Here is a 173,980-nt window from a genome sequence, read left to right as displayed (position 1 = left end):
TTTCATGATCTGCGTCACACTCACGCGACAATCCTGCTGAAACGGGGAGTGCATCCGAAAATTGTTCAGGAGAGGCTTGGGCATTCTTCAATCCAGATTACTCTCGATACCTATTCGCATGTACTGCCTGGTCTTCAAGAGGCCGCATTGCTCACGTTAGGAGGGTCAATTCTTGGAAAAAACGACACTTCAACAGACTAAAGGTTTGCAGTCCGTTTGCAGAAAAAAAAGACGCGACCTCCGCACCACCGGAGAACCGCGCCACTATCGTGTTTTAAGGATGCTGGTGAAGGGAATTGAACCCCCGGCCTACGCATTACGAGTGCGTTGCTCTACCCCTGAGCTACACCAGCTTGAGACATGATTTTTACCGTCAAACAAAAAATATTATACAGCTTCCAGAAAAAAACGCAAGCCTTTTTTTGATCAGCACGGCTACCTGCCAGTATAGAAGCACTCCGTCTTCCGCCCCCCTGGCACTTGGCTACGCCTGCAGAGCATTAAACCCTCCGTTCCTCCCTCTTGGCTACTCCTTCAGCTTGCGCTCTACCGATTCGAGCTTGCTGCGGCTGTTGGACGGTTTGTCGCGCCGGTCGTCGATCTTGAGTGAAGTGGACACCCTCTGCGCGCCGGCGGCAAACGGCGATTCATGCAGCGCCTCGACGGCTGCGAGAATACGCGGAAGCGGCCCCTCGATGATCGTCCCCATGGATGTCAGTTCATACGTAATGCCTTCCACCGTCTGCAGCACGCGCTGCATCTCGGCCACATAGCTGCTAAGGCTGGTGCTGCCCGTTCCGATCGGAATGACCGTAACCTCGCCAATCGCCATCGTTAATCCCTCCTGTGTTTTTGATGCAAAATGAAATGCGTTCGTTCTATATATTGTAACAACTTGGCGCGCCGCCCACAAACTCCGCCCCCGCAGGCGAATACTGCCCGAAAGAACCGAGAGCTGCCGATGTCTCCTTCTCCCGGCCTAGCCCAGTGCTGGGCGCACTACAATTTTGGAGTCTTTGTGGCAAATTTCGGGATAATTTATGACTTGTTTTTCCCATGTTTTATCCAAAATCTGTGGATACCTTGTGGACGAGCTGTGGATCAATTGTGGACCAACTGTGAGTAAATCGGTAAATCCCAGGCGTGGCGCGGCCTCGCAAAAAAATGTTTACAAGCACAATATATTGGGTTAACTTTAATTAATAACAACAAAATATAGTAGAAACAGGTGTTTTGGGTTCCTTAAGAGCCCAAGACTTAAAAGGGAAGCGCGGTGCAAATCCGCTGCGGTCCCGCCACTGTAACCGGATGCTGCGGGACGGTTTTCAAGCCTGCCCGGCGCAGCATTCTCCGGCAATCGCCACTGGGGGGATTTTCCTTTCGGGAAGGCGCCGGAGACCGCCGGGAGCCAGGAGACCTGCCTGTTTCAACGACACCATAGATACGCCTGCGAGGAACAGGCGGGGTGTCCGAATGCGGCATGCATGTTGATAGGGTATACCTGAATATCCGCTCACGGATATTTTGCTGCGCATACGGGCATTTCCCGCCTTCCGGGCGGGGGATGCTTTTTCATTGTAAAGAGGCTTGAAGAATTCGGGAGGAGAGAGTACTAATGACGCTGCTGGAGAAACGGTATAACGGCGGACAAGCCGCAAACGAGGCCATGCTTGAGGAGCTTATCGATTTGGGCCGCGATATTATCGAAAGTCTGGATATGGATATGCTGCGGGAGAACGCCAATTTGAACGGAGAGAGCTTTTCCGGAAAAATGAGCAAGTTCGGCAGTGAATATTCCAAATGGTATGCCCGGAACTTTACGATGCCGCCCCGTCTGATCCAGGCTTCGCGGGAGAATGTCGTGTATGTCCACGATCTGGATCAATACGCCATCGGGACAACCAACTGCATTTTCATTCCGTTTGAACGTCTGCTCCGCGAAGGCTTTAATACCGGCAACGGCAGCGTCCGCCCCCCGAATTCGATCATGACCGCGATGTCGCTGGTGGCGATTATTTTCCAATCCCAGCAAAATGCCCAATACGGCGGCGTCTCCGCAAACAAAATTGACCATGATCTGGCGCCATACGTAACGAAATCATTTGCCAAGCTGTTCCGCAAAGGCCTGGACTATTTCGAGGAAGGCGAAGCCGGCCCTCATCTGGGGGAGATCTCCATGAGCCGCGCCGATCTGGCCGAGGCTTACCCGCGTTCGTTCCGTTTTGCCAAAAAAGAGACCGAAATCGAAACGCTCCAGGCGGCGGAGAGCATGATACATAACCTGAATACGATGTCCAGCCGCGCCGGCGGACAGATTCCGTTCACGAGCATCAACTATGGAACCTGCACCTCGCCGGAGGGTCAACTGGTGATCAGTTCCCTGCTTACGGCGACTATGAACGGCCTGGGCAGCGGCGAAACGCCGGTGTTCCCGATCCAGATTTTTAAATGCAAAAAAGGCGTAAACCAGCAGCCGGGCGAACCGAACTATGAACTGTTCCTGAAAGCGACGGACTGCTCTGCACGCCGGCTTTATCCGAATTTCGCCAATCTGGACGCGCCGCTCAACCTGCAATATTACGATCCGGCCGACCCGGATACCGAATTTGCCACGATGGGCTGCCGCACCCGGGTGCTCGGCGACCGCTTCGGACGCAACCACTGCTCCGGCAAAGGCAACCTGTCGTTTAATACGCTGAACCTCGTGCGGCTCGGTGTGAAACACGGCACGATCAAAGGCCGGCGCCTTGTAGCCGACGAAAAAGCATTCTACGACGATCTGAACCACTATATGGATATCGCGCTTGAAGGCCTCGTGCACCGCTACCGCATTCAGGCGGCGCAGAAGGCAAAAGCTTCCGACTTCATGATGCGTGAAGGCGTCTGGGAAGGCGGCCAGGAGCTGGCGCCCGACGAAAGCGTAGGCGAACTGCTGAAGCACGGCAGCCTGTCCATCGGCTTCATCGGGATGGCGGAATGCATGAAGGCGATGTACGGCAAACACCACGGCGAAGACATGGACGTCCATGCCAAAGCGCTGGCCATCGTTCAGCACATGCGTGAATACTGCGACCGCAAGAGCGATGAGCTGAACCTGAACATCACCCTGTTCGCTACGCCGGCGGAAGGTCTCTCCGGCAAGTTCACCAAGGTGGACCGCAAGACGCTGGGCAGCATTTCCGGCGTAACCGACCGCGAATACTATACGAATTCGTTCCATGTTCCCGTGTACCATGAACTCGGTGCGGCGCAAAAGATCAGCCTGGAAGCGCCTTTCCATGAATATTGCAACGCCGGCGCGATTTCCTATGTCGAGCTGAACGGCAATGCCCGCAGCAACCCGGCGGCTTTTGTCAAAATCATTAAATACGCGATGGAGCAAAACGTCAGCTATTTCAGCATCAACCATCCGGTCGACCGCTGCTCCGGCTGCGGATACGAAGGCGTGATCGGCACGAACTGCCCTTCTTGTGGCGCGCATGAAGAGGAAGTCCATATCCGCCGCCTGCGCCGCGTCACCGGCTACCTGACCGGCGATTATCAAACCCGTTTCAACGCCGCCAAACAAGCGGAAGTGCGCGACCGGGTGAAGCATCTGTGAATATTTGCGGCTACTATCCGGAATCGATCAACGAAGGGGAAGGCATGCGGGCCGTGATTTTCCTGAGCGGCTGCCGGCACCGCTGCCCCGGTTGCTTTAATCCGGAGACCTGGAATTTCCGGTACGGGGAGCCGTTTACTCCGGAGCGGCAGCAAGAGATCATCGCCGAAATGGCGGCCAATCCGCTGCTCGACGGACTGACGCTCGCCGGCGGCGATCCCTTTTTCTCCGCCGGCGAAGCGGCGGCGTTCATCCGCGAGCTGCGTGCGGTGCTGCCGGACTTCCCGGTCTGGATCTACAGCGGCTACACCTACGAGGAACTGCTGGCGTTGCCCGGCTCCCCGGAAATGGAACTGCTGTCCCTGTGCCAGGTGCTGATCGACGGCCGGTTCGTTGAAGCGCTGAAGGATACGACGCTGCACTACCGGGGCAGCAGCAACCAGCGCATCATCGACATCCCGGCCAGCCTGGCCGCAGACGAAGTGCTGCTCTGGCAGCCGGCGGTGCTGTAGCAAGAACGCATTAAATTAAGATACATTGTCCGCTGTCCATTCAGCGGCTTTCTTTATCCCATATAGTTCAATTTTTGATATTGAAAATTAAACTGATAATCGAAAGGAAGATCGCCTTATGCCAGCACTTGTGACCAAACCCGATAACCGCCGATTGGCTTTTGATGAAATCCGTCTTTCCGTGTACGCGGACCGCGTCCTCAGCGGCCTCGACAGCCTGTCCAAAGAAACGCTGCTGCGCGGCGTTAACTCCAAACTACGCCGTGACGAAGTTAGCGGTGAAGACATCAGCAACGCGTTTACGATGAGCGCCCTGGAGCTGGTGACTAAAGAAGAACCGGACTGGAAGTTCGCTGCCGCCCGCTCGCTGCTGACCTCCCTCTACAAAAAGGCCGCCTTCAACCGCCGCTATAAAGCATATCCGGACGAACCATACGGCGAGCTGTACCCGCTGATCAAGGAACTGGTCGACAAGGGCATTTATCGCGAGGAGCTGCTTACCTGCTACACCAAGGAGCAAATCGCTGAACTGGGTGCCTGCATCGACCCTTCGCGCGACCTGCTCTTTGACTATATCGGCTTGCTGACGTTGTCCGACCGCTATCTGGCCCGCGATTTCGAGGGCCGCGTCATGGAGCTGCCGCAGGAGCGCTACATGGTTATCGCTATGTTCCTGATGCACCGCGAACCCGAAGAGAAACGCCTTGAGCTTGTAAAAGAAGCCTATTGGGCGATGAGCAACATCTACATGACCGCAGCAACGCCAACCATGTCCAATGCCGGAAAAAAGGTGGCGGGCCAGCTCTCCAGCTGCTTTATCGACACCGTCGACGACTCGCTGGAAGGCATCTTCGATTCCAACACCGATGTGGCCCGGCTGAGCAAAATGGGCGGAGGCATCGGCGTCTACCTCGGCAAGGTCCGCGCCCGCGGCTCAGATATCCGCGGTCACAAGAACACCAGCTCCGGCGTCATCCCGTGGATCCGCCAGCTGAACAATACCGCCGTCAGCGTCGACCAGCTCGGCACGCGCAAAGGCGCGGTGGCCGTCTATCTCGACGTTTTTCACAAAGACATCCTGGCCTTCCTTGATCTGAAGCTGAACAACGGCGACGAGCGGATGCGGGCCCATGACGTATTTCACGGCGTATGCCTGCCTGATCTGTTCATGGAAGCGGTGGAAGCGCGGGAAGGCTGGAATCTGTTCTGTCCGCATGAAGTGAAGAAAGTGATGGGCTGGAAAGATGACAACGGCCGCCCGCTGGGCCTGGAGGATTTCTATGACGAAACCGTCGGCGCCGGCATGTTCCGCGAGAAATACGCCGAAGCGGTTGCCCATCCCGCCTTGTCCCGGATCACGGTGCCGGCCATCGACATCATGAAGCGGATCATGAAATCGCAGCTGGAGACCGGCACGCCGTATATGTTCTACCGCGATACCGTCAACCGGGCCAACCCGAACCGCAATCAGGGCATGGTGTTCTCGTCGAACCTGTGCACGGAAATTATGCAAAACCAATCGGCCACCGTCGTTGAACAGGAAGAACTCGTTACCAAAGACGGGCAGACGCGGATTGTCATCTCGAAAATCCCCGGTGATTTTGTCGTCTGTAACCTGAACTCCATTCACCTCGCCCGCGCGGTTCCTGCCGGGGTACTGGAGCGCCTGGTGCCGATCCAGATGCGCATGCTCGACAATGTCATCGACATCAATAATATCGAAGTGCTGCAAGCGCAGTACACGAACAGCCAATACCGCGCAGTCGGCCTGGGCACCTTCGGGCTGCATCATCTGCTCGCTCTGAAGGGCATCCGCTGGGAGTCCGAGGAAGCCGTAGAATATAACAACGACCTGTATGAGTACATCAATTACCTTGCCATCCGTTCCAGTCTGGAGCTGTCCCGCGAAAAAGGCCGGTATCCGAAGTTCGCCGGCTCCGACTGGGAGACAGGTGCCTACTTCACATCGCGCGGCTACACAAGCGGCGAACGCGAAGGCAAATACGTGGCGACTGCCCAGTGGCAGGAGCTGCAGGAAGCCGTCGCCCGTGACGGCGTGCGCAACGGCTGGATGATCGCCATCGCGCCGAACGGCTCGACGTCGATCATCGCCGGCTCCACGGCCAGCATCGACCCGCTGTACGACCTGCTCTCCTATGAGGAGAAAACGACGTACAAGATCGCCAACCCGGCGCCGGATTTATCCGAAAAGACCATTTGGTACTATAAAACGGCATTCCTGATTGACCAGAACTGGTCGATCCGCATGGCTTCGGCGCGCCAGCGCCATATCGACCAGGGCCAAAGCTTTAATCTCTATGTACGGCCGGACATCAAAGCGACCGAATTCCTGCAGCTTTATCTGAACGCCTGGAAGGGCGGAATGAAGTCCACCTATTATGTGCGGAGCCGGGCTTTGACCATTGAGGAGTGCGAATCTTGCGCGAGCTAAAGCTCAAACCCCGCTTCAAGCCACCTGTGCCATAACCGTTGCTGCGCAGAATGTTCGGGCCTTCGGCCGCTGTTGTCATCGACTGTCTTTTATCGTATCAGGCGGAGGACAGTCGATGACAAAGGCGGACGCTCCTGCTCCTACGGCTCCAAACTTCCGCTTCGCAACTCCGCACAGGTTCCTAAAGGGATTTCTCGCCTGTTAGCTCGCACAACATTTTAGGAGGGAACAGATATGCAACTGCAAAAGATTTTTAATACGGATGCGCCGAACAAATCCACCCGCATCATCGACGGGGAAAACTCCGGCATCCTCAACTGGAACGACATCCGCATGCCGCATATGTACAAGCTGTACAAGGTGCTGCTGCTCAACCACTGGATCGCCGACGAAATCCCGATGGCCAAGGACGCCCAGCAGTTTCCGCTGCTGGAGGCGGAGGAACAGCGGGTGTTCAAGATTAACATCGGCCTCCTGGCCGTGCTGGATTCGATGCAGACGATGTTCGTCGGCGACGTGAAGCGTTATTTTACCGATTCCTCGCTGGAAGCCATTTCGGCCATTATCGGGCAGCAGGAGGTCGTGCATAACCAGTCGTATTCCTACGTCCTCTCCTCCATTGTCTCGGAGAAAGAGCAGAAGGAGATTTTTGAATACTGGAAGCATGATCCGGTGCTGCTGGAGCGCAACCAGTTTATTTCGGATATTTACCAGGAATTCCGCGACGAGCCGAGCAAACACACCTTCTTCCGCGCCATGGTTGCCGATCTCATTCTGGAGGGCATCTTCTTCTACAGCACCTTCGCCTTCTTCTACAATCTGGCCCGCGACCAGAAAATGATGGCGACCAGCCAGATGATCTCCTACATCCAGCGCGACGAGAACCAGCACTGCTATTTCTTCGCCGAGGTGTTCAAGCAGCTGCTGCTGGATTTCCCGGAGCTGAACACGCCGGAAAATATGGATTACGTCTACCGGACGATCGACCGGGCGGTGGAGCTTGAAACCAACTGGGCGCATTACACGCTGACCCATGTACGCGGCATCGACCTGAATGAACTGGGCGACTACATCAAATACATCGCCAACAAACGCCTTGCACTGATGGGGCTGGATAAAGCTTACCAAGGCGTGGACGTCAACTGCATGCCATGGATCAAGCCGTTCTCCGATGAAGCGCTCAACGCGACCAAAACCGACTTCTTCGAGGCCAAATCCCGCAACTACGGAAAAACAAGCGACGATAACGGGTTTGATGATCTGTAATCGCCGGAGCTGCTGAAGCTGGCCGCCGTACTTATCCGGAATATTCAATAACTGCGCAGAAAAAAAAGCATGGGTGCTTCCCGGCCGTGACCGGAGCAACCATGCTTTTGCTGTTATAGGACGACACTGGGCGAATGCCAGCTTTCTTCATACCATGCCGGCCTGATGCCCGTTTTTCAGGGCTGTGCCTTCCGGGCGGCCTTCAGCGCTGTTTCCTCCGCCAGCTCGCCGACCGCAGCATCCAGCCGCAGCTTCAGCTCCTCGGCCAGTTCTACAATTCCCTGGTCGTTTCGTACCGCCTGCGAGTCCACCGCGAACACCCCGCCAAGAATATGGCGCGCGCCCAGTACGGATAATACGGGTTTCAGCGCGTATTCGATCGTCAGCAGATGCGCAAGACTGCCGCCCATAAAGAGCGGAAGGACGATTTTGCCGGCCAGGCCCTTTTGCGGTATCAGGTCGAGAAAGGTTTTGAGTACGCCGGTATATGAAGCTTTATACACGGGACTGACGACAATGACGGCATCCGCCTCGGCGACCAGCCCGTTCGCTTTGACGATCGCCTCGCTTTCGAAACGGGTATGAATGAGATCCTCCGGCGGCAGCTCCGCGATATTGATGCGTTCGACCTCGAACCCGCGGCTGCGTAAATCGGACTCCGCATGATCCATGACGGCATTGATCCGCGACACCAGCGAAGGCGTTCCGTTGACAACGACGATTTTGGGCACTTCCGTCCACCTCGTTTTCCGATAGGCTTTACTTAAAATTACAAATAATCGTAGCAAAGCAACCGGACCGTTGTCAAACCCTTGTTAAGAACTTCATTTATCCAAAACTCCATAATATGCTAATAAATAGTTGATGTCTTTTTGAGGATGGTGGATATGGTGCTCAAAAAAGTCCTGATTTACCTTTTGCTCCTGGTAGTCGCCGGCAGTCTATTCTTGGCCAAATACCGTTTTCCGTTAGCAATCGATAAAACGTTTCCCGCCATTGAATTCCGAAGGGGCAACCCGGCATCCGCAGAGAAAACCGTCGTGCATATCAAAGGCAAGCTGTACCGCCCTCTCTTCCGCAATCAGCAATTCAACGGGAACATCACCGTTGAGAAATATGACTACCAGCCGTACCGCATGTTTGATATTACGTTTTACTCCGATATCCGGGGCGGTTGGGGGAATCTCGTCTACTTTAACACCGAAAAGCTGCCTGGGGGATACCAATTAGGCTCCATTTGGAAAAAAGGGCATTTCGACAGCGTGAAAATTTCGCCCTACGAGCCGATTGGCCCCGAGTCCGGAAGCGGCACAACCACCGATCTGCGCATTATCGCTCCCGCCGAAGATTATCAGACCGCAGCCGCAATTGAAAAAACATTCCCGGAGTAATCCCGTTGACGACCGGTCACTCGCAGGGTTGCCTTCTTCCGCATGCTGCGCTATACTGGGGGTCACAAGTTCACATGATACCAGGCCTATGACCGGCTTCCAACCGCGAGGCGTTTTCGACCGGAGTTCCGCACTCTCTAAGTTTACCGGGTTTCGCCCGTTACCGCGAAGACCAAAGCGGGCCTTGCCGCCGTATGAATTACGGAGCAGGGTCAACCTGGGTGGCACCGCGAGCTGACGCTCCTCGTCCCATGGATGAGGGCGTTTTTTGCGTTTTTTCAGACAAAAAAAGGAGCGATGCGGCATGCTGGACATGAATTTTATTCGAGGGAACGAAGAGCTGATGCGGAACACGGCGAAATGGAAAAACGCCGATTTCCCGCTGGATGAACTGTTGGAGTGGGACGACAAGCGGCGCGAACTGCGGCAGGAGACCGAGGGCCTGCGTGCGGAGCGCAACGCGCTCACCAAGGAGGTCGAGCGCCTGCTGCGCGCTGGCGAGAAGGACGCCGGCGAAGAGGCCAAAGCACGGGTGCGCGAGACCGGCCGCCGGCTGGACGCGCTGGAGCCGGCGCTGGCGGAAGCCGAGCGCCGCTGCGCGGAGCTGCTGCTGCTCGCGCCCAATCCCGTATCGGCCGACACGCCGATCGGGGCGAGCGACCGCGACAACGTCGAGCTGCGGCGCTGCGGGACGCCGGCCGCGCTCGGTTTTGCGCCGCGCGACCATGTGGCGCTCGGCGAGCTGCACGGGATTCTGGACATCCCGCGCGGCGTCAAAGCCGGCGGTCCGCGCAGCTACGTCCTGAAGGGCACCGGCCTGCGGCTGCATCTGGCCGTGCAGCAGCTCGCGCTCGACGTGCTGGAGTCGCGCGGCTTTACGCTGATGGACGTGCCGGTGATCGTGAAGCCGGAAGCGCTGGAGCGCACCGGGTTTTTCCCGGCAGGCAAGGATCAGACCTACGAGCTCGCCGGAGAGAACCGCTGGCTCGCGGGAACGTCGGAGGTTTCGCTCGTCTCGCTGTACAGCGACGAGGTGGTCGAAGTAGATGAACCGCTGCGCCTGGCCGGCATGTCGGCCTGCTTCCGCAGCGAAGTCGGCTCGGCCGGCCGCGACGTGCGCGGCCTGTACCGCGTGCATCAATTTTCGAAGATCGAGCAGGTCGTAATCTGCTGCGGCGACGCTGCCGTCTCGGAGCGGATGCTGCAGGAGATTCTGGGCAACGCGGAGCATATTCTGCAGCTGCTCGAGCTGCCTTACCGCGTCGTAGCCGTCTGCAGCGGCGACATGTCGCTCAAGACGCATAAGCAATACGACATCGAAACTTGGATGCCCAGCAGGGGAGCCTACGGCGAGACGCATTCGGCATCGAACCTGCTCGATTATCAGGCTCGCCGGTCGCACATCCGCCACCGCGGCGAAGACGGCCGGCTGCAGTACTGCCACACTTTAAACAATACGGCAGTCGCTACGCCGCGAATCCTGATTCCCCTTCTGGAGAACCATCAGCGGGAGGACGGGTCGGTTTATATACCGCAGGCGCTCCGCAAATACATGAACGGACTGGAGTCGCTGGAGGTCTGCGGCCCAGCCGTAAGTGTCGAAGAGTAGCAGCGACTTGTAACCCTATAAAAACGGGAACCGGATACTATTCCGGCTCCCGTTTTTTTTCGCGACAATGCATGTTTGGCGGTACCCCAGCCTCCTGAAATCAGCAGGCTGCGACCCGCCAATTTGGTCGGCTGAAGACGATGCACCGGGCAGCCCACTCGCTTTGGGCCAGCCGTAGCATGACGCTCATCTACAGCAAGCCTCACTGTAACGGACCTGAGCGCCGCTATTCGCCGGAAAACACACTATTTCCCAAAATAACGGACCTGAGCGCTGTTATTTCTCTGAATTCACGCAAAAACGGCTCGAAATGAGCAAATAACGGCGCTGGTGTCCGCTAGCTGCAGGAAATGCCCTTTTCTCTCGAAATAACGGCGCTCAGGTCCGCGAGCTATTCCGTTGAGGCTCCAGTCCATTTCCCCAGCCATCTTTGTGCCCAGCGAACCGTCTCCTTCGTCCCGTTCACCGTATTTCTGCCGGTTCTCCTTAATTTGATTCTACCTCCTTGCAGCTGTATTCAAGGGAAATTATGTATTGAAAGATCTAAGGAGTTTGATTATAATAAAACTCAACAACAGTTCTATAAATATAGAACAATATAAATTGCCTACAATTATCGAATCTCATTCAGGAGGAATTATGGACTATCAGCTTAACGTGGATTTCGCGCCGATGTATGAGTGTATTCAAAGCCTGACCGTCTTTTTATCCAAACAAAATCATACCGCTATCGATGCTGGCAAGCTGTGGGTCCGCGACGTCGAATCGCGTTTTGCCCCGGTGCAGCTGCGCCGGATGCGGGAGACGATGAAACGGATGAACGAATTTACCCTCGCGCCTTATATCTGGCGTTGCCCGGGTGATCGTACAGTGGAGGGATTCCTCGACTGGTTCGAATCGCTGCCGGCGGGAGAATTGTATGAACTTGCCGGAACCTTCGATCCCTCCGTTCCCGCAGGCTTGCCGGAGCTTCGTACCGCCGTCTGCGAGATGATCCGCATTTGGAATGAGGGTTATTTCGGCGGCATCGACACGGCAATTCTTCACGGGCTGGCAGAGGACGCGGAGCGCAAACGCGCGGAGCTGGCGCACGAGGATGCGGAAGCCGTATACGAACGCGCCACGGAAGGCTTCCGGATCCTGCAGGCGGACGGTCTGAAACAAATCGTGTTGATTCCCCAATATCACGCCCGCCCGCTGGTCACTTCTGCCATTTACAAGGAATACGTTTTTACCTTCTACTCCTGCGACGCGCTCCCCCCCGAACCGGGCCGTCCCGAACCTGCGCTCCTGCGTCTGACCCGGGGGCTGTCGGACGAGACGCGGCTGCAAATTTTAAGGCTGCTGACCCGGGAGCAGATGAGCTTTACTGAAATCGTGAAGCATATCGGCTTATCCAAAAGCACAATTCATTACCACCTGATCGCCCTGCGCGCCGCCGGACTTCTGGTGCTGCACATGTCGGGCAAAAGCATGTCCTACAGCCTGCGTCCCGAGGCACTGAACCGTCTATCAGAGAAAATGAACCGTTATCTCGAAAGCTAAGCCCCCGAAAAGGAGTGGTTTCCCATGTTGAAACGCAGCTACTACGGCCTGCTGGCCACGGTCTCACTCAGCACGTTCGGCGATACCTTCGGGCTATTGGCCATGGAATGGCTCGTCTATGATCTGACCGGCTCCAAGCTGGCCATGGGCGCACTGGCGCTCAGCTCGGGCATTCCCGAGCTGATTCTCCGCCTGCTCGGCTCGCCGCTGTCCGACCGGCTGCACCGTGTCCGGCTGATGGCCGGCCTGGCCGCCGTCCGTTTCGCGGCCATTGCGCTGCCGCTCCTCATGGGGCTGTTCGGCGGGCTGCAGCTGTGGCATTTGTTTGCCGCCGCCATGCTGAGCGGCGCCAGCTCCGCCCTGTTCATGCCGACGGCGATGGCCATCGTGCCGGACGTCGCCGGACAACGCAAGCTGACGCGCGCCTTCGCCGTCATCGACAGCTGCCGGAGCGCCGCCGTGCTGCTCGGACCGGCGCTCGCCGGCGTATTGACCGCCGCCAGCGGCGCACTGCCGGCACTGGGCATCAATGCCCTCTGTTACGCGGCAGCCATAATTACGCTGCTGACGCTGCCGTCCGCATCGAAGAAGCCTGCCGGCAGCGCCGGCAGTTTCTCCCTTCCCGCCTATCTCCGGGAGATCGGGGAAGGGTTTACGTTCTACCGCAGCTTCCCCGCGATGTTCATGATCATGCTGATGGCTTCGGTCAGCAATCTGTGCAATATCGCCGTGTGGACGATGATGGTCCCTTACGTCCGGGAAGTGCTCGGCCGCGGCGCCGGTGCGATGGGCCTCTTAACCACCGCCTCCGCGCTTGGCGCGATTACCGGACTGTCGGTCATTTCGTTCATCGGCGAAATCCGGCAGCGGCGGCTTGTTATGCTCGGCAGCTTAAGCGGCATCGGCCTGTTTACCGCACTTTGGGGACTCATTCCGATGTTCCCCTTTGCGCTGTGCGCCGCCTTCGCCTGCGGGTGCATGGGCCCCTTCTTCGGCTCGCTCAGTTCTTCGCTGCACGGCACGCTGGTCCCCGCCGAAATGCAGGGGCGCGTCAATTCCATCCGCTTCCTGATCGGCGGCGCCCTCCAGCCGTTCGGCGCGTTCGCCGGCGGCGCGATTGCCGAGCTGTACGGCTTGCCGGCCCTGTTTATCGCAGCCGGCCTGTTCCCAATCCTCTGCGCGGCGGCGGCGCTGCGCTTGCGCGGACTTAAACGGCTGAACGGCGATCTGGCCGGTCTGCCTGCCGTAGCCGCCAGCGGCGGCAGCAGCACGCCTTCGCCGGCGGCATAACTTTGCACGGGCGCGAAGCCCTGCTAACGCCCCCCCGAACAGCATACAGCCATGTGCTGCGCTCATGAACGCAGCACCAAAAAGGCGATGGACGCCCCCTCGGGCTACCATCGCCTTTCCTGCGGCTTCCCTTGACCGGGAAGCCGCCCCCATCTACAACTCCTTGCGCGACCGGGGCAGCCACGCTGCGGCATAATCGACAATGTCGCACTGCGGGATCAGCAGCGCATCCGCCGCAGCGACTTTTCCGCCGGTCACCCGTCCCGTCTCCCGCCGGTACGCTTCACCCAGCACGTCAAAATCGCCCGAATCCCAATTCAGATCCCGGTATTTCACCCACTGCCGCACGCCGTCCACCATCAGCGGCGCCCCGGCTTCCACGGTTTCCTTGCCGGGATATTCGGCCCGGCATTCCGCCAGGTGCAGCGAGGTATTGTTGAGGTGGCCGACGCCAAGCAGCAGCACATGCCCGCCCAGATCGTAAATGCGCGCCAGCGGCGAAGCTTCGCCCAGCGAATACTCCAGGCTGTGGCCGTCCGTCACGAAATCCCGGTGTTTGCCCCAGGCAGCAAACGAATGTGCCGGATGCCCGCTGCGCCGGACGCCGGCCTGCTTGCGGAAGCTGTCGGGGATAATGCCCATGCCTCGCAGCAGCGTCAAATCCGGGTCATATGCCGGCATCTGTTCGCGGATCACCGGCCACCAGGCTTCCGGTACAGGCGGCCGGCTCCACCCGGATGGATCGGACAAATCGGTGGAATGGGTCGGCATCACCAGCGTCCCTTCCGTCCCGAGCACCTGCTCCAGGGCCAGTATGACCGCAGGCGGGCCGCCGGCCACCCATTCCCCGAGCGATTTGAACGAGGAATGCAGCAGCAGCGTCATCCCTTCCTGCACACCCAATCTCCGGAAGTCTTCCGCCAGCGTCTCTACCGTTATCAGTTGCCCCTGAATCTCTTCCAAGCAAATTCCCCCCTTACGTTACTGCAGCGACTTCATCCGGAATTCGCCCGGCGAAATGCCCTCCAGCTCCTTGAACACCCGCGCAAAATGCTTGCTGCTCTCAAAACCGACGGCTTCCGCAATTTCCTCCAGCTTGTTGCCGCGGTTTTCCAGAAGCAGACGTTTGGCGTGGCGGATGCGGACTTTTTTGAGATGCGTAACAAAGCTTTCGCCGGTATAAGCCTTAAACGCTTCACTGAAATAAGAATAATTCAAAGAAACATGATTGCTGACCACAGCCATATTGAGCGGCCGGAAATAGTTCTCCTCGATAAACGCCAGCGCTTCCTTCATATCCGCATGCTCGGTGTGCACCGAGCGGACGCTCGTAATGTACTCGTCCACACGGATCAGGAGATGCTCCAGCGTGCGGTAATACTCGTGGAAATGGCGGAAATTGTACAGATTGCCGACGGCGCGGTACAGCTTCAGCACCTCCATCGAGGCCTCTCCATGTACCCGAAAAACCTCGTCCAGCACCCGCTCGTTCATCAGCATGCCCGCCGTTTCGATATACGACAGATCCAGCTGCTTTAACTGGTCGATCCGGAAGATCGCCGCCAGGAGCTGCTTCATTTCCTTCTCCCGGCCGGTCCCCAGCATGTTCAGCAGCTTGCGCAGTTCTTCCTCCGGTGCGGGGAAGGTCAACCGCTGCTCCATCACCGAAGCGTAATCCATGATATTGATTTGCGGATATAAAAACAAATATTTAAGCGCCCAGATCGCCTCTAAATAACTTTGGCGCAGCTGTCCGGCATCGGCGGCCTCGTGGCTGTAACCCACCAGAAGTTCGTTCAGCCCCCGCGCTTCCGCCTCCCGGGCAAGCTCCACGAAATGCTCCTTGCTGCGGCCGATCAGCACCAGTTTGCCGTCCCAGTCCGTCAGTACCTCTTGAAACGAGTCCTCCAGCGGTCCGGCAATCCGGTCGACGACCCCCTGAATTTCCTCCGGCCTCATCCGCATCCCGTCGGTGTAGTGGCAGACGACAACCCCCAGCGTGAAAGGCACCTTCGTCTGCTCCAGCTCCTCCAACAGCTCCTTGCCCGGCTGGACCTCCCGTTGCATCAGCAGGCCGCGCAGCCGCCCGGCACGCAATTCGCGGCGCACGCTTTCCGCCTCCTGCTCCCGGTCCCGGGTCGTCTGTTCCTGCTCTGCCCGTTCCGCTTCGATTTTCTCCAGAATGGCGAACAGCTCATCACGGCGGATCGGCTTCAGCAAATAGTCCTTTACCCGGTAACGGATGGCATTTTTGGCATATTCAAAATCGTCATGCCCGCTTAAAATGATGACCGCCGGCTTCTCCTGCATTTGGAACGCGCTCAGCCGTTCGAGCAGCTTCATGCCGTCCATCACCGGCATTCGGATATCCGTAATGATAATGTCGGCCCGCTCCCGGTTATGGATCTCCAGCGCCTCGGCGCCGTTGCCCGCAAGCATCACCGCATAGACATCGGGATACTCACGTTCGATCATCTTTTGCAGTCCCACTCGGATATTCTTCTCATCATCCACGATCAACAGTTTCTTCATGGTTGTTTGTCTCCCGTCAAAAGAACTTTCGGCAGCGTCATGAACACCGTGGTTCCCTCTCCTGCCTCGCTCTGTATTTCCAGCCCGTATTCTTCGCCGTAGAACAACTTCAGCCTTTGATGTACATTACGCAGCCCGATGCCGCCGGCGCGGCGGCCCCCCGGTCCGGCGGAAGAACCCGATGCCTGTTCCTCCTCATTGATTGACTCATGCAGGGCACGCAGCCGCTCCGGAGACATTCCGCCGCCGTTATCGCTGATTGCGATGACGATGAAACCGGACTGCTCGGCAATTTCAATACTGATTACCCGGTTCTCTGTCTCCTCGCTATCGCCGGCCCAGCCATGCTTCACGCTGTTCTCGACGATCGGCTGAAGCGACATCTTCAGTACCTCCAGCTCCATATGGGACGAAGCGATGCTTTGCAGCAAGGTGATCGGATGCTCAAAGCGGATATTCATCACATCGATATAATTTTCGATATGGCGGATCTCGTCGCGCAATTTAACATAATCGCCGGCCCATTTAAAATTGTACCGCATCATGCCGCCGAGCGAGGTAAGCGCATCCGAAATCTGGCGCTGATCCTCGACCTCCGCCAGCATTTTGATATTCTCCAGCGTATTATAGAGAAAATGGGCGTCGATTTGATTATGAAGCGTGCGCAGCTCCGCCTCTTTGGTAAGCGCCTGCTTATGCACAGCCTGGGCCACCAGCGTATTGATCGTATTCATCAGCTTGGAAAAATGATGGGCCAGTTCCCCGACCTCGCCGCCCCCGCGGATCACTGGGCCGCTGTAGGCTTCCCCGCGCCGCACCTTTTTCATGGCCTCCGTCAAAAGCCGGAGATTTTTCAAAATAAAAGCATTCAGGAAATAAGCAATAACCGTGACCAAAATGATAAAACCGATATTGGCGCCGATCAGCATATTCCGTGTATGTGAAATTTCCTGCAGCACTCCGTCCATGGAGACGATATTAAGCAGATCGGCGTTGATCCGCTCCAGCGGCCTGTGCATCAGCAGAAAAGATTTTCCGTTCTCCGAATAATGAATGTTCCAGCTTCCCGTTGCTTTATATTCCCGGAGGCGCTCCTTGATGACCTTCCCCATCTCCGGATTCGCTTTCAGAAATGAAGCCTGCTCCCGTGTAAAGATTTGTTCCTCGCTGTCGATCAGCATCATCTGCGACTGACTGTCCGGCGTGGACGAATAGGTGCGCGGGCTGAATTTCTCCAGCAGCATATCCACCTGCACCATGCCGATATGATGATCAGCCGGCTTGCTCATCTCGCGCAGCAGCGATACCTTTGGGGTTTGGGCGGGCACTTGATTGGCATAACGCTCCATGATATCCGGATCATTGTAGAGAAAGGACCAAGATTCCATCCCCTTCAGCTGCTCGGCCTTGCGATACCAGGGTTCATCGGCGACACGGCTTTCCCGGAAAAAAATCGGCCAGATTTCATGCACGTTCCCGCTCGAGAACAGGCGGAGATGTTCCACGTTGGGGTTGTAATATTGGATGCGCGTCAAGCTTTTGAAGCTGTTGTTGCTGAAATTAACAAGCTCCTCGACTTCCGGTTCGCTGGTATAGGACAAATAGTCCTGCACATCCAAATCGTCGTAAGCAACCTGAACGGCCCGAACCATGGATTCGATCTGGGTATTGATGTGCAGCTGTTCCATCTCCATCAAGGAATTGTTCTTGGACTCGGCTTCGCGCACATAAGTGTTGTTGATCGCTTTATACGAATAAAAGGACACCAGCAGACTGGGTCCCAAAATAATAAAGATATAGGAGGCAATCAGGCGGCTCTGCAGCGAGCGGCGCCCGAACCAGTAGGTGAACGAATTCCATAACGATGTGCCGCGCTTGCCTCTCTTCATAGGCCACTAACTCCTTAAAAAATGCAATATACAAATTTAAACACCCAAAAGCCCGCGGTCAGCGGGCGATTGGGCAGTGCTATCATTACAAGCCGAGTTTCTTTTTGTTTTCTTCGTATTTCGTTTGTTGGAAAGCTTGCACTTTCGCCAAACCGTAATCCTCTTGTTTCTTGATGTAATCCGCCCAGATCTTGTCAAAATCGGCTTCCGATGGAGCCATCAGCAGCTTAGGCAGCGTTTTGCCGCGCAGTTCCTTGATTTTGCCGAGAGCGATACCTTCCTCGGAGCTTGCGAGCGGATCGATTTGATCGAATTCCGAGAAGCTCTTCGCTTTACCCTTCGTCCAATCTTCCAGCTGTTTGTACGGCTCAACCGATTGCGGAGCCCATTGTTGCGTGATGTTCGTATTTTGCATCATCCAGAAAGTGAACGAGGAGCCGTATTTCTTGTCGAACGCGGAACGGTCTTTATTCATCAGGTCGAACACTTCTGGCTTGAATTGGTCTTTTCCATCAATTGTATCATAGCTGACGCCTTTTTCACCAAGATAAAGGTCTTTTTGGCCTTCTTCACTGTTCAGGTAGCTCAGGAACTTGATGGCACGGGCTTTGTCTTTAACATCCTTGGAGATCAGCGTTACGGTCCATCCGGAGATGCCAGGGCCGTTCAGCGTAGGAGCGTCCATATTGGCGTTAGCCGGGCCGTCAACAGCGATATAGATTTTGTTCGGATCCTTTTGGTACAACGTTCCGAGCTGGGAAGCGAAGTCGGTACGTTGGTACAGCATTGCGAAATAGCGGCCTTGAACGATTTTTTCTTCCATTTGCGCGCGTTTATCGATGAAGATGTCTTTTGCCAGCAGGCCGTCTTGGTTTGCTTGACGCAGAACTTTCATCCATTTGATATATTCGGGATCGGTTTCGCGGTTATACAGCTTGCCGTCTTTTTCTCTTGGAATGGCCAGGAAGTTCTGAATGTAGCCTTCCAAGGAATCGTTACCGGTTGCGGTAAACTCATGCAGACCGAGCGGAATCATCGGTTGGCCGTCGATTTCAGGGAATTTCTCTTTAGCGGCCTTCAGTGCGTTCAGGAAACCTTCCGGTGTACGCATATCCGGGCTGCCGATCGCTTCATAGATATCTTTGCGGACCACGAACGTTTGGTTGGACAAATAGGTGTCGCCGTATTTTTCATAGTCTTTAGGAGACGAGGAAGAGTTCGGATAACCGTATACGTTGCCGTCGGCTTGCGTATACCAGCTGAGTTTGTCCGGATCGGATACTTTGAAGAAATAAGGGTCATACTGTTCAGCCAGTTTGTTCAAAGGCTCAACGAGGCCGCCTTCGATCATTTTCTTCACGCCGTCTTCCCACCAGCCGAGGGTGATAAAGTCAGGCAGCTTGCCGGAAGCGATCAGCGTGTTCAGCTTTTCGTTTTCGTTGCCGGCAGGAACGATGAAGTTGAGGTTAACGCCGGTTTTTTTGGTTACATATTGGGAAGTCGGGTCAACGCCCCATTTATTAGGGAACCAGGCAAAGTTCAGATACCAGTCAAACGTAATTGGAGAAGTGTCGGATTTCCAGCCCGGCTCATCCGCCGATGCCGTTGCTTCGGGCGCTGTTGTTGCTGTTGCTTCCGCGGTCGTATTGCCGCCGGTGTTCTCTTTACCCGCATTGCCGTTTGCATTGTTGTTTCCGTTGCTGCCACAGGCTGCCAGCGAAAGCAACATGATCGATGACATCAGAAGCATCGTCAATTTTTTCGGCTTGCTTTTCATGCCCATACTTTTTTACCCCTTTTCATAAGTGTTTAAGAAAGTACATTATGTGCAACTCCAAAGCCGCCGCGTGGACGGCCTGGAAGAGTTACCGGTTTCGATGGCGCAGTTTTGCGCCTTGATCAGCCCTTGATGGAGCCGATCATCATCCCTTTAACGAAATAACGCTGCAGGAACGGATAAGCAAAGACGATTGGCAGCGTAGTGACGACCATCGTTGCCAGCTTGATCGACTGCGAGGTGACCGTTTTGGTGACCGCGCTTGCCTGGACGGCTACGACCATCTGGTTCGAGCTAGACTGCGCCACGACCCGGTACAGGAAGGTCTGAATCGGCTGCAGCAGTTCATTGTTGACGTAAATGATCCCTGTAAAATAATCATTCCATTGATACACGCCATGGAACAGGGCGATGGTTGCGATTACAGGCATCGATACCGGAAGCACGACCCTGAGGAAGATGCTCCAATCGTTGGCTCCGTCGATCCGCGCCGCCTCTTCCAGCCCGTCGGGGATTTCCCGGAAGAAGGTCATGAAGATAATCAGATCGAAGAAGCTGAACAATACCGGTATGATATACACGATGAATTTATCCAGCATATGCAGATCGCGGATCAGCAAGAAGGTCGGGATAAGGCCCCCGGAGAAAATCATCGTGATCGTTCCCATCAAAATGTAGAACTTGCCGCCGATCAAATCCTTGCGGGATAAAGCGTAGGCGACCATTGCCGTGAAGAATACATGCGCTACAACGCCGATCAGCGTCTTGGCAACCGTGATCCACATCGCGGTCATAATGCCCGAGTTGTTGAATACGGCCTGGAAGTTCTTCAGGCTGAACACCCGCGGCCACCAGTAAATGCCGCCCAGCATGGCGTCTTGTCCGTCGTTGAACGCAATAACCAGCACGTACCAGATCGGATACAGCGTAATGAAACAGATGCACAGCATCACCAGATTGTTCACAAGATCAAAGGCAAATTCGCCTTTTGTTCTGCGGTTTATTGAAAACATGTGCAGGTCCTCCTTGGCCTAAAACAACGAAGTGTCGTTGAGTTTTTTGGATACTTGGTTCGCAATCAGCAGCAGGATGAGCGCGATAATGGATTTGAACAGCCCGATTGCCGCCGAATACGAATAACGGCCTGCGGAAATCCCTGTGTAGTAAACGTAGTAGTCGATAACGTTACTTGCGCTGTCATTCAGCGAATTGCGCAATACCATGATCTGGTCAAAGTTGGAGTTCAGCACACCGCTGACCGCCAGAATAAACAGGATACTGATCGTCGATTTGATCGCCGGAAGCGTAACATACCACATCTTCTGGAACCGGCCGGCGCCATCAATCGTTGCCGCCTCGTACATTTCAGGCGAGATGCTCGTAATGGCTGCCAGATAAATAATGGCCGACCATCCCAGCTCCTTCCAGACATCCGAGGAGATAATAATCGTCCAGAAATACTTTGGTTCTGCCAGATAGGTAATCGGCTGGTCGATCAGGTGAAGCGCCATCAGAATATGGTTGATAATGCCCACATCCGCCAGCCAGGTGGCGAGAATGCCGCCGAGTACGACCCAGGACAGGAAGTGGGGCAGATAGGAGATCGTTTGAATCGCCTTTTTGAAGCGCAGCGACCGTACTTCGTTCAAGAAGAGCGCGAATACGATCGGCAGCGGAAAGGTCAGCAGCTTCAGCAAGCTGATGCCCAGCGTATTTTTCATCACGTAGCCAAAATTATCATCCGCCAAAAATTCCCTGAAGTGCTCCAACCCCGCCCACGGCGCTTCGCCGATGCTCCGGATGATGTCATAGTCCTTGAAAGCGATAATGACGCCGTACATCGGGATGTAGTTGAAAATGATCATCCAGACAACGCCCAGCAGAGCCATCGTCTGCAGATGCTTTTGTGTCAAGAATTTCCTCCACAGTCTGCGGCCCGGGCTTATTTCCTGGCTGTAAACCGGGGGAACTGCGGCGGGTGCCATCGATTCCAGCGACAATGTTTCCTTTGCGTTTGGTTTGTTTTTCATCTTACGGTCCTCCAGGCTCCATCTGATTCTTATATTTAAAACGCTTACAATGTATATGTCCATTGTATGGGTTATGGAGACGGACCGTAAGGTTTCATATTTTGGGATGAGGGTCTCATATTTCGGGTGGGCCGCCGAATGGCCGCCTCACCCGAAATATCAACACCCTTGCCAGGTTATTCCAGCACAACGTCGATCCGTGAAATTTCGCCGCGCCGCAGCGCCTCGGCATGGCTGCCGCGCAGCAGCGCCCCCGCCGTCCCGGCTTCGGTTCCATCCGCATAATGGAGCGACATGCGCTTGATCGTTGCCGCCTGCGCCCCGAACGTATCGGCGCGGCGCGCATTATGGTAAATCACGGCCGTGCTGCCAAGGAACGTGAAGCTCAGCTTGCCTTCCTCGTCAAACAGCCAGCCCGGCAGCGCCGGCGCCAGCGTCAGCGCGAGTTCGCCGTCCACCATGGAGAACGCCTTCTTGCCGGCCATCATCACTCTCCACATGCTGATGAATTCGGCCGTGGAGCCGCTCAGGCGGGCCACAAACCCTCTGCCGTGCACGCCCGGGTCCGGATTGCCGCCCGTGGCGATGAACGACGAGTTCTCCAGCGTGCTGCGGCCGTAAACCGCCGGGTCCAGGAACGGCACCAGCGAGGTTCGGAGTTCGCCGTAGAACTCCTCGTACAATCCCGCCTTCAGCAGCTCCAGGAGATACTTGTAGGACATATGCAGGAAGTTGGATTCCCGCTCCAGCCAGCCCGGCGTAAAAGCGCGGATCCGGCCGATTTCATGCGATTCGCCGTCCAGGCTGACGGAGGTCTGGTACATGGACGTTTGCGGATCGTAAAGTCCGGTATTCCGGATCATGTCGTAGATTTCCTTGGCTTTGGCCGGATTCTTCAGCGTCTTCAGCCAGCGTGCCGGCCCTTCCAGGAAATACGGCAGCGGGTACACCTCGAATTCCTCTACAACCGCTTTCGGCAGGCCGTAACCGCTGATCGCCGGGTTGCCCTCGGCATCGGTCACCGGCCGGAATTTCGTCGCCTCAAACCGGAAGTACGTCGGAACCAGCCCGCCGCCCAGCTCGGCAGCGCGTTCAATCCCTTGATCGATCCGGGCGGCAAAGCGGGCCAGAATCTCCCCGATCTCTTGAAGAGCTACATCCGTTTGCTCCCCGCCGATACCGAATCGCACCGATTCACGGTAGGCTTCGCGGGCGGAAGCCACCTGATCCCAGTAGCCGAACGGAGTCAGCCCGCCGGCTTGCAGATCAAGCAGCGCCCGGTCCACTTCGCGCAGCAGCTTCGCCATCTCTGTCGGCAGCGCTACGCTTTCTTCGCCGTATTCGCCGCTCTTCAGCGTCTCCAGCAGGAAGAGCACCTGGCGCTTAAGCTCGAACGTCTCGCTCATTCCCGAGCCGAACAAGCCCGGCAGCCCGTTCATGGCATCGTTCCAGCCCGGCTTGTTGGCTTCCATCTCCACGCCCATGCCGTACGGGTCCAGCGTGGCGAACTTGTTCAGCGCGAGCGACACCATTTTGGCGAACAGATTGGTGCGGTAGATGGCACCGGTGCCATGCTCCGTGCGCAGCCAGTGGGTCTCGCCGGCTTTACGGCCCAACCGGTGCAGCTTCTCTTCGTCCTCCAGCAGCGCGCCATACTGGCGGACCTTGCCTGCACTGAGCACGTATTTTTCATGACGCGGTAGGACGTACGCCGGGCTGTCATAGAACGCGTAGCTGTTGTCGCCGAAGAGCAATTCATTCTTTTTATCCGGGAAAATATCCAGGTAACCCTCTACCAAGTCAAGGTTGTAGGTCCAGTGGTCGGACCAGAAGCCCTCCCCGAACGCCGCTTCGATATTTTGCTGCGATTTCGCCATCACCTCGGACAGAAATTCCTCTTCGGTAACGCTAAGCGCGATATGATGATCGGCAATATAGTTGATCAGGCGTCCCGGCGTAAACTTGCCGCGGCACAGCTTAACCAGCTCCTCATAACGCTCCGGTGCAGCCTTTTGCAGCCAGGCCTCCAGCTCGGCCTTATGCTCCGGTTTCACTTCAAAGCTGGTGCCCTGCACGCTGAGCGGATTGTACCCGTCCGCCTGAATGAGGCTGTAGAACATGCGAATGTTGAAGCTGCCGACTCGCGGGTTGAAGAATACGTCGTTGCGCCGGTTCTGGTTCATGTCGCGGAAGTTGCCGTTGCCCTGGGAATAATATTCCGGCGCCAGCGAGAAGAAATTGTAATCGCGTTCCATGTCCCCGTGCTTCCGGGAATACAAATGCACTACATGCCCCTCCGACCCGTTCTCGAAAATAAACGGATACCCGCCGCGCAGGAAATTGTCCATATAAGACTGGCGGCAATACGCGTCGAACAGCGCCGAAGACGTATGCGTCGCGATGTCTTCTGTAAGCTCCTCGGTCAGCGCCGCCGCTTCCCGCGCTTTGGCTGCGATATACTCGCTGCTGCAGAGCTGCTCGGCGCGCGCATTAATGCTCTCGATATCGCCGACATGGCCGATGATCGTGTTCAGCGCCAGCTTCCCGCCCGGAGCCAGCGTTTTCGCCACGCCGCTGAAGCCGCAAGGCACCTTGTTTACCGGATATTCCGGAAGCGCCTGCAGTTCGGACAGCGGCAGGGAAGCAAAACCTTCCGGATAGGCCAGCGAGGTAATCGCGCCGAATACAACCTCAAAATCCACAAAGGGCTTCACGCGCTCGCCCTCTCCGGTAAAGGAGAGATAGAAATGCCCGCTGCGGATTTCGCCGATCTCGGCGCTGTCGTTCGTGCTGGAGCGCAGCTTGTAGAACGGAATGCCGTTCTCCAGATTGTACACGTCCATCCAACTGCGCAGCAGGTTGCCCATTTCCTTATAATTGGCGTTCTCCACGCCGTAAGGCAGAAGCTCTGGCAGGCCGTCGAGCAGCTCCAGCGAAAGCTCCGCGCCGCCGATGTTCTCGATCTCCACCTGCCGCACCAGCGCGGCATAGCTGTCGTTCGGCATATTGAAATAACGGACCGTCGTTTTCAGCCCATGCCCGGCATGCGTCTCTTCGATCACAAGGCCGTTCGGCTGAATGGTCATGGTCCGCAGGGCGGCGGCATCCGGGCGGGACGATTGGAACGGCTCGTAAATGTCCGGCAAGGCACCCAGCTTCACAAAGGTGCGGAAGCCGGTCATCGCCACGTTCTTGTAGGAAATATTCGCCGGGGAGAATTCCATGATCGGCGAGTTTTTGTCGCGCACTCCGAAGCTGCAGATGCCTTGTCCGCGGTTGACGTAGAACGTCCACATCGGAATGCCCTTCAGGCCGGCCAGCCCTGGCAGGAAACTGGCGAATGGCTTGCCTTCATGAAACTGCTCAATAACGAAATGACCGGATTCAAAATGATAATTACTCAAAATGTCGTCCTCCTGTAAGTAAGAAATAGTTAACCGATAAGATAGGTAGCGATGGAATGCGGCGCCAGCGTCGCTTCCGCCCATTCGCCGCCCAGGCCGATTGTAAACGCCCGCGCTTCGTCGGTCTCGTTCATCGCCACGAGCACAAGGCTGCCGTCCGGATTGCGGAAAGCGGAGGACAACACGCCCTCTGCGGAAGCTTCCAGCCCGATCCGGACTGCACCCGGCTGAACGTACTTGCTGAAATGCCCGATGTAATAATACGAGCTGTTATAGTGGACTTCGCCGGTGGTCGTGTCCGCAATGATCGGCGCATCGCACAGATTGCCCACATGGTTCGGGCCGCCCGTCTCGTCCAGCACGAGATTCCAGTCGAGATATCCTTCGACCCAGGCGTTCAAATCGCCGATCATGTTCCGGCCGTAGCGTTCCCCGGTAAACCATTCGCCCAGCTTCACGCCGCCCTCCTGGCAGCCTTCGGTAAACAGCAGATGTTTGTCCGGGAACAGTTCATGTACCTTGGCGACTTGGGAAAAATCTTCGCTCACATACCAGTGGATGCCGGTTCCCCACACGTATTTGGCCGCTTCGGGATCAGACATTACGGTCTGGGCGCGTTCCACCATAATGTCGCGGTTGTGGTCCAGAATCAGAATGCGGATGTCCCCGAGCCCGGCCGTATGCATGGCAGGACCAAGATGATTTTTCACAAAATCGCGTTCTTCTTCAGAAGTGTAAATGCAGGAGTCCCACACTTGTACGGCGGCAGGTTCATTTTGTACCGTAATGGCCCAGATCGGCACCCCTTCGCTGCGGTAGGCTTCGATAAACTTCGTGTAATACCGTGCCCACACATCGGCATATTCGGGCTTCAGCGAGCCGCCGTTATTCATATCCCCGTTTGTTTTCATCCAGGCCGGCGGACTCCATGGAGAAGCAAGCATCGTGAACGGCTCGCCGCCCTTCTCTTTCATCGCATCTTTAATCAGCGGCAGCACCCACTGATGGTCATGCGAAATATCGAAGGTGTTCAGCTCGGTGTCATAATCTTCAATATAGGTATAATTCCCGAGCGCGAAGTCGCAGCTGTGGATGTGCACGCGCCCCATGGTATAGTTCAGGCCTTCTTCCGGGTGAAAATAACGCCGGATGACCTCCGCCCGCTTCTCCGGGCTGATCCGCGACAACGTATACGCCGCCGCTTCTGTAAAAGCGCCTCCAAAACCAATGATCATCTGGTACTCCGTTTCAGGCGACAAATGCAAATCTGCGGTCCGGTCCTCCGGCCGGGCGGTGAAGCCGATAGTGTCCGCGGGCGCGAGGCGCTGGCCGCTGTCTTTGGCGGTAATTACGGTACGAATTGCTGTCATGGGTTTCCTCTCCTCATTCAAAGTTATGAACTATAGGAAAAAACCAAACCAATCGAAACCGGTTTCGATTTTTTCGAAAAAAAATGCGCCGCTGAATCACGCATTTTTTATGCCTCTCCAGGCGGTGCGCTGGAATCGCGGACCACCACTTCGACCGGAAGCATGAGCGCCTCCATGTCCAGAAGCTTGTTATCGATCGTTGAGAGCAGCATTTCCGCGGCTTTCGTCCCAAGCTCAGCCGTGTTCTGACGAACGGTCGTCAAGGCCGGCGTCACATACCGCGCAAGCTCGATGTCGTCAAAGCCGATGACGGATACGTCTCCCGGTACGGAAAGCCCGTGATCCTTCGCAGCCATCACCGCACCAAGCGCCAAAAGGTCGCCCGAAGCGAATACGGCTGTCGGACGTTCCCGGTGTGCAAGAAGATGCTGCATTGCGGCATATCCGTTCTCCAGCGCGAAAAATCCGCCTTCCACGATATACCCTTCCGGAATCTCCAGGCCGTGGCGTTCCATCGCCATGGTATACCCCTGCTCCCGCTGTTCGCCGGGAAAGGAGTTGCCGCCCCCGGAAATATGCGCGATGCGTCGGTGTCCGAGCGAGACGAGATAATCGATCGCCTGCTGCGCTCCGGCTTGATTGTCGGAGCAGACGGTGTGGGACAACGTCGTCTTGAAATCGAGGATAACCTTTGGAATGTTGCTTTCCAGCAGTTCGCGGAAATAAGGATCTTCATAGTCGGACAGGAAGACAACAACGCCGTCCACCCCGTGAATCCGGCAATTCTCCAGATATCCGCTCTGCTTGCCGCCGACATCCTTGGAGATAAACATCAGGGCATACCCTCTGGCGACGGCGACCTGCTTAAAGCTCTCAATGACGGCTCCGAAGAACGGATGGCGGATGCCCGCGCCCGTGCTCTCCACAAACAACACGCCGATCGTCCAGGATTTCTTCGTCGTCAGCGTCCGCGCATGCGCATTAGGCAGATACCCCATTTCGCGGGCCGCCTGAAGAATCTCCTCGCGAGTCTTTTCGCGTACATCAGAGTAATTATTGAAGGCCTTGGATACCGTCGTCGGCGAGTAACCGGTCTTTTTGGCAATATCGTATATTGTAGTCAATCCGGTTCCACCCTCCAGCCGTTTTTTATGAAAGCCCTTTTTTATTCACTGCCATTCTATCGTCTTTCCTCTTTGCCGTCTAGTACAAAATACCGCTGAACCGATGGGAGCAGCGTCACCGCCTGAATCAGCAGCCCCAGGCACATATAAGCGACATGGATGACGGAGACCGAGTCCATCATGTACGTCTGCACTATGATCCAGATGATTTGCCCGAATCCAAGGTACAGGGAGAGCGTCCAGGCGCCGTGCTGCGCTTTGAACGGGCCGAAGGACATCGGCCACTCCGGTTTCTTGACCAGTCCATACAATACGATCAGGGGAAGCAGGCCGAACACTACCAGCAGCAGGATGCCGGGAATCAGATAATCGTCAAAGGGCGAACGCTCCAACAGGGACATCGGAAGACCTATATTTTCGCCGCTCGGATCGGACAGCAGGCCAAAGCCGCCCGCAATGGCGCCGATTCCCAAAAAAGCCTGCAAGATGTACAGAAAAATAACCGTTCCTGGACGTTTATGCACATTTGTCATAATATTCCCCCGTTTCTAAGGTTGGTTACCGGCAATATCTTCCAGATTAAATTTTTTCCCGGAAGATCGCCAAGACAGATGTCACAATGATCCGTATTTATCGGAACATCCTGCTTTCTGCTCGTGTGAACCGGGGCCGGATACGTTATACTAAAAGGGTTAGTATCGCGATGAAAGGATCGGGCTGGCTCAGCCCTTAACACATAGCCATGAATGAACACAGTCTGACTGAAACGAAACAATGCGCGTACTGCCACGAAATCAAGCCGCTCTCCCAGTTCCGCAGAAGGACGGGAAAGCGGGCCAAGGGCAGTACTCGTCGCGGTGCCTGCCGGGAATGCCGGAAACAGCGCGCCGCTAAGCCTGCGGAACCCGCAGCTCTCGAACAGCAGCGCGGCAAAACCGCTCCGCCGGCTGTCGCAGGCGCAGCCAAACCGGTCGAGACCAAGCAGATACGGCCTCGGCCCGACAAACGGCGGAAACATACCGTACAGCCGGGACAACGCCCGGAGCCCGGCGACGCCACCGCGCTCATCCCTTCGGCCAAAGGCATGATTCTCATGCGCGGCCACAGCGACAAAGGGCGCCGCTGGCATCAGGAGATCGACCTGGAGCTTGCGGTTACGCTCGTCAGGGAGCATGCCGCGGTTGTCATTAACCGCCGGACCATTAAACGGCTGTACAGCAACAAGGATTTCCGGACGATGATCCTGGAGAGAGACCGCTACATTTGTTATTTCTGCGGTTTGTACGGGGATACGATCGACCATTTGCTGCCCCGGGCCAAAGGCGGGCATACAACGCCGGATAACTGCGTCTGCGCCTGCAATTTGTGCAATCAGAGCAAAGCCGACCGCTCGGTTGAGGATTTTATGCGCCGGAAATAAACAAATAGCCCCACAACGTGGGGCATTGCTTCGAAGCTTTGTCAGGTACTTTGCGGGGACCCCCGGCATTACCCGGTGATTCGCTTGACCCGGCCGACCTGACCATCCTGCAGGCGGACTTTGATACCGTGGGGATGGCGGGGCGAATTGGTCAGAATATCTTTGACAATGCCGCGCGTCAGCTTGCCGGTTGCCTGGTCCTGCTTCAGCACAATATCGACCTCAAGGCCTGGGCGGATATCCGCTCTTGATTGTCCGTTCATGAAGTACCCCCTTTCGCGATTGTACGAACGTGGTGTGAAATTCTAGTGAGAACAGGGATGAAGACAGCGATGGCATTCGGAATCAACAGAGAGGAACTTAACCGCTGGAAAGCGGCCGTCGCCCACGGAGAAATCGCATTCCTGACCCATTATTGGCTGGACCCGCGGTTTCCCGGCGTCACGACGGTCACAAAAGTGGGCTGCAGCGATCTCGCCCGGCTCACCGTCTGGTGCGAAAACAACGGGCTGCCGCCCCGCTATATTCATAAACGCAATCCGTTTCCCCATTTCGACCTGATCGGGCCGAAACAGGCGGAGATTCTAAAGAACGAAGGTCTCTGGGAACAGATCGAACGGTTCCGGCTGCTTTAGCCGCGGGTTGCCCTAACAGGGCAGCCCGCTTTATTATTTGCTCCGCAGATCCTGCATAATCTGCTTGCCGGTCGGCGTCTGGGCCAGCCCGCCGCCCGCCGTTTCGCGGTGCTTCTCGGGCATCGCCGAGCCGACCTCCAGCATCACCTTGATCACTTCGTCCGACGGGATGACGCTGCGCACCCCGGCCAGCGCCATGTCGGCGGCAGCCAGAGCCGTCACCGCGCCGAATCCGTTGCGCACGATGCAGGGAATCTCCACCAGACCGCCGACCGGATCGCAGATCAGGCCGAGGGTATTCTTCAGCGCCAGGCCGACGGCATGCACTGCCTGTGCCGGCGATCCGCCGCGCATTTCCGTCAGCGCTCCCGCCGCCATGCCGATGGCCGAGCCCACTTCGGCCTGGCATCCGCCCTCCGCGCCGGAGACGAATGAATTGTTGGCGATGACGTAACCGATGGCCCCGGCCGCAAACAGGCCGTAGGTCATAAAATCGTCATCCCAGCCAAAGCGTTCCTGACAGCTCAGAAAGACGCCGGGAATAATGCCGCAGGAGCCGGCCGTCGGCGTCGCGATAATCCGGCCCATCGAGGCATTCACCTCGGATACGGCCAGCGCGTAAGCCATCGCCCGTCCGGCCGGTTCGCCCAGATTCGGCTCGGCGGCCGCCTGGCTGGCCATTACCCGCTGAGCGTCACGTCCGGTAAGACCGCTTCGGGAGGTCGTATCTTCCGTCAATCCCCGGTGGACCGCTTCTTTCATAACCTCGTAATATTCCTTCATGGTAGCAAATTCCTGCACCGTGGAGCGTCCCGACTCCGCGCTTTGTTCCTCCAGCATCAGCTCGCCGATGCGCAGGCCGCGCTCCTGGCATAATACGGCAAGCTGGCTCAATGTTTGAAAATTCATGATGAAAGATCCTTCCCCTTCTGTTCTTGCTTTGCTCCATTCAGGTCGACCACCTTGACCGAGGTGACCGCCGGCAGCGCCATCAACTCCCGCGTCAGCTCCGGCGTTGCGGGCTCATCCAGTTCCAGTACGGTCAAGGCTGCGCCGCTCCGGTTCTTGCGGTCCAGCGACATATGGCCGATATTGAACTGCCCTTTGCGCATCACGTCGGTCACGCTGGCCAGCACGCCCAGGTAGTCCATATGGTGAATCAGCACCGTCGGATACATGCCGGTCAGCTTGACATTAAAGCCGTCGATATCGACGATTTCGATATTGCCTCCGCCGATGGAAATGCCGGTCAGCGTCAGTTCCTTGCCTGAACTCTCCCCGACCAGGTTCAGCCGGACCGTATTCGGATGCGGAAACAGCCCCGCCCCCTGCCTGAACGATACAGCCACCCCCGCTTCAGCGGCAAGCTCCAGCGAATCCGGCAACCTGGGATCGTCGGTAGCAAAGTCAAGCAAGCCGCCGATGATGGCCCGGTCCGTTCCATGCCCCTGATACGTAGCGGCGAAGGAGCCAAAGAAGATCACCTCGGCCTCGCGCGGCAGTTCGCCCAGCACCTGGCGGGCAGCTCTGCCGATCCGGGCGGCACCGGCCGTATGCGAACTTGAAGGCCCGACCATAGCCGGACCGATAATTGAAAATACGTCTTTAAATCTCATGTGCTATCGATCTCCTGCATTTCTCGCATATGCGCATATGAATTGCCATTCCATTATACTGCATCCGGTCCGCCGCGGCACTGTTACATTTGTTGTTATCTGCACTCTTTGTTATCTATCGCTAGGGTTGGGCCCAGTCCATCGGACACGTGCATCTGCCCGCTTATTCTGCCGCACAACTCCGCGAGTTCCCCGTCGTTCAGCCGGCCCGCATGCAGCAATGCCTCATAAGGGTCGCCTTCCAGCCGCAGCAGCCGGGCAAACGCCGGCTCCGTCTTCACTCCGGCCCGCTTCAGCCGGATGACCGCCTCGCGGAATTCCGGCCCAAGCTGCCGGAGGATCCGCCATTCGGCCAGCATATGCAAATAACCGTTTTGCCGCGCGGAAGGAACCGGCTGGCCAAAGAGCTCAATCGGCCAGCCTCCGGCGGAGAAACGGATGACCGTGCGCGGAATTCCCGCGACCGGGCGGGTGACGGCGCTGAAGCCGCCCTGGCCGCCGAAAAAGCGACCGGCCGCTAATATAAAGGCTTCCGGTTCATGAACCTCGCAAACGATGTCCAAATCGCTTCCCTCCACTTCGAGGCCGAGCGGAACCGTGCCGACCAGCAGCGGCGAATAATCCGCCAGATGCTCCATGATACGAAGCTCCTGCAGCAGCGCGTACACTTCCGGCTGCGGGGCGCTTCCCCTCCGCAAGTATTCAATCGTTGATCCAAAGCTCATCTTGTTCCCCACTTCCTCCTATTCCAAATGCATACGGAAACGCTTCGCAGGTACAGTCTCCTTTCCCGCGGCGCAGGCGAAAGCGCACCCCTGCCTGGGCAAATGCATAGCATAGCCTATACCTGCATGAAAGGGGAAGCTGCGTCATGAATCCAACCTATCCCTATTATGGGCAAAAAACCGTCTGCCGCGAGGAGCCCATCGCTTTTCCGCCGCAGCATCAGGACCGTCAGCCGGGGCTGGAATACCTGATGAATCCGCGGCCGATCAGCGAAGATCCGTCGATCGGGGGCAGCGGCAAGCTGACGGGCAAGGTCGCCTTGATTACCGGAGGCGACAGCGGCATCGGCCGTGCCGCAGCCATCGCGATGGCCAAGGAAGGGGCCGACATCGCCATCGCCTATTTATACGAGGACGTCGACGCCGAGGCGACGCAGCGGCGGATCGAAGAACTGGGGCGGCGCTGCCTGCGCATCCGGACGGACTTGCGGTACAAGCAAAACTGCTCCGATACCGTTGCGCATACGGTGAATACCTTCGGGCGTTTGGACATTCTGGTCAACAACCATGGGGTACAGTATCCACAAAAAAGCATTCTCGACATTTCTGAGGAGCAGCTGTATCAGACGTTTCAGACCAATGTTTTTCCGTACTTCTATTTGGTTCAAGCCGCATTGCCCCATTTGAAGCGGGGCGCGGTCATTATCAACACCGCTTCCATTACCGCCTATCAAGGCAACAAACAGCTGATCGATTATTCCGCCACGAAAGGCGCGATAGTCACCTTTACCCGCTCCCTGGCCCTCTCGCTGGTCGATCAGGGAATTCGAGTCAACAGCGTTGCCCCGGGCCCCGTATGGACGCCGCTCACGGTATCCAGCTATCCTGCGGAAGAAGTCAGCGTATTCGGAACGAATACGCCGCTCGGCCGTGCGGCCCAGCCTTACGAACTGGCGGGAGCCTACGTCTATCTGGCCAGCCCCGATTCGTCCTATGTCACCGGTGCCTGCGTTCACGTGAACGGCGGGGACATGGTCACGAGCTGACCGAACATTTACCCTCACAGGAAAGGAACCCGTCCATGAATAAAATCAAGGAATACGACCTTCCCTCCGTCCGGCTTACCGCAGGCATGTATGCATTATCCAAGCTGTCCGCCGCGGGGCTAACCTTTGTGCTGCTGTCACTGCTGCTGCTGTTCTTCCCGCATACCGGACGCATTCCGGACGGCTGGCCGGTATCGGTGCCTTATGCCATCTATGCCTACGGCCTGCCTGCAGCGCTGGCCGCGGATGTGCTGCTGCGCCTGTTCCGCTCGTCCTCCCTCATCCCGTCTCTTGCCTTGTACGCCGCGGCCGGATTTGCGGCCGGCCTGTGGCTGGCGTCGGAGCAGGGCGGGGACGCACACCGCTGCGCGCTGGCCGGCATCGCCGTTCTGCTGGTTTTCCGTTTCGCCCAGCTTGCCGGCGAACGTTACCCGCTGCTGCTTCCCGTATTCGCGCTGTTTGTGCCGCTGTTCTGCCTCGTACTGTTCTAGCGCCGGCTGCAGCCCGGTTCAGAGCGCTTCAATAATATCGCCGGCGATCAGCGCCGCCGGATGGGCGCGCGCTCTGGCCGCATCCTCTCCGGCCAGCCCGTGCAGGTACACCCCGAACGCCGCCGCCTGAAGCGGCGTCAGGCCCTGCGCCAGCAGACCGGCGATAATCCCGGTCAGCACATCGCCCGCACCGCCGGTCCCCATACCGGGATGGCCGGTGGTATTGACGTAGGCTGCGCCGTCCGGGGCGGCAATAACGGTATGTGCTCCTTTGAGCACCAGCACCACGCCATGCTTCCGGGCGTACGCGCCGGCGAGGCCAATGCGGTCCCGCTGCACTTCGGCGGTCGATACCCCGGCCAGCCGGGCCATTTCGCCCGGATGCGGCGTCAGCACCGCCGGAACGCTCCGCCGCGGCCACGCTTCAAGGCCGGCTTCGGCCAAGATGTTTAGCGCATCGGCGTCCAGCACCAGCGGCGCGCCGATGCCTTCCCACAGGCAACGCAGCCAGCCGGTGTCGCCGGAAAATCGGCCAAGCCCGGGGCCGATCGCCACCGCATCGCGCGTCCTGCCAAGACGCAGCAGCTCCGCCGCGGAAGCCGCGGTCCACTCGCCGCCGGGACCGACGGGGGCGAGCATGACCTCGGGCGCCGCACCGACGGCATGGGGCAGCAGGCCTTCCGGCAGCGCCCAGGTCGCTAGCCCGCTGCCGATGCGCAGCGCGGCGCGGCTGGACAAGATTCCCGCGCCGCTCATGGCGAGGGTGCCTGCGGCCAGCAGCACATGCCCGTACGTGCCTTTATGGCCCTCGGGCGAGCGGCGGCGCGTCACGTCAACACCGAGACGCGCCGACAGCACCTCCGGCGTCAGCAGCCAGGCCTGCACGCCGGCCTCGCGCGCCAGCCCGGCCGGAATGCCGATGGCGCGCAGCACGACATGCCCGGCGGCCGCGGCGCCGGGATATTGCACCAGCCCGCGCTTGAGGCAGGCGAGGCTGACCGTAACCGCCGCATGGATGCACGGCTCATGCGTCGCCCCTGTGTCCGCGTCCAGCCCGCTCGGGATATCCGCGGACACGATCGGCTTGCCGCTGGCGTTCGCCGCGGCAATCAGCTCCGCGTAAGCGCCGCGCGGGGCGCCGGCGCTGCCGGTGCCGAGCAGCGCATCGACGATGCCGCTGCCGGCGGCCAGGTCCACGCGGTCCCGCCCGTAGACGAGGGCGGGCAGCCCCAGCGCGGCAGCGATGTCGCGCTGCCGGGCCGCTTCGCCGGCCAGCGTCTCCGGCGCGGCGGCGTACACCAGCGTGGCGGCTATGCCCGCCTCGCGCAAATACCGGGCGGCGACCAGCCCGTCGCCGCCGTTGTTGCCTTTGCCGACCAGCACGAGCCAGTGCTCGCGGTCGGACCCGTCCACGGTCAGCGCCCGGTCGCCGCTGACCGTAAAGAACGGCGGCTTCAGGCCCAAGCCGCCGTCTGCCCCGCCTGCCGGCCGCTCCGCCCGGCCGGCCCTGCGCTTAATCAGCGCGATGACTTCCTCCGCAATCGCCTTGCCCGCGCTCTCCATCAGCGCCACCGCCGGGATGCCGAGCTTATCGATCGCCAGCCGGTCCATTTCGCGCATTTGCTCCGCCGTTGCCAGTTCCATGGCCATGCCTCCCCGCTTCAGATAATGCTCAGTAGCCTACCGTAAACCGTTCGCGGCTGAAATTGCCCTCTTCCAGTTCGTCGATGACCGCGGCGGCAAAGTCCGGAATGCTCACCGAGCTTTCGCCGTTTTCATCCACCACCAGCCGGTCCAGGCCGATGCGGAACATCCCGGTACGCTGCCCCTCCCGGAGCTCCGCGGGCGGGCTGATATACGAATAGTCAAGCGCTGATCTTTGGTACATCTCATAAGCACGGGCATGCGCCGTTGCCAGCGGAAGAAATGCGGCGGGAAAACCCGCCGTCTCCAGCAGCAGCTCCCCCGAATCCGTCTTCAGGCTCCCCGCGCCGCCGACAATCAGCACCCGCAGCCCGGTTGCGTCCTTCAAACCGGCAATCAACGATTCCGCGGCAGCCGTCAGCTCCTCTTCATGGCCGGCCTTAGGGCCGTAAGCGCTGATCACAGCTTCCTTCCCGGCAACCGCAGCGGCAACCGATGCCGCATTCAGGATATCCGCCTGAATCACCTGCAGCCTTTCATGCGACAACGCATAGCTTTGCGGGTTCCTAACCGCTGCAGTCACTTCATGCTTGCGGTTCAGCGCCTCCTGCACGATCGCCTGGCCAATCCGGCCCGACGCTCCTAATATAACAATATTCATTCCGGCTTCCGCCCTTCTTCTTTATATATCGTTTTTATCTATCGTTAATCCTTGGCCTTGCGCTGCAGCGCCATCCCCTGGGAAGCCGGCATGACCGGCACAAATCCGTATTGCGCATACAGTTTGCTCGCTTCGCCGTCGGCAATGAGGCTGACATACGCCCGCTCGGGAACCGTATCCAGATAACGGCGAATTTCCGCCATGATCCGTTTGCCGTACCCGCGGCCCTGGCGGGAGGGTTTAACCGCGATATCCGTGACCTGAAAAAAGCATCCGCCGTCTCCAACGACTCGGCCCATGCCGACCAGTTCGTCCCCTTCATACAAAGTCACGGCGAAACAGGAGTTGGGCAAGCCGATCCCGGCTCCCTCAGGACTCATCGGACTAAGCCCCGCTTCCCGGCGCAGCGCCAAGTAATCGGATGTCTCCGGCACCTCGCAGCGCACTTCCAACCCTCTGGAAATCTCCATCTCAATATACCCCCTTACTACCTATCATATCACCATTTCCCCGGAGACTTTGCAAGCGGGCAGCGCTAATCCCCCTAGAGCACGGAATAGATGGCAAAAACGCCCCTGCTCCCGCCGGTCAGGCGGGAACAGGGGCTCTGGAGGACTAATAAAAGCAAGGGCAGCCGGTCAACCGCGGCCCGAGGCCCGGGAATCGGTGCGCCGATTCCCGGCTTCGCTGCTTAATCGCGCACTGTTTGCGCTGTTCTCAAAACGTTTGCGTTCCGTGCGTTCCATCTGGACAATCTGTCCCTCGTGCACAACGATGTGCAGGGAGCCGAACTCCATGTCTTCAAGCAATCCCGCGATCCGTGACAGCCACACTTCATCCACTTTCAGCGGTTTAGCCATGCTGGAGCCTCCTTTTCCTGAACCTCTGTGAGCGTGATTCTTCCTCCTGCGCGTCAGTCGGCGTTCTTGCGCAGCAGCCAGCTCTTGATGATCATCGTGACCAGGGCGAGCAGCAGCAGCAGGGACGCCACGGCAAAGGACGCCGAGAACTGATATTCGTTATACAAAATTTCAACATGCAGCGGCAGCGTGTTCGTCAGTCCGCGGATATGGCCGGAAACGACCGATACCGCCCCGAATTCCCCCATCGCCCGTGCATTGCACAAGATGATTCCGTACAGCAGGCCCCATTTAATATTCGGCAGGGTCACCCGGAAAAAGATCTGCCAGCCGCGCGCGCCGAGCGTAATTGCCGCTTCTTCTTCCTGTATGCCCTGATCCTCCATCAGCGGAATCAGCTCGCGGGCGACAAACGGGAAGGTTACGAACAGCGTCGCCAGCACGATGCCGGGAAGCGCGAACACGATTTTGATGTCATGCGCGCTGAGCCAGGAACCGAACCAGCCGTTCGAGCCGAACACCAGCACAAAGATCAGGCCGCCGATCACCGGCGATACGGCAAACGGCAGGTCAATCAGCGTGACAAGGAATCCTTTGCCGCGAAAACGGAATTTGGTGATCGCCCACGCGGTCACCACGCCGAACACGGTATTCAGCGGTACGGTAATGGCGGCAACGAGCAGCGTTAGCCGCAGGGCCGAAGCCGCATCGGGATCGGTCAGCGCCGCCCAGTATACATCCCAGCCGCGTTTAAGCGCTTCGGTGAGCACAACGGCCAGCGGCAGTACGATCAGCCATACCAGCACCAGCGTCGCAAGTCCAACAAGCACCCATTTAACGGTTTTGGACTCGGTTGCCGGCGCGCTTGCGGAACGCGCCTTCCCTCCGGCGAATAACGGGACAGTACCGGCCATGAAATCTCCTCCAGACAAAAAATAGTTACCGCGCGCTTTTGCGCACCCAGCGCTGAAGGCTGTTGATGACCAGCAGCATCAGAAAGGATATCAACAGGAGCAGCAGGGCGACCGCCGTCGCTCCGGCATAATCGTACTGCTCCAGCTTCGACATGATGAGAAGCGGCGCGATTTCCGTCCGCATCGGCATATTGCCGGAGATAAATACGACAGAGCCGTATTCTCCGATGCCGCGGGCAAATGCCAGCGCGAACCCGGTCAGCAGCGGCGGAAGCAGCTCCGGCAGGACAATCCGCACGAAGGTGCGGACCCGTCTCGCGCCTAGCGTGGCTGCCGCTTCCTCCACGTCACGGTCCAGGTCCTCCAATACCGGCTGCACCGTCCGCACTACAAAGGGAATACCGATGAACATCAGCGCCAGCGTTATACCCAGAGGCGTAAAGGCGATCCTCAGCCCCAGCGGGTCGAACAAGGAGCCGATCCAGCCGTTCGCCGAATACAGCGCCGTCAGGGAAACGCCGGCCACCGCCGTAGGCAGGGCGAACGGCAGGTCAATCAGCGCATCGAACAGACGTTTTCCCGGAAAATCGTACCGTACCAGCACCCAGGCCAGCAGCAGTCCGAGCACCGCATCGGTTAACGCCGCCGCGGCCGCGGTCGTCAGGCTTACACGGTAAGAAGCAAGTACCCGGGCATCCGTGGCGACGTCCCAGAATTTGCCCCAGCTTAAGCCTGTATGGTTGAACAGCAGCGCAGATAGCGGCAGCAGCACGACCAGGCTAAGATACAGCACGCTGTAGCCCATCGTAAGCCCGAACCCCGGCAGCAGTCTGCGCCGGGACGGGACGGTTGATGTCGTGACCACATTCATTCGGTATTCATCCTTTCCTGCCTTCGGCTCATGGGCCGATCAGCAGCCTTCGGCAATTATTTGCCCGGTACGTAGATTTGGTCGAAGATACCGCCGTCGTTGAAATGTTTCTCCTGTGTTTCTTTCCAGGTACCAAATTTATCGGCCAGCGTAAACAGCTTGATGTCCGGGAATTGATCCTTGAACTGCTCCTTGACGCTGTCCAGCGTAGGACGGTAGAAGTTCTCCGCGGCGATCTTTTGCCCTTCTTCGGAGTAAAGGTATTTCAGGTAAGCCTCGGCCACTTCACGCGTACCCCGCTTATCGGCCACCTTGTCGACAACCGCAACCGGCGGCTCCGCCAGAATGCTTTCGGACGGGTTAACGATTTCGAATTTGTCGGCGCCAAGCTCCTTGATCGACAGATAGGCTTCGTTCTCCCAGGCGATCAGCACGTCGCCGATGCCGCGTTCCACAAAGGTCGTAGTGGCTCCGCGGGCGCCGGTGTCGAGTACCGGTACATGCTTGTAAAGCTCCTGCACGAATGCTTTCGCCTTCTCTTCGTCATTGTTGTTATGGTCAAGCGCGTAACCCCATGCGGCAAGATAATTCCAGCGGGCCCCACCCGAAGTCTTCGGATTCGGCGTAATGACCTCTACGCCATCCTTCAGCAGGTCCGGCCAATCCTGGATGCCTTTCGGGTTGCCTTTACGTACGAGGAAGACAATGGTCGATGTATAAGGTGAGCTGTTATGTTCGAATTTGCTTTCCCAACCTGCGTTGATCAGGCCTTTGTCCTGCAATGCATCAATATCGTAACCGAGCGCCAGCGTCACGACATCCGCTTCGAGGCCTTCAAGGACCGCGCGGCTTTGCGCACCGGAACCGCCGTGGGATTGCTTAATGGTAACTTTCTGCCCGGTCTCCTTCTCCCAATAAGCCGAAAACGCTTTGTTGTAGTTCTCGTACAGCTCGCGGGTCGGATCATAAGACACGTTCAGAAGCTCTACCGGGTCTTTCGAGGGCGCCTTGGTTGCTTCAGCCGCAGCATTTGTTGATTCCGGTGCCGAAGTGGCCGCCGCGGCATCATTGTTCGCATTGTTGTTGCCGCAGGCGGTCAGCCCCGCCGTCAACAGCAACGCAAATCCGGTAAGAAGCCCTTTTTTGATTCCCTTTTTCATTTTCCAACCACTCCCCCTGTTTATTTGATTAAAAATAAATAACTTATCAGGTAAGAATAATTATTTTACTATTCCTACCCACTTAGTTGGTTATGTCGATATATTACTGAATGCCCGGCGCGGTGTCAAACCTTTTTTTAATGGAATCTGGCAATTCAGGAAGATGTGTGCTCCCAGAAGCAGTCGTTGGCGGAGGTTCCTTCAAGACCCACTTGTTATTGCAGCCCCAAAGTAATATTATTGCTACATCTTATAGATCAAAAAATGATAGATTAATAATGCAGATTCATAGATTGAGAGATAGAAAATCAGTGCAATCGTCAGGGGAGAAATCAACTTATGGGGATGGATTTGGAATGGCTTCCTCAGCCGCAGCCGGAGCTTCTGCCGAAGCCGCGGCGAAAGCGGATCTTTCGGCGGATCGGCGGGGGGATTGCAAGGCGTGTCACGCAAACCTACCGTTATGATACGGCTTTATGGCGGACCGCCTTCGCGGGACCGTGGATCATTCAGGTTTTGGCCTTTACGGCCGCTGTGCTGGGCATACCTACCGGACTTGGCACGGCTGCCGACATTATACTATCCGCCGGAGCAGCGACGCTTGTCCTGGGTATCTCAGCCAACCTGATTGCCGTGCTGCTGGCGGTATTCGGCCTCCCGATCCCGCGCTTGTTCACGGGCTCTTTCGTGAGCGCCTTCGGTTCTGCGCTATTCATTCTCCATTATGCCGACGTGCAGCTTGATGCGGCAGCCGCAATTGCCGGCGGCGCCGCCGTTCTCGGAGCGCTGTTCGGCCTGGCGCTCGGCCTGCTGCGCCGCAGGCATTTCGTTTCCGGCGCCCTGCTTGCGGCGGCATTGGTCTTATTGCCGCTGGCGGTGCCCGCGGCGCCTGAAGTTGCTGCGCTGGATATCCAGCGCACCGCCGCTCCTGCGGCGGCGATCGCCGCAGACAATCCGGGCCAGCCAGGGAGCTACGCCTGGCGTACCTTTACGTACGGCAGCGGCAAAGATCTGCAGCGCGAGGGTTACGGCAAAGGGGCTGAGCTGATCTCGTCCAACGTGGACGCCTCCGCGTATATCAAAAATTGGCCGAAGCTGAAGACCTTGTTCTGGGGCTTCGACAACACCTCGCTGCCGCTGAACGCAAGGGTCTGGATGCCGGAGGGCGACGGGCCGTTTCCGCTCGTCCTGATGGTCCACGGCAATCATATGATGGAGGACTTCTCCGAGGAAGGTTATGCCTATCTTGGCGAACAGCTCGCCAGCCGGGGATTTATCGCCGTAACGCTGGACGAGAACTTCCTGAACTATTCAGCCTGGTCGGGCATTCCCGACAACGACTTCAAAGTGCGCACCTGGTTGATCCTGAAGCATTTGCAGCAGATCGGGACATTTGCAGAGCAGGCCGGCACTCCGTTCTATCAAAAAGTCGATTATGCCCATACCGCGCTGCTCGGCCACAGCCGGGGCGGCCAGGCAGTGGCGATGGCCGCCGACGCCGGTCGCTGGTTTAAGGATGATCCAGCGATGTCGGCCCTGGAACAGTTCCATATCCGTTCCGTCATCGCGCTGGCCCCTACAGACAAGGCCATCGACGATACGCAGGCCAAGCTTACCGACATCAATTATTTAACGCTCCAGGGCGCGCGCGACGGCGATGTCCACGATTTCTACGGCGACCGCCAGTATATTCGTGCGGCGTATACGTTAGGCTCCGGCGCGTTCAAGAGCTCCCTTTATATCGAAGATGCCAACCACAGCCAGTTCAATACCAACTGGGGTTTGTACGACCAGTCCTTCCCCGTCGGCCTGCTGCTGGACCGCTCGCGCATAATGGACGGTACGGACCAGCGGGAGATCGCCAAGGTCTATGTTTCGGCCTTCCTGGAGGCGACGCTGCACGGCAGCGGCGATTACGTGCAGCTGTTCCGGGATTACCGCAGCGGAGCCGCTTGGCTGCCGCAGGATACCGCTTATTATAACCGGTATCAGGACGGGAATTTCATACCGCTGGCCGTGTACGATGAAGACCGCAAGCCGGACACGTCGGCCGGCGGCACCATCAGCGCCTCCGGCCTGATCCGGACCGAGGAGGTTGCCAAGGACCGCGAAGCAAAGAGCAAAGCCGATTACGGCGTCGTGCTTTCGCGGAGCGCGGCAGCCGGCACGGATGCTTTTTACAGCATTACGCTCAAGGATGACGTGACTTCCGGAATGGCGGCGAAAGGAGCCGAGGGCCTGGCCTTCTCCATGTCGAACCGTAACGCCGATCGCAAAGCGGACAGCGGAGCCTCCGCGGCCTCGCCGTCGCCGGGGGTGGAAGTGGAGCTGACGGATACCCGTCAAGTCACGGCCCGCCTGCCCCTGAGCGAGGTTGTGGACATTCTGCCGCTGCCGCGTACCCGGTTTACGCTGTATCCTTGGCTGGAAGAACGGATTGCCGACGGGAAATACGGCGATCCTTCGGAAGCGGTGTACCAAACCTACCGTTTGCCGTTCGCACGTTTTCAGGCCGAAGAGCCGCAATTGGATACGGGCCATATCGTAAAAGTGACGTTCTACCTTCAAGGCCAGGGCGACAAGATCATGCTGGACGATATCGGGTTGTATACCCGCTGATCGGGTTAGATCCTCATCAAAAGGGCTTCTTCTGCCGTACACCGGCAGAAGAAGCCCTTTTGATGTTTACCGCCGTAACCTTACAGCGCCACCAGGCATACCGGAGCCTTGACCTCCAGCTCATTGCCGGTAGGAATCAGCCGGCCGCTCTCCGCGTCGATGCGGAAGGAGACGATGTTGTCGCTGTTCTGGTTGGCCGCCAGCAGCATCCCGCCGATAATGGCAAAATTACGCGGCGTCCGGCCGCCGGAGCTGACCCAGTCCCCGCCCGCAAGCTGCCCGGTCACGGCATCCACCGTGAACATGGCAATGCTGTCATGGCCGCGGTTCGAGGCATACAGGAAACGTCCGCACGGAGAGAGATGAATGTCGGCGGCAGTGTCATCGCTTCCCGCGGCGTAATGCGGCGGCAGCGCGCTTACTTCCTGCACGATTCTCAATTCGCCCGCACCCGGGTTAGCGGCAAAAACAGTGATCATGCTGCTCAGCTCATTGATCAGGTAAATCCATTGTCCGCTTGCATGCACGGCCAGATGGCGCGGACCGGAGCCCGGAGGGAGGACGGCCTCGCCCAACCTGGTCAGCTTACCGTCCGCCGTCTTATAGATAATGACCTGATCCAGCCCGAGATCGCAGGCCAGTACTACCTCGCCGTCACCCGGGATGACCGAATGGGGATGCGGCCCTTCCTGGCGGTCCTGACGGGGACCCGATCCTTCATGCCGCACCTGCGAAGCCATCTCGCCCAGCGAGCCGTCTTCGCGTACGGGAAACAGATTCACGTTGCCGCCCATATAGTTGGCGATGTACAGCTGATCCTCCTCTTTGGAGAGGGAGACATAGCAAGGCGCGCTGCCTTCGGTTTTATGGACGCTGCCGAGCGGATGAAGCACCTTGCTCCCCGCTTCAACGGCAAACGTATGAATTTCGCCTTCCTCCTGCTCGCTCACTGCATACAGCACGCTTCCCGCCCGGTTCAGCGCGAGAAAGGACGGGTTTTCAATGCCGCCTGTTCCGCCGAGTTGCCTCATCTCCCCGGTCGCAGGATCGAGCGCGCCAAGCGCAATGGCCTGTTCTTCTTTGACATTATATGTACCGATGTAAAACAAAACTTCATTCGGCTGCTTCATGCGAATTTGCTCCTTTTTCAGCTGAGATAGGTCATGCCGGAACTTCTACTTGTTCACTATAACATGATTATTTACCCTTCACACCACCGCCGCTAAACGGCCCTTTCCGGCCTTAATTGAAATGCGGCAGACGGAAAAACACAAATTTTAACAACTGGTTTAAACGGGCGGCGGGCGGTTAATAGTTACCATCGAAGGCACCACACACCTAACACGAAGGAGCTGAAGAATCATGGAATTTCTATGGATGCTAATTGTAGGCGGCGTAATTGGATGGCTTGCAGGCCTGATTATGGGCAGAGATATACCCGGGGGAATCATCGGGAACATTATCGCGGGGATTCTCGGATCTTGGCTTGGCGGCGTGCTGCTGGGAAGCTGGGGACCAAGAATTAGCGACTATTACGTATTCCCGTCCCTTATCGGCGCAATTGTGCTGATTGCCATCGTGAGCCTGATTCTGCGCTCGGTCGGCGGCCGCAGCCATTCTTAATATGCTGATTGCTTGCGAATAATACTCGCGTGTTGCAATTCATGGGGCGCCCCCGAGGCCTTGAGGCCGAGGGGAAGCGCCCTTTTTCATGGGCACAGCCCCTCCGGCGCAGCATGGCGGGGTTACCCTTACATAAACGGGCATATACTAGGAGCAGCCCCTTTTTTCCGCAGGCAGTGTTTTTGTGCGCGGCTTTCTTTTTTTGCTATAATGGAATGAATAGTGATACTTATCACAGAGAGGAATGGGAATCATGGGCAATATTAATCCCTCACTGCTGCATGTGGGCTCCACGCTGGTGGCCCTGGCCATGGCGCTCATGGTCATTTTTATCCGCCTGAAAGCCAGCGCCCGCCCGGTCACGCTCCGGAAAATCTGGATTCCTCCGCTCGGGATGTCCACCGGCTTCGCCATGTTCGTCGCACCCGAAGTGCGTTTTCCCTGGTGGTGGGCGGTGCTCGCATTTCTGGTCGGCTGGTTTATCTTCGCTTATCCGCTGATGCGCAGCACCATCTTCGAAGAACGGGACGGACAGATTTACGCGCAGCGCTCCAAAAGCTTCGCTTTCATTCTGCTGGGCCTGCTGCTGATCCGCACACTGCTCCATGAGTTCATCAACCGGTACGTGTCGATCCCGCAATCGGGCGGATTGTTTTTCATTCTGGCGTTTGGCATGATTCTCCATTGGCGGGTATTTATGTACAAACGCTATACGCTGATGGTTCCGCCATCGCCGCAAATTCCGCAACCCCGGGCATAAACGGGCGACAGGAGCATTACCCGGCAGAGTGCCGGAGCGATGCTCTTTTTTGCGTCACCTGTAACCGGCGTCCGCAACCGGAGCCCGCGGTTTCTTGTCAGTATACATTCCCTTTTCCCGCGCCGCGCATACAATATTTCATGAGCCCGCCCAGAACTTTCTGACGCCCCATGTAATTTGTGGCCAAAAACGAAACATAACTGCCGCGCATTTTTCCTCCGATGTCAGGTAACTTGCAATTGGATCAGTTAAAATAGAGGCATACAGGCCGCTGGCCGGGTATTATTTTCAAGAGAGTGGGGACAAGTGAAGTGAAAACGAAATCGAGAAAAGTGGCGATTGTCGGGTCCGGCATGGTCGGCTCCAGCTGCGCCTATGCCATGGTCAACCAGGCGATCTGCGACGAAATCATGATGGTGGACCGCACATTCGACCGCGCCATGGCCCAAGCCCTTGACCTCTCACATTGCATGGATTTTGCCGGTACACGGACCAAGGTGTATCCCGGAACCGCCAAGGACTGCGGGGGCATGGATGTGGTCATCCTCACCGCCGGGGCCAACCCCAAGCCGGGCCAAACGCGGCTCGATGTGCTGGATGCCGCCGCCGAGATTACGGGACAAATCGTTGCCGATATTATGGCCGGCGGGTTTGACGGGATATTCGTCGTAGCCGCCAACCCTGTCGATATTGTAACTTACCTGGTGTGGAAAATGTCCGGGCTGCCGCGCCACCGCGTCATCGGCACCGGAACCTCCATCGACTCGTCCCGCCTGAAAACGCTGCTGTCCGAGGTGTTCTCCATCGATCCCCGCAGCGTCAACGGCTATGCGCTCGGCGAGCATGGCGAATCCCAGTTCGTGGCCTGGTCGCATGTCACCATCGGCGGCAAGCCGATCAAGCATATTCTGGAGCAGCACCGCGAACGCTTCCGCGATCTGGATCTGGATGACATCGCCCGCAAAACGAAGGATGCCGGCTGGGAGATCTTCACCCGCAAAGGCTCCACGCATTTCGGCATCGGCAGCGCGCTGGCCTATATCACCCGCGCCATTCTCAACGATGAACATAAAATCATCGCCGTCTCGGCCATTCTGGAGGGCGAATACAATCAGAGCGGCGTATGTACCGGCGTGCCCGCAATTATCAGCAGCGACGGCATCCAGGAGCTAATCGAGCTGAACCTCAGTCCGAAAGAAGACGAGAAGCTCGCCGCGTCCTGCCAAATTATCCGCTCGGGCATCGACAGCCTGAAGCTGGAAGCCTAAAACGCCAAACGCCCCGCTGCTCCCTGAAGGAGAAGCGGGGCGTTTATTTGTTCGGGCCGGCTGGTTAGGCTCGCGCCGGCACACGCAGCGCGCGCACGCTGTTCAGCACCGCCAGCACGGTAACGCCGACGTCGGAGAAGACGGCTTCCCACATCGTGGCGATCCCGAAAGCGCCAAGGATCAGAAAAATCGCTTTGACCGCCAGTGCGAAAAGGATATTCTGCCAGACGATGCGGCGCGTCCGTCCGGCAATCGAGATGGCGTCGGCGATTTTGGACGGCTCGTCGGTCATGATGACGATATCCGCCGCCTCGATGGCCGCGTCGGAGCCGAGGCCGCCCATCGCGATACCTACATCCGCTCTCGCCAGCACCGGCGTATCGTTGATACCGTCTCCGGCGAAGACGATTTTCTCGCGGGGCCCTTTTTCCTTCTCCAGCCGCTCGATCGCCTCAACTTTATGCTGCGGCAGCAACCCGGCGTGGATTTCATCGACGCCAAGCTGCTTGCCGACCGCCTCCGCCACTTCCGGCGTATCGCCGGTCAGCATGACCGTCTTGCGGACGCCCAGCGCCTTCAAGCGCTGAATCGCTTCGCGCGAATCTTCCTTCACTTCGTCGGCAATGATCAGGTAGCCGGCATAATTGCCGTCCACCGCGATATGAACAACCGTTCCGTGCTGCTCCGGCTGCTGTGGATTTATTCCTTCGCTCGCCATCAATTTAGCGTTGCCGGCCAGCACCGCCCGGCCGTCGATGGATACCGCAATGCCGTGGCCGGAGATTTCCCGGTAGTTTTCGATAGCCAGGCCCTGGATCTCCCGGCCGTAGGCGGCACGGATCGATTCGGCAATCGGATGGCCGGAATGGCTTTCCGCATAGGCGGCGATCCGCAGCAGCTCCTGCGGGTCCCATGCCTCCGCCGGATAAATGCCTGTCACCGTAAATTTCCCTTTGGTGAGCGTACCGGTCTTGTCGAACACGACCAGCTTCACGTCGTTCAGCGCTTCGAGATAATTGCCGCCCTTCACCAGAATGCCGCTGCGCGAAGCGGCGCCGATGCCGCCGAAGAAGCCGAGCGGAATGGAAACGACCAGGGCACAAGGGCAAGAGATGACGAGGAATACCAGCGCCCGGTAAATCCAGTCGCCAAAGGTCTCGCCGCTGAAGAGCAGCGGCGGCAGCACGGCCAGCAGCAGCGCTGCAAGGACGACGATGGGCGTGTACACGCGGGCGAACTTGGTGATGAACGTCTCCGTCTTGGCTTTGTTGCCGGAGGCGTTCTGCACCAGCTCCAGAATTTTGGAGACGGCGGACTCCCCGAACGTCTTCGTCACTTCCACGGTCAATACGCCGTTCTGGTTAATGAAACCGCTCAGCACCTGGCCGCCCGGTTCCACCGGACGCGGAACCGATTCGCCGGTCAGCGCCGAGGTATCCATCAGCGCGCTGCCGGTCAGCACGGTGCCGTCGAGCGGCACCCGCTCGCCGGGGCGGACCAGAATGGTATCGCCCACCCCGACCTCCTCCGGCGACACCCGGCGCTGCCCGTCGCCGCTTTGCAGCACGGCGTATTCCGGCCGGACATCCATCAGCGCCGAGATGGAGCGGCGGGAGCGGTCGACCGCCAGGCCCTGGAAGACTTCGCCGACCTGGTAGAAGAGCATGACCGCAACGCCTTCGGGATATTCGCCGATGGCAAATGCCCCCAGCGTCGCCAGCGCCATCAGGAAGTTCTCGTCGAACACCTGGCCGCGAACGATATTGCGCACCGCGCTGAGCAGCACATCGCCGCCGGCCACCAGATAGGCGGCCAGGAACAGCGCCAGCTCTGCCGCGCCTTCGAGCGGCAGCAGCATCGCCGCGGCGGCCAGCACCGCGCCGCCGCCGAGCCGCCACCACGTGCCGCGCTCGCCGCCGGCACCGTGCTCATGCCCATGCCCGTGCGCATGGGCATCGCCGTGTTCATGCGCGTGGCCATGGGCATCGCCATGGGCATGCGCTTCCCCATGGGCATGCGCTTCATCATGCCCATGCCCGCCGGCGCGGGCAACCCGACGTCCGCCCGCCAGCTTGGCGGCGGCAGTGCCCCGGCCGCCGACCTCGCGCAGCTTCACATGCGGCTCGAGCGCCGTTACTGTCTTTTGCGCCTGCTCCGAAACCGCCTCGGTATCGGCCGCCGCAGTCTCCAGCGTCATCGTCTTCATCGCGAAGTTGACCGAGCAGGATGTCACGCCATCAAGCTTTTTCACCTTGTTTTCAATCTTCATAGCGCAATTCGCGCAGTCCAAACCTTCCAGCACCCACTGCCGTTTCACCTTGCCCTCCACTGCATTCATATCATCCATCTCCCTTGGATATATCTATATATGAGTAACTGTTCATATGTTCTTATGCCCTTATTATATTCCCCTTGCATGAGCAGTGTCAATGCATGCGGTGCCTGAATTTTACGCGGTGAAGTACAGCGGTTTCTAGCCCAAAGACGGCTCCGGGACCGGCAGGTCCAAAAACCGCAACATCGCGGCCCGGAATACCGGACACAGTCGGTCATCAAGCTACTAAAAGAAATCCAAGCTTTTTTCGCAAATACCCCTCCATTAATGTAAAAAAGTATATAATTAACATATCAACAAGTTATGGGAATTGGATCTTCTGAAAAGGAGGCGGTATGGATGAGCGATTTCTTTAATCCCGGACCGAATGCGTCAAACTCGACGGATCCCGGCGGCCATAAAGCCAATCATGATGTGAATCAGCATAAGCTCCATACAAAGGGAGTCCCCGGTATTTGGAGTCAAATCCTTGATTTGATTATTGTCGCGGCCATTTTTGTCGTAATTATAGTTGTAATTACATGGATTGTGTAGAATAGATCGAATTTCTTAGACCCCGAGTCGGGGTCTTCTTTATTGAGGGTTCCTACCTGCCCATATCTGTGCTGCTCTGCCTGTTTGTTACCCTTAACGGACTTGAGCGCCGTTGCTCTTACCAAACGCCCTTTCGCACAAAAAAACCGCTCTCCGCCAAAGGCGGGAACGGTCTGTCCGCAACTTATGCAACAACCCTCTATTCGTGCCGGATATGCTCATGCGTCTGCAGGAAAATCTGCTCGACATGGGTGTCGTTTAGCGAATAGAAGACCGTCTTGCCTTCCTTGCGCCGCTTCACGATCCGTAGATTACGCAAATACCGCAGTTGATGCGATACTGCCGATTGCCCCATATCAAGAATCGAAGACAAATCATGCACGCACAGCTCCTGCCGGGAGAGCGCGTAGATGAGCCGTACCCGCGTCGGGTCGCCCAGCGCCTTGAACATCTCCGCCATCTTGTCGGTGATCTCGCGATCCGGAAGGATCAGCGCCACAGAGTCCGGCCCCAGCTCCGATCCTTCACAGGTGTTGTCGCATTCTTCAACCGCTGCCGGTTCCATGCCCTAACCTCCTCCTCCATATGCTATCCGGAAATTCCGGTTATTCGAAGTCTCTACGATTAATTATAGAAAAAACTTCGCGCAAAGTCCATGGAGGAACCCCGGCAAGAGGAAGGGCAGCGCAGTTGTTCTGCAAACAACGCGCTGCTCCCGGCTCTACACTGCTTTCCGCCGGAAGGCGATCAGCCCGGCGGCCAGGAACAGCACAAGGCTGCCCAGCACAACGCCCATCAGCGTTTCCAGCGGCAGGTTAAACGCGCCAAAGGCCTCATCGCCGCTGAACGGGGACATTGCCAGAAGCGGCTGGACCCATGGATAATAAGGGCCAAAGCGGTCCGAGTTGGCAATCAGCATATTGGGCAGCGTCAGGCTGACGTTCAGCGCCAGCGGAGCGCCGAAGCTGCTCCAGCCTTGGGATACGGCTAGCTGCAGCGCGGCAAGCGGCAGGCAGGCGAACCAGCCGCCGAACACGCTGGCGCCGATCAGCTGCCACGGCAGCGGGCCGGGCACGCCGCGGAGCGTTCCGACAGCAAGCAAGGCAGCCAGGAACAACAGCTGCACGGCGGCGAGCAGCCCCGCGGTCATCGCAAACTTCGCCAGGTACACCGAGGTCCGGCGCACCGGCAAGGCCAGCAGCTGCTTCCAGCCGCCGTCCCCGTGCTCGAACCGGCAGAGCATCGCGGCGAACACGCCCGACAGCACCGGCAGAAACAGCATCGCATGAATGGCGGACATGGCGCTGAGGAGCAGGCGCCAGGTCACGCTTTCGTCCGCCGCCCTATCGGCCAGAAGTCCGACAAGAACGGCAATTGCCGGGCTCGCGATCACAAGAATCCAGAGATGGGAGCGCGACAGCTTCAGCCGTTCGGCCGAGCAAAGTCTCATGAAATTTTTCATATGTCAGGCCACATCCTTCCGTGCAAAATGCAGCGCGCCCGGCAGCAGCACCAGCAGGCCCAGGAGAAGTCCAGCCGCGCTGTACAGCCACGGCTTGGCGCCGCTCCACGCCAGATACGGCCAGATCAGCGGCACCCACTTCGGCATATACAAGGAGAACAGGCTCGTGATGGACAGCGTCAGGCCCAGCCCGACCGGGAGCGTCTGATTGCGGTTGGCCAGCGAAAGCCAGAGCTGCAGGGCGACGACCGGAAGGACGGCCGCATAGGCGGCGAAGCTGAGCTGAAGCAGCTTGCCGTACGGCACCGGCTGTTCGCCGAATCCAAGCAGCAGACCGAGCAGTGCCGTACCGCCCGATAACAGCAGGCAGGAGCAGGCGAGCAGCAGCAGGAGCAGCAGCAGCTTGGACAGGAAAACGGCCGTGCGTGAGACCGGCAGCGCCAGAAGCTGCTTCCAGGCGCTCGTCTGATGCTCCACATTCGCCATCAGCGAGGAGAGCAGCGCCGCGCCCAAGTACAGCGCAACCGGCACAAACTCGGACAGGTTGTCGAGTAAGCCGCCCCATAAGTCGGCACGGTACTGCTCCTTCAAGTAATCCAGACGGAGGCCGAAATTGAGCCCCTGCATCGCCAGGAGTCCCGCCGGAGCCAGAAAGACGAGAAACCATAACCCCTTGCCGCGGATCTTCAGCCAGTCCGCGGAGAAGACGCGCCCGATCATGACGCGCCTCCTTCAACGATCTGCAGGAAAAATTCCTCCAGCGACTGCCGGCGCTCCTCGACCCGGTAAATATCATGGCCGCGCTCGACCAGCTCCCGGATCAATATCGCCACACGGGCATCGTTTATTCGCGGCAGGATAAGGCGCCCTTCGCGAAGCGCGACCCGCCCGCCTGCCGCAGCCTCGGCTAAGACCAGCGCCGCCTCCGGCTCCGATACGGACAAGCGGAGATCGCCCGCCGCCTGCGCTTGCAGATGCGCAATCGTATCTTCATACAGCATCCGGCCCTGGTTGATAATGCCGACCGTGTCCGCCATCTGTTCGATCTCGCTCAGCAAATGGCTGGAGACCAGCACCGTAATCCCCTGCTCGGATGGAAGCCGCTTGATCAATGAGCGGATCTCCTGGATGCCCGACGGATCGAGGCCGTTGGTGGGCTCGTCCAGGATCAGCAGCTCGGGACTGCCGAGCAGCGCGGCGGCAATGCCGAGCCGCTGCTTCATGCCGAGCGAGAAGCCTTTGACCGGGCGTTTCTCTTCACCGGTCAACGAGACGATGTCCAGCACCTCGGCAATCCGCGATTTGGGCACATCCAGAATGCGCCGGATGGCTTCCAGATTATCAACTGCACTTAAGTGCCCGTAATAGGAGGGCGATTCGACCAGCGAACCGATCCTGCGCAGAATCGGCAGTTTATGCTTTTGCAGCTCCTGTCCAAAAATATCGATGCTGCCGGAGGTCGGCTTGATCAATCCGAGCAGCATCCGGATCGTCGTCGTTTTTCCGGCGCCGTTTGGGCCGAGAAAGCCGTATATCTGCCCTTTCCCGATATTCAAATTCAATTCGTCCACCGCCGCGCGGCCGCGGTATACTTTGCGCAAATCCGCCGCGCGGATCACTGTTTCATTCATGTTCTTCACCTCGTTACCCAGCATAACGGGCCGAGGTTAAAAGAACGGGCGTGCCAAGTTTAAAATTGGTTTAAATTTTCCGCTGCCGCTCCGGGATGGAATATCGCGATCGAGGTCCCCTGCTTTGTACTTTCGACGGCCCAGCCGAGCTCCATCCGTTTGAGCAAAAGATCAACGATCGACAAGCCAAGGCCCGCGCCCCGCTTGCCTTCGCCGCCCTCCATGCCCTTGCCGTGGTCTTCGATTATGATGGCGCGCCGTCCGTGAACCGTGTCCGCCGCGATCCGGATATACTGCCCGCTGCCGGCATGACGTACCACGTTCTGGTACAGGTTATCCAGAATCCGCCGGAACCAGCTTTCATCCACTGTCCAATACAGCGGTTCTCCTTCCAGGTCAATCTCGATTTGAAACCCTTCCTTCTCCCAGAGCGGGTACCATGCCGCCGCGCTTTCCCGGACAAGGCGCAGCATCTCCTTCTTTTCGGCTTTGAGCGTCACCTTGCCGCTGCTGAGCAGATTATAAGAGAGCAGATTGTCGATGAGCCCGCTTAAGCTTTCGATCCGCTGATCCATCAGGCCGAGCGATTCCTTCGCCCGCCCGCTTAAGTTTTCTTTATCCAGCACATGCAAATGGCTGCGGATCACCGTCAGCGGGGTACGCAGGTCATGCGACAGATCGGCGATCAGCCGGCGGCGCAGCTCGTCTTCCGCTGCCTCACGTTCCCGGCCCGCGGCCAATTCGCCCACCATCGTGTTGAAGGCGATCTCCAGCCGGCCGATTTCGTCCAGCCGGCCGGGAACGACCGCCTGCGGCAATCCCGAAGCCTCTCTAAAGCTCATCGCGGTCTGCAGCCGCAGCAGGCGTCTGCGGATGCCAATAAAAAACATCCACGACAAGCTGGCGAAAAAGAGGAAAAACAGAAAAAACACGGCAAAATACCAGAGGCTGAACCGGGCACCCTGATCGGCCTTTGTCAGCGCTGCGGGAATCTGCATCACCATAAACCCTTGCCCCGCGTCCGCCTTATCACCCATAAAAGCCACGATGGACACCGGATCGGTGTCCCGGCTGTCTTTCATGTATTGAATCGCAGCTGCAGCATCCCACTTTGCGGGAATGCCTTGCAGCAGCTTGCCGGCAGCGGCACTGTCGGCTCCGGCCGGCTTGAGCTGCAAGCGGGTTGTACCGGCTCCATCGACCCAGAACATCGCTGCCTTGGGGTACGTCGCATGAAGTTTCTTCAGCTTCCCATCCACCGCAGCATCATCTTTGCCCGCCAGGTTCAGCGCCGCCTCATGCCACAGCTTCTCCAGCTTGCCGACGCTGGCATACGCCGCGTTCGCTCCAGGCGGAGCCGGCTTCTGTGTCATGAGGTCAAAAATGCCGTAACCTGCCATTGTGAGCGGCAGCACAACCGGAATAAACAGCAATGCCAGCAGCACGATCAGCAAATAACGGGACAGCAGCGAACCCCGCTGCAGCCGTTTCCGCTTCCGCCCCTTCATGCCCGCACCCGGTAGCCGATGCCGCGCACGGTTTCGATGATTTCCGGAGCCGCCGGATCAAGCTCCAGCTTTTCCCGCAAATACCGGATATGCACCATCAGCGTTTTATCGCCCTCGATATAGCTTTCGCCCCAGACCGCCTCGTAAATCTGCTCCTTGGTCAGAATCTGCCCCAAATGCCGCAGCAGATAGAAAAAAATCTGGAACTGCTTGCCGGTCAGCGTGATCTCCCGCCCGCTTGCCGCCTCGGTAATCCGGTTATCCGCTTCATGCACAATCAGATGCTTCAGCGTAATCGGCCCAGAGGCCGCCGGCCCGCTGCGGCGGAGCAGCACTTCGATCCGCGCGGCCAGCTCATCGGGATGGAACGGCTTCGTCAAATAATCGTCGGCGAACTCCAGCCCCTGCAGCTTATCGTCGATGGAGGAACGCGCGGACAACATCAAGACCGGCAGCGCGGGATATGCCCGCTTCAGCCGCTGCCCGACCGTAAACCCGTCTAGCCCGGGCAGCATCACATCAAGCACCGCCAAACGGCAGCCCTCTGCCGCCTCCACGGCTTCGTCGCCGCTGCGCAGCCAGCGCACGGCATAATCCCGTTCCCGCAAATCGGCGGCGACCGCCGCTCCGATCTCGGGATCATCTTCTATGTACAAAAGCGTTGCGCCCATCGTCATCTTGTCCTTTCCGAATCTGGATAAGATGATTTTACATACATTTCCCGGCAAAAAGCCACCCCCGCCCGAAAGCAGAGATGGCTGATCGTCTCGTTTGCAGCTTTATCTCGAAGCGCCGGCAACCGTTCCCTGCCATACGCCGTGTTCTTCGTTTTTGCCGATATATTCGATCCGGTCCGGCGCAAGCTCCAGAATGACGTAGTCCGGGTCATCCGGCCCTTTGAACCATTTTTCCAGCGACTTGTTCCACAGCTCTCCGCGCAGCTTGTCGTTTTTCGTGACGGACGCAGCCGCTTCGATCTCCAGAATGTTTTTGTCTCCGCCTTGTTCATACCCCAGCAGCAGGAAAACACGCGGATTGCTTTGCAGCTCCTCCACCTTATGTGTTTTGCGGTTCGTGGCCAGATATATATTCAGCCCTTTGTGAAACACCGCCATATAGCGAACCTTCGGTTTATTCCCGGCTTCGATGGTGCCGAACGATCCGAACGGATTTTCGTCCAGCGCCGCGATGATTTTTTTCTCCAGTTCCTGATTATCCATGTTGTACAAGCTCCTTTCTGTTGTCGAACTGTGCCTATAATAGTGTACCCCTTCGGCAAAGATTGAATCCGAGCCCGGATCGGGTAATATGAATATGCGAGTATTTTTGACGATAAGGTGGAGGGTAGGATGGCCAATCCGGCGGCAGAGAAGCAGGAGCCGAAATTACATACCGTTTTGCAGCAGTTTATTTTTCCTTTCTCCATCCGCGACGGCGAGGACGACCGGCTGATTCAGCAGCTGGAGGAAGACGGCTTTACCCGGTTCCATCTGAGCAACAAGAACCTTCAGGACGCTTATTACGGGGAAGGTTATTGCGTATCCCACGAAAAAATGGAGCGCAGCTATTTGCCGTTCGCCTCCCATGTGCTGTTTCCACGCGACCAGGAAAAAGACTCCTTCCGGCGTTTTTCCAAAGCCAATGATTTGCAGTGTACGCTGGAAATGCCCTCGGGGTCGATTGCGTTTCGCGTGCTGTCTACGGATATTTTCGTCTGCCCGTTCCAGCTCGGCTTTCTGACCATCCGGGTCCGGATCGAGGAGGAGCATTTGCCCTTCAGCATGGCGCTCGAATTCGCCGACCGCTTCCGGACGCTGGAGGACATTTCCTATCAGGATAAACATACAACCATTCGCTGCCGGGAGCGGGAATTCGGGGAAGTGGAGGATTTTCTGTTTAAAAATCTTGTCGAAGGGCTGCGGTCCTTTCTCGACGCATCGGAAATCAACGGCGCTTATTTTGAGACCCTGCCTTTTTTCGTGGACGAGCGGATGATGGTGCAGGCCTTTTACGGCTTTGAACGCGGCGACGGCGAGGCGGATGAGCTTTCGGTGCCGCTTCGCTACCGTGCCTCGCAGCTGGACGGGCTGACCATCGAAGGCCGGGCCTATACGAGCGCCAGCGACCCTGATTATATTCAGGCATATTGCCGCGAGCACTCCTATGACCGCTGGGGCCCGGATACGTATTACATGACCAACGAGCAGACGTTCTGCTGCCTGAGCCGGGCCGAGCCGAACATCGCCGTCCAGCTGGCGAACCAGATGTACGGGGAATATTACTACGGACTGCTGTTGAGCCTTTTTCACAAAATCGTCCTGCTGAAGCTCGCCAACCTGCATTCCCGGCTGCGGATTAACCGCGATTACGATGAAATCGAAAACCTGATCTTCCTGATCAACAAATTTTCGGCCAAATTTTATTTCCTGGAGCTGATTTCGCAGTCGCAGGGCCGGGAGATTTTTATCCAGCTGCGCAAAGTCTACGGAAATGATGCGTTGTTTGAGGAAGTTAAAATGACGCTCAGCGACCTGTTCCAGTACCAGGAGAAATTCCAGGCCAAACGCCGTGATACGCTGCTGATGATCCTCACTGTGTTTACCGTGGTCAGCGGCATTTACGGGATGAACCAGGTCATCGACGACCTGAAGGGGAACATCGACTGGAGCAAAATCCGCGGGTACTCTCCGTTTGAGTATCTGGCGCTGTTCGTAACCTTCATCGGCATCGCCGCCAGCATCATCCTGACACTGAAAGAGCTGTGGAACAGCATTCGCAGCCGCCGGCGGAAAAAGTTTTACGCCAAGGAATGAAAGATTAACGCTGGACATCAAGTGAACACGCGTCTATAATACACCGTAGAACGAAGCAATGCCCGGAAACTTCATAGACCCAGGGGTGCTGGAATCGGCCGGCTGAGATTGTATCCCATAAAGATACTGACCCTTATACCTGATCTGGATAATGCCAGCGTAGGAACACTTTACGGTTAAGGCCTGTTTGACAGTACTTGCCACCTTGCGCATTTGCGGCGTCCCGATTGTCGGGGCGCCTTTTTTGTATGGGTATATCGCGGAATTGGAAGACTAGGGTTTGCTGGGAGGAGAGAGAAGAGAAATGGTTATGAGAAAAATGATGGGCACCGCCCTGGCCGGACTGCTGCTGGTTGCGGCCACCGGGTGCGGCGGTAATAACGGAGGCAATGCAAGCGGTGACGTTGGCAATGCGGCAGCATCGCCCGAAGCTTCGCCGGCAGCCACGGCGGCTGCGCCTAAAACGCTGACCAAAATCAAGGTCGCGCTCGACTGGACGCCGAACACGAACCACACCGGGCTGTATGTAGCCAAGGATCTGGGGTATTACGAGCAAGAGGGGCTTGACGTCGACATCGTGCAGCCCGGCTCCGCCGGCGCCGACGCGATGGTCACCTCGGGCGAAGCCGCCTTCGGCATCAGCGCCCAGGAAAGCCTGACGCTGGCCCGCCTGCAAGGCGTCCCGCTCGTCTCCATCGCCGCCATCATCCAGCATAATACGTCAGGTTTTGCCGCGCCGAAGGATAAAGGCATCAAGTCGCCGAAGGATTTCGAAGGCAAAACGTACGGCGGCTGGGGCTCGCCGGCCGAAGAAGCGGCCATGAAGGCGATCATGGATCCCGAAGGCGGCGACGTGAAAAAGGTTAAGCTGGTCAATATCGGCGAAGCCGATTATTTTACCGCCGTCAAACGCGACATCGACTTTGCCTGGATCTTCTACGCCTGGACCGGCATTGAAGCCGAGCTGCGCGGCGAACCGCTCGATATGATCTATCTGAAGGATTACGCGCCGCAGCTTGATTATTACACGCCGGTGCTGGTCACCAGCGAGAAAGAGATTGCCGGACAGCCCGATGTGGTTAAAGCTTTTATGAAAGCCACGTCCGAAGGATATGAATATGCCATCGCGCATCCGGAAGAGTCCGCAGGCATCCTGTCGAAGGCCGTGCCCGACCTGGATCCGAAGCTGGTGCTGGCCAGCCAGAAATGGCTTAGCCCGCGCTACCAGGACGATGCCGCCCGCTGGGGTGAGCAGAAAGAGGAAGTATGGAAAAACTACGCCGACTGGATGTACGGCCTGAAGCTGCTGGATCAGCCGCTGGATGCGTCCAAGGCGTTCACGAACGACTTTTTACCGGCTGAATAATGAAACTAATTGGATAAGATATATTGATGAGAGGATGATTAACCGTGGCAAATACGCTGCTCAGCATTCAAGTAATTCCGAAGACTCCGAACAATGAAGATTCCATTCCTTATGTCGACCATGCGATTCAAGTGATTCAGGCATCCGGCGTCAAACATCAGGTCAATCCGCTGGAGACAACGATGGAGGGCGAACTGGACGAACTGCTGGACGTTGTCCGCAAGATGCACGAAGCACTGATCGAGCACGGCAGCCCGAGCGTCATCTCCCAGATCAAGATCGCCCATAATCCGAACGGCATCAGCATGGACAAACTGACGGAGAAATACCGTCCGTGAGATCGTACTGGAAGCAAATATGGCCGCCCCTTGTGGCGGTCATCTTATTTGTGGCCGGCTGGCAGGTTGCGGTATCCGCCTTCCACATCGAATCCTGGATTTTGCCCAGCCCCGGCGAGATCGGCAGCGAATTCTCCGGCAATGCCTCGGGACTGTGGGAGCATACGGCGGCGACGCTGCGGCTGACCTTGATCGGGTTTCCGATCGGCACCGGCGTCGGTTTTATCGTTGCATTGCTGCTGCATCTGCTGCCTTGGCTAAAGCGTGCGCTCTACCCGCTGCTGATCCTTAGCCAGAACGTGCCTTCCATCGCCTTGGGGCCGCTGCTGATCATCTGGTTCGGCTTTGGCCTTTTGCCCAAAATCGTGCTGATCACCCTTGTTTGCTTCTTCCCGGTAGCCGTGGCCGCTATGGGCGGGCTGGCGCAGAGCGACCGGGTCATGATGAATTATATGAAGATGGCCGGGGCGAGCAAATGGCAGATTTTCGCCAAGCTGGAGCTGCCCGGCTCCTTGCCAAGCTTGTTCTCCGGGTTGAAAATATCCGCGACCTACGCGGTCATGGGCTCCGTCGTCGCCGAATGGATCGGGGCGGATAAAGGGATCGGCTATTATATGCTGCTGCAAAAATCGGCGTACCGCACGGATCGCATGTTCGTTGCCATTGTCATTATTGTACTGCTTAGCCTGCTGCTGTTCGCGCTGATCGCCCTGCTGGAAAAATGGCTCGTGCGCTGGAAACCGCGCGGTCATTCTTGAGAGAGGAGGAAAGGACATGAGCATAGGTTCCGGGATGGACACGGAAATGGAATTAGGCATGGAGCCGGACGTTGATTCGGACAGTCCTTCTACCGGCGGTTTCACACCGCTGGACGGTATAGAACGTAAAGTCCCCGGTGCGGCGGGCTCGGTTAATATGTCGCCGGCGCTTGAAGTTTCCGGCGTCTCGAAGTCCTTCACGCACCGTCGCCGCACGACGGCCGTGCTGGACAACGTCTCGTTGACCGTGCAGCCGCAGGAGTTCGTCTCCATTGTCGGCCCCTCGGGCTGCGGCAAAAGCACGCTCTTTCACATCATCGGCGGCCTGACGGCGCCGGATTCCGGGACGGTGCGCATGAATGGCGTCGACGTCACCGGCAAACGCGGCGAGATCAGCTACATGCCGCAGCAGCCGGCGCTGTTCCCGTGGCGGACCATTGAGGACAATGTCCTGCTCGCCTTGGAGCTCAAGGACAACCCGCGCGGCGCGGCGCGGGAAACCGCCCGCGGGTGGCTGGCCAAGATCGGCCTCGGCGGCTTCGAGCGGGCTTACCCGCATATGCTGTCCGGCGGCATGCAGCAGCGGGCCGCTTTTTTGCGGGCGCTGCTGGCCCCGCAGGAGCTGATGCTGCTCGACGAGCCGTTCAGCGCGCTCGACGCGCTGACGCGCAGCGAGATGCAGCGCTGGCTGCTGGAGCTGTGGGAGGAGAACCGCCGCTCCGTGCTGTTCATCACCCACAACATCGAGGAGGCGCTGCTGCTCTCCAGCCGCATCTACGTCTTCTCCGGCCGTCCGGGCTCCGTGCTCCAGACGGTCGACGTCCCGTTCCCGCGGCCGCGCCGCGAGGAAATCGCCGACGAGCCGGAGTTTATCCGGCTCAAGCGCCAGCTCTCGCAGTGGATGCGCGAGGAGCAGGCGAAGGGCGCCGCCGCGGGCACGAAATAACGGCATCTCTGCCGTTATTCGCGCCAATGCGGCGCCTTCGTTGGAGGCCATCGCCGCCTCCAACAACACCAAAAGGCGCAACCGGATTCTCCCGGTTGCGCCTTTAACTTTGCCCGCGCCAGTACCCGGGCGCGGGCGATCCTGCCGCTCCGCCTACCCGGAGCGGCCAGCTACCTGCGCATAAAGCCCCGCGCGCGCAGGAAATCCTGCATGTGCAGCCGGACGGGCTGCGCCAGCCGCTGTGCCATCGTCGCCGACCAGGCGACGGCCTGCTTGCCGCCGGTGCGCTCATGCATATACGCCGTATATGCATCGTCGTACAGGGCGACCTGCTCCGGCTGCGCGGCTGCATCATAACGCTCATGATGCAGTACCGCCTTCAGCGGCAGCCGCGGACGGAGGCCATTCACGCCGGCCGGGTAACCGAGGCACATGCCGAAGACCGGGTACACCAGCTCCGGCAAGCCCAGCAGCTGGGACAGCTCCGCGCTGTTATTGCGCACGCCGCCGATATAGACGATGCCGAGGCCGAGCGACTCGGCGGCCACGGCGGCATTCTGCGCTGCCAGTGCGGCGTCGATGGTGGCGACGAGCAGCTGCTCCGTCGTATCTTCATACGTCTCGCCGCCGTCTCCATGCGCAGCCGCCGCACCGCGCAGGCGGTACAGATCGGCGCACCATACCAGGAACACCGGGCACTGCTCAATATAGGCCTGGTTGCCGGACAAAGCCGACAACTGCTGCTTCAGCGCCGCATCCCTGACGGCGATTACGCTGTATGCCTGCACATTGCTGGAGGTCGAGGCCATCTGCGCTGCGCCGACGATGGCTGCAAGCTGCGCCTCGCTGACCGGCCGGTCCTGATATTGCCGGACCGACGTATGCCGCCGCAGCAGCTCAATCGTCTCGCTGGTCACGGTGCCCGCCGAATCCCCCGCTTGATTATCCGCTTCATTGCCCATTCCATTCCGCTCCTTTGCGCCTCTATCTTTCTATAACTTTACCCGCTGCAGCCGCAGCGCATTCAGCACGACCGAAACCGAGCTGAAGGCCATTGCCGCCCCGGCGAGCCAGGGAGCAAGAAATCCGAGCGCTGCGATCGGTATTCCAATTATATTATAGGCCAAGGCCCAGAACAAATTTTGCTTGATGTTCTTCATCGTTTTGCGGCTCATCAGGATGGCGTCGGGAATGCTTTGCAGGTCGCCGCGCATCAGCGTCACATCGGCCGCTTCCATCGCCACATCCGTACCGGTGCCGATGGCCATGCCGGTATCTGCCGTCGCCAGAGCCGGCGCATCGTTGATGCCGTCGCCGACCATCGCCACCTTGCTCCCGCCGCTTTGCAGCCTGCGGATCTCGGCGGCTTTGCCTTCCGGCGGCACCTCGGCCAGCACCTTGCGGATGCCGGCCTGCGCGGCAATCGCCTCGGCGGTGATACGGTTGTCGCCCGTGATCATCACGATCTCGATGCCCATTGCCTGCAGCCGTTCTACCGCGGCCCGCGAGGTCTCCTTGATCGTATCGGCAACGGCAACCACGCCGAGGATCGCGCCTTCCGCGGCAACCAGCATGGCCGTCTTGCCTTCACGTTCCAGCCGGGTCATCACGGCTTCCCAAGGGGCGATGTCAAGGCCTTGCTCATCCATCATCCGCCGCGTGCCGACCAGCACCTGTTGCCCATCCACCGCAGCGATAATGCCGCGGCCCGGCACGTTACGGAACTGTCCTGCTTGCGGCAGTACCAGTCCGCGATCTGCCGCGCCCGCGACAATTGCTTCGGCCAACGGATGCTCTGACAGCTTCTCCGCCGCCGCCGCAACGGCCAGCACGCGGTTCTCCGCCGTTTCTTTACCGTGCGCGGTAATTCCGGTGGAGGTCACAATATCCGTCAGCACCGGTTTGCCAAGCGTGACGGTCCCCGTTTTATCCAATACGACGGTCTTTATCGCCTGCGCGGCCTCCAGATGTTCGCCGCCTTTAAACAGGATGCCGAACTCCGCGGCGCGGCCGGAACCGGCCATGATCGAGGTCGGCGTCGCCAAGCCAAGCGCGCAAGGGCAGGCGATGACCAGCACGGCGATCGCTTTTTCCAAAGCCTCGGCAAACTGTCCAGGCGCGCCCCAGATAAACCAGATCGCAAAGGTCACCAGCGCGATGCCGACGACAATCGGCACAAAGATCCCCGAGATCACGTCCGCAATCCGCTGGATCGGCGCTTTCGACCCCTGCGCTTCTTCCACGACCCGGATGATTTGGGCCAGCGCCGTGTCGCGGCCGACCTTGCGGGCTTTCACCCGCAAAACGCCGTTTTTGTTCAGTGTCGCCCCGATGACGGCATCGCCCGGCTTTTTTTCCACCGGGATGCTCTCGCCGGTCAGCATCGACTCATCCACCGCAGACAAACCTTCGATGACCTCGCCGTCGACGGGAATTTTCGTCCCTGGCTTCACCAGCACGAGGTCCCCCGGAATGACCTCTTCGACCGGAACCGTAATTTCCTGTCCGTCCCGTTCAACCAGCGCCGTCTTCGCCTGCAGGCCCATCAGGCTGCGGATCGCATCCGACGAGCGGCCTTTGGCCAGCGCTTCAAACCATTTGCCGACCAGGATCAGCGTAATCAGTAGGGCGCTTGTTTCGTAATACGTCTCCACCGTATGGTCCATCCCGCTCATGCCCAGCGATTCGAAGCTCAGGTACAAGCTGTAAAAATACGCCGCCGACGTCCCCAGCACCACCAGGACATCCATATTCGCGCTGCCGTTTTTCAAAGCCTTATAGGCGCTCGTATAAAACTGCCAGCCGATCAGGAATTGCACCGGAGTGGCAAGCGCCAGCTGGAACCACGGATTCATGAACAGCTCCGGGACCGGCAGCCCCGAGGTAAACGAAAAATGGCCGGCCATCGCCCACAGCAGCGGCAGCGACAGCAATCCGGAAAGGATCCATTTGTTGCGCTTGTGCGCGATCAGCTCTTCGCGTTTACCGTTCTCCTTGCGTTCCTGCTTCAGCTCCGCTTTGTAGCCGATGCTGCTTACCTTCTCCATAATCGCATCCGGCGTTACATCCCCGGGAGCATATTCCACATGGGCCGTCTCCATGGCCAGGTTGACGTTGACCGAAGAGATGCCGGGCATTCGGCCAAGCACCTTTTCGATCCGCGCCGAACACGCCGCGCAGGTCATTCCGGTAATATCGAAATCCGCCGACTGTCCGCTGCCGGCAGGTTTATTTGCTGTTTCCATGATGTGAACACCTCTTTTCATACCCCATAGGGGTATACTGGATTGAAAAAGAAAAGGCATGGCCTCCCGGACCTGTCCGGTCCTTGGCGATCCAAGCCTTCCTTATGCAAAATTCAATTAAACGACGTCGTAGCCTTGATCTTCGATCGCCGCTTTAATATCATTCAAAGTCACTTTGCTTTCGTCGTATTCTACGGCAACGGTTTTGGCTGCCAGATTAACTTTAGCCGCCGCGCCTACGCCGCTTACCGCCTTCTCTACTGCGCTCACGCAGTGGTTGCAGGACATTCCTTCGACATTAAGTGTTGCGTTGCTCATGACTATATCCTCCTTGGAAATAAATAATGGGTTATTTCATCAGCTTATTGACTGTGACCAGCAGTTCGTCGATCACTTCATGCTCGCCGGCTTCAATCCGCTCGATGATGCAGCTCTTCATATGGCCCTCAAGCAGCAGCTTGCCGACGCTGTTCAGCGCAGACTGTACGGCTGCCAACTGGTTCAGCACATCGTCGCAGTACGTATCGCGCTCGATCATTCCCTTGATTCCGCGAATCTGGCCCTCGATCCGGTTCAGCCGGGTCGAAAGTCCGTTCTTGAACTCGGGGGAATGATGGCTCTTGCGTACTCCCGCCGGGGAGTGGCAATCCTCTTCGCAGGCGTGTCCGGCATGGCTTTGTTCGTTGGTAGACACAACAATCAGCCTCCTTGGCTTAACTATAATATACCCCCCATGGGTATGTCAATCACATCTCGCCGAATTCTTCGGGCATACTGAAAGCAATGCAGCGCCCCTCCCGGAAAGATTCCAAGCTAAGTTAAGCTTTCGCGGGAACCCCAACAATCAAAATAAAGGGTTGCCACCCTATTCAAATTTGACTATAATTAATTCAGTTTTTAAGTTTATTCCAAAAGGAGCCAATAAAGCATGCATTCGAAAGAGAGCAATTTGAAGCTTGTAGTTGTCGGCCTGCTGCTAGGTATACTCATGTCCGCCATGGACAATACCATTGTAGCTTCAGCTATAGGCACGATTGTTGCGGATCTCGGCGGACTCGACAAAATCGTCTGGGTCACCTCCGCTTATATGGTCATGGTTATGGCCGGCACGCCGATCTTCGGCAAGCTGTCCGATATGTACGGCCGCAAGCGGTTTTTCATCTTCGGACTTGTCGTTTTCCTGGCCGGCTCCGCACTTTGCGGAACGGCAACAACCATCACCCAGCTCAGCATTTACCGGGCGATTCAGGGGATCGGCGGCGGCGCGCTCATGCCGATTGCGTTTACGATCGTCTTCGATATCTTTCCGCCGCAAAAGCGCGGCAAGCTGACCGGGCTGTTCGGAGCCGTCTTCGGCGTGTCCAGCGTTATCGGCCCGCTGCTCGGCGCGTACATCACGGATTATGTCAGCTGGCAATGGGTATTCTACATCAATGTGCCCATCGGCATCGTCGCCTTTTTCCTGATCTTCCTATTCTACAAGGAATCGGTTCAGCACAATAAGCAACGCATTGACTGGGGCGGAGCTTTCACGCTGGTCGGCGCGATCATCTGCCTGATGTTCGCCCTGGAACTGGGCGGCAACCAATACGCTTGGGATTCGGCACAAATTCTCGGGCTGTTCGCCGGCTTTGCCGTACTGATCATTTTGTTCCTCTTAATTGAAAGACGGGCGGCGGAGCCGGTCATTTCCTTCGAAATGTTCGGCAAGCGGCTGTTTGCCACAAGCTGCCTTATCGCCTTTTTCTATGGATCGGCGTTCATTGTGGCAACGATTTATATTCCCATCTTCGTTCAAGGGGTATACGGCGGATCGGCCACCAACTCCGGCCTGATTCTGATGCCGATGATGATCGGCTCCGTTATCGGCAGCCAGACCGGCGGCCTCCTGACCAGCCGGACCAGCTTCCGCAACATCATGCTGATTTCCGTGGTGTTCTTCGTTGCCGGCGTTTTCACGCTGGGCACGCTGTCTCCGGATACGTCGCGGCTGATGCTGAATGTATTTATGGCACTGACCGGCTTTGGCGTCGGCTTCTCCTTCTCCACGCTGAGCATGTCGTCGATCCATCATTTTGATATGCGCCAGCGCGGGTCGGCAACCTCGACCAACACTTTCATGCGTTCGCTCGGCATGACGCTCGGCATCACCATCTTCGGCATCATTCAGCGCAACAGCTTTACCGATAAGCTGAGCAGCGCCTTCGGCGACAACGCCCAGACTGCTTCCTTCGGCGATCCGCGCGCGGCGCTGACGCCGGAAGCCCGGGCCAAAATCCCGGCCGAGGTCCTGGACAAAATTACGGCCGCCCTGTCCTCATCCGTTGCCCAGACCTTTATGTGGGCACTCGTTCCGGCGGTGCTGGCCGTCGTATTCGTATTGTTCATGCCGGGCGACCGCTTGAAGGATAAGACTTCGCCGCCGGCGCCGCAGGGCTCACCCTCCAAAGGGTAAGCCGCCATGTCCATGAAGCTTGTCATTCTCGGTTTGCTGCTGGAACGGAACATGCACCCGTATGAGATCAAGCTGGTCATGAAGGAACGCGCGATGGACCAGCTGATCAAGCTGCAAATGGGCTCCTTGTATTATGCCGTGGATAAGCTGGCTGAAGAAGGGCATATCGAGGCTCTGGAGACCATTAGCAGTAGCGACCGTCCGGATAAAACCATTTACCGGATCACCGAACGCGGCAAGGCGCTTTTCGAGCAGCTGATCCTGCAGCAGTTGAAAAAAATCGATCAGATTTTCCATCCGCTCTACGTTGCCCTGGCGTATTCCCTCTACATCGACCAGAGCAAGCTGGAGAAGCTGCTGGAGGAACGGATCCGCCATTCGGAGCATCAGGTCAATTTCGCTTACCAGGTCTACGAAGAGCATATTTCGGTCGTTCCCCGTTCCGTGCTGCATCTCATGTACGGCAGATATGAGCATCACCTGACCGAGCTGAACTGGCTGCGCCGTCTGCATGCGGACGTCGCCGCCCGCAGATTGAACGAAAAAGGCCAGCTGCTTGAACTGGATACGAATCGCGAACCCCTGCAATAAGTCTATTCCAAGGCCCGGATTCCCACGATACGGAATCCGGGCCTTTTTATGTCCTGCAGCATTTCACCCTTTTGAGAAAAGTCCTCCGGGGTAATAAAGAAGTATAAACCACTTCAGAAAGGCGGGTTGTACCATGAAATCCAACGACGGCAAGCTGCAGGGCGATCGGCGCGATCATCCGGAGCAGTATCCGACGGATCGGCCAAGCCTGTTCGACCGGTTCGAAAGCGAACGGAATGTGGATCCGATCCCGATGGAGGATTTGAACTTGGAAAAGCAAGAGGAAAAGGATAAGGAAGGCACTAAACACCGCTCCTCAAGTGACAAAAAATACCACACCGGCTTCTAACGATGTACAATGGCAATGAAGTAAAATTTATCGAAACGACGGAGGGTACACTGTGCCAACTACGCTTCCACTGAACCAGCGGGGAATCCCCGCCAGCCGCATCGCGCTGGGATGCATGGGCATCGGCGGGGAATGGAACCGCGAACCGGTCACCGCGGCGGAATTAAAGGAAGGCCAGGCAGCCGTGGAGGCTGCGCTTGCGGCCGGCATCAATATGTTCGACCATGCGGATATTTATACCCGCGGCAAGGCCGAAACGATTTTCGGTACGATCCTGAAGGACCATCCCGGGCTCCGCGACAAGATCATTCTTCAGTCCAAATGCGGAATCAAACTGATGGAACCGGGCGATCTCAGCAATACCTTCGATTTCTCGAAAGAGCATATTCTCAGCAGCGTCGACGGCACCCTCGCCCGGCTCGGCACGCCTTATCTCGACATCCTGCTGCTTCACCGCCCGGACCCGCTGATGGACCCCGAGGAGGTCGGCGAAGCGCTGCGTCTGCTGAAGGCTGCGGGGAAAGTCCGCCACTTCGGCGTTTCTAATATGAGCGCTGCGCAGATCAGGCTCCTTCAGGCCCATTGCGATGAGCCGTTTATCGTGAATCAGCTGCATATGAGCCTGGCGCGGCTGGATTGGATCGAAGCCGTGATCGGCATCAACCGTGAGCCATGGCGGGAGATTTCCTTCCCCGAGGGTACGATTGAACATTGCCGGCTGGAAAACATCCAGATCCAGGCCTTTGGACCGCTTGCTCAAGGTTTGTTCACCGGGCGTTCTCTGGAAGGGCAGCCGGAACGGGTCGCGAACACGGCGGAAATGATCCGCAGGCTGGCCGAAGAGAAGGGCGTTTCCCGCGAAGCGATTCTGCTCTCCTGGCTGATGACCCATCCGGCCGGAATTCAGCCGGTAATCGGTACCGTGAATCCGCAGCGGATCGCCGCTTGCATGGAAGTAGAGGGACTCGAGCTGAGCCGGAAGGAATGGTACGATCTGTTCGTAACGGCACGCGGAAGGTTCATATAAGAATAAGGCAAGATGCAAAGCCGGCACACAACAGTGTGCCGGCTTTTTTTGTTCTTAATAAAGAACATTTTACAAAAAACAGCGATATCAAGAGATATATAGAGATTTTCGGTCATATATGTGCTTTATTAAGAACATTTTCAGCGAATTCGCATTTTTCTTTTTCCCGGGAGGCGTGTATGCTTTCCCTATACAAACGTTCTTAATTAAGAACGAATATAACGAATAAGAAATTTGTTATGAGAGGAGGCCTTCCTCTGTATCCCAGATCAGCCAGACGGCGAAAACGTAGTCGGTCCAAAATAGGACTTAAAATCCTGCAGTCGGGCATGGCGGTATCCGTGCTTCTGCTGTATACCTCCAGCCAAATCGGCGGCACTTACGGCAACTTTAGAAATACGTTGGAAGAGAACAGCTCCATCGAGCTGTGCAGTGTATTCCCTGGCCAAATTGAACAGCTGCTGAATGAATTCGACCGGCACGTCGATACCCTGATTGAATTGAAATCGAAGCTGACCGGTTATTCGGGCAAGTCCGGTTACTCCCCTTCGGCCGATATCTCGGCGATGACGCTTCCCGAGCTGGATCAGGCGGCGCAGGAGCTATCGGGGCAAATGGCCTCGGCAGCCGCAGACATCGAGCAGCTGGATCAGCAATTGAAGCTGAATGCCGGCGTCTGGGGACAAATGCTGCAGGAAGCGGCAAGCACAGCAGCCGTCCTGCAAAAAATCGGAGGCTATATGCTGAACAGTGATCCGAATTGCCTGGAAATCCGCGATGCCCAATTTTTCGAAAAATTCCGCAGCCATGTGGATCAGAGCAATGTAATCTCTGAAACGCTCGCCGAAACCTTGGCTGGAATCATCAAATATTTAAGCTCCATCCATGAACTGGACAGCGCCGCACCGGAGGGCTCCGGCGGTATTCTGTTCGCGGCCGTTGCACCGGATTTCCCGGCTGAGGAACCGATCCTGAGCTTCATGGCCCGAACCGCGGACCCGGCGGATTCCGGCATTTCTTCTTCTCTCCAATCCGTTTACGACGGATTAAGCGCAGATATGAACGCCTCTAAAGATGCCTTAAATTCAGCGGTTTCCGGCATGCAGGCCCAGCAGCAGCAAATTGCCGACGCCAAAGCAAAACTGGAGGCGGAAGCGAAAGCCAAAGCCGAGGAAGAAGCCAAAGCCAAGGCAGAGAAAGAGGCCAAAGAAAAAGCCGAGAAAGACAAGGACGCCGAGAAGAACAAGGATGTTGATAAGGATAAGGACGCCGAGAAGGATAAGGACACCGGGAAAGACAAGGATGCCGGAAATAATGAAGCCACGCCAAAAGCAGGCGACGGTCCGGGCAATGAATCCGGCAAAGACACGGATAAGCAGGACGCAGCGCCTCCTCCTCCTTCCGAAGACAGCGTAGACAACCTTGCCGATTCCCCTCCGCCTTCAGCGGAGTCCACCGCTCCGGTAGCGGATAAAGCAGTACCATCGACGGCCAACGAAGAAACCAGCGGCATTGAGCCCACTTCAGCAACCGAACCTAGCAAAGGCGGCGAGTAAACCATGCTTATTAAAAAACTCATCAGCAAAACAATTACCGGTATTGTCTTTCTCTGCTTCATTCTGCTCGTAGTGGCCGTGGTCATCTCCAAGGCCTCCGGCGGCGAGCCTGCATTTTTTGGCTATCAGATCAAGACCGTGCTTTCCGGCTCCATGGAACCGGGAATTCATACCGGATCGATTATCGCGATTAAGCCCGGTGGCGATACAGCCCGCTTCCAGCAGGGCGACGTCATTACCTTCCGGAGCTCCGAGAACATTCTGATCACCCACCGCATCGTAAACGCCGAGGTTAACAAAGCGACCGGCGAAGCGACCTACACGACCAAAGGCGACAACAACAACGCTGCCGATCAGGAAGCAGTTAGCTCAACCAATGTCGTCGGGCAATACACCGGGTTCACCATCCCTTACATTGGTTATGCTATGAACTTCGCGGTATCCAAGGCGGGCAGCGTGATGCTGATGATTGTTCCGGGTCTTCTCCTGCTGCTGTATGCCCTCTATTCTTCCTGGAAGGCCGTTACCGCTCTGGAAAAGAAAAATACCGGCACTGGCGATTCCGACGCTTTGCCTAAAGCTCTGCAATAACCGATTGTCCTCTCCCGTTTACGAAACGAGGAGCAACAATAAATTTTCCATTCCTACCAAAAAAACCACGCGAAAGGATTGAACTCATGAATATCAAAAAAACGCTTGGACTCGGTGTTATATCGGCTGCGCTCGGCTTGACCATGATCGGCGGAGGAACCTTTGCTTACTTCAGCAGTACGGATACGAGCAACGCTTCGTTTAACAACGGAACTTTGCTGCTCAATACCGATCCTTCCGTCCTGCTTGATTTGAGCAAGCTGAAACCGGGCGATACCGTCAAGCGGGATTTCCTCCTCAAAAACGACGGTACGCTGAATATTCCAAAGGTGCTTTTGAAAACAGCCGCGACGGTAACCGATGCCAATGGCGACAACGGAAACCACAACTTGAAGGATGACATCATCATCACCTTCCTCAAGAACCAAGACAAGGCTACAACCGAACTGCTGGTCATCTCCTTGGCCGATCTTGAAAAACAATCGCCTGACCTGGTAGCCAGAGGAATTTTGGGAGGATTTTTAGGCGGCGAGAAATCCGGCCTGAAGGCCGGCGACAAGGATACGATGACCGTGCAGTTCGCTTTCAAGGATACGCTGACTCCGCAAAACTATTACCAAGGCGACAAGCTGCAGCTGAACTGGTCGTTCCTGGCTAACCAGGAAGCCGGCGTCGCGAAGTAATCCGCACCCGTTTACAACCATTAAAACTATAAAACCAACATTTAAGGAGGATTTATTACATGGGTATCAAAAAAACATTGGGTCTTGGCGTAGCATCGGCAGCACTGGGGTTGTCTCTGATCGGAGGCGGAACCTTCGCATACTTTAGTTCGACGGCAACCAGCACGGCGACCTTCGCTGCCGGTACGCTGAAGCTCTCCTCGATTCCGGAAACGATCGTCAACCTGACCAACATGAAGCCGGGCGATTATGCGGTCCGCAATTTCGCTCTGAAAAATGACGGCACGCTGGACATTAAGCTCTTGACGCTGGGCACCGCTTACAACGTAACCGATGCCAAAGGCGACAATGCCTCCGCCGATCTGGGCGCCCATTTCAAAGTGAAAATCCTCGACAGCAGCTACACCAGCGGCCCGCTGGCCGGTCACGTGCTGAGCGAAATCAGCCTCAAGGACCTGAAGGCTATCACCGCCTATGACCTGATCCTGAACGGAGCCATTCCGGGAGGCATCGCCGCAGGCGACACCAAAAATTTCAAAGTAGCCTTTGAGTTCGTCGATAACGGCCAGGATCAAAACGTGTTCCAAGGCGACGGCCTTTCCCTCACTTGGACCTTCAACGCCTTCCAAGGCATTGGCGAAGCTAAATAAACATTTTAAATCTAAAGCCAAAACCGGCATCTCCTCCCTTTTCCCGGGCTGGAAATGCCGGTTTTCTACTTCCCATCCCCCTCTGCATCCTGAAAATGATTTTTGTCCGTTTTGCGAAAATTTGTTATACTAGTAGCGAAAATGCAGGTTTCTTTTCACGGTGAAGCGAACCCGTTCGCTTTCAAATATCAAATGTACGGAGGGGCGTTGTAATCGTGCAAGATAACATGGGAAGTCGCATACACCAGCTTCGTCTGGAGAAGGGTCTATCCTTATCAGAGCTAGCGGACAAAGCCGATGTGGCGAAATCATACTTGAGCAATGTCGAGAGAAATATTCAATCCAACCCCTCTATTCAATTCATCGAAAAAATCGCCGACGCCCTTCAGGTTTCCATTCATGCGCTCCTGTACGGAGATATGAATGAGTCCGATGATTCCTCCCTGGATGGGGAATGGCTCAAGCTTGTACATGAAGCGATGTCATCCGGCATCAGCAAACGCGAATTCAAGGAATTTTTGGACTACCAGAAATGGCGGCTTGACCAAAAGGAGTCCTAAGCGCATACAAAAAAGGCACGGCGTAAAACGCCGTGCCTTTTTTGTATGTACTCCCTGCAGCTTCACATCGCCTGAAGTGCCCGTTCGTGAAGGAATCTGCGAATTTCTTCTACAGGAAGCCCCGCCTTTTTGGCCGAGATCATCAAGTGCACCCATTCCAAATCCAGATCAACCGACATGAACTCCACATTTTTCCCCTGGTTGGACTTATCCAAGAAATCTCCTCCTAAGATTTTGCGTCCCCAGGCAGTCCGGCCGTCGTCGTATTTCTACATTAGACCCGAGACTTTGTGCCCCTGTCTTTCGGCAGGTTTACCCTTTACTGGATCCTTCCGGTGAAAGGATCTGACTAGCTCACGTGTAAGCGTTCTTTTGCAAGTACATTATATAATAATGTCGCAAAAGAATGTGTCGAAACATGAAACCTTTTTAGCGAAAAACTTGAGATTGTAAGGCCTTTCTTGACAGATTGGTGTGAAGAATAAGTATAAAATAAAAAAACATAAAACACGCACAGTATGTATGTCTCTTCTACCAGATATCCCGACACGTTTTATAGGGATACTTACCCAATTTTAAAAATTTCAATCAGTAATTTTAAGTAAAAATTGAAAAATAAAAAAGTCTTTTTAATTCAGCATTTTTATAAACAAAATTTATCGTTTATCCGCAACGATCTCCTCCTGAATCATGCCGTTTTGCGAACGGATTACACGAAAGTATGAATTGATTACCAGCCTCGAAAGTAGCACAATAGATGTGGAATGAAACCGCAAACATCGCACCTTCACCCGCTGCCCCCTCCCGGGCCGATCGGGCGGAGTATCCGTTAGGAGGATGTATTCATGGCAGCCAAAGAGCTCTCGCAGGACTCCATCTGGAACAAGTATTACGGGCCCAACCTAGGCTATATCCAAGAAAAATACGAGCAGTTCTTGCAAGACCCGAATTCCGTGGAACTTCACTACCGCGATCTGTTTACGGCCTCGGGTCCCCCTCCCCTGTCGCCTGCAGCTTCCGCGCCGCAGCCTCAGGCCATCACGGGTGATCTGGATTTGCTCAAAAAAGCGGTCCGCGCCTCTAAACTGATCGCCAACATTCGCATACATGGCCATTTGGCCGCCGATATCGACCCGCTGGAGCGGACAAAGCATTCCATGCTCAAATGGCTGGAGCCGGCTGCTTACGAGTTAACCCGTGAAGATCTGGCCGCCATGCCCGCTTCGCTGATCTGGGATAACGTCCCTCCGGGCGTGCAGACCGCCTGGGATGCCGTCAACCGCATGCGGCAGGCGTATACCCGGACCCTTGCCTTTGAATTCGGCCATGTGCGCGACGAGCAGGAGCTGCTCTGGCTGAACCGGCAGGCCGAGTCGCCGGATGTTCCCCCGCCGCTGACCCCGGCGGAGCGTAAAGAACTGCTGAAGCGTCTCATTCAGGTCGAGCAGTTTGAAACCTTCCTACACAAAACCTTTGTCGGCCAGAAACGCTTCAGCCTGGAAGGCAATGATGCACTGGTGCCGATGCTCGACGAAATCGTCAAAGCGGCCGCACATGACGGAGCGGAAAACATCTTAATGGGGATGGCACACCGGGGACGGCTGAACGTGCTGGCGCATATCTTAGGCAAACCTTACGAAATCATTTTTTCTGAATTCCACCATTCGCCGAACAAGGAGCTGTTTCCTTCGGAAGGCTCGATGGGCATCAACTACGGCTGGACCGGCGACGTCAAATACCATCTTGGTGCCGACCGGGCCGTCCGCGAGGGCGAAACCGTCCGTACCCGCATTACGCTTGCCAACAATCCGAGCCACCTGGAGTTCGTCAATCCGGTGGTCGAAGGCTTTACGCGGGCGGCTCAGGAGACCCGCAGTGAAGCGGGAATGCCGAAGCTCGACACAAATAAAGCCATGGCGATCCTGATGCACGGCGACGCGGCGTTCCCCGGCGAAGGCATTGTGGCCGAGACGCTTAATATCGGCAAACTTAAAGGTTATCAGAACGGCGGAACGGTGCATATTATCGTCAATAACCGGATCGGATTTACGACCGAAAGCGAAGATTCCCGTTCTACGCACTACGCCAGCGACCTGGCGAAAGGATACGAAATTCCGATCGTCCACGTCAACGCAGATGATCCGGATGCGTGCATTGCCGCCGTGCGTCTGGCCTGCGCGTACCGTTCCCGGTTCAAAAAGGATTTCCTGATCGACCTGATCGGCTACCGCCGCCATGGCCATAACGAAATGGATGATCCGGAAACGACCCAGCCGCTGGTATACGGCAAAGTCCGCACGCACCCGACCGTCTACCGCATTTATGCCGAGCGGCTGCAGCGGGAAGGCATCATCCAGGCGGAAGAGGTTAAGCAAATGAACGCCGATGCCGAAGCGGTACTGCAGCAAGCGTTCGAGAAAATGAAGGAAGGCGGCCAGAAGCAGGGCGAGACAAAACCTGTTGTTGCCTTCGACAAGGAGGACCTCGTCACGCGTTCAACCGCCGTTCCGCTTTCGGCGCTGGCCGATATCAACCGCGAGCTGCTGAGCGTCCCGCAGGACTTCACCGTCTATCCGAAGCTCGAACGCATTCTCCAGCGGCGCAAAGACGCGCTTCAGGACGGCGAGCGGGTGGATTGGGCACTGGCCGAAGCATTGGCCTTCGCTACGATCCTCAAGGACGGCACGCCGATCCGGCTGAGCGGGCAGGACTCCCAGCGCGGCACGTTTGCCCACCGGCATCTGGTGCTGCATGACAGCGAGACCGGCAAGCTGTTCTCGCCGCTGCACCAGCTCAAGGATTCGAAGGCTTCCTTCGGCGTGTACAACAGTCCGCTGTCCGAAGCCTCCGTGCTCGGCTATGAATATGGCTACAATGTGTTCGCTCCGGAGACCTTCGTACTGTGGGAAGCCCAATACGGCGACTTCGCCAACTGCGCGCAGGTTATCATCGATCAGTTCATTGCCGCCGGCAGAGCCAAATGGACGCAGCGCAGCAATCTGACCATCCTGCTTCCGCACGGCTACGAAGGCCAAGGGCCGGAACATTCCAGCGGCCGGCTGGAACGGTTTTTGCAGCTTTCCGCCGAGGAGAACTGGACCGTCGCCAACCTGACGACCGCCGCGCAGTATTTCCATCTGCTGCGCCGCCAGGCCGCATTATGCGGGCATCAGGGCGCCCGTCCGCTGGTCATCATGGCGCCGAAGAGCCTTATCCGCAACGCTCGCAGCACCAGCCCCGGCGTCGACCTCGCCTCCGGCGGGTTCCAGGCGGTGCTTCCTGAGCCGCTGCTTGGCAGTAAGCCCGCCGAAGTTAAACGGCTGGTGGTCTGCAGCGGCAAGGTCGCAATCGATCTGCAGACCGAACTGGAATCGCGCAACGAAGACTGGTCCTGGTTGCATATCCTCCGCATGGAGCAGCTTTATCCGTTTCCGGAACGCGAGCTTGCCGCCTTCCTGGCCACCTTCCGCTCCCTGCAGGAAATCGTCTGGGTGCAGGAGGAGCCGAAGAATATGGGCGGCTGGAGTTATGCCGAACCGCGCCTGCGCAAGATTGCGCCAAGCGGGGTAAACGTCGCCTACATCGGCCGTCCGGAGCGTTCCAGCCCGGCCAGCGGCTACGCCGACGTGCACAGCTTCGAGCAGCGGCGGATCGTTTCGGAAGCCCTGAAAATCAACTCGCAAGTACAAGCGCCAGTGCCGTCGTCCTAATCCGGCGGCGGTATCACGATAACGAAACTACTACGTTTGGGGAGGTAACGGCCTGTGTCCGAAATCAAAGTACCCGATCTGGGCGAATCCATTTCCGAAGGAACCATCTACAAATGGCTGGTGAAAGAAGGCGACACCGTCGGCCAGGGGGATGTGCTGGCTGAGCTTGAGACCGACAAGGTGAATCTGGAGATCAGCGCGGAGGAGGACGGCGTGATCGCCTCCATTCTGCGCCAGGCCGGCGAGAACGTCGCCGTTGGCGAAGCCATCGGCCTGATTGCCGCCGGCACGGGCGCGCCGCAGCAATCATCGCCTGCTGCGGCCGCAGAGGACGGCGCGGTCGCCGTCGCCGCGCCGCCTGCAGCTCCGCCGGCGCCGCCAGCGCCGGCGGCTGTCGAGCCCGCCGAAGATGCGGCGGGCGGCGGTGCTTCCGCAGCCCTGGCTTCGCCCGGGGCGCGGAAGCTGGCCCGGGAGCGGGGCATCGACCTCGGCGAGGTCAGCGCCCGCGACCCGATCGGCCGGATTGCCCAGGCCGATGTGGAGAGCCACGGCGCAGCGGGGGCCGCTGCGCCAGCCCCGGCTCCGGCGCCGCAGGCCAAGCCGGAGCCGCCGAAGCCTCAGGCTGCGGCCGCGCGGCAGCCTGAGAGCGGCAAGGCCGTCGAGCGCAAGCGCATGTCGCGCCGGCGGCTGACGATCGCCAGCCGCCTCGTCGAAGCGCAGCAGACCGCGGCCATGCTGACCACCTTCAACGAGGTGGACATGACCGCCATCCTCGACATCCGCAAGCGCCGCAAGGACGGCTTTAAGGAAAAGCATGACGTCGGGCTTGGCTTCATGTCCTTCTTCACCAAAGCGGTGATCGGTGCGCTCAAGGCGTATCCGCTGCTGAACGCCGAAATCGACGGCGAGGATTTGCTCATCAAAAAGTACTATGATATCGGCATTGCCGTAGCTGCCAAAGAAGGGCTTGTCGTTCCGGTCGTACGCGACGCGGACCGTCTGAGCTTCCCCGAAATCGAGCGGCAGATCGGCGAACTCGCCTCCAAAGCCCGTGCCAACACGCTCAGCCTGCAGGAGCTACAAGGCGGAACGTTCACCATCACCAACGGCGGCGTATTCGGTTCCCTGCTTTCGACGCCGATACTGAATACCCCGCAGGTCGGCATTCTCGGCATGCATAAGATCCAGCTCCGGCCGATCGCGCTCGACGAGACGACCACCGTCAACCGGCCAATGATGTACATCGCCTTGTCCTACGACCACCGGATCGTCGACGGCTCCGAAGCCGTCAGCTTCCTGGTCAAGGTGAAGGAACTGCTGGAGGATCCCGAGGCGCTGCTGCTCGAAGGCTAAGCCCAATACACATCAAATCAAGGCATTCCCGGCTCCCGCCGCGGAATGCCTTTTCTGTTCTTTTTCTTTGTTCTTTTTGTTCTTTTCGTAGCTAATAAAGATAGCGGAGTCTCCAAGCCACTCCCGTCATCGCCACGCCATCCGGAATATGAGATAATGAACAACACTTGTTTTTCGGGGAGGAAGAGAGGATGCTTCATAGCGAAGAGGATATTTTACAAGCCGTTCAGGAAGATGAATGGATGATGGATGTTTTACGGGCTGCCAGTACTTTGGAATTGCGGGATTGGTGGGTCTGCGCGGGTTTTGTCCGCTCCAAGGTGTGGGATATGCAGCATGGCTATTCAGGCCGGACGCCCCTGGCGGATGTAGACGTCATTTACTTCGATTCCTCAAACGCCAAGGAATCTAACGAAAAAGCTTTGGAGGCCACTCTGATGCAGCGGATGCCGGCTGTACCCTGGTCGGTCAAAAACCAGGCCCGGATGCATACGGTGAACGGCGTGGCTCCCTATACCTCCGCCTCCGACGGTATGGCGAAGTTCCCGGAAACGGCTACGGCGCTGGGCCTCTCGCTGAATACCGGGGGAGAACCGATATTATGCGCTCCGCATGGCATACAGGATGCGCTTACCGTCACCGTTCGCCCCACGCCGCATTTTCTAAACCGCCCGGAGCTGCATGCCATCTATGAGAAGCGGGTAGCATCCAAACGGTGGGAGAAAGTATGGCCGCAGCTACGCATCATCCCGATCGCAAACCCAGCGGCACAATAAGCGGGCGGCAGTATCAGACAACGCGCACATGATCTCTTCTGCTGCCCTGAACCAACAAAGCCGCCCGCTGCCGATCTTGGCAGTACGGGCGGCTTTGTGCCGCAACGGGAAGAGCGAGGATCGCGGGCGACTACACCGCCAAATCAATGCCGACTACGCCGACGACATCTCCCCGGCTGTCGCGGATGGCCCGCGAGAGCGTGATGCAGGAGCGTTTGGTGATGGCCGAGACATATGGCGCTGAAACGTATTCGCCGGCGTGCATCGCGCCGCTCCACCAGTCGCGCCGTTTGGCATTCATCAAGCCGGCCGGCGGCTCGGAGTAAATAAAGGTGCCGTCCGTGCGGTTGGACCAGATGGCCTGCACATCCGGCGTTTTGCTCTTGCAGTCCGACAGGAAGCTCTCATGTACGGAGGCATCCGGCAAATATAACTCCTGCTTCGCCGTGATAGTCTTCAGCAGCTCTTGCATCTCCTGGAGCCGGTCCGCATATTTGCCGACATCGACCACTTCCCGGCCGGCAATGCTGTTAACCGACTGCTGCAGAGCCTGGGATTCCATCAGCAGGCTGGCGCTGATTTCGTTCAACTGACTGATTTGTCCCCGCTGGCGCATAACCTGCTCCAGTGTCAGTTCAACATTGGCGATCGTCTCGTTGACGATCGCCACCGCGACATTCAACTCTTCCGTTACTTCTCCGATCAGGCCGTTTTGCTTGGAGGCGGCAGATACCGTATCCGTCACCGCTTCACCTACCTCCGCCATTTGCCGGGATACATCGCCAAGCCTGCGGCGGATATTCGCGACCTCATGAACCCCATGCTCCACTGCAGAACGCTCTTTGTTCACCGATTCGAGCACCTCACGGACGCCGTGGTTCAAATCGGCGAGGACGGCGGTGGAGCGCTCCACCGAGCTCCGGCTTTGATCCGCCAACTGCCGGATCCGGCCGGCGACGACGGCGAAACCGCGGCCCTGCTCACCTGCCCGGGCCGCTTCGATGGAAGCGTTCAGGGCAAGCAACGAGGTCTCGTTGACGATGCTGACGATGAGGCCATTGATCTCTTCGACCATAGCCAGATGATGGCTGAGCACCGTAAACTTAGCTGTCATGTCACCGCTTTGCTGCTGCAGCTCATCCATTACCGCGTCGGTATTTTGCAACGAATCCACCATATCGTTCATACCTTGATGCGCCCCCTGCATATTGGCGCCCAGCCGCTCCGTCAGTTCCTTGATATGCCCCGTTACGGAAGCGACGCCGCCCATGGTGGCAAAAGCGCCTTCGATATTGGCCTTGGCTTCCGTACTGCGCGCCTTTAAATCGACCTCATAGGCATGCGAATAATCTGCGGTCTGCTGCAGCCCCTCCGTATGACGGCTGATTTCTTCCAGCGCTCCATGCAGCCGGTCCGAGGTGACCACGATTTCATTGCCGAGTTGCTCGATTTTATCCTGGGCTTCGGCCAACTGCCCCTGAGCCTCAAGCCTTTCGCGCCGGTGAATCCGTGCAATAGCCCCGATGCCGAGCAGCAAAACGAGGACAACTGCCTTATGCGCCCAAAATACATCCATCCACAAGAAATACAGACCGGTCAGCAGCAACAGAACGACAAACAACCCTTGGCTCCAGCGATTCCGCATCGTAACCTCCCACTCCACTCTACCATGTTATGTATCCTAACATTATAACAACAGCAGAATATAAAGGAAATACTTTCTATCCGCTTTCATACTAATTTCACTTTCTTCCAAAAAATAAAAAGAGCAGCCCGCGAAGGCCGCTCTAAATTATACGTTATATGTCCGGTATGCCGTTATTGTGCCGAAGCAATCATTTGCCGCGCGATCCATACGCCCGCTGCGCCCGCTTGCGCCAATCCGCGGGTAATGCCGGCTCCGTCGCCGCCGCAGTAGAGTCCGGAGATTTCCGTCTCGAGGTTTTCTGTCAGCTTTGGACGGGCCGAGTAGAACTTCGCTTCGACGCCATAGAAAAGCGTATGCTCCGAGTTAATGCCCGGCGTCACCTTCTCCAGGGCTTCGACCATTTCAATCAGGCTTTTCATGGTATTGTACGGAAGCACCAAACCCAGATCGCCCGGAACCGCTTCTTTCAGCGTGGGCTCCAGGAACCCTTCTTTAATCCGCGTTTCCGTGGAACGCCGGCCGCGCAATATGTCGCCGTACTTTTGCACGATAACCCCGCCGCTGGATAAATCATTGGCCCGTTTGCAGATTTCGCGTGCATATTCGTTCGGCTTGTCGAACGGCTCGGTGAAGGTATGCGATACGAGCAGCGCAAAGTTCGTGTTTTTCGAGCCCAGCGCCGGATCCTTGTACGAATGCCCGTTGGCTGCCATCACGCCGCTATGGTTCTCCACCACGACATGGCCGGATGGATTGCTGCAGAATGTCCGTACCCGCGTGCCGACGGAAGTATTGAATATGAATTTGCCTTCATATAAGTGCTCGTTGATTTCGCGCATGACGACATCGGAGGTTTCGACGCGGACGCCGACGTCCACCTGGTTGTTGTACATTTTGAGCCGGCGCTTCTTCAGCACCTCGGTCAGCCAGGCCGATCCGTCCCGTCCCGGTGCGATCATTACCTTAGGCGCTTCATACACGTCCCCGTTTTTAAGCACGATGCCCGTAATCCGGTGCATGCCATCCGTTTTTTCCGTGACGATATCCTGCACTTCGGCTTTGAACAGCATATCGATGCGTGTTTTCAAATATTCATAAATGGATTTGAGGATCTCCAGATTCTGTTCGGTTCCCAAATGGCGGACTTGCGCGCGCAGCAGCTTCAGCCCCGCCGCATAACCGCGTTGTTCAATGTTTCGGATGCTTTCCGTGGTCGGGTCGGTAATGGCCTCAGTTGCGCCATGCTCCAGGTTGATGCTGTCCACGTACTGGATCAGCTCCAGCACTTTGGACGGCGGCAAATAATCGGACATCCATCCGCCGAACTCCGTGGTGATGTTGAATTTACCGTCACTGTAAGCGCCCGCGCCGCCAAATCCGGCGGTAATCGAGCAGGCCGGCAGACAACCCGCAAATTCCTTGCGTCCTGCCGGAGGCGGACAAAGCTTGATTTTCTCATCCAGAATCGGGCAGTTGCGCCGGTAAATATCATGGCCTTTGTCTACCAGCAGCACCTTCAGTCCCGGCGCCTTGCGCGTCAGCTCATAACTCGCGAAGATCCCCGCCGGTCCGGCTCCAACCACGATAACATCATATTTGCTCATTCTCTTCTGTTCCTCCTGGGAAGAAACGGCCTGGCAGCCTAGAACCTCCGGCATAACCGTTTCGGTGATTTTGAAAAAAATGCACAAAAAATCCCGGCTCGTTTATAGGTATGCGAAATGCATCCTATTCGTAGCCAGGAATTTACGGTTCCCTGTAGAAACCCTCAAACCTTATCTTTGAGGATATACGAACAGCTCGTTTTCATTTTGTGGACCCTTTGAAATTCTACACCCCGCTTACGAATGTGTCAAGCGATATACGTTATAATAGTTCGTATTTAATTCCATTTTAATTATTTATCCATATTGATATATTGAATATACAGCCAAATTCCGAACATTAAGGGTAATGACCGTTTTTGAAGGAGTATAGGGACTTTTGTCGAATATTATGAGTATTGCCACCGAAAAGAGGAAACCCTGTGCGAATTCCACCCCCGACTCCTCGCCAAATGTATTGGAACCGTGTACTACTCAACGTATTCTGGATGGTTCTTGCGCTCTATTTGGCAAGCCAGCTTTTTATATCCTTATCCATGTGGGGGAGACGGCCCGAGTTCTCCGGCAGCTATTTCAAGTTTCACGTGCTGATTCCGGATTCCGTCGTTACACTGCTGCTACTCGCCCTGGAAGCGATCCAAAAATGGCGACAGCCGTGGGCGGAACTGTCAATCATTGCCGCAAGCCATATCTACGCCGCCCTGATTATCGCCAATCTTAGTCCCGATTATCACGTCAAGCCGCTAATCATGCTGCTCCCACTGCTGGTCTCCATGATCTATCTGAAGAGCAATTACCTGAAAGCCTCTTCCTTTGTCTGTCTGCTGTACATTCTGATGCTGTTTATCAGCACACCCGCATACGAATATGCTCTGCGCATCGAAAATATTATCATTGCCTTCATCTTTGCCGGGACCTCGCTGGCCGCCTTCGGCGTGATCGGCAGAGGCCGGGATCTGATGCAATCACTGGAAAATTCGGTGAAATCCGAGCAGGATTTGCGGATCCAGAACATCATTATGGACCGCCTGTCAAAGATTGATCCGCTAACTGATTTGTATAATCACAAGACGTTCCACGAATATCTGGGCTGGCTGATCGACCACCAGCAGAACAACCCGTTTCCGATGCAGCTTGCCGTACTCGATATCGACAATTTTAAAAAAGTGAACGACGAATATGGGCACTGGGTCGGCGACATTGTCCTGCGCCAGGTAGCACAGACGCTGCTTGCCCATATCGGGACCGACGACTTTGCCGCCCGTTACGGGGGAGAAGAGTTTGTCGTCATCCTGACCGCTAAGCCGCTGGACGAATCGCTGGCGATGATGGAACACATCCTGCTCGGGATCGCCTCCCTGCCAATTGCGGAGATGGACAACAAAACCATCACCGTAAGCATCGGCATGCATGAGTACGACAGAGCCGATTCGAAAAGTTCCACCTTCCAGCAGGCCGACGATGCCTTGTACGAAGCCAAAAAGACCGGAAAGAACAAAATCGTCATCCTGTAATTCCTCGCAAATACTAAAAAAAGACTTCCGGAGCATAAAACTCCGGGAGTCTTTTCTTATGCCTTCTTTTAATCCAGCGGATGCTTCCGCCAGGATTCCAGCAAATCGAATACAGCGATTCTGGGGATAGGCCTGCTGATTAAATAACCTTGCACTTTATCGCAATCCACTTCTTTCAGGAAGTCGAGCTGCAGGGCATTTTCCACGCCCTCGGCTACGACCTCAAGCCCCATCTTATGGCCCAGCATAATGATGGTTTGGACAAAAGATTGGCTGTACGCCTTATCGGCCAGCGAATCGATAAAGATTTTGTCCATCTTGAGCGTGGAGATCGGCAATTGCTGCAAATAACTGAGCGATGAATAGCCGGTTCCGAAATCGTCAAGGGCGATGCGGATGCCTTGGGCTTTCAGCAGATCCAGCTTATACGACGTGCTGCCGAACGATTCCATAAATACCGATTCGGTAATCTCCAGCTCCAGGCTGCTTGCCGGCAGGCCGCTAAGCGCAAGGCAGCCCAGCACCATATCGACGAAATCATCCTCCAGCAGTTGAATTACGGAAATATTGACCGAGATTTTATACGAGATGCCGGTACGGTCATGCACGCTTTTCATGAACAGGCAAGCTTCCCTCAGCACCCATTCCCCGATGTTGACGATTAACCGAGAGTTCTCCGCTACCTTAATGAAGGACAGCGGCGAGACAAAACCAAGCACCGGGCTGTTCCAGCGGATCAGCGCTTCAAAGCCTGTAATCTGGCCCGTCCGGATATTGGCCTGCGGCTGATAATGCAGCTCGAATTCATTGCCGTTGATCGCGCTGCGCAGATGTTTCTCAATGTTCATCCGTTCGTTAAAAGCGGTATGCATCACCTTATCGTAGATGACATACGTGCTTTTGCCTTCTTCCTTCGCCCGGTACATCGCGATATCGGCGTTACGGAGAATCTCCTCGGTCGTCTCTCCATCCTCCGGATAGAAGGAAATCCCGATGCTCACCGATACATATAAATTGCTTTCACCCACTAGAAACGGCTTGCGGAAAGCCAGCATAATCTGATCGGCCAGCGCCAGCACGGCTTCGCGGTCTTCGGCATCTTTAACGAAAACCACAAACTCATCCCCGCCCAGGCGGGAGAGCAGCGCTTTGTCCGGAACGAGCGATTGCAGACGTTCACTGGCGTCGCGGATCAGCATATCGCCGGATTTGTGGCCGAGCGTATCGTTGATGTATTTAAAGTTGTCCGTATCGACAAAGAGCAGTGCCGCTTTACCGTTCGGGCGGCGGAAATATTCCTCCATCGTCTCCAGGAGCGACACGCGGTTGGGCAGATTGCTCAAGGAATCCACATAGGCCAGCCGATGGATGTTCTTTTGATTCTGCAGCAGCATGTCGTATTGCGCCACCAGCTCCTGCTGCGTGGCCGTCAGCTGTTCGTAGGTCGCCTCCAGCTCCTGGTAGCTGTTGTTCAGCTTGCATTCCACCTGTTTGCGTTTGCTGATATCAATCAGGGAACCCAGGAAGATCATGCCTTGCGACCCCGGGTCTTTGATCGCCTTGCCGCGGACCTCAAACCACATGTACCGGCCGTCCTTCGTCCGCATCCGGTATTCCAATTCATAGATCGGCGCAAGCCCGAGCAAATGCTCCTCCCTCGCCTTGGCTGCCGCCTCCTGGTCGTCGGGATGGATCAGGCTGATCGCACCTTGCTCCATGCCGTCAAGGTCGCTCTCCGTATACCCCATTACTTCGTACCAGCGGTCGGACAGGATATATTTGCCCGATTCCCATTCCAGCTCCCACATGTAGGCGCCGGAAGCCTCCGATGCGAGCCGGAAGCGCCGTTCGCTCGTCGCCAGCTTTTTGAACTGGTCCTGCAGCTCCAGCTCTGTAGCGGCAAGCTCCTCGTACGTCGATTCCAGCTCCTGATAGCTAAGCTGAAGCTTCAGCTCGTGCTGCTTGCGCTCTTCTACGTCCACGCCGACCAGCACGTAAATGTCCTCCGCCTGCCGGTCCATGCCCCGGATCAGCGCCGTCCGCAGCGAATAATGCCGGGCTCCGGGAGCAGCCTGCGGCAGCTGCACCTCCACATCGGTCGAGAACTCGCCGCGAAGCGCCAGATCTAACAATCGCCGCATCTCTGCGGCACCGCCTTCGAGGCCCGAAAACTCGTCAATGCTGCGTTCCAGCATCTCCTGGCCGCAAAGACCGGTCATTTTCTCCGCATATTGGTTGAACCGGACGATCCGCCGGTCGGCATGCACCGCCCAGACCACCATATTCGTATGCTCAATGACATCCTCAAAGAAAGCCTGCTCCGAGTGAATCGTACGCCGCAAATGCCGGATGTACATCCGCAGAAGGGCAATGCCGAACGCCAGGATGCATAGTCCGATCGTAATCCCTGAAATCAGCCTTCCGCGGATCATTGAAGTGTAGTAATCGGAATGCTCAAAAAAATACTGCTGATACAACTGTTCGAAAGCTCCGGAGCGCTGTAGCCGCTCCAAACGCGCGTTTATGTAGGGCAATAGCTCCTGCGAAGATTTGCTGACGCCAAACGCAATCTCGGTCGGATAGAGGTCTTGGAGCTTCGGCGCGATCGTTCCCGTCAGCCCCTGTTCAACAAGCAAATAATCGACGACGCTTTGATTTTCGAACAAAAGATCGATATCGCCTTTCTGCAGAGCGACGAGGGCATCAGGGATGGTTTGATAGTGTATGTATTGTGTAATGCCCACTTTGTCGCGCAGTACCCCTTCGGAATACTGGCCTTTTCCGACGCCAATGCGGTACTGGCCAAGCGTATTCAAGCTGATGTCATCCTTCAGCGAACGTTTGGCATAAACGGATATGTAGTTTTTGAAGAGCGGCTTGGAGAATAAAACCTCCTTCTTGCGCTCGTCCGTGACGGCCATGAGGCCGGTTGTGTCAATGCTCCCATTGGACAACAGTTTGTAAGTATTTTGCCATTCTCCGGTGCTGTAGCGAAGCCGATAATCCTGCTTTTCAAAGATCATGCTCGTCAAATCAATATCGAATCCAGTCAGATACCCGTTTTGCGTATATTTATAGGGCGGATAATTTAACTCTGCCTGATATTTGATCTCCTTTTTGTCGGCGTGAGCGGATGTGACGGGTGCGATCATGAGAAAGATGCTGAATAGAAGCATTATTTTACGCCGCTTCATCGCAATTCTCCTTTATTAATAGGCTGACAGCTTTTACCAGAGTAGTATTCGACAAAAAAAGTATAGGTTCCTGCTGCTCCTTCCTTAAATTGTGATAAAATGTGCAAATTCACCATTTACCGAAATGCAATGAGTCTTTTTCCGGTCGTTCATGGAATTTTCTTAAATTTTAATATTGATTTTCAGGAGCAAAATGTGGATAATAACAATAACAAGATTAGTGATAATGATTATCATTATTATATTCCATAAAACGAAGCCATTTATCATATGTGAAAAAGGAGACTGGGCCTCATGAATGCAGCCAATACACGTACCGCACTGCAGGTTGACGATTATCTGGATCTGCTTAACTTAGCCGTAAAAGTCGGAGACTTGAAATGGCAAAAGGAAATTAAAGCCCGCCTGCAATACATTCTTTGCCTTCAGGCGCGATAATCCAGCGATGCGACAGCCGTTTTCCCGGCCTCCGGGAAGCGGCTTTTTTTAGATTATAAATATGCAGTTTGCGGGCCGCGCAAGTCCAGGCAGGTTTTTCACGCAGAACCTCGTTTAGCATTGCGAGGTTATTTTTGCGCCCGCTTTGGAAATACGCCGTACATACTATAAAATAGGAACAAAGCTTACAGAACGGAGCGTGCCTGCCTTGAAAAAAGTAATGTCGATCCTCCTGTTTCTCTGCCTGCTGTGGACATCCGCCGTGTCTGCGGCCGGCCTCCCGGCCCCAAGTGGCCCGGTCACGGATCAAGCCGGCATGCTCTCTGCGCAGGAAGCCGCCGATATCGGCGCGAAAGCCGCCGGAGAACGTTACACCTTCCATGTCCTGACGATTCCTTCGCTGGACGGCGCTGATTCGGCTGCCTATGCAACGGAAGTGTATCAGGCGTGGAAGCTGGCGACGCGAGATGTACTGGTGCTGCTCTCCGCCGAAGACCGCCAAGTGGAGCTGAACTTCAACAATCCGGGGCTCCAGTCGGCGCTGGATGATTGGTCGGCCAGCCGCGGCGGCCGGACCGGCAGCGGGGCGATTACCGAGCTGCTCGACACGTATTTCATCCCCTATGCAAAGGACGGGGATTATGCCGGCGGGATTTATGCATTGATGGCCGGCGTGAATGCGCTGGGCACGGCATCCCCGGCCGGCGGAGGCACGGCCGGTGGCTCGGCGAGCGGAGCCGTTACGGGCGGGGCTGGCACGGGCGGGGTTAATACGGGCGGAGCCGGTGCGAACGGTTCCGCCCACAGCGGTGAAGGGGCAGCTGGCGGCAGCGGTGCTGGCGGACAGTCCGCCGTGCCGGATAGCGGCGCGCTGCCGGGCAGCACGGCCGCGCCGGATGCGGGCAGCGGGATGGGACGCGCGGTCCTTATCGGAGCCGCGGTCCTTCTACTGGGTGCCCTGCTGGCTTTCGCACTGACCGGACTGCAGCGCCGCAAGCGGCTTGGCGCCCGGCACGCCGCCCTCGCGGAGCTGCTCGTGCAGGCGAACCGCGCGGGCGAATCGCTGCAGCCGTTCCAAGGCGTCGTGCAGGGCAAAACGGCGGAAATGGTCGACGGGATAGCGAAGCGTCTCTCCGCACAACTGGTTGCCATATCGGCGATGCAGGCGGACAGCCCCTCAGCGCTGCCGTTTTACCGGCTTGGCGCGCTGAAAGCCGCCATTGCGAAGCTGGAAGAAGCGGAGCAAGCCTTCCGGGCAAGCCTGGCCGAAGAAGAGCAGCGGATCGCGCAGGTCAGCGATGCCGACCGCCATGTGAAAGAGCGGATCACCGAGCTGAAGGCGGAAACGCCGGAGCTGGAAGACGGGCTGCGGCAGGCGGTGAAGGAGAGCGGCTACGCCCTCGGCGAGATCGCTGAGGACCTGGAGGAACTGGCCGGGGAGACGGCTGAGGCGGACCGGCTGGAGCTGTTCGATCCGCTGGCGGCGCAGCAAATCGCCGAGGAAGCGCAGGAGCGCCAGGAACGGATCGAACGCGACTTGAAGGATGTGGACATCTACGACGACAAGCTGGCGCAATTTCCCGCCGCACTGGAAGCGGCGCGGGTCCAGATTTCCGGCATCATTGGCCAGAATCAGCTGCAAAACATGAAGATCAAGCCATACGACAGCCTTGCGGCTGCCCGGCAGAAAGCCGAAACGGCCCAGGCCCCGCTTCAGAACGGCGACATGGATCAGGTACGCGCGATTTTCGCCGAAGCCGACGGTCTCCGCAATGAGGCCATCGCCGCCACGCAGCGCCAAGCCGAGATCCGGCAAAGCAACCGGAAGGATCTCGAGCAGGTACGGCGCAGGCTGGAGCAGCTGACCGCCCGGCAGCGGGACCTGACCGGGCAGACGGCGGCGGCGGCCCGCAGGTTCGCCGCCCGTTTCACCCAGGCTACTTCAGAGCAGTTGGTCCAGGCCGGGATGCAGCTTGAGCAGCAGGAACGGGATATCCGGCAAATTGCAGATTGGACGGAAGATGCGCGCGGCGAATACGACAAAGCCCGCGAAGCACTGGATGCGCTGCTGAACGCGCAGGAGCAGACGGAACAGACGCTGGAGCGGGCATCAAGCACGCTTGGCGTTTTGGAGCAGCGGCTTGCGGCCGTGCAGACGCTGCTTGTGCAAGGGCAGGAAGCCGCCGACGAGGCACAAAGCCTGCTCCGCCGCAACGGCCTCTCCGGCGGCGGGCGCTTTGATCCGCTGCGGCTGCAGGAATACGGCATCCTGCGATCCGGATTGCAGCAGCAGCCGATTGACCTCGACGAGTTGGAGGCTGCAGGAAGGTCTTATATGGGGCAGATTTCCGTCTTTGCCGAAGAAGCCAGAAGACTTGTCCGGCAGAAGCTGCAGCGGGAGGAACGCGAGCGGCGGCAGCGCATGTCTTCCGGCCCGCCGCCCTTCGGCGGTCCCGGCGGGCATCATTCCGGCGGCGGCAATTCCTCCGGCGGCTCTTCCTGGGGAGGCAGCGGCGGCGGGGGCCACTCCTCGGGCGGCTCCTCCTGGGGCGGCGGCAAGTCCGGCGGCAATTCCTCCGGCGGCTCCAAATGGTAATACAAAAAGCCAGCTTCGGCCTAAACCCCGAAGCTGGCTTTATTTTTCAATGCGGATCTCCCGGTGTATCGTTCAAAAAAGGTTTGTTCACATAATAATACATGACGCCCATCAGCACGCCGCCGCCGATCAGGTTCCCTAACGTAACCGGAACGAGGTTGTGCAGGACCCCTGCCCAGGAGATCGTGCCCGGGTGATCCAGCACCAGCGCAATGGCAAACGTACACATATTCGCAATGCTGTGCTCATATCCGGAAATAAAGAAGCAGAACACGAACAGCACCATAGCGAACATCTTCGCCCCATCGCTTTTCATCGACATCGGAACGAAAAAGGCCAGACAGACGAGCCAGTTACACAAAATCGCCCGGAAAAACAACTGTAAAGTCGGGGCTTCCATCTTGTGGGCCACCACGCTTAGCAAAAAACCGTTTACGCTCGAAGAGTCAAACAATCCGGTCAAGTAAATCAGGAGCGCAAATGCGGTAGCCCCTAAAATATTGCCGATATAGCTGATGACCCACATCCGCACCACTTGGGTCCAGGATAGTTTGCGCCGCAGCGCCGCATACGTGTAATAAAACGTGTCTCCGGTGAACAAATCCCCGCCCCCATAAGAGATGAGGATAATCGCCGCACCGAACGTAATGGCCGCCATCGGATACGTCATAGGCGAGTCCACCATAAAGAAAAAATTCCCGGTCTTGAATGCAACAATGACACCGAATCCGATAAACATGCTGGCCAGCATCGCCCGGGCGATGTAGCGTTTGATGCTTTGCTGATAGATTCTTTGCTTCTTGAGCGCCAACTTCTCAACCTGCAGCAGTGCCTCGTTCTCCATGCGACCTCCGTCTTCGCTCGTATTTTATGCGGTTTTTGTCGACTTGCTGGACAGTCTTGTGGGTTATTATACCATCCCGGCGAAAAAAAATGCACGGAAGCCCCGGGCCTCCATGCATTTATTTCAAATTTTATTTTCCGGATCATTCAGGCTGGCGATGGCCTCCGCCCTCTCATAACTGGCCACAACGATAAGCGCGAGTATCAGGCCTCCCAGAAGCATCCGCCCGTCTCCTTCCCCTGTCTGTCGTCAGTGACAACTTATGTACGGGGAGAAGGAATTATGTCAGTTCAAAAAGCTGCTCAGCCCGTTGCCTTCGGCCGCTTGCTTGATCGCCTGCGGCTGCGGCGCCTCGTTTAGTCCGAGACGGTTGTTCAGCTGGGTATTGATCTGCGTCATTTTGGTCGTGTAATCCTGGCAGCTCTCGATAATCCGCCGGTTGGACTGCTCGGACGTATCCAGCGCGCTCAGCAGGTCGCCGATCGCCTGGTTGACCGCTTCCAGCGACATGGACGGCTTGGACAACAGCTCTGCCGTCTTTTCCGTCGTCGTGCGCAAGAGGCGCGCGTTTTCCTTGAACTGGTCCTCGATCGTCTTGTTGGTCGCTTCGACCGCATTGATGACATTCTCTTGGTCGGCTAAAGACATGGCGATCATCGCCGAGACGGTGATCAGGTTCGACGTTTTGTCGATGGCGTTGTTGACGGAGTCGATCAGTTTATCATTGTTGTCGTTGATAATGTCAGTGGCGGCAATCGCCTGGTTGTAGAGCAGGATCATCTCCGTCATCGACTGGATCCGTACGACCACCTTACGCAGGCCGCGCTCCAGATGCGCCTTGCGGTTTTCGTTCTCCGGTTTGGCGATTTCCGCCTCGAACAGCTCCTTCAGCTTGTTGCCGAAGGCGATTTTGGTCTGCAGGTTGTAGATCTCTTCCATTGAGGTCCGTTTCAGCTGGCGCATGTTGACGATGCTTTCCTCCAGCGTATCGCGGCCGTCGCGCAGTCCGGTGATGATGGCGTCAATATTGGTGCGAACAGACTGGTACTTGTAGACATAGTTTTTCAACGGGCTCTTACGCAGCATTTTTCCGAAAAAGCTGACGTTTTTGCTCTGCTGCAGCGTCTCGCATTCGTTACGCAGCTTCAGGATCATATTCGGCACTTCGGTGCGCTTGCCCGACATCAGGTCGTTGACCGGACGGTCCAGCAGCTTCAGCGTCTGTCCCGCTTTCTCCTGCGTTTTGACCCCCAGCCGACCGATGTCGTCCATCAGGCCGTCGAGCGCGAGCGTGTCGGTCTTGGCAACCTTCTCGATGAGCTGCGACGCTTCATCCACTACCTTCTGCTCATCTTCCTTTTTCAATTCAATCCATTGCGTGGACATTCTTTCAACCTCCTATAATTCGGAGCGGCTGTAGCGCTGGTGGATCAGCTCCGCTTTGGTCTGCAGTTCCAGCAAATCTTTATGTTCAATCGTGGAAGCAATATCGGAAATTTTGGAATCGACATCCTTCAGGCCGTTCAGCAGCGTACGCCGGTTGCGCATCTTGGCTTCGCCGCCCAGCCGCAGGAACGGATTGATGACCCCGTTGAGATCTTTCATCACCAGCCGGCGGACCGTATGGTTGATTTCGCCGTTGCCCAGCTCCTGCAAAAGCGGAATGACCCGCTGGAGTCTCGCAAACAGCGCCAGCGCCTTGTCGACGATCTCGTTGTCGAGCGAGTTCTTTTGGCCTTCGGAGATAATCATATCCTCCAGCACGACCAGGTACTCGACCACCGGGGCGAACTCGGGAGCGATGTTCGCGTCGGTTCTGCCCGCGGCCGGGGTTTCGGCCGCGGCGGAGCCGCCCGCCGGTACTCGCGGCGCGGCGGCACGTCCGGCTTCGGTCACGGCCGAAGCCGGGGCTTGCGCGGAAGCCGGCAGCGGAGCCGCTTCCGCCCCGCGGACCGCCGGCGCCTGGCTGGCGGCGCCGGCACCCCCCCGGCGGCCGCCCGTGTACAGGGCGGCTGCCGCCCCTGCCGCCGGGAGCAGCAGGGAGACTGCTTCCGGCAGGAATCCGCCGGTCAGCAGCGCGATGACGTAGCCGGCGGCCATATACATTAACAATTTGGATTTCACTTGAATTGTTCTCACCTCTTACGCGGATAGCGTGGCCATCCGCTCAGTTCGCGGCGTCCGCCAGGGCAGGATCGCCGCTTTGTTTCATGATCAGCGGCTGCTCCACATAGCTCGCCAGCACATCTTCCCCGAAGGCGGCGGGCTGCACCTCGCCGCCGAGCAGGCTTTTGACCGCCAGGTAAGGGAAATTGATTCCGGTCAGGCAGGAAATATGCAGCCCGCCGGACATCCGCGGGTTAATCTCCAGCAGCTTGGGCACGCCTCCGCTGTATTTCATTTGAATATTGTAGTTAAAGGGAATGCGGTACGTCCCGGCAACCCGGGCCGCGATTGCTTCCAGCTCAGGCACGTGCTCCATGAGCCTCAGCCGCTTGCCCGATTTGCGGCGGGGAACGGCGGCAAGCAGCCGCCCGTCCCGGTCGGCCAGGCAGTCGATGCTGTATTCCAGCCCTTCCAGCAGCTCCATAACCATGATGTCCGGGAACGTACCGGCTTCGTCCAGAATGCGGTACACTTCATCAAACGTCATATTCGGCGTCACATACCCGAACAGATCTTCCAGGTTGGCCGGTTTGCCGCTGATGATACGGAAGCCGAGCCCGCCCTCGGTCTCGGTTGGTTTGATGCAGACGCGGTGGCCTTTGCCCGCCAAATCCTCGTAAGCTGCCTTAAACTGCGCGGCAGTACGGACGACATGGTAATCGGGAACCGGCATGATGCCGCTTTGCAGCACTTCCTCATAGAACTTGCCTTTGTCCATCAAGGCCTCCAGCAGCTCGGTATCCCGGCAAACCAATACCTTGGTGCCGATAGCCTCGAACTTGTCGGCATGCAGCGCGATATCCAGCATGTGCAGCCGCGGAATAAACACGTCGATTTCATGCTTGCGGCAATACTCCACGCAGAAATGCACATATTCCATGCCCTGAAGCGCCGGCTCGGTCCCGGCGACATCCGCGCCCTGCAGCGACATATGGCGGATATCGGGATGCGTGGCGAAGATTTTTACTGGAACGCCGTCTTCATTCCGGCGGAGCAGATTCATATAGTGATACGCAACGGAGAACCACCGGTTAAAATAAATATTGAGCGTCTTCACGAAACCCCAGCCTCCAGCCCCGTCAAATGGTCGTACTTTTGCTGCACGTAACGCAGAATTTCATCTCCGGCGAAGACCCCGGACTGACCGGTGAAGGGATATCCCAATTTTACAGGACGCTCCTGCTGCTCGGCAAATATTTCGCCGTGACAGGGTGCGATTGCGAAATCGGCGCTTTCCAGGAGGCATTGATCCAGCAGCGAATCGCCGGAAGCGATAAGCGGTCTGCCCGGAAAATGGCTTGTAATATACAACGCCGCATCCCGTTTGTTGACCGGCTCCGGCACGGCATACAGCTTGCGGCCCTGAACCGACACCTTCCAGCCCCGTGCCCTCAGGTGTTCCGACATGGCAGCGATCTCTTCCTTCGGAAGCAGCGAACGCTGAACGATATAAGTGTAAAACAATTCGTCGCAATACCGTTCATCGATGATCCACTCTTCCCGCAGCACTTCGCGCAGCAGCCGGTGCGCCTCATCGGCGCCGGCCGAATCTGCCCCGACTCGCCGCAGAATCTCCTGCCGCCACTGAAGGTCGACCGCTCCATGAACCAGAACATTTCCTCCGTTGCTCGTGACCGCGTAATCCGGCCTCAGCCGGGTCTGAAACAATCCGATGCGCTTATATTCCGCGATGGTCCGCGTCGTCACGGGAACAAACAGAATCCGGTCCGCGAGCTCCTGAAGCATCTCCAGGCAACGCAGGGAGATATAGGAGCGCGTCCGGCCGTCGATCACTTCCGCCGGCACCAGTCCCGGCGTGCTCTCGGGAACGCCGATCGCCCCGAGCGAATAAATCAGCGTGCGGTCCAAATCGCTGGCATAGATCATTCGTCATCCCCCTTCAGCGGACGGATGATGCCGCAGCAGGCATAGCCCAGGCCGGGGAAAACCTCCACCGGCACGCCTTTGTCCGCCGCCAGCCGCAATATATATTGCAGATGCGGATTCTCCGGCGCATCGATTAGGATCTTCCAAGGTACCCGGCGCAGCAGCACCCGCGTCGTTTCGCCGACGCCCGGCTTAATCAGGTTGATGTTGTCCAGGGCAAACGCCGCCTGAATCCGCCGGATCGCCTCCAGTCCGCGCCAGCTCACCTCCGGCGGATGCTGAAGCCGCTCCAGCGCCTGCGCCTTGGCCGCTTCCGCCACCGCATCGAAATGAGGCACCACAGCCTCGATAAAGCTGTTCGAAACATCCTGGTCCCGCCATTCCCCGTAAAACTTTGCGCCGTGGAAATCTCCCGGTCCGATCAAGTCTTCCCGCAGCACCGTCCGGCTGATTAAGCCTGACGCCGTTGCGTTCAGGCATGCATTCGGGATTAAATAATCCTCCCGCGTTCCGAACATGCCGGAGCAATGGCCCGGATCGGCCAGCACCGCCAGCTCATCGTCAAGCCGGATGCCGTAGACGGCCCGCATCTTCGCACAAGCATCTGTCAGCACCCGGGTAATCGCTCCCTTGCCTGTCCAGCCGTCAATAAACTGCAGTCTGGCCCGGAAGCCATGCTGCCGGAGGATATATAGAATTGCATTTTCGTCGATGCCCTTGCCGCGGATGATCGAAATGCTGTAATGCGGAAGCGATACGCCATAACGTGAAGCAATGTAACGTTTGATCAGGATGCCGGCAGGCGTTCCCGCCCGGGCAAGGGATACGAGCACCGTATGCTCCAGTCCCCGGCAGGCAACAATCCCTTCGGCTACGGTAGCCGCAGCCATTGCCACCTTGTCCGCATTCCGCTCCAGTGCCGCGCTGTACAGCTCCATGTAAGACCCGGCGGGCAGCGCTTCCGCCGGCAGCATTTCGGAATAGTGCACGCCGGATTGAATAGCCCGCTCCCGCTCTTCCGTCCCGCGTTCCAGCTTCACTCCCCCCAGATCCTTCAGCAGGAAAACCACATCCCCGGCAGGGTAACTGCCAATCGGCGAAGGCTCGGCCAGCGGAACCTTCCGGTAATCGGCCGCAGGCGCCAAGACGACTAGATGCACCTTACCTGCCGCAAGTCCGCGCAGAATATCGGTCATCGGCCGGATTCGCTCCTCCGGAACCCCCCGCTCCAGAAGTACAAAGATGTCGTCATATTGCCCCGGCGAAATATTATAAAGATAATTCCGGATGCCAGGATCGACGGCGGAAGGATACCCCTCGGCACTGTTCACTCCATAATCCGGCTTCGGCTCCGGATGAATCGGACTCCGCGTCGAAGATTGGTAGGCTACGCCCGGTCCCATCTCCGCCGCGATCCGCATCGGCAAATACATAAACTCGCCGACGCCGAGCACCAGCGCCCGGCTTCCTTCGCGCAGCCCGCGCAGCTGCTCGGCGGCGACGCGCGCCGCCCGGTCCACTTCCGCATTGTCTGCGGAACTCAAGCCGAAGCGGCCGCTCCAGCGCATATACGGCGCCGGATTTACTTCGCCGGCGGAATCCGCGGAGCTGACGTACAGCCGCTCCATTCCGTCGTGAACCTGCGTAACGACCACCGGCGCCTGCCGCTCCCGTGCGGATCTACCGCTTGAAGCCTGCAGCAGCGGCGTACCTTCGACTTCGATCGTGCCTTGCAGCAGCGAGATCGCACGGATGGTGATCCCAAGCTCCGCCTCCAGATCGCGGTAGGCCTGTGTCCGCGCCGCATCGCGCCAGTCCAGCAGCGAAGCGACGACATATTCGCGGCGCGGGAATTTGGAATGCAGATCGCGGATCGTATTGATCGCCGTATTGCCTGTCGTAATCTCATCGTCGACCAGCACCGCCGGTTCATCGCCGGAGAGCAGCTCCCGTTCCAGCGCGTAGCACAAATGATCGACCGCATGGGAATGCTCTTCTTCAAAGCTGACCGCCGATTCCAGCTCCGGAATGTTCTCCCGGGTGGTGTGAATGTAAGAGGCACCCTCCGCGAACATGGCATACATGCTGTGGCCCAGCGCCGTAGCTGTCTCGGCATAACCGATGAACAGCAGCCGCTTGGCGGGAACCAGCTTCCGCTCGCATAGCCTTCGGTAGACCTCGCCCGCATGTTCGGGATGCAGCAAACCGTACATGGCAAGCTGCAGCAGGTCATCCAGGTCATCCAGGTCATTCAGGTCCCCCAGATGTTCCAGGCCGTTCAGGCTATCCAGGCCGCCCTGTCGCTCGGGCTCTACCGTCCCTCCGTCGCCAAGCTCACGCTGCAGCAGCAAAGCCAGTGCCGCGCCGGCCAGCAGCGGCGTATAGGGATCGACCGGAATATGCTTACCCAGCAGTTTGCTTACGAACAGAAATGAACGTTTCTTATTGATCCGCGCTGCCATCGAGAACAAAGCCTCTACCGGCAGCCCAAACGGATTCGCCGTCTCCGTAACCGTGACCTTGAGACCTTCGACAATATCAAACGTGTGTATATTCGTTCTCGGGCAGTAATCCGACAAAATGCTGTTGTTCATGTAGCACCCCGTAAATTTGAGATCGTAATAAAATCCGTTGGGCCCAGTTCAGATGCGGTTTGATTTCATTCATTTTGTTGGCGTATTCGCTGCGCAGTACGCCGCGGCTTCCGTCATTGCTCTCCACGATGCTGAGCGCGTCCACGTATTCTTCGTGCATCACCGTATACATCGCCTGTACGGGCCGCAGGTGGGACGGATGAATAATCGTCTTGCCGACAATGCCGTTCTCCTTGTCCAGCAGCACTTCCCGGATCAACCCATCGATGGCGCTGGAAATATAATGGCTGCGCATCTCTTTTCCGTATTTGCCAAAGGTGTCCTCGAACGGCGTCTGCCAGAGCTGCGGCCGAAGCACCCGGTGATTTTTGCCGGAGAAATATTCCCAGACCGGACCGGAGATAACATACCCCTCCTCGACCCGCCCGAAGACATTGATAATGTCGGAGATGCAATCCCGGATCGGCGTCAGGTCATAAATGCTGATATCGGGGCTGCGGCGCAATCCGAACAAGCTGGAAAAATCGGTCGCGCCGATGCGCACATTCAGCACATATTCGCGGTATTCCCGCAGCAGTCCGCGGATGGCAAGCAAGCTGTCCAGCCGGCTTTCGCGGTAGATGATCGGCGCGCTCTCCAGAATCGGCATCCCGTACAGGACGGGATCGCCGCTCACGCGCAAACGGTTATATTCGGCGACCGTTTCAAAATACGCCCTGCCGTTATCAACCGAAAATTTCGGAAACACAAATCCGGTCAGCATCGTAATCAGGCTGCCGAGCCGGAAGATCAACCGTTCGAGCTGTTCCGGACTGCGTACGCGGATAAACAGCAGCGGAAGCTCGCCGGCATCCAGATCGCGGTCAAGATAGGCCGACAGAAGCGCCAGATGCCTGACGACGGCCTCCTCCGCCGCGTTCACTTCGCCATCGCCCACGGCATCTTCCAGATCCATGATGGCGGTAACAAGGCCCGCTTCCCGCAGCTTTAGAATGTCCTCCGGCACATCCGGGCGTGTCGCCGGCATATATAGCGCGGCGCCTACGGCGCAGGCCAGCAGCGCCTGGTCCGTCTTCTGATTAAAGGAAACCGGAGGAGAATGAAATAACGCCCGCTCTTGCTCAGCAGTCAAATAATTAAAATAACGCACAAAGCTTCCTCCTTGGTTCGTTATACGAATTGCGAAGATTTTGTACCGTTAAAACGCGCAGAGCCGGATACCGTCACCCGGGGGCGGCATCCGGCTCTCTTAAGCGATAAGCAAAGACCCGACCATACGTTATTCCATTGTCCTTCGATGTCCGGGCTTACGCCCGGTGATCCGTTTCTTTTTCCCGTTTTTTCTTGCCGGAGCTGTACAGAAGCGTCCCGACGAATACGGCAATCAGTATGGTAAAGAAGACCACATGCGGCATTTCATAACCAAATGCTCCCGCCATCATTTTGCCCGCAATGATTGCAATCAGCAGGAATGCCGTCTGCTCCAGTTCCGGGAATCTGCCGATCAGCTTCAGGAACAGCTGGGCCACGCCGCGCATCATCAGCACGCCGAGGATTCCGCCCAGGAAGAGTACCCATACCTTGTCGCTGAGGCCGAAGGCTGCAATCACGCTGTCGATGCTGAAAGCGATATCCATCAGCTCGACCATCAGCACGGTTTTCCAGAACGAGGCGCCTTTATTCTCCCGTTCCCCTTCTTCGCCGCCTTTAAATAATCCTTTGTAGGCGATGTAGAACAGGTACAGCGCACCAAGCACCTTGACTAATGTAAATTTGATCAGATAAGTTCCGAGGCCGATGGCGAGAAACCGGAACAAATAGGCTCCGAGAATCCCGTAAAACAGCGCCTTTTTCTGCTGCTCCTTCGGCAGATGCTTCACCATGACCGCCAGTACCAGCGCATTGTCCGCAGACAGCAGGCCCTCCAGCAAAATCAGGCTGCCGATAATCCCCCAGCTGACCGGATCAGACAGGGTGGACGAGATATCGCCCCAGGAGAAAAAATGCCCGTAATTATCACTGATGCTTCTAAAAAAATCGCCAAACCAACTCATGATTCCATGCCTCCGTAATCTATTTCATCTCCCAAAGCGTCGCAGCTGCGGCTTGCTCTGCCGGCCCGGGAGATTTTTTTCAAGTCCAATCCGGTAAAAAAAGGGCAGGATCGCTGTCGATCCCGCCTTGAAGCTATGCTTACTCTGCATCCAGTCCATAGTTGCGGCATAACGCGCCTAGACCGCCTGTAAAGCCGCTGCCGATCGCCTGGAATTTCCAGTCTGCGCCGTAGCGGTAAAACTCGCAGAACACCACTGCCGTTTCCGTCGAAAACTCTTCCCCGAGATCAAAACGAAGCACCTCGCGGTCGCCGGACGCGTCCACCACCCGTACAAAGGCGTTGGAGACTTGTCCAAAATTTTGCCCGCGCGCTTCATAATCGTAGATCGTAACCGTAATGCCGATCCGATGAACATGGGCCGGAACCTTGCTGAAATCGATCACGATCTGCTCGTCATCGCCATCTCCCGCGCCGGTCCGGTTGTCCCCGGAGTGAACGACGGAGCCGCCGCCTCCGGCTTTATTATTGTAGAATACGAAATCGTCTTCGTTTCGCGCTTTGCCGTCTTCCCGCAGCAGAAACGCCGAGGCGTCCAGATCGAAATCTTTGCCGCCGCTGTAACGGTTAATGTCCCAGCCAAGTCCGACGACGACCTTCGTCAGCCCCGGATTGGTTTTGGTCAGATCAATCCGCTGTCCCTTCGAAAGACTGATCGTCACTGGCAAGACCTTCTTTCCTGATTTATTGCAGGCCGAATTGGCGTGTCAGCCCTTCCAGACCGTCTTTGTAGCCGCTGCCGATGGCGTTGAATTTCCATTCTCCGGAATGGCGGTACAGTTCACCGACAATCACGCCGGTCTCAATCGAAAAATCTTCCCCCAGATCGAAGCGGATCAGCTCTTCGTTATTGAGATCGTTGACGATACGCACATAGGAGCGGGAGACCTGTCCGAAATTTTGCTTGCGGTTGTCCGCATCATAGATCGTAATGGTAAAGGCAATCTTCTCGACGTCGGCCGGAATGTTCAGCAGATCCACCTGGATTTGCTCATCGTCGCCTTCGCCTTCGCCGGTACGGTTATCCCCCGTATGTACTACGGAGCCGTTTTCGTTCTGCCGGTTGTTGAAGAAGATGAAGTTGCTTTCTTTCGTCACTTTGCCGCCGGCATTCGCCAGGAACACCGATACGTCCAGGTCAAAGTCTTTGCCCCCGTCGTATTTGTTCGTATCCCAACCAAGTCCGACGGTAATTTTGGACAACCCCGGATTGGTTTTGGTCAAATCGATCTTTTGTCCCTTGGATAAATTAATCGCCATTATTCAAAACCTTCCTTTCTTGTCTGGTGTCAATATATTAGATGTATCGCTCGGCAAGCTGGTTGATATGGGCCGCATGGGCGCCTTCACCGATCGCAGCGAATTTCCATTCATCGCCGTGCCGGTACAGTTCGCCGCACAGCAGCGCCGTGAATCCGTTGTAGCTGTCGGTCAGGTTGAACTTGACCAACTCGCTGTTCCCTACGCTGTTCATTATGCGGATATACGCCGATTTGATCATGCCGAAATCCTGCTTGCGGTTAACCGCATCATAAATATTCACTACGACCAGTACCCGATGTACATCGGAAGGTATCGCTTTCAGGTCCACCATAATTTGTTCATCGTCGCCGTCGCCTTCACCGGTCAGATTATCTCCCGAATGGACGACGGATTGGTTACCGTTCTGCTTGTTGTGGAAGCATACGAGATTCAGCTTGTTGGTCAGCTTGCCTTGCTCATTCAGCAAGATCGCAGAGGCGTCGCAGTCCACGTTCGCCTGCTTCTTTACTCCGAACAATCCGCGCGCCGGCGGCACGGGATCCCATCCCAAACCGACAACCACTTTTGACAGTCCGGCATTGCCTTTCGTCAAATCAATCTTCTGGCCTTTTACCAAATTAATAGCCAACGCTCTTGTCCCTCCGTTTCCGCTTAATCTAGCTGCATGAGGCAGCTACCCAAACGTTATATCACTGATACGACAGAAAAGCGGATGCGTTTCAAAAAAAGAGGGGCTTTTCCCCTCTATTAACTATACCTTATCAAAATATCAATCCGCAAACTTAGAGAACCTTCGACAGAAATGCCCTCGTCCGTTCATGCACCGGGCTGCCGAACAGCTGCTCAGGGGCGCCTTCTTCGACCACCGACCCCTGCTCCATAAACAGCACGCGGTCGCCGACCTCCCGGGCAAAGCCCATTTCATGCGTGACGACAACCATTGTCATGCCTTCACGGGCCAAATCCTTCATGACGGCGAGCACCTCGCCGACCATTTCCGGATCGAGGGCCGACGTCGGCTCATCAAACAGCATGATTTTCGGCTCCATCGCCAGCGCCCGGGCAATCGCCACGCGCTGCGCCTGGCCGCCGGACAGCGAAGCCGGGTACATCTCCGCTTTTTCGCTGAGCCCTACCTTCTGCAGCAGCTCCATCGCCTTTTGCCGCGCCCGTTCCTCCGGCCATTTGCGTACACGGACCGGAGCCAGCATGATGTTCTCGATGACTTTCTTGTGCGGGAACAAATTGAACTGCTGGAAGACCATGCCGACCTCCGTGCGGATATCGTTGATTTTGGTCGTTTTTTCCATAAGAGACGTGCCCTCGATCCGGATGTCTCCCCCTTGAGGCTGTTCCAGAAGGTTAAGGCAACGCAGGAATGTCGATTTGCCCGATCCCGAGGGGCCGATGACGACGACAACCTCCTGACTGTAAATATCGATGTTAATGTCGGTGAGCACCTGGTGGGCTCCGAAAGACTTATGCAGGCTTTTGACTGAAATGATCGGTTCCATCGGGCTACACCTTCCGTTCAATATAATTGAGCAGCTTGCTCAAGGAATAGGTAAGGACAAAGTAAATGAAGGCGGCGGTCAGATAAGGCTCCCAAATCCGCAGATACTGGCCTTTCATCGTATTGCTCCAATACATGATTTCCGGGGCAGCGACCAGCGCCAGCAGCGAGGAATCCTTGACGAGCACGATGAATTCGTTGCCGAAGGCGGGAACCATCCGTTTGATTGCTTGCGGAAGTATGATGAACCGCATGGCCTGGCGTTTGGTCATCCCGAGCGACAAAGCTGCTTCGCGCTGCCCGGGGTCGATCGACTGGATGCCGGCGCGGAAAATTTCGGCGGAATAGGCGGCGGAGTTCAATGACAGGGCTATGAACGAGGTCAGCCATACATTGGTGCTGCCATAAAACAAAGGAATGACGCCGAAGTGAACGATCAGGATTTGCACGTACAGCGGCGTGCCGCGGAAAAAGTTGATGTAGCTGTGGAACGGCCAGCGCAAATAGGCCTTGGGCACCATCTTGCCGAACCCGATGCCCAGCCCGAGGATCGAGCCGAGAATAATCGAAACAATGGATACGCCGACGGTGAACAGCGTCCCTCTTAAAAATACCGGCCCGTAGTGGGCAATGATGTCGAATCTGAAGTCCATACGATTCTTCCCTTCTCTTCTGCTGACTCAAAAAAAGAAGCATGCGCAATAGCAATCATTACGCATGCTTGATTGTAGCTGCTTACTTCGCGTTCAGGAGTGCTGCGGTGTCCGGTTCCTCGCCGAACCAGGTCTTGTAGATTTCGGCATATTTCCCGTTCTCCAGAACCGTCTTGATCGCCGGATCAAGCTTTTCTTTCCACTTGCTGCCCTTCGGAAGCAGGATGCCGTAATACTCGGAACCGAAATTTTCCTTGTCGATAATACCCTTCAGCTTCTGCTTCGGATTGTTCTTGATATATTCGTTGACGATGGCGATATCGGCTACCACCGCATCGGCGCCGCCGCCGTTCAATTCCATGAGCGCCACTGCGTTGCTGTCGAACCGTTTCAGGTTCCCGTTGTCCACGCCCATGATGCCGCTCATCAGATCATCAGCCGTGGTTGCCGCTTGTACTGCAACCTTCTTGCCTTTCAGATCAAGCGCGCTTTGAATGTCGCTGTCTTCCTTAACCATGATCATATTGGTGGATTCGAAATAAGGAATGGAAAAGTCATAGGTTTCCTTGCGTTCATCCGTGATCGATACGGAGGACAGGCCCGCGTCATATTCCGTTCCTTGCTGGACGCTCGTCAGCATCGTATCCCAACCGGTATTGGTGATGGTATATTTAATCCCCGCTTCCTTCATCACCGCTTTGATGAAATCAATGTCAAATCCTTTGACCTTGTCCGCATCCATATATTCCATCGGCGCGTAGCTCGCATCGGTAGCAAATCGGATGGTTTCCGCTCCGCCATTGCCGCTGCTTGCGTTATTATTGGAGCCGCAGCCTGTCAGTGCAACCACGAATAATGCAACCAAAGCTGACATCACCCATTTCTTTTTCATACCCATTCTCCCATCCCCCTACGTATTTATAAAATAACTTAAAGAGATTTTATCAGAATAAAGCGTACGTGACAATTAACATTTCTTGTTTATGTAATATAACATGACATATTATCGATGTATTGTAACATTTGTAACGAAATGCCGGGAGAACGCGACTCCTCTTTACTACTTTAATGAAAAAAAGAGCGCCGGCAAGTGATCGAAATCATCCTTGCCGGCGCATTTGCGTCTTTTTTATGCATTTTTATGCGAAAAATTTTAAAAAGTCAAATCCCCGTCGTAGGAAGCGATCATCCGGTACAGCTCCGGACGGCGGTCGCGGAAGATTCCCCATTCGATCCGGCCGACTTCAAGGGCATCCAGATCGAACTCGCTGACCAGCACCGCTTCTTCGTCCCGTCCGGCTTCAACAATCTTGTTGCCCTGCGGGCCGGCGATAAACGAAGAACCGTAAAAGTTGATGCTGGACTCTTCGTCGCGTTCCTCGCCGATCCGGTTGGAAGCGACGACAGGAATCAGGTTCGCGGCCGCATGGCCCAGCATGCAGGTCTGCCAGTGATCCTTGGAATCGATGCTGCCGTCCTGCGGCTCGGAGCCGATTGCCGTCGGGTAGAACAAAATTTCAGCGCCCATCAGGCTCATGACTCTGGCCGCTTCCGGATACCATTGGTCCCAGCAGACGCCTACGCCGATCTTGGCGTATTTCGTCTTCCAGACCTTGAAGCCGGTATCGCCCGGATTAAAGTAGAATTTCTCTTCATAGCCCGGACCGTCCGGAATATGACTCTTCCGGTATTTGCCGAGCACGGTGCCGTCGGCGTCAATGACGGCGAGCGAGTTGTAGCGGGCATAATTCTTCTTCTCGTAGAAGCTGATCGGCAGCACGACTTGAAGCTCTTTGGCAATCTCTTTGAAATGATTGACCGCCTTGTTATACTCCAGCTCGGTGGCGTAAGCGTAATAATCCGATTTCTCCTTCTGGCAGAAATACGGCGTTTCAAACAGTTCCTGCAGCAAAATAATCTGCGCGCCTTCGGCCGCGGCTTTGCGGACCAGCGCTTCCGCTTTGCGGATGTTATCGTCAATGTCGCCGGAGCAACTCATTTGCGTCGCGGCTACTTTTACCAATCTCATGCGGTTGATTCCTCCTGGTTGTTGATGGTTGTGCGGGCTTTACAGCCCGGCTTTCGGCATCTGCTGGGTCGTACAGTGCACGTTTCCGCCTTCGCCGATGACGGCCATACCGTTTACCTTGCGGATGACGCGGTCCGGGAACAATCCGGCCAGCGTCTCTTCGGCCAGCTTATCCGTCTCGGCCGCAGTTCCGCCGAATACCGGTAAAATAATGCCGCCGTTCACGAAATAGAAATTGAGATAACTCAGCGTCAGCCGGCTGCCTTCCAGATCGACGCGCGGCGGCTGCTGGATCGTAACGATCTCGAGCTTCCGGCCTTGGGCATCGACCGCGGCTTCCAGAATACGCAGATTCTCCTGCGTAATCGCATAGTTCTCGTCCTGCGGATCGTCGCAGATTTGCAGGATCACTTTGCCGGGCGCGGCGAAGCAGGCGATATTATCGACATGGCCGTCGGTTTCGTCCCCGCTGAGGCCCCGTTTCAGCCAGATGACCGTCTCTGTGCCGGTATATTCCTTCACGTACTCTTCGATTTGCTCCCGGGTAAGCTCCGGGTTGCGGTTCTTATTCAGCAGGCATTCTTCCGTCGTCAGCAGCGTGCCTTCGCCGTCCGTGTGAATGGAGCCGCCTTCCATGACGAGCGGCGCATCGATCTGTTGCATGACGAGCGACTTCAGAATTTGCGGAGCAACCGCATCATCCAGATCCCATGGCGCGTATTTGCCGCCCCAGGCGTTGAACTTCCAGTTGACGCCGGCGAGTGCGCCTTTGCCGTCCTTCACGAACGTCGGCCCGTTATCGCGCAGCCAGGCATCGTTGTGCGCAACGGGGAGCAACGTTACATTGTCGCCGAGGCCAAGCTTGCCGATGGCCTCTTCTTCCTCGGGATTGACGATGACCGTTACCGGCTCGAATTCGGCGATGGCGCGGATAATTTCCGCATATCCTTCGCTGACGGCTTTATGATTGTCCGGATAGACCATGGAGGCTTGAACCGGCCAGGAGATAAAGGTGCGTTCATGCTCGGCCCATTCGGCCGGCATTTTATAGTTCGAAGCAGAATTCGTCATGTTTGATAGGTTCCTCTGCATTTAGAATTTGGAGCAAAAAGGCCTAAAAACGCTCCTACCCCATCATACAATAATATAACTACGCGCTCAATTCCCGGAAAGACGGATTTCGACAGGAAATACCTGTTGTCTCTGAATTTGACCAATGTTATATTTTGTATAATACTGGAAGCTTTTATACTTAAAATTCGATGGATTCAGAGTGTGAAAGGTGGTTTTGTCCATGGAACCTACCCCCACGATACTGGCTGAATTGGATCATTATATGAAAAAAGAAGCATTGACCGTCGCCCGCTTTGCCGAACGCTCGGGACTTCACTCCGGTACGCTCAGCAACATTCTGCATGGGCACCGCCCGATTGCGATGCAGCAGCTCGACCGGATTACGATGGCGATGCAGCTTCCGGAAGGTTTTTTCTACGAGCTTTATATCGATAACTACATTATCGACAGCCAGCCGGACTGGCGGCGGATCTCGCCGCTTCTGCAGCGCTGCGCCGAGCTCGGCATGCTGGAGGCCATCCGGCGCGTCATTATGCATCTGATGGATAACCTCGCGTACTCGCCGCTTCTGTTCAATACGGCGGAAGAACTGCTGGAGCAGGGATACCCGGATGCCGCCGCGCTGCTCTTTGAGAGCGTAGCCGAGGGTGAACGCTTCCAGCACTCGGAGCGCTTGGCTTTTTGCCGCTTCCGCCTTTTTGCCATCAGCCTCAGGAGTGGACAGGAGACGACTCTGCGCGCAGCCAACCAATTCGAGCCTTATGTGGAGCGCCTGGACGAAACCGACCAGCTCGACGCCCTCAAGCAGCTTGCAGACGTGTTCGCTTCGCTCCATTACTGGGACAAAGTGGACGAGCTGGCGGAAAGGCTGAAATACAAAGCTTCCATTCAATACCGGCACTCCCTGAAAAGACCGCTGCAAAAACAACCATCCCGCCTGTATATCTATTACATTCTTTATTCCTTCCTGTTGCGTTCTGCGGCCGCGGAAGAGCGCGGCGACTTCGAGACGGCGCTGCAGTATGCCGCGATGTATTCAAATGTAAACTGGATGAAGTCTCCTCCCAGCCCGGAAGAAGAGAAGGTTATCGAACAGTTCAAAGAATGGTCGACCGCCAATACTTATCTGTACCGCTTAATGTCCGGCGATGTGGCAGCACTCCCCGACTACATTCGTTACATCGAGAATAAAGAAAATGAAATTTTTCCGGCTTTATACAAAATCATTCAGGCAGCCAATCGCTACAGATTCAGCGTGGACGAACTGCTGCTCCGGTTCAGCCACTATCTTCCCTACCGTTCGCAGCGAAGCCGTCTGGGGGAATTCTCCGAACAAATTACCAGTGACCGGTATTTGCGCTTTTTGGCTGAATTGGCCGTTTATTATTTGGAGAGACAGCAGCCTGATCCCGGATTCCATTACTTGCTGGAAAGTCTGGAACGGTCCGTGAAGATCAAAAAGGACTCCACGATTGTGCGTTGCGTAGGCATTTTCGAGCAATATCGTTATTTAGCCGCGCCGGAGTCCTCCAGTCGTTACACACGTCTAATCATTGAAGCGCAAAACGGCGGGAAACTTGACGATCCTTTTGTCGGTACCGATGGAAAAATGGCGCCCCCGCAAAGTATTCAACATCTTTAGACATAATTTTTAATTAATGTAATATTGCGGACACAATTTTTCCCGCTTTTTGATGATTTGTGGTATTGCCTTTTTTTTCAATTTGTCCCATAATGTAGACATACATCATTTGGTAGGCACTAGTGGAAGTAGAAAAAATCAAATTAGTGAGGTGCAAAGAATCGATGAAAAAAAAGTTGAGTTTTTTGCTGATGGCCGCTAGTTTTGCTATTGTTTCTGCTGGTCCAATTTACCAATTACTTACGCATGGTCTCGGAGGCTAAAGATTAAGAGCTTTCTGGTTTTAGTATTAAAACAGCTGCGCTCATGCGCAGCTGTTTTTTTTGCATTCTATGAAACTACCAAAGCCACTAAATCTTCCAAAAAGGTAGTTTTTGGGGTTGTTCGCGCATTTCACCGAGTACCCTAATTTTTGACAGATTGTATTAATATATTTATGAGGAGGGAGAACTATGCCAAATAATACAGGTGTCACCTTGCTGCGGGTGGAACGCGCCCGGCAGAAATTATATCAAGCACAGAAGAGATACGGCTTTTTTACGCATCCCAAAGTCGTGAAGCAATCGGTCATTCTGGACGAGCTATTGAATGAATACAATGGAGCTGCCCAAGCTTCGGTCCAATCCAGCGTTACAGCGCAATGTCTTTAATCGTCTGACCGTCAAAGCCTTTGACCGTAAATTTTCCGTTATCGAGAATCCCGTACGAGTTCGGATAGTTCTCCTTAGGCAAGGAGATGGACCCCGGATTCAGCACATACACGCCGTCTTTGACATCGGCGACGGGAATATGGGTATGACCCTGAATAAACACATCCTTCGCGGAGAGCGGCGGCAGGTTGTCCATGCTATAGCCGTGACCGTGAGTCGCATAAATTTTCCGGCCCTCCTGCAGAATCAGCATATAATCGGCCATCATCGGAAAATGCAGCAGCATCTGATCCACTTCCGCATCGCAGTTGCCGCGTACCGCGGCCAGCGGAAATTCGCAGGCATTGAGCCGGTCGGCTACGCCCTGCGGATTGTAGTCCTGCGGCAGCAGATTCCGCGGACCGTGATACAGGAAATCCCCAAGAAAGACCAGCGTATGCGGCTTTTCTTCACGGGCCTTCTCCAGCGCCCGCTCCAGCCAATATAAAGAGCCGTGAATATCGGAAATAAACATCAGTTTCATCATGAACCGCCTCTCTTTCTTCTACACCGATTATATCTTTCCCGTTCCGGGAAGCGCAAAGCGGACGCCCCCTATTCCAGAGGGCGTCCTGCTGTGTTGTCTGGCTTATGGCAAATTCGAGGAGCCGGTCAAATAACGGTCAACCTCGCGGGCCGCCTGGCGGCCTTCGTTGATCGCCCATACGACGAGCGATTGACCGCGGCGCATGTCGCCGGCCGTAAATACGGCTTCCACATTGGTCGCCTGCTTGCCGAACTCGGCTTTGGCATTGGAGCGCTCATCACGGTCAACGCCGAGCTGGTCCAGCACCGTGTTCTCCGGTCCCGTAAAGCCGAGCGCCAGCAGAACGAGCTGGGCCTTCAGCACTTCTTCGCTGCCAGGCACTTCCACCGGAATCATCCGGCCTTGCGCATCCCGCTGCCATTCGATGCGGACCGTATGCAGCTCCTGCACGTGGCCGCCGTCGTCTCCGACAAAACGTTTGGTGGAGACGAGATAACGGCGCGGGTCCGCTTCGTAAAGCGCAGCGGCTTCCTGCTGGCCGTAATCCACCTTTAGCACCTTTGGCCATTCCGGCCAAGGGTTATTCGCCTGGCGGGTCAGCGGCGATTGCGGCATGATCTCCAGCTGGACCACGCTGTTGCAGCCGTGGCGGATGGAGGTGGCCACGCAGTCGGTGCCGGTATCGCCGCCGCCGATGACAACAACATCCTTGCCTGCGGCCGAGATATATTCGCCGTCTGCGAGCTCCGAATCCAGCAGGCTCTTCGTATTCAGTGTCAGGAATTCCATGGCCTGGTGGATGCCCCGCAGCTCGCGGCCTTCAATCGGCAGATCGCGCGCTTTGGTAGAACCGCCGCACAGCACGACGGCGTCGAATTCCGCCTTCAGATCTGCAGCGGAAAGGTCTTTGCCGATTTCCGTGCGAGTTACAAACGTGATACCTTCGGCGGCCAGCAGGTCGACGCGGCGTTGAACCGTCTGTTTGTCCAGCTTCATATTCGGAATGCCGTAAGTCAGCAAGCCGCCGATGCGGTCGGCCCGTTCATATACCGTTACGCTGTGCCCCGCTTTGTTGAGCTGTGCGGCGCAGGCCAGTCCCGACGGCCCGGAGCCGACGACGGCAACCCTTTTGCCCGTACGGTGCTGCGGAGGTTCGGGAACGATCCAGCCTTCCTCGAATCCGCGGTCGACAATGGCGCGTTCGATCGATTTTATCGTAACCGGCTTACCATGATACCCTACCGTGCACGCCCCTTCGCAAGGCGAAGGGCAGACACGGCCGGTAAACTCGGGGAAATTGTTGGTCTTGTGCAGCCGTCTCAGCGCGACTTCCCAGTTGCCTTTATACACCATGTCATTCCACTCGGGAATCAGATTATGCAGCGGGCAGCCCGAAGCCATTCCGGACAACAAGCGGCCTACATGGCAGAATGGCGTGCCGCAATCCATACATCGCGCGCCCTGCTCTCTCAACTTCTCTTCCGACATCGGCACGGAAAACTCATTCCAGTTCTTGATGCGTTCCAGAGGCGCACACTCCGAGGGAGTCTGCCGCTCATACTCTAAAAATCCGGTTGTTTTACCCATTCCTGTCACCCTCCGAGTCTCTCTATTGGTCCAGCTTCTCACCCCGTACCGGCTTCACAAGGAACCCACTTGCTCTCCTGCAGCCAGCATGTACACCACTGTAAAGCGCTGAAGCGAGAGGCTGCAAAAAGGCGCCTGCTTCTTCGGCAGGCCCCCTCAAGAATCGCCAAGGGAAAGAAATTGAATTCATATTAACATCCCTTTCCCTTGCGGAGAATGAGCTATGTCACCTTTTTCGCAAAAAAACAATTGAAATTTGAAGAATTCATGTACGTGTTTATGCCGGATGTACCGCAAGCACGACCATGCCAATGCCTTGCACCGTGAGGCGCCCGTCGGCAAGCTGCGTGACGAGCTCTTCGCCAAAGATCACCTGCCAGTCGCCAAGCGGCGGAAGTACGGCAGATGCAGCCCCGGTTCCGGAGTGATACAGCACGTACAGATGCAACGCGGCATCGCCTCCGGCATGCCCCCGAAGCGTGTAGGCGATGGCGCCGGACGGCGCTTTTTCAAAGATCAGCTGCTCGCGGATTTCATCGGCGCTGCGCAGACGGAAGGCCGGGTGGCTGCGCCGCAGCGCGATCAGCCGCTGCATGTATTCAACATCCGCAGCATGCTCCAGGCAACGTTCCCAGTCGAGCCGGTTGATCTCCACCGGAGATTTATAGCTGTTCTCGACGCCGAATTTCGTGCGCATGAATTCCTGGCCGGCATGCAGGAACGGAATGCCTTGGCTGGTCAGCACCAGGGCCGATGCCAGGCGGTGCATCGCTCTGCGCCGGTCATCCCCGTATCCCTGCGAGGACAGGATGATTTTATCCCACATCGTATGATTGTCATGGCACTCCACGTAGTTGACGCATTGCTGCGGCTCGTCGGCAAACTGGCCGCTTTCCTGCCCGTAAACGACACCGCCGGTGATGCCCGTCTTGACTGCCGGTACCGTGCTGAGGTTGCCGCCGATAAAGCCCGGCTCCGCTTCCCTGAAAATATTGCCCTTAACTGCATCGCGGAAGCCGTCGTTGAAATGGCCGATGCCCGGAAGCGCGTTTGCGTTCATCTGGTTGGCCTGCTTCTCCGGCGCAAGCTCCGTCTCCATAATCCAGCCTTCCCCGATGGTAAGGATCGAAGGGTCCACTTCGTCGAGACGGCGGCGAATCTCCTGCATCGTATCGATATCCATCAGGCCCATCAGGTCGAAGCGGAAACCGTCCATATGATATTCCTTCGCCCAGTACAGTACGGAATCGACGATAAACCGCGAGGTCATCACCCGTTCCGTGGCGACATCGTTGCCGCAGCCCGAGCCGTTCGACAAGGTGCCGTCCGGTTTATAACGCAGGTAATAGCCGGGAACCAGCTTCGTGAAGTTCACCCGGTAGCCGTCGTAGACATGGTTGTAGACGACATCCATAATGACGCGCAGGCCGCGGTCGTGCAGCGTCTGGATCAGCGTTTTGAGCTCACGTATGCGCACCGCAGGCCCATACGGATCGGTCGCGTAGGAACCCTCCGGAACGTTGTAGTTTTTCGGATCGTAGCCCCAGTTGTAGTGCGGTTCGTCCAGGCGGGTCTCGTCGACGCTTTCGGTGGCAAAATCATAGACCGGCAGCAGCTGCACATGCGTCACGCCCAGCGAAGCGATATGATCAAGTCCGGTTGCGATTCCGCCGGGTCCGCGCGTTCCCGCTTCGGCCAGTCCAAGGAACTGCCCTTTATGCGTGATGCCGCTTTCGGGATGGACGGATAAATCGCGCAGGTGCAGCTCGTAGATCACCGCGTCGACCGGATCGGCAAAAGCCGGTTTATCTTCGGTCCAGCGGACGGGATCGGTTGCGCGCAGGTCAAGAATCGCGGCCCGGTCGCCGTTGACGCCGACGGCTTTGGCATACGGATCAGCCGCTTCATTCCACCGGTCGCCTAGGCGCACTCTATAAGTGTAGAATTTTCCGGCGAGTTCGCCGGCGACGCTGATCCGCCATGTCCCCCGCACCTCGCGGGTCATCGGCTGCACCGAGACGGGTTCGCCCTGCCAGGAATCGTACAGCACGAGCATGGCCTCCTGAGCGGTTGGCGCCCACAGGCAAAATGCCGAGGAAGCCGGCGTATAACTCAGGCCCAAATCGTCTCCGTCATAACTGAAAAGCGCGTCAAAGTCCTGGGCAAATACGGATATTCCTTCCGTAGCCGCGGGATCACCGTAATAGATCGGTTCGTTCATATCCTTTTGTACGGACAAGGCCACTGTCTCCTTTATGATCAAATGGAATCATAGCAATAGGTTCATATAGCTGGAATTATAGCTTGAAAACGCTTATTGCGCAAACGTTTGAACAGCGATAATTCGTAATATTTTTCAACAATTCAGCTAGTTTGGCCGCGGACTCCGATATTTACACCGACCATTGTCAGCACCGCCTGATTAGGGGCATAGGGGATCCTGCGCTCCCGGCTCACGCGAAATCCGCCGCCGCGGGTCCTTGCCCCGTTGTCCAGGACCAGCAAAAGCGCGTCGGCATTTCCGGTTTCTTCGTACCCGATTCCGAGCGTCCAATGATAGTCGTAGGCGTACCGGCCCCGCCAGCGGAGCTTGCTCCATTTATCGAATTTCAGCGCGACCGGCCTTCCGGCGTCGATCTCCGCTTTGTAGCGCTCCAGATCATTGAACACATCGATGGAACAAGGTACCTCCGTTCCTTCACTGGATACATCAGCGGCAAGATATGCCCGGGCGCCCCGCACAAACCGTCCTGCGCTCATTCCCCACGGTCTGCCCCCGTGCCGCCGGTATATGTAATTGATATGCGCGGCCTTCGAGCCGAAATGACTTTTCCCGCGAATCCGTTCCCGTCCCTGAACGGTATGCCAGTATTCCATCAGGGCCGCCAGCGTCGCCGGCCCGCAGGCCGACCCGGGAGAAGCCACCTCAGGCTCCCACTGCGTATAAGGCTCTACGTGAAGCCGCTGAATCCGTGTATCCTCAAGCAACCGATTTTCGCCTCCTGCCGTCCGGGTGCGTATTGACGCAACGTCCCCATTCGATTATAGTGGGGGTAAATATCATGATACGTATCCTGTTGCGTCGGAAGCACCCGCAATCAAGGCTGTCTAACAGCCTTATTGCGGGTGCTTTTTTGCGTTCTGTGCACCTACAGGATACGAAACCTGAAGGAGGAACACAAATGAACCGGTTTAAACCCGCTGCTCTGCTCCCGTTCACCCTGCTGCTGCTCGCTTTACTTGTCCCGTTCGGCTCCGTCGGCGCGTCCCCCACGCTGCTGACCGCTTCGGTCGGCGATTCGCTGGAGGCCACGGCGGCCGCAGCCGATACTTCCGCCAAGGCCGCTCTGCGCAGCAGGTACCGCGAGCTCACGGCGCTCTCCGCGGAGTATGATTCCCGCGAGCAGCAGATCCGCACGCTGCACGAGAGCAACGCCCAAGCGCTGATCGCCGTGCGCAAGGATATCAGCGCCATCGACCAGGCGGAGGTCGCCCGGCTGACGGCGGAGCTGTCCAGCCTCAAGCAACGCCGTCAGCCGCTCTTTGACCAGTACAGCGCGCTCAACAAGCGGATTTCGCTGCTGAAGGGCCTGAAGGACAAGACGCTGAACGCCGTACTGAAGGCCCAAGCCGAAGCAATGAAGCTCCTCGTTCAGGCCGCACGCGAAGAGATCCGCGGCAAAGAAGCGGAGCTGAAGGCGGCCAAGGAGACCCGCTCACGAAAAATCGCCGCCGCTCGCAAAACGCTGGCCGGCATCGAAAGCCCTCAGGTTTCGATCGCCACGAAGAAGAGTGTCGCGTCGGCGCTGAACAAACGGCTGGCCGCCGATTACAGCGACTTCAAAGCCGCGGTCCGCAAGCAAAACGCCGCACTGGCCAATCAGTCGCTGGCTTCGCTGCTCTCCGGCTACAAGCAGGTTGCCGCCGGCAAGCAGTCGATTGCCGGGCTGGAGCAAAAAATCGCGGATGTCATCGCCCTGACCGCGAAACAGGTCAAGCAAAGCTGACCGGCCGGTGTCTTTCGCAAACTTCCGCGCATATCGTAGGAGTAGAAGCCCTGCGCTTCGCCGAAATGCGAGGGAGGCCTGACCGTATGCAGATATGTATCATAGCGCCCGAGAAATTGCCGGTACCGGGCAGCGGCTCGGTGGAGATCAGCGTCTGGGCCGTTGCCCGAAAGCTGGCCCGCCGCCATAAGGTCACGGTATTAAGCCGGAGAACCTTCGGTCTGCCGAATGCCGCGGAGCAGGATCAGGTACGGCTCGTCCGCCTGCCATCGGGCAGCCCGTCCCGCTACAATGCATCCGTACTGAAATTTCTGGAGCAGGAGCGCTTTGACATAATTCAGGTCGATAACCGGCCGCTGCTGGCGGCCCAGATCAAGAACAAGCTGCCGCACACGCCGGCGCTGCTCTTCCTCCATTCGCTTACGTTCGTGCCGGCCACGCCTGCCGTTGCCCGCGCGCTGTCCAAACCCGACCTGGTCGCGACCAACAGCGACTCCCTGCGGGCCCAGCTTGCCCGGCGGTTCCCCGGCCTTGAGCCGCGGCTGACCGTCGTGCCGCTTGGCGCCGACCTCTCGCGCTTCGCGCCGCCGCAGCCGGCGGACCGGGAAGCGCAGCGCCGGCTGTACCGCGTTCCGCCGGCATTTGCCGTGCTGTTCGTCGGCCGCGTGATTCCGCGCAAGGGCGTTCCGGTCCTGATTCGCGCCGTCGCCCGCCTGAACAAACGCCATCCGGCGCATCTGCTTATCGCCGGCAGCGGCAAGCCGCCGTATCTCCGGCGGCTGCGGGCGCTGGCCCGCCGGCTGCACGTGCCGGTCACCTTTCTCGGCAGCGTCGCGCACGAGAACATCCATGGTCTGTACCAGGCGGCGGATTGCCTTGTCTGCCCCTCCCAGCAGCATGAATCGTTCGGGCTGGTCAATGTGGAGGCAATGGCTTCCGGCCTGCCGGTCATCGCCTCGAACAATGGCGGCATCCGCGAGATCATCCAGTCCGGCCGGAACGGCTTTCTGGTGGACCGTTACCGCGAGGCGGCGCCTTTTGCCAGATGGCTCGCTATTCTGGCAAGCGATCCCCAGCTTGCGGCAAGGATCGGCCGGCAGGGACGTTTTGACGCGCTGCGCACCTTCGAGTGGCAGCGGACCGCCGCGTCGCTCGAAGAGTTGTACAAGGTGCTTGTCACTCCGCCTGCCGGACACGCGCAGTAGCGCGCCTCACCGCTGCTATGAAAGCCGGCAGGCCCCGGAGATGCGACACTTTGTCGCATAACTTTTGTGATGCTCTTCGCTGGTAACGCTTGCAGTTAACATTATACTCATATTGTAAACGTTGCCATTTAATCATAGATTGGCTTCCCGAGCATCACGACTTTGGCAACCCCCTACAACCCATTTTCCGCTGTAGAAAGGGTGCATCGTAATGTTAATGATCAAAGCCATTATTCGTCCCGAAAAAGCTGACGAGGTCATGTCCGAGCTGATGCTGGCCGGCTTTCCGTCCATCAGCAAGATGGATCTGCTGGGGCGCGGCAAGCAAAAGGGAATTCAGGTCGGCACCAACTATTACAATCAGATCTCTAAAAAAATGCTGATGATCGTCATCCAGGACGACGAGAAGGACGATGTCATCAAAATCATTATGCGAACGGCGCGAACCGGCGAACACGGCTCCTTCGGCGACGGGAAGATTTTCGTCCTCCCGGTCCAGGAAGCTTATACGATCAGCACGGGTAAAAACCAGCTTTAATGCGGTGCGGCCGGAAGGACTAAACGGCGCCTATTGTGCCCAGTCCAAGAGCCAGCAAATCCTGTCCTTTAGCGGCCCGACCATTATGGAATAATTTCGGATACTACAAAAAGGCAGCAAGGCGGAAGAGGAGCGATGGCTCCGGCCGCTTTACTGCCTTTTGACAATTTGTCAGGCTGCCCAATCAGAACATTTGAATGACGGTCAGCACCAGACCGACGATAAACCCGCATACAGCGCCGTTGACGCGGATCCACTGCAAGTCTTTGCCGATTTTCTCTTCCAGCATGCTGACAAGCGACGCATCGTCCATCTTATCCAGGTTCTCTTTGACCAGAAGGCCGATCCGGTAGTGATTGCGCGTGGCGTAATCCACGAGCGAATTGCGGATGCGTTCCTCCAGCAGCCCGAGCCATTCCTGCTCGATGCTAATCCGGCGGGTCAATCGCACATACAGCTCAAACAGCTTGCGGCCGCCGGCCGCCCGGTCCTGCTGCACCCGCTCCAGGATTTTGCCGCGCAGCCGCTCCAGCTCTTTAAGCAGGAAGTCGGCCGCTTCTTCGCCCTGAATGGCCCCCAGCGCCCAATCCTTGAGCATCGCCATCTTCGACTCGTCGCCGACCAGCTGGAATATGGCAATGCGAATCTCGCGCATAATCTCTTCGCGGTGCGGATTGTCCGCCTCGCGGAAGTCCTCAATCGCCGACTTCAGCATGCCCTGCAGCATGTCGCCCAGCATATCGGCATCCATGAACCCGACAAACGCCTGAAACGCCATCCCTTTCAGCCCGCCAAGCTTCACCTCGGATAGCTTTTGGGCCGCGATATTGCCCAGCATCATCTTCGTTTCCGGACGGGCGCTCCAGCCGGCTACGCCTTCCAGCGCATAATCCAGCGCTTCAAGGTCCTTGCCGTCCTGTATTAGCCGGGTCACGATCTTCTCGGCGGTCCCGCCCACATCTGCGGAACGCACGTAGTCGGCTGCTGCCTTCTGGATGTAAGGCACCGCCTGCTCCAGGGGAAGCTTGCCGATTAGCGTCTCAAGCTGAGCAAGGAGCTGCAGGCGTCCTTTGCGGCGGGCAAAAAATCGGGTCAGCAGCCCGCTGCCGATGGACACAAACCGGAATTCCCGCAGCTTGTTCCCGATGCTCGCCGGGTTCAGCAGCTCCGTCTCCATGGCGGAAATCAGCGACTGCACGATTTTGTCCCGGTTCTTCAGCAGCAGGGACGTATGCGGGATCGGCAGCCCGAGCGGATGCCGGAACAGCGCCGTCACCGCAAACCAGTCGGCAATCCCGCCGACCAGCCCGGCCTCAAAGCCGCCGCGCAGCAGGATGACTGCCGTATTCTCCGGCAGAAATAACGTAATCAAAAAACCGCAGGCCATAACGGCCAGCGAGATCGACGCCAAATGTCTGGAACGCATAATAACTCCTCCTGTTACTCACATGTATGTTATTGTATCACGCGGAGCTTTTTTCGAAAAATGCGCCGTTTTTTCATTTTTCAGAAAATCAATGATAAACTATGGGGCAGATACATAAACAACAGGACAGGAGAATGACATCATGCTGATTGCACTGGATATGGACGGAACACTTTTGAATGAGGACGGGATAATTAGCGAGGGCAACCGCGAGGCTATTCTTGAAGCGCAGCGCCGCGGGCATATCGTTGTCATCGCTACGGGCCGCTCCTATATGGATGCCGAAAAGCAGCTGCGGCTGGCCGAATTGGAATGCCCGGTCGTCAGTTTGAACGGCGCGGCGGTCATTCTTCCGGACGGTACGCTGGCTGCCAGCGCTCCGCTGGACAAAGAAACGATTATCCCGGCGCTGCGCTGGATGAGCGAAATCCCCGAGCTGTATTACGAGGTGTATACGGAAGGGCATGTCTATGCCGAGCTGGACAAGCGGGTCACGCTGGAGAAGCTGTCGGAGCTGCGGGACGAGGAGGTTCCGGAGGAAGTCGGCTGGCTGCTGAAGGCGATGATCGAGAAGCAGTTCCAGCAGGCGGCAGTGACTTTTGTCGAGAGCATGGAGCAAATCTGGAACGATGACAAACAGGTCATCTTCAAGGCGCTCGCTTTTTCGTTGAACCGTGACTTATTGAAGGAGGCGTCGACCCGGTTTGCCGCCATTCCGGAGCTCATTATTACCGCCTCGCATGTCAACAATATCGAAATCAACCACAAAGACGCCAACAAAGGCGCCGGCGTCGGCATGCTGGCCGCACGCTACGGCATTCCCGCGGAGCAGGTGGCGGTGATGGGCGACAGCTACAACGATCTGCCGATGTTCGAAATGGCCGGCTACAAGATCGCGATGGAGAATGCCGCGCCGATTCTGAAAGAAACGGCCGATTTCGTCACCCGCAGCAACGACCAAGACGGCGTGGCTGTCGGCATCCGCCATCTGCTCGAACGCTAAGCATAGGCTTTAGGCGCGCCGGCGCTGGTTTTTCCGGTAGTCATGCGGCGTCACGTCGTACACCTTGCGGAACAGCCGGGCAAAGTAGGAGAAGTTCCCGTACCCCAGGGCGTCGGCGATTTCGCTGATGCTTTTATCCGTCATCACCAGGAGATCGGCCGCTTTGCGCATCCGCTCCTGCAAAATATAATCCGTCAGCGCCATGCCCGTCTCTTTGCGGAACAGCCGCGAGAGATAGGCCGGGTTGAGGAACACTAGGGCGGCGAGCTGTTCGCGGCTCAGTTCCTCATGCAATTTTTCGGCGATATGGGCTTTGATCTTCTGCACAACGCTGTGATCCCCGCTGCGGGCGGACAACAGCTCCTGTACGGCAAACGCCATGTCCTTGACCCAGCCCTTGAACGCGGGAACCGACCGGGTTGCCGCCTGGCCGCTTGCCGCGAGGCCCGTTTCGGCATACAGCAGATGGGCGGACAGCCCCCTGCGGTGCAGCACGTAATATACGGTTTGCAGAAAAGCATGGTAGAGGGCCGTCAGCGTCTCCGCCGTCAGCCGCTCCTTGCCGAGCGCCTCCAGCAGCTCCTTCAGTTTGGTAAGCAAACCTTCGGTATCCCCTTGTTCGATCAGGTCGGACCAGTCGACCAGCGAGAGCTGCGGCGTCCCGTCCGGCGCTTCCGCCGCCGTTCCGTTGCCGGAGTCCCGCAGCAGGATGACTTCGCCCGGCCGGGTGACATTTTCGTATTCGGCATGCAGCAGCGTATGGTACAGCTTCATCACCCCGGTGATCGGCGCGGCTTCGCTGACGTAACAGGAGATTTTGGCGTAAAAGAACCGGCGGCACGCTTCGATATACATCTTGCAGCCTTGCAGCAGCGCCTCATCATCCTCCGGCGTTCCGCTTGCGCTTGCATCCGCGCTACCCAGATAAAACACGACGATCAGGTTGCCCCGCTGGTCGCGGATGACGTTGCCTCTGTGCCCCGCCATCAGGAGCTCTCCGGCAGCATTGCCGAGGGCAAACTCCATAATTTCCTCATCGCGTTCGGTGAACGGCTTCTCCCAATTCTCCACGCTGACCAGGATCATCCGCACCCGTTCCAGCTCCCCGTACGCCATGTCATAGGAAGCCAGGGCGCGTTCCAGCTCCGGCCGGCGCGGCAAAATGCGCTGCTCCAGCAGATCCTGCCAAAAACGCTCGATCAGAAGCGGCTTTTGCTGATTCCACCGCTCTTCGTATTTTCGGTACAGTTCATCGGTCTCGCTCACCTTGCGCCGCGCCTCCACCCGGCCGATCGCCCGCAGGAGCACCTGCTCCAGATCCTCGTACAGCACCGGCTTCAGCAGATAATCGCAGCCGCCGAGCTGCAGCGCTTTTTGCGCATAGGCGAATTCGGCATGGCAGGTCAGCATGATCGTCTCCGGCGCGTAGCCGGCCCCTTTCATCCATTCCATCAGCTCCAGCCCGCTGCCCTCCGGCATTTCGATGTCGCAGATCATGATGTCGATGGCCTGCTCCTGCAACATCTGCCGCGCCATTGCGGAATGATACGCCTCGAACACCGCATCGACGCCGATCAGCTCCCACCGGACACCGGCCAATAACCCTTTTACCGCATAAATTTCGTCGTCCACGATTAATACACGGATCATGATGCTCCCGCCTCCCCGATGCTGTCGTGATAAGAATGGATCCACAGCGGCACAATCAGCGTTATGGTCGTACCGCCTGGCTGAACAGCAGCGAATTCCATCCGGATATCGCTTTTATAATACAGCTTGCAGCGCCGCATGATGTTCCACAGGCCGATATGGCCGTCCTCCGGTTCAATGGAATTGACCCGCCGCTTTAGGGTGCGGATCTGTTCCTCCGATAATCCCTTGCCGTTGTCGCGCACCTCGATGCACAGGAAGGAATCCTCCTGTACCCGCGTTTCGTAGGCTGTCACCTTGATGCGGAAGACGGAATCATTTTGCAGCGAAAACCCGTGAATGACCGCGTTCTCCACCAAAGGCTGAATGATCAGCGGGGGAACGGCGCAGCCCTTCAGCTGCGGAGGGATATCGATCTCGAAATCGAGCGTCTCCGGAAAGCGGAAGCGCTGGATCGTCAAATAGTTGTGCACATGCTCGGCTTCTTCCTGCAGGCTGATCGTCGACAAATGGGTCCGGGTCGTGTAACGGAAATACCGGACGAGATGCAGCGACATGCTCTGGATCAGCTCATAGCTGCGGATTTGCGCGAGATTGTACACGATGTTCAGGGAATTCATGAAAAAATGCGGATGAATCTGCGCCTGCAGATGCTTCAGCTCGGCCTTTTGCGTGCGGATCTGCTCTTCGTAAATGTTGATTTTGAGATGCTCGATTTGCGTCGCCATCGCGTTGAACGCTTCGTTGATCGTCACGAACTCGACAAGCTTATTGTCCTCCAGTCGGGCGCTGAGGTTGCCGGAACGGATTTTGCGCATCCCGTGGATCAGGTTGTAAATCGGACGGACAATCGACTGTTGAAGGAAGATCAGGTAGATGATCAGAATCGCCAGCGCGACCAGCGGAACCGTATAGGTCAGATTGCGGAAAAACGGCAGGCCTTCCAGCAGGCTTTTCTCCGGCAGCAGCAGCACCAGCGTCATCGGTGCCATCCGCGACTGCTTGGCCACGAGCAGATACGGCTTTTCCAAATGGACAATGTTGTAGGATGACACGCCCTGATCGACGAACGACTTCCACTGCTCCGGGGAAAACGACTGGCCGGCCACCGGATTCAGGTTGGCGATGACCTTGCCCTGCTCCGAGAGCAGCAGCGATTCGCCCTTGCCCTCCTTGCTTAACACATCGAGCGGCTGCATCAGATGGTCCAGATCGACCCAGGCGCCGATATAGGAGGAATAATTGGTATCGACGACGCGCAGCAGCGCATATTTGCCGTCTTCCTCCACCAGTGTCCATTTGTTGTAAAAGGTAGCCCCGTCCTCGCTGCTGAGCAGGACATGCAGCTTCTCCTGAATGCTCTCCTTGCGCTCATAGCTGACCGAATACTGCGGAGCGAGAAACAATTCGTCGTATTTGGAGCTGTAAGCGAACAGGCAGTCGGCCGCGCTGTAATAGTTGGTATTGGTGTACAGATTGTTGACCGTTTCGGTTTTGGACAAATAATATTCCCAGCTCTCCCGGTCGTATTGGCTCAGCGAAATCAGGCTCTGGTCCTGCTCCGCCGACTTATAAAGATAATTCTCGATCTCCTCCAGCACCTTGTCCATGTCGTTCATGTAGATGGTGAGCAGGTTTTTGTTGGACAGCGCCACCTGCGAATGCACAACCCTTGTGGCGTACATATTGTTCCACAGCAGCAGGATAACAAGCGGAACGGTGACGAGGGCGAAGCCGAGAATCAGCCGCGAGCGCAGGGTCGCGAACTTCATGTGGCCGAAGGACTTTTTCATCGGGAAGCCAGCCACGCATCGAGCTGCCGCTGCTTCTCGGCTATCACCTTGTCCGCGCCGGCCGCCCGCAGCTGGCTGCGGTACATGCCGATGATCTTATCCGGGTCCTGCACGCCCGTATTGATCGCCGCGGAAAATTCACGGTCCACGTTGTTGCAGGCGGCGATTTCGCTTTTGACCGGATCGGGATTAAACACGAACCCCAGCGCCTGCGACTTCTCCGCGCCTTCATTGAACGCCCGGTAGGCTTCCCATAGTCCAGGCGCCTCGTCCTCCCATAAGTAGGAGTTAAGCTGGTTGCCGAACATCCACGGCAGGTTGAGATTGTAGCCGACGCTGCGTGCGTCGAGTCCCGGGGGATAGGCAATGATCGTATCGCTTTTCTTCACGTAATGCTCTCCTTCAATGCCCCAGTCCAGCAGGTTCAGCGCGTAAGGGTCGGTAAACAGCAGCTCCAGCACCTGCATTGCTTTCTGCGGATGGCGGGACGTGCGGGTGATCGCGAACATCGCACTGGTCATGTCGGCCGTCGTGGCGTAAGGCGAGGTGATGGCCACCGTCTTCATCGGCATGCCGACATCGCGCGAGGCCTGATTATCGAAACCGGGCTTTAGCGATTCCGCATAGGCGAAAGCCTTGCCGGCCTTGACCGCCTCAAATTCATTGTCTTTCGTTGTGGACGCGTCGCTGTTGAGGTATCCCGCACGGTTCCAGGCGTACATCAGCTTGGCATATTTCAAATACTGCGGGGTCTCCACGATGTTGACGACCTTCGTGCTGCCGCTGCTGCGGTCCAGCGCGCCGGCGCCTTCGCCCAACATGTCAAAAAGCCCGTATTGCATCAGCAGCGTAAACGGACTGCGGTCCGCCCGGACCTGCAGCGGCACCAGATCGGGCTCATTCCGCTTGATGGCCGCGAACACCGGCCCGAAATCCTCCAGCGCCTTGATCTTCGTCAGGTCGATTCCGTATTTCTGCACCAGGTCGGCGCGAACCACCAGCCCTTTGCTGGAGGCGAATTCTTTATTGGTAGCGATTCCATAAATATGGCCGTTCAGCTTCCCCGCTTCCAGAATGGAGGGAGGCAGGATCTCCTTGATTCCCTGGCCGTATTGGTCGAGCAGTTCGTCAAGCGCGATAAAATGGTTTTTGGCCACCTCGTCGCCAAAGCGCATCCAGCCGGCGGTAAACATCAGATCCACCTGCTGGCCGGAAGCAAACATCAGGCCGGTGCGGTCCCACCAGATGCTCATGTCGATCGGCTTGATCTCCAGCTCGGCGCCGATTTTGTCCCTGAGGTAAGCGTTCAGCTTCTCCTGCACCGCAGGCAGATCCTTCGGCACGTTCCCGGAGGGAAAAATCATCACCAGCTTGTCGTACGCTCCGCCTTGCGCCGGCGCTTCGTCCGTTGCCGGATGGGCGTTCTCCGTGCGGAACAGCTGCGAGGTGCGCAGGCCGATCCACACGGCAACCAAAATCACCGCCGCCGATAACGCATAGAGAATGAATTTTCTTCCGGATTGTTGTGCCATGCTGCCCACCGCTCTTCTCCCGTAGTTTTCCTCTCCATTATACTGCCTGCCCCCGCCGCTTAACGATACAAAAGTGATTTGTTCTGTCACTTTGGTGACTTGTTTGGGTGGGGGAGATGCCTCCCAGTGCCGAACCGGCATTCTGCGCAGACCTGAAGCTGTAACGGACATGAGGGCCGTTATTTGTGTGAAAACAGACGATTTCCCGAAGCAACGGACACCAGAGCCGTTATTTGATCAAAACGAATGATTCTGCGACTCATTTTGCTGAAATAACGGCGCTCAGGTCCGTTACAGGAGCGATTGGCCTGATTTGGGGCGAATAGCGGCGGTTAGGTCCGTTAGGGCAGAGAGGCGTAGGTGCCAAAAGCCAAACGCCCCCGCCCGGCAGGAAACATGGAGTTTCCGACCGGAGCAGGGGCGCTGTTAATCAAGTCATGCGCTGCTAATCCAAGATATAAGAACGTTAATGCTTAGCGTCAGGGCAAAGGCTCGGCCGGGTTATTCGGCAATGGGATTGATCCATTGCCGCTGCGCCAGCGCACGGTACAGCGCGATCGCCGCTTCGGCGCGGGTGACCGGCGCCGCCGGGGCGAAGGTGCCGGATGCGCGTCCGGCGAGGATGCCGCCGGACGTCAGCGCCGCCACGGCGTCCCGCGCCCAGACCGGGATGGCCGCCCGGTCGGTGAAGCGGGCCAGCGCGGCTTCGCTCGCGCCGCTTGCCGTGGTGTCGCCGCCGCCGAGCTTCAGCACGGCGGCGAGCATGACCGCGAGCTGAGCGCGGGTCACGGGTTCGCCCGGCCGGAACGCGCCGCCGGGGAAGCCCGTGACGATGCCGAGCGCAGCGGCGGTGTCGACGTCGCCGGCATACCAGGCGCCGGCCGCAAGGTCCGTGAAGGTGCCGGCGGTCACGGCCGGCACTGCCTCAGGCGCTGCGCCGATGCCGCGCACGAGCAGCGAAGCCAGCTCCGCCCGGGTAATGGCGGCGCCGGGAACGAACTGCCCGGCGGCCTTGCCCTTGACCAAACCTTTGGCGGCAAGGGCTTCAATGTCCGGGCGGCCCCAATGCCCGCTCAAGTCGGCGAAGGTGACCGCGCCGGTCACGGCTGCGTAGATGCTGTTCGTCATGCTGCGCACGGTGACGGTTGTCGTCCCGCCCTCCGTTACGAACTTGGCCGGAACGTAGCGGAAGCTGCCGGTGGCCGAGTCGAGCACGGCGACGCCGGACACCGCCGGATCAAGCCCGCCCGGGACGGTGAAGCTCCGGGTAATGACGGCGCCGCCGAACCCGCTGACTATGCGGGTTCCGGCTGCGGTGGTCAGCGTGAGCTCGTAGCTGACCGCCTCGCCGGCAAGGCTGCGCCCTGCGGTTATGGCCAACCGGCGGAGCTTCTCCGCCGCGGCCGTATCCGGTGCTGCAATCTTGACGGCGAGGAGGGCGCCGGCCGTGTCATAGCCGGCGGCCCGGAGCAGCTCCGGCGTGTTCCACGGCAGCTCGTAGGCGTTACCGCCCGAGGTGACCTTGACTCCGCCGGATTGCGCCTTGGCGAAGGCGGCCTGCCAGCCGGCTGCCGTGAACGCCGCCGTGCCGGAGGCCGGATCGGCGGCGACGGTAATGGCCGGTGCGGCGCCGGCCGCTCCGGCTGTCAGCAGCCGGTCGCCCGCGGATGCCGCGGCTTGCAGCGCCGCATCCGTTCCTGCGGCGGCTGACGGCGGCGCCGTGCCCGCATCGCCGCCCGGTTCCTGCGGCGGCGCAGCGCTTGTCGTCGCCTGCGCTTCAAGCGGGGACGCGCTCCAGTGGCCCGCTGCGTCCATCGCCTCCACGCGGAACGTATACGCGGTGGATGGCGTCAGGCCCGTAATCACCGCGGAGGGCTCGGGGGCGGCCACAGTCCGACCGCCGAAGCTTACGCGGTAAAGCACCGGCTGGCTGGCGCTTTCGTCCGTAGCCGGCCAATCCAGCCGCAGCGAGGTGGCGCCGACGGCGGAAGCCTGCAGCCGTCCGGCCGGCCACTGCGGCCCTTCGGCGTCTGCGACTTCCAGCGTGTAGCTCACGGTCGTCCCGGAATAGACAGCCGTAACAACCGCGATGCCTGGCGCAGCCGCCGTAACGGTTCCATCATCGGCAATGGAAGCGACGGAAGGATCGGATACCGTAAAATCCGTATCGGCTGTCACATCGGCAGCCTCGGCACCCGCTGCGGGTGGTGCCCATGCCATAAGCGTCGCGGTTTGGCCGGCGGTCAGCGTAAACGCCCCCACCTGCTTGCCGTTCAGCGACAGCGTCAGCGGTTTGACCGCAGAAACGATGCCGAGACCGCGCTCATCCGGGTTGAAGTCCGATCCCATACCGTTAAAGAAGTTCCCGACTTTGTTGTTCCTCAGGATCACGTTGTTCAGCGTCACCGAGCCGGATACGCCCTGGGCAGCATGGATGCCCCAGGTTCCCGACCCTTCGATCACGAGATCTTCGATTCGAATCCGGCCGCTCCGTATCGCATTCGGCCCGCTGATGTAGAGACCCTGGAAGCTGCTGTCCAGCACATGGTTGCTGCGCAGCACGATATCGCCGTCGATGGCTTTGTCGCCGGTAAAAATCCACAAGCCGCCGAAATCCTGGTTCCAGTTGAACTCGTGGCTGCCGGTGCGGATCAGCGTATTGCGCTCAACGGTCGTCGTTCCGCCGAAAGCCACCGGGACAAACCGGGTGGATACGGCGATGCCTGCGCCGGAAACGACGGTGTCGCTGATGATGTTGTCCGCCACCGTGTTGTCCGAGCCGCCGAAGATGGCTACGCCGTCGGCCAGCCACGGCAACTGTACGGTATTGAACCGCACCGTATTGCCTGCCACTCTCGCTGCATCGGCCTGCTGCTGCGGCGTTCCGGTCAGCGTATCCGGGACCTGCGACCACAGCGCGATGCTGTCGTCCCCGCTGCCGCGGATGACAGTCTGTTCGACCCGCGAATTTACCGTTCCGGTCGTCAAATTGATGCCGTCGGCATACGTATCGCGAATGCGTAATCCGGCGATATACAAACCGTCGGTCGGTACATTTCCCTTCAGCGTGCTCCAGACGCCGACCTTGGCATGCTCGATCCAAAGTCCCTGCAGAATCGAGTTCCGGCCGAACGTGCCGTCAAACGCCGCTTCCGCGCGTTCGTCGTGGCGGCCGGTTACGCCGACATCCAACTTCATATCGTAGACTTCGATCGCCCCGCCGATACCCATAAAACCGGCGCCTTCAATGACGGTATGCCACATGCCTGCGCCGCGGATCGTTACATTGGATATCTCCAGCGGTCCGTCTGCAAAGCGGAAGACGCCTGCGGGAACCCACACGCCTGTCTTCTGCTTGTGCGCTTCGGCAATCGCCGCCCGGAAGGCAGCCGAATCGTCTCCGCTGTCATTGGCAATGGCACCGAAGGACGTCACATCCAGGTAACCCTGCGGCATGGCGTAAGCATCGGGGGCCTGCTCCATTTCCGCCAGGTCAATGGCATAATACTCCGCCGTATCGCCGGCATCCTTCTGCAGACGAATTACCGTTCCGGACGGAAGATCGTCCAGCGGGAATTGCGATTCGTCAAAAAACCGGTGCCCGTCGCCTTCCGAAGGATCATTGCTCCACGGGTATTTGCCGTACACCCAGGCATATTTGGAGGTCAGATCCAGCGTTCCTTGCTTCTGTCCATCCACGTACAGGCTGAGCGTAGCGTCGGTTCCGCCGCCTCCCGGCGCATCCGGAATGGCGTAACGCAGAGTCATGAAATTGGCGCTGTCCTTCATCGTGAACTCCACGTAATCGCCCGTTTGGTTCAAACGGACCGCTTCACGCCCTGATGCCTCGGAGGCGATTGCCATATAATCGGTTGACGGGCCCAACCGTTCGGCATTGGTGGTTCCTTGCTCCGCCTCATACGCAACATACGGCACCGTCGCGCCGCGGAAAGCCGGACCGCTTGTGCCGGGAACCGTCAACGAGTCGAGCAGGACGCTAGCCGCATTTCCGGATGTAGTCAACATGACGGTGTTCACGCCTGCCCGCAGCTTCGCCGGCAGCGGCAGCACCCTCCATTCATCCGGTGCCCCGCCAGCCGGCAAGGATACCGGCCCGCTGTACAGTCCGTTGACATACAATGCAAGCCGCTTCATGCTACCGCTGTTGTTGGCGGCCCTCAGCTTTAGCGTGTAATCGCCTGCCTCGGGCGCGGTTACCGCCATGATCAGCCTTGCGTCTGCCCCGCTCCAGTCTTCGGCAAACCCTGTACCCGTGTAGCCCTTGGCCAGCTTGGAGCTGTAAACGCCGCCGGACATGAACGCGTCTTCCGCTTCATATACCGTATCGCCCAGCACCGGCTCCAGCCGCCAATGTGCAGCCGAATCCGCCGGGCCGGCCCCGCCTGCAACGCCATTGCCCGAGGAAGCCAGATACGCTCCGTCCACAGAGGCATTTTCAAGTACCCAGGCGCCGCTGTACGGCGAAACCCTCCATTCCGCCGGCAACCCGGCAGGTTCCGCCGCCTGCACGGTGGCCCGGCCATCCGTCTCCAGTGCGGCCAGATGCCCGGTTGCCTCATTGCGCAGCCTCATGTGGCCGTTGACATCCTCGAAGCGCCAAACGTCTTTATCCGAAGAACCGGGCATAGCTTTCAATACAAGCCGGCCATCATCCTCGGTTAAATAACCGTTACCATCACCGCTGTACAGCCGCACCGTATTCCGATCGGCCAGCACTGGCGTGGAAGAAGTCATCCCGGCGGCCGGATCCTCCGGAACGGTGTACGGCTCCGGCGCAGGTTCCAGCGTCCACTGCACGGATGTACTTTCCACCGAGCGCAGATCAGCCTGGGCATATCCAAGCGCGTCCTGAATATGCAGATATTCATCCTCAAGCCCGTCGGCCGCGCTGCGGATCAGCACCGCTGTCCCGCCGGGCACGCTCTCCAGCGCCCAGGCGCTGCGGTCGTTTGCCGCTGTATCGCCGGCGGGAACAGTCTCGACGTAACCGCGCAAATACTCCAGCGACAAGGCATTGCCCGTCACCCGGTTCGTTAGCCGTACTGCGCCGTTCTCCATTTTCACCAACCAGTGGGAATACCCGTCTTCCTCCGTCGGATTGCCGTATAAGACGACATGATCGCGGTTCTCATACAGGTATTGCCCCCCGGAAACGTTCTTGATCCGGACCTCGCCTTCCGGCAGCTCCGGCGGAAGCAGCGGCGCGGCTTCCAGCGCCCATTGTGCGCTGCCCCAGCTTTTATCCAGATTGCTGGCTTGGGCGAAGCCCTTGTTGTCCTCGTCATGAATGACGATCGCGCTGTCAGCCGCACTGCTGAACACCTTCAGCCCGGAGCCGGCGACATTCTCCACGGTCCACGCGGAAGTCTCCAGCGAAGGGTCGGCATCGAGGCTTTCCAGCGCATCGGCATACGACTTCACATTGGCGCTGGAGATAACATGCCCGGTTGCCCGATTGACGATCAGCGTACCGGCTGTCCCCTCCACCAGGCTCCAATGGGAAGTCGCATCACCGGCGGCCGGCTGTCCGTCCTTGACGATGCCTTCCTGTTCATACAAGTAGCTGCCGCGGTAGCCGTTCTTCAGCCGCACATACGGCGACGTTGGCGTTGAGTCCTCAACGGCGACAAAATCCCATTTCGGGCTGCCCCAGTCCTTCGGCACCGTTCCGTATTGGGCAACCTTCAGCTTATTCTCCACATTGACGTACATGCCGCTGTCAGCGGTATCCTTGCCGTCCGGAGCGCTTCGGATCAGCATCAGCCCTTGATAGGGGTCAATGATCCAATCCGCAAGCGTGGAGTCTTCCTTCAGCTCGGTGGCAGACAAGCCGTCCCGGGCGGAAGCCACGCCTTCCAGACTGAGATAATGGCCGCTGGCCCGGTTTTTGATCCGTTTGATCCCCTTCGCGCTTTCGATCTGCCATTGCCCGGATGCATCATCCGCCGCAACGTTGCCGTACAGTACCTTGCCGTCCTGTTCGTATAGATACAGCTGCAGCCAGTCGTTTTTGATCCGGATAAAAGGGTTCTCCGGCTCTTCGGGCTCGCCTCCCGGCGACGGCGCAGCCAGCTTCCATTGCGCACTGCCCCAAGTGGCCTGGGCCCAATTGTTGGCATGGGCGAAGCCGTCCTGTTGCTGCACATTGACATAGGCCTCCGTATAGGACGAGTTTTGCAGCGTGGCATAGCCGGCGAGTTCATTCCCGTCCCCGTCTTTGGCCGGCACCATCTTCCATAAGGAAGACATGCCTGATGCCGCTAGCGCTGTGACCAGATTGTCCCCGCTGTCCGGCGCGTTGTTCATGGTCACGACATGCCCGGTCGCCACGTTCTTCAGCAGCTTGAAGCCGGCGCCGGCATCCTCGACCGCCCATTGGGAAGCGGTATCGGTATAATCGGGTTGGCCGTATTTCACCTGACCGTTATCCTCGTAGAGAAAATCGCCTTTCCACTTGTCTTGTACCCGCATAGCCGTGCTATCCGAAGCCGCTTCCAGGCGCCACTGGGCGCTGCCCCAGGCAGGCTGCGCCCAGTTGTTCGCTACCGGGTAGCCGTACTGCTTTTCCACATTCAGAAAAGCATCGGCATAGACCGCGCTCTGTACGGTCACGAGACCCGCGAGCGCGGTTCCGCCGCCATCCTGAGCCCCGGCGATGTTCCAGCCGGTCCCCGCCGTGCCGGCGGCCAGCGGAATGTTACCGTCATTCGGCCCATTATCCATGCGGATATAATGGCCGGTCGCCCGGTTGCGCAGCAGCTTGCCGTCTGGACCGCCTTCAATGTACCAATGCGAGCCGGCATCGTTCAAGAGCGGCGTGCCGTACTGCACGATGCCGTCCTTTTCAAATAAATAACTGCCCTTCCACGAATCGCGGATCCGTACCGGTTCCCCGTCGTGGGCCGGCTCCAGCACCCAGCGCGCGCTCCCCCAGCCAGGCTGGGCCCAATAGTTGGAATAAGCATAACCGTCCTGGGCCTGCACGTTAAGGTAAGCGCTTGCACTAGTGGCATTGCGGAAATTCGCCACGGTATAACCGCTTCCCGGCGCGGGATTCGCATCCACGCCCATCATCCACTTCATGGATTCTGCTCCGGCATCTTCCTTGGCGGCGAGCGGTGTACCGCCTTCGTCCACTCTGTTGTCCATACTCAGATAATGCCCGGTCGCCCGGTTCTGCAGCCGGACATTGCCGCCGGACTGCTCAATCCGCCACTGGGAGGACAGATCGCCGATCGCGGTAAAGCCGTACCGCACCTTGCCTTCAGATTCGTATAGATAATTGCCTTTCCATTCGTTCTTCAGCCTGACATAGCCCTCCCCCGCCGGACTGGAAGGAGCCGCCGCAGCGGCTCCTTCCCCCCCGGCAGCGGAGGCGCTGCCGTACGCCGGAAACGGCGACAGCAGCATCACCAGCGCCAACCCAAAGGCAAGCCAAGACGAGCGTTTGCGCTTCATTGTGCCAACCTCCTGCATTTTTTGATGTCCTTGCCGGTTACGCTTGATTCCCACAAACCCCGAGCGTTTCGGATTACCGCGTGCCTACCTGCCCGCTTCAATAAACCGGACCTTGAGCCGGGCCGGAGAGCATCCCGCCCTACTCCCACTCCACTGCGATTCTTCCCGCCAGCCCCGGCAGCTCCGGCTCGCGGAGTGCCGCGGCAACGCCGTCCACCTTGACCTCCAGCCCCGCCGGCGCGCCGTGGACAATAATCGTCTTGCGTTTCCAGGACGGCGCATAGCCGCCGCAAATTATCTCTGCCCTGATGTCCAGCGTCAGCGGCTCGCTAAGCGCCGCCGTGATCCGCTGCTCATACAAGGCGCCGCGCGAATAATCGAAGCTTCCGCCGTCATCCTCGTACAGCGTATACTCGGCGGCATCCGCCCCCGGTTGCGGCAGATACACATGCAGCACCAGCTCCTCCTCCGGCTCCCCGGTCGTCAGCCGGCCCGGCACATGCGGCAGGATCGCGCCCTCTTTGACGTAAATCGGCAGCACGTCCAGCGGCGCCTGCACCAGTACATGGCGCCCGCCTTCCAGCACCTGGTCGGTCCAGTAGTCAAACCAGCGGCCTACCGGCAGGTAAACAGCGCGGACATTGGTGTCCGGCCGCGTTACCGGAGCGACCAGTACCTGCGAGCCGAGCATGAATTGGTCGTTAAGGTTGTAGGTATTAACATCCTGCGGGTACTCCAGCAGCAGCGGCCGCATCAGCGGAATTCCGGTCAGCGAAGCTTCCCGGAACAGGCCATACAGGTACGGCAGCCACTGGTAGCGCAGCGTAATGTAGCGCTTGACCAGCGCTTCGATCGCCGGGCCGAACGCCCATGGCTCCTGCCGGATCGACTTCAGCTCGCTGTGGTTGCGGAAATACGGCATCAAAGCACCGAGCTGCGTCCAGCGCACCAGCAGTTGGCCGTTGGAATCGTGGGCGAAGCCGCCGACGTCCGCGCCGCAGAAGGCGATGCCGGAGAGGCCCATGTTCATGCACATCGGCATCGACATCTCCAGATGCTCCCAGAAGCTGCGGTTGTCGCCGGTCCAGACGGCGGCGTAGCGCTGGATGCCGGCATAGCCGGCCCGCGTCAGCACAAACGGCCGCTTATTGTCCATCTCTTCCTTCATGCCCTCATAAGTTGCTTTGGACATCAGATAGCCGTACAGATTGTGCAGCTCGCGGTGCGTCGCCGGCTGGCCGTCGTTGCCGTGGACGACGTCGAGATCCATCGTTTTGGAGTCGTTGAACACCGATGGCTCATTCATGTCGTTCCAGATGCCCTCAATGCCAAGATTCGTGTAGTAACGGTGCAGGCTGCCCCACCACCGGCGCACATCCTTCTCCGAAAAATCGGGAAACGCGCTTTTCTCCGGCCACACCTGGCCGTAGAAGACGCTGCCGTCCATTTTCCGGCAAAAGGCGCCTTGGGCGATGCCCTGTTTGAACACGCCGTATTCCGGATCGGCCTTTACGCCCGGATCGACGATCGGCACGATACGGATGCCGGCTTCCTTCAGCTCGCGGATTAGCCGGCCCGCCGCCGGGAAGCGGCTTTTATCGAAAGTGAACACGCGGTAGCCGTTCATATAGTGGATATCGAGATGAATCGCATCCAGCGGAATCTGCTTTTGCTGATAGCTGGCGACAAGCTCCCGCACTTCAGCTTCGGACTGATAACTGTAGCGCGACTGATGGTAGCCGATCGCCCATTTCGGCGGCAGCGGAATTCTGCCGGTGAGCGCCGTGTACTGGCCAATAACCTCCTTCGGTCCCGGACCGGCAAACAGGAAATAATCGAGCTGCCCGCCTTCCGCCCAGAAGAAATACTCCTGCTCCCCGGTCAAGTTCAGCACCGTGCGGAACGTATTGAAGAAAAAGATCCCGTACGCCTTCCCTTCGCGCAGGCCCATAAAAAACGGCACCGATACGTAGAGCGGGTCGGTCTCCTGGTTATGCGGCGCATACACATCGGTGTTCCACATCGTCATTTTTTCGCCGCGTTTGTCGAGGAATCCCGCCTTCTCGCCGAAGCCGTAGAAATGGTCGTCCGCGTCCATCGCCTTGAAGCAGGCGACCTCGCCGCGCGCATTATACATCATCCCGCGCTCCGTCTCCGCAGCCATCGCCTTTCCGGTTGCCCGGTCTAGCAGCGTAATGCGGCACGGATTTTTCGACACAACCACCGTCATGCTATTCGTCTCCAGCAGCAGGCGGTCTTCGGCATCCTCCACCCGCACGTCCGTCTCCTCCGGTCCGGGAATCAGCACATGGCTGTTGCGACCCAGCTCCGCCTCGCCGTCCGGGTTCATCGTCACCCGCAGCGTCGACGCGTTATAAAATACCGCCGTTACCTCGCCGTTCTGGCAGTGCAGGCGGAAAGTGTTGCCGCCCGACTCGTAATCCAGCAGACTTCCGATATCGGTGAACCCGTCATTTTGCACCTGGCGGAAATGATCGGGATGAATGGCCAAACTGTTTTGCATGTATAACAAACTCCTTCCGTACTTTCGCTATTGCCCAGATCAGCCCTTGGTCGCGCCTTCCGACAAGCCGGTAATCAAAAACCGCTGCAGGAACAGGAAGACGATGGCGATCGGCAGAGCGATCAGTATCGTTCCGGCGGAGAACATGGTGAAATTGTTGGCGAATTTATCGTTGATCAGGTTGTAGAGGCCAAGCGCCAGCGTGAATTTCTCGGGACTGCGCAGGATGATGCGCGGGGTCAAAAAGTCCATAAACGGCGCCATAAAGGTAAACAAGGCGACGACCGCCAGAATCGGGCTGGCAATCGGCAGCAGGATGCGCCGGAACACGGTCATGTGGCCTGCGCCGTCCATTTTTGCCGACTCGTCCAGATCGCGCGGGATCGTGTCCATGTAGCCCTTGACCAGAAATACGTTCATCGGCAGCCCGCCGAACACGTAAATCAAGATCAGCCCGGTGAACGTGTCGAGCAGATTGACGAGGTTCAGCAGCAGGTAAATCGCCACCATCCCCATGAGCACGGGGAACATCTGCAGGATCAGAAAGGTGTAGATGCTGTATTTGCGGCCGGTAAAATCGAACCGGGAAAACACATACGCGACGAGAGATACGACCGTGACCGAAGCGGCGGCGTTGATGGCGGCGACGATCAGCGTATTTTTGTACCAGAGCCCGTAGTCGCTTGAAGGATCGCTGAACAGCCAGCGGTAATGCTCCAGCGTCAGGTTGTCGGGAATCATTTTCGAGCTGAACATGCTTGTTCCGGGATTCAGCGACATGCTGAGCGCCCACAGCAGCGGATAAAGAATGACGGCGAACATCACAAGCACCAGCAGATAAATGCCCGTGAGCTCGAGTTTGGACTTGAGTGTCGTGCGGCCCATCAGTATACGCCCTCCTCTTTGAACGAGCGGGTCTTGCGGAACTGGTACAGCGCGAACAGCGCCACCACAAGGCCCATCAGAATGGATATCGCTGCGGCCATTTTGAAATTGTTCTCTTTAAAGGTCAGCGTGTACACCCAGGAAATCATGATGTCGGTCGCCCCCGCGCTTTGGCCCATGACCGGCGGACCGCCCTTGTTGAACAGGTACACGATATTGAAGTTATTGAAGTTTTGCGCATACTGCATGATCAGGATCGGTGCGGTCGCGTACATGACATGCGGGAAGGTAATGAAGCGGAATTTATCCCACCGGCTTCCCCCGTCCACCTCAGCGGCTTCATACCAGTCCTTGGAGATGCTTTGCAGCACACCGGTAAACAGCGTAAAAATATACGGAAATCCCAGCCATACCTGAATCAGCACGATCGCGATACGGGCCCAGGTCGGATCGGTCAGCCAAGGAATCAGCACGCCGAAATGGGATAAAATGTCGCGGTTAATCGCCCCGAAGCCGTCGTTGAACATCGCGGCGAACACAAGCACGGTCATGAAGGACGGAACCGCCCACGGCAGAATGAACACGGTGCGGATCAGCTTTTTGAAGCGCACGCGTTTGTCGCCCACGATGACGGCCAGAAAAAGGCCGAGGGCAATTTGCAGCGTCGTGGCCCCGAGCGTCCAGACGACCGTCCAGGTCAGCACGGCGAACAGGCTTTTCGTCCAGATCGCTTCAGTGAACAGCGCCTTGAAATTATCAAAGCTAACCCAGTGCAGCAGATTGCCGGGCGGCGAATTGTAGAGGTTGTAGTCGGTAAAGGCCAGGCAGACCATGAAGATCAGCGGAAAAATAACGGTCAGCGCCAGCATGATAAAACTCGGCACGACGATATAATACGGAAAACCTTTATCCCAGGCGGCGTGGAACGCTTCCTTCACCGAAGGAATGCGCTGGCCCTCCTGCAGCCGCCGGGCATCCCGGTAGGCGTCGCGGATATTGGTGGCATACGCGCCGGCAAGGATCAGCAGCACAATGACCGACAAGATCCCCTTGACGATGAACGTCCGGGAGTCGTCCTGCCCGATTTGTTCCCCGAGCGTCACCAGTCCCTGCACCCCGCCGGCCAGCGCCGGAATCAGCGTAGCGGCCAGACTGACGGACAACGCAAACAAAATGAAGCCTTTGATATACCGGCGGTTATAAAACTGCCCGATTCCCGGAATGACCGACAGCAGCGCCGCGAGGCGCGGGTTCTGGCTGCCGGTCCGGCCGGATTGAATTACTGGATTTCCATGCATGATGTCTCTCCTTCTCCCTTGGCGGGACGGACGTCCGTTTCTGTAAAACGGAGAGAGCCAGGCCCCCTGGACTCTCTCCGCATCTTCACTAACTTGTTATTTCGCGCCGGACATTTTGATCTTGTCTTCGACCTGCTTCACGGCATCGTCCAGCGCAGCCTGCACGTTCTGGCCCTCGGCGGCGAATTTCAGCGCATTGGCCATCGGATCCCAAACGGCATCAAGCTCAGGCACGGTCGGGAACGGCTTGCCGTATTTGTTTTGCTCGGAGAAGCCCGCCACGATCGGATCGCCGGTCAGGGCCGGGTTATCCAGCACGCTCAGCACTGGAGGCACTTCGCCGGTTTTTTGGAAATAGGTCAGCGCGTTTTCTTCGTTCGTCAGGAACGCCGCCAGATCGGAGGCCCATTGCGGACTCTTGGAGAATTTTGAGAGCATCCAGCCTTTGACCCCAATGAAGGTGGTCGGATGCGAGCCGTCGGCCAGTACCGGAAGCGGAGCGACCGCCAGGTCGTCGCCGAGCTGCTTTTTCAGGTCGGCTACGGCCCAAGGTCCGTTGATGATCGCGCCGACTTTGCCTTGGCCGAACAGTCCGCCGACGATGTCGCCGTTAACGCCTTTCGGCAGGTAGCCTTTGGTGAACCAGTCCTGGATCAGCTGCACGCCTTTGACCGAACCTTCCTTGTTCAGCCCAATATCGTGGATGTCGTATTTGCCGCTGCCGTCGTTCTTGAAAATATAACCGCCGCTGCCGCCCATAAACGGCCAGGCATAATAGAAATTGGTGCCTTCAAACAGGAAGCCGTACTCCTGTTTTTTGGCGTTCGTTTTTTCCGCGGCCAGCTTCTCCAGATCGGCGATGGTCTTCGGCGCTTCCGGCACAATCTTTTTGTTGTAGAACATGGCAATCGTCTCGGTGACGAGCGGCAGACCGTACAGCGTGCCGTCCTGGCTGAGCGCAGTCAGCGATTCCGGCGTGTAGATGCCGAGTACGCTGTCGTCCGCCTTGAGCGGCTGCACGAGGCCTTTGACGACGAGGTTGCCGATGCCCGGCTGGTAAAACAGGTCCGGACCCTTGCCCGCCGGGCCGTCCAGGCTCAGCGATTCCGGCTGATCGTTCATCGCCAGCGGGTTGATGATGACCTCGATGCCGGTTTGTTCGGTATATTTCTTGGTCATTTCGGTGATGACGGCCAGTTTGGCTTCGTCGGCGTCCGGCCAGATCGTCAGCGATTTCGGTTTTTCCGGCATGCTTGAAGCCGTTTCGCCAGTGGTATCGGTCGCGTTGTTAGATGCAGTTTCATTGCCCGCAGCAGCCGTTTCCTGCGGCGCATTTGAGGCGGAAGCAGCGTTCCCTCCGTTGTTATTCGCATTGTTGTCGTTGCCGCAGGCGGCCAGGCCGGCCATCAGCACCAGGCTGAGCGTTGCCAGCGTAATCTGTCTTTTCATCCTTTTATTGCCCCTCTCTTCATTCAAGGAAATGTGGTATCCGCGAGATCCGGGGCGCCGCTGTTTCTCTGCCCCGTTATCTTTATTTTAGAAATTCCGCCTTACGGCAACTACCAGAATGATGACCTGTAAAGAAACGATTGTGACCAGGGGACAGACCGGAAGGTCCACCAAGACAGCCGGTGGACGGCAATTCCAGAAGTTTATAGGCTATGGGGAAGGACAAGTCCGGCCCGGGAATGGTATAGTGTAGGTTGCTGATTTTTAGATAGACTTTTAAAAGGTGATTACGTGATGAATAAACTGATCTTTCAACATATCCCGGCCGGCGCCGCCGGGGAGCAGATTCCCCGGGCGGCGGTCGCGGCGGAGCGAACCAGCCGCGACAGCGTCTCCGCGGGAGCGGAGGACGCGGCGTATTTCCGCCGGCTCGAAGCGGCGGGCATTCTGCTCAATCCGCCGCAGATCGCGGCGGTTCGCCATCACGAAGGCCCGCTGCTGACGCTGGCCGGAGCCGGTTCGGGCAAAACCTCGGTGCTGATCTGCCGCACCGGGTATTTGCTCGCCGTACGCGGCATTTCGCCGAGCCGGCTGCTGCTGCTGACGTTCTCCAGCAAAGCGGCGGCGGAGATGCGCGAGCGCATCGCCCTGCTGCCCGGCGTGACCTCAGCCGAAGCCGGACGGCTTCAGGCCCGCACGTTCCACTCGTTTTTCCTGTACTTCCTGCGGCGGCAGGGCGTACGACAGGACATCTTCTCCGATACCCGCCGCCAGCATATCGTGCTGAAGCAGATTATGCGCGAATTCGGGCTGCCGAAGGATGCCTATCCACCGGAAACGCTGCTGGCTCTGCTGTCCGGCTGCAAAATGAACATCGGCGAGCCGGCCGATCTTCCCGAAGCGACGCCCGGCGAGCAGGAGATGAAAGCCGTGCTCCTGCGGTACGAGGAATGGAAAAACGAACAATTCAAAATCGATTTCGACGATGTGCTGCTGCTCGCCTACCGGATGCTCAAAGCGCAGCCCCGGCTGCTGGAGGAGCTGCAAACGCAATTCCAATATGTCATGGTCGATGAATTCCAGGACACCAACGCCCTGCAATACGAGCTGGTGCGGATGCTGGCCCAGCCGCACAACAACCTGATGGTCGTCGGAGATGACGACCAGACGATTTATTCGTTCAACGGGGCGCGCAGCGAATTCATTCTTGATTTCGACAAGCAGTATCCGGGAGCCAAGGTGGTCACGCTCGATATCAACTACCGCTCCGGCCCGGCCATCGTCGGCCTGGGCAACGGCATTATCCGCCACAACCGGCGGCGTCTCTCCAAAACGCTGCAGGCCGCCGTTTCCGGCGGGTGCAAGCCGCGGTACATGCGGCCGCAAACGGCGGATGAGGAAGCGGAGCTGATTCTGAACCATATCGTGGACAAAGTCGGCCAGAGTGACCGCGCATACCGGGATTACGCCCTGCTGTACCGCTCTTCCAGCAGCAACCGTGCGCTTCTGGAGCAGCTGCTGCTGCGGGACATCCCCTATATCGACTACGGGGAAGGCCAGCTGATCTACGAGCATTGGCTGATCGTGCCGGTGCTCGACCATTTGCGGCTGGCGATGAACCGGCGCAACTTCACCGCCATGGAATCAATTCTGCCAACGTTGTACATTAGCCGCGAGGCCGGGATGGAGCATATCCGCCGGATGGAAGCCGCGCAGCCGAAGCAAGGGCCGCTGATCCATCTGACGACGCTGCCGGGCATGGCCGAGTTCAAGGTCGCCAAGCTGCGCGAACGGCTGGAGCTGATCCGCGCACTGGCCGCCCTGACGCCGGTGCAGGCGATCCGGCGTATCCGCGGCGATTTCTACGATCATTTCATCGAAGCGAGCGAACGGCATCAGGCGACGCTGCACCGCGAGATGCTGAACGAAATGCTCGACGAGCTGGAGACATCGGCGGAACGGTTCGCCGACATCCCGGCCTTCCTCGACTTCATTGGGATGCTCGCCGAACGCAATCAGGCAAGCCGCCGCCAGGGGCAGGAGGAACAGGGCGACCGGATCGCGCTGATGACGATCCACAAATCCAAAGGGCTGGAATTCCCCGTCGTGTTCCTCATCGGCGCGTCCGAGGGCATTCTGCCGCATAGCTCAGCGCTGGAGGCGCTCCGGCCGAAGGAGCGCAAGAAGGGCCGAAGCGTGGTGGTAATCGACGGCAAAGCAGCCGGAGATGGAGCTTCCGCGGGCGACAGCAAGGAAGCCGGCTTCGCCGCGCTCGAGGAGGAGCGCCGGCTCGCCTATGTGGCGGTGACGCGGGCCCGGGAAGAGCTGTACATCAGCTCCCCGGCCCAGCACCGCGGGCGTAAGGCGGAGGTCTCCCGCTTTATGCTGTCGGCGTTCCGGCCGGAGACCCCGGCCGGAACCGGCTCAAGCCCCGCCGGAGCTGCAGCCGGCGGGGCCGCGGGCCGCATCGCGTTTCACAGCGATGCGGAGCCCCGGACGCGCGGCTTCGCCCGCGCGTCCATGTCGTCGCCGGGGACCGCGGCGACGGGGGAACACCGCCGCCGGGAGCACGGCGGCGGCGCCGCTGCGCCGGCAAGGACCCATACCGTTCCGGTATGGGCCTGTACCGGCGCGGCCTGCCCGGGCTGGACGCGGATCAAGCCGGGCGGGGCCGACGACCGGCTTGCGGCGAAGCCCTGCCCGCTGTGCGCGGCGCCGATGGAGCGCAGCACCCGGGAAGTGCCCGTGTAAATCTGCGGGCACGGCTGCAGAGCAGGCACGCGCCTCCGCAGTCCGTTGCCAAACAAACCAGGCCTACCGCGAGGTAGGCCTGGTTTGTTTGCTCGTGTATCACTTGTGAATCCTTCCTGATCCGCTCGTAAATTACTCGCTACTGGCTAATCTTCGCCAGCCCGGTGAAGATTACGCCCAGCGCAAAGGCTCCGGCATCGGGATACCCGAGGCTCCGCTCGCCTACTGCACCGGCCCGGCCCATCCGGGCTACGATGGTTCCGGTCTGTTTCGCGCCTTCCACGGCGGCATCCGCCGCTTTCGCCGAAGCCGTGCGGAAATCGTCGCCTTGTTCGGCACTGTTCCGCCACGACTCCGCATAGGGAACCAGCGCGTCGATCAGCGTTTTGTCACCGACCACGGCGCCCCGACCGAAGGCCCGCTCGCCGGTGTCTTGAATGCCCTTGACTACGACAGACATCATCTCCGCCACTTCATGGATGGTTAGCTCTGTCCGGGTACCGGCATATTTGCCCGCAGCCCGGAACGCCGAGCCCCAGATCGGGCCGGAGGCGCCGCCGCAGTGCTCCATAATGACCAGCGAGCATGCATCCAGAAAGCTTCCCATATCGGCCGCGTGGTTTGCGGTAATCTCGCTCCACTCGGCTTTCAGTTGCTTGAAGCCCTTGGCCACGCTCATGCCGAAATCGCCGTCTCCGGCATGGGCGTCCAACTCGCAGAACGGCACCTCGTTCTCGATGATGATCTCGCTCATTTTATCGACGCGGTACACCAGATTAAGCAATGACAGTTTATCGCCGTCAATGGCCGCATGCTGTTCGCTCGTCTCGCATTTATAGGATACCTCCTGCACCGCCTCCGGCTCGGAAGCGGATTCCGCATAGGCGACCGGCTCCAGCGGCCCATGCAGGACCAGCGCCGGAGTCTCGCAGGCGTCGGCCAGCAATTCTTTTAATGGATCGTCCAGCTTCATGAGCGAAACGGAAGCTCCCGCCATGTCGATGCTCGTCATGAAGTTGCCGACCAGCACTTTGTGGACCGTGACCTGCCGGGCGGCCAGCTCGCGCATGACCGAATGGTTCAGCAGGTACAGCTCCTGAAGCGGCGTGGCGCCGAATCCGTTGACCAGCAGAGCGACTTCGATGCCGCCGGCGCCATCCGGGTTCAAGCTGCCCAGCAAGGCGGACACCATCCGCTCCGCCAATTCGTCGGCGGTTACCATCGGTTCCTTGCGGATGCCCGGTTCGCCGTGAATGCCGACGCCGTACTCCATTTCCCCCACTCCAAGCTCAAAGGTCGGCGTGCCCTTGGCCGGCACCGTGCAGGAGGTCAGGGCGAATCCGATACTGCGGGTATGGTCGATCGCCTTCTGGGCGGCCGCCTTCACTTCGCCAAGGGACATACCCCGCTCCGCGGCCGCGCCGGCGATTTTGTGCACCAGCACCGTTCCGGCCACGCCTCTTTTGCCCACCGTGTAGAGGCTGTCTTCCACGGCGATATCATCGTCGACTTTAACGTAATCCACCTCGATGCCGTCTTCGCCCGCCAGATAAGCCGCATTCTTGAAATTCATCATGTCGCCGCTGTAATTCTTGATGATCAACAAGGTTCCCTTGCGGCCTGCCGCCTGGCGGATGGCCTGATACACCTGAATCTGCGACGGGGAAGCAAAAATATCCCCGCATACGGCGGCATCCAGCATCCCGCTTCCGACAAAACCGCCGTGGGCCGGCTCATGGCCGCTGCCCCCGCCGCTGATCAGCGTCACCTTAGCGGGATTCAGGGCCTTCTTCTTGATCACCTTGTATTTGCTGTCGAACGCAAGACTCGGATGGGCCAGCACCAGTCCTTTGCACATTTCTCTTACCATCGATTCCGGCTTGTTTATGATTTTTTTCATGATTATGCACCTCTGCCCTGTTTATAATTCCGGCCCAGCTGATCGGCTACCCGGATGGCAGCGGCCACCGCCTCCGCCGTTACCGGAAACGGCATTGAATGAATCGACTCTTCAGGAATGCAGGCTTTGCGGGCCACCTCCAGCAGTTCTTCCGCTGAAACGCTATCCACGCCGATGTCTGCCAGACAGACAGGAAGACCCACGGCGATGCAGAAATCCAGCACTTCCTGCAGCTCGTCTTGATCGGCATTCTCCAGCACCAGTTGGGCAATCGTGCTGAAGGCTACCTTCTCGCCATGGTAATAGTGGTGCGTTCCCGCAAGAGAGGTCAGACCGTTATGGATCGCATGGGCAGCGGCCAATCCGCCGCTTTCAAATCCGAGTCCCGACAGCAGAATATTCGCTTCGATAATATTTTCCAGCGCCGGCGTGACCAGATTGCAATCACAGGCCACCTTGGCGCTTGGTCCATCCTTCAGCAAGGTTTCGTAGCAGAATTTGGCCAGCGCAAGCGCTGTGTTGGTTCCCTTTGCCGGACCGCAAGCACCCTCCCGTACACCGCATGGCAGCCCTGCGTTCACGTTGGAATACGAATTCGAGGTCGCCCGGGCTTCAAAATACGTGGAAAGCGCATCGCCCATGCCGGAAACCAGAAACCGGGTCGGTGCCGCCGCGATCACCGTTGTGTCAATCATGACCACGCTTGGACTCTGCTTGAAGTAGGCGTAGTCATCAAATTGTCCATCGGGAGTGTAGAGCACTGCCGAATGGCTGGTCGGGGCATCGGTCGCCGCGATCGTCGGAACGATAATCAGCGCTTCGCCTTCGGCTACGCATTTTGCGGTATCAATCGCCTTGCCGCCGCCCAGACCGATCGTGCAGGAACAGGCATTGTCCTTCGCCAAACCCTGGAGCCGCCGGACCTCCTCGCGCGAGCATTCGCCGCCGAAGTTGCTTTCCACCAGCGTGATATTGAATTTATTTATGGTATAATCCAGCTTTGCCCGTACCCGTTTTACATCCTCCGGATGGGCAATGAGCAGCGCCGAGTTGCCGAAGGTCTTCACAAAGTACCCCAAATTGAACAGTTCATCTTCACCCTGCACATATTTGGTCGGGCTGATAAAGGCTTTTCTCATGATAAACTCCTCCTTGGATCTGTATTACATCCAGTATAGTCTGCCCATAAACGGTAATCATTGAGTTTTGCCAACAAATTCAAGCGCTTTCACGTTGTGTTTTCTTGCTATATACTTAAAAAATAGAATAATCTTGCGCTGTACCTGCATCCATATCCAAGGAGTGAACCCCATGAGCAATCCGCTGTTCCATTTGGAGAACATTATTGATCTGGAGAAATGGCATACGCTGCAGGACTCCCTTGCGCTGGTCACCAAAATGGCCATCATCACCGTCAATTACAAAGGGGTTCCGGTATCCAAGCACAGCTACTGCCAGCCCTTCTGCCAAGGCGTCCGCAAGGATGACGCGCTGTCCCCGTACTGCCAGAAATGCGATGCGAGGGGCGGACTGGAAGCCGTTCGGCTCAACAAACCCTATATCTACAAATGCCATTTCAATATCATCGATATTGCCATTCCCATCATTATCGACAATCAGTATATCGGAGCCGTGATGGCCGGCCAAATCAAGCTGAAGGATTCCGACGAACAGCTTGAACAGCTCGTCTCCCGGCCGCCCAGCGCCGAGACGGAGGACAAATTCAAGGCGCTGGAGACCGATTACCGCTCCTTGCCGACTTTGACCTATGAAGAGGTCGCAACCACCGCCGACATGTTATTTCACCTCTGCAATTATATTGTCGGAGAAGCGATAACGAAGAATGCAACGATTCAAATGTATAAAAAGACCCTGACGGCGGACAACGCCAGCTCTTCCGCCGATTTCGCCCCGGCGATGGAGCAGGGCTTCGGCAAGCTGCAGGCGATGCAAAGCGAGCTGTCCCATACGCTGGTCGAACATTCGGTCCGAGGACTGGCCGCCCAGCCGATCCGTCCGTCCAACCCGCTGCTGCAGCCGGCCTTTGATTATTTCTACCGGCACAAGAGCCGGAATATTACGCTGGAGGAGATGGCCAAGCAGTGCCATATCAGCCCAAGTTATTTCAGCCGCATCTTCGCAAAGGAAACCGGGGAGCGATTTTCCGTTTTTGCCCCCCGGCTGAAAGTGGAATGGGCCAAGCAAATGCTGGAGACAACGGATCAGCCGGTACATCAGATCAGCGATGCGCTCGGCTTCTGCGATGCGGGTTATTTTATCAAGACATTTAAGCGTTTCGTGCATCTGACCCCCGCCGTCTACCGGATTCGGTATCGGGGTCAGCGTTAAACGAAAGAGTGTCCCGCCATCCCCGAAGACAGTCGGGAACGGCGGGACACTCTTTAGTATTTGATGCAATCCTATAACATTATTCAAACATAAAAGCTATGCTGACATGGCGCCGGACGCCGGAGCTATCCCCGGTAAATCGTCATCGATGAGCGCCGGTTCCGCGCGGCGGAAATGAGCAGGAACACCGCGGTAAGCACGTGCAGGATCCAGCCGAGAAACGGGATCCAGGCCAGCGCCGAGGTAATAATTCCGAGTACCGAGCCGCCATACGAATCCTTTGCTCTGTAACCGACCACCAGCGTAACGACGTGCAGGATGAACATCAGGCCCAGCACCGTATAGCCGGTTCCCATTACGATCAGGCCGCCTAAAAACGGTATCGCCAGCACCCCTTCCATGATGCCCGTTATCCACTTCAATGTTCTTGAATTTTCCACAAGCAACCCCCCCATCCGATATACCAAGATTATACAGGAGTATGGGAATGACGGAAATCTATTTTATCCCTAAATCAGCTATCCTTCTTCCGCATGAGATTCCGCCGCGATATCCATGCAAATCATGCAGACGTCATCGGGATTTTCGTTTGTATTGCCTGCGCTCAGGGATAACAGCTTCTCCAAAAAGAAAGACATAGGCATCATCCGAGTGTTTCTCATCTCACGAATGACCCAATCGATTTGTTCACGCAGCAATTTGCCCGGGACTTCAATCAAACCGTCCGTATACAGCAGAATCCTCGTATTCCCCTGAAATGGAACCGATTGTTTCTTCACAGTCATGTCCGGCATAAGGCCGATAGGAATGCAGGTCGACGACAGTTCATGTATCGCTCCGGATTCCTCCATGACCAGACCGCTCGGATGTCCGGCATTAATATAATCCAGGCGTTTTGCCTTCAGGTCCACGACGGTATAAATGGCGGTAAAATAGAAATGCGTGAACGTAATATTATCACTGAAGAGCCGGTTCATATGGTTATTCAACTCCGTGATTACATCCTCCGGATCCACGCAGGCGACAATGATGCCTTTGAGCAGCGCATGCAGCGACATGCAGATCAGAGAGGAAGAAACGCCTTCTCCCATGACGTCCATAATGAGTACTCCGTACCGGTACGCGTCGATCTGATGCCAGACATACATGTCCCCACCAAGCTGCCGGGAAGGAATATGCCTGGCACTGATCGCAAAAGAAGGCGTATGGAACGGCTGGCTGAGCACGCTTTTCTGAACCCGCCGGGCCAAATTCAAATCCATCCGCTGATTTTCTTCCACCCTCTTCTTATCCGTAATATCCAGAATGACGCCATTGAGATCCGTAATTTCCCTTCTCTTGTTCATCACGGGGAACATGCGACTCTCCATCCAGCGGATCTCCCCGTTCTGATGAACAATGCGGTATTCCATCGTATTCGCTTGAAGATCACCGGCAAGGATCCGGACCGTCCGTTGATTTACGGCCTCCCGGTCCATCTCGTAGACCTGCTCGTTCCAAAGGCCCGGGTTGGCCAGATATTGATCGGGCGTATACCCGAACAGTTTCACGCAAGCCGGTGAAAGCATGGTCACCCGATCCGTCGCCACGTCCCGGGACCAGAGCACGATATCGATGCTCTCAAAAATATTATTCACATGCGTCTGCATCTGGCTCAGCTCTTCCTGGACTCTTTCGAACTCGGTGATATCCCTGGCGAAGCCGATCACGCCCTGAATCTTGTCCTTGACCCGGAGGGCGACGCTCGATAAATCAAATACAAGATAATTCCCCTGTTTATGCCGTATTTTTATTTTTCGCGAAGAGGTTACGATTTCCCCGCTGACAATGCCCTGGAACGACTGTTGAAGTAAGGTAGCGTCCGGCGGTGCAAAAAGGGCACCGAACGGCCGCCCGATGATTTCATCCTCCGCATAGCCAAGGGAAGCTGATAAAGCGGGGCTTACGCTATTCAAGGTACCGTCCATGTTAATCACGTAGATCCCGGCATTGTTATATAGAAACAGCGATTGGTACCGCTGCTCGTTTTCCATCAGATTTTTCGTGTAACGCTCTTTCTGCCTGTACAAAAAATACAGCAGGAGCATGAGGAGATTTTGAACCATAATATGCAGGAACAACATGATTCCATATTCTTTTTTACCGAATAATTGAATCAGATCGGCTAGGGAAATCGCGAAAAGCACCAGGATAAGACTGTATCTCGAAACCCAGCTTCTATAAGAAGTTCCCCGTATATTCAATGTGCATGTCCCCTGCCTTTACGCATCACAAGAGACACATAGATCCCCGTTGGAATCAACCGGGTTTCATCCATGATACTTTGAATCAAAATCAGCCCTCTTCCGCGGGAACCCCCTTTTAAGGGAGCCTCGCGGTTCGGCTGCAGTTCAAATTCCCCGCTTTGGCATACGGTTATTTCCATGGCGTCCGCGTCAACGGTCCAACTGATCCTGAACTCGCAGTTGCCCATCGGACACCCATGCTCGAACGCGTTCATGCAGGCCTCCTCCGTCACCAGCTGCAGGAGCACACAATCATGCTCAGAGAAGCCTGTGAGCTCTGCAAGGCTCCTCGTGATGTCCATCGCCTTGACGATATCATCCGAATTATGCATGATCAATAGCTCAGTGTGGATCTCACCAGACGCCTCACTCATCCGTTCTCCCCCTGAAGATAGAGATAGGCGTCCTGCACCTCGGTAAATATCTTCATGAACGTGTGAAAGTGAACGATCTTAAAAATTTCGCTCACCGTGGATTGAATGCCGGCAATGACCAATTCTTTGCCCGAACGCCCCGAGGAGATGACCGCATCGGCAATTACGCCGAGCGCGGCGCTGTTCAGGTACGCTACCTGGCTTAGCTCCAAAATCATTTTTTTCTTGTCATTCTCTATCAGGCTAAGCAGAGACAGCCGAAATTCATCCACATTCTTCAACGTTACGTCTTTATTCCATGACAAGAGCTGGATATGCTCATGCGCTGAATTCCCCATTTGTACCAACCTCTTTCTGTTTAGAATGTTCGAGATTCATCATCTTCTCTAAATTCAGCAATAATATAAATTGCGGTTCCTTCTTATAAATGGCATCCAGAAAGCCCAGATTGTGCATGACATGGCCCGGCGCCTCTTCCATATCCGACCGGGACAGACTTCTTACCTTCGTCACCTTATCGACCAGGAGGCCCACCTCATGGCCCGATACCTCGCAGATCATGATTCGGGAGCTGTAGGAAGGCTCCGCATAATCCATGCCCAAATTGCTGCGCAAATCATAGACAGGCAGAAGCGTTCCGCGCAAGTTCATCATTCCCATCACATGCGAAGGCTCGAATACCAGCGGATGGATATCCGGTAAAGGCACAATCTCTTTCATTTTACGAATTGGAATGCCAAAGTCCATACTTCCCAGTTGGAAGGTGACATATTTTTCTTCCCGTGAATGAAGCTTGGCCTCTTCCATCATTCCCGGAAGCCGCTGCTCCTGATAAGACCCGAATTCCCGAACGACGGAGCCGACATCAAGGATATGCGCCACGTGGCCGTCGCCGAGGATCGTGGAGCCGGCTAGATAAGGAACGCTTCCAATGTAGTTCCCGAGCGACTTGATCACGATCTCCTGATTGCCGATCGTCTGGTCGACGACCAGGCAGACCCGCTTGTCCCCCTGCCCGATAATTACGACAAACATTCGGTCCTGCTCTTTCTCGGAGCGGACGTTAAGCTTGCCGTGCAGACGGATCAGCGGCAGGACCTGATCGCGGAACAGGCAGACTTCTTTGCCTTGAACCACCCGGACATCGGCTGCCTTCAGCTTGAAGATTTCGTTGACGTTCACAAGAGGCACGGCAAAGGTACTTGCCCCCAGCTTGACCAGAAGCGCCCGGATGATCGCCAGCGTCAAAGGAACCTTGATCGTAAACACGGTTCCTTCGCCCCGCGTAGTTTCGATATCGATTTCGCCGTTGAGCTTCTCGATATGCGACTTGACGATATCCATTCCTACCCCCCGTCCGGACAAGTCCGTCACCTGCTTTGCCGTCGAGACGCCAGAACGGAAGATCAGTCCGGTCAGTTCCTTGTCCGTCATACCAGCCGCTTCTTCTTCGGTCACAAACCCTTTTCGGACGGCCGCATCCTTCACTTTGCCGACATCGATGCCCCGTCCGTCATCTGCAATTGTAATCACGATCATATTGCCCTGATGGCTGGCCCGAAGGACGATCGTGCCTTTGAAAGGCTTGCCTTTTTGGGTGCGTTCCTCCGGAGCCTCCAGTCCGTGATCGGCCGAATTCCGCAGGATATGGATCAGCGGATCACTGATTTCCTCGATCAATGTCCGGTCCAATTCCGTTTCTTTGCCTTCAATAATGAGTTCAATTTCTTTACCCGATTTCTGCGCCAAATCGCGTACCATTCGCGGGAAACGGCCGAATAAATGCTCCATGGGCAGCATCCGCGTCTTCATCATCCCCTCCTGCAGGTCGCCGACGACATTGCTCAGATGATGGGTTATATCGTTCAGGATCTGAATATCGGCATTGTCCTTGAACTGCTCGTTCAGCTTCGTGCGGATACTGCTTAGGCGGGTATTGTCGATAATCAGTTCGCCGACCAAATTAAGCAGATTCTCCAGACGTTCCACATCGACGCGCACAGTCTGAGACACCTGTACTTTGCTTTCCGCCGCCGCTTTCGGTTCCGCCTCCTTAGCAGCGCTCCGGGCAACCGGAGCCTGGACCTCCTTCCCGGCTTGAAAGCCGTTTAGGTTCTGCCCGGTAATGTATTCAATGTGTACGGAATGAATCTGCGACACCTGATTCAGGCTCCGCAATATGTCCTGCGGGCTTTGCCTGGAGACAAGGACATACATGATCGTTCCGGAAAAATGCTCGTCCTGCTCAATAGTCCCCAACTCGGGATGGCATACGACAAGTTCCCCGTGTTCCAGCAAGTTCAGCTCCACCAGTTTGGCCCGCACATATTTCATCGACTCCTGCTCCGACAAATGGACATTTATCGCCATCACCTCGAAGCCGTCGGCCAAAGCGGACTGAATTCGGGTCTTTTGTCCGGGGTCGAAGGCGATTTGCAGCGGAGAAGCCACCTTTGGTTCCGCTGCGCCGCCTTGGACGGGCATTATGCCTGCGGCTTCCCGTACGCCGGTCAACCGGTCCGACAGCGCCGAAATATCTCCTTCGGCCATGACTCCCCCAAGGATGGATTGCCGAAGCTGCTTAATATAATCGATGCAATCAAACAGAATGTTCAACAATTCGGATGACACACCCAGCTGTCCGTTGCGAAGCAGATCCAGCACGCTCTCCATCTGGTGGGTAAGCTTGTTCAGGCGCTCAAAGCCCATCACCGCAGAGGAGCCCTTCAGCGTATGAGCCGCCCTGAAGATTCTTTGAATCGTCTGGTCCTTGCAGCCGTCGCATTCCAGCGCCAGCAGCGATTCATCCAGGCATTGAAGCTGCTCGTCCATTTCATCCAGAAAGACGCCCAGATATGCCGAGTTTTGATAGTCATTCATTGGTTTCCGCCCCCTTCATACCCTTACCCTTCCGTCAGCAGCCGATGGATGTTCAAGATGCCGACCAAGCCGTCCGGCCCATTGCCGATCCCGTCCATATACTGCAGTCCTAGCGTTTCACCGGATTCCAGCGGGGGTTGGATTTCCTGGAAAGAGGTCACCTTTTCCACGGCATCCACGATAATTCCTGTAACTTCATTTTGATGGCGCGCGACAATGATCCGCGCGGATCTTCCTGCAGGCGTTTCCGGGATGCCGATTCTTTGGCACATGCTGACAACCGGCACAATTCTTCCTCTCAGATTGATAACGCCCTTAATGTACGGCTTGGTGTTGGGAACATCCGTGATATGCTCCATCTTGATGATTTCTTCGATATCGCGGATATTGAACGCATGCCGATCCCCTCCAAGCCGGGAGACAATGTACTGCTCAGAGGCCGAGGCCACCATAGGAATTCCTCCTCATAATTTAAAGGCAGACACCGAGTTATTCAGCTCATCCGCCAGCTTAGCCAGAATTTGCGTCGAAGCTGCCGTTTCTTCGGCTGCTGCCGCCGATTCCTGGCTCCCTGCCGCCACAGCCTCGATGGAGAACAGCACCTCGCTCGATTGCGCCGCCTGCTCCTCGCAAGCCGCGGCGATGCTTGTAATTTGCTGCGTGGTCTCGTTTACGCGGGAGACGATTCCCTCGATAAGGACTTCCGTCTTATCCGACAGGATGGATGCTTCGCTCACGGCTTCGACGCTTAAGATCGTGTTTTGCTGCATGCCCCGGATAATGTGGGCAATCTGTTTGGTGGCCTCGCCGCTGCGTTCCGCAAGCTTCCGGACCTCGTCCGCGACAACGGCAAATCCTCGGCCCTGCTCTCCGGCACGGGCAGCTTCAATGGCGGCATTTAAAGCAAGGAGATTGGTTTGTTCGGCGATTTCATCGATGACTTCGATAATCTCTCCGATTTTATGCGAATCCTGCTCCAGAATGCCGATCTTCTCGGACAATTTCCCCATGCCCAGGCTGGATTCTCTCACAGCTTTTCTTCCCTCTTCGGCACCCTGTCTGGCCTGGATGGAGAGCTCCGACACCTGCTCGGCATTTCGGGCAACCTCGTCGATTCCCCTCACCAGGTCCTGGGTCAGCTGATTGATGTTCTGCGCGGCTTGGGCTTGGGATTGGCTGCCGTTGGCGATTTCCTCGGCCGTCGCCGAAATTTCCTGTGAGGAAGCCGCCACGCTTTGCGCCGATTCCATCGTTTGGCCGATCAGTTTCTTGAGGCTAAGGATCGTGAGATTCGCCGCGTCGGCAAGCTTGCCGAATTCATCCCGGCTATGGATGGTGACGGTCTCCCTGAGGTCGCCCTCGGAGATCAGCGACATCAGTCTCACCAGCTTGGAAGCGGATTTCACGATGGATTGGGAGATGAACAGCGCAAGCGCCACCGCAATACCTACGGCAACCGCAGCAAAGATGAGAATTGTCGTGCTGCCCGATTTATAACTGCGCAGGATGGTGTCCACATTGGTGTTTGCCCCGTCAATGGCACTAATAGCCGCCTGGTTCGCGGTATCCAGTGCCGATTGCAGATCGGGAAGACTTTGCAGGAGCATCTTATAGCCATTTTGAATATCGTTGTTCAGGCCATATTCAATCGTTTGCGGAACAATGGCGTTATAATTTTTGACGTTTTCCTTAATAACCTCCAGCGATGCCTTTTGTTCGGCGGTCAACTTCAGTTCCTCGTAAGCCTTTATATTTTCGGTAATTTTGGCCTGGTCTTCTTTGATGGCTTGTTCAATTTTTTGCATTTCGCTTTCCTGCGTTTCCAGAATGAGTTTCATCAAGTCGCCACGGAGCTTGAGCAGGTTTGTTCTTATGCCCTCCATGTTCACCACGCCGGGTAGGGCGATGTCGCGCATTTTCTCTGAGCTGCTGTTCATTTGGCCCATTTTATTGACCGAAAGGATACTGATGAATACCAGCAGCGCTACAACGACCAAAAAACTTCCTAATAGTTTTTTCCGAATGTTTAGTTTCAAGCGAAGCACTCCTTAAATTTGGGTTTATATTAAATGTGCTTTCCTTTAGTTCTCCCTTATTATGTAAGCAAGAAGGTCTTTCTGCCTATCACCACCCCCTCCTGTTTTTCTAGTATTTTCCGCTGGTTAAATAGGAAGGTCTTCCTGTAGAATAGACGCAAAAAAAACGCTAGACCGCAATTGCGGAATCTAGCGTTTCGGTGTAGGACCGGTTAAATTGTTCGATACATCTTGGAGATGGCTTGGGCGCGGCTGTTAACGCCCAGTTTCTCATAGATTTTCGTGATATGGTTCTTGACCGTATGCGAGCTGATGAACAGTTTCTCCGAAATTTCGGAATTGTTGAAGCCCTGCACGACCAGACGCAATATTTCTTCTTCCCTGGGCGTTAAACGTTCCCGGTTCGCCGGCTCACGCTGCGTCCCGGCTTCCTTCCGGGAGGCCAAAAAATCCTCGAATGCCTGCTTAATCGGGTCCTCCAGCGAGGCAGGCCATGCCAATCCGCCTTCCTTTTTGCCGTGCTCGAAATACGATAGGACCATAAACAGTGCTTTCGCCGTAAGAGAATAGGAGCTTATTCCCGTGCCGTCGGAATAGCCTTCTCCGGATTCGATCCGCCGGGTATCCTTGAGCAGGCCCACAACGGGAATGTCACCCAGCCATGAAGCCAAGATCTCGGGGTCATAATCCGACAGCAAACCGGCCTGTCCGATATGTTCCACATCCGGATGAGCCCCGCCGATAATTTTCAGGAAATCTTGGGCGAGCTCCTTCACTTTCTGCGATTTGTGGTACGCCTGCGGCTGCCATACCTGCATCGCCTGATGCAGGAGCATGACCGCGCCCGCTGCGGACGATCTCTCCTGCTCGCCCAGCATAAGTTTGGTTGCCACAATCGGATTGACTGAATTTAGCAGGGGCATATATTCCTCTTTGTATTCTACCTGGCCGTTCATGCAGACCCCGAATACGCCACGCAATTTCGTACCGATCATCAGAGGGAATTCCAGCAGCTCCAGCCCTTCCCACATCCGGGATACCGGCTTATGGAGAACACCGAACCCTGTGCTTCCTTCCTTGAAGTACACAGATTCCACATTCGCCGTATAGGCAGAGGCATCTGCCCTCGAAGGGTAGGATGAAGCACAGAAGGTCTTTTTTTCGTCCGCCTCATTGATCAGTACCATGCATGCGAAGGAGGTCTGGAGGGTCATCTGCATCGTATCCATGATCATTTGAAAAAAGCCGTCCACGCTTTTCACCTTCAATACGCCCTGCGCCATCTGCTCAAACGCCTTCATCCGCATCTTCCGACGTTCGTCGGCGGCCTCATTCTCCAAGCTGTAAAAACTGGCGGCCAAATGATTCACCAGAAGCGCTCCCATGTCAGCCAGTTCTTCCGATAGCCCCGATATGGATGAATCTCCGCCAAACAGCAGTCCGAAAAAATGCTCCTGGTATTTTATCGGATAGCAGATCAGGACCCGGGGCTCAATTCCTCTTTGGTTAAAAAAAGACACCCGCGGGTCGCGATCCGACCTCTCCCAGTATCCCATCTGCCGGGATAGGCCTACCTGGCCCAGAAAGCCTTCGCCAACAAAAAAAGAAGCTCCTTGTAACGTCGCCTCTCCTTCCAAACCGATGGTCTCCAGAACCGTGAATTGTTCCTCCTTCGTTATGTTGCAGGCAAACCCGGCAAACTCCAATTCCATGACGCGGGCAAAGATGCCCAGAATGCCCTGCAGCCAGTTCGGGTCCCCTGAATCCATGAGATGCGCCAGATTAAGCAATTGAACCCGGTGGGCATGCTTATCATTGGCGCGGCCCTGTTCAAGCAGAACGCCCGTAAATTCCGCCAGCTCTTCGAGACGCTCAAGGAGAATCTCGACCCGCTCCCGGGTGTATCCGGGAACCTCCTCCAGGGATCGTTCCCATGCGCCCCATTCGGAGGAAGGCAGGTGCTGATGTACCATATTCTGAATCAAGCCTATGTTGCTTGCATCCACCAAGACTCCTGCCAAGATGTAACAAACCGTGTTCTTTTTAATTTTGACAGGAGCAACCAACAGTTTAAATCCGGTAGCGGTTTCGTATACGGTAGGGTTTTGAATCGCTTTGACCTTGTCCAGAATCATGAGGATGGAATCCTCCGTGGATCTCTGCTGATAGCCAAGCAAGAGATTCACGATCTCCAGCCGGCCCGAAGGTTCGGTTAATCGGTGATCATCCTGATCCGTAATCATGATGTTTAAACCCGTAAAGGATGAATATGCATGCTGCAGGCTTTGTAGAAATTTCATGTTGTTTCTCATCTGCATACCCCGTTCACAAATAACCTTTTTCTAGCATGATAACGTTTTTTCATGCAATTTTCTCAAATATATCATATTATTACGCCCAAATAAATAGATCAGACCGCCGGTTCCCGGGGTACCTTCCGCATAAGCTGCTTGGCAACAAAAAGAAGGCCTCCGGTAATCCGAAGCCCTTCTCTATACGCCGAAATTGATTTTGCTTGTCTTTCTATAGTTAGGACAATGTAATGATGTAAAGTTTCGATTGATAGCCGCTCTCCGCCATCACGCCGGTGGAGGCAAACAACTTCTTCCCCGACGGCGACCAGCGCAGCGGATCGGCCAGATGGACGTCATCCAGAACGGGGGTTTGCTCACCCGACTCTACTTCCGTGATAAACACCTGCTCCGTATCCGCCGTCCCGTCGGTTACGCTGTAAGCAAGCATCGAGCCGTCCGGCGACCAGCCGGTGCCGAAGATTTGCTGGCCTTCGGCCAGCGTGGTCTGCTCGCCGCCTTCGCTGTCGCACAGGACAAGCGTCATTTTTCCCGGCCCGGACCGTTTCACCACCGCGAGCCTGCTTCCGTCCGGAGAAGGAAGGGCCCATACAACATTTTGTTTAAGCTGCACCGTCTTTTGGGTTTCGGTATCATATGCGTTCAGCTGTCCGTTCTCTCCGGTGATGTAATAGATCCGCGTGCCGGATGCCGCTACATTGTTGGCTAGTCCGCCGCCCGTTTCCGTGACGGTTTCGCTTTGGCCGCCCGCATCCGCACGGAGAATATGCCCTTCCATATCGGGAAAAATGACGTGGCTGTCATCGCTCCAGCCTCCTTCACCCGTCATGAATTCCGCCTCGGACACCTTGACCGGCTCACCCGTCTCAAGATTGAGAATCCAGCCCAGCCCGGTCGCCTCGTACATTTCCCGGTAGAACAGCTTTTTCCTGTCCGGAGAGAACAAGCCGAAGCCGTAGTTCTTTTGCCCTTCAAGCAGCGGTTTCTCCTCCCCCGAAGACAGATCATGGAGATACAGATTGTGCGGGTACCGCTGCTGCCCCTCGACGGTCTCCGCCGGAAGCGCCTTGTTCTCCTTCTCCACCGCAACGACCTCTTCGCTTAACCAGTCCATGCCGCGCACGCCGTCCACCGTATGGATGCCCTGCAGCTGCAATTTGGTGTACACCGACTCATTGGCGTTGTCGAGTACCGTGACTTGCGTACCCGCCTTATCGACGACCTGCCGGTGCTCTCCGTCACCGCTGCCGCAGGCCGTAAGCGTCCCTGCCAGCACGGCTGCGAGCATCGCCGGCATGGCTTTGCGCCACATTCCCGCTCCCGTTGCCATTTCCATTCCTCCCGCATTGTTGCTGCCTTAAGCTTAAGCGCCAGCTATTTCCAAAGCGTCTCCGATTGTTTCCAACTTGTAAACGTTTATTCCGCCGCGGGAAACGCCAGCCGGAATGTCGAACCTCCGCCCTCCGCCGAATGAAGCTCTATGCTTCCCCCCTGCTTCTCGACCAGATTATGCACGAGCGACAGGCCGAGGCCCGTACCGCCGGAAGCCCGGGAACGGTCGCGGTTGACCGTATAAAACGGTTCGAAAATCTTCTCCCGCGCCTCCTCCGGAATGCCGATGCCGCTGTCCTGCACGGTAATCCATACCTGGCCCGCCTCGCTGCCGCAGGCGACATGAATGCTGCCGTCCGGGGTATTGTATTTGATCGCATTATCCAGCAGGTTGATGAAAATATGCATAAAGCTTTCCTTGTCGATCCAGATCCATGCCGGCACCGTTTGCAGCGTGAGGGTAAGGCCGAACCGGTCGGCCTTGCCCTTCATCCGTGCGCAGACATCGCGCAGCCCCTCCGCCACCTCGAACCATTCGGCCTGGGATTCGAAATCGTATTTCTCCAGCGCGGTCAGCTGCAGCACCTTCTCCACCATTTCGTACAGCCGTTCCGTCTCCTTGGCGATATTGCGCTTTGCTTCCACCAGCAGGCCCGGGTCATCGTCATACATGTCGAGCAGATCGACATACGCCTTAATGGAGGTCAGCGGCGTTTTGAATTCATGGCTGATATTGCCGATGTACTGCTTCTGCTGCTGCTCCAGCGCCTGCAGCTTCTGCACGGCAAGCTGCAGCTTGCGCTGCTCTTCATCCTTGGCGGCGATATTCGACTCGATCGCTTTGCTCATATAGTAAATGCCGCCCGACAGTTCCCCGAGCTCGTCACGGCGCTTCAGTGGCGGAGCGGCGATGTATTCGCCGCGGCGGATCGCCTCCGCGCTCCTGCGCAGCCGTCCGATTGCGGCAGCCGCGCGGTTAAAATAGAGATAGCCGATCACGAAGCTGATCGCCAGCACCGCCCCGCCGACCTGCAGGAACAGATTGCGCAGCGTATGCCGGAAGCTGCGCTGCCCCTCCAGGGAGTAGCTCAGCCGCACGACGCCCATCTGCCGGTCCGGCCCCTGCAGCGGCGCATAATACAGCAGCGTCGCCCCGGAGGTCTGGTAGGCAACCTTGCCTTCCAGCGCATAGGCCAGCGCACCTTCGGCCGCTGGCGGAATGGCGGCAGCGCCGGCCGGTGCCTCGCCGGACGACATTCCCGTGCGCTCCCCGTCCGTGTCGTAGAGCGCGACTTCTACCCCGGTATAGCTGGCCAGCTCTGCGGCCAGCGCACGGGCCCGCTGCTTCATGAACGCCTCGGGCGTGAGGCGCGTGCCCGTATAATAGGCCTGCTTGACGCGCAGGTTGACGGTTTTGACCTGCCGGGCCAAATCGTCTTCCATCTGGCTCCGCTGGTTCCGCTCCACGCCGCGCAGCACGAGCTCGCTCAGCACGCCCACCGCGACGATCAGGAGCAGCGCCAGAAACAGGCTGAATTTCAGCTTGATGCTGATCTTCATGACGAAGCCCCGGCGGGCACGGAACGGTAGCCGACCCCGTATACCGTCTGCAGCACGTTTTGGTACGGCTCGCCCAGCTTTTTGCGCAGCCGCTGGATATGGATGTCCACGGTGCGCGTGCCGCCCGCGTAGCCGATATCCCATACCTGCTCCAGCAGCTCGTCGCGGGTGTATACCCGCTGCGGGTGGGAGAGCAGCAGGAGCAGCAGGTCGTATTCCTTCGGCGTCAGCTCCAGCACCTCGCCGTCCAGCTCGGCCGTCCGCCGGTCCGGATAAACCTTCAGCGCGCCGTAATCCAGCGTTCCGCGCTGCGTTTCGCCCGAATGCTTCTCCAGGCGGCGCAGCAGCGCTTTGATCCGGGCGAGCAGCTCACGGATCTCAAATGGCTTCGTCATATAGTCGTCGGCTCCCAGCTCCAGGCCGATGATTTTATCGACAATGTCGTTTTTGACGGTAAGCAGAATAATGCCGATATCGTCGCGGTCCTCCAGCTTGCGTGCTACATCATAGCCGCTCAGCTTCGGCATCATGACGTCGAGCACCATCACGTTCGGATGGAAGGACTGCACCTTGCGGAGCGCCTCCTCGCCGTCGCCAGCGGTATCCACCTCGTAGCCTTCCCGCCGCAGGGCGTAGGCAATGGCGCTGACGATGGCCGATTCGTCGTCGACCACCAGCACTTTTTTAGTCATCTGCGGTTCATCCTCCCGCTTGAAGTTTATATTTTACTTGGCCCCGTTACCGGCACAGATAAGCTCCCGCAAAAAAATGCATCCCGGCAGCCATTCATACGTAGAATGTTTTAGGCGATTTTAAATACAGTTTAAGCTTACCCTCAGCTTCCCTGTCTATAATCAGGATAACGGAAGTTGACCTGTACGCCTATCCCGCACCCGCTAACATAAGCTTTTTTTACGCCAAAACATACCGAAACGAGGATATAACGATGAAACTGAAACGAGTGATTATTATTGGAACGATGATCGTCGCCGTCTCCTTCGGCGGGAACGCCTGGGCCAAGCCGGTCCTTGCCGCTCCGGTCATCAAATGGACGGTTCCCGATACGGACGAGCAGGATGAACTGCTGGGCCTCTTGAATCAAAACTCTGACGACGAGTTGTATGAAGCCCTCTACAGCGGCAAATCCCTGGCCGATATGGCCGGCGGGAAGAACGGAAATTTAGAGCGCGTCATCGAGCTGCAAATGGCCGAGCTGGCCGGGCAGCTGAATGAGCGGCTGGCAGCGGGAAGCATTACGGCCGAGCAGCATGCCGTTTATACGGCTGAACTGCGAGATGTCGTGACCGCGAGCGCCAAAACCGCTTTTCAAATCTAGCCATTGTCAAAAAAAGCCCGGCCTATCGGCCGGGTTTTTCGTTTATTTAGGCGATTTCTTCGCAAGCTCCGGCTTTGCCGGATCCCGGCTGATATCCAGAATATCGAGGAAGAAGACAAAGATCGGAATGCCGACGATGAGGCCCCACACGCCGATATAATGCTCCGAGAACAGCAGCACGACAAACGTGTAGAACATCGGCAGGTTCATTTTGGAAGACATCAGCTTCGGATTCAGCAGATAGCCTTCAATCACATGAAGCACGGCGATCATGGCGATGACATAAATCAGTGTCACCAGGCCGCCGGTGTTATAACCGATGATGCAAAGCGGAATGAGCGAAATGATGAAGCCGACAACCGGCACGAGGCTGAGCAGAAAAATCATGATCGACAACGCGAACAGATACGGGAAGCCGAGAATCCACAGCCCGATCACCGTAAAGGATGTATTGCACAGCGCGATAAGGATCTGCGCCTCAATGACCTTGCCGAAGGAGGAGACGAATTTCTGTCCGAAATATTCCAGTTCAACATAGAACCAGGAGATTTTGCTGTCTCTCAGCCGGGCGGTGAAGCTCATGATCCGGCTTTTCTCCAGAATAAAAACGAAGCTGAGGATGGTTGCCAGCACGAAGGTAGTGCCCCAGTTGCTGATTTTGAATACATAATCGATCCCGTGGTCGAGATAGGTTTTGTAATTCAAATCCTTCAGCGCATCAAATACGTATTGAAATACTTCGTTCTGCGGAAAATCATTCGGATTCAAATTGATCAAATAGTTCGTCAACTGCTGGATCTGCGAGAACACCCGGGGCAAATAATTGACCAGCGCCAGCACGATCATGCCGATCAGCGCGAGATACAAAATAATAATGATAATCTTGCTGTTCACCTTGATGACTTTGCCGATCTGCTTGCTTAGCAGAACCTGAAAGCTGTTCATGACAAACGCGATCAAAAAGGTCAACAGCACCAGGTTCATCATGTCCCGGATAAAATAAAGCAAAAATCCAATCAGCGCCAGAATCAAAAAGCGCCGGGTTGTCAAATTCGCGAAAAAACGCTTAAATACCTCCATTGTTCCTCTCCATTCGCCTGCATTTCAATCTACCTTATAGTCTACCGCAACGGTTGCCCGGTCAGCAAATCAGAAACCGCAAAAACCGACAAAAAACTTCACGCTCGAAGCCGCATACAAGCACTTGATCCTCTTCTGCCCCATTCCACCTCCAGAAAGCCAATACGTCGCACATTTGATCATGAAAGTATCTACGTTGCATGACGTGCAACGGATTCAGGTATAGGCTATTATTTTTTGGACTTCGTTGCATGTTGTACCATGCATTTTTCGTTTTTGCTGCGGAAAATGCAACGAAGGTAATCAGAAGTGGCCTTGAGAAAAATACAAAAGCCCCATGGTCTGCCCGCGGACAGATCATGAGGCTTTGGCGAATTGCCTTCTTAAGGTGCCGATATCAGGGCGCCGAGCGGCTTACCGGCTTGCGGTTCCCGCCGCTTCCGGCGCCTCGATCGTCACGCGGAGCGAGCCGTCCTCTTCGTCGACGACCAGCGCCGAACCTTCCGGCGCCTGCCCCGCGATCAGCGCGCGGGCGACCGGCGTCTCCACGGCGCGCTGGATGTACCGCTTGAGCGGTCTCGCCCCGTAGACCGGGTCAAAGCCCGCCGACGCGATAAACCGCACGGCGTTGTCGGTCAGCGTCAAGCCGACGCCGCGCTCGGCCAGCCGCCGGCGCAGGCCGTCCGCAAGCTTGCCGACGATTTGGGCGATTTCATCTTTCGTCAGCGGCTTGAACATGACGATGTCGTCCACCCGGTTGAGGAACTCGGGACGGAAATGTCCGCTCAGCTCCTTCATTACCCGCTGCTTGACCGCTTCGGTCAAATCGCCGTTGTCATCCGTTCCCTGGATGAGATGCGGCGAGCCGATATTGGAGGTCATGATGACGATCGTATTCTTGAAGTCGACGACACGGCCCTGCGAATCGGTTAGCCGTCCGTCGTCGAGCAGCTGCAGCAGAATGTTGAAGACATCCGGATGGGCTTTCTCCACTTCATCCAGCAGCACGACGCTGTACGGCTGGCGGCGGACCGCCTCGGTCAGCTGGCCGCCTTCTTCGTAACCGACATAACCCGGAGGCGCGCCGACCAGCCGGGAGACGCTGTGCTTCTCCATGTATTCGGACATGTCGATGCGGATCATGCCGTCTTCCCGGTCAAACAGCGAGGCCGAAAGCGCCTTGGCCAGTTCCGTCTTGCCGACCCCGGTCGGGCCGAGGAACAGGAACGAACCCGTCGGCCGGTTCGGGTCCTTGATGCCGGCCCGCGCCCGCAGCACGGCGTCGGCCACCAGAGAGACCGCCTCGTCCTGGCCGACGACGCGTTCATGCAGCGTCTCTTCGAGTCGCAGCAGCTTCTCGCGTTCGCCCTCGACAAGCCGGCTGACCGGAACTCCGGTCCAGCGCGAGACGATGTCGGCGATCTCCTCTTCGGTCACCGCCTCGCGGAGCAGCCGGGTGTCCTGATCCTGCTGCGCCGCCTCTTCTGCGGCCTTAAGCTGCCGCTCCAGGTCGGGAATTACGCCATAGCTGAGCTCGGCGGATTTGTTCAGGTCATAGATCTCCTGCGCGTCGACCAGGTCCTTGCGGGCCTGTTCCAGCCGTTTTTTGAGATCGCGGATGCCTTGGATGGCCGACTTTTCCTTCTCCCAGCGGGCCGTCATACCGAGCTGCTTCTCCTTGAGGTCGGCCAGCTCGCGCTGGAGCGTCTCCAGGCGGCGCCGGCTGGCGTCGTCGGTTTCCTTTTTCAACGCCGCTTCTTCAATCTCCATCTGCATCAGGCGCCGCGTGACTTCATCCATTTCGCCCGGCATGGAGTCGATTTCGGTGCGGATCATTGCGCAGGCCTCATCGACGAGGTCAATGGCCTTATCCGGCAGGAAGCGGTCGGTGATATAGCGGTTCGACAGCACGCCCGCGGCGACCAGGGCACTGTCGTGGATTTTCACCCCGTGATGCACCTCGAAGCGTTCCTTCAGCCCGCGCAGGATCGAAATCGTATCCTCGACATCCGGCTCGCTCACCGTCACCTGCTGGAAACGGCGTTCCAGCGCCGGGTCCTTCTCGATGTACTTGCGGTATTCGTCCAGTGTCGTCGCCCCGATGCAATGCAGCTCGCCCCGGGCCAGCATCGGCTTCAGCATGTTGCCGGCGTCCATGGCGCCTTCCGTTTTGCCCGCGCCGACAATGGTATGCAGCTCGTCGATGAACAGGATAATCCGCCCGTCGCTCTCGCGGATTTCCTTCAGTACCGCCTGCAGCCGTTCTTCAAACTCCCCGCGGTATTTAGCCCCGGCGACCAGCGCACTCATGTCGAGCGAGAAAATCGTTTTGTCCTTGAGTCCCTCCGGCACATCCCTGCGGACGATCCGGTGGGCCAGCCCCTCTACGATCGCTGTCTTGCCGACGCCCGGCTCGCCGATCAGCACGGGATTGTTCTTCGTTTTGCGCGACAGGATGCGGATGATCCGGCGGATTTCGCCGTCTCGGCCGATCACCGGATCGACCTTGCCCGCGCGCACCTCCGCGACGAGATCGCGGCCGTATTTCTCCAGCACCTCATAGGTGGCTTCCGGATCGCGGCTCGTGACGCGCTGATGGCCGCGGATTTCCGCCAGCACCGCCAGCAGCTTCTCCCGCGTCACACCGCGGCCGGTGAACAGCATCCGCAGCCCGCGGTTTCCGCTGCCGGTATCGGAGACCATCGCCAGCACGGCATGCTCCACTGCAATAAATTCATCCTGCATCTGCGAGGCAATGCGCTCCGCCTGCTCCAGCACCTCCATCAGCGCGGCCGAAGCATAGCGGCGCGTCGTTCCGGCGCCGGGGCCGCCGACGCTGGCCTTGCGCTGAAGGAGCGCATCCGCCGCCTGCAGCATCTCCCCGGCCTGTATATTCAACTTCTGTAGCAGCCGGGGCAAAAGACCCTCCTGCTGCTGAAGCAGCGCCTTCAGCAGGTGCAGGCTGTCGATCTCCTGGTGGCCGCTTGCCGCTGCCAGCGATTGCGCCTCTGCCACAGCTTCCTGCAGTTTTTGCGTAAGTTTGTTAAAATCCATCGGGCATCACCCTCCATTCCTTATTACCCGCCAAAAGACGCATCATAGCGAGAGAACCCGTTACAATGCGCCTTCGGCGTGAACATGCTATATAAAAGCCCGGCAGCGGTGCTGCCGCGGAATGTAGCGGGGGGACCAAAGGCCTCCCGGATTCCGCTTTTCCCCAGACGCTGCGGCCGGGCCAGATCCCGTTATTGCAGCCGGCCGGCGTCTCCGCCGTCTTCAATCTGAATCCGTCTGCCCGGCGTCTTGAGCTTTTTCGGCACTTCCAGCGTCAGCAGTCCGTCCTTCAGCGAAGCGCGGATGCCATCCTCCGCAATATCCTGTACATAGAAACGGCGGACATATTCACCGTAGCGGCGTTCTCTGCGCACCACTTGATGCTCCTGATGTTCTTCGCTGCTTTCTTCCTTGCGTACCGCTTTAATGGTCAAGTACGGGCTATTGTAATCAATGTCGATATCCTCTTTCTTGAAGCCGGGAAGCTCCGCTTCGATCGTATACGCGTTTTCGCTCTCGCGGATATCCGTGCGGAAGGATAACGTCGTGCTCTTCAGTGGCGCAAAAAAGTCGTCGTTGAATACATCCTGCAGCGATTTTGCCAGCATGCCAAAAGCATCGTCTTTGCGTTTGCCAAAAGGAACCAGATCGAACATAATCCATTCTCCCTTCAAGAGTTGTTATAGATTTGACTTTGACTTTATTTGACCTATGGCTTTATTATAGTCCACTCCGGAGGAGATCACAAAACGGATATAAGCCGAAAAACCGGTATCTCCCGGCGTTTCGGCTGAATTTACGGCCTTATTTTTACAGTTTCCTTAATTTTGACCTTGTTTGACCTTTATGCTTCAGCACAGTGATCCCTTTTCATGGGGACTCCAGGCTTGCTTAGTATATGTGCGCTTTCCGGGTATGATACGCATCTCGGGTCAAAGTTCGTCCCCGGCGCCGTATTTCACCGCCATCTCGGCAACCAGCCGCTTCAATGCCTCCAGCAGTTCAGGCGGCTCATCAATCGCAACCTCATGCCCAAGCCCGAGCAAATAGCCGGAAAAATAAGAAATGTCGCCCGGGACAATCTCGCCCTCAAGCCTCCCCGTGCCATCCTCATTCACCTTCAGCAGGCGGTCCGCCCACAACTCCGATTCGCAGCGCTGCACCCCGTTCCGGCTGAGCCCGGCGCGCAGGGTAAACGTCCGGTTCTTGCCTGTCGCCGCTAGCGGTTCTTGATTCCCCCAATCCGCCGTATTGCCTAGGTGAACCTCACGCAAATCGATCGGCGCTCTGCCGCTCCCGCCAGGGTGTACGCCAACAATCCGGTCGCAGCGGAACAGGCGGAGCTCTTCGCGCTGAAAACAATACGCCGGGCAATACCATAATCCGCTGCTGGCATAAATGCCGATAGGCTGGATGTCCCGCTCCCGCTGCCGCCCTCTGGATGCATAGTCAATCCGCAGCACCCGCTGTTCGGTAGCCGCTTCCAGCAAGGCCGCCAAATGGGGAAACTCCGCCTGCCGCTTGGGTACAACAAAATCGATGCGGTTCTTCACCTCGTCGATCCGGTCGCGCACCTCGCCGGACATGCTGTTGTAAAACTTGTTTAATGCAGACGCCGAATCTTCCTTAAATGGCAGATAGGCGTAATGCCGCAGCGCATGACTGGCGAAAAAGATCGCTACCGCCTCATCCTCCGTAAACGCGATCGGCGGCAATATCCGCTCCCGCAGCACCTGATACCCGCCGTGCGGGCCGACCTCCGAATACAGGGGAACCCCAAGCTCGCTCAGCTCCTGCAGATCGCGGAGAATGGTCCGCTTCGATACCTGGAACTGTTCGGCCAGCTCCATAGCGGTAAACTTCCGTTTGCGGTTGACGATCATCATCAGCTCCAGCAGCCGTTTCGATTTGGACATGGCGTTTCTCCCTTATTATTGGTTGGCAACGTTATTTCGAATAATTACATAATTTTCGATCCATTCCATAATCAGTGACAAAAGTTGTCACTATTATAGCATACAATAAAGCTGTTCCCGTTATACAGGGCGAAAACCAATACAACCCACATGGAGGCTGACAAACAATGAGCATACAAGTCAATCCGTTTATCTGGCTGGACGGCCAGGCGCGCGAGGCAATCGATTTTTATCTGGAGACGCTGCCGGCGAAGCTGCATTTCATTCAGACCTTTGGCGAAGGGCCCCAGCAGCCGGGCGAAGCCCCGATGCCGGAAACGCACAAAGCGCGGATTGCGCATTCGGTGCTTCAGGCGGGCGCGAGCGAATTCTATGTTGCCGACCATCTCCCGGACCGCCCGCTTCCGCTGGGCACAGGCATTCAAATTTTGCTTACGGTAGACACGGCCGATGAAGCGCAGCGGCTGTTCGGCGCACTCGGTGAACGCGGTCAAGTCCTCATGCCGCTCGGCCCGATTCACTTCAGCCCCGCTTACGGGATTGTCACGGACAAGTTCGGCGTCACCTTCCAGGTCTTTACCCGCCGTTCGCGGTAATCTAAAGCTGCGCGTCAACCGGCGCCCGGCAAAAAAGCCATAGCTCCTGGGACCAGGAGCTATGGCTTTTATTTGAATTAAGCCGCTTCAATACAGCGCCCGCCACAAATAGAAGACGGCGTAGGCTTCCCAGCCCTTCCAGCGCGCGGCCATTTCTATGAGTTCAGCCGGCGTCGGTTTGCGGTCCATCCCGGCGAGGAATTTGACCGCGTTCTGCAAGCCGACATCGCCAGCGGGAAAAGCGGTCGTGTCCCGCAGGCAGCGCATCCGCACATACTGCGAGGTCCACGGACCGACGCCGCGGATACGCAGCAGCCGGGCTTCGGCTTCCTGCGGCGGGAGCGCCAGCAGCTCCTCCCGGCTCAGCTCGCCGGCGGCCAGCAGCCGCGCCACCTCCAGCACCGCCCGCGCTTTGTTTCGGGTCAGCTGAAGCGTGCACAGCTCCTCTTCCGAAACATCGCCGAATACGTCCGGCCGGGGAAAATGATAATACGTTCGCCCCTGCCATTCCAGCGAACCGCCATACCGCTGCGTCAGACGTTCCTTCAGCTTGTAGGCAAACGCCAGGTTCACCTGCTGGCCGAGGATTGCCCAGCATAACGCTTCGAACAAACCGGGCAAGGCAATGATCCGGAGGCCGCGTTCCCGCTCGGCCAACGGCGCGAGCAGCGGATCCGCCGCGGCCAGCGCATAAAACGGCCTCAGATCGCGGTCCAGATCAAACCATTCCGCAATGAACACCGCCAGGTCCTGCTGTTCCTGCGGCGCTGGCATAACGCCTGCCAGCAGCATCACCTTCAGCCGGTCTCCTGCCGCTGCCGCCCGGATCAGCGCCGGTCCGCCGCTGAAGGCAAACAGCCGGTTGACCCCGGAGGCATCCGGAACATACAGGCATTCCAGCGGCGAGCGGTTCATGTAGTCCAGATTGACGTCCCAGCGGAAATCCGGGGGCAGCGCCATCTCAAAAAGCAAATCGTTCATGCCCCGTCGCCCCCACTCCCGTAATTCCCTCCAGTGCCAGCAGCTCCTGTTTGAGCTGCAGTCCGCCGCGGTAGCCGGTCAAGGTTCCGTTGGTGCCGATAATGCGGTGGCAGGGAACGATGACGGGGACCGGGTTCTGGCCATTGGCGGTACCGACTGCCCGCACTGCTTTGGGACGGCCAATCCGCACAGCCAAATCCCCGTAGCTGGCCGTTACGCCGTAAGGAACCTCGGCCAGCGCCCCCCATACTTCCCGCTGAAACGGCGTTCCCCACAGATCGAGGGGAAGACCGCTGAAGTCGGTCTTTTCTCCGGCAAAATATTGCTCCAGCAGCGCGATGGCCCCCATGTCCGCGAATACGTTCCGGTCCTCGGCGATCGTGTGCAGCGGAGCGTAGGTCTTCAGCCAGGCTGCAGGAAGCTTGCCCTCATCCTGCTCATACGACAGCCGGATTAATCCCTTGTCGCTCGCCCAAAGCGTCCAACCGCGGTTGCCGGCAAACAGCGGCCAGCGGTAAATGTTGATCGGTTCCTTCATGGGTCATCGACCTCCTTTGGGATTCATCCGCATCCGGTATTCCGTCGGGGTTACCCCCGTTTTGTCCGCAAACCAGGCTGCGAAATGCGAAGCGCCGCGAAAACCGACCGTTTCGGCGACCGCTTTGGCCGGCTGACCGCTTTGCGACAGCAGCCGCTTGGCTTCGGACAGCCGCAGCGCGTCCAGCTTTGCCGCCGGCGTATACCCGGTTACGCGTTTATAGGTCCGCTGCAGGTGGTACGGGCTGACTTTGAGTTGCCCGGACAACGCCTCCAGCGTCAGTTTCGTTCTGAACGATGTCTCCATGACCGCATCGGCCTGGGCTGCGAGTACGGCATCCGGGCGCAGCCGGCCGCCTTCCTCGGGACGGCATCGTTTGCAGGGACGGAAGCCGGCCGCGACCGCATCCTCCAGCGAGCGGTAGAACGCTACGTTCTCCGCCCTGGGCGTACGCGCCCGGCAGGAAGGCCTGCATACGATGCCGGTCGTCCGCACGCCGGTATAAAAGATGCCGTCATACGTCGGCTCCCGATTGACTACGGTCTCATAAATGCGTTCGAACAATCCCTGATCCATCCTTGTCACCTCTTACGCACAAGTATATACGATCCCCTGGATCGAAGGTACCTTCCGGCAATAGGAGAGCAAAATTTCGACAGCCTGCGATTTTCCGCGGCGTCCGCCCGCCGTAATGCTATAATTAGAAACAACGATAGTACGAATTTAGTATGGGAGAACGATGGCGATGCATACCGAAAGTCCCATGACCGACAAGGAATGGACCCGGCTCCTTGCGGACGCGGCGCTTTATTTCGATGATTTAACCCTCAAACGGGGATTTCAATATTTCAAGCAGGGACGCGTCATTTCCCTCAAAATGTACGCGGCGCGCAAAATGGTGGCGCTTGTTGAAGGCCGGCAAAATTACGTCCTCGACGTCAATCTGGACAGCTTGTCCGCCAGTCAGTGCGACTGCCCGGAGGACAAGCCCTGCAAGCATATGGCCGCCGTGCTAATGCAGTTCGCCCAGCAGGAGGAGCGGCCGGTAGCGATGCTGGCGAACAGCAAGGCGCTGAGCGCCATGCCCAAGCCGGCGGCAGAGGCTCCCTCTCCCCGCGGCGTTCCTGTGCCGGGCCGGCGCGACCTGCTCCGGCAGCTGGCCGATTCGCTCGGCGAAGGCTCTGTCGAACAGTGGCGGGAATATATGCGGACGGCTACCGAGCCCTACCGGCAAACGATGTGGAACCTGCAGCAGGCCGGCCAGATTCTGGAGCAGCTTCTGCTATCCATGCCGAGACTTACGAAGACGGGAGAACGGCTGTTTCAATTTCACGCCCGTTTCTATATGCTGGAGCAGATTATCCGGCCCGGGAACCGCCCCGGCTCAAACGGCTTTGTCTCGCTCGGCTTCTATGCCGCAGCGGCCCTTACCGATCTGCTCGATGCGCTGAAGCAGCTGATGGAACAGCCGCTGGACCTACGGAGCGATCCGGAAGAACGGGAACGGCTGGAGGACACCGTCGCTTTGCTGCGGAGCGGCATGCTGGCCGAACCCCGCGACCGGTCCCGCGAACTGCCCTGCTACTCGATCTGCTACGGGCTGATCTGCCGCAACTGGCTCGCACCGGACGCTGAAGGCCAAGCACGCCTGATCCGCGAGCTGGAAGAGCTGAACCAAGCGGCCCAGGACCTGAGCGGAGCAGCGGAACAGGCGCTCAAGCTGGCTGCGGCACGGATTTGGGTGCTGCTCGGCAACGACCTTGAAGCCCAAAAGCTTCTGGGAGAAGCCGCCCAGCGGCCCGGCCTTTTTCCGGAAGAACTGCTGGGTCTTACGGAGCCGTTTACGGCAGCCGAAGAATGGGAACGGCTGGCGGACTGGCTCGGCTGGATCGGCCCGCTGCTGCCGGGGTATCCCAAGACGCATCTGGAGCATTTTGCAGCCGCCTGGGAGGACGCTGTACGTCACCGGCCGGAACTGGAAGCCGCGATGTGGGACAGCTTGTCCGGCCTTCTTCCCCAATCCGGAGATATTTACGAGCGGAAGCTGGCCGAGTCCGGCAAGTGGCAGGAGTGGATGGACTACCATCTGTCTTCCGGCCACACGCCGAGCCAGTTCCGGGCCAAGGACCTCCAGCCGGCAGAGAAAGCGGCGCCCGAGGTGCTGCTGCCCTTCTACCATCAGGCCGTGGAACGGCTTGTACTGGAGAAAAACCGCCACAGCTACAAGGAGGCAGTCCGGCTGCTGAAGCGGCTGGGCAAGATCTACAAGAAGCTGAAACGCGAGGAATGGTGGGAACACTATCTCTCCGGTTTTTCGGCTAAGCACAGCAGACTGCGGGCGCTCCAGGAGGAATTGCAGAAAGGAAAGCTGAATCCATGAACCATTTCCTACAACAGGTAACCATCCAGCTTGTCCTCAGCGAATACGGCGACGCGCTGTTCTTCGGTACGGATGAACGGGCGGAATACATACCCGGCCTGGCGCTCAAGCATTTGCTGTTTGCCTGGCATGAAGCCTCGGTGTACGGCACCGAGCTGGCCGTGCGCCGCATCGACGACGTCGAGGTCGTCGTCCTGCCCGCGGAGCAGACGCTTGCGTTCTTCGCCGGCCTTAGGCCGCTCCGCCATATCGGCTGGAGCTTCGTCAACAATGCCGAACGAATGCTGCTCCTGGCGCCGCTGCTGGACGGGCTGATCGAGGGGCGCCGCTATGCGCCAAGCCTGGCCGCGTTCCGCGAAGGAGCGCTGCGCTGGCATTGGGACGCCAAAGCGCCCGAGCTTGCTGCCGCCGGGTCGGAGACCCGGGCGGCGCTGCGCGGGCTCGCCGATGTCCCCGACTTCGCGGCCGGCCTGCGCGCCGCCTTCTCCGCGGCGGTCATGCAGCGCCATTACGGCACGGCGGCCGCGCTGAACGATTTGCGCGGCGAGTTCCCCCCGCTCTTCTCCCCCGGAGGAGCGGGGACGGCCGGGATGGACGAGGACAGCTGGCTGATGTCCATCGGCTGGCGTGCGGACACGGCCGCGTTCCGCACGGCGCTGCAGCTGCTGGAGCCGGATGAGGAGCATCCGGTCTGGCGGCTCCAGCTGCTGCTGCAGGACAAGCGCGACGCTTCCGCGCTTGTTCCGGTGCGGCTCGCGGACGACGGCGAGCCGCATGGCCTGTGGCCCGCTTCCTGGACGAACCATGTCCGGGAACGCGGGCCGGGTTGGCTCTCGCAGCTGCGCGAGAGCCTGCCGGCGCACATCGGCCACGGCGCCGATGTGCTCGCGCAGCCGCTCGGCGACGAGGGCGCCTGGCGGTTCCTGACCGAAGACAGCCGGCGGCTGCTCGCGGCCGGCTGGCAGGTGCTGCTCCCAGCGTGGTGGGAAGCCGCCGGGCGCACAAAGCCGCGCCTGCGCGCCAAGGTCCGCGCCGGCGAAGAGACGCGCTCCGGGAAGTCCCTGTTTGGCATGGACTCGATCATCGACTTTGATTGGCGCGTCTCCATCGGCGAAGCCGACCTCTCCGAAGAAGAGTTCGCGGAGCTGCTGGCGCGCGGCCAGCGGCTCGTGAACTTCCGCGGCCAGTGGATCCCGCTGGACCCGGCGCTGCTCGCGCAGATCCAACGGGCGATGGCCAGCATGGACAAGTCGCGCGGCCTGTCCTTCCAGGATGCGCTGCAGCTGCATATTCTCCGCGAACAGCGCAAGGCGTTCGCGCAAAAGGCCGGCGCTGCAGCACCGGAGGAGGAAGAGGAAGATCCGCTCGAAGCCGCGGCGCGCCTGGAGCTGGAAGTCGAGCTGAACGAGCAGCTACTGGGACTGGTGCGGCAGCTGGGCCACGGTGCGGAGCGGCCGGCTCCCGAGCCGCCGGCCGGACTAAGAGCCGAGCTGCGCAGCTACCAGCGCGAAGGCTTCGGCTGGCTGGCTTTTCTGCGGCGCTACGGCATGGGCGCCGTCCTGGCCGACGACATGGGCCTTGGCAAAACGGTGCAGCTGATCGCCTATCTGCTGCATGTGAAAGAGCTGGAGGCGCAGGCGCTCAGGGAAGGCGTGCCCGCAGGGCGGCGGCAGACCGATCCGCCCGGCTGGCCGGCGCTGATCATTTGCCCGACCTCGGTGCTGGGCAACTGGCAGAAGGAGCTGCAGCGCTTCGCCCCGTCGCTCAAGGTCATGCTGCATTACGGCAGCCGGCGTCTGGCGGACGGCTTCTTTTTCGGCGCGGCGATGCAGGCCGACGTCGTACTGACCTCGTATGCAACGGCTTCGCTGGACCAGGAGCTGCTGAAGCAGTTTACCTGGAACGCCATTTGCCTCGATGAGGCCCAGAACATCAAAAACGCCGGGACCAAGCAGTCCGCGGCGGTGCGCAGCTTTCCTGCGCTTCATAAAATTGCGCTGACCGGCACGCCGATCGAGAACCGGCTGTCGGAGCTGTGGTCCATTTACGACTTTATTGCGCCGGGTTATCTCGGCAGCGCGAAGGCGTTCCAGACGCGTTTCGCCCTGCCGATTGAAAAAGAGCGCAGCGAAGAGCGTACCGGCGAGCTGCAAAAGCTCGTCCAGCCGTTCATGCTGCGCCGCAAAAAGAAGGATCCGGACATTCAGCTCGACCTGCCCGATAAAAACGAGATGAAAACCTACATCCACCTGACCGCCGAGCAAGCGGCATTGTACGAGCAAACGGTGGCCGAGCTGATGGAGAAGATGAAGCAGCTCGAAGGCATGCAGCGCAAGGGCGCGATTCTCTCCGCGCTGACCTCCTTGAAGCAGCTTTGCGACCATCCGCTGCTGTTGACCAAAGAGGGCAGCCCCGATCTGGAGCCGGGCGACATACCGGCACTCATCGAGCGTTCGGCGAAGCTGGAGCGGCTGCTTGCCATGGTGCGCGAGCTTCGGGAAGAGAATGACCGCTGTCTGATCTTCACCCAGTATATCGGCATGGGCAACATGCTCAAGCGCGTGCTTGAAGCGGAGCTCGGCGAACCTGTGCTGTACCTGAACGGCAGCACGCCCAAAACTGTACGCGACAAAATGATTGAACGCTTCCAGGCGCCCGCGGCCTCTGCAAGCAGTGCCGGAGAAGCGGGTGACCAGCCGAATGTCTTTATTCTTTCGCTCAAAGCGGGAGGCGTCGGCCTGAATTTAACCGCAGCCAACCATGTCTTTCACTTCGACCGCTGGTGGAATCCGGCCGTCGAGAATCAGGCGACCGACCGGGCTTACCGGATGGGGCAGACGAAAGACGTGCAGGTTCACAAATTCATCTCGCTGGGTACGCTGGAGGAGCGGATCGACGAGATGCTCGTCGGCAAGCAGCAGCTCAGCGACGACGTCATCTCCAGCTCGGAGCAATGGATTACCGAGTTGTCCACCGAAGCGCTGCGCGAGCTGATCACCCTGCGGCGGGACTGGTCGGGTTAAAGGATTTCGGCCCGTTCCTACCATTGCTCGGCCATCCGGAAAACGGCCGCTACGCTGTCCTCGCCGGTCAGCGAGCTGACGACCAGCGTCAGCGTCTCTTCGCGCAGGCTGTAGGACAGCTGCTCGCTCCGCAAGTCGAGCGTAACGCTCTGATACGCGCCGGCGATGCCCGAGCCGATCCCCTGGGTAATGACCCGCCCGCCCGTTACCGTGGTGCAAGTATAATTCACCTGAAGCGCCGTCGCATTCGTAGGAATAATGGTGGTGGGCGTCGGGTAGCTTACAAAGGTGCCGTTGACCGCCCCTCCGGCGACCAGAGAATAGCGGATAGGCGTGGATGCCAGAATCTGCACGCCGTCCGGTCGCAGCTGCGAAGCCACCGCTTCGGGAATCGTCAGCGTCGGGCTGCGGCGGAAGCTGATGGCCGCGAACGGCGTATCCGTCACTTCAAGATTATCCCGGAACTCCGAGGTGATCCGGCTTAAATCGACGCGTTTCAAATCCACCCGCTGATAGACGCCGACCGTGTCAACCAGGAATATCTCCACGCCCAGGAGGTCCTGGGAATAATACACGTTGAATTGAAAAAAATTAAAGGTAATGTTGTAGGTTCTGGTGACCACGCTGCCGACGGTAAGTTCAAGCAGTTCTTGAGCAAACAGGGACTCCGGATTGTTGTCGTTGTTCAAACCGGTTAAATACACCAGAGTGTCGGCCGTTCCGCTGTTGACGATTTTGACGACGGCCTGGACGATCGTCTGCATGTTTCCGCTCGGCAGACGGGTCAACGTATTGGTAGTGTACACAGCCACGGCGCATCCTCCTTCTAAACATGACTACGATATCGTATGCAGCCCGGGGAAGAAGTTTCGGGACAGCCGCCGGTTTGCCGGAAAATGGTTATTATGCTACAATGACCTTAACTTTTGAGATCGGAGGGTTGCCGTGTGATTGATTATATCCGGGTTCGCACTTTGCGCGGCTAATTTATGCCATTAGCGCCAAAGCTCTGCCCTGTGCAGAGGACTCAGGATAGGTCTATCCACTTTAGGCAGCCCCATGATATTCGGGAAGAACTACTCCGCATAACACTCCCTTTACCCGCAGCGTAACCCTGCTGCGTCCGGGAGCGGTCCGGCGTTGTTCCTCGGGCTTTTTCAGGCCCGGATGCCAAAGACCTTTATGCCTATTCTATTGTCCTCGTATCGTACGCACAGGCGGTTTGCCTGTGCTTTTTTATGTCTCATTTTGAACTGGAGGTAGATTTACTGTATGGAAACCAAACAACAACGCGCGATTATCGTCGGCGTCGAGCTGCAGCATGACGATCATTTTGCTTATGCCATGGAGGAGCTGCGGAATTTGGCGGCGGCCTGCGAGATCGAGGTCATCGGCGAGCTGACGCAAAAAGCGAGCCGGATTAACCCGTCCCATTATCTCGGAACCGGCAAGGTGCAGGAGCTGGCCCGGCTGCTGGAGGAAGACGAGGAGGCTGCAGTGATCTTTAACGACGAGCTGTCTCCGTCGCAAATCCGCAACCTGGAGGCTGATCTGGACCGCCAGGTCATTGATCGCACGGTGCTGATTCTTAATATTTTCGCCGAACGCGCCAAAACCAAAGAGGCCCAGCTGCAGGTGGAGGTTGCAAGGCTGCAATACCTGCTCCCCCGTCTAAGCGGAATGCGCGAAGCGCTCGGCAGGCAGGGCGGCGGCGCCGGCCTCAAGAACAAAGGTACCGGGGAAACACAGCTGGAGCTGGACCGCAGACGGATCGAGGAGCGCATCACGGCGCTGCAGCGGGAGCTGCACAGCATGGTGCTGCGCCGCCAGCTTCAGCGGAAACAGCGCCATAAAAACGAAGTGCCGGTCGTGTGTCTCGTCGGCTATACGAACTCCGGCAAGTCCAGCCTGATGAATGCGCTCGTCGATACGTACCATCCCGGCGAGGAAAAGGAAGTGCTGGCCAAAAACATGCTGTTCGCCACGCTCGAAACGGCCGTCCGCAGCATTGAGCTGCCGGATCATAAAACCTTCCTGCTGACGGATACCGTCGGATTTGTCAGCCGGCTGCCGCATCATCTGGTCAAAGCCTTCCGTTCCACGCTGGAGGAAGTGGCCGAAGCGGATCTGCTCGTGCATGTCGCCGACAGCGCCGATCCGCAGGTAGCGCAGCATATGGAAGTAACCACCGAAACGCTTAAGGCGCTCGGCGCGGATGGCATTCCGACCATCTTCGCCTACAATAAAGCCGATTTGGCCGGACGTCCGTACCCCCTCGTGGAAGGCGATACGCTGAGTCTGTCGGCCACTGAACGCAAAGGGATCGACGAGCTCACTGACATGATCCGCGCCCGCGTATTTACCGATTTTATCCGCTGCGAGATTCTTGTTCCCTACGACCGCGGCAGCCTGGTTTCGTATTTCAACGAAAACGCGCATATCCGCGAGACCAGCTACGAGGAAGAAGGCACACGGCTGCTTCTCGAATGCAAGCTGAGCGATTACGAGAAATACAAAAACGACTTTACGGAGCTTTCCCGTGAGGCATAACGATCTCAAGAAAACATGACTCCGAAACCTGTTCGGAGTAAGCAAACAGCCGGACCTAAGCGGAAAATCCGCCATGGCCCGGCTGTTCTCATTTGATATACGTTTTGCAGCCGATGCGGGAGTAGATCGCGGTCCGCGGACCGTTGGTCTTCCTCACGGCCCGGCTTTGACCCAGGCTCTGGATATAAGCGAAATCCGGGTGAAGCGCTTCGTCCGATAAATAAGCGGAGATGCGGCTGCCGGGGACCCGTTCCCGGTTGAGCGAGGCGATCATCGCTTCTTCGGTTTTGATGCCTAGCCCGTGGCCGTAGTAACGATCCGGACCGAGCATAATGGCGTTCTCCCCCTGCCATTCCTGTTTATCCGGGTCATGATCCGGATTTTTAAAGTACACGACGTCTCCCGGCGTTCTCTCCGACGGATTGAAGGTTGTGATCAGCCGCAGATTGTCGTCATAGCTCCAGTCCCACAGGAACAGGTTTTGGAAATACCGGTCAAACGCCCCTTCCCCGATCATATCGATGGTGGCTTTGTACAGAATCATCACCATAGCCATCGCGCACTCAAAGGCATATAATCTGCCGTTCACAAAAATATCCCGAATTGCCGCGGACGGCGACACTCCGTTCTTCAGCTCAAATCCGCCATTGTTCGTACGGTTCCAGTATTGCGGGTTGCAGCGGGAATTTTTGAAGGTGGAAAAATTCGATCCCCCGCCGTTCATCTCCAATGCGGCCGCAATAATCCGCTCCCGCATCTGCCGCTCGAATTCCGGATCGCCGCCAGCATTAATGCCATATGCCATTACGGTCTGCCCCTTCCCTATAGTGTCAAAAAATATAGGTTATTGTACGTGTCGGGCATTCGAATGGTGACTTCAAGATCTCGGGCGGCTACCAATTGTTTCCCGTTCCCGATACCGTAAAGCTTGTTGACGTATTCAGGAACTTGCCGGAAGGCGCACCGGTCACGGTGTTGTTATTGAAGACGGACGTTCCGGTGGCCGAGCCTCTGATATAAACGCCGTAGGTGCCGGCATTGATAATCGTATTGGACGCATAAGTCACCGAGATGTCCGGCG

Annotated in this window: 142 protein-coding genes, 1 tRNA gene, 2 pseudogenes and 4 riboswitches (1 of these 149 running past the window's edge); of the genes and pseudogenes, 51 read left to right on the top strand and 94 right to left on the bottom strand. The window is 57.3% G+C overall.

All coding sequences use genetic code 11. The features are described 5' to 3' along the window. Positions 1-201 (top strand): tyrosine-type recombinase/integrase (locus BMW84_RS20530; protein WP_091071587.1); only part of this gene is annotated, 201 nt, incomplete at its 5' end. Between the two features lie 80 nt (positions 202-281). On the opposite strand, the gene BMW84_RS20525 is transcribed toward BMW84_RS20530, so the two are convergent. Beyond that, positions 282-353: transfer RNA gene (locus tag BMW84_RS20525), tRNA-Thr, on the bottom strand. A 173-nt stretch (positions 354-526) separates the two neighbouring features. After that, complete coding sequence (locus BMW84_RS20520; RefSeq protein ID WP_091071586.1) at positions 527-832, bottom strand: MTH1187 family thiamine-binding protein; 306 nt, start codon at positions 830-832, stop codon at positions 527-529. 378 nt (positions 833-1,210) lie between these two features. After that, positions 1,211-1,440, top strand: a riboswitch (cobalamin riboswitch). 175 nt (positions 1,441-1,615) lie between these two features. Here BMW84_RS20520 and BMW84_RS20515 point away from each other — a divergent pair. The 4 genes and pseudogenes from BMW84_RS20515 (at position 1,616) to BMW84_RS20500 (ending at position 7,831) form a co-directional block, all read left to right on the top strand. Then, on the top strand, positions 1,616-3,601 hold the full coding sequence (locus tag BMW84_RS20515; RefSeq protein ID WP_091071584.1) for an anaerobic ribonucleoside triphosphate reductase: 1,986 nt from the start codon (positions 1,616-1,618) through the stop codon (positions 3,599-3,601). After that, positions 3,598-4,113, top strand: coding sequence for an anaerobic ribonucleoside-triphosphate reductase activating protein (gene nrdG / locus BMW84_RS20510; protein ID WP_091071582.1), 516 nt, complete (start codon positions 3,598-3,600; stop codon positions 4,111-4,113). The genes BMW84_RS20515 and nrdG overlap by 4 nt, the downstream gene beginning before the upstream one ends. Before the next feature lie 115 nt (positions 4,114-4,228). Beyond that, a pseudogene (locus tag BMW84_RS20505) lies at positions 4,229-6,565 on the top strand (ribonucleoside-diphosphate reductase subunit alpha); the annotation flags it as partial. A gap of 234 nt (positions 6,566-6,799) precedes the next feature. Then, entirely contained in the window at positions 6,800-7,831 is a 1,032-nt protein-coding gene (locus tag BMW84_RS20500; RefSeq protein ID WP_091071577.1) for a ribonucleotide-diphosphate reductase subunit beta, read from the top strand. Positions 7,832-8,007: 176 nt separating this feature from the next. Here the strand turns inward: BMW84_RS20500 and ssuE are convergent, their stop codons facing one another. Continuing rightward, positions 8,008-8,562 (bottom strand): NADPH-dependent FMN reductase, encoded by a 555-nt coding sequence (gene ssuE, locus BMW84_RS20495; protein WP_091071575.1) that lies wholly within the window; start codon positions 8,560-8,562, stop codon positions 8,008-8,010. 156 nt (positions 8,563-8,718) lie between these two features. Here ssuE and BMW84_RS20490 point away from each other — a divergent pair, with 156 nt between their 5' ends. The 4 genes from BMW84_RS20490 (at position 8,719) to BMW84_RS20475 (ending at position 13,666) form a co-directional block, all read left to right on the top strand. Continuing rightward, complete coding sequence (locus BMW84_RS20490) at positions 8,719-9,222, top strand: hypothetical protein (RefSeq protein ID WP_091071574.1); 504 nt, start codon at positions 8,719-8,721, stop codon at positions 9,220-9,222. Between the two features lie 304 nt (positions 9,223-9,526). Beyond that, positions 9,527-10,831, top strand: coding sequence for a serine--tRNA ligase (gene serS / locus BMW84_RS20485; RefSeq protein WP_091071572.1), 1,305 nt, complete (start codon positions 9,527-9,529; stop codon positions 10,829-10,831). 639 nt (positions 10,832-11,470) lie between these two features. After that, positions 11,471-12,376 (top strand): ArsR/SmtB family transcription factor, encoded by a 906-nt coding sequence (locus BMW84_RS20480; protein WP_091071571.1) that lies wholly within the window; start codon positions 11,471-11,473, stop codon positions 12,374-12,376. Positions 12,377-12,400: 24 nt separating this feature from the next. Then, positions 12,401-13,666, top strand: coding sequence for an MFS transporter (locus BMW84_RS20475; RefSeq protein WP_091071569.1), 1,266 nt, complete (start codon positions 12,401-12,403; stop codon positions 13,664-13,666). Positions 13,667-13,819: 153 nt separating this feature from the next. Here BMW84_RS20475 and BMW84_RS20470 read toward each other — a convergent pair whose 3' ends face one another. The 10 genes from BMW84_RS20470 to BMW84_RS20425 form a co-directional block, all read right to left on the bottom strand. Beyond that, entirely contained in the window at positions 13,820-14,629 is an 810-nt protein-coding gene (locus tag BMW84_RS20470; protein ID WP_091071568.1) for an AAC(3) family N-acetyltransferase, read from the bottom strand. A gap of 18 nt (positions 14,630-14,647) precedes the next feature. Next, positions 14,648-16,198 (bottom strand): response regulator, encoded by a 1,551-nt coding sequence (locus tag BMW84_RS20465; RefSeq protein WP_091071566.1) that lies wholly within the window; start codon positions 16,196-16,198, stop codon positions 14,648-14,650. After that, the gene (locus tag BMW84_RS20460; RefSeq protein WP_091071565.1) at positions 16,195-18,087 is read right to left on the bottom strand and encodes a cache domain-containing sensor histidine kinase; all 1,893 of its coding nucleotides are present in this window, start codon (positions 18,085-18,087) and stop codon (positions 16,195-16,197) included. The genes BMW84_RS20465 and BMW84_RS20460 overlap by 4 nt, the downstream gene beginning before the upstream one ends. An 85-nt stretch (positions 18,088-18,172) precedes the next feature. Next, a complete protein-coding gene (locus BMW84_RS20455) occupies positions 18,173-19,870 on the bottom strand; it encodes a type 2 periplasmic-binding domain-containing protein (protein ID WP_091071563.1) in 1,698 nt (565 codons plus the stop codon). A 116-nt stretch (positions 19,871-19,986) separates the two neighbouring features. Further along, complete coding sequence (locus BMW84_RS20450) at positions 19,987-20,877, bottom strand: carbohydrate ABC transporter permease (RefSeq protein ID WP_091071561.1); 891 nt, start codon at positions 20,875-20,877, stop codon at positions 19,987-19,989. A gap of 18 nt (positions 20,878-20,895) precedes the next feature. Next, a complete protein-coding gene (locus BMW84_RS20445) occupies positions 20,896-21,849 on the bottom strand; it encodes an ABC transporter permease (RefSeq protein WP_091071603.1) in 954 nt (317 codons plus the stop codon). A 221-nt stretch (positions 21,850-22,070) separates the two neighbouring features. Next, positions 22,071-25,298, bottom strand: a complete 3,228-nt coding sequence (locus BMW84_RS20440; protein ID WP_091071560.1) for a cellobiose phosphorylase — start codon at positions 25,296-25,298, stop codon at positions 22,071-22,073. A gap of 29 nt (positions 25,299-25,327) precedes the next feature. Further along, the gene (locus tag BMW84_RS20435) at positions 25,328-26,668 is read right to left on the bottom strand and encodes a glycoside hydrolase family 30 protein (RefSeq protein WP_091071558.1); all 1,341 of its coding nucleotides are present in this window, start codon (positions 26,666-26,668) and stop codon (positions 25,328-25,330) included. Positions 26,669-26,775: 107 nt separating this feature from the next. After that, positions 26,776-27,792 carry a LacI family DNA-binding transcriptional regulator gene (locus BMW84_RS20430; protein WP_091071557.1) on the bottom strand — a complete coding sequence of 339 codons (1,017 nt, stop codon included), beginning with the start codon at positions 27,790-27,792 and terminating at the stop codon, positions 26,776-26,778. A gap of 56 nt (positions 27,793-27,848) precedes the next feature. Beyond that, a complete protein-coding gene (locus BMW84_RS20425; RefSeq protein ID WP_091071555.1) occupies positions 27,849-28,325 on the bottom strand; it encodes a hypothetical protein in 477 nt (158 codons plus the stop codon). A gap of 209 nt (positions 28,326-28,534) precedes the next feature. Between BMW84_RS20425 and BMW84_RS20420 the strand changes: the two genes are divergently transcribed. Next, positions 28,535-29,212 carry an HNH endonuclease gene (locus BMW84_RS20420; protein ID WP_091071553.1) on the top strand — a complete coding sequence of 226 codons (678 nt, stop codon included), beginning with the start codon at positions 28,535-28,537 and terminating at the stop codon, positions 29,210-29,212. Between the two features lie 68 nt (positions 29,213-29,280). On the opposite strand, the gene BMW84_RS20415 is transcribed toward BMW84_RS20420, so the two are convergent. Beyond that, positions 29,281-29,475: a YwbE family protein gene (locus BMW84_RS20415; protein WP_091071551.1), complete on the bottom strand. Its 195-nt coding sequence runs from the start codon at positions 29,473-29,475 to the stop codon at positions 29,281-29,283. A gap of 69 nt (positions 29,476-29,544) precedes the next feature. Between BMW84_RS20415 and BMW84_RS20410 the strand changes: the two genes are divergently transcribed. Beyond that, positions 29,545-29,847: a hypothetical protein gene (locus BMW84_RS20410; RefSeq protein WP_091071549.1), complete on the top strand. Its 303-nt coding sequence runs from the start codon at positions 29,545-29,547 to the stop codon at positions 29,845-29,847. A gap of 33 nt (positions 29,848-29,880) precedes the next feature. Here the strand turns inward: BMW84_RS20410 and sdaAA are convergent, their stop codons facing one another. The 3 genes from sdaAA to BMW84_RS20395 all read right to left on the bottom strand — a co-directional run bounded on the left by sdaAA (position 29,881) and on the right by BMW84_RS20395 (position 32,188). Further along, positions 29,881-30,756: an L-serine ammonia-lyase, iron-sulfur-dependent, subunit alpha gene (gene sdaAA / locus BMW84_RS20405; protein WP_091071548.1), complete on the bottom strand. Its 876-nt coding sequence runs from the start codon at positions 30,754-30,756 to the stop codon at positions 29,881-29,883. Next, complete coding sequence (gene sdaAB, locus BMW84_RS20400; protein WP_091071547.1) at positions 30,753-31,463, bottom strand: L-serine ammonia-lyase, iron-sulfur-dependent subunit beta; 711 nt, start codon at positions 31,461-31,463, stop codon at positions 30,753-30,755. The genes sdaAA and sdaAB overlap by 4 nt, the downstream gene beginning before the upstream one ends. A gap of 95 nt (positions 31,464-31,558) precedes the next feature. After that, positions 31,559-32,188 carry a DUF4269 domain-containing protein gene (locus BMW84_RS20395; RefSeq protein ID WP_091071545.1) on the bottom strand — a complete coding sequence of 210 codons (630 nt, stop codon included), beginning with the start codon at positions 32,186-32,188 and terminating at the stop codon, positions 31,559-31,561. A gap of 146 nt (positions 32,189-32,334) precedes the next feature. Here BMW84_RS20395 and BMW84_RS20390 point away from each other — a divergent pair, with 146 nt between their 5' ends. Continuing rightward, positions 32,335-33,234, top strand: a complete 900-nt coding sequence (locus tag BMW84_RS20390) for an SDR family oxidoreductase (protein ID WP_091071544.1) — start codon at positions 32,335-32,337, stop codon at positions 33,232-33,234. Positions 33,235-33,269: 35 nt separating this feature from the next. After that, positions 33,270-33,725, top strand: coding sequence for a hypothetical protein (locus BMW84_RS20385; protein ID WP_091071542.1), 456 nt, complete (start codon positions 33,270-33,272; stop codon positions 33,723-33,725). Positions 33,726-33,743: 18 nt separating this feature from the next. Here the strand turns inward: BMW84_RS20385 and BMW84_RS20380 are convergent, their stop codons facing one another. The 7 genes from BMW84_RS20380 to BMW84_RS20350 all read right to left on the bottom strand — a co-directional run bounded on the left by BMW84_RS20380 (position 33,744) and on the right by BMW84_RS20350 (position 39,835). Then, the gene (locus tag BMW84_RS20380) at positions 33,744-35,369 is read right to left on the bottom strand and encodes an NAD(P)H-hydrate dehydratase (RefSeq protein ID WP_091071540.1); all 1,626 of its coding nucleotides are present in this window, start codon (positions 35,367-35,369) and stop codon (positions 33,744-33,746) included. A gap of 28 nt (positions 35,370-35,397) precedes the next feature. Then, entirely contained in the window at positions 35,398-36,030 is a 633-nt protein-coding gene (locus BMW84_RS20375) for an NAD(P)-dependent oxidoreductase (protein ID WP_091071539.1), read from the bottom strand. 44 nt (positions 36,031-36,074) lie between these two features. Further along, positions 36,075-36,500 (bottom strand): GNAT family N-acetyltransferase, encoded by a 426-nt coding sequence (locus tag BMW84_RS20370; protein ID WP_091071537.1) that lies wholly within the window; start codon positions 36,498-36,500, stop codon positions 36,075-36,077. Positions 36,501-36,668: 168 nt separating this feature from the next. After that, positions 36,669-36,890, bottom strand: coding sequence for a YezD family protein (locus BMW84_RS20365; RefSeq protein WP_091071536.1), 222 nt, complete (start codon positions 36,888-36,890; stop codon positions 36,669-36,671). Between the two features lie 53 nt (positions 36,891-36,943). Continuing rightward, positions 36,944-37,804 carry a sulfate ABC transporter permease subunit CysW gene (gene cysW, locus BMW84_RS20360; RefSeq protein WP_091071534.1) on the bottom strand — a complete coding sequence of 287 codons (861 nt, stop codon included), beginning with the start codon at positions 37,802-37,804 and terminating at the stop codon, positions 36,944-36,946. A 25-nt stretch (positions 37,805-37,829) separates the two neighbouring features. After that, positions 37,830-38,675 (bottom strand): sulfate ABC transporter permease subunit CysT, encoded by an 846-nt coding sequence (cysT, locus tag BMW84_RS20355; RefSeq protein ID WP_091071532.1) that lies wholly within the window; start codon positions 38,673-38,675, stop codon positions 37,830-37,832. A gap of 56 nt (positions 38,676-38,731) precedes the next feature. Beyond that, complete coding sequence (locus BMW84_RS20350; RefSeq protein ID WP_091071531.1) at positions 38,732-39,835, bottom strand: sulfate ABC transporter substrate-binding protein; 1,104 nt, start codon at positions 39,833-39,835, stop codon at positions 38,732-38,734. A 339-nt stretch (positions 39,836-40,174) separates the two neighbouring features. Between BMW84_RS20350 and BMW84_RS20345 the strand changes: the two genes are divergently transcribed. Beyond that, positions 40,175-42,454, top strand: coding sequence for an alpha/beta hydrolase family protein (locus tag BMW84_RS20345; protein ID WP_091071529.1), 2,280 nt, complete (start codon positions 40,175-40,177; stop codon positions 42,452-42,454). 80 nt (positions 42,455-42,534) lie between these two features. On the opposite strand, the gene BMW84_RS20340 is transcribed toward BMW84_RS20345, so the two are convergent. Then, positions 42,535-43,584, bottom strand: a complete 1,050-nt coding sequence (locus BMW84_RS20340; RefSeq protein ID WP_091071528.1) for a lactonase family protein — start codon at positions 43,582-43,584, stop codon at positions 42,535-42,537. Positions 43,585-43,816: 232 nt separating this feature from the next. On the opposite strand from BMW84_RS20340, the gene BMW84_RS20335 reads away from it, so the two are divergent. From BMW84_RS20335 to BMW84_RS20325, 3 genes are all read left to right on the top strand, one after another. Continuing rightward, entirely contained in the window at positions 43,817-44,077 is a 261-nt protein-coding gene (locus tag BMW84_RS20335) for a GlsB/YeaQ/YmgE family stress response membrane protein (protein WP_091071523.1), read from the top strand. Between the two features lie 253 nt (positions 44,078-44,330). After that, a complete protein-coding gene (locus tag BMW84_RS20330) occupies positions 44,331-44,837 on the top strand; it encodes a CcdC family protein (RefSeq protein ID WP_091071522.1) in 507 nt (168 codons plus the stop codon). 311 nt (positions 44,838-45,148) lie between these two features. After that, a complete protein-coding gene (locus tag BMW84_RS20325; RefSeq protein ID WP_091071520.1) occupies positions 45,149-46,105 on the top strand; it encodes an L-lactate dehydrogenase in 957 nt (318 codons plus the stop codon). 64 nt (positions 46,106-46,169) lie between these two features. On the opposite strand, the gene BMW84_RS20320 is transcribed toward BMW84_RS20325, so the two are convergent. Beyond that, positions 46,170-48,443, bottom strand: a complete 2,274-nt coding sequence (locus BMW84_RS20320; protein ID WP_091071519.1) for a heavy metal translocating P-type ATPase — start codon at positions 48,441-48,443, stop codon at positions 46,170-46,172. A gap of 336 nt (positions 48,444-48,779) precedes the next feature. Here BMW84_RS20320 and BMW84_RS20315 point away from each other — a divergent pair, with 336 nt between their 5' ends. Further along, positions 48,780-48,974, top strand: coding sequence for a hypothetical protein (locus BMW84_RS20315; RefSeq protein ID WP_091071517.1), 195 nt, complete (start codon positions 48,780-48,782; stop codon positions 48,972-48,974). 199 nt (positions 48,975-49,173) lie between these two features. On the opposite strand, the gene BMW84_RS20310 is transcribed toward BMW84_RS20315, so the two are convergent. The 7 genes from BMW84_RS20310 to BMW84_RS20280 all read right to left on the bottom strand — a co-directional run bounded on the left by BMW84_RS20310 (position 49,174) and on the right by BMW84_RS20280 (position 54,795). After that, positions 49,174-49,539: an ArsR/SmtB family transcription factor gene (locus tag BMW84_RS20310; RefSeq protein WP_091071515.1), complete on the bottom strand. Its 366-nt coding sequence runs from the start codon at positions 49,537-49,539 to the stop codon at positions 49,174-49,176. Positions 49,540-49,695: 156 nt separating this feature from the next. Next, the gene (locus BMW84_RS20305; protein ID WP_091071513.1) at positions 49,696-50,436 is read right to left on the bottom strand and encodes an ABC transporter permease; all 741 of its coding nucleotides are present in this window, start codon (positions 50,434-50,436) and stop codon (positions 49,696-49,698) included. Between the two features lie 3 nt (positions 50,437-50,439). Then, the gene (locus BMW84_RS20300) at positions 50,440-51,156 is read right to left on the bottom strand and encodes an ABC transporter permease (protein WP_091071511.1); all 717 of its coding nucleotides are present in this window, start codon (positions 51,154-51,156) and stop codon (positions 50,440-50,442) included. Next, positions 51,153-52,067: an ABC transporter ATP-binding protein gene (locus BMW84_RS20295; RefSeq protein ID WP_091071509.1), complete on the bottom strand. Its 915-nt coding sequence runs from the start codon at positions 52,065-52,067 to the stop codon at positions 51,153-51,155. Before BMW84_RS20295 ends, BMW84_RS20300 begins: the two co-directional genes overlap by 4 nt. 59 nt (positions 52,068-52,126) lie before the next feature. Further along, on the bottom strand, positions 52,127-53,575 hold the full coding sequence (locus BMW84_RS20290; RefSeq protein ID WP_091071506.1) for a sensor histidine kinase: 1,449 nt from the start codon (positions 53,573-53,575) through the stop codon (positions 52,127-52,129). Continuing rightward, positions 53,572-54,246, bottom strand: coding sequence for a response regulator transcription factor (locus BMW84_RS20285; RefSeq protein WP_091071602.1), 675 nt, complete (start codon positions 54,244-54,246; stop codon positions 53,572-53,574). The genes BMW84_RS20290 and BMW84_RS20285 overlap by 4 nt, the downstream gene beginning before the upstream one ends. Before the next feature lie 108 nt (positions 54,247-54,354). Continuing rightward, positions 54,355-54,795: a pyridoxamine 5'-phosphate oxidase family protein gene (locus BMW84_RS20280; protein WP_091071505.1), complete on the bottom strand. Its 441-nt coding sequence runs from the start codon at positions 54,793-54,795 to the stop codon at positions 54,355-54,357. A gap of 129 nt (positions 54,796-54,924) precedes the next feature. Between BMW84_RS20280 and BMW84_RS20275 the strand changes: the two genes are divergently transcribed. From BMW84_RS20275 to BMW84_RS20255, 5 genes are all read left to right on the top strand, one after another. Further along, on the top strand, positions 54,925-56,388 hold the full coding sequence (locus tag BMW84_RS20275) for a hypothetical protein (RefSeq protein WP_091071503.1): 1,464 nt from the start codon (positions 54,925-54,927) through the stop codon (positions 56,386-56,388). A gap of 71 nt (positions 56,389-56,459) precedes the next feature. Then, positions 56,460-56,571, top strand: a riboswitch (TPP riboswitch). 121 nt (positions 56,572-56,692) lie between these two features. Further along, the gene (locus BMW84_RS20270; protein WP_091071502.1) at positions 56,693-57,754 is read left to right on the top strand and encodes an ABC transporter substrate-binding protein; all 1,062 of its coding nucleotides are present in this window, start codon (positions 56,693-56,695) and stop codon (positions 57,752-57,754) included. Positions 57,755-57,798: 44 nt separating this feature from the next. Next, the gene (locus tag BMW84_RS20265; protein WP_091071500.1) at positions 57,799-58,092 is read left to right on the top strand and encodes a thiamine-binding protein; all 294 of its coding nucleotides are present in this window, start codon (positions 57,799-57,801) and stop codon (positions 58,090-58,092) included. After that, positions 58,089-58,850: an ABC transporter permease gene (locus tag BMW84_RS20260; protein WP_091071498.1), complete on the top strand. Its 762-nt coding sequence runs from the start codon at positions 58,089-58,091 to the stop codon at positions 58,848-58,850. The genes BMW84_RS20265 and BMW84_RS20260 overlap by 4 nt, the downstream gene beginning before the upstream one ends. A gap of 157 nt (positions 58,851-59,007) precedes the next feature. Next, on the top strand, positions 59,008-59,796 hold the full coding sequence (locus BMW84_RS20255) for an ABC transporter ATP-binding protein (protein WP_091071600.1): 789 nt from the start codon (positions 59,008-59,010) through the stop codon (positions 59,794-59,796). A 170-nt stretch (positions 59,797-59,966) separates the two neighbouring features. On the opposite strand, the gene nfsA is transcribed toward BMW84_RS20255, so the two are convergent. From nfsA to BMW84_RS20235, 4 genes are all read right to left on the bottom strand, one after another. Then, on the bottom strand, positions 59,967-60,758 hold the full coding sequence (nfsA, locus tag BMW84_RS20250; protein WP_091071497.1) for an oxygen-insensitive NADPH nitroreductase: 792 nt from the start codon (positions 60,756-60,758) through the stop codon (positions 59,967-59,969). Positions 60,759-60,788: 30 nt separating this feature from the next. Further along, positions 60,789-63,041, bottom strand: coding sequence for a heavy metal translocating P-type ATPase (locus BMW84_RS20245; protein WP_091071495.1), 2,253 nt, complete (start codon positions 63,039-63,041; stop codon positions 60,789-60,791). 117 nt (positions 63,042-63,158) lie between these two features. Beyond that, positions 63,159-63,359: a copper chaperone CopZ gene (gene copZ / locus BMW84_RS20240; protein ID WP_091071494.1), complete on the bottom strand. Its 201-nt coding sequence runs from the start codon at positions 63,357-63,359 to the stop codon at positions 63,159-63,161. Positions 63,360-63,390: 31 nt separating this feature from the next. Continuing rightward, positions 63,391-63,735: a metal-sensitive transcriptional regulator gene (locus BMW84_RS20235; RefSeq protein ID WP_091071492.1), complete on the bottom strand. Its 345-nt coding sequence runs from the start codon at positions 63,733-63,735 to the stop codon at positions 63,391-63,393. Between the two features lie 234 nt (positions 63,736-63,969). Between BMW84_RS20235 and BMW84_RS20230 the strand changes: the two genes are divergently transcribed. The 9 genes from BMW84_RS20230 (at position 63,970) to BMW84_RS20190 (ending at position 71,503) form a co-directional block, all read left to right on the top strand. Further along, positions 63,970-65,496 carry an MDR family MFS transporter gene (locus tag BMW84_RS20230; protein ID WP_091071491.1) on the top strand — a complete coding sequence of 509 codons (1,527 nt, stop codon included), beginning with the start codon at positions 63,970-63,972 and terminating at the stop codon, positions 65,494-65,496. A gap of 6 nt (positions 65,497-65,502) precedes the next feature. Next, a complete protein-coding gene (locus BMW84_RS20225; RefSeq protein WP_091071489.1) occupies positions 65,503-66,087 on the top strand; it encodes a PadR family transcriptional regulator in 585 nt (194 codons plus the stop codon). Between the two features lie 133 nt (positions 66,088-66,220). Further along, positions 66,221-66,436: a hypothetical protein gene (locus BMW84_RS20220; protein WP_091071487.1), complete on the top strand. Its 216-nt coding sequence runs from the start codon at positions 66,221-66,223 to the stop codon at positions 66,434-66,436. Positions 66,437-66,488: 52 nt separating this feature from the next. Continuing rightward, entirely contained in the window at positions 66,489-67,463 is a 975-nt protein-coding gene (locus BMW84_RS20215) for an aldo/keto reductase (RefSeq protein WP_254773059.1), read from the top strand. A 329-nt stretch (positions 67,464-67,792) separates the two neighbouring features. After that, positions 67,793-69,019, top strand: coding sequence for a hypothetical protein (locus BMW84_RS24870; protein WP_091071485.1), 1,227 nt, complete (start codon positions 67,793-67,795; stop codon positions 69,017-69,019). Positions 69,020-69,022: 3 nt separating this feature from the next. After that, on the top strand, positions 69,023-69,610 hold the full coding sequence (gene sipW / locus BMW84_RS20205; RefSeq protein ID WP_091071483.1) for a signal peptidase I SipW: 588 nt from the start codon (positions 69,023-69,025) through the stop codon (positions 69,608-69,610). Between the two features lie 86 nt (positions 69,611-69,696). Beyond that, positions 69,697-70,293: a TasA family protein gene (locus BMW84_RS20200; protein ID WP_091071482.1), complete on the top strand. Its 597-nt coding sequence runs from the start codon at positions 69,697-69,699 to the stop codon at positions 70,291-70,293. A 59-nt stretch (positions 70,294-70,352) separates the two neighbouring features. After that, positions 70,353-70,943 (top strand): TasA family protein, encoded by a 591-nt coding sequence (locus BMW84_RS20195; protein WP_091071480.1) that lies wholly within the window; start codon positions 70,353-70,355, stop codon positions 70,941-70,943. A gap of 227 nt (positions 70,944-71,170) precedes the next feature. Next, a complete protein-coding gene (locus BMW84_RS20190) occupies positions 71,171-71,503 on the top strand; it encodes a helix-turn-helix domain-containing protein (protein ID WP_254773066.1) in 333 nt (110 codons plus the stop codon). Between the two features lie 62 nt (positions 71,504-71,565). Here BMW84_RS20190 and BMW84_RS24545 read toward each other — a convergent pair whose 3' ends face one another. Further along, positions 71,566-71,718: an anti-repressor SinI family protein gene (locus tag BMW84_RS24545; RefSeq protein ID WP_254773058.1), complete on the bottom strand. Its 153-nt coding sequence runs from the start codon at positions 71,716-71,718 to the stop codon at positions 71,566-71,568. Between the two features lie 27 nt (positions 71,719-71,745). Further along, a riboswitch (cyclic di-GMP riboswitch) is annotated at positions 71,746-71,830 on the bottom strand. Between the two features lie 518 nt (positions 71,831-72,348). On the opposite strand from BMW84_RS24545, the gene BMW84_RS20185 reads away from it, so the two are divergent. The 3 genes from BMW84_RS20185 (at position 72,349) to BMW84_RS20175 (ending at position 77,342) form a co-directional block, all read left to right on the top strand. Then, positions 72,349-75,213, top strand: a complete 2,865-nt coding sequence (locus tag BMW84_RS20185; protein WP_091071477.1) for a 2-oxoglutarate dehydrogenase E1 component — start codon at positions 72,349-72,351, stop codon at positions 75,211-75,213. A 54-nt stretch (positions 75,214-75,267) separates the two neighbouring features. Further along, positions 75,268-76,566: a 2-oxoglutarate dehydrogenase complex dihydrolipoyllysine-residue succinyltransferase gene (odhB, locus tag BMW84_RS20180; protein ID WP_091071476.1), complete on the top strand. Its 1,299-nt coding sequence runs from the start codon at positions 75,268-75,270 to the stop codon at positions 76,564-76,566. A 191-nt stretch (positions 76,567-76,757) separates the two neighbouring features. Then, a complete protein-coding gene (locus tag BMW84_RS20175) occupies positions 76,758-77,342 on the top strand; it encodes a nucleotidyltransferase family protein (RefSeq protein WP_091071474.1) in 585 nt (194 codons plus the stop codon). Positions 77,343-77,472: 130 nt separating this feature from the next. Here BMW84_RS20175 and BMW84_RS20170 read toward each other — a convergent pair whose 3' ends face one another. Together BMW84_RS20170 and BMW84_RS20165 are read right to left on the bottom strand one after the other, a co-directional pair. Next, on the bottom strand, positions 77,473-78,987 hold the full coding sequence (locus BMW84_RS20170) for a methyl-accepting chemotaxis protein (protein ID WP_091071472.1): 1,515 nt from the start codon (positions 78,985-78,987) through the stop codon (positions 77,473-77,475). A gap of 173 nt (positions 78,988-79,160) precedes the next feature. Then, a complete protein-coding gene (locus tag BMW84_RS20165) occupies positions 79,161-80,594 on the bottom strand; it encodes an NAD(P)/FAD-dependent oxidoreductase (RefSeq protein ID WP_091071471.1) in 1,434 nt (477 codons plus the stop codon). 111 nt (positions 80,595-80,705) lie between these two features. Continuing rightward, positions 80,706-80,805, bottom strand: a riboswitch (purine riboswitch). Positions 80,806-81,016: 211 nt separating this feature from the next. Between BMW84_RS20165 and BMW84_RS20160 the strand changes: the two genes are divergently transcribed. Continuing rightward, positions 81,017-82,108 carry a GGDEF domain-containing protein gene (locus tag BMW84_RS20160; RefSeq protein WP_139209657.1) on the top strand — a complete coding sequence of 364 codons (1,092 nt, stop codon included), beginning with the start codon at positions 81,017-81,019 and terminating at the stop codon, positions 82,106-82,108. Positions 82,109-82,176: 68 nt separating this feature from the next. On the opposite strand, the gene BMW84_RS20155 is transcribed toward BMW84_RS20160, so the two are convergent. Beyond that, positions 82,177-85,302, bottom strand: a complete 3,126-nt coding sequence (locus tag BMW84_RS20155; RefSeq protein ID WP_091071468.1) for an EAL domain-containing protein — start codon at positions 85,300-85,302, stop codon at positions 82,177-82,179. Positions 85,303-85,596: 294 nt separating this feature from the next. Between BMW84_RS20155 and BMW84_RS24865 the strand changes: the two genes are divergently transcribed. Both BMW84_RS24865 and BMW84_RS20150 read left to right on the top strand, forming a co-directional pair. Continuing rightward, a complete protein-coding gene (locus BMW84_RS24865) occupies positions 85,597-85,740 on the top strand; it encodes a hypothetical protein (RefSeq protein ID WP_175498936.1) in 144 nt (47 codons plus the stop codon). 208 nt (positions 85,741-85,948) lie between these two features. Further along, positions 85,949-88,336: a TPM domain-containing protein gene (locus tag BMW84_RS20150; RefSeq protein ID WP_091071467.1), complete on the top strand. Its 2,388-nt coding sequence runs from the start codon at positions 85,949-85,951 to the stop codon at positions 88,334-88,336. Between the two features lie 46 nt (positions 88,337-88,382). Here the strand turns inward: BMW84_RS20150 and BMW84_RS20145 are convergent, their stop codons facing one another. The 17 genes and pseudogenes from BMW84_RS20145 to BMW84_RS20070 form a co-directional block, all read right to left on the bottom strand. Then, positions 88,383-89,180 carry a formate/nitrite transporter family protein gene (locus BMW84_RS20145; RefSeq protein ID WP_091071465.1) on the bottom strand — a complete coding sequence of 266 codons (798 nt, stop codon included), beginning with the start codon at positions 89,178-89,180 and terminating at the stop codon, positions 88,383-88,385. A gap of 285 nt (positions 89,181-89,465) precedes the next feature. Further along, on the bottom strand, positions 89,466-90,566 hold the full coding sequence (locus BMW84_RS20140; RefSeq protein WP_091071464.1) for a toxic anion resistance protein: 1,101 nt from the start codon (positions 90,564-90,566) through the stop codon (positions 89,466-89,468). Between the two features lie 12 nt (positions 90,567-90,578). Continuing rightward, complete coding sequence (locus BMW84_RS20135; RefSeq protein WP_091071462.1) at positions 90,579-91,286, bottom strand: hypothetical protein; 708 nt, start codon at positions 91,284-91,286, stop codon at positions 90,579-90,581. 61 nt (positions 91,287-91,347) lie between these two features. After that, a complete protein-coding gene (locus BMW84_RS20130) occupies positions 91,348-92,403 on the bottom strand; it encodes an ATP-grasp domain-containing protein (protein ID WP_091071460.1) in 1,056 nt (351 codons plus the stop codon). Further along, the gene (locus BMW84_RS20125; RefSeq protein ID WP_091071459.1) at positions 92,400-93,233 is read right to left on the bottom strand and encodes an HAD family hydrolase; all 834 of its coding nucleotides are present in this window, start codon (positions 93,231-93,233) and stop codon (positions 92,400-92,402) included. Before BMW84_RS20125 ends, BMW84_RS20130 begins: the two co-directional genes overlap by 4 nt. Beyond that, the gene (locus BMW84_RS25100; RefSeq protein ID WP_254773065.1) at positions 93,230-94,378 is read right to left on the bottom strand and encodes a cysteine protease StiP family protein; all 1,149 of its coding nucleotides are present in this window, start codon (positions 94,376-94,378) and stop codon (positions 93,230-93,232) included. The genes BMW84_RS20125 and BMW84_RS25100 overlap by 4 nt, the downstream gene beginning before the upstream one ends. Positions 94,379-94,426: 48 nt before the next feature. Then, positions 94,427-95,695 (bottom strand): annotated as a pseudogene (locus tag BMW84_RS20120) (phosphoribosyltransferase family protein); the annotation flags it as partial. A 76-nt stretch (positions 95,696-95,771) separates the two neighbouring features. Then, positions 95,772-96,977 carry an HpcH/HpaI aldolase/citrate lyase family protein gene (locus BMW84_RS20115; protein WP_091071457.1) on the bottom strand — a complete coding sequence of 402 codons (1,206 nt, stop codon included), beginning with the start codon at positions 96,975-96,977 and terminating at the stop codon, positions 95,772-95,774. Between the two features lie 157 nt (positions 96,978-97,134). Then, positions 97,135-97,881 carry a TerC family protein gene (locus tag BMW84_RS20110; RefSeq protein WP_091071455.1) on the bottom strand — a complete coding sequence of 249 codons (747 nt, stop codon included), beginning with the start codon at positions 97,879-97,881 and terminating at the stop codon, positions 97,135-97,137. Between the two features lie 139 nt (positions 97,882-98,020). Further along, positions 98,021-98,602 (bottom strand): TerD family protein, encoded by a 582-nt coding sequence (locus BMW84_RS20105; protein ID WP_091071453.1) that lies wholly within the window; start codon positions 98,600-98,602, stop codon positions 98,021-98,023. A 22-nt stretch (positions 98,603-98,624) separates the two neighbouring features. After that, positions 98,625-99,200: a TerD family protein gene (locus BMW84_RS20100; protein ID WP_091071452.1), complete on the bottom strand. Its 576-nt coding sequence runs from the start codon at positions 99,198-99,200 to the stop codon at positions 98,625-98,627. A 37-nt stretch (positions 99,201-99,237) separates the two neighbouring features. Continuing rightward, the gene (locus BMW84_RS20095) at positions 99,238-99,831 is read right to left on the bottom strand and encodes a TerD family protein (RefSeq protein WP_091071450.1); all 594 of its coding nucleotides are present in this window, start codon (positions 99,829-99,831) and stop codon (positions 99,238-99,240) included. Positions 99,832-99,985: 154 nt separating this feature from the next. Next, positions 99,986-100,708, bottom strand: coding sequence for an amino acid ABC transporter ATP-binding protein (locus BMW84_RS20090; RefSeq protein ID WP_091071597.1), 723 nt, complete (start codon positions 100,706-100,708; stop codon positions 99,986-99,988). 13 nt (positions 100,709-100,721) lie between these two features. Further along, positions 100,722-101,369 (bottom strand): amino acid ABC transporter permease, encoded by a 648-nt coding sequence (locus BMW84_RS20085; RefSeq protein ID WP_091071449.1) that lies wholly within the window; start codon positions 101,367-101,369, stop codon positions 100,722-100,724. Positions 101,370-101,451: 82 nt separating this feature from the next. Beyond that, a complete protein-coding gene (locus BMW84_RS20080) occupies positions 101,452-102,267 on the bottom strand; it encodes a basic amino acid ABC transporter substrate-binding protein (RefSeq protein ID WP_091071447.1) in 816 nt (271 codons plus the stop codon). Positions 102,268-102,522: 255 nt separating this feature from the next. Continuing rightward, a complete protein-coding gene (gene aguB / locus BMW84_RS20075; RefSeq protein ID WP_091071445.1) occupies positions 102,523-103,398 on the bottom strand; it encodes an N-carbamoylputrescine amidase in 876 nt (291 codons plus the stop codon). A 39-nt stretch (positions 103,399-103,437) separates the two neighbouring features. After that, positions 103,438-104,469 (bottom strand): agmatine deiminase family protein, encoded by a 1,032-nt coding sequence (locus BMW84_RS20070; RefSeq protein WP_091071443.1) that lies wholly within the window; start codon positions 104,467-104,469, stop codon positions 103,438-103,440. A gap of 223 nt (positions 104,470-104,692) precedes the next feature. On the opposite strand from BMW84_RS20070, the gene BMW84_RS20065 reads away from it, so the two are divergent. Both BMW84_RS20065 and BMW84_RS20060 read left to right on the top strand, forming a co-directional pair. After that, a complete protein-coding gene (locus tag BMW84_RS20065) occupies positions 104,693-106,114 on the top strand; it encodes a helix-turn-helix domain-containing protein (protein WP_175498934.1) in 1,422 nt (473 codons plus the stop codon). 452 nt (positions 106,115-106,566) lie between these two features. Next, positions 106,567-106,764 (top strand): aspartyl-phosphate phosphatase Spo0E family protein, encoded by a 198-nt coding sequence (locus tag BMW84_RS20060; RefSeq protein WP_091071441.1) that lies wholly within the window; start codon positions 106,567-106,569, stop codon positions 106,762-106,764. Here BMW84_RS20060 and yfcE read toward each other — a convergent pair. From yfcE to BMW84_RS20040, 4 genes are all read right to left on the bottom strand, one after another. After that, positions 106,745-107,287 carry a phosphodiesterase gene (yfcE, locus tag BMW84_RS20055; protein WP_091071596.1) on the bottom strand — a complete coding sequence of 181 codons (543 nt, stop codon included), beginning with the start codon at positions 107,285-107,287 and terminating at the stop codon, positions 106,745-106,747. The genes BMW84_RS20060 and yfcE overlap by 20 nt on opposite strands. 105 nt (positions 107,288-107,392) lie before the next feature. Beyond that, positions 107,393-108,877, bottom strand: coding sequence for a glutamate synthase subunit beta (locus tag BMW84_RS20050; protein WP_091071439.1), 1,485 nt, complete (start codon positions 108,875-108,877; stop codon positions 107,393-107,395). Positions 108,878-109,154: 277 nt separating this feature from the next. Next, the gene (gene pulA / locus BMW84_RS20045) at positions 109,155-111,116 is read right to left on the bottom strand and encodes a type I pullulanase (protein ID WP_091071437.1); all 1,962 of its coding nucleotides are present in this window, start codon (positions 111,114-111,116) and stop codon (positions 109,155-109,157) included. 125 nt (positions 111,117-111,241) lie between these two features. After that, positions 111,242-111,865: a C39 family peptidase gene (locus BMW84_RS20040; RefSeq protein ID WP_175498932.1), complete on the bottom strand. Its 624-nt coding sequence runs from the start codon at positions 111,863-111,865 to the stop codon at positions 111,242-111,244. Positions 111,866-112,059: 194 nt separating this feature from the next. Here BMW84_RS20040 and BMW84_RS20035 point away from each other — a divergent pair, with 194 nt between their 5' ends. The 3 genes from BMW84_RS20035 (at position 112,060) to BMW84_RS20025 (ending at position 114,627) form a co-directional block, all read left to right on the top strand. Continuing rightward, the gene (locus tag BMW84_RS20035; RefSeq protein ID WP_091071433.1) at positions 112,060-112,884 is read left to right on the top strand and encodes a hypothetical protein; all 825 of its coding nucleotides are present in this window, start codon (positions 112,060-112,062) and stop codon (positions 112,882-112,884) included. 86 nt (positions 112,885-112,970) lie between these two features. Continuing rightward, positions 112,971-114,089 carry a glycosyltransferase family 4 protein gene (locus BMW84_RS20030; RefSeq protein ID WP_091071431.1) on the top strand — a complete coding sequence of 373 codons (1,119 nt, stop codon included), beginning with the start codon at positions 112,971-112,973 and terminating at the stop codon, positions 114,087-114,089. 211 nt (positions 114,090-114,300) lie between these two features. Further along, on the top strand, positions 114,301-114,627 hold the full coding sequence (locus tag BMW84_RS20025) for a P-II family nitrogen regulator (protein ID WP_091071429.1): 327 nt from the start codon (positions 114,301-114,303) through the stop codon (positions 114,625-114,627). A 184-nt stretch (positions 114,628-114,811) separates the two neighbouring features. On the opposite strand, the gene BMW84_RS20020 is transcribed toward BMW84_RS20025, so the two are convergent. Continuing rightward, on the bottom strand, positions 114,812-116,053 hold the full coding sequence (locus BMW84_RS20020) for a DUF445 domain-containing protein (protein WP_091071427.1): 1,242 nt from the start codon (positions 116,051-116,053) through the stop codon (positions 114,812-114,814). A 142-nt stretch (positions 116,054-116,195) separates the two neighbouring features. On the opposite strand from BMW84_RS20020, the gene BMW84_RS20015 reads away from it, so the two are divergent. Further along, the gene (locus tag BMW84_RS20015; protein ID WP_091071426.1) at positions 116,196-117,056 is read left to right on the top strand and encodes a Cof-type HAD-IIB family hydrolase; all 861 of its coding nucleotides are present in this window, start codon (positions 116,196-116,198) and stop codon (positions 117,054-117,056) included. A 9-nt stretch (positions 117,057-117,065) separates the two neighbouring features. Here BMW84_RS20015 and BMW84_RS20010 read toward each other — a convergent pair whose 3' ends face one another. The 8 genes from BMW84_RS20010 to BMW84_RS19975 form a co-directional block, all read right to left on the bottom strand. Next, on the bottom strand, positions 117,066-118,706 hold the full coding sequence (locus tag BMW84_RS20010; RefSeq protein WP_091071424.1) for a helix-turn-helix domain-containing protein: 1,641 nt from the start codon (positions 118,704-118,706) through the stop codon (positions 117,066-117,068). After that, on the bottom strand, positions 118,703-120,499 hold the full coding sequence (locus tag BMW84_RS20005) for a sensor histidine kinase (protein WP_091071422.1): 1,797 nt from the start codon (positions 120,497-120,499) through the stop codon (positions 118,703-118,705). Before BMW84_RS20005 ends, BMW84_RS20010 begins: the two co-directional genes overlap by 4 nt. Next, positions 120,496-122,031: an ABC transporter substrate-binding protein gene (locus BMW84_RS20000; protein WP_139209656.1), complete on the bottom strand. Its 1,536-nt coding sequence runs from the start codon at positions 122,029-122,031 to the stop codon at positions 120,496-120,498. Before BMW84_RS20000 ends, BMW84_RS20005 begins: the two co-directional genes overlap by 4 nt. A gap of 501 nt (positions 122,032-122,532) precedes the next feature. Next, a complete protein-coding gene (locus BMW84_RS19995) occupies positions 122,533-129,510 on the bottom strand; it encodes an S-layer homology domain-containing protein (RefSeq protein WP_175498930.1) in 6,978 nt (2,325 codons plus the stop codon). A 139-nt stretch (positions 129,511-129,649) separates the two neighbouring features. Beyond that, entirely contained in the window at positions 129,650-132,034 is a 2,385-nt protein-coding gene (locus tag BMW84_RS19990) for a glycoside hydrolase family 31 protein (protein WP_091071418.1), read from the bottom strand. Positions 132,035-132,073: 39 nt separating this feature from the next. Beyond that, positions 132,074-132,919, bottom strand: coding sequence for a sugar ABC transporter permease (locus BMW84_RS19985; protein ID WP_091071416.1), 846 nt, complete (start codon positions 132,917-132,919; stop codon positions 132,074-132,076). Beyond that, the gene (locus tag BMW84_RS19980; RefSeq protein WP_091071414.1) at positions 132,919-134,217 is read right to left on the bottom strand and encodes a sugar ABC transporter permease; all 1,299 of its coding nucleotides are present in this window, start codon (positions 134,215-134,217) and stop codon (positions 132,919-132,921) included. Before BMW84_RS19980 ends, BMW84_RS19985 begins: the two co-directional genes overlap by 1 nt. A gap of 96 nt (positions 134,218-134,313) precedes the next feature. Next, entirely contained in the window at positions 134,314-135,666 is a 1,353-nt protein-coding gene (locus BMW84_RS19975; protein WP_091071412.1) for an extracellular solute-binding protein, read from the bottom strand. Between the two features lie 294 nt (positions 135,667-135,960). Here BMW84_RS19975 and BMW84_RS19970 point away from each other — a divergent pair, with 294 nt between their 5' ends. Beyond that, on the top strand, positions 135,961-138,417 hold the full coding sequence (locus tag BMW84_RS19970) for a UvrD-helicase domain-containing protein (RefSeq protein ID WP_091071411.1): 2,457 nt from the start codon (positions 135,961-135,963) through the stop codon (positions 138,415-138,417). Between the two features lie 139 nt (positions 138,418-138,556). Here the strand turns inward: BMW84_RS19970 and dhaK are convergent, their stop codons facing one another. Both dhaK and BMW84_RS19960 read right to left on the bottom strand, forming a co-directional pair. Next, positions 138,557-140,317, bottom strand: a complete 1,761-nt coding sequence (gene dhaK, locus BMW84_RS19965) for a dihydroxyacetone kinase subunit DhaK (protein WP_091071409.1) — start codon at positions 140,315-140,317, stop codon at positions 138,557-138,559. Between the two features lie 2 nt (positions 140,318-140,319). Continuing rightward, positions 140,320-141,456, bottom strand: coding sequence for a glycerol dehydrogenase (locus BMW84_RS19960; RefSeq protein ID WP_091071407.1), 1,137 nt, complete (start codon positions 141,454-141,456; stop codon positions 140,320-140,322). A gap of 172 nt (positions 141,457-141,628) precedes the next feature. Here BMW84_RS19960 and BMW84_RS19955 point away from each other — a divergent pair, with 172 nt between their 5' ends. Continuing rightward, on the top strand, positions 141,629-142,666 hold the full coding sequence (locus tag BMW84_RS19955; protein ID WP_091071406.1) for a PocR ligand-binding domain-containing protein: 1,038 nt from the start codon (positions 141,629-141,631) through the stop codon (positions 142,664-142,666). A 125-nt stretch (positions 142,667-142,791) separates the two neighbouring features. On the opposite strand, the gene BMW84_RS19950 is transcribed toward BMW84_RS19955, so the two are convergent. From BMW84_RS19950 to BMW84_RS19900, 11 genes are all read right to left on the bottom strand, one after another. Then, positions 142,792-143,106, bottom strand: coding sequence for a hypothetical protein (locus BMW84_RS19950; RefSeq protein ID WP_091071405.1), 315 nt, complete (start codon positions 143,104-143,106; stop codon positions 142,792-142,794). A gap of 78 nt (positions 143,107-143,184) precedes the next feature. Then, on the bottom strand, positions 143,185-144,909 hold the full coding sequence (locus tag BMW84_RS19945) for a SpoIIE family protein phosphatase (RefSeq protein ID WP_091071404.1): 1,725 nt from the start codon (positions 144,907-144,909) through the stop codon (positions 143,185-143,187). After that, complete coding sequence (locus BMW84_RS19940; protein ID WP_091071402.1) at positions 144,906-145,325, bottom strand: ATP-binding protein; 420 nt, start codon at positions 145,323-145,325, stop codon at positions 144,906-144,908. Before BMW84_RS19940 ends, BMW84_RS19945 begins: the two co-directional genes overlap by 4 nt. Continuing rightward, complete coding sequence (locus tag BMW84_RS19935) at positions 145,322-145,663, bottom strand: STAS domain-containing protein (RefSeq protein ID WP_091071400.1); 342 nt, start codon at positions 145,661-145,663, stop codon at positions 145,322-145,324. Before BMW84_RS19935 ends, BMW84_RS19940 begins: the two co-directional genes overlap by 4 nt. Then, positions 145,644-148,205: a chemotaxis protein CheA gene (locus tag BMW84_RS19930; RefSeq protein ID WP_091071399.1), complete on the bottom strand. Its 2,562-nt coding sequence runs from the start codon at positions 148,203-148,205 to the stop codon at positions 145,644-145,646. Before BMW84_RS19930 ends, BMW84_RS19935 begins: the two co-directional genes overlap by 20 nt. 23 nt (positions 148,206-148,228) lie before the next feature. Further along, positions 148,229-148,657, bottom strand: coding sequence for a chemotaxis protein CheW (locus BMW84_RS19925; RefSeq protein WP_091071397.1), 429 nt, complete (start codon positions 148,655-148,657; stop codon positions 148,229-148,231). A 12-nt stretch (positions 148,658-148,669) separates the two neighbouring features. Further along, a complete protein-coding gene (locus tag BMW84_RS19920; protein WP_175498928.1) occupies positions 148,670-150,241 on the bottom strand; it encodes a methyl-accepting chemotaxis protein in 1,572 nt (523 codons plus the stop codon). Positions 150,242-150,453: 212 nt separating this feature from the next. After that, complete coding sequence (locus BMW84_RS19915) at positions 150,454-152,541, bottom strand: LuxR C-terminal-related transcriptional regulator (RefSeq protein WP_175498926.1); 2,088 nt, start codon at positions 152,539-152,541, stop codon at positions 150,454-150,456. Between the two features lie 229 nt (positions 152,542-152,770). Next, positions 152,771-153,883 carry a PD40 domain-containing protein gene (locus tag BMW84_RS19910; protein WP_091071393.1) on the bottom strand — a complete coding sequence of 371 codons (1,113 nt, stop codon included), beginning with the start codon at positions 153,881-153,883 and terminating at the stop codon, positions 152,771-152,773. Between the two features lie 86 nt (positions 153,884-153,969). Then, positions 153,970-155,445 (bottom strand): sensor histidine kinase, encoded by a 1,476-nt coding sequence (locus tag BMW84_RS19905; protein ID WP_091071392.1) that lies wholly within the window; start codon positions 155,443-155,445, stop codon positions 153,970-153,972. Continuing rightward, the gene (locus BMW84_RS19900; RefSeq protein WP_091071391.1) at positions 155,442-156,137 is read right to left on the bottom strand and encodes a response regulator transcription factor; all 696 of its coding nucleotides are present in this window, start codon (positions 156,135-156,137) and stop codon (positions 155,442-155,444) included. Before BMW84_RS19900 ends, BMW84_RS19905 begins: the two co-directional genes overlap by 4 nt. A gap of 254 nt (positions 156,138-156,391) precedes the next feature. Here BMW84_RS19900 and BMW84_RS19895 point away from each other — a divergent pair, with 254 nt between their 5' ends. Beyond that, positions 156,392-156,781, top strand: a complete 390-nt coding sequence (locus tag BMW84_RS19895; protein WP_091071389.1) for a hypothetical protein — start codon at positions 156,392-156,394, stop codon at positions 156,779-156,781. A gap of 42 nt (positions 156,782-156,823) precedes the next feature. Here BMW84_RS19895 and BMW84_RS19890 read toward each other — a convergent pair whose 3' ends face one another. The 4 genes from BMW84_RS19890 to BMW84_RS19875 all read right to left on the bottom strand — a co-directional run bounded on the left by BMW84_RS19890 (position 156,824) and on the right by BMW84_RS19875 (position 162,831). After that, positions 156,824-157,861, bottom strand: coding sequence for an AI-2E family transporter (locus tag BMW84_RS19890; protein WP_091071387.1), 1,038 nt, complete (start codon positions 157,859-157,861; stop codon positions 156,824-156,826). A gap of 414 nt (positions 157,862-158,275) precedes the next feature. Further along, positions 158,276-160,915: an ATP-dependent chaperone ClpB gene (clpB, locus tag BMW84_RS19885; protein WP_091071386.1), complete on the bottom strand. Its 2,640-nt coding sequence runs from the start codon at positions 160,913-160,915 to the stop codon at positions 158,276-158,278. A 191-nt stretch (positions 160,916-161,106) separates the two neighbouring features. Then, positions 161,107-161,571 carry an Hsp20 family protein gene (locus BMW84_RS19880; RefSeq protein WP_091071384.1) on the bottom strand — a complete coding sequence of 155 codons (465 nt, stop codon included), beginning with the start codon at positions 161,569-161,571 and terminating at the stop codon, positions 161,107-161,109. A 276-nt stretch (positions 161,572-161,847) separates the two neighbouring features. After that, positions 161,848-162,831 (bottom strand): helix-turn-helix transcriptional regulator, encoded by a 984-nt coding sequence (locus BMW84_RS19875; RefSeq protein WP_091071382.1) that lies wholly within the window; start codon positions 162,829-162,831, stop codon positions 161,848-161,850. 167 nt (positions 162,832-162,998) lie between these two features. Here BMW84_RS19875 and BMW84_RS19870 point away from each other — a divergent pair, with 167 nt between their 5' ends. Next, the gene (locus BMW84_RS19870) at positions 162,999-163,427 is read left to right on the top strand and encodes a VOC family protein (RefSeq protein WP_091071380.1); all 429 of its coding nucleotides are present in this window, start codon (positions 162,999-163,001) and stop codon (positions 163,425-163,427) included. 87 nt (positions 163,428-163,514) lie between these two features. Here the strand turns inward: BMW84_RS19870 and BMW84_RS19865 are convergent, their stop codons facing one another. Genes BMW84_RS19865 through BMW84_RS19855 form a run of 3 tightly spaced genes read right to left on the bottom strand, consistent with a single transcriptional unit; the run spans position 163,515 to position 165,522 of the window. After that, positions 163,515-164,408 carry a DNA-3-methyladenine glycosylase family protein gene (locus BMW84_RS19865; RefSeq protein ID WP_091071379.1) on the bottom strand — a complete coding sequence of 298 codons (894 nt, stop codon included), beginning with the start codon at positions 164,406-164,408 and terminating at the stop codon, positions 163,515-163,517. Then, positions 164,389-164,946 (bottom strand): methylated-DNA--[protein]-cysteine S-methyltransferase, encoded by a 558-nt coding sequence (locus BMW84_RS19860; RefSeq protein WP_091071377.1) that lies wholly within the window; start codon positions 164,944-164,946, stop codon positions 164,389-164,391. Before BMW84_RS19860 ends, BMW84_RS19865 begins: the two co-directional genes overlap by 20 nt. A 3-nt stretch (positions 164,947-164,949) precedes the next feature. Further along, entirely contained in the window at positions 164,950-165,522 is a 573-nt protein-coding gene (locus BMW84_RS19855) for a bifunctional transcriptional activator/DNA repair enzyme AdaA (protein WP_091071376.1), read from the bottom strand. Positions 165,523-165,691: 169 nt separating this feature from the next. On the opposite strand from BMW84_RS19855, the gene BMW84_RS19850 reads away from it, so the two are divergent. Then, complete coding sequence (locus tag BMW84_RS19850; protein ID WP_175498924.1) at positions 165,692-167,326, top strand: SWIM zinc finger family protein; 1,635 nt, start codon at positions 165,692-165,694, stop codon at positions 167,324-167,326. Beyond that, entirely contained in the window at positions 167,323-170,349 is a 3,027-nt protein-coding gene (locus BMW84_RS19845; protein ID WP_091071373.1) for a DEAD/DEAH box helicase, read from the top strand. Before BMW84_RS19850 ends, BMW84_RS19845 begins: the two co-directional genes overlap by 4 nt. Before the next feature lie 17 nt (positions 170,350-170,366). Here the strand turns inward: BMW84_RS19845 and BMW84_RS19840 are convergent, their stop codons facing one another. Then, positions 170,367-171,161 (bottom strand): hypothetical protein, encoded by a 795-nt coding sequence (locus BMW84_RS19840; RefSeq protein WP_091071371.1) that lies wholly within the window; start codon positions 171,159-171,161, stop codon positions 170,367-170,369. 460 nt (positions 171,162-171,621) lie between these two features. Here BMW84_RS19840 and hflX point away from each other — a divergent pair, with 460 nt between their 5' ends. Then, entirely contained in the window at positions 171,622-172,899 is a 1,278-nt protein-coding gene (gene hflX / locus BMW84_RS19835; protein ID WP_091071369.1) for a GTPase HflX, read from the top strand. An 88-nt stretch (positions 172,900-172,987) separates the two neighbouring features. On the opposite strand, the gene BMW84_RS19830 is transcribed toward hflX, so the two are convergent. Both BMW84_RS19830 and BMW84_RS19825 read right to left on the bottom strand, forming a co-directional pair. Then, positions 172,988-173,704: a protein-glutamine gamma-glutamyltransferase gene (locus BMW84_RS19830; RefSeq protein WP_091071368.1), complete on the bottom strand. Its 717-nt coding sequence runs from the start codon at positions 173,702-173,704 to the stop codon at positions 172,988-172,990. Between the two features lie 88 nt (positions 173,705-173,792). After that, a protein-coding gene (locus BMW84_RS19825; protein WP_091071366.1) for a galactose-binding domain-containing protein crosses the window boundary here: on the bottom strand, positions 173,793-173,980 show its 3' end. It continues 2,536 nt past the right edge of the window; only the last 188 of its 2,724 coding nucleotides appear in the window; its start codon lies off the right edge, out of view; the stop codon is at positions 173,793-173,795.

The organism is Paenibacillus sp. NFR01, assembly GCF_900111565.1.
Taxonomy (GTDB): Bacteria; Bacillota; Bacilli; order Paenibacillales; family Paenibacillaceae; genus Paenibacillus_AQ.
The sequence above is the reverse complement of the archived record's forward strand: the minus strand, read 5'-3'. Positions and strand labels throughout refer to the sequence as shown.

Bases quoted from the DNA above. Each gene is read 5' to 3' on its own strand.
- BMW84_RS20520 (WP_091071586.1), bottom strand. From the start codon at position 832: ATGGCGATTGGCGAGGTTACGGTCATTCCGATCGGAACGGGCAGCACC.
- BMW84_RS20515 (WP_091071584.1), top strand. From the start codon at position 1,616: ATGACGCTGCTGGAGAAACGGTATAACGGCGGACAAGCCGCAAACGAG.
- BMW84_RS20500 (WP_091071577.1), top strand. From the start codon at position 6,800: ATGCAACTGCAAAAGATTTTTAATACGGATGCGCCGAACAAATCCACC.
- BMW84_RS20490 (WP_091071574.1), top strand. From the start codon at position 8,719: ATGGTGCTCAAAAAAGTCCTGATTTACCTTTTGCTCCTGGTAGTCGCC.
- serS (WP_091071572.1), top strand. From the start codon at position 9,527: ATGCTGGACATGAATTTTATTCGAGGGAACGAAGAGCTGATGCGGAAC.
- BMW84_RS20480 (WP_091071571.1), top strand. From the start codon at position 11,471: ATGGACTATCAGCTTAACGTGGATTTCGCGCCGATGTATGAGTGTATT.
- BMW84_RS20475 (WP_091071569.1), top strand. From the start codon at position 12,401: ATGTTGAAACGCAGCTACTACGGCCTGCTGGCCACGGTCTCACTCAGC.
- BMW84_RS20465 (WP_091071566.1), bottom strand. From the start codon at position 16,198: ATGAAGAAACTGTTGATCGTGGATGATGAGAAGAATATCCGAGTGGGA.
- BMW84_RS20460 (WP_091071565.1), bottom strand. From the start codon at position 18,087: ATGAAGAGAGGCAAGCGCGGCACATCGTTATGGAATTCGTTCACCTAC.
- BMW84_RS20455 (WP_091071563.1), bottom strand. From the start codon at position 19,870: ATGGGCATGAAAAGCAAGCCGAAAAAATTGACGATGCTTCTGATGTCA.
- BMW84_RS20450 (WP_091071561.1), bottom strand. From the start codon at position 20,877: ATGTTTTCAATAAACCGCAGAACAAAAGGCGAATTTGCCTTTGATCTT.
- BMW84_RS20445 (WP_091071603.1), bottom strand. From the start codon at position 21,849: ATGGCACCCGCCGCAGTTCCCCCGGTTTACAGCCAGGAAATAAGCCCG.
- BMW84_RS20435 (WP_091071558.1), bottom strand. From the start codon at position 26,668: ATGACAGCAATTCGTACCGTAATTACCGCCAAAGACAGCGGCCAGCGC.
- BMW84_RS20425 (WP_091071555.1), bottom strand. From the start codon at position 28,325: ATGACAAATGTGCATAAACGTCCAGGAACGGTTATTTTTCTGTACATC.
- BMW84_RS20420 (WP_091071553.1), top strand. From the start codon at position 28,535: ATGAATGAACACAGTCTGACTGAAACGAAACAATGCGCGTACTGCCAC.
- BMW84_RS20415 (WP_091071551.1), bottom strand. From the start codon at position 29,475: ATGAACGGACAATCAAGAGCGGATATCCGCCCAGGCCTTGAGGTCGAT.
- BMW84_RS20410 (WP_091071549.1), top strand. From the start codon at position 29,545: ATGGCATTCGGAATCAACAGAGAGGAACTTAACCGCTGGAAAGCGGCC.
- sdaAA (WP_091071548.1), bottom strand. From the start codon at position 30,756: ATGAATTTTCAAACATTGAGCCAGCTTGCCGTATTATGCCAGGAGCGC.
- sdaAB (WP_091071547.1), bottom strand. From the start codon at position 31,463: ATGAGATTTAAAGACGTATTTTCAATTATCGGTCCGGCTATGGTCGGG.
- BMW84_RS20395 (WP_091071545.1), bottom strand. From the start codon at position 32,188: ATGAGCTTTGGATCAACGATTGAATACTTGCGGAGGGGAAGCGCCCCG.
- BMW84_RS20390 (WP_091071544.1), top strand. From the start codon at position 32,335: ATGAATCCAACCTATCCCTATTATGGGCAAAAAACCGTCTGCCGCGAG.
- BMW84_RS20385 (WP_091071542.1), top strand. From the start codon at position 33,270: ATGAATAAAATCAAGGAATACGACCTTCCCTCCGTCCGGCTTACCGCA.
- BMW84_RS20380 (WP_091071540.1), bottom strand. From the start codon at position 35,369: ATGGAACTGGCAACGGCGGAGCAAATGCGCGAAATGGACCGGCTGGCG.
- BMW84_RS20375 (WP_091071539.1), bottom strand. From the start codon at position 36,030: ATGAATATTGTTATATTAGGAGCGTCGGGCCGGATTGGCCAGGCGATC.
- BMW84_RS20370 (WP_091071537.1), bottom strand. From the start codon at position 36,500: ATGGAGATTTCCAGAGGGTTGGAAGTGCGCTGCGAGGTGCCGGAGACA.
- BMW84_RS20365 (WP_091071536.1), bottom strand. From the start codon at position 36,890: ATGGCTAAACCGCTGAAAGTGGATGAAGTGTGGCTGTCACGGATCGCG.
- cysW (WP_091071534.1), bottom strand. From the start codon at position 37,804: ATGGCCGGTACTGTCCCGTTATTCGCCGGAGGGAAGGCGCGTTCCGCA.
- cysT (WP_091071532.1), bottom strand. From the start codon at position 38,675: ATGAATGTGGTCACGACATCAACCGTCCCGTCCCGGCGCAGACTGCTG.
- BMW84_RS20350 (WP_091071531.1), bottom strand. From the start codon at position 39,835: ATGAAAAAGGGAATCAAAAAAGGGCTTCTTACCGGATTTGCGTTGCTG.
- BMW84_RS20345 (WP_091071529.1), top strand. From the start codon at position 40,175: ATGGGGATGGATTTGGAATGGCTTCCTCAGCCGCAGCCGGAGCTTCTG.
- BMW84_RS20340 (WP_091071528.1), bottom strand. From the start codon at position 43,584: ATGAAGCAGCCGAATGAAGTTTTGTTTTACATCGGTACATATAATGTC.
- BMW84_RS20335 (WP_091071523.1), top strand. From the start codon at position 43,817: ATGGAATTTCTATGGATGCTAATTGTAGGCGGCGTAATTGGATGGCTT.
- BMW84_RS20330 (WP_091071522.1), top strand. From the start codon at position 44,331: ATGGGCAATATTAATCCCTCACTGCTGCATGTGGGCTCCACGCTGGTG.
- BMW84_RS20320 (WP_091071519.1), bottom strand. From the start codon at position 48,443: ATGAATGCAGTGGAGGGCAAGGTGAAACGGCAGTGGGTGCTGGAAGGT.
- BMW84_RS20315 (WP_091071517.1), top strand. From the start codon at position 48,780: ATGAGCGATTTCTTTAATCCCGGACCGAATGCGTCAAACTCGACGGAT.
- BMW84_RS20310 (WP_091071515.1), bottom strand. From the start codon at position 49,539: ATGGAACCGGCAGCGGTTGAAGAATGCGACAACACCTGTGAAGGATCG.
- BMW84_RS20305 (WP_091071513.1), bottom strand. From the start codon at position 50,436: ATGAAAAATTTCATGAGACTTTGCTCGGCCGAACGGCTGAAGCTGTCG.
- BMW84_RS20300 (WP_091071511.1), bottom strand. From the start codon at position 51,156: ATGATCGGGCGCGTCTTCTCCGCGGACTGGCTGAAGATCCGCGGCAAG.
- BMW84_RS20295 (WP_091071509.1), bottom strand. From the start codon at position 52,067: ATGAATGAAACAGTGATCCGCGCGGCGGATTTGCGCAAAGTATACCGC.
- BMW84_RS20290 (WP_091071506.1), bottom strand. From the start codon at position 53,575: ATGAAGGGGCGGAAGCGGAAACGGCTGCAGCGGGGTTCGCTGCTGTCC.
- BMW84_RS20285 (WP_091071602.1), bottom strand. From the start codon at position 54,246: ATGGGCGCAACGCTTTTGTACATAGAAGATGATCCCGAGATCGGAGCG.
- BMW84_RS20280 (WP_091071505.1), bottom strand. From the start codon at position 54,795: ATGGATAATCAGGAACTGGAGAAAAAAATCATCGCGGCGCTGGACGAA.
- BMW84_RS20275 (WP_091071503.1), top strand. From the start codon at position 54,925: ATGGCCAATCCGGCGGCAGAGAAGCAGGAGCCGAAATTACATACCGTT.
- BMW84_RS20270 (WP_091071502.1), top strand. From the start codon at position 56,693: ATGGTTATGAGAAAAATGATGGGCACCGCCCTGGCCGGACTGCTGCTG.
- BMW84_RS20255 (WP_091071600.1), top strand. From the start codon at position 59,008: ATGTCGCCGGCGCTTGAAGTTTCCGGCGTCTCGAAGTCCTTCACGCAC.
- nfsA (WP_091071497.1), bottom strand. From the start codon at position 60,758: ATGGGCAATGAAGCGGATAATCAAGCGGGGGATTCGGCGGGCACCGTG.
- BMW84_RS20245 (WP_091071495.1), bottom strand. From the start codon at position 63,041: ATGGAAACAGCAAATAAACCTGCCGGCAGCGGACAGTCGGCGGATTTC.
- copZ (WP_091071494.1), bottom strand. From the start codon at position 63,359: ATGAGCAACGCAACACTTAATGTCGAAGGAATGTCCTGCAACCACTGC.
- BMW84_RS20230 (WP_091071491.1), top strand. From the start codon at position 63,970: ATGCATTCGAAAGAGAGCAATTTGAAGCTTGTAGTTGTCGGCCTGCTG.
- BMW84_RS20225 (WP_091071489.1), top strand. From the start codon at position 65,503: ATGTCCATGAAGCTTGTCATTCTCGGTTTGCTGCTGGAACGGAACATG.
- BMW84_RS20220 (WP_091071487.1), top strand. From the start codon at position 66,221: ATGAAATCCAACGACGGCAAGCTGCAGGGCGATCGGCGCGATCATCCG.
- BMW84_RS24870 (WP_091071485.1), top strand. From the start codon at position 67,793: ATGGCGGTATCCGTGCTTCTGCTGTATACCTCCAGCCAAATCGGCGGC.
- sipW (WP_091071483.1), top strand. From the start codon at position 69,023: ATGCTTATTAAAAAACTCATCAGCAAAACAATTACCGGTATTGTCTTT.
- BMW84_RS20200 (WP_091071482.1), top strand. From the start codon at position 69,697: ATGAATATCAAAAAAACGCTTGGACTCGGTGTTATATCGGCTGCGCTC.
- BMW84_RS20195 (WP_091071480.1), top strand. From the start codon at position 70,353: ATGGGTATCAAAAAAACATTGGGTCTTGGCGTAGCATCGGCAGCACTG.
- BMW84_RS20190 (WP_254773066.1), top strand. From the start codon at position 71,171: ATGGGAAGTCGCATACACCAGCTTCGTCTGGAGAAGGGTCTATCCTTA.
- BMW84_RS20185 (WP_091071477.1), top strand. From the start codon at position 72,349: ATGGCAGCCAAAGAGCTCTCGCAGGACTCCATCTGGAACAAGTATTAC.
- BMW84_RS20175 (WP_091071474.1), top strand. From the start codon at position 76,758: ATGCTTCATAGCGAAGAGGATATTTTACAAGCCGTTCAGGAAGATGAA.
- BMW84_RS20170 (WP_091071472.1), bottom strand. From the start codon at position 78,987: ATGCGGAATCGCTGGAGCCAAGGGTTGTTTGTCGTTCTGTTGCTGCTG.
- BMW84_RS20165 (WP_091071471.1), bottom strand. From the start codon at position 80,594: ATGAGCAAATATGATGTTATCGTGGTTGGAGCCGGACCGGCGGGGATC.
- BMW84_RS20155 (WP_091071468.1), bottom strand. From the start codon at position 85,302: ATGAAGCGGCGTAAAATAATGCTTCTATTCAGCATCTTTCTCATGATC.
- BMW84_RS24865 (WP_175498936.1), top strand. From the start codon at position 85,597: ATGAATGCAGCCAATACACGTACCGCACTGCAGGTTGACGATTATCTG.
- BMW84_RS20145 (WP_091071465.1), bottom strand. From the start codon at position 89,180: ATGGAGAACGAGGCACTGCTGCAGGTTGAGAAGTTGGCGCTCAAGAAG.
- BMW84_RS20140 (WP_091071464.1), bottom strand. From the start codon at position 90,566: ATGTCCACGCAATGGATTGAATTGAAAAAGGAAGATGAGCAGAAGGTA.
- BMW84_RS20135 (WP_091071462.1), bottom strand. From the start codon at position 91,286: ATGTATATGGCCGCCGGCTACGTCATCGCGCTGCTGACCGGCGGATTC.
- BMW84_RS20125 (WP_091071459.1), bottom strand. From the start codon at position 93,233: ATGATCTATGCCAGCGATTTGGACCGCACGCTGATTTATTCGCTCGGG.
- BMW84_RS20110 (WP_091071455.1), bottom strand. From the start codon at position 97,881: ATGAGTTGGTTTGGCGATTTTTTTAGAAGCATCAGTGATAATTACGGG.
- BMW84_RS20100 (WP_091071452.1), bottom strand. From the start codon at position 99,200: ATGGCGATTAATTTATCCAAGGGACAAAAGATCGATTTGACCAAAACC.
- BMW84_RS20085 (WP_091071449.1), bottom strand. From the start codon at position 101,369: ATGGACTTCAGATTCGACATCATTGCCCACTACGGGCCGGTATTTTTA.
- BMW84_RS20080 (WP_091071447.1), bottom strand. From the start codon at position 102,267: ATGGGTATGAAAAAGAAATGGGTGATGTCAGCTTTGGTTGCATTATTC.
- aguB (WP_091071445.1), bottom strand. From the start codon at position 103,398: ATGAGATTGGTAAAAGTAGCCGCGACGCAAATGAGTTGCTCCGGCGAC.
- BMW84_RS20070 (WP_091071443.1), bottom strand. From the start codon at position 104,469: ATGACGAATTCTGCTTCGAACTATAAAATGCCGGCCGAATGGGCCGAG.
- BMW84_RS20065 (WP_175498934.1), top strand. From the start codon at position 104,693: ATGGAACCTACCCCCACGATACTGGCTGAATTGGATCATTATATGAAA.
- BMW84_RS20060 (WP_091071441.1), top strand. From the start codon at position 106,567: ATGCCAAATAATACAGGTGTCACCTTGCTGCGGGTGGAACGCGCCCGG.
- yfcE (WP_091071596.1), bottom strand. From the start codon at position 107,287: ATGAAACTGATGTTTATTTCCGATATTCACGGCTCTTTATATTGGCTG.
- BMW84_RS20050 (WP_091071439.1), bottom strand. From the start codon at position 108,877: ATGGGTAAAACAACCGGATTTTTAGAGTATGAGCGGCAGACTCCCTCG.
- BMW84_RS20035 (WP_091071433.1), top strand. From the start codon at position 112,060: ATGAACCGGTTTAAACCCGCTGCTCTGCTCCCGTTCACCCTGCTGCTG.
- BMW84_RS20030 (WP_091071431.1), top strand. From the start codon at position 112,971: ATGCAGATATGTATCATAGCGCCCGAGAAATTGCCGGTACCGGGCAGC.
- BMW84_RS20025 (WP_091071429.1), top strand. From the start codon at position 114,301: ATGTTAATGATCAAAGCCATTATTCGTCCCGAAAAAGCTGACGAGGTC.
- BMW84_RS20020 (WP_091071427.1), bottom strand. From the start codon at position 116,053: ATGCGTTCCAGACATTTGGCGTCGATCTCGCTGGCCGTTATGGCCTGC.
- BMW84_RS20015 (WP_091071426.1), top strand. From the start codon at position 116,196: ATGCTGATTGCACTGGATATGGACGGAACACTTTTGAATGAGGACGGG.
- BMW84_RS20010 (WP_091071424.1), bottom strand. From the start codon at position 118,706: ATGATCCGTGTATTAATCGTGGACGACGAAATTTATGCGGTAAAAGGG.
- BMW84_RS20005 (WP_091071422.1), bottom strand. From the start codon at position 120,499: ATGAAAAAGTCCTTCGGCCACATGAAGTTCGCGACCCTGCGCTCGCGG.
- BMW84_RS20000 (WP_139209656.1), bottom strand. From the start codon at position 122,031: ATGGCACAACAATCCGGAAGAAAATTCATTCTCTATGCGTTATCGGCG.
- BMW84_RS19995 (WP_175498930.1), bottom strand. From the start codon at position 129,510: ATGAAGCGCAAACGCTCGTCTTGGCTTGCCTTTGGGTTGGCGCTGGTG.
- BMW84_RS19990 (WP_091071418.1), bottom strand. From the start codon at position 132,034: ATGCAAAACAGTTTGGCCATTCATCCCGATCATTTCCGCCAGGTGCAA.
- BMW84_RS19985 (WP_091071416.1), bottom strand. From the start codon at position 132,919: ATGGGCCGCACGACACTCAAGTCCAAACTCGAGCTCACGGGCATTTAT.
- BMW84_RS19980 (WP_091071414.1), bottom strand. From the start codon at position 134,217: ATGCATGGAAATCCAGTAATTCAATCCGGCCGGACCGGCAGCCAGAAC.
- BMW84_RS19975 (WP_091071412.1), bottom strand. From the start codon at position 135,666: ATGAAAAGACAGATTACGCTGGCAACGCTCAGCCTGGTGCTGATGGCC.
- BMW84_RS19970 (WP_091071411.1), top strand. From the start codon at position 135,961: ATGAATAAACTGATCTTTCAACATATCCCGGCCGGCGCCGCCGGGGAG.
- dhaK (WP_091071409.1), bottom strand. From the start codon at position 140,317: ATGAAAAAAATCATAAACAAGCCGGAATCGATGGTAAGAGAAATGTGC.
- BMW84_RS19960 (WP_091071407.1), bottom strand. From the start codon at position 141,456: ATGAGAAAAGCCTTTATCAGCCCGACCAAATATGTGCAGGGTGAAGAT.
- BMW84_RS19955 (WP_091071406.1), top strand. From the start codon at position 141,629: ATGAGCAATCCGCTGTTCCATTTGGAGAACATTATTGATCTGGAGAAA.
- BMW84_RS19940 (WP_091071402.1), bottom strand. From the start codon at position 145,325: ATGAGTGAGGCGTCTGGTGAGATCCACACTGAGCTATTGATCATGCAT.
- BMW84_RS19935 (WP_091071400.1), bottom strand. From the start codon at position 145,663: ATGGGGAATTCAGCGCATGAGCATATCCAGCTCTTGTCATGGAATAAA.
- BMW84_RS19930 (WP_091071399.1), bottom strand. From the start codon at position 148,205: ATGAATGACTATCAAAACTCGGCATATCTGGGCGTCTTTCTGGATGAA.
- BMW84_RS19925 (WP_091071397.1), bottom strand. From the start codon at position 148,657: ATGGTGGCCTCGGCCTCTGAGCAGTACATTGTCTCCCGGCTTGGAGGG.
- BMW84_RS19915 (WP_175498926.1), bottom strand. From the start codon at position 152,541: ATGAAATTTCTACAAAGCCTGCAGCATGCATATTCATCCTTTACGGGT.
- BMW84_RS19910 (WP_091071393.1), bottom strand. From the start codon at position 153,883: ATGGCAACGGGAGCGGGAATGTGGCGCAAAGCCATGCCGGCGATGCTC.
- BMW84_RS19905 (WP_091071392.1), bottom strand. From the start codon at position 155,445: ATGAAGATCAGCATCAAGCTGAAATTCAGCCTGTTTCTGGCGCTGCTC.
- BMW84_RS19900 (WP_091071391.1), bottom strand. From the start codon at position 156,137: ATGACTAAAAAAGTGCTGGTGGTCGACGACGAATCGGCCATCGTCAGC.
- BMW84_RS19895 (WP_091071389.1), top strand. From the start codon at position 156,392: ATGAAACTGAAACGAGTGATTATTATTGGAACGATGATCGTCGCCGTC.
- BMW84_RS19890 (WP_091071387.1), bottom strand. From the start codon at position 157,861: ATGGAGGTATTTAAGCGTTTTTTCGCGAATTTGACAACCCGGCGCTTT.
- clpB (WP_091071386.1), bottom strand. From the start codon at position 160,915: ATGGATTTTAACAAACTTACGCAAAAACTGCAGGAAGCTGTGGCAGAG.
- BMW84_RS19880 (WP_091071384.1), bottom strand. From the start codon at position 161,571: ATGTTCGATCTGGTTCCTTTTGGCAAACGCAAAGACGATGCTTTTGGC.
- BMW84_RS19875 (WP_091071382.1), bottom strand. From the start codon at position 162,831: ATGTCCAAATCGAAACGGCTGCTGGAGCTGATGATGATCGTCAACCGC.
- BMW84_RS19870 (WP_091071380.1), top strand. From the start codon at position 162,999: ATGAGCATACAAGTCAATCCGTTTATCTGGCTGGACGGCCAGGCGCGC.
- BMW84_RS19865 (WP_091071379.1), bottom strand. From the start codon at position 164,408: ATGAACGATTTGCTTTTTGAGATGGCGCTGCCCCCGGATTTCCGCTGG.
- BMW84_RS19860 (WP_091071377.1), bottom strand. From the start codon at position 164,946: ATGAAGGAACCGATCAACATTTACCGCTGGCCGCTGTTTGCCGGCAAC.
- BMW84_RS19855 (WP_091071376.1), bottom strand. From the start codon at position 165,522: ATGGATCAGGGATTGTTCGAACGCATTTATGAGACCGTAGTCAATCGG.
- BMW84_RS19850 (WP_175498924.1), top strand. From the start codon at position 165,692: ATGCATACCGAAAGTCCCATGACCGACAAGGAATGGACCCGGCTCCTT.
- BMW84_RS19845 (WP_091071373.1), top strand. From the start codon at position 167,323: ATGAACCATTTCCTACAACAGGTAACCATCCAGCTTGTCCTCAGCGAA.
- hflX (WP_091071369.1), top strand. From the start codon at position 171,622: ATGGAAACCAAACAACAACGCGCGATTATCGTCGGCGTCGAGCTGCAG.
- BMW84_RS19830 (WP_091071368.1), bottom strand. From the start codon at position 173,704: ATGGCATATGGCATTAATGCTGGCGGCGATCCGGAATTCGAGCGGCAG.